Source organism: Lacibacter sp. MH-610, from assembly GCF_045780045.1.
GTDB lineage: Bacteria > Bacteroidota > Bacteroidia > Chitinophagales > Chitinophagaceae > Lacibacter.
Genome location: NZ_CP116002.1, coordinates 2,073,272 through 2,303,957 on the forward strand (window position 1 = coordinate 2,073,272; position 230,686 = coordinate 2,303,957).

Consider the following 230,686-nt stretch of genomic DNA (forward strand, 5'->3'; position numbering starts at 1 on the left):
CCAGGTGTGGATGGGTTGTTGAACAATGGTTCTTAAATCCGGTCTTGGTGCATTCTTCAACTCCAACTGTGCAAAGGCCCAACCTGTATTCACATGAATGCCCGGGTTTACGATTACAAATTGATAAGCACTTAAATCCAGATTAACGGGCTCCATTATCTCACCTCTACCGGTTGCATAAACAGGTTTATTGAGTATAAAGAACGGGCAATCACTGCCCAGCTGTAAGGCATAATTTATCAACTGTTGTGTTGATAATCCCAGTTGAAATTTTTCATTCAGCAATTTTAAAGTAAAAGCACCATCAGCACTGCCTCCGCCAAGCCCTGCACCCATGGGAATGGTTTTGTGCAAATGCATGTGTACGGGTGGGAGCGAAGGGAAATCTTTTTTTAGTAGCTGGTAAGCTTTTATGCAGAGATTGTTTTGAGGATCGCCTGCTACTTCTAATCCGGATGAAGAAAAATGAATGTTGTTATCATTACTTCCTTCAATCCTTCGACTCCGCTCGGGATGATCAGATCCTTCGACTTCGCTCAGGGTCTTGCTCTCGTCCGTAGTCTGTCGTCCGTCGTCTCTCCGCACCACTTCCACAATATCTTTCCAGCCGATGGGATAAAAAATGGTGGCAAGGTTATGGTAGCCGTCTTCCCGTTTGTTGAGAATCTGTAAGCCGAGGTTGATTTTACAGTTGGGAAAGACAATCATAAAAATTGATAATTGTATAATTGATAGCGGATAATTTTTTGGGAAAGTTACCTGAGTAAACGAATTATCAATTCTTCATTGACCAATTATCCATTACTTTTTCCGGTTGCTGATTTCATCACGGATGGCGATGGCACGGATATAATCTTCCTGCTCCAGTACTTCGTTGAGCAGGGTTTGCAATTCATCTAAGCTCATGCTTTTTAAATCGCCTTTTTCATCACTGCCGGCGGTAACAGGTACTTCTTCTTTTTTCTTCTCTTCATCTTCCATCATAATACCGGCACTTTCCAGGATGTGCTCATACGTATAAATGGGGCAACCGAAACGTACAGCAAGGGCCAGTGCATCGCTGGTGCGACTGTCAATTTCCACCGTATCATTATCTGTGGAGCAGAGCAGTTTGGAGTAGAAGATACCTTCCTGCAGATCGTTGATCACAATTTCATGCAACTCTACATTAAATGCCAGCATGAAATTCTTCATAAGGTCATGGGTAAGGGGGCGACTGGGTTGCATACGCTCTAAAGCCACAGCAATTGCCTGAGCTTCAAAACCACCGATCACAATGGGCAGACGGCGAAGGCCATTTACCTCGCCCAATACTACGGCATAACTGTGTGTTTGGGTGATGCTGTGAGAAAGTGCAATGATTTCCAATTCTATCTTTTTCATAACCTTCGGGCAAATTTAAGGGCTTTGGTTTGAATAAAAGAATGGAAGATGTTTTTAGCACCAGGGTGAAAAGGCACAAAGAATTTTATAGTTGAAGATGGTTCAATAGCCTGGCTGATGATAGTAGTAAAAATGATGAAGGGCAGCCGGATTGAAGCGGCACCGAAGCGAAGCGGAGGTATAGCAAAAAGCCGGAACACCTGTTGATGTTCCGGCTTTTGTTGACTGCCCCGGATTTTTATTCGTTATTTAGGCTCAAGCTACTCCCTTCAACTTCTTCACTTCCTGAATCATTTTAGGTACTACTTCAAATGCATCGCCTACGATACCGTAGTCAGCTGCTTTAAAGAAAGGAGCTTCGGGGTCTTTATTAATCACTACAATTACTTTACTTCTGTTCACGCCCGCCAGGTGCTGAATGGCACCACTGATGCCAATGGCAACATATAGATTAGGTGCAATAGCTCCACCGGTTTGTCCCACATGCTCATGATGCGGACGCCAGTGTGCATCGGCCACCGCACGGCTACAGGCTGTTGCTGCACCCAGCAATCCGGCCAGTTCTTCCACCATGCCCCAGTTTTCAGGTCCTTTTAAACCACGGCCGCCACTTACAACTAATTCTGCTTCGCTCAAAGGCACTTGTCCGGTTACTTTATTAGTAGCTGTTACTTTTACCTTGGGTGTATCCACTGTAGGGTTGAACGCAACTACTTCTGCTGTTCCTTCGCCGGCGATGGTTGAAAATGAATTAGGACTGATAGCAAGGATTTTTGTGGCCGTATTCACACTGATGTTGGCAAATGCTTTTCCGCTGAAAACACCTTTGCGAACAACAAAACCATTCGTTGTATCAGGTAATCCAACGGCGCCGCTTACCAAACCTGCTTTCATTCTTGCACTTAAGCGTGGAGCAACTGCTTTTCCTGTGAGATTGTTTGATATAACAATCACTGTTGCATTGGTTGCTGCAGCAGCTTCAGCAATAACTTTTGTATAAAGTTGTGCATCTACATGATTGAACGTGTCATTGGCAGCATGATGAATTTTGCTCACACCATATTTACCTAATGCAGCTATATCGTCACTTACATTCCCAAGCAATACGCCTTCTGCACTTGTGCCTAATTGTTTGGCTAACTGTGCACCATAGGTTAATGCTTCAAAAGAAGATTTTTTTACATGACCATCGGCAGAGTCTATGAAGATTAAAACGCTCATGGTAATTGATAATTTTTTAATTGATAGTTGATAAATATTTTATGCGGGACTTAGAAGTCTTTACACTGGCGGTAAGTAGTTTTAAAAGTTCTTCACAGTCTTTATTGATCGAGTCGTACATTCTTTTGGTAATGAATTCTGTTGCAACCAGTAAATCAAGCCAGTATTTTGATTCATTTGCTTCTTTTAAACCGATATTCAGTTTATGGATAAAATCTTTCATACTCTCACCATGCTCAGCCTCCCGTATTAAAGCTCCGATTGCCGTACCACTTCTTACGATTTGCTGTGAAAGAATAAACTCGTTGTGTTCTTTTTTAAGAAACTTGTAAAGTTTTACAATGCGAACTGCAAAATCAAAACTTTTAATTTTCAAGATGTTTTCTTTCATGATGTTTGATTTATGGTGAATTATGATTTATCCATTAACCAATTATCCATTACTAAAACACTTTGGCTTCTTCGTGCAGTAAACGTACCAGTTCGCCTACATTCTCTGCATCCACCAACTTTACGCCTGCTTTGGCAGGAGGTAATTCAAAAGACGCAACAGATGTTAAAGCATCAACAGCTGCGGGTTCCAGCACTTTCAAAGGCTTGGTACGTGCACCCATAATACCTTTCATGTTAGGAATGCGTTGCTCCGCCATTCCTTTTTGACAGCTCACTACTACCGGAAGATTTACTTCGCAGGTTTCTTCGCCACCTTCAATTTCACGGTTGATGGTTGCTGTTGTTCCGTTGAGATCAAATTTTGTAGCCAGTGATACATATGGCATATCCAGCAATTCTGCCACCATACCGCCGATGGATGACCCGTTGTAATCAATGGTTTCTTTACCGGTGAAGATCAAATCATAGCAGCCACTTTTGGCCACTTCAGCAATTTGTGAAGCAATGGTAAAACTGTCGCTGCTGTCAATATTCACACGAATGGCTTCATCACCACCCAACGCCAGTGCCTTACGGATGATGGGTTCTGTATCAGCACCACCTACCGTTACAAGGTGAATAACAGTGGAAGCATCTTTTTCTTTCAGTTCAATAGCACGCACAAGCGCATACCATTCATCGTACGGGTTGATAATCCATTGAACACCATCCTGTGCAAACTTTGTGTTGTTATCTGTGAAGGCTATTTTTGCCGTGGTGTCCGGCGTTTTACTGATACAAACAAGAATCTTCATGCAAGCGAAGTTTATAGATGTGATGAAATTAGTTGTTTATGCAACTATACAAAGATAGGGTGAGAGAATTAATAATTGATAATTAGTAATTAATAATTTTTAAAACTTGGAGCGAATTAACAAGATACAAGAGATGTTGAAGGCGAACCCGACAGACAGCTTCCTGAACCATGCACTTGCATTGGAATACATAAAGCTGGGTGACGATGCGGCAGCACAAAACCTCTTTGAGCAATTGCTGGAGCGGGAGCCGGGTTATGTGGGCAGTTATTATCATTTGGCCAAACTGCTGGAGCGGAACGGAAAGGAACAGGAAGCCATCGCCGTTTATGAAAAAGGAATGCACATGGCGAAAGAAAAAGGAGACCAGCATGCATTTGGAGAATTAAGAAGTGCCTGGGAAGAGTTGACGTTTTAAAAAGTTTGTAGTTTTTGGTTACGGGGTGGAGTGCTGCTATTGAGCTGTTGTTGCGTCGCACACTTCAGCTCTCTTAATTCTATTTTACAAACTACCGATCCGCTAAGAGTCTTTTTATATTTTCCCTCTATATACAATCGAATATGAATTGCTGTTTTCTAAAAATTACCTAAATTTGGGAATCTTATATTGAATGGAAGTTTATTTCAACAATTCAAATCTCGAAAAGTTATATGAAGGGCTTCCCGTAACAGGTAAACTTCGTTATAATAAAGAGGTTGTTGAAAAATTCAGAATTAAAGTTGACATTCTCAAAAACGCAGAGAACACAACAGAATTAAGAGCATTGCGTAGTTTAAATTTTGAAGCACTAAAAGGTGATAAAAAAGGATTGTATTCCATACGAGTGGATTTGAAATACAGGTTAGAATTCACTATTGAAAAGAATAAAATTCAACTTTCTGAGATCATTTTTATTGAAGACTTATCAAATCATTACAAATAATGGGAATCTATAAAGTTTTAAATAAATCAAGTAAAGAAATTGTTTCAGATGTTCTTTTTCATCCGGGTTTGGTATTGGGTGAAGAACTTGCAGCAAGAAATATTTCCCAAAAAGCATTTGCAGAAGCGGTACAGATGCGTCCCCCGCATTTAAACGAATTGATAAAGGGGAAACGTCATATTTCTGCTGTAATTGCTGTAAAGTTGGAGCAGCAATTGGGCATCAGTGCCGGTTTCTGGATGCGTCTGCAAATGGATTATGATTTAAAACTTGCCAAGAAGCAAATGAAAGTAGCATAATGAGCCTGCTTCAACAATTTGAACAATATATTTACCGTAATCATCTTTTTACAAATGATCAGCAACTTATTCTGGCAGTAAGCGGAGGTGTGGATAGTGTGGTGCTGGTGGATTTATGTGCGAAGTCAGGCTATTCATTTTCTATTGCACATTGCAACTTTCAATTACGTAAAGAAGAGAGTGATGCAGATGAGCTGTTTGTACAATCCCTCGGAAAAAAATACAATGTTACAGTTCATGTAAAGAAATTTGATACAGTTGCTTTTGCCTTTGATCAGAAGCTTTCCATCCAGGAAGCAGCAAGAGTGTTGCGGTATGAATGGTTTGAAGAATTAGTGAATAGTGAATTGTCAATTGTCAATAATCATTCCCGTCAGACGGGGGCGTCAGACGGAGGCGTACCCATTCACCTTCTTACCGCCCACCATGCCGATGACAATAACGAAACCCTGCTCATGAATTTTTTCCGTGGCACAGGTTTGCACGGGTTAACAGGAATTCCAATGAGCTATGGACACATTAAACGTCCGTTGCTGCAATTTACAAAAGAGGAGCTGATCGCTTATGCACAGGAAAACAACCTGCAGTGGCGGGAAGATGCTTCCAATCAATCATCCAAATACACCCGCAACTTTTTCAGAAATGAAATTCTTCCGCAGGTAGAAAAGGTGTATCCACAGGTAAAGGATAATCTGCAAGACAATATCAACCGCTTTAAAGAAATTGAGCAGTTGTATAAGATCTCCACACAACTCATCATCAAAAAGCTTTGCAGGCACAAGGGTGCAGAGGTTCATATTCCAATAAAGCAATTGCTGCAATACAATAACAGGGCCTTAATCTATGAGATCATCAAAGAATATGGTTTTGCAGAAAAGCAGATTGATGAAGTATTGAAACTTTGTAATGCTGAGTCAGGAAAATTCATCGACTCACCTGCTTTTTATTACCGCATCATCAAACACCGTCATTGGCTCCTAATTGCACCATCGGCTGACAGCAGTGCTCAGCATTTTGCAATTGAAGGAGTGGGTCATTGGGAGTTGGGAATTGGAAATATTCAGGTGAAGACATTAACCAATTCACAGGCATCCATTCCAAACGCTCCTAACATTGCTGTGCTGGACGCATCAAAGATTGAATTTCCATTACTGCTCCGCAGGTGGAAGCAGGGAGATTATTTTTATCCCTTGGGTATGAAAAAGAAAAAAAAGCTGGCCCGTTTTTTTATTGATCAGAAACTATCTAAAACGCAAAAGGAAAATGTGTGGGTGCTGGAAAGTAATAAAAAGATCATCTGGGTAGTGGGCATGCGTATTGATGAACGTTTTAAACTTTTGCCAGCTACTCAAACCATCTTACAAATTGAAACTGGGTTTGAGTAATTGTTCAATAAAATGCGGAATTACTCTCGGCTCCATGAGTGCTGTAAACGCAATGCCCCAGATGGCTCCCCACAAATGGGCACTGTGATTAATATAATCACCGCCACGTTTATTCATATACGCAGTGTATACGAGGTAAATCACTGCAAATACAATTGCAGGTAAGGGAAGAAAAAATACATACAAGGTGGACCATGGAGATAACAGTATAAACGAAAACAAAACGGCCGTTACGGCACCGCTGGCTCCAAGACTCCTGTAGTGATAAACATCTCTATGTTTAAAGTAAGAAGGTATTTCACTGATGATGATGCCGGCTATATAAAACAATACAAAACCAATTTTTCCGATTTTGGCAATGTAAAATGCTTCCATTACCCGGCCAAAGAAATAAAGTGTAATCATATTAAAGGCCAGGTGGCCGATATCTGCATGTATAAATCCTGAGGTAATAAACCTGTAATACTGGTTTTTGTTCTTCACCATGGGCGGCCAGAAGATCAGGTCATTGATCACTTTTTCGTTGTTAAATGCCGTGAACGAAATAATGCAGGTAATAATAATGATGGTAAGCGTAAGTGTAAACTCCATGTGATTGGTTTGTTCAAAGCTAATTACAAATGCTCAATACTCCGTATTTCAGTAATCTTTCCTGGTTTAACTGTGATGGTATTTTTCATTCCGTAAAATGGTACAGGCTCTGTACACCTGTTCGGCCAGTATCAGTCGTACCAGTTGGTGCGGAAAAACCAGTTGGGATAAACTCCATTTAAAATCGGCACGATTCAGTACGGCTTCATCAATACCATAGGCGCCGCCAATTAAAAACACGAGGTTCTTTCTGCTTTCATTGGTTCGTTTCATAATAAATTCAGCAAGCCCTTCACTATTCAATTGTTTACCTCTTTCATCCAACGCAATTAAATAATCATCTTTTTGCAGCCAGTTTAAAATCAATTCTCCCTCTTTCTTTTTTAAATCAGCTTCACTCAGCATGCCGCTGTTTTTAGGCAGGGGAATGATGGTCCACTCCACAGGAAAATAATTAGAGATGCGTTTCGTAAATTCTTCCACACCCGCTTTTACATAGGGCTCATGATTTTTACCAACACTCCAGAATTGAATTTTCATTTCAATATGTTAGGATAAGTTGTAAATTTCGGAACAACCAACTACACATGAGAAAAATTTATTTAGCAATTGTCTTGCTGTTGAATCTTAATGCATCTGCACAAGTTGCCAAGGCTCCGCTTAAAAAAGAAGGTGCAGGCCCTTACACACAACTGATTTTACGGGGAGTTACTATGATTAATGGTACGGGTGCACCGCCCACAGGTCCGATGGATATTGTGGTGGAAGGAAACCGCATTGTGCAAATTGCCGGTGTGGGCAGTGGTATGCCTATTAACGATTCAAGAAGACCTAAATTAAAAGAAGGCGGAAGAGAAATGGATCTTACCGGTCATTACATCATGCCCGGTTTTATTGATATGCACGGGCATATTGGTGGAACAGGACAGGGTGCTTATGCTGAATATGTTTTTAAATTATGGATGGCACATGGCATTACCACGGTTCGTGATCCATCCTGTGGTAACGGTTTGGATTGGGTGTTGGAAGAAAAACGGTTAAGTGCTGAAAATAAAATCACTGCTCCGAGATTGTTTGCTTATACGGCTTTCGGGCAGGGGAGCAAGCAACCGATTGCCACACCGGAACAGGCTGTTGAATGGGTTCGGCAAAATGCAAAGAACGGGGCTGATGGTATTAAGTTCTTTGGTGCCGCTCCTGAAATTATGGATGCCGCCCTGCGTGAAAATAAAAAGCTGGGCTTGCGGAGTGCCTGTCATCATGCACAAATGGATGTGGCCAGGTGGAATGTAGTGAACTCTGCCCGCAGCGGATTAACCAGTATGGAGCATTGGTATGGTTTGTCTGAGGCTTTGTTTACTGACAGAACCATTCAAAACTACCCGCTCACTTACAATTACAGTAACGAGCAGCATCGTTTTGAAGAGGCCGGCAAATTATGGAAACAGGCAGCAGCGCCTTACAGTGATCATTGGAATAAAGTAATGAACGAATTACTGGCACTTGATTTTACCATTGATCCTACGTTTAATATTTATGATGCCAACCGTGATTTGATGCGTGCCCGCCGGGCAGAGTGGCATGAAGATTATACCTTACCCAGCTTATGGAAATTTTATGAACCAAGTATGGTAAGTCATGGCAGCTACTGGCACAGTTGGGGTACAGAGCAGGAAGTGGCCTGGAAAGAAAACTATCGTTTATGGATGACGTTTGTAAACGAATATAAAAATCGTGGCGGTCGGGTAACGGCCGGTAGCGATAACGGATTTATTTACCAGCTTTATGGTTTTGGCTATATACGGGAACTGGAACTACTGAGAGAAGCAGGATTTCATCCGCTTGAAGTAATCCGTTCTGCCACCTTATACGCAGCACAGGCCTTGGGTGTTGAAAAAGACCTGGGCACCATTGAAGTAGGAAAGCTGGCTGATTTTGTGGTGATTGATGTAAATCCTTTGGAAAACCTCCAGTTGTTGTATGGTACGGGAGCTATCCGTCTGATGCCCGATGGAAAAATCATCAGGGCGGGAGGTGTGAAGTACACGATTAAAGACGGGATTATTTATGATTCAAAAAAATTACTGGCTGATGTAAAACGGATGGTAGATGAAGGAAAAAGCAAGACAGGTTGGAAATTAAAACAGCCGGGAATGGAATAAATTTCTGCAGAGTTTTGGGTGAAAAACCTCCAACCCTTATCTTTGCCGTCCCTTAAACGGGAATGGCTCCGTAGCTCAACTGAATAGAGCATCTGACTACGGATCAGAAGGTTTCAGGTTTGAATCCTGACGGAGTCACGAAGGCTGGTATTTTTACCGGCCTTTTTAATTTTATGTATACTGTTTACATACTTTATTCTGCAATACTCGGTCGATATTATGTAGGGTTTACTTCGCAATCAGTTCACGATCGTTTACAAAAGCATTTAGGTTCTCACAGTGGTTTTACATCTAAGGTTAAAGATTGGAAAATTGTTTTTTCAGAAAGTCATCAAACAAAGCAGGAAGCAACACAAAGAGAAAGAGAAATCAAAAGTTGGAAAAGCAGAAGGAAAATTGAAGAGCTTGTAAGCTCCACTGAATAGAGCACCCCGACATAGGGTCGGGGAGGTTTCAGGTTTGAATCCTGACGGAGTCACGAAAGGTCATCTTTCAAAAGATGGCCTTTTTTATTTTAGAATTCATTCAACTGATATTGAAAGAAGCTCAGGTTGATCAATGTCATTGTTTCCCTGTTTGAAGTTGGCATAATTTGCTTCCAAACGAAAGGATATGAAAAAGCTACTCATCATCCTTCTGGCCAGTGTACTCTTGGCCTCGGGCTGTATCTCTTCCGGAATCAGTTCTTTCTCCAACACGAAAGGCCAAGTGTCTTTTTTGTAGCGACAGTAAACAAATTGAACGGTTGGGTTAATAATGAATTGTGGTTCTTTAAATGCGGGTTTTAAACAAAAACTCCATCTCGAAAGATGGAGTTTTTTATAAAGAATTGTTCCATATTATTCAGATGACGGATTTAGCAGATGCTCTTCAATAATTTGTTTGAACACATGTTTAGGAAAAGCTCCCGGCTCCATAGAGGGTAAACCTTCCATAGGTATAAACAAAAACGAAGGAATACTTTGAATACCGAACACAGCCGATACTTCCATTTCTTTATCCGTATCTACTTTATAAATAGCAATCCTGCCTGCATATTCTTCTGATAATTGTTCTAACGCCGGTGCTACCATTTTACAGGGGCCACACCAGTCAGCATAAAAATCAATAATGGCAGGTTTGCTGCCTTTGTAATTCCATACTTTTTCGGTGCGGTAGTCAAATATTTTATCAATAAACTCTTCAGTAGTGAGTTTGATGGTGGCCATGATTTATTATTTTAGAAAGTAAAGTTAGGAGTAAAGCGGCAGGCGAAATGTGATGAAGGTTACATGAAACAGCAGTAATAAAAAAGTCAAACTGGTTGTTTTCAGTTTGACTTTTTTATAGGTATATCTTTTTTAATAATGCCAACGCACAAATGCTTCCATGGCAGCATACTGTGTTAAGCCCAGCTTACCATACAAATCAGCTGTTTCTGCATTGCGTTCTTCAGCACGCTGCCAGAACTCACGGCTGTCGCTTCCCTGGAAGGGCACCATATCTTTTTGCGATTGATGAATGAAAATACCAAAGCGTTTTTTCATCACCTGCTCCGGACTCATAGGAATGGCCATTTCAATTTCTTCCATTGCCCATTCCTGCCAGGCGCCTTTGTACAACCACAACCAGCAATCATTAATCCATGCATCACCTGCTGCTTTAATGCGTTTGAGTGATTCCAGCACCACGTTGAAACAAACGATATGTGTACCATGCGGATCAGCAAAATCACCGGCGCAATACACCTGTTGCGGTTGAATTTTACGCAGCAGCTCCATGGTGATTCTGATATCTTCTTCACCCATTGGTTTTTTCTCAATGGTTCCTGTTTCATAAAACGGAAGATTCTGGAAATGCCATTGTCCTTCTTTTAATCCTACATAACGGCAGGTGGCAGCCGCTTCGCAACGACGGATCAAACCTTTTACGGCACGTATTTCAGGGGTATCAACTTCATCTGCTTTTTTGTGCTGCAGGTAACCTCTTGCCTGTTGCAGAATTTCTTTTGACTTGGTGGCATCCATGCCAAACATATCTTCAAAGCCCACCGCAAAATCCATAAAGCGGGTTACAAACTCATCTGTTACCGCAATGTTACCGCTGGTTTGATACGCCACATGTACTTCATGTCCCTGGTCGTGCAAACGTTGAAAGGTGCCGCCCATGGAAATAATATCATCATCAGGATGTGGTGAAAAGAGAATCACTTTTTTGGGATAGGGGTTGCTGCGTTCCGGATGTGCGGGAATCACTGCATTGGGCTTACCACCGGGCCAGCCGGTGATGCTGTCACGCAGCATGTAGTACACCTGTAAATTAATTTCATAGGCATCACCTTTCTCTACCAGCAAATCACTCAGACCATATTCATTGTAATCATTGTTGGTTAAGCTCAACACCGGTTTGTTCAATTTCAACGCCATGCCCACCACCGCTTTTTTGATCATCTTGGGTGTCCACTCACACTCACCTGTAAGCCATGGACTTTTATAACGGGTAAGCTCAGCCGCTGCCATTTCATCCACCACAAAAGTTACATCATCATGATTCTGAAGTACAGAAGCGGGTACATGCTCTGTATCATCTCCTTCTACTGATTGCTGGATCACGGGAGCTTTGCTGGGGCCCCATGCCATGAGGATAATTCTCTTGGCTTTTAAAATGGTGCTGATGCCCATGGTTACCGCTAAACGGGGCACCTGGCTGATGTTGGCAAATTCATACGCATTAGCTAAGCGTGTTGTATTGGTAAGTGTTGTTAAACGTGTTTTGGTATAGATGCTGGAACCGGGTTCATTAAAACCAATATGGCCATTGATGCCTATGCCCAGTATTTGCAGATCAATACCGCCTTCTTCTTTAATGCGTTGTTCATACGCCGCACAATGTTCTTTCATGTGCTCTTTGGCAACGGTGCCATCCGGAATATGACAACGGGATTGATCAATATCCACATGATCAAACAGCTGAGTTCTCATGAAACGATGATAACTCTGGATTGCTTCTTTAGAAATAGGATAGTATTCATCCAGGTTAAAGGTGGTTACATTTTTAAAACTCAAACCTTCTTCTTTATGCAGCCGCACCAGTTCTGCATACAAACTTTTAGGGGTTGAACCGGTGGCCAGACCCAGCACACATTTTTCATTTGTAGCTTGTTTTTCACGAATGAGCTGTGCTATTTGCTGCGCCACATATTTTGAACCATCTTTTGCAGACGGATATATTTTGGTGGGAATCTTTTCAAACGAATCGAGCAAGTCGTGGGATTTGGTTAAAGGCATAATGTTGAAGTTGAGTGGCAAAGATAAACGTTGTGGGTTTTTAAAAAAATTAAGAAAGGGGACTAAGAGGTTAAAAGAGAAAAAGAGTAAAGGAGGAATACATTTATTGGAGTGGGCTGATGTGCAAGCGAGGGGTCGAATTTGCGAAGCACAGCCTGCACTGAACGAAGTGAATGTGTTCATCGTTCCGTTTTCCAATGATACCTCATCCTCCATATCCTTCTCCAAAGGCGAAGGAGCGGTACTGCATCACGCTTACAATCTTTTTGTTCTACAACTACTTGTTCCGATACTTCGGAATCTGCATTGAATCAATAATCAACACATATCAACCTGTTTAATATTAATCAAACACTCCGATAAGCGTAGGTTGTGCCTGGATTTTCCCTCTCCTTTGGAGAGGGATTAAGGGTGAGGTGAGTTCACCTGCACCTCACTCACAAACAACCACGCTTTATTACCCGCACCGGGATGACCTTCCGGTATAATGCCTTTGTTTTTGATGAACACTTTTACAAAGCGTGTTATTTGTACAGCAAAGTTGAGCTGCACTTTATTTTCATTCAGTACTGGTGGGCCCACATCTACAATGGCATTGAAGTTGATTCCATCCGCACTTGTTTGTACCGTAAAAGAAGAAGGAGGCCATATCCAGGAGCTGGGTTGTGAAAAGATATGAGCTGTTACATTGCTGATGGTATCTTCTTTGCCCAAATCGATCACTGCTTCACAATCGGTGCCGCTAAAACCAAGAATCTCATGCGCCCGTTCCCTGCCTTTTTCATTGATGATACCATTTACTAATGTAAACGCACCATCGCCGGGGTAGGAATTGGAAGGTGGATTAGTAAGGGTGATTTTTTGGCCGGTGGATTTGGAGAAGGTGAAAGTTTGAAAAATTGGTGTTCCAATAATTAATGATTTTTTTTGTGTAGGGTGAGATTTTGTAAGTAGTGCGACGTACTTTCCGCTTTGGGGAATTTCAAATGAATTAATAGTGCTAGTATAGTATGGTAAGTAACCCAATATGCTGTCTGATTCAGAGTTCATTTTCCTGACGATTACCTCAGTTCCCTGAACCTTACTTTTTATACTCCATATTATTTTTGATGATTCAGCTGAGACTTTCCCTTCTAAATCATAATACGCTTTACTATAATTCAATCCCATCATTTCATACTGCTTCATATGCACCGGTAATCGCTTTTCAAAATCTTCCCAGCTCTTGTTTTCTTTTGTACTCCACAACACTTCACTCAAGGCTGCCATGCGGGGAAAAATCATGTATTCAATCTTCTTCGTATTGTTCATGTATTCCGTCCACACATTGGCCTGTGCACCTAATACATACTTTCCTTCTTCTTCATTTAATTCTTTGGGCACAGGATCATACGCATACACGGCTTCAACAGGATTGTAACCACCAATAGTAACAGAATCTTCATTCTTGCTTTGTGTATGATCAAAATACACAGGTTTGCCCGGTGTCATGATCACCTGGTGCTTTTGTTTGGCTGCTTCAATACCGCCCGCCTCACCACGCCAACTCATTACAATTGCGTTGGGTGCCAAACCGCCTTCCAAAATTTCATCCCAGCCAATGAGTGTTTTGCCTTTACTGTTTAAATATTTTTCTATGCGTTGTACAAACCAGCTTTGTAGCTCATGCTCATCTTTCAACCCCAGATCTTTCATGCGTTGCTGACACCTTGGGCATTGCTTCCAATGTGTTTTAGGACATTCATCACCACCAATATGAAAGTATTTGGAGGGGAAGAGTGCTATTACTTCATCAATCACGTTTTGTAAAAACGCAAACACAGAGTCATTGCCTGCACAAAACACATCATCAAACACACCCCATGTTTCCTGCACTAATTTAATACGGCCGTTCTTTTGTTCTTCAATACTTTTTGCTGAAATCATGTTGGCAGGAATGGCCGTTGGTTTCTCCGGGAAACAACTGAGCCATGGATAAGCTGCAATTGCCGCACTGCTGTGACCCGGCATTTCAATTTCAGGGATCACTTCCACAAAACGTTCTTTGGCATACTGCACTACTTCTTTGATTTGCGCCTGTGTATAATAACCTTCATGCGGTTTGTTGTCATTTCCTTTGCCGGGATAACGACCGATGATGGTTCCGTTTCGTTTGCTGCCTACTGTAGTGAGTTCCGGATATTGTTTGATCTCAATCCGCCAGCCCTGGTCTTCTGTTAAATGCCAATGAAATTTGTTGAGTTTGTGATAGGCAAGGAAATCAATATACCGTTTAATAAAAGCAATGGGTTGATAATGACGTCCGATATCTAAGTGCATACCACGGTATTGGAAACGAGGTTCGTCTTGAATGGATAATTGAGGAATGGATAATTTATAAATTCTCAAAGAAGAATTAAAATTTGCTGTTGGCAATAATTGAAGCAACGTTTGCATTCCATTAAATGTTCCGCTGTACGTATCGCCTGAAATTTCAATGCTGCTGATGTTTACATTCAAATCATATTTCCCCTCTGTTCCCGGTTGAATAAATTTCTTAGTTGAAAAGCGAATGAAATTCTTTGTTGATGTTTTAACTATCTTAAGTTGAAACCCATAATAAGTTCTCAAATGTTGATTAAAAAATGATGCCGATTCTTTTTCACTACCATCACCCAATACAATCACAGTTGTTGGTGTGATTAAAAAATTTCCTTGCTTTATTTCTACGAGCCGGGGCTTTGGAATGATATTTATTTCCTGCGCATTTAGAAAAGCAAAACTCAATAAAGTAGTAAGCAATAAAAGCAATCTCATAACATTTTTTTTAGATGTCTAAATGTACAACCAGAATCTTTTCTAACCGCAGAGAAAAGAGAGCGCAAAGAAAAACGCAGAGGCTTTCCTCTGCGTTTTTCTCTTTTTCTCAATTCTCTGCGGTTGATGTCTTACTTCAACACCGGCAGTACAATATTCGATGCATTCTTCCCATCATGCCAAATCTGAATTTTGCTCTTGATATAATCCTTTGCATCCGCTTCATAAATATTGATGAACTGCTGTGGGTTTCTGTCAACTAATGGAAACCAGCTGCTCTGGATCTGGATCATGATACGGTGACCTTTTTTGAAGGTATGTGCCACATCCGGTAATTCAAACTTCACTCTTTCAACAGCATTGGGTTTAAACGCTGTCGGGTTTTCAAAACTGTTGCGGAAACGACCACGCATTACTTCGCCACGTACCAGCATTTGATAATCACCCATAGGATAGGAGCTTACACCCTGTCTGCCTTGCTGCATACTTTCACCGGGATAACGGAAATCACTCGGGAACACATCAATCACCTTCACCACAAAATCAGCATCAGTGGTTGAAATGCTGGTGAGCAAATCTGCAATCACTGTTCCTGCTAATGTTACATCTTCTGTTAATACATCAGTTTGAAAACTCAATACATCGGTTCTGCGGTTGGCAAAACGCTGATCATCGGTCATGTAAGCAATGGTGCGGTTAAAATGTACATCTTCCGTATATGGAACGGGTTTCATTGGATCGCTTACATATTCTGAGAAACTTTTTGCTTCTGCAGGTTTGCTCCAGCTGAGTTTGCCATTGTTCTGCAGGTACATGGGCGTCATTTGCACATTGGCAGCAGGCCATTGATTGAAATTGCGCCATTTGTTTTCACCGGTAAAGAAGATCGTTGCCTCTGCTAAATCATCAATATTGGCCTTGCCTTCCAGGTGATGCATGAAGAAAGGCATTTCAATTTCATTCTGATAATGTGCAGAAGTATTGCTGCCAAATTTCACATTGCCCAACTGGCTGCCATCACCACGGCTCCACTGACCATGATACCAGGGACCCATCACAATACGATTATTATTCTTCGCTTTCTTTTCTATCGCTTCATAAGTTCGCCATGCACCAAAACAATCTTCCGCATCAAACAATCCGCCCACCACTAACGTAGCTGTATGACTGGGGATGTTGTTTACAAAGTTGCGGATGTTACGGGCCTTCCACCAATCATCATAGTTGGGATGTTTGTACATTTCATGCCAGAACTTAATACTGTCGCCAATTAAACGTGCCAGTTCTTTGGTGCTTCCTGCTTCCAGGTAAAATTTATACGCATCTCTTGTTGGGAACTGAAAACCCGGCGAACCAACTGAAGTAGGCTTGGGTCTTGGTTTACCAAAGGATGAATAAAAACTGAAACCATCCATCTGGAAGAAAGCGCCATTGTGATGAAAATCATCACCCATGAACCAATCGGTAACCGGAGCCTGCGGACTAACGGCTACGAGTGACGGATGATTACTGCAGGCAGCAATGGTAGAATAAAAACCGGGATAGGATATACCGAAGATGCCTACTTTCTTATTGTTGCTTGGAAGATTCTTTACCAGCCAATCAATGGCATCGTAAGTATCACTGGCTTCATCAAATTCTTTGTCTTTTTTATTGGGGTTGAAAGGTCGTACATCTTCAAACTCACCTTCACTCATCCAGCGGCCACGTACATCCTGGATGACGATGATGTAATTGCGGCGCATGTAATAACGCCAATGACTGTCCCAGAAAGCACGGTAATTATTTTCACCATAAGGGGCACAACTGTAGGGTGTACGGTTCATCAAAATGGGATGTGCTTCGCTGTTATCTTTCGGCATATAAACAGAAGTAAACAGTTTAGTGCCATCTCGCATCGGCACCATGATTTCTTTCTTAATGTAGTTGTCCCTGATCCATGCCGAATCCAGCGGGTTGGCTGTTTGCGCATGCAGGGTTGGAATAAGGGAAAAGAGGAAAAAAATAAAGACAAGCTTTCTCATGACATATGGTTTAGAGTTGAAAGATATTGAAATCAAAAGAATGGCTCACGCCATTTATCAAATTTGTGTGTAACAGGGTGGAATGCTGCTATGAGTCTGCCGTTGCGTCGCACTCTTGTACTATCGATTCTTTACTGATCATTTTCAATTCAGTACTCCGCTAAAGGTGTCTGACATCTGCGATGTCCTGACACCGAGGCACTTTAAGTTTCGGAATCGGTGTCAGTACGCTGTAGGCGTCAGACACCTTTCAATGAAATTTTTAAAATTTTTTCTCCTCAATCACATGCCATTTGCCCTCCTGTAATTTCAGCAATGAAATTTGATCCGCTATAAACGATGCTGCATAATCTTCCTTAGAGAAATGTTCCCATGCTTTTAAAAAAGCCGATGGACTCATATCCCGGTTGGCAATGGTGACATGCGGGTGAAAAGGACGGTTGTCTGTTTTAACAGCGGCAGGAAATTGCTGTTGAAAATGTTCAGTTGTTTCAAACTGCAATCGGGCTAATGATTCATTGGCTTCTGTATGCACAAACAGGACTCTGTTGCTGAAATGATCAAAATTGTTCAGCCTTATTTCAAAGGGTAACAATTCTGTTTGAAACTGTTTTGTTGTTTCTTTTAAAGTCTGTTCCAGTTCTTCTTCCAGCCAGAAAGGAGCAATCAAGGTTAAATGAGCGGGTGATTTTAAAGCAGCTTTGCATCCAAACCTTTGCCGCATCCAATGTTTGTATTGCAATACTTTTTCATCAATTTCCGGTGGACAAACCACCGCCACATAATACATCCTGTGGATATTATTGAGTTCTTTTGTTTGCATGCTGCCAATGAAGTTACTACCTTATCTCATTCTTTCACCCAAAATCAATCAATATGACAGCCGCAAAAACCGTTTTGTATTTTGGATTTTATCTCTACCTCACAGGCATTACCTTGCTTGTTGTACCCAATTTTTTATTGTCTACTTTTCAAATGCCGGTAACGGAAGAGGTGTGGATTCGTGTAGTGGGAGTATTAGTGCTGGCCATTGGTTTTTATTACCACCAGGCTGGCAGTAAAAATATAACAGCGATGCTGCCTTTAACAGTAGTAGCCCGGATTTTTGTGTTTCTTTCGTTTGCAGTGTTTGTATTACTCCAATTTGTTTCACCAATGCTCCTTGTGTTTGGTGTTGTTGATTTGCTGGGTGCTGTGTGGACCTGGATGGCATTAAAGAAATAAGTGTCTGGCCACTATGAGTGGCCTGACACTTACAATAATTTCGGGATCTCTTTTACAAATGTAACAATGCTCATCCAGAGCATTATTGCCACAACCAACCATCCGCTCCATAACAGCCACTGCGGATGTTGATAGTGTGGTACTTTCTTTTTCATCATTACCCAAAGCATTAAGCCCAGTGAAAAAGGAAGAATAAATCCATTCAATGCACCAACTACCACGAGAATGAGTACCGGCTTTCCGATCCATACAAAAATCAATGTAGAGATAATGATAAATACAATCGTTGTTGTTCTTGTATTCTGATTAAAAACGGGATGCAATGTTTTCAAAAAACTGATGGAGGTGAATGCAGATCCAACAACAGATGTTATGGCAGCACTCCACAGCACCACACCAAATATTTTATAACCGGTGTTGCCTAGTGCTGATTGAAAAACGGATGCAGCAGGGTTGGATGCATCAAGAGTAGCGCCACTCATCAACACACCTAATACTGCTACAAATAATAAAACCCGCATGCAGGCTGTAATGATAATTCCGCTAACAGCACTTTGTTTTACTTCCTGCATTGTAAGTTGTTGTTTTGATTCCAGGAGCCTGTGTGCGCCGGCAAATGTGATGTATCCGCCTACGGTGCCACCTACCAATGTTACAATAGAAGTGAGATTGATAGTAGATGGAAGTATTGTTCGTTGTACTACTTCGCCGATGGGTGGCTGTGTGGTTAAGGCTACATACAACATCAAAACAAGCATTACAAGACCCAGGATTTTCACAAACCAATCCATGGCTTTGGCAGCATCATTCACAAGAAATAAAACAATAGCAATGACAGCACTGATAATGCTTCCTGTTTCCACACTTATAGGAAACAATATGTTCAAACCTAAGCCACAACCACTGATGTTACCAATGTTAAAGGCTAAACCACCCATACAAATTAAAACCGTGAGTACATGACCGCTGTAAGGCATAACCTGGTTGGCCAGTTCTGATGCTTTCTGGTTGTTAGCCGTAAGAATTTGCCAGATGTTCAACTGTGCAATGATATCAATTACAACAGAAACAAGAATCACAAAACCCATACTGGCCATGAGCTGTTGCGTAAACACTGTTGTTTGCGTAAGAAAGCCGGGCCCGATAGCAGATGTAGCCATGAGAAAAGCAGCACCAAGACCAATGCCACCTGTTGCTGAAGAAAAATATTTAAATGGCTTGAATGACAATGCCGTGATTTTTTAACTGTTCATGAATCTTTGTACAAAAGGCGAGTGCATGTTTTCCATCGCCGTGCAGACAAACCGTATCTGCTTTTAACGGAATTACTTTTCCGGAAATTGCAGTAAGAGTTCCCTGTTGTATCATTTGTAAGGCCTGTTGCACCGCTTTATCTTCATCCTCAATCAACGCATTGGGTTGGGAGCGTGGAGTGAGGCTTCCATCATTCCTATAAGTTCTGTCAGCAAATACTTCATGTGCTGTTTTTAATCCAAGCAGTTCTGCCTCTTTTAATGAAATGCTCCCGCTTAAACCAAATAAAATTAATGAGGAATCAAAATCTTTTACAGCTTTTGCAATGGCAGAAGCTATGATTTTATTTTTTGCAGATTGATTATACAAAGCCCCGTGTGGTTTTACATGATGCAGTTTTGTGTTGAATTTTGCAGCAATGGTTTGAAGTATTTGCAATTGATCAATAACACAATCATATAATTCCTGCTCAGATAAATTCATTTCCGTACGGCCAAAGTTTTCTCTGTCGGGCCATGAAGGATGAGCGCCAATAGCTACGCCATGCTGCAGACAAAGTTCAATGGTTCGTTTCATGGTACTTTCATCACCGGCATGAAACCCACAGGCAATATTGGCACTGCTGATGAGCGGAATAATCTGTTCATCAGTGTTCATGCCTTCACCTAAGTCGCAATTCAAATCAACCTGCATAGAACTGTTGCGTCGTTTTTTGTAAATCGTTGATGTACTTTGTTTGCTGTACGAGAAGTTCTTCCGCTTCTTTCAAGCTTACTTCTTCAAATGTAATGGTATCACCCGGTTTCTTTTGCGCCAATATCCTTAAGTCAGCGTTGATTACCTGCAACACCCGTGGATAGCCGCCCACGGTTTGTGCATCTGCCATTAGTACAATCAATTCACCTGATGATGTGAGTTGTACAGTTCCTGTGGTTACCGGTGAAGAAATAATATCGCAGGATTGACGGGCCCTAAGATCATCAGCTTTTAAACGATAACCCATCCTGCTGCTTTGCGGTGAAATGGTAAAGGGTTGCTCCCATATCATTTGTTGAGCTTCTTCTGTAAGGTAATGCCACTCAATACCTTTTACTACCCTGATCTTTATTGCTGTTACATAACCCGTATCAACGTTTAACTGTAAACGTACCCGGTTATTTAAAACAGTTTGTAAATGTATTTGGGCGGCGTTCAATGCGTGTTGTTGACAAAGTACATCTTCTTTTTTCAATACCCTTCCTTTAAAACCTCCTGCGCTGATGGTTAGGTCAGTTGAACAGCTACCAAGAAAATCTTCTGCTTCAAAGCCTCCGCCAACAGCCATGTACAGGCGAAAACCGGGTATTTGTTTTTTTAGTTCAATCGTAGTTCCTTCTTTAATCAACAGGCATTCAAACAAGGGTAATTCGTTTCCATCAGCTATTGGTTGTAATCCGCCTCCTGTAAATGCCACCAGACAATCTTTCATGATTCGAAACAGGTGCGGGGCTTGTGTTATTTCGAGTACCGGGGTAGTTGCTTCATTGCCAATAAGCAGGTTCGCTAATTTCATCGAATAGTCATCCATGACACCTGTTTGGGGAACACCATACTGCAGATGCCCTTGCCTTCCTGCATCTTGTATGGTAGTGAGGAAGCCACATTGCTCTATCCGAATGATTTGTTTTGCTGCTTCCGGCTTTTTTGTAGTAGTCGAATGGTAGTTGATGGTTACTTTTTTCTCACTTGTATTCGTATCAGAATATTGTTCAAATTCTTCTTTGGTAATAGGAATAAATTGTACCTGATCACCTGCTTTTAACAGGAATGGGTCAGGTTTGGTACGATCAAATAATGATAATGGTGTTCTGCCGATAATATTCCATCCTCCGGGAGTAGCAAATGGATAAATTCCTGTTTGCGATCCGGCAATAGCTACAGCGCCTGCTTCTACTTTTAATCTTGGTGATGATTTTCTTTTGGTTATCAAACGCTCATCTAAAGTACCCATGTAAGGAAAACCGGGCTTGAAGCCGGTCATAAACACCTGATAGATTTTATTGCTGTGCAGGTGAATGATTTCTTCGATGGATAGTTGCAGGGTTTCTGATAGATCATGCAGATCAATTCCTAATGATTTATCATAGCATACAGGAATTGTAAGAACTGTTGATTGCTTTTGTGAGGGAACAGGCGAAGCTGTTTTAAGTATAGTGTTAATGAACTGTTCAACCGTTTCAGCAATAGTGCCATTTTTCTTTTCAATCAGCAACGGGTTGTAATAAACAGCCAGGCAATTATACGCAGGTACCGTTTCTATGAGTCCATTAAAAGGATTGCTTTCGATTTTGTTTTTTGCCTGCATTACCTCCTCATGCAGTGGCAGACTGATTTCATGGCCTAAGGAAATCAGCAAAACTGTTTCAGAGAGATGGTGGCAAGTGTATAAATGCATGCGCTATGAAAATACAAAAGCTCTAACAAAAAAAGGCGTTTCATGCGAAACGCCTTTGTATTATTCAAAATTCAATCTTAATCTACTACTGATATTTTAATAAGGTTGGTAGGCAAGTGCATTTGTACAGGGGTGCTGCCAGTGTTCACTACGATGTCTCCTGATTCCACAAAACCTCTTTCCTTTAAAATATTGATCTGGTCAGCAATAATATCATCAACACTCACTTCTTCAGCATAATAAAACGCACGGGTACCCCAACTTAAGCTCAACTGGTTTACAAGACTTCTCTCTTTTGTAAAAATAAAGAGCGGTGCTTTCGGACGGAAGGAACTTAACATGAACCCTGTATAACCGCTTTGTGTCATACCAATCAATGCATGTGCATTTACATCTTTTGCAATTTCGCAGGCATTGTAACAAATAGCATCACTCAGGAAAGAAGGAGAGTGGGGCTGGGGTTTCAGATCTTCTTCACGATCATAGCGGTAATAGTTACTCTGTTCTACTTCTTCAATAATCTTGCACATGGTTTCTACAACCAATGAAGGGTGTTGACCCGTTGCTGTTTCACCACTCAGCATTACTGCATCAGCGCCTTCCAGTACCGCATTGGCAACGTCTGTAATTTCACTGCGGTTTGGTTTTACACGGTCAATCATGCTTTCCATCATCTGTGTAGCTACAATTACAGGCTTGGCACGATGGATACATTTTTTAATGATCTCTTTTTGAATCAATGGTACCTGCTCCACCGGCAGTTCCACACCCAGATCACCACGGGCAATCATAATGCCATCGCTTTCAAGAATAATATCACGAATATTATTGACTGCTTCCGGTTTTTCAATCTTGGCAATGATTTTTATTTTGCTTTTACGCTCATCAATTTTATTACGGAGGATAATGATGTCCTTTACATTACGAACAAATGAAAGCGCTACCCAATCCAGCTGCTGATCAATGATAAACTCCAGATCAGCCAGATCTTTTTCTGTTAAAGCCGGCAATGAAATTTTTGTATCCGGTAAGTTGATTCCTTTTTTGGATGAAAGTCTTCCTCCCAGTGTTACCTGTACCTGTACATCATTGGTTTTGGTAATTCCAACCACTTTTACTTCCAGTTTGCCATCATCAATTAAAATGATATTGCCGGGCTTTACGTCTTTATGCAGGTTAGGATAGGAAACGTAAATTTTTTCTTTTGTACCCACCAGTTTTTCATTGGTGAAAGTGAGGATGTCGCCTTCAGCTACGTCTATGCCGCCGCCTTCCATTTCACCTACACGTAGTTTCGGTCCCTGTAAATCACCAAGGATAGCAATATTATAAGGCTCAGTAGAATTGATTTTACGGATATGTTCAATAATCTTTGCCTTGTCTTCGTGTGAACCATGTGAGAAATTTAGGCGGAATACATTTACACCTGCTTTCACCAGTTCCAGGAGTTTTTCATACGTATCACACGCAGGTCCAACAGTGGCTACAATTTTAGTGCGATGATTCATGTGTTTAATGCCCGCTTCTTTATCCATATCTGTGTGCAGGTACTTGGCAACGTTCTTACTCATATTAAAAATTTGAAGATTTTGAATTTAAAAATTTGAAGATTACTTAGTTCTACCCTCAAATTTTTTCCCTCTGATTTCTGATTTGTTTAGGTAACTGATAAAATTTGCTATATGTGCTGCAAGGTTTTCATACGCTGCAATAAGCGGCTCAACGGTTTCCTTTTGTGCATACCTGTAATCAATAGATCGATACAATTGTGAACGTGTTTCACCTGTGGAGCCTTTGGCATAGGTAAGATGATTTACAAATTCAAATTGACTTCCTCTTTCAAATCCTTCCGCTATGTTATCCATTGCTGATCCTGCTGAATCATTGATTTGCGATACAAAACGATAGTCTTTTGAGAACAGTTCCGTTTCCGTCAGTCGTTTAATTTTCTCGGCAAGAACTCTGGCAGATTGCCATATCGGCAAATCTTCAAATCGTTTATATGTTGGCATAGAAGAATATTCAAATTTTCAAATGTCAAATTTTCAAATCTTCCTAATGTCAGCTTGCCAATATCTTCACCACCCTCATCCATTCATCACTGATCTTTTGTTTGGCTTTGATGGCTTTGTCTAATGGGGTCATATGAAGTTTGTTATTCACAACTCCAATCATATTGTTATGCTTTCCTTCTAACAGAGCTTCTACGGCTGCAAATCCCAAACGGCTTGCAATTAAGCGGTCTAAGCAGGTGGGTGAACCGCCACGTTGAATATGCCCGAGAATACAAACTCTTGTATCCATATGCGGCAGACGACGTTTGATAACAGCAGCTACTTCATTAGCGCCACCTGTTTCATCACCTTCAGCCACAACAATCATGTTCACTAATTTTTTACGGCGTTCCTTTTCTTCCAGAGAATCCACAACCGCCTCAATATCTGTTTTGGTTTCAGGAATTAAGATATGTTCAGCGCCGGTAGCAATACCACTGTGTAAGGCAATATAACCGGCGTCACGCCCCATCACTTCAATAATAAAAAGACGGTCATGGGCATCTGCTGTATCACGAATCTTATCTATGGCTTCAATGGCTGTATTCACAGCGGTGTCAAAACCAATGGTAAAATCGCTTCCGGCAATATCTTTATCAATGGTGCCCGGCAAACCGATGCAGGGAATATCAAACTCATTGGCAAACTTCTGTGCTCCACGAAAGCTGCCATCACCACCAATAATTACCAATCCGTCAATGCCATGTTTTTTGAGATTGTCGTATGCTTTTTTACGTCCTTCCGGTTCAAAAAATTCCTTACTGCGGGCTGTTTTCAGAATAGTACCGCCCCTCTGTATAATATTGGCAACACTGCGGCTGTGCATGGGAATGATATCATCTTCAATCATTCCCTGGTAACCACGCATTATGCCGAACACTTCTAAATTGTAATAAAGGCCTGTACGAACTACAGCCCTGATAGCGGCGTTCATACCCGGGGAATCACCACCACTGGTAAGTACGCCTATTTTCGTTACTGTCTTGCTCATTTGGTTTTTTGCTTAGTCAGTCCCGGTTTCCTGCAACAATTGTTTAAACAAAAGAAATTCAGGATTTTGAGACGGGCTCAAAAATACGGAATTGATTCTTAACAAGTGTTCGTGAACGAATCAAACGATTGCAGTATCTTAGGTTGCAAAAATTTCAAAAAATGAAACGACTGTATTTTGTACTGCTGGCTATCTGCCAGTTTGTAATTACAAACGCACAATTGAAATATCCCGTTACCCGAAAAGTGGATACGGTAACTAATTATTTCGGAACCATGGTTGCTGACCCCTACCGCTGGCTGGAGGATGATAATAGCGCTGAAACCAAAACATGGGTAGAAGCACAAAACAAAGTAACCTTTGAATACCTGAATAAAATTCCGTTTCGTGAAAAGGTAAAAGCAAGATTAAGTGAGATGTGGAATTACCCACGCATCAGTTCTCCTGACAAAGAAGGGGCGTATTATTTTTTCTTTAAGAATGATGGCTTGCAGAATCAAAGTATTATGTACCGGCAAAAAGGTCTGAATGGCGAAGCCGAAGTTTTTATGGATCCTAATAAACTTTCTGCTGACGGAACTGCTGCATTAGGCGGCACTTCTTTTTCAAAAAACAGTAAGTACATGGCTTATACCATTTCACAAAGCGGCAGCGACTGGCAGGAGATTTATGTAATGGATGTGGAAACAAAACAATTATTGACTGATAAAGTAAAGTTTGTAAAATTCAGCAGCCCCCGTTGGAAAGGTGATGAAGGATTTTATTACAGCAGGTATGCTGAGCCGGATGAAAAAAGCAAGTTGAGCAAACAGAATCAATTTCACCAGGTTTGGTATCATAAAGCAGGTACAGCACAAAGTGAAGATGTGTTGGTTTATAAAGATGATACACATCCATTCAGGATTATCAATGCCGGCTTAACTGAAGATGAACATTTTTTAATATTGAACAGCATAGAGGGCTCAAGTGGTAACGAGGTGCAGATTAAAGATCTCAAAAATGATAAGTCGGTTTTTAAAATGCTTATTCCCGGTTTTTCAACGGAGAATACTGTTATAGATAATTTGGGTAACAAATTATTAGTTCATACCAATGATGGAGCCGCTAATTATAAAGTTGTTTTGATTGATCCTGAAAACCCGGATCCGAAAAACTGGAAGTTGATGATTCCTGAACGAAAGGAAGTGCTGCAAACAGTAACTACAGGTGGAGGTTACTTGTTTTGTTTTTATTTAAAAGATGCAAATACTAAAGTGTATCAATATACTTACGATGGCAAATTGGTACGTGAAATACAATTACCCGGCATTGGCAGTGTAGGAGGATTTACAGGGAAGAAAGAAGACAAAGAGTTCTTTTATGTTTTTACTTCTTTTAATGCACCTCCTACCGTTTACCGTTACAATATTGCAACAGGAGTATCAACCTTGTTTACAAAAACGGAAACAAAATTTAAAAATGAAGATTATGAAACGAAGCAGGTATTCTTTACAAGCAAAGACGGTACTAAAGTGCCCATGTTTCTTACATACAAAAAAGGCATGAAGCTCAATGGTAATAATCCGGTGCTCCTATATGGATATGGAGGCTTTAATTTATCTGAAACGCCCCGTTTCAGCATCAGTAATGCATTCTGGATGGAACAGGGTGGAATCTATGTTGTAGTGAACCTGCGTGGCGGCAATGAGTATGGTGAAGCCTGGCATAAAGCTGGCATGCTGGCAAACAAGCAAAATGTGTTTGATGATTTTATCGGGGCAGCTGAATATTTAATTGCTAATAATTATACGAACAAAGGAAAGATTGCCATACGTGGCGGCAGCAATGGAGGTTTGCTTGTAGGTGCCTGTGTGACACAGCGTCCGGACTTGTTTAAAGTAGCCTTACCTGCTGTAGGTGTAATGGATATGCTCCGTTATCATTTGTTTACTGTGGGCTGGGCGTGGGCTGCAGAATACGGAAGAAGTGACAGCGCTGAACATTTTAAGTTTCTTATCAAATATTCTCCCTTGCATAACTTTAAAGATGGGACAGCTTATCCTGCTACTTTAGTCACTACTGCTGATCATGATGACCGTGTGGTGCCGGCTCATAGCTTTAAGTTTGCAGCACGTATGCAGGAAGCTCATCGTGGAGATAACCCGGTGCTGATCAGGATTGAAACAAAAGCAGGTCATGGTGCCGGCAAACCCACCAGCAAACAAATTGAAGAAGCTGTTGATATGTGGAGTTTCGTGATGTATAATATGGGAATGGAAATGAAATGATTCAAAAAGCCCTGCAACTTTGCAGGGCTTTTTGCTCGTGGATAGATTTTAGTTGTTGCTTTCGCATAAAGCTTTATTTTGTGTATATCAAGTATTCATAAAAAGGACTGTAGAAGTTGAAAATAAAATCCTTCTGCTTTTATGAATCTGAAATAGGGTTAAACAATAAAAAAGGAGAAATGAAAATTCTTGTTACCGGTGCCAATGGTTTATTAGGTCAGCACCTCATCCGCCAGTTGGTGGAGGAGGGCAAGTTTACCATTCATGCCACAGGTAAAGGAGCCAGCCGTTTGCCCTATGGTTCAGGGAACGGTGTTACCTATCATAATACAGATCTTACTGATTTCAAGAAAGCGCAGGCGCTGGTTGAAAAAATTTCGCCGCATATCATTATTCATGCAGCCGCACTTTCGCAGCCAAATGATTGTGCTGCTGATAAAACAGCTTGCTGGAAAACCAATGTGGGCGCTACAAGAGCTTTGGTGAAAGGTGCCCAGAAAACAAAAACGTATTTCATATATCTCAGTACCGATTTTGTTTTTGATGGAGAAGAAGGGCCTTATGATGAACACGCATCACCCAATCCCGTTAATGATTATGGTGAAAGTAAATTGCTGGGAGAAGAGATTGTGGAGATGAGTGGTCTGCATTGGGCCATTGTACGTACGGTTTTAGTATATGGCGAAAAAGTGCCCGGCGGCAGAGCTAATTTTGTACTGTGGGTAAAAGAAAAATTAGAAGCCGGTGAAGCAATTAAAGTGGTGAACGATCAGCAGCGTACACCAACCTATGTAGAGGATCTGGCAAAGGGAATTATCCTTGTACTCATGAAGCATGCTAAAGGAGTGTATCATATTTCCGGTAAAGAATTGTGTACTCCTTACCAGTTAGCATTGATGATAGCACAGCTGATGAATAAAGATGCTTCAATGATTCAACCGGTAACTGCGGAAACATTCCAGGAGCCTGCAAGGCGACCTTTAAAAACCGGCTTTATCATTACCAAAGCGGTAAAAGAGTTAGGATATGTTCCGGTAAAACTGGAAGAAGGTATCAGGCGGGTATTACATCTTTAATCAGATGCGTTTATAATTCCTGTATTCAAAAGGACGGATACCGGTTGTTTTTTCAACCGCATACAAGAGCCTGCTTTTAAAATCCCTGAATTGTTTTTTGTTTACGTCAAATTCAAAATCCCAGTCTGCCGCATCAATTCTTTTTTTCATTACCAGTGGGTGTTCTTCTTTAAAAAGTTGCAAACTATCTACTTCTTCCTTGTATAAAAAACCGTTCTTATGTGCCTGCAGGTAAGCCTGGTGTTTTTTAACTACTTCATCATCACTCATCCATAGTTTTCCAAAATCCATCTGCTTGGCTTTTTGAAGTTGGGGATTTTTTACCCAGCCATAATGATAAATATGTGCATCTACAGGTTTTACATGCAGCTTCTCTGCATTTTTTCTGAAGCCCTGTGCATCTTTCCAGCTATGAATATCTGGATGGTTTCTGATGACTCTTATTTCATAACTGTACCATCTGCGGCTGTCGCCGATATAATTGTAGCTGCCGTAAAAATGATGATAGGGAAATAATAATCCTTCTACCCCGGGATCATCTTTGTAACGCTGCATGGTTTTACGCAGCGTGTCATAATCTTTTTCATGAATGCATTCGTCGCCCTGCAGGTAAAACAACCAGTCACTGTCTTTTGCTGCTGCTGCTTTGGCTTTATCGGTTTCAACAGCTAATACTTTGCCACCTTCTCTCAGATTATCATCCCAAACAGAATGAATGATTTTGATTTTAGGAGAATTGATACTTTCTAATAAACGGAGTGTATCGTCTTCACTGTTGCCGGCACATACAATGTATTCATCCACCAACGGCAAGAGCGACCGGATGGATTCAACAATGGGATAATCGTATTTAACAGCATTTCTTACAAAGGTGAAGCCGCTTATCTTCATATTGCAAAAATAACAGAACCACACTATAACTTGCCTTTTAGTATTTCCGTTCATAGAAATGTTTTAACTTTTAGGAGTGAATACCCTGGTTCAATACCTGAAAAAGCAGCAACATCTTTCTGAGAAACAGATGCAACTGTTTGTGAGTGAGAATGATGCTGAAGCAGTTCACCAGTTGCGGGTGGCTTTGAAAAAAATCAGGGCCTGCTATCGTTATTTAAAAACAGCAAAACTTTCCCAAGCTGTAAGAAAAAAATATAAACATCAATTGCTTCCTTTTTTTGCAGAAGCTGGTGAACTGCGGCGGCTGCAACTGTACCGCCGGTTACTGCTAAAACACAAATGGCAGCAAATGATTTTGTTTTCTGAATCGTTAGGCAGCGAATCCGTAAGAACGTACTTGTTAAAGCAAAGCTTTGAAACCAATAGTAAAGCGATTCATCAACTTACTCATGCTTTAGAACAAAAAGCAAAATCTATAAAAGAAGAAACCGGTTTTCTTTACGCTGCGGAACTGCATCGTTCGGTTATTGCCGCCATTCATAAACAGAATGTTGATGAATGGCATGAGCTTCGCAAACAAATCAAACAGCTGCTGTACAGTTATCAATGGTTGTCATCCAACCTGCAGTTTCGCTTACTTACGGTTAATCAATACAAACAACTGGATGCATTGCAGGAAATCATCGGTCAGTGGCATGATCTGCAGGATTTCAAAGACTGGCTGGGAACCGAAGGGTTCTTTATGAGTACATCTCCTGCCGTTAAAAAAGAATTTGCTGTGGCGTGGAATTTTGCTAACAGTCAATTAAAAACAAGCGAAAAAAAGCTGCAGTTACTTTTGTTGCAGGTGAGCAAACAAAAAACTGCAGCTATTGAATAATGTTAATAATCAATTAACTACTTGGCGGGTAAAAATACTTCAGCCATCATGCAACGGGCACTGCCGCCGCCATTGGTTTCTATATTTGTAAGTTCAGCATGAAGGATGGGATTGTAACGTTCCAGTTGAGCTACCTGTTCTTTGTTTAAAGAACGGAATGCCTGCGAACTCATTACTAAAAACTGTTTCCCTTCTTTGTTTTCCACCTGCAGCATATTGCCTGCAAAATGATTCATCTGTTCATAACTGATTTCAATGATTTCTTTACCGCTTCCCGTTAATGTATCCAATACCTGTTTTCTTTCTCCGGCATCGGGAATGCTTTGCAAACAGATAACGGCATATTGTTCTGCCACGCACATCATTACATTGGTATGATAGATTTCTCCACCCTGTTCATCCACGCTGTAAAAACTGCAGGCTCTGTAACCCATCTGGTTGCACCAATCTTCAAAGAGCGGTTTACTGGTTCTTGGTGATATGCAGGCATAGGCTATTTTATGCTGTCTGTCCAGCACCATGCTGCCGGTACCTTCGAGGAAACGGTTGTTCATTTCCTCGTGGCTGAAATCAATACGATTACTGATTTCAAATTTTGAAGCAATAGTTGCAACTACATGTGCTTTACGTTCAGCACGGCGGTTGGCGGCGTACATCGGGTACAGAATAAGACTGCCGTCCCAGTGAAAACTGATCCAGTTATTGGGGAAAATGCTGTCAGGCGTATGCGGCACTGGAGTATCTTTTACTACTGTTACATCAATGCCTGCTTCTGTTAACTTCTGTACAAATTGATCAAACTCTGCTTCTGCTTTCTGCTGTGCCTGTTCATTGCTTCCCTGTTGCTGAAACGCATTGTTAACAGCAGTTTCAGCATTAAAGTCAAATGCAACGGGTTTAATCATTAAAATATGTGAAGTGGTTTGTTTCAACGAATTCATATTTGATTTGTATTGAAAATTAAGTTGGTTTTTAAAGTTTATCACGCAATAAAGGCATACTCATACAATGGCTGCCGCCTCTTGCTCTTGAAAGCTCGGCGCTGGGCAGCAGGATGAGTGTGTTTTCAATTTGCTCGGGATCAGTTCCGTTTTCAAACTGCTCAAACAGTTCTGAAGTGGTAACTACATTAAAACCGTTGGCTTTAAAAGCCGCAGCAGTTTTATCATTACGGTCATAACCAATTACAACACCTTCTTTTAAAGCAACTACATTACAACTGTCCGTCCATTGTTCCCGTTCATCATGCGGAAAAACATTGCCGCCACTATAAATTACTTTCACATCATCGGAATGTACTCCAAAGTCTTCCACGCTTATCTGGCGGAGCAATGATTCGATACCGGGTAATTTTTCTGCAACGGCATAATCTTTTGTTTTTACATACACTTCATCCGCCGGTTTGTAAAACTGCAGAATTTCCACCTGTTCCATTTCCAGTGGCCGGGGTGTATGTTCCAGTTTGTGAATATAGCTGGTACGACTGGTATGTTCTGCACGGAGAATACGTTCGCTGAAACGTCCGTACAATACCCATACATCCCTGCGCACCTGTGTAAAGATGGTGTCAATATGCATCTGGGCACGGTTCTTCGGAATTTTCACAACAGAAATTTTTTCAATACCCAACTCAGGTTTACTGAAGAGGGTATGTATAATTTCATTCACTGCACTGGATGAAGTACGGATGCTGCACCCGATTACAAAATGACGGGGATGAATCATCATTACATCACCACCTTCGATGGTAATGATGCGGTGCTTGCGTTCTTCTTCTTCATACAGAAAGAAATCGCTCTCTTCAATAATCTCCATTACTTTTTGCGGTTCATCCTTAAAGAAATAATAGAGCGATAAGAATTTGGTGAGCAACGATTCCCTGCGCCGGGCACCGGTAGCCATACGGCTCAGCAGGATATGGTCTTTTACCATAATGCCGATGTCACGGGTAAAAATAAAATTAGGCGTAGGAGGAAAGATGAACATATCCTCACTGGTACCGTTTTCATCTGCCGGCAAAATACCGGTGATGAGAACTTTGGCCAGTAAGGCAGCATCTGTAATATGCTCCAGTTTCTGCTGTATGGCAAAACTGCTTTCTTCATAGGAGCAGATAGCCGATATCAGACGGAGTTTTACTTTTTCATCTTTAATAATTTCTCCTATCAGCTGTTGTGTATCCAATACTTTCTCGCTGTTGAAATACTCTTTTTTGCCGGGAATAAAACACCATGCTTTTTTATCAGCTGTTGCTGAAGCCTGGTAGTTTTTGATATAATCAATCTTTTCACGGTCCAGGAAATACAGCAGGAGTTTTACATAGTGATTGTATTCTTTCTGCATGCTCTGCAGGTGTACAATATCATCATACAGGTTATCAGCAAAAGTGCCGGGTATAATTTTACCGATGCCGCCATCCGGGCTGTGAATAAGAAGTTTACATAAGCGGCCTAATTCATTTTCAACAAAATATTTTTCTGTGCTCATACAGTTCTTTTTAAAATTCGATTAAATAAGGATCAGAAACAGGAAACAGGTCTGTTCCATGTACATGGATGCGGAAATGGCTTTACCGGTACATTTCTTTGTTGAAAGTACAATCAGTAATCAGGCAAACTGCCTTCACCTGCTGCTATGAGATTGAGGAAATAAGGCAGCATCAGGTTAACAGAAATATGTTTTTGTGTAAACATGCTGCAAGTTAGTAAATTATGTATAAGACACAAGTCAAATACAGCCAAAAGGGAAAACGGGTTTCCCTACCTTAGCATTTCCTAAACGATTGCACATGTCAACTTTAACCCGTAAGTACGACCCCGTTCTTTATCAAACCCCTACAGGCCCGCAGCTTCATTGTAAAGGCTGGGTACAGGAGGCCGCCCTGCGTATGCTCCTTAATAATCTCAATCCGGAAGTGGCTGAACGGCCTGACGATTTAATTGTGTATGGAGGCCGAGGCAAAGCAGCCCGCAATTTTGAAGCATTAGACAATATTATTAAAGCATTAAAAGTGCTGGAGAATGATGAGTCTCTGTTGATTCAAAGCGGTAAACCGGTGGGTATTTTAAAAACACATAAAGATGCGCCGAGGGTACTCATCAGCAATTCACAACTGGTTCCCAACTGGGCTAACTGGAAGCATTTTGAAGAACTGGAACAGAAAGGTTTGATGATGTATGGTCAAATGACAGCAGGCAGCTGGATTTACATCGGGTCGCAAGGTATTGTGCAGGGAACGTATGAAACGTATGCCGCTGCTGCAGATAAACATTTTGGCGGCACTTTAAAAGGAACGTTGAATGTAACAGCCGGACTTGGTGGCATGGGAGGTGCTCAGCCTTTAGCTATTACCATGAATGAAGGCGTTGCATTGATTGCAGAAGTGGAAGAGTGGCGGATTGATAAACGTTTGGAAACAAAATACCTCGACGAAAAATTTGTGAACATCGATGAAGCAATTGATAAAGCGATGCAATATAAAAAGGAGGGTACTGCAAAAAGTATAGGTGTGTTGTGTAATGCTATTCATCTGTTGCAGCGGTTACTGGAAAGAAATATTATTCCTGATACGTTAACTGATCAAACCAGCGCTCATGATCCGTTGATTGGTTATGTACCCCATACACTTAACAATGAACAGGCAAATGTACTGCGGCAGGAAAACCCGGCTGAATATCTGAGCCGCAGTTATGAAAGCATGTATGAGCATGTGCAATTAATGTTGCAGTTGATGGATAAAGGCGCCATCACTTTTGATTACGGAAACAACATTCGTGCAAGAGCAAAAGAGTTTGAAGAAAAAGCCATGCAATCCGGTGCTGATCTCAAATCCATCCGGCATACAAAACATGATCCCTTTGCATTTCCCGGTTTTGTGCCGGCCTATATCCGTCCATTGTTTTGCGAAGGGAAAGGTCCTTTCAGATGGGCTGCATTAAGCGGCGACCCGGCGGATATAGCAGTTACAGATGAGTTGATCATGCATATGTTTCCCGATAACAAAGGCATGCTTCGCTGGATGAAGATGGCCAAAGAAAAAATTGCGTTCCAGGGATTGCCTGCAAGGATTTGCTGGTTAGGCCAGGGCGAACGTGAAAAAGCAGGGTTAGCATTTAATGAACTGGTGCGCACCGGAAAAGTAAAAGCGCCGATTGTTATTGGAAGAGATCATCTTGATACCGGAAGTGTGGCAAGTCCTAACAGGGAAACAGAATCCATGCTGGATGGCAGTGATGCAGTGGCAGATTGGCCGTTGCTGAATGCTTTAGTGAATACGGCCGGCGGTGCCAGTTGGGTTTCTTTACATCATGGCGGTGGGGTAGGTATGGGCTACAGTATTCATGCGGGAATGGTGATTGTAGCTGATGGTACGGATGATGCAGCAGCAAGACTCAGCCGTGTACTCAGGAATGATCCCGGTATGGGTGTGATCCGTCATGCTGATGCAGGTTATGAAACTGCTAAACAAACAGCAGCAGCGCATCATTTGGATTTAAAGGAACGGCTGGCTGAATAGACGAAGTTTTATTATTCTTTTACCACTGGCCCGCTGAAAACACAATTATTAAAAACAGCATTGCCTTTAATGGTGAGCGGATCTTTCAATCCGTAATAACGGAGTATGCAACTGTTGAATACAACCTGTGCACTGTTGCTGTAAAACAACAACTGTCGTCCCACTTTTGATGGATACATAAAATGAAAGGTGCAATTCTGGATTTGTAAGGGCACCTGTGTTGTAATAGTTCCGATGCTGCCCAGGCTTTCCGCAAACAGATTGCTGATGTTGGTACTGTACCAGCCTGCCTGTGCGATGTCAAATAAACGAATGCATCTTCCTGCAATATTGCCGCCATCAATAGTATAAGAACCTGCTTGGCCTTTTCCATACTTACCGCTTACGTACAATGTGTGGATGCTGCCCCAACTGTAAATGCCTCTTATGACGTTTCCTTTTTCCTGCGCTTGTCCGTTCACAAAGCCCACTTTGGCATCACCGCAACGGATATTTTCAAATAAAAGAATATCAGCGTTGAAGGTTTTTCCATTGGGGCTGATGAAATAGTTGATTGCAAAATTGCTCACTTGTAAATCATGAATTTTCAAACCGGTGGAACCACTGTAGCTTTTGGTGCCGTCAAAATCAATCACCAATCCTGCATAATAATCATTGCATTTGCCATTGGCATCAGTGTATTTATCAAAAGGGATATTGTAATAAACAGAGTCCGGTCCGCCAGGGGATTTAAATTGCCCTTTAAGTGTGAGATTATTTATTTCTGATCCTTTGTTCAGTTGCAGTACCATGCCATAACCTTGAGTGGAAGTGTATTGAAGTGTGGTACCGGTACCGGCGTCCCAAAAAGCAGATTCGCCATAAATATGAATGGTGCAGGCAGCATAATTTCCTTTATACATGGAAAATACCTGCAGCGTTTTACTGTAAGGATAATTACCTCTGGGAATAAAGAAGTTTCTTAACACCCCGGAATTGTTGATGACGGTGTTGATGCCTTTTTGAAGTGCATCTGCATTATCTGCTACATACCCTGCGCCAAACCAACGGGCGCTGAAGATATTTTGATAGGTTCCTTCCGGTTGCAGGGTAAGACTTGTATCAAAAATCCACTGGGTGAGTGCTGCGTCAATAATACCGCCTTTGATAGTTCCGTTACCACGAATGCGTCCCTTGCTACCAAACTTAAGAATCGCTCCTTTAGGCAACACCCAAGCGTTGTTTACTACAGTGTCTTTGTTAATGAATACATCCTGGGCAGTTACATTGATTGATGCAACAATTAGCAACAGTAATAAAAAAGAGCAGGTATAAAATTTCATGATAAACAAATTATTGTTGTTGAATGACGCATTCAGATTAAATCCGGTTGCAGTTGCAAAAACTGTTCCGGCTGCAATATGAAGATAGAGTATCGCTTGTTTTAATAGTTTGTAATTCTGTTTAAACTTTTTTGGCTTTTATGCATTATTATGACATGGTACAAATTTCTGCTGCTACATTCAAATCATGGGAGCGGTTTTACCGGGCTCATTTTCTAAACAGTTTATCCGGTATAAAACCGGTGAGTCTTATCGCAACAGTCAATGAAAACGGTCAGCCGAATCTTGCCGTCTTTTCCAATATCGTACACCTTGGCGCAGACCCGGCGCTGGTAGGTTTTATCAACCGGCCATTGGAAGCTGCGCCGCATACCATCGCTAACATCGAACGTACAGGTGTTTACACCATTAATCATATACATACGGAAATCATGCAGCAGGCACATCAAACCAGTGCCAAATATGATGCTTCTGTAAATGAATTTGATGCTGTTGGTTTAACTCCAGCATTTATGCCTGCCTGTAAAGCACCTTATGTACAGGAAAGCAAAATCAGGTATGCGTTACAGTTGCAGCAAATCATACCTATTGAAAGAAATGGAACTTTCCTTGTTATCGGAGAAGTAACAGACGTGATGCTGGATGAAAATTTAATAGAACCCGATGGGTTTATCAATCTCTCCAAGGCAGGCTCCATGGGCAGTATTGGCATTGATGGTTACAGTGTTTTTGAGGCGCCGGTTCGATTTCAATATGCCAAACCCGGTAAGCAGGCAGAACGTTTGTAACATACAGTGCCAAGCAGCAGTATAACTAACCGAAATCCGTTACATTCGTTTTCTAAACCTGCTGTATGCGTTTTATTATTGTATCAGGCACGGTGTTGCTCTTGCACCTGCTTTCTTCCTGTTCTGATCAGTCGAAAGAAATGGCAGATGCTTCGTTTGCTAATCTTATTCCCAAACCGGTAAAAGCTGAAAGAGGAAAAAGTTATTTCCGGGTTCCTGCTGATCTGAATATTTATGTTGCTGCTGCAGATACTTCTTTGTTACGGACGGCACAACAACTTGAGCAGTTGTTCAGCCCGGTTAGTAAAGCATCTATACAAACATCGGGCTTCAATCAACAATCAGCCGGTATTCATTTGCAATTGGTAAATGATTCTTCTTTCAGTGCTGAAGGTTATGAACTTGCAGTTTCAGATTCTTCGATTCATCTAACTGCTCATCAACCCGCCGGAATTTTTTATGGTCTCCAAACATTGCGTCAGTTATTACCACCTTCAGCTGAAATAAACACAACACAAAAAAATTGGATGATAGCAACGGGAGCCATCAAAGACCAACCTTTGTACAACATGCGTGGCGCCATGCTGGATGTGGCAAGACATTTCTTTGGCATAGATGATGTAAAACGTTATATCGATTTTCTGGCGGCTTATAAAATGAATGTACTGCACCTGCATTTAAGTGATGACCAGGGTTGGCGTATTGAAATCAAAAAATGGCCAAAGCTTACAGCAATTGGTGGCAGCACACAGGTGGGTGGTGGTCAAGGCGGCTTCTATACACAAGAGCAGTACCGTGAAATTGTACAATATGCAGCAGACCGGTTTATTACAGTGATTCCTGAAATTGATATGCCGGGTCATACCAATGCAGCATTGGCCTCTTACCCTGAGCTCAACTGTAATCCAAAAGATACTTTACCACGTTTGTACACAGGAACAGAAGTGGGCTTCAGTACGTTTTGTACTACTAATGAAGCAGTGTATGGTTTTGTTGATGATGTGCTGGGAGAACTTGCTGCTATTACACCGGGTCCTTACCTGCATGTTGGCGGTGATGAAAGTCTGGTAACACCGGAAAAAGAGTACATCACTTTCATGAACCGTGTACAAAGCATTGTAGCTAAACATGGTAAGAAAGTGATTGGCTGGGATGAAATAGCTAAAACAAGCTTACAGCCCGGTACTATTGCTCAGTACTGGAATGATTCTGCAAATGCAGTACATGCCGTGCAACAGGGTGCCCGTATTATGATGAGTCCGGCCAAACGGGTGTACATGGATATGCAGTATGATTCTACCACACGTCTCGGACTAAACTGGGCTGCATACATTGAAGTAGACCAGGCTTATAACTGGAACCCTGCCACATTGGTTCCCGGAATTTCAGAGCAGCAGATTGCCGGAATTATTGCACCGTTGTGGACAGAAACAATTCTCAACATAAAAGATATTGAATACATGGTCTTTCCAAGACTTCTGTGCTATGCTGAAATCGGTTGGTCGCCTGCTGATCACCGTAAGTGGGAAGAGTACCGGCAGCGTCTTGGCTATCATGGTTTATACCTGCAGGCAAAAAATATCAACTTCTATCAAAGCAAACTGGTGGATTGGAAGTTGAAATAAACAGATTGTAACAGATCCACTTTACATAGGCGGTTTTATCAATCATAACAATCATATTATATTTCCATTTTAAATTCCAACTATATGCGTTTACTCTTCCTGCTATTTAGTTTTTTAATTTATTCCTTCGCAAACAGCCAGGTTAAAACAGATACTGTAAAGCCTGATTATAATTCAGTTTTCAAATCAGTAAAATGGCGGAGCATTGGTCCTTTCCGTGGCGGACGTTCTGTTTGCGCCAGTGGCGTGCCCGGTGATATCAACACCTACTACATGGGTACAACCGGTGGCGGTTTATGGAAAACAGATGATCTTGGATTGAGCTGGAACAATATTTCAGATGGATATTTTAAAACAGGAAGTGTAGGTGCTGTTGCAGTAGCTGAAAGCGATGTGAATGTTGTGTATGTGGGTATGGGTGAGCACGCTGTGAGAGGTGTTATGACCCATCATGGTGATGGTGTTTATAAAAGTATTGATGCGGGCAAATCCTGGAAAAAAATGGGATTGGATGCTACCCAGCATATCAGCCGCATTGTGGTGAACCCGAAAGACCCTAACCACTTGCTGGTAGGAGCACAGGGCGCCTTGTACAGTAAGACTAAAGAACGTGGTATTTATAAAAGTACGGATGGAGGTGTTACGTGGAAAAATATATTGTACGTAAATGATCAAACAGGTTGTGTGGAATTAAGTATGGATATGAACAATCCACGCATTGTATATGCTGCTATGTGGGAACATGGTCGCAGACCCTGGCAGGTGATAAGTGGTGGCCCCGGCAGCGGTTTGTATAAAAGTACAGATGGTGGTGATACATGGGAGCGTTTAACCAATGGGTTGCCTAAGGAAATGGGAAAAATGAGTATTGCTGTTTGCCGCAGTAACAGTGATAAAGTATATGCTCTTATTGAAAGCGATAGTGAAAAAGAAGCCGGTGGTTTATTTGTAAGCAATAATGCAGGTGCCAGCTGGAGTCGTATTACGAACGATCACCGTTTGGTACAAAGAGCATGGTATTATATTGAACTGTTTACAGATCCGCTGAACGACCAGGTGATCTATGTGCTAAGCGCTCCTGCATTGCGTTCTATGGATGGCGGAAAAACCTGGGAAAACCTGGGCGGTACTCATGGTGATTTTCATGATCTATGGATCAACCCGAAAAATTCCAAAAACATGATCATTGCCAATGATGGCGGTGCATCCGTAACCGTAAACTTCGGCAAAACATGGAGTCTGCAGAACAATATGCCTACAGCACAGTTCTATCGAATTAATGTAGATAACCAGTTTCCATATCGTATTTATGCAGGTCAGCAGGATAATACTTCTGTTGCCATTGCCCACCGTGAACTGGGAGGCGGAACTATTTCCACTTCTTCCTGGACGGCGAGTGCCGGTGGCGAAAGTGCGTTCCTTGCCTTCAACCCTGATGATCCCCGTTATGTTATGGGCGGCAGCTACCAGGGAACCATTGAAGTGCTGGATACCAAGGCCAGTGCTTCTACTAACATCATGGCAGCTCCTATCCAGTATCTGGGCAGAGATGCAAAAGACATGAAATACCGTTATAACTGGAATGCGCCTATCATCTGGAGTAAACATGAACCCAATGCGTTCTATCACGGAGCACAGGTCTTACTTAAAACAACGGATATGGGTAAAACCTGGAAAGAAGTTTCGCCTGATCTTACCCGTAATGAAAAAGAAAAGCAGGGCAAGCCGGGGGTACCTTATACCAATGAAGCGGTGGGTGCAGAAAACTACGGAACCCTGGCTTATGTACTGGAATCACCCTATGAAAAAGGTGTAATCTGGACGGGCAGTGATGACGGGCTGGTGTACCTCACCCGGGATAATGGTGCCACCTGGACCAATGTAACACCGGCAGGTTTGCAGGAATGCCTCATCAATGCCATTGAAGTTTCGCCACATGATAAAGCAACGGCGTATATCGCTACTACCCGTTATAAATTCAACGATCATACTCCCGGACTTTTCAAAACCAACGACTACGGAAAAACATGGGTGAAAATTAACAACGGAATTCCGGCCAATGCGTTTACACGTGTTGTTCGGGAAGATGAAGTGCGTAAAGACCTTTTGTTTGCCGGTACTGAGTTGGGTTTATTTATATCATTTGACGGAGGTAAGGAGTGGAGCAGTTGCCAGCTCAATCTGCCTGTAACACCTATTACTGATTTAAGAGTTCATAAAGGCGATTTGATTGCAGCTACTTCCGGTCGCAGCTTCTGGATACTGGATGATCTGAATGTTTTAAGACAATATAAAAAAGACGCCGCTTCATTAGTATTGTATCAACCGGAAAATGCATTGCTCACTAACGGTTACAGTGCTATGAACAGCAGCAATCCTTCCGGAGTTAATAACAGGGCTGGAGTAAACCCGGCCAATGGTGTGGTGATTTATTACCAGTTACCTGATTTAAAAAATAATGAACAGGTAACGTTGCAAATAAAAGATGCAGCAGGAAAACTGATCCGGAGTTTCAGCTCAAAGCCGGATAGTACATACCGTTATTGGGATGGCGCACCACCTGCTGATCCTGTATTGGGCAAACAAAAAGGAATCAACCGTTTTGTGTGGGATATGCGTTATCCTACTGTGCCCGGTATTCCCAACACTTATATTGAAAGCAGTTATGCCGGACATAAAGTTATCCCGGGCACTTATACTTTGGTATTAAAAGCCGGAGATAAAGAAGTAAGTACATCTGCTGTAATTGTTCAGAATCCATTATACAATATTGATGCTGCAACCTACGCAGAATACGATCGTGTAATGCTGGCAATGGAAACAGAAGCCACAAAAATGCACAACCGTGTAAATAGTCTGTATGGTAAAAGATTGCAGTTGGAAGCTATTCTTCGTTATATGCCCGCAGAAGCTAAGTTTGATGCGGTTCGTAAGGAAGTAACAGCACTTGCAGAGCAAATGAAAACATGGGATGAGGATATGATACAGCGCAAATCAAAAGCTTATGATGATGTAGAAAATTTCCCGAACAAGTTCACAGCAAATTATCTCTTCCTGATGAACCAGACTGAAAGCGATATTCCCAAAGTAACACAGCCTTCCATTGAATTAATGAATGAATTAAATGCACAATGGCAGGTGTTACAGAAACGGGCAGACGAACTGGAGAGTAAATTAGCAGCGGTAAGTAAGATGTTGGTGGATGCAGGTATCGGTCCTGTTTGGGTTCGCTAAAAAGTCATTGATTTAAACCGGCCTCCTGCTTTATGGCAGGAGGCTTTTTTATTAAAACACGGTTCTTTCCCGTTCAGAAGGTTTGTTTTTATCGTCCGCATATTTTGGTTAAATTGAGGGTCAAACACTTAATAACGGATGGGTTTTGCTTTAACCACAAAACAAATTTGCTTACTGGCAGTAATGTTGTTTGTTGCAGGTAATTCTTTGCAGGCGCAACCCTGTCCGCCTAATATTGATTTTGAAAACGGAACCTTCTCTAACTGGAAAACCTATTCCGGCGGTGTAACCGGTGTTAATGGTGTAAACTCTATTTCTCTTTTTGAAACAAGCCCGGAAGCGGGGCGGCATGATCTTTTCTCAAGATCACAACACGCAGGTTTGTTAGATTATTTCGGCAACTTTCCGGTTGTTTGTCCCAATGGCAGCGGTTACTCAATTAAACTCGGAAATACTTCCGGTGGTGCACAGGCAGAAGGTGTTTCTTATGAGTTTACAATCCCGGCTGGGAGAAATGAATATTCCATCACCTATTACTATGCGGTGGTATTTGAAGGACCCAATCACCAGGATTTTCAGCAGCCACGTCTTGAAATAGAAGTATTGAATGCAACCGATAATCAGCGTATTGATTGTTCCTCTTTCACCTTTATCTCCTACGGCAGCGGCTTGCCCGGTTTTCAGATTTCACCTTTTCAAAACAGCAACTCCGCTATTGTACTTTATAAAGAATGGACGCCGGTAACCATTAACCTCAATGGAATGGCAGGAAAAACTATCATGCTTTATTTTAAAACAGCCGATTGCACATTTGTACGTCACTTCGGGTACGCCTACATTGATGTAAATACCGGTTGTAATGGCGAATTTCCCGGCGCTGCTTTTTGTCCGAATGATAACCTGGTGCAGTTAACAGCACCTTTTGGTTTTGAATCTTACAGATGGTTTACATCTGATTTTTCAAGGTTACTCGGTACCGGCAATGAATTAACATTGGCGCCTGCACCTTCCAGCGGAACCGTGCTGGCAGTGGAAGTAACGCCTTATGCCGGGTTTGGATGTAAGGATACTATTTATACCCGTTTGCTTGATACATTAACCGTAAAAGCCAATGCCGGTGCTGATGGTACTTACTGCGGTAAACTTCCGGTGATCATAGGCGAACCGCCACGAGCAGGTGTAAAATATTCCTGGGCTCCGACACAAGGTTTATCTGATCCCCTCAGTTCCAGTCCGCTGGCAACACCGGGGCAAACAACAACCTATGTACTAACGGCCACCAGTAACGGCGGTGGTTGTATGGATACAGATACGGTCGTCGTCTTTGCCCGCCTGCCGGATACTACGTTAAGCTATGCCGGCAAACTGGTCTATTGTTCTACATCAGCAGACAGTGCCGTACTGATTACTGCCAACGGCGTTATTACACAATGGTATCGAAACGGTGTAGCCTTACCCGGTGCTACAAGAAACAGGCTTAGAGTAACGGGTTCTGGATCCTATTATGCAGAAGTTAAGAATGAAGAAGGTTGTGTTTTAAATACACGCAGCATTGATGTAACGGTTGAAACGCCTGAAGCTTCCATACGGTACCCGGTGCGATTTACGTTTACTGACAGATCCATTCAACTTAAAGCAAGAGATATTGGTGTTACTGCTCTGTGGCAACCTCCACAAAATTTAAACAACCGTAACATTTTTACACCTGATTTTACAGCTTCCCGCACCGGAGATTTTCTATACACCGTCCGCATTGTTTCTGAAGGTGGTTGTGTGGCGGTAGATACCCAGTTAATAAAAGTAATTACCAGGGTGGAGGTGTTTGTGCCCAATGCCTTTACACCCAACAATGATGGACTTAATGATTTTCTCTTTCCTGCTACCATTGGTATAGAACAGATACAGTTCTTCAGTATTTATGACCGCTATGGCAAACAGGTATATAACTGGAGTAATGGAAAAAAAGGTTGGGATGGAACTTTTAAAAATTTACCACAGGAACCCGGCGTTTACACCTGGCACTTTGATGGAATAGGCATTGATGGGCTCCATTACTACCGCAAAGGAATTGTGGTGCTCATTCGCTAAACTCTATTACTTTACCGCTACACTGTTAATTTCAATCCAGTAGCCATCAGGGTCCTGGATGTAAATTTGTTTAATGCCATCGGCTCTTGTAGTAATGGTATTGAGTTTGCCCGGCCAATCGCTGTACACAATTTTATTTTTTTCAAGGTGCTGAATAAAAGCATCAAAGTTGGGAGATGTTATTGCTATGTGTACCGCCTTATTAATTTTTACTTCTTCTTTTATGGTAGATACCAAATGCAATTCTTTTCCTTCGCCTAATGAAAACCAGTTAATACCGGGATTTTGTGTGCGATTGGTAATTTGTTCCAATCCAAGTACTGATTTATAAAACTCAGCAGAACGGGTTAAATCCTTTACTGATAATGCCTGGTGGTTAAACGTAAAGCCAAACGGATTGTTCTGAGCTGTTGCAACTAATGTTGCTATCATCAAATAAATAAATATACCTGACCTTTTCATGGATTTAATTTTATGTAAGATAACACCTAAGCAGAAATGTGCAGCTTTTATTTTACAACAATATCACTTAACTTTTAAGCTCAAACGAACTCAATGTTACGAACCCTGCTAATTGCTTTGCTTTTTATTTGTTCATTGCAGATGGTTGCTCAAAACAGAAAGAGCAATACGTTTGCGATCGTAATAGGAGTTTCTCAATATGAAGATGCTTCTATACCTGCTTTGCAATATGCTGAACGGGATGCACAGGCATTTGCTGATTATTTACAGAGTAAGGCCGGTGGATTTGTTCCTGCTTCCAACATCAATTTGCTGATTGGAAAAAATGCAACCTTGGCCGCTGTAGATATGGCGATGAACCGAATTATGGAAATAGCTGAAACGGATGATGTAGTGTACTTTTATTTTGCCGGTCATGGTGATATTGAAAATACGAACATAGCAAAACTTGGTTATCTGCTTACTTATAATACACCGCCCAGCAATTACAGAAACAATGCTGTTCGGTTAGACGATCTCAACAATTTTGCCCATACACTTTCTGCAATTAAAAAAGCAAAAGTGGTTTTAATAACAGATGCCTGTCATTCAGGAAAATTAGCCGGCAAAAATATCCGGGGTAATTTTTTAGTGGGTAACCAGTTACGTACAAGTATAGCCAATGAAATAAGGATTACTTCCTGCGCTCCTGATCAACTGAGTAATGAGAGTGAAGCATGGGGTGGTGGACGAGGTGTGTTTTCTTATTATCTCGTTAATGGGTTAATTGGTTTTGCTGATAAAGAAAAAGACGGGTATGTGCGTCTTGGTGAAATAAAGCAATACGTAGATTCTTCGATATCCGCCGATCCTGTTTTGACAGCTAATAATAAAAAACAAACGCCGGTAATACCTGTCAATAATGAAACAACTAATTTCATATTGTCAGTGGCTGATGAATCGCAGATGAATACAGCGCCCACGGAGGGAAGAATATTGCCTGCTCCCGCTGCACTCATGCAGCAAAGCGATTTTATAAGCCCGGATGAACTGATTAACCGGTTCATTTCAAATTTGAATCAACAGGATATATCCAAAATAAATGGTTTGGAACGTTTGCTTTCTACGGGTGCTGATGAGTTGCCGGTTGCGTTCATCAGATTGTATAAAACAATTATTGAAGCCGATACCATCATGCAGTTTGGTGAACCAAAAGTTGCAGATTCGTTGGAATTATATTATTTAGACAGGACGATTGAAGCGCTTCTTTCCTCAAAGGATTATATGGAGTTGTTTAAAAAAGAATTGGTGCTGCTGCTGCATACACAAACCCAACAGGTGATTAATGATTATCTCAGTGGAAGTGAAGCAGAATTAGAGCGGAGAAGATATTACAATGCAGGCAGTAATGGTTATGATGCGTATCCGGTAATGCTGCAAATTGCCTTGAAGCTGGTAGATAAAGATGATTTTCTTTATCGTGCTATGGAAGTGAACCGTTATTATTTTGAAGGCGTTTCGCTTCTTTTGAAAATTCCATTAACACCCAATCCTGCTCCGCTCATTGAAAAAGCATTGCAATCAGAATTAAAGGCATTGCAATTGGAAAAAGAGGCAGCCTGCATCTACAACACGCTTGGTGTTATTTATTTTTATAAACGGGATTTTGTAAAGGCAGAACAGTATTATTTAAAGGCCACTACCCATTCGCCGCAGTGGGCAATACCTTTTTCAAATCTCATGGGTTTGTATATTGAACGGGAACAATATAACAAAGCAAAATTGATGTATGATACTGCTTTTCAACTTCAGCCATCATTACAAAGTTTGTATGCAAACCGTGGATTGCTTGCCGAACTTCAAGGAGATTTATTGTATGCTGAAGAATTGCAACAAAAAAGTATTGTACTCAACAGCAGGCATTATTATCCGTTTGAACGGCTGGGATATATTTATAACAAAACAACCAACTACGCCTTAGCCGATTCTTTTTTTTATGAGGCTGATGTACGTAAGCGTGGTTATCATCTCCTGCCTTTTACATATAAATATGCACTTCCTACATATCCGGCGGTGGATGCCATGCCTTCTATATGTCCTTTTGATGAATACCTGATTCGGCCGGATGATGTGCTGGGTCAATTTGCAGCAGGTATGAAATACTACATCCTGGAAAATTGGGCTAAAGCAGATTCCTTCTGGAGAAATGTGATTGCTTATGATGTTTATAATCCGTTAGTGTTTCATTGGCTGGGTAAAATGCAGTGGGAGCAAAAAGATATACGAACAGCAGAAGTGACGCTCAATTTTGCAACCGATTATTTCCTGAACGAAACAGAATTGAAGGCCTATGCTGATTCCCTCCGTCAATACAGCAATTATTCGCCTGATGCAGAATGCTATTACAGAACCTTTTTAGGTGCAAAGTATCATGCAAATGAAGATCATTATTTCCTCGCTGATATTTACGAGCGAAGAAATAATTATGAAGCCGCAGCAGCACATTACAGAACCTTGATAGCGATGGAACCCGGTTTTCTGGGCCCGTATAAAAAAATGATGCAGTTGTTTGAAAAAATCGGAAGATATACTGATGCAGAAAGCATCTTGATGGAATACAAAGTTCAAAATAAACAAGTAGCTGAAAAAGAATTACATGCTTTATATCAGCGTATTTTAAAAAAATTACCTGATGAAGGTTTGTGGTTTTTAAAAGCAGGTAATTTTTATTACAACCTCGTAAAAAACTCTGACCGTAATTTTAAGTTTGACCGGAAAAAAATCTTTCCGGATGGTACAGCTTCTGAAGAAGAACTTGATGAAAATATGACACCTCCACAGAACACTATACCCATTGAATTACCGGGTACAGGTGAAAGATTAGTTTTTGCGCCGGTAATTATAAAACCCATTACGGCCGGTATTGCTGCATTGTTAATGGCTGATTCATTATTAGGAACCAATTTTGATCTTTCTGCTGATATCAATGATAAAATAGGTGATATGTATATCTGGCAGGGCCTACCCACATTTGCTGCAGTACATTATCAAAAGTCAATTGAAATGCTGGATGTGAATACAAGTGTTCGTAATAAGCTGATTGATCTATGCAATCAACTTTACAGGTTTAATGACGCAGTCATTCACCTGGACACACTTGCTGCACGTAAAGAACTTACGTTTGAAAAATTGTTGTTGCAAACAAAGTATTTCATCCATGCAGGTAAGTTTAATAAGGCGCAGCTTAATCTCACCGAAGCGGGGGAACTTTACCCTTATCTTTCAGAAGTAGTGGTAGATTATACGGGCAGGATGCATTTGCTTTCACGCAACTATAAAGAGGCATTGGTATCTTACCGGGAATTATTGGATTTGAATCCGACGGATTCCTGTTCTATGTACAATATCAGCCGTGTGTATGCATTGCAAAAGAATAAATCCAAGGCTCTGCATTGGCTTAAAAAAGCTGCGGATGCCGGTTTCAATTACGGCTGGGTACTGCAATTTGACCCTGCTATTGAATCGTTAAGAAGCAGTACTGTTTATAAATCTATCATGAAAAAGAAAATGAAAGAATATCCTCCTCCCTCTAATGTTTACAATCGTAAGAGTCAATAAATGGATGTATAGTTGCTTTCCGTTACTTTCGCTCAATGTTTTTTTTGCAGGTTAAAGAGTTGTCAAAAAATAATGGTGAACGCAGAGCAGTTGATGCCATCAGCTTCAGCATGGAGGCGGGTCAAAAAATTGCCATCGCCGGTGAAACAGGCAGCGGTAAAACAACGTTGCTTAAAATGATCGGCGGTTTTATTCAACCTGATAGCGGCGTAGTATTATTTGAAGACAAAAAAGTTTCAGGTCCTTTAGAGCAACTGATTCCGGGTCACCCTTTCATTGCCTATTTAAGTCAGCACTTTGAATTACGTAATAATTATGCAGTGCATGAGCTATTGGAAATGGCGAGTAAGTTAGACGAAGCTGAAGCACAAAAGATTTTTTCGGTTTGCCAGGTAGAGCATTTACTCCTTCGCCGCACCAATGAACTATCCGGTGGCGAAAAGCAACGTATTGTGCTGGCCATGCAGCTCATCAAAAAACCCAAACTGCTTTTGCTGGATGAACCTTTTTCCAATCTTGATGCCATTCATGAACAAACCATCAAACAGGTAATTCATGATGTGTGTGAACAGTTTCGTACAAGTTGCATCATGGTGAGTCATGATGGTAAAGATGTACTCAGTTGGGCAGATACCATCCTGGTAATGAAAGAGGGACAATTGATACAAAAGGGAACTCCACAGGAAATCTATCATCAACCGGCCACACTTTACTGTGCCGGATTGTTCGGCAGTTATAATGTGTTAACACCTGCATTGCAGCAACAGTTTCACTTAACTGCATCTAACCAAACAGCCTGCATCCGACCGGAAAAAATAAAACGCACCGTTGACGGAATTGCTGCAACCGCTCAACAGGTTCGCTTTTACGGAATGTATGAGCAGGTGTTGCTATCTGTTAAAGGTGCCATGGTGGAACTGCTGCAGCCGGTACAACATACAAAACCCGGTGATGAATTTTTTATTTCCATTGCACAGGAAGATCTGTTCTATTGCTGAACTGATGAAAACGCCAAAAGCGTTCCTTTTGAGAACGCTTTGAAATATAAATAGAAGGTTATGCCGATTTTAAACCTGCTCAGATCACCAGCAAGCTGTTACTTCCGCCAAAAACATTCGCCTGCTCACCATCAGCTTCAGGCTCGTTTTGCCAGATGGCTTCGTTAATGCGGTATTTAAATTCGTGTTTGGTTTCTTTGGGGAGATTCACTTCAGCGGCAAAAGTTCCGTCTTTCTTTTTCTTCATAATGATTGAGTTTTCCCAGTCACTGTTCAATCCTAATATTTCTACAGTTTCTGCGTTTTCAGCTACAAAACTGAATTTTACTTTTACATAGTCTTTTGTTTTGAAATACGTCTTTTGTACCATACGATGTTGCTTTAATGAATGAAATAGTGTTCTTCGCTTTCAAACACATTTACATGCGTTAATACCTGCTGTGCCCGGAAAGTAACCCTTGCAGTTGTTCACACTAACGGCTGTTTTGTGGAAAACCCAGAATCATTTGAAGAATGCGGTCAATCTTTCTTTTGTGCCCTGATCATTTCTGCATAGCCCCATTTTTTTGCCAACGCATTTACGGCCAGGGCAATACGCTTGGCTCGGGTGGGTTCTGTTTTGGCGCTTTCAATCCATTTGCTGAAGTAGTTGCGATGGCCCTTGGGTAATGTTTCAAAGAAGCGGAGGGCCGCAGGTTCGTCTTCCAGGCAGGCCATAAAATCAGCATCAATCTCGTAAGCTTTTTGCTGCAATTCCAGTTCGGCCATGAGTGTTTCACCGGCACGCTTGCCTAATTTTTTTCTTATATCTGCTTTGAGCGGAATAATAAAATCACCTTCGCCCATGGGCAGCAGTGAGATGCCATCAAACACATACGCATCCAAACGGCCTTTTACCCGGTATGATTTTTTGACACCGGGATTTATTTGCTCAGCCACCTTTTGAGGAATGGAAATATAAGTCCATCCCGTTTTTTCACCCTGCTTCTGAAACTTTTGTATCGTTGCTTTAAAACGAACCATGCTGCAAACATAAATCCTCTATGGCTTCTTTGCAATGCGGATGAATTCATTTCTTAAAAACGATTACTTTTACCCGTGGCCTTACTCATACAAAATATACAACAGCTTGCCGGCATCCGTTATAAAAACAAACTGCTTCGTGGGGCAGAACTGGCACAGCTTTCAGTACTCGATAATGCTTACCTCGTGGTTGAAGAAGATACCATTCTTGATTTTGGTGTGATGGAAGAACTGAGTGGTGCAGAAGCTTATGAAGAAGTGATCAATGCCTCCGGTCAAACCATTTTACCTGCCTGGTGCGATAGTCATACACATCTTGTATTTGCGGCCAGTCGTGAAGAGGAGTTTGTAGCCAAACTGAAAGGCATGACTTATGCTGAAATTGCAGCACAGGGCGGCGGTATTCTCAACTCCGCTAAAAAACTCAATGCCATGCCGCAGGAACTGTTGTACGACCTGGCATCGGAACGGTTGTTGGAGCTCATGCAAAAGGGTACCGGCGCTATTGAAATAAAAAGCGGTTATGGTTTAACGGTGGAAGGTGAGTTAAAAATGCTGCGGGTGATCAAACAGTTGAAAGAACGGGCACCTATCCCCATCAGGGCTACTTTCCTTGGCGCCCATGCTTACCCGTTAGAATACAAAGAAAATCAGGATGGGTACATCAAACTGTTAATAAATGAACTGCTCCCGAATATTGCTTTGGAAAAACTGGCAGATTATGTAGATGTGTTTTGTGAAGAAGGTTTCTTTTCGGTAGCAGCAATGGACACTATCTGTAACGCTGCCGCTAAATACGGTTTGCAACCCAAGCTGCATGTAAATCAACTCAATTCTTTCGGCGCTTTGCAAAAAGCCATTGAGCTCAAGGCGGTTTCAGCGGATCACCTGGAAACCATGACTGAAAAAGATATTGCAGATTTAGCAGCTTCTTCCACCATCGGTACACTCTTGCCCACCGCTGCTTATTTTTTGCGCATGCCTTTTCAGCCTGCAAGAGCTCTTATTGATGCCGGCGCCGCCATTGCCCTCGCCAGTGATTTCAATCCCGGCTCATCACCCAGCGGCAATATGAATACAGTGGTGAGTATGAGTTGTATTCAAATGAAAATGCTGCCGGAGGAAGCCATTAATGCCGCTACCACTAACGGTGCATTTGCCATGGGGGTGCAGGAGCAAACAGGCAGTATTTCCATCGGTAAAAAAGCCAATCTCATTTTTACCAAACCTATTCCTTCCATAAATTATATTCCTTATGCGTTTGGATCTGATTTGATTGATAAAGTGATGCTGAACGGAGAGATCATCTGAGAAAGTGCAAAGTTAGAAGTGGAAAATGGAAAGTGTTAAGCATGAGGTAAGAGGTAAGAGGTAAGAAGTAGGAATTAAGAAGCCTGTTTTCTTTTTTAATAATCCTTATATTCGGTAATGCAACGATTCCGCTTTTATACCAAGGACGATATTCTTTCGCTCACCAAAATCAGGCGATTTGAAACCAAGCTGGGCGAACGTTTACAGGTACTGCCAAACAACCAGGAACCCGAAGCGGCACTGCTGGCTTCTGCTGCAAAATTTGTTCTCTTTGGTATTCCTGAAGATGTGGGTGTGAAAGCGAATTACGGAATCGGTGGTGCTGATACAGCCTGGTTCCCCTTTCTTAATTCTTTTCTCAACATTCAGAGCAATGATTTTCTTGGGGGAGAAGAAATACTCCTGCTGGGTCATTTTGATTTTGCCGATGTGGAATCATTGATTGAAAACAATGCTCACAGTTATGAAGAAAAAGTAGATGCTTACCGCCACGCTGTGAACAGGATTGATGAAGAAGTGGAAGCTTTAACCAAACTCATTACGGCTGCTCAGAAAATACCCATCGCCATCGGTGGCGGACATAACAATGCCTATCCGCTTATTAAAGGCGCTGCCAAAGGATGGCACAAGGCTGGTGTATTGCAGTTGGCACAGATCAATTGTATTAACCTCGATGCACATACTGATTACCGACCTATGGAAGGACGCCACAGCGGCAACGCCTTCCGTTATGCAGAAGAAGACGGCTACCTGCAGAAGTACTGTGTGATCGGCGTACATGAAAATTATATTCCGCAGAATGTGTGGCTGGATATTGCCAATAATCCCTTCTTTGATTTCATTACCTACGAAGATATTTTTCTCCACGAAAAACGAAACTTCATACAGGCTGTGGCCCATGCCACCGGTTTTACAGATGATTCTTATACCGGCATAGAGCTGGACCTGGACAGTATTGAACACACGCTCAGCAGTGCCGGCACACCGGTGGGTATTTCGCCTGTGCATGCCCGGCAGTACATCAATTTTGCAGCGGTAGATGCCAAAGCTGCTTACCTGCATATTTGCGAAGGCGCCAGCTTTTTAAGTGATGGCCGCAAAAGCGACTCGGTAGGTAAACTCATCAGTTACCTCGTAAGTGATTTTGTAAAAGCAAGACTGGGTTAAAAATGCTGCTCAGGCCCCGGCGCTGAAGCCGGTTGTTTCTTTAAGCGCTTCCATAACATTGTAAATGATGGGGCAGCGGTCGTAATGCATCATCACAGTAAAGAGACGTTTATTAAACTCCGGTAAATGAAGTGCCGGAAACTCACGGCAGCCTGCAAAACGATGCTCATAAATGGTACAGGCATTGTTGCTGAGAAAAGCACAGGGCATACGGTTCATGATCATGAGTTCATGACTGCCTTTTTCTACATAGGTTTCATCAAAAGAGGCACGGCTCATGTGCAGGTGGGCGGCGGCACGGTCAGCTTCTTCGTTGGTAATATTCACCATTAAACTTTTGCAGCAGTTGCCGCATTGGGTACAGTCAATCTGCGGTTCAATGGCCTTGTTTAATTGCTGCACGGCAGCATCCACTTCTTCGCTGTTGCGTTCTTTTAAAAATTCGGTAAAGGCAAGGTTCTCGGTTTCTTTTTCAAGAGCCGATTGATGAATAAAAGAGAGCGAAGTAGTAAGGGTCAACGTAAACTGATTTTGGTAAAGGTAGGGGAGATGGGGGGAGGGTGTGGGTTAAAATGGGGTTTTTGTTTGGTGCTTATACAAAGAATAACTGAAGCTGTTACAAACTACAGACAGCTCTCAACTTTTGTTTTTTACTCATCGTTTAATACAAGCAGCTTTATTTGTTGGTAACACTTAAAACATCTTTGTCGCTCCCTCTGCCGTAAAACTGCATGTTGCATGCAGTTTTACATTTTTAAAACTCTGTAAAAATGAATTAATAAAAATATTACATAGAAAAAACTAAAAAATATTATCATCTGATATTTCCGTTGTTTATCGTCTTTATTTAGGTCACTTAATTTGATGTAGGGTTTGTTTCCAATATTAAGTCCCAAAACATCAACATTAACATTATCATTTTTATTAAAGTAATTTTGAAAGCCTTGTTTGTCGGTGAAAATCGTTATAAGTAAATTGTTGTACTGCAGTGTGTCAAAAAGTTTTTTTGGTCTCTAAGTGTATTCCAAGCAGAACCTTTAATCCTAAATGTTTTATTCTTTGTATCCTTGAATTCAATTCCTGATGTGCTCATTTTTGCACTATTTATGTAAAATGCACGACTTAACATTTTAACTGTATCAATTTTATATAAGTCAGATTGATTTAAAAGATAGGATTTTGTAATTAATGGTACGGCCTGAAAAAGTATTACTATTACATACAAGCAAGTTGTACATATTACGATTATCAAGTTTTTTGTTGTCAATAACTTTCGATAGGAATTTGTCATTAAAATATTGCAAATCGGTTTGGTTGTTTCAATTTTAGAGCGTAATAAGTATTACATGCAATAGTTAAATATACAAAAGTTTCCAAGCTCTAAAGCCATCGCAACAACAACTGCCTTTAGTTTCTCAAATCCTTCAAATTGTTTTTCATAAACAAAAAGCACTGCCACCGGCAGTGCTTTTATACAGCATCAAACAAATGTTTTAATAACGCAGTTTCATTTCCACTCTACGGTTTTGGGCACGGCCTTTTTCAGTAGCATTATCAGCCACCGGTTGCGTAGCGCCATAACCACGGTAGCTGATGCGGCGGGCATCAATACCGCTGTTGATAAAGAACTGTGCTACCCGTTTGGCCCGGCGTTCGCTCAGCAGCTGGTTCCGTTCCGCAGTGCCGATACTGTCAGCATGTGCTTCAATCACCAGTTGCAGGGCCGGATCTTTTTTCAATAAGGTAACCACTTCTTTCAACGGTGGCAACGAACGGTTGAGCAATACATCACTTCCAAACCGGAAGAAAATATTTTTTGCGGCTACCTCTACTTTCTCTTTTACTTCCTGTTTTATTTCAGGGCATCCCTGGTCGGCGGTAGTGCCGGCAACGGTGGGGCATTTATCTTCTCCATCACCAATGCCATCGCCATCACTGTCAGGGCAACCTTTAAAACTACCTTTCATATCCGGGCACAGATCATCTTTATCGGCCACGCCATCACCGTCTGCATCAGGACATCCGTTAACACTGCCTTTCGCATCAGGGCAGGCATCATCCTTATCAGCTATGCCATCGCCATCCGTATCGGGGCAGCCATTGAGTGTTCCTTTTTCTGCAGGGCATGGATCATTTTTATCAGCCACACCATCACCGTCAGTGTCGGGGCAGCCCTTTACCTTGCCTGCCACATCCGGACATTCGTCAATATTGTCTTCAAACCAATCACCGTCTTTATCAGCAGGAACAGGACTTGTTTTTTCTTTCACCGTTTCGGGAGCTTTTTTGGGTTTGCCCAGTGTTTGTGCAAAAGCTACCGTGTATAAAAGATAATCATTGGTAATACCATCCGTCAAAGCTTTGCGGTATTGAATCTGGTTAATGAGATAAGCGCCTTCTTTAAAACGTAGTTTGAAACCAACACCAAGAGGAGCATAGGCCGCCGTATTGCCACCAAAAATACCGGCACCGGCTCCGGCAGATAAAAAGGGATTAAATGTTACACCTTGTTTAAAAGCAAACAAATGAACCATTGCATCAAGCTGCGGTGTAAAACCGGCCTGGCCAATACTGTCATCTTTTACAAACAGTTCCGGGAAATTGGAAAAGGTTCCGTTGAAGTTGGCACTGAAATCAATTTGCGGTGTTAACTGTTTCCACCAGCCCACACCAATGCCAAATGATTTTTTACCGGGGTTGAGCCAGTCAGTTCCTTTAAATGCTTTGCTAAAGGAGGAATCACGGATCAAGGCCGGTGTATTGTAATCAGAAAAGCTGAGCGTAAAAGAAAGTACCGCAGGTTTTTTAGTTTTGGGTTGCTGGGCGTTTACCTGTGCAAAGGAGAAAAGAAGCAGGCACAGGGCAGAAGCTAAATGTTTCATTTTGTTGCAATTAGTTTTTCAAATTAGGAACATAGATATTGGCCGCTGCTAAGATACAGTGCCCGGCCCGTATTTCCTACAATCAACATCAGCCGTTTAAAGGATTTTCATGTGTAAAAATCAAATAGGTATTTTGGAAAATTGTGCTTAGATTTAAGTAGTTCTTTGAGGTCAACCATATTTCATCATCTAAATTTTATTCCCATGGTTACTACAGACACAACACAGCTCAACAGGGAATGCAATTCCTGGAGGGAGAATTTGCGTTCCTATCGTAATGAACTGGGTCAGCTGAGGGATCAGCTTACTGAAATGGCCCGCAATCAAAGCGATAAAGAAGTGCTTACCGAAGTGGAACATTACCACAACCAGTTTTACATTCAGCAGATCAACATTCACGATCTCAAACAAGCGATTAAAACGCACGACCGTAAACTGCAATTAGAAGCAGGCCTGAGCGAGAACCACCTATCCAGCGAAATTTTTTCAGAACACGAACAATTGCACCAGCAGTACGCCGACCTCGAAAACACCATCAGTGAATTAAGACAGGATTTTTCACACTTCAGAGCCCGATCGTAACATCCCGCTTCTGCCTTACTAACTAACCCAACAAAGCCGTTCCCTCAAGAGTCATCAACAGAACCTTCCGCATGCCGGAACAGTTCTTCTATTCTCATACCTTAAAACTTTTGTTATGGCAGAGTTTGATACCTCACATGTAAAAAACATTGTCTTGCTGGGCCACGCCGGCTCCGGCAAGACATCCTTAGCGGAATGCATGCTCTTTGAAGCAGGCATCATTAACCGCAGAGGTTCCGTAAATGAAAAAAACACCGTTGCCGATTATCACGAACTGGAACAGGAACGTGGCAACTCTATCTTCTCCAAACTCCTTCACACCAAATGGAAGGGTTACAAAATCAACATCATTGATACACCCGGTTACGATGATTTTACCGGTGAAGTGATTTCTGCACTGCGTGTTGCAGATACCGGTGTAATGCTGCTGAGTGCCACTATGGGTGTGGAAGTGGGCACAGATATCATCTGGGAATACACAGAGCAGTTTAAAACACCCATGATTCTTGCCGTAAATAAACTGGACGATGAAAATGCTGATTTTGATAAAACTGTTGCAGAAGCCAAATCGCATTTCGGCAATAAAGTAACAGTGGTACAATACCCGTTAAATGCCGGTACAGGTTTCAACGCCATTGTTGATGTGTTGAAGATGACCATGTACCAGTTCCCTGCTTCTGGCGGAAAGCCGGAAAAATTACCCATTCCTGAAAGTGAAAAAGCAAGAGCGGAGGAACTCCATCGCATTCTCGTAGAAGCAGTAGCTGTGAATGATGAAACCTTAATGGAACATTATTTAGATAAAGGTGAGTTGGATGAAGATGAAATGCGGGAAGGGTTGAAGCAATCACTCATTCATCATGATATCTTCCCTGTGTTTTGCCTCAGTGCATTAAAAGATATGGGCAGCGGAAGATTGATGGGCTTTATTGATAACTGCTGCGCCAGTGCCAACGAAATGCCGCCGCAAAAAACAAAAGCAGGTGAAACGCTTACCTGCGATGCCAATGGCCCTGCCTGTATTTTTATTTACAAAACGGTGAGTGAACCGCATGTGGGTGAGCTTTCCTTTTTTAAGGTGTACAGTGGCACTATCAAGAGCGGTATGGAACTGGAGAATGAAAGCACAGGTGTATCAGAAAAAATCAATCAACTGTTCCTGGTAGAAGGTAATAAACGCACACCCGTGCAGGAACTGGTGGCGGGTGATATTGGCGCTACACTCAAATTAAAAAATACTCATACCAATAACACCCTGCACAGTAAAGGCAGGAATTATGAACTGGCTTCCATTCAGTATCCGCCACCCAATATGACGGTAGCAATTGAATCAGCAAAAAAGGGGGAAGAAGAAAAACTTTCCCATGCGCTGCATCAATTGGTGGAAGAAGATCCTACTTTAATTGTAGAAGTATCGCAGGAGCTCAAACAAACATTGATCCATTGCCAGGGTGATATGCACCTGGCGGTAGCTAAATGGAAGATTGAACACAATCACAAACTGGAAGTAAAATTCATTAAGCCCCGCATTCCTTACCGGGAAACCATCCGTAAAATGGCCGACGCCAATTACCGTCATAAAAAACAAAGTGGCGGCAGTGGACAGTTTGGTGAAGTATATATGCGTATAGAACCCTGGTATGACGGTATGCCGGAGCCTACGGATATTTCTGTGCGTGGCAGAGAAACGTATGAACTGGATTGGGGTGGTAAACTGGTATTTTACAACTGTATTGTTGGTGGTGCTATTGATGCCCGTTTTTTGCCCAGCATTTTAAAAGGTGTGATGGAAAAAATGCAGGTGGGTCCGCTCACAGGTTCTTATGTGCGTGATGTACGTGTATGTGTGTATGATGGAAAGATGCACCCCGTGGATAGCAATGATATCAGTTTTAAAATTGCCGGACTGCAGGCCTTCCGCCAGGCATTTCAGCAGGCTGATCCGCAGATACTGGAACCGATCTATCATGTGGAAGTGTTATGCCCTGATGATTTAACCGGTGCGGTGATGGGCGATTTACAAAGCCGCAGAGCCATTGTAGAAGGAATAGACAGCGAAGGCCATTTTCAGAAAGTGGTGAGCCGTGTACCATTAGCTGAGATGGATGGTTTTTCTTCTTCGCTGCGTTCATTAACACAGGGCCGGGCAAAGTTCAGAAGCTCATTCTTGGAATATGCGCCGATGCCGTTTGAATTGCAACGCAAACTCATTGATGAATATGCGAAACATGATAAAGAAGAATTAGTGGCGTAAGTATTGATAAAACAATAGCCGGAATTGAAAGCTTTGACAAAAATCATCAACGGGTTTCAATTCCGGCTTTTTCATGCACTAAGCTCAGATGTATTACCGGGGCTTTACTCAATACGGAACGAAATTTTACAAACACATCCAAAAGTGGTAATCTTTCCGTCTTTTACATGGGCTTTAATATCCTGTACATAAACCGAATCAATATTGCGTACAGTTTTGGATGCTTCGGCAACCGCAGTGCGGATGGCATCATCAATTCCTTTTTCTGAGGAAGCAATCACTTCAATTACTTTTACGATAGGCATAACTTTCAGTTTTATGGTTAAGAAATCATTTACTTGAAAGTTAGGCAAATAAATCCGTCAGGAAAAGATGATAATGAGCAGGAGGAGGATATAACAAATGATATTGAGAGTAGTAATAGGATCCTTTGCGGCAGTTTCTGAATTTTTCATGTTGACAGGTTAACAGTTATATGACCAGAAGAATTATCTTTCACCGTCAAAATTAATGCCATATGAAGTATGTTCTCACTTTTTTAGCCTGTTATCTTTTCATGAACACATCAGCTCAAACCAAAACAGCTGAAGTAAAAGAATACATTCCTGCCGGTGTGCAGGTAACAGTAAGTTCCGGCACCGTTCAATACGGAACTCAAAAACTGGAATACACGGCTCATACCGGTTATCTTGATTTGAAAAACGATACCGGAAAACTTATTGCCAAAGTATTCTTTACCTATTACAAAAAGAAAGGCGAAGCGGCTGCCAACCGTCCCATCACTTTTACATTCAACGGCGGGCCGGGTTCTTCTTCTGTGTGGCTGCATATGGGTGGACTTGGTCCTAAACGTGTATTGCTAAAAGATGATGGAACAGCTACAGCACCTCCTTATAAATACATCAACAACGAATACAGTTGGCTCGACAAAACAGACCTGGTATTTATTGATCCTGTATCCACCGGTTACAGTCGTGCAGCCAGCGGTGAAAATCCCAAACAGTTTCATGGATATGTGGAGGATATACAAAGCGTAGGTTCTTTTATCCGTTACTTTTTATCGAAGTATGAACGCTGGGGCTCGGCTAAATTTTTAGCAGGTGAGAGCTATGGTACTACAAGAGCTGCAGGGTTGAGTAAGTTTTTAACGGATAGCTACCGCATTTATATCAATGGAATCTTTTTGATTTCACCCGTATTAAATTTCGGTACCAATGATTACTACGTAGGCAATGATTTGCCAAGGGCATTATACATTCCTTCTTATACCGCTGCTGCATGGTATCATAAAAAATTAGCGCCGGAATTACAGAATGATTTTGCTAAGGCTATTAAAGAGAGTGAAGCTTTTGCTTTAGGTGAATATGCCACTGCTTTATTAAAAGGTGGCTGGCTCACTGCAGAAGAAACAGATCTTATCGCCACTAAAATGAGTTATTACACCGGTTTGAGTAAAGAATATTGTTTGAATGCCAACTTACGTGTGGAAGAAAATCGTTTTTATAAAGAGTTGCGCCGCAAAGATGGATTAAGTATCGGACGCCTTGATGCACGTTTTACGGGTACGGATTTAGACAATGCCGGTGAGTATGTGAGTTTTGATCCCAGCTTTACCAATATTGATGGTCCGTTTACCAGTGCGCTCAATGATTATTTCCAGAATGATCTGAATTTTAAAGAAGAGAAGCCATATAATATTTTCGGCCCTGTATCTCCCTGGAATTATAACAATGTGCAGAACCAGTTTTTAAATGTTGCAGAAAGCCTGCGTGATGCTATGGCTAAAAACCCAGCTTTAAAAGTATATGTGGGCAGTGGTTACTATGATTTTGCAACGCCTTATTTCACTGCTAAATATGATATTGAACACATGTTCCTCCGCCCGGAAGCGAGGAAAAATGTAAGGCACTATTTCTATAACAGCGGACACATGTACTACATCAACATGCCGGATATGATTCAGTTTAAAAAAGATGTGGATGCCTTTTTTGAATGGGCTTTAAAATAAATGATGAAATAAAAGAGTAAAGACATTTTACCACTTTTACATTTTACAAAAACCCGGTATTTATTACGGGGCGGCTTTGCCGCCCCGTATTTTTTGCACATTCCGGCCAAACACTTGCATTTGGCCGGCAAACTCTTTACATTGTTCCTGCCATTTATTTTTTAACCCAAAACCAACTATTATGAACACAGGTAAATTTGTTATTAGTGGTGTAATTGGTGGAGTTCTCTTTTTCCTCCTCGGATGGCTGATCTATGGAATGCTCCTGATGGATTTTATGACGCAACACATGTCTTCTGCCGCTGCATCTGTTATGCGCCCGGAAGCAGAATGGCCCTGGTGGGCAATGATTATCGGTAACATCGGACTTGGTTTTCTCTTGTCCTATGTAATCAGTAAATCAAATGCAGCCGGTGTAAGTGCGGGAGCCGTTACAGGAGCTGTTGTTATGTTCCTGGTATCTTTTTCTATTGATTTTATGATCTATGCCCAGATGAATCTTTCTGATTTAACCAGCGTGTTTGTTGATATCATAACATCAGCTGTTATCGGCGCCATTGTGGGTGCTGTTGTCGGTTGGTGGAACAGCCGTAAATGATGTTTGCTGTATGAATGCAGAGCGGGCTCATGAAGAGCCCGCTTTTTTATTTCGCTTCCAATACTTCCACTTCAAATACCAAAATGCTGTTGGGCGGAATTTTAGGGCTTCTTGTCCTGATGGAATAAGCAAGACCCGAAGGAATAACAATTTTAATTTTTCCACCCACATTCAGTAAAGGAACTACAATCTGCCATCCTTTTATTAAACGGTTGAGCGGAAAGGTGGCAGGCTTCTCTCTTGTTTGGTCAAACACCGTACCATCACTGAACAAATAACCTTTGTAATGAACCGTTACCGTATCTGTTACATTCACTTTTTTGCCGCTGCCCTGTGTGATGATTTTGTAATAAACATCTTCGTGTTTTTGCACGGCATCTGTTTTATTCTCTTTGATAAACTGTTGAATGATTTGTTCCTCAGTTGCTGCCTGTTGTGTACTGTCTATATTACTCATCGGTGCCAGTACAGGATTGGGCAGACTGTTGGTTAAAAGATTTTTCCAGCTTCCATTAGTACGTTGCATCCACGCTTGTGAACGTTGATAGCTGAAGGCAGCATTGCTTACTTCATATGCAGCTGCTGATTTAATGGTTCCCCATGTACCATTGACTTTAACAGTGCCGATGAGTTTCCATTTGTTCTCTTTTGTAAACCAAACATAAGCTGAGTAAAGTTTAAAGTTTCCTGCTGAGTCAGTTGCTGTTTGCAGCATCAGGCGGTAGTCCTGGTTCAGTTGCCAGTTGTAATGCCATTCCAGTTCATCTTTGCCTGTTTCCACATCAATGCCTGCTGCTAATACGGTAGCGGTTTCAGGAAATTCAAATCCTATTTCACGTTCTTTCTTATCTGCTTCAAGAAACAGTGTTACATCATCAACACGGATGCCTGCTTTGTTTTCTTTGCGGGGATGAATGGTTTGAATGTTGATTTCCGTAAGCAAACCAGTCACTTTCATAGAATCAGCAACAGGATATTCTGTTGACTTCTTTTGTGCATTACTGCCCAGGTTAAAATAAAGTACCGGTATTAAAAGAAGGAAGTATTTCATATCAAAAAATTAATGCTGAAAGATAAGAGAAATCCGCCGAGTGCCTGAAAGCCTTTATTTTGCAGGCATGACGGAAACATGGATTATGATTGCGGTTTGCGCCGGTGCTCTCTTTGCCGGTTTTATTGATGCTGTAGTAGGAGGTGGCGGCCTGGTACAGGTACCGTTGCTGTTGATATTATTTCCGCAGTATACGCATGTGCAGGTAATTGCCACGAACCGTTTTGCTTCATTAGCAGGTACCAGTGTGGCGGCTTTTCATTACATCAGGAGTGTGGGGGTGGATGCGGCGGTAGTAGTAACAGCCGGACTCACATCAGCTCTTACTGCCTTTGGCGGTACGTTTGTGATGAAGCTCATAGCTCCTGAAGTGTTCAAGCCTATTCTTCTTTTTGTGATTATACTGCTTGCTGTGTACACATTTATTAAAAAAGATTTTGGTATTGATCATGCACCCAAGTATGATGGTTCCAAACATTTGGTTGCCTGTGGATTGATTGGCGCAGCACTTGGTTTTTATAATGGTTTCATCGGCCCGGGAACCGGCAGCCTGTTGGTGTTCAGCCTGGTGAGTATTGCAGGTATGAGTTTTTTACATGCATCTTCTACTGCTAAAATTGTAAATGCTATTGCTGATGCAGCTTCGCTTATCGGTTTTTTGATGAGTAAAGCAGTAGTGTTTAAAATTGCTATTCCTATGATGGTTTGTAATATGCTGGGCGGTTATATCGGCAGTAAAGCAGCCATCCTAAAAGGAAATACATTCATCCGTTATATTTTCCTCCTGGTGATGCTGTTGTTAATTGTAAGATTGGGTTGGGATGTGTTGGGAAAGAAGTAAGAAGTAAGAGGTAAGAAGTAAGAGGTAAGAAGTAAGAGGTAGGAGAAATGAATCTTAGCGATTCATTTCTTTAGGATCTCTTCTGCTGCCGCTGTATAGCTCATATTCCAGTAAACGGCAGTCAATTGTACTGTTATAAAATTCAATTCTCCGGTTGGCTTTCAATCCAATCTTTTTTGCAAGTTCCATATTGCCGGTGAAGATGTAACCGAAATAACCGCCGCATTTTTGTTTCATAAAATCTCCGATTCTGCTGTAGGTTGCTTCCAGCTCCTTGATATCACCTAAACGTTCGCCATATTCCGGATTGATCATCATAATCCCATTTGCATTTACCGGAACATTTGTTTCAGCAAAATCACAAACGGCAAAATCAATCAGTTTACTCACGCCCGCTGCTACGGCATTTTTCTTTGCATTATCAATGGCTTTGTGATTATAATCTGTTGCCATTATTTTTAAATTGGGTACATCCATAATCTGTTCTTCCAGCAACGCATCTTCTTTTGCATATACCGTTTCATCATAACCCTGCACATGCATAAATGCATAATTGGTACGAAAGAGGCCGGGTCTTCTGTTCGTTGCAATCAATGCGGCTTCAATAGCCAAGGTACCTGAGCCGCACATAGGATTGATGAAGGGGGATTGTCTGTCCCACTTTGTGGCAAGGATGGTAGCAGCTGCTAAACCCTCCAGCATGGGAGCGAGACCGGGAATTTTTCTATAGCCATGACGTGCTAAAGAATCGCCACTTGTATCAATAAAAATTTCGGCATCTTCATTTTTCCAAAAGAGATGAATGACTGTTCCTGTAAGTTCAGCTCCGGTTGATGGACGGTTGCCTCTTTTGTCTCTCAAACGGTCGACAATAGCATCTTTCACCCGCAGGTTGGCAAACATGCTGTTGTTGATGGTGGGATTATTGACATTGCTTGTTACAGAAAAATAGCCGGGGTTTGGAAGAATGTTTTCCCATGCCATATGTTTGAGTTGATTGTAAATAGCATCAGGATTATTGGCGGTGAATTGTTGCAGACTGTACAATACCTGGCTGGCACACCGCAAGTTTAAATTGAGTTTGATGCAATCATTCATGGTGCCGGTAAGTTTTACACCCGTAATGAATGCTTCATCAATAGTGAATCCGAGTTCTTTTACTTCCTGTTCTAAATAAGGAGCAATGCGTTTGTGGCAGGTAATGATGATGGTGGAAGCTGTAGTAAATGGATTCATGAGAGATAAAGGTAATACAAGAACAGGCTGTAAAATAATTAAAACAGATTGTTTCCCACAAAGGCACGGGGAACACTGAAGACAAACTGTGCTCTTTGTGTCTTTGTGGGAACTTATTCTTCAAAATACAAATGATAATGTCTGCTGCAATTTGGGTTGAAGGCAGCTTTGCAAAAAGGACATTGATTATTTGCATCCATGTATTGCTGAATGGTTAATTCTTCTTTACAATGTCCACATAAAATAGCTTTGGTAGTCCATTCGTCTTTTGGCCAAACCTGTGCAGTATGTCCTGCTTCTTCTGTATGGCATTCATAGCAGGGATAATACACGTCACAGCATTTGAATTTGATAGCAATGATGTCTAATGAGGAATGATAATGAATGCATCGGGTTTCATTATCGGTTAGTTTCCCTTTTAAGTTATAGTATGTAGTGTGATCATTCATTTTGTAATCATTTCGCCACTGCAATCTTCACTTTTTTATTTTTAATTTTTGCATCTTTAATTAAATACAACGTATGACTCGCTTTGATTTTCTTGACTGCCACAAAGCTGAAAAAATCTTTTACCTCAATCAAACCAATATCTTCTTTCTTCAATTCGCCTTTTTGTGATAAGAAGCCTACAATATCAATTTTGTTCACCTTGTCTTTTTTACCTGCGGCAATAAACAACGTGCTCCACTTTGGCTTTTCGGGAATGACTATTGCAGTTGGTAATGTAATTTGTTCTGCACCTTCAGGAATATAGGAAGGTAATTTTTCATCTGGCCCTAACAGTACAATAGCTGTACCGCTTGCTTCCATACGGGCTGTACGGCCATTACGATGTGTAAAGCTGTCTTCCGTATGCGGCAGGTGATAATGAATAATGTAACGGATATTGGCAATATCCAAACCACGTGCGGCTAAATCAGTTGTGACCAGAACATTGGAAGTTCCGTTCCTGAATTTGCAAAGAGCGGCATCTCTGTCTCGTTGCTCCATAGCACCATGATAAAATACATTGACGATATCTTTTTCTTTTAAAAGATTGCTTGTTCGTTCTACCGCTTCTCTATGATTACAAAAGACGATGGTGGACCGATTGCCCAGCATGCAAATCAAACGGAACAAAGTTTCCAGTTTATCTTTCTCCGGACTTTGCAGCAGTTTTATCTCAAGCCCTGTGTCATTGTTTTCATTGCCGGTTAAAAAATCAAGAGTAACCGGTTTCGTTAATCTTACAAAAGCAGGGATGTCTTCCATTTTTGTGGCGGAAGTAAGAATGCGCTTATTGATGGCAGGCAATGAACCGATGATTAACGACATCTCTTCCTGGAAGCCGAGCTCTAATGATTTGTCAAATTCATCCAGTACGAGTGTTTTAATTGTTGAGGTGTTAATATTTTCTCTACGTATATGATCTGCAAGACGACCGGGTGTGCCTATGAGCAGGGCAGGAGCTTGTTTTAAATTGTTTTCTTCAATCTCCCTTTTATGACCGCCATAGCAACAGGTAACTTTTAAATTCAGTTGCATGCTTTTGAAAACAGTTTCAATCTGCATGGCAAGTTCACGGCTTGGAACAATGATGATAGCAGTTGTTTTGTCGCTGTTGTTTTTCAACTGCCCCACTAACGGCAATAAAAAGCCGAGTGTTTTACCTGAGCCTGTTGCTGAAAGCAAAATGATATCTTTATGCTCCTCCTGCGCTTTTAATGCAGCAAGCTGCATTTCATTGAGCGCTTTGATATTGAGGTTTTCAATAACATCCTTGATCCATTTCGGTTGTTGCATAGCAGCGAAGGTAAACAAGTTTCGCTTCAAGACTCATAAGAAATGAAGTTGTGTTTTATTGGAAAATGATTTTCAATACTTCTGTTGTTTTATTTTTTTCATCCGTCAGGTACAGGAAGTAAACACCCGGCTGCAATGAAGGCGGTCTTTGTAATTGCAGTTCACCGGCTGCTTCTTTCTTTATTTCTGATACCTGCTTTTGATGTACATCAAATAAGCGCAATCGGTAAGTAACCTGTTCCTGCGTTGGAACCTTAATGGTAATTTTTTCTTTTGCAGGATTAGGATATACAAAATAGGTTGAACCTGTTTCCTTGTAAGATACAGAACTCAGGTTACTGTAAACAACCTGTCCTGTTTCATAAGTGGCCTTAATACGATAGGTGTTGACTCCGTTTCGGGCATTCGCATCTTTCACAGTATAATATCCCTGTGGCTGCAGTATGTTTTTTGTATGAATGCTTTCAAACTGTAAAGCTCCGGATCGTTTTACTTCTATACTGTAATATTTAATTCCATCTTCATTTTTAATGGTCCAGTTTAATTCAACATGTTTGTCTTTTCTCACAGATGTGAGTTTAAACGGATTGTCAGGCAGTAATCCTCCGCATAAGCCATCAACATAATATTTGGCTATCCGTGTAATGCATCCGCTGTTTAAAACAACTTTGCAGAAATATAAACCCGTATCTGCCGGAGTAATAGTTGGTATATAAAAAGAAGGAGTGGTTCCTACAAGTATGCTATCACCCGGTGGTATTCTTTTATACCATTGATAACTGGCACCTGCAAGTGAATCAACTAAAAGAGTTACATCACTGTTGTAACATCCGCCAACAGAACTTACTACAAGATTCACTAATGGCACTGTACTGATATCGTTAATAGAAGCATTGCCGCAGGCATCCAGTACACGCAACCGCACCAATGAATAAGCCGTTCCATTGTTGATAGTAAAATTCGGACTTGATTGCGGTGTGCCTGAAACAATGGAAGGCGATGCAGGAATGCTTCCTGTAATTTCATAAGCAAAGGGACTGATGCCACCGTTAGTTACCGCTGCAATATTAAAACTGTTATCATCACAACGATAGAGTGATGAGTTTTGGAGCGTAGGATATAGATAAGGACTTACAGTAATGGTATCAAATACAGTAATGCTGCACGGACTGGTCATCCTGCTGCGTATGATATAGGTGCCCGGCTCCATATTCTTGAAGGTAAAGATGGTTTGTCCTGTGTTAGAGAATGTATAGTTGATGTTTAAACTCACCCCGTTTTTGCGGATGATTCTTGGTAGCAATCTTCCAAGATTGGATTGCACCGTTAATTCAATATCAGATGATCCGTTTGGATAAGTACCGCCTGGACAATTGGCAATAATTCTTCTGCTCTTGTTTAATTGAGACAGTACAGGTTCGGTTATCAGTTCAGCAATATTGCCGCAACTGTCAGTAATTACAATTCTGTAGGATTGTTGTAAAGGCAACTGTTGAAGGGTGTCAAAATTGATGTTACGGTTGTTAATGACTAATGTTGTTACAACTGTATTGGAGTCTTTAAAAAGTGTGACTGTATAAGGAGCAAGCCCCTGGTCAATGGTTACACGGATTGTAGTGCGGCCGATAGTACAGGACGGTACTGCTGATGCCCTCACCTGCAAAGTATCAGGTATCACATCAAAACAACGTTGCAATGTTGTATCAGAGCAACTGTCTTTTGCGGTTAAGCAATAAGCGCCATAAGGTAAATCAGTAAAGATGCCGGTGGTGTTGCAGTCTATCAGCTTACTGTCTTTATAGAGACAGAACTCCGGACTAAACAGGTTTTGATAAGAACTTAATTGTAAGGAAAAGGTTTTACAGTTTTTATTGATAGTAACAGTTCCTAATGAAGGAACAGGTTTGGTTACTGTAAAGCATCGGTTAAAGCTTGTGTCTGCACATCCTCCTGCTGCAGTTGAAACCTGAACATTTACACAATAGCTGCCGTAAGCTAAACTATCAAATACACCGGTTTGATTGCAACGGATTAATTGACCGCTGCTGTCATACAAACAATAAGTGGCATTACCTAACCCAACAGTGCCAGTGATGGTTCCGGTAAAAGTGGAACAACTGTAATTGGAAAATGTGGGTCCGGTTCCCGGTCCTACCGGTAAAGGCACTACTTCAAAACAACGGATGAGTGTGGTATCATTACAAATGGAACCTGTTATCCGCATACAATACCTGCCAACAGGTATGTTGCCGAAAACTCCTGTGTTATTACAGGTAATCAACACATCGCTGCTGTCATATAAACAGAAAACGGGATTGAATAAATTCGTTTGTCCGGAAACGGAAACAGTTACAATACGGCAATCATCACCATAAGAAACAGTAACATTGGCTGCAACAGAAGGCACAGGTTTTATTGCAGTAAAACAGCGGGTAATAACGGTGTCAAAACATACATCAGTAATTCTGATGCAATAGCTACCCCAGTTCAGGTTGGGGAAACTGCCTGTAGTGTTACATGCAAGCAGGTTATTCGTGCTATCGTACAAACAATATTCCGGGTTGGTTAAATTTTGCTGACCTGTGATCAAAGCTGAAAAATCAAAACAGGTGGGGTCAGTAATCGCTACTGCGGTGGCCACTCTCGGTATTCTGTTATCAGTCCAGGTAACACGTTTGGTATTGCCGCATCGGTCTGTAACAAAAATTCTTAAACTTCTAAAATCGCCTAACCGTATACGAAAGTTATAATCAGAAGAGAGAATGGTGTCTCCATCGGGTGTTACAATGCCATAGGTAAAACCATTAAAGACTGTATCCGTTGTATTGGTATTGCCGAATATATCTCTCAAGCCAATAAATACATCTGCACTGTCACAATTGGTACGTATAACAGAGTAAGGAGTGATGGACCAATCATAATTGAGAATGGTAATACTTCTTGTTTGAATACCGCCACAGGAATCTCTTTGCTGTATAAAATAATTGCCCGGTGCCAATCCTGTAAACTGTCCTGTTGTACTGGTGGTACCAATGGCAGCCGCAGAAGGTGCTACAATAGTGTACACAAAAGGTTCTCTTCCATAAAGAACATTTTCAACATTTATGCTTCCATCTGTACCATTAATACAGGTAACATTTGTTTTAACCAGGTCGAAACGGGGATCCCGGTAATCACCTTCTACAATTACCGGTTGCGGTAAGGTGTAAATACAATCATTGATTACATCTTTAACACTGATGGTGTAAGAACCTGCAGGAAGACCATTGATTTCGTTACTGGAAGTATAAGGTGTGGAAACAGGGCCTGTTACTGAATAGTTATAAGTACCGGAGCCATTGGAAACGGTAATGATAATTTTACCTGTAGAGGCACATCTTGATTCAAAACTTACCGCAGTTGCTGTAAGTGAAGCACAAGGCTGTGCAGTTACGGCCCCTGATAAATACAACAATAAAAAAAGAAGCGTGTAAAGTTTTAGTTTCATAAGCATCGGATTTGGTACGAACGGGTTACGCTTCCCGGACTTGGATTCTTTTGCAAGGTCCGACATTTCATTCAAAGCAAAAACAGTGGAACTACTTAGTCCTCTGAGGTTTTGTGCAATGACTATAAAGGTTTATGATGTCTTTTTTTACAGGGATAATCCGGTTTCTATCGTAATTTCTGAAAGATGAACTTTTGCAGCAGCATCAGGTAAAGCCGAGATGACTTACATTTGCCGAACGGCTGTTAGTGCCGTAATATTAAACGATTGAAATAATATGAAAGAAGTCTATGTAATCTCCGCTGTACGCACACCCATCGGTAGTTTCGGCGGAAGTTTAAAAAGTTTAAGTGCTACACAACTCGGGGCTATAGCTATTAAAGGTGCTTTGCAAAAAGCCGGTGTTCAACCCTCGCAGGTGAATGATGTATTGATGGGTTGTGTGATACAGGCGAACCTGGGCCAGGCACCTGCACGACAGGCAGCAAAATTTGCAGGCTTACCCAACGAAGTAAATTGTACTACCGTAAATAAAGTATGTGCCAGCGGCATGAAAGCCATTGCACAGGCGGCACAAAGTATTTTATTAGGTGATGCCGATATCGTTGTGGCAGGAGGTATGGAAAGTATGAGCAATGTGCCTTTTTATGTGGATAGCATGCGCTGGGGCAATAAGTACGGCAACAGCAATTTAATTGATGGTTTGGCTAAAGATGGTTTAACAGATGTATATGATGGAAAGGCCATGGGTAATGCGGCGGAACTGTGTGCTAAAGAATGTGGTGTGAGCAGGGAAGAACAGGATGCGTTTGCTATTGAAAGTTATAAACGTTCACAGGCTGCATGGGAGAGTGGTAAGTTTAATGAGGAAGTGATTCCTGTGGAAATACCTCAACGTAAAGGTGATCCTGTTGTGTTTGCCAAAGATGAAGAGCCCTACAATGTAAAGTTTGATAAGATTCCTTCACTCAGTCCTGCGTTTGTAAAAGAGGGTACAGTTACCGCAGCCAATGCCAGTAATATGAATGATGGAGCCGCTGCATTGGTTTTAATGAGTAAAGAAAAAGCAGATGCACTTGGATTAAAACCCATTGCCAAAATTTTATCTTATGCTGATGCGGAGCAGGCGCCTGAATGGTTTACAACTACTCCGTCTTTAGCTGTGCCTAAAGCTGTTGCCAAAGCCGGTTTAAAAATGGAAGATATTCACTATTGGGAATTGAATGAAGCCTTTAGTGTGGTGGGTATTGAAAATACAAGACGCATGAAACTGGATCCTGCAAAAGTGAATGCACATGGGGGAGCTGTATCATTAGGTCATCCTTTGGGTGCCAGTGGTGCAAGAATCATTGTTACACTTATTCATGTGTTAAAAGCAAACAATGCAAAGTATGGTGCAGCAGGCATTTGTAATGGTGGTGGAGGAGCAAGTGCGATGGTAATAGAAATTGCTTAAATAATAAAGTAAGAAGTTAAAAGTCAAAAGTAGAAGCAATTTTTACTTTTGACTTTTTTCTTTTCTTGCCACTACCATCCAATCCCATGGAAACGGTTCTGCCAGCCATTTAGGCGGATTGTTGAATTCTGTTTTCCAGTTGTAATTGATTTTTTCTATGCGTTCTACTTCAAAACCTTCCAGCGTAAGCAACAGTTGAAGTTCTTCTTCCAGGTAATGTTTGGTAGGAACATTATCAATATCCGTTACACCTTGCTTAATGTTTTTTGCCAACGCATAAGCTTTCTCCACGCTTTTAATTTTTTCTTTATGATCATCATCTACATTCCAGCGATGGGCAATGATATTAGTATAAAGTTTTGATTCCAGTGAAGGAACAACGAGGATCAAATAGCCTCCGTCATGTAAACAAATGTTGAGGGATTGAAAAAAGTTGATGCGTTTTTTCAGATTGTCTGTAAGAATAGCATTGATGCAAACGGCCACGTCGCAGGGAATAACAGTGAGGTTATCGGCACTCATATCCATCCGGTGATATTCCACATTGGTATAATTTTTACAACGCTCTGCTGCAATCTCTAAGTTTTTGGCAGAAATATCAGTGGCTACCACCTGTTTGAATGCGGTGGCCAGTAAAGGAATCCATTTGCCGATAGCGCAACCCAGGTCCGTTACTGTTTTTTCTTTTGAAGCTACCTGCTCAATAGCGGTGATAATTTTTCCGCTCTTATCATTTTGAAGTACATCAAAAATTTCTTCGTTGTAGCTTGGGGCAATACGTTCCCAGTAACTTCTTTCCATGGATGGTTGATTTGTAAAGTTGATACCCGGTAAAGATATTTTATTTTGCAACTGTTGTATATTTCAGTTATCAACACAAATATAAAATGCAGGTAAAAAGAATCTTGAACATACTCTTATTCTGTTGCTGCTTTTTTGCAAAGGGCCAGCAAAGAAATACGCCATGGAAGTGGAATGAGTTTGTTATTGGCGCAGATATGAGTTATGTAAATGAACTTGAAGATGCAGGTGGTGTTTATAAGATGAATGGACGGAAAGAAGATCCGTTTACAATTATAAAATCAATCGGGGTAAATACGGTAAGAGTTCGTTTGTGGCATACGCCGGCATGGAAGAAGCAGTTGAACAGTAACGGAAAAATGTACAGTGATTTGTTTGATGTAGAAAAAACAATCCGCCGTGCAAAACAGGCTGGCATGGCTGTGAATCTTGATTTGCATTACAGCGATACCTGGGCCGATCCGGCACATCAATCGACACCGGCTGCATGGGCCTCTCTTTCGTTTGAAGCGTTAAAAGATTCTGTTTATCAGTACACCTTCTCTGTTCTTGAATATTTTAAAGCCCGTAACCTGGTGCCCGAGATGATCCAGATCGGAAATGAAACCAACAGCGGCATGCTTTGGCCCATCGGAAAAACAGAGGATGCAGCAGGATGGCAACGGTATGCCGCACTTGTTAACAGTGGTATGAAAGCGGTGAAGGATTTTTCTGCAACCACAACCATAAAACCACAAATCATTTTGCATGTGGCACAATTGCAGCACGTGGATTTTTGGCTGGAGAATTTGATTAAAAACGGAGTTGTTGATTTTGATATAATCGGACTCTCGCACTATTATCCATGGAGCAATTATACAACCATGAAAAGTATTGGCAGTAAAATTGATTCACTTCAAACAGCCTATCATAAAAAAGTGATGATTATGGAAACGGCATTCCCTTTTACCAATGCAAATGCTGATACTCATACCAATATTTTAACACTGAATAATCAACTTGAAAACAGGTATGAAGCAACTGAAAATGGTCAGGCCGCATATATTGCCGATTTATTTAAAACTGTAAAGCAGAATAAAGGTAGCGGCGTCATGTATTGGGAGCCGGCATGGATCAGTTCACCTATGAAAGATTTGTGGGGCACCGGTTCTGCCTGGGAAAATGCAGCATGGTTTGATTTTAATGGCAACCTGTTGAAAGGAATCCGCTTTTTTAAAAAGTAAGTATGAGTGCAGTAAGAATACGAAAAGCTACGATAGCTGATGCCGGAATGATTGCTGATCTCAGCCGCAGTACGTTTTATGATGCTTTTGCCAAAGACAATACAAAGGAAAACATGGATCATTTCATGAACACTGTTTTCACCAAAGAGGCATTGATGCAGCAGGTGTTGAACAATGAGGGTATTTTTTTACTGGCATATGATGGTGATGATGTCGTAGGATATGTACGCATGCGTGAAGAAAATGAAGAACAGATTATAGTAGGTGCTGATGCTATTGAAATTGCCCGCATCTATTCGGTACAAAGCGCTTTAGGAAAAGGAGTAGGCCCGGCTCTCATGCAGGCTTGTATCGATATAGCAGTTGAACTGAAGAAATCAGTTATATGGTTGGGGGTTTGGGAAAAGAACCCGAGGGCCATTGCCTTTTATCAAAAGTGGGGTTTTGAAAAATTTGGCGAACATATATTCCCCATTGGTAACGATCCTCAAACGGATTGGCTCATGAAAAAAGCGCTGACATAGCCAGCGCTTTTTATAAAGATCATTCATGGGATTACTGAACCAGTGTAATGGTGCCGATATTGGTAACTACACCATTCGTAACGTTTACATTGGCGATTGTTGTGTCTTTGTAATTGTTTTTACCGTCAATGGCAATTTTGTAAGTACCTGCCTGCACACCTTTCATTAAAAACATACCTGTGGTTGTTTCAGGTTTGGCACTGGCAACTGTATCGTTGGTATTGCTGATGGCATAGGCCCATGCCTCAGCTGCCGCCGGTAAAACAATGCCTTTGATAGCGCCCCCGGTAGCTTCTGTAAAAGTTCTGATAACCGGTTTCAAAATATATTTACCACTGTTGCCTGCTTTTACCACAGAACGGCCGGCATCAAAATCAATCCAGAGTCTGTAAGTAATACCTTCCGTTAATTCAACATTTACGTTAAACTTCAAGCCTGATTGCTGGGCAGAAGGGGTTGTTAACGCATACACATTTGTTCCTTCTTTTACACTGTTATTGGCACCCAGTTCCATCCGTATTTGTGAAACTTTTCCCGCCGGTAATTCAATCGAACCCAGTAATACATCCAAACCATTTCTAAAGTCGAGCAGGTTATACACGCCGGGAGTAATCGGTAATTCTTTCCAGTTTTCTCCTCCGTTGCTTACATTGATTAAAACTTTTTGAATATCAATGTTTACTTCACTGTAATTGGCAGGATCATCCGTGAGGTAAACTTCCAGTTTAGCCTGTTTATTTTTGTTGCAGGCATTCATTCCAAAAAGCATCAGCATGGCAATAGCCGCAAAGAATATCTTTTTCATAACTCAATAAGTTTGATGATCTGTTTTCAAGAAACATGCCAAAGTTAACCATTCACATGGTCGTAAATGAGGTAAAACCGATGGTCTCATTCCTTTTTTAATACCAGTTTCTGGTTTTCATCTTTCCGGATAAGTTCAAACTCTTTTGCAGTGGAATTATAAAGAGCAGGAGGGATGATGTGTTTTGTTAAAACCAGTCGGGAAGATAAGGTTAAGGTCATCTCCGCTTCATTTATTTTGAGTTTACGTTCATAATCCACAAACTCTTTGCTGAAACGGGCATCTGCCGGCATTGATTCCGGTTTAAAATTCCCGGGAAGATAAAAAACAGTTGAATCCGTCTTGGTGTATGGAAAGTCAAAGAGATAATCAGTGGTGCGGGTTTCGGCGGGTTTGATTTCTTCATCATTCAGTTTATAAGGCCGTCCGGGTAAAAAGTATTTGCTTCCGGTTTTAAAATCATAGTACTGGGAATAAGCGAGGGACATTTCAATATTATGACCATCGGCTGAATCGTTCAGTATTTTTACTTCCAGGTCATCAGGTGTTTTAAACTGCAGCTGTTGCACAAGGAATTTTTTAATGTCATCCTTTGATTTGCCTGATACCAGGTAAAAGAAAGGTGTCCAGAACTCTCCGGATACGAAAATCCTGCTTCTGCTAACAGCACTTCCGTCTTCATAAAGTGTTATGGAAGTGTGGGATTTCCATTGATTATTTTCAGCCCTGCTTTTAGGAGTATTTACTAAGATACCGCCATTTTCGGTGATTAGTAATGCATTTCTGTTTTCTGTAAATGCGCCGAGTATTCCCGGTGCATTATCTTTTGAGGTACATTCCAGCCACATTGTATCTTTTGCCATGGGTACACAAACAATAATATGGTTGGAACGATTGGTAACAAATCCCGGGTCAAATGGAATATTATCCGGTCCGGCATAAATACTGGCAGTATACGCTTTTATACCTACTGCAAGTAACAGATGCTTCATGTAATTTGAAAGTGCTTTACAATCGCCGTATTTTTTTGTTTCAACAAACGATACAGGAAATGGTTTCAAGCCGCCAATACCGTACGCAATGTTTACATATCTTGTTTCATTCTGCAGGTATTTATAAAGAATACTGATTTTTTCACGTTCAGTTTTTGCATCTTTTACGAGCGTTTTAATAAAGTTTATCCTCTCCGGACTGAAAGGATTTGCATCAGTGTAAAAAGGGTAACGCCACATGCCGAATTCTTTCCAGCTTTTAGTTGTTCCCGGTTTGTCATCATAGCTGAATTGAAGGGGCGACAGGTCAATTCTTGGTAATAATCTGCTGCCATAAGAATTTTCTTCTGATTTTAAAACCGCCTGATTGTTAACTTCCCACATGTAAGTAATGCTTTCAGCTTCTTTAATTATGGATGGAGTTATTGCTATGTTGTAAGCTTTATAATTAATGGGGTTTTTTTCATTGGTTTTTACAACAAACCGGCTTTTTACAATTGATTCCTGGCTATTACCAAAATACCAACTGGGCAAACTGATATAACCACTAAGGTTGGTTGTATAATCGTATTCGATGGTAAATGGAAGTGGAGGAGTTGGTATTTCCAGAATGTAAACTTTGTCGTCTGAAGCAAGTGTCATATCACTGTAAATACCTTCCAGCTTAAAGTCCTTCTTTTTGTAACGTGCAATTTCAATTCCTTCGTCATTGTATACTTTTACACCAGCCTCATCTAATTTTTGAAATTTATTAACCCCCACCTGAATCACTGTGTGGCGTAAGCCTTTTTTTGTTAAGACTGTTACAATGGTATGCTCTCTAATACTAAGTTCAGAGGCAGAGCGTATATTAATGATCATCTCTTCCATCTGGTAAACTGCTGCTGCATCTTTTTTCAAGCTGTCCGGTAACAGTTTTGAAGAATAAACAGGCTGCTGCCCCTTGGCAAAAGCTGTGAGGAGTAATAAAAGGCCAAAGAAATGTTTCATCAGGGTCTTGCTTTTTTCTTAAATACAATCTGCTCATTTAATGTTTCCAGCAGGGCTGCATAAAATGCTTTAAAGTCAAGGTACTCATCAGCAAAATACATGGGCCTGTTTATCTGTAATACCACACGGAAAGAAATGGTGTTGCCGCTGAGTTGACAAAACCGTTGCAGGATAATACTGGAGTCAGGCATAATCATTTTAATATTCTTAGGGAGCTCTTCCGGTACTAATGATTCATGAAATGCGATGTTGCCGGTAAGTACTTTATATTGGTTGTAACCAAACTCAACCGTTGAAATACGTTCTTCAGAAAGAAAAGGGTTTTCGCTCAGTTCACTCAGGAAATTAAGATTGTACAGCATATACTCACCGCTCCTGGTTAACTCACCTTTGTAATTGGCAATACATTCCAGTCCTAAGGAATCGTGATCTTTATTCTTGATATCAACAGAGTCAAACGTAAAGTCTTTATGTAGCGAAGTGTAAAAACGATCTTTAAAAACATCCGTGCCTTTCTCCAGGTGTTTCAACCGCTCAATTTTTGCATATTCTGAGGCGTAGGTTTTTGCTACACCTGTAACATTACCATCGCCATTGATTTCGGTTTGTAATACTGTTGTGAGTTTATGTTTATTCGTAATATCACCTATACGGTAAATCTGCGGCAATCTTTTATCTACTACAAAACCGTTTGAAAACTGAACATCCCAGGGCGTTAAAAAGAATGGATTCTGTTTATTGGAAGCATCCATGATAAAGTTTCCCTTTTCCGTAGGAACATAGGCATACACATTATCAAACTGATCCCGGAAGGGAAAGGATACATTTATTTTTCCATGTGGTCTTGTACTTACAAGAATAGGATAAGCCTCAATACCGGCATCACGCAACAGGTTTACGAGCAGCAGGTTGATGTCTGCACTATTGCCTTCTTTTGACTCCAATGCCTGTTTAACTCCTTTTTTACACCAATAATTATTAGTGCCGCTCCATGCAACGGTACGTTGTACAAATTTGTAAATGTGATTGATTTTATCCAGCGGATTTGTAAGCGTTTTCAGTTCTGCTTCCAATGGAAGATTTTTCAAAACATTTTTCTTGAGTTGAAGTCCAAAGTCCTCATCATCCAGCAACATATCAGCAAATCCTTTCCAACTGGCACTGGGTAAGGGTTGTCCCGCATAACCGCTTAACTGAAACTCCACACGCTGATAATAATCGTTTACAGAACCCATGAATGGCTCTTTCTTCAACGATGGGATATTCCGCATTTCAAAAATTTTACGGCGCATACCACTGGTGCCTGACTCAGTGTTCTCTTCTACCTGCATGCGACGTATAAGTCGGTAATTAAAACCAAGCACAGTAGGTATGCCTGCATCATATTTACTGTAACGTACCGGTATGCTTTGTTGAAAGGTCCATCCGTCCAGTTCCAATATATCTTTTTTCACAACGGTATAACGGTATTCAAATACACAGCCGGGTTTTACCTGTGGCAATGTAAATACCAACTCATCAAAAGATTCATTGATTTTTTGACGGTAAATGGCATTTTTTTCCAATTCAAATTTTTCAACATTACCGGCAGCGTCCAGGTTGTAAGTATAGCCTGAAATTTTAATGATATTAATGTGGTTTCCTTTTGCATAAAAAGGAATTTTGATATTAGCCCGGTCCAGGCCTTTTTCATTATATACTTTAATGCGGTTCCATACCAGCCGTTCGTTGGTGAAGTTGTTCATGTTTACATAATAATTTACTTCACCGTAATCATACAGGCATTCAGCAGGTGCATCTTTTTCGTAAGGACATTCTTTGCTTTCCAGGTCAGCTTTATCAATTTTTCCGAAGACAGGGGCCTTTTGTGCAAAAGAAAAGATAGCTGTAAGCAGCAGGAGGGTGGTGATTAAGGGTTTCATGTGTAGTGTTTTACCGTCTCAAATTACCAATTGGCTGCAATTGAACAAATTTTTGTTTAATAAAAAATCCCCCGTTCTTAAGCGGAGGATTTTTTTATAGAAAACTGTTTTGGTTAAAACTGTTCCAATCCACTGAAAAAGAAGCTTCCTTCAATTTTAGCGTTCTCATCACTGTCACTTCCATGTACTGCGTTTTCACCAACAGAAGTAGCATATAATTTACGGATGGTTCCTTCGTCTGCTTTTGCAGGATCAGTTGCGCCGATTACTTTACGGAAATCAGCAACGGCATTATCTTTTTCAAGAATGGCCGCAATGATTACACCACTGCTCATAAATTCAACTAACTCCCCGTAGAAAGGACGTTCTTTATGCACTGCATAAAACTCACCGGCTTTTTCTTTGGTTAACAGTGTTTGTTTTAAAGCCACAACTCTGAAACCGGCTTTGATAATGTGGTCTAAAATAGCCCCTGCATGTCCATTCCTCATCGCATCGGGCTTAATCATGGTAAACGTACGATTGCTCATTGTTATAATTTTTTTGCGCCGCAAAGGTAAGGAGCTCAGGGCAGCTTTCCAGTTGTTCTGAAGGCAATTTGTGGAAGTAAGGAATAGCTGCAGCACATGCTATGTACAACAGCAATAGTATAACTGAAGTCCTGAAGCGTATTTCCCCTACATTTGCAACCGCTCATGCAATCTGTAGATCAATTATATCCATTACTTGATACACCCCGCAAAGTGGTGATTACCATGCATCAGAAACCTGACCCTGATGCCATGGGCTCTGCACTGGGTCTGTATCATTTTCTCACCCAGTTAGGACATGCCGTACAGGTAATTTCGCCTACCAACTGGGCTGCTTTTCTTGACTGGATGCCCGGCAGCCGCACCGTACTGGACTATGAAAAGTTTAAAGACAAAAGTGAAGAAAGCCTGCGGCAGGCAGAGTGGATTTTTTGTCTTGACTTTAATACGCTCAGCCGTACCAAACGGATGGCGCCATCGCTGCAGCAATCTACAGCCGTTAAAATTTTAATTGATCATCACCGGGAGCCGGAAGTAACTGCTTTTGCTTATGGTGTGAGCGATATTTCCAAAAGCTCTACCTGTGAAATGGTGTATGATTTTATAAAAGGCAGCGGCCGTATGGATCTGCTCAATCTTTCCATGATGCAATGTTTGTATGCAGGTGTTATGGGTGATACGGGTTCGTTCCGTTTTTCTTCAGCCAGTGCAACGGTACATGAAATGGTGGCTGAGTTTAAACACCGGGGTTTAGAGCACACTATTGTACATGAGCAGGTATATGATAATTTCCTGGAGAACCGTTTCCGCTTTATAGGGCATGTATTGTTACACCGCATGGAGATTAACTACGAGCTCAATACGGCACTCATCTGGGTAACGAAACAGGATTTGCTTAAATACGATATTAAAACAGGCGATACAGAAGGTCTTGTGAATTATCCGTTAGGCATTCAGGGTATAAAACTGGCCGCCTTGGTGATTGACCGGGATGAAAAAAGAAAATGGAGCTTCCGAAGTAAAGGTGGCTTTGATTGCAATACATTTGCCCGTCAGCATTTTAACGGTGGCGGACATTTTAATGCCGCCGGTGGTGAAAGTGATGACAGCCTGGATCAAAACCTGGAACAATTTAAAAGCATTATTAAAGAATATAAATCCGAACTGTCTTCCTATTAATTAACAGCCGGGTTCAATAACTAAACCAATTTTTAAATACAAAGAACAAATGAAACATTCAATTCAATCTTTTCTTTTTCTGTCTGTAGCAGTGTTGCTGGTATCCTGCAGCGGGGGCAGCTTTCAGAAAACCAAAAGCGGTCTCATGTACAAAATCATTGCCGATGGAAAAGGAGCTGCTTTAAAGCCCGGCAACTATGTAAAATTTCATGTTGTGGTTAAGCAGAAAGACTCTGTTACTTACAATTCATTCGGAAAAATCCCGGCCTTTACCATGGTTGACAGTGTAGGTCGTCCTTATGATATTTCTGAGATTCTGCCTAAGATGAAAGAAGGTGATAGTGCAGTGGTAATTCAATTGGCTGATAGTATTGCCAAGCAGCAAATGGGACAAATGCCTCCCGGTTTGAAGAAAGGTGATAAGATCACCATCTCTTTCCGTATCGTAAAAGTGATGACTGATTTAAGTGTTGCACAGGCAGATTTTCAAAAGGAAATGGATGATATGAAGGCCCGTGAAATCAAAGACCTCGAGTCTTACATCAAATCAAAAAACATCAATGCTATTAAAACAGATAAAGGTGTTTTTGTTGAAATCATCAATCCCGGTACAGGTGCCAAACCTGATAGCGGTAAGCAGGTTTCAGTAATGTATACCGGTACCAACCTGGAAGGAAAGAAATTTGATTCTAACGTAGATACAGCGTTCAAACATCCTGAACCATTGAAGTTTGTAATTGGCCAGATGGGGATGATTCCCGGTTTTGAAGAGGCAGTAAAGCAATTGTTGAAAGGCGGTAAAGCAAAAGCCTATATTCCATCAATGATGGGTTATGGTATGCAGGGTTCACCACCCATGATCAAACCTTATGAAACATTAGTGTTTGAAATGGAGCTGGTTGATGTTACAGATGCTCCCAAGCAAACAGCTCCTATACTTCCTCCTGCAACAGGCGGCGGACAAAATCAATAAGCATATTTGAAATTATAAATAAAAAGCGGTTCATAACGAACCGCTTTTTATTTTTTATACACTGCTGTTACTAATTGTATTGCTTCCATAGCTTCTTTTACATCATGTACTCTCAAAACCGAAGCGCCATTTTGCAGGGCGATGGTGTTTAATACAGTAGTTCCGTTTAAAGCATCATCGGCTGTTGTGCCCAGCGTTTTGTAAATGGTTGATTTGCGGCTGAGGCCTACTAATACAGCTTGTTTCAATATTTGAAATGCTTCCAACTCCCGCAATAATTGAAAATTGTGGGCAATGGTTTTACCAAAACCAAAGCCGGGGTCAATCAGTACATCGCTGAAACCTGCAGCCCGGCATTGTTCTGTTTTTTTGATGAAATAATCCAGTACTTCTCTTGTTACATTTTCATAAACCGGGTTTTGCTGCATCGTATCCGGTGTGCCCTGCATATGCATAGCAATATATGGCACTTGCAGCCGGGCTATGGTTGATAACATAGCTGCATCCATTTCACCGGCGCTGATATCATTCACCATGTCGGCACCTGCTTCTACAGCTTCACGGGCAACATCAGAATGGTACGTATCAACAGATACAAAACATTCAGGGAAATTTTTCTTAACGAGTTGAACGGCCGGCACCACACGCTCTGCTTCTTCTGCTACAGTTAACCTGGTGCTGCCGGGCCTGGTGCTTTGTCCGCCCATATCAAGAATGGTGGCGCCTTCCTGCAACATTTGTTCTGCTTTGGCAAGAATCGTATCGTTGGTTGATGTGCGGCTGCCACTATAAAACGAATCAGGCGTAATATTGAGGATACCCATAACAATGGGTTGTTCTATCACCAGTAAACGACCTTTACAATTGAGTGTGTACATTAACTGCTTTCTGTTATTTTTGGAGGCGCAACAAAGATAGAAGAACCATCCTGTTTAAACAGCAATATGAATACCAACGAGCAATACAAAGAAGTGATTGAAGCCTGTAAAAGTATTTTCTTAAGTAAGGCGGCAGACTACGGCACTTCGTGGAGGGTGTACAGAACCATTTCTGTAGTAGATCAGATTTACATCAAAGCCAAACGCATCCGTACCATCCAGGAAAAACAAGAGCAGAAGATAGGCGACAGTATTACTTCAGAATTCAAAGGTATTTTGAATTATGCAGTGATTGGTTTGATACAACTGGAACTGGGTGATGATGATGGTGAAGATGTGCCGGTGGATCAGTTACAGCAATTGTACAGTAAGCATATTGAAACTGCTTTTCACCTGATGCTGGATAAAAATCATGATTATGGTGAAGCCTGGCGGGAAATGCACCAGGAAACTTTTGCTGATATGATCCTGGCAAGACTGGCCCGCATTCGCCAGATCTTAAAGAACGATGGCAAAACCATTATGAGTGAAGGAATTGATGCCAACTTTTACGATATCATCAACTATAGCGTATTCGCTTTAATTCTTATTGGTGAAGGAATGCATGTGGGGTGAAGACAAATAGGAAGTAAGAAGTACGAGGTGCGAAGTAGGAAGTAGGAAGTAGGAAGTTTGAGGTTTGAGGTAAGAAGTATTTACTACTATCGCTCTGAACTGCTTAAAAGCCCGAAGGGCTTACAATTGAATAACTACACCACACAAGTAAACTACCAACTCTGAAAGGGTTGAAGATTGTTTCGGGTTAATAGTGGTGTTAAATCTTGTTATATGAAATCTTTACTCCTGATCACCCGCTGGATTGTTGGACTGCTGTTCATCTTCTCCGGATTGGTAAAAGCCAATGATCCTCTTGGATTGAGTTATAAAATGCAGGAGTTTTTTGAAGCCTGGGGCTGGATTGGCCTGCATGATTATACATTGGCGATGAGTGTACTCATGAACGCTTTTGAAATTGTTGCAGGTGTGGCAGTAATTGTTGGTTGGCGTATGAAGTTATTCAGCTGGTTGCTGTTGTCGCTTATTTTATTCTTCACCTTTTTAACGGGGTATGCGGCATTGGCTAAAAATGAAAACGGAGAATTGATTTTCCGTTCCTGTGGTTGCTTTGGAGATTGCATACCGCTGAGTCCTGATCAGTCTTTTCTTAAGGATATTATTTTGCTGGTGTTAATCCTGTTCATTTTCAGGAACAGGAATCAAATTCAACCCATGTTCAGCAGACCCATCATCAATGCAATTTTAGTATTTGATGCAGCAGTCGTTGCATTATTGCTGCAATGGTTTACGTTAAAGTATTTGCCGGTGGTTGATTGCCTGCCGTTCAAAAAAGGAAGTAACCTGATTATTCAACGGCAAATGCCGCCGGATGCTGTGCCGGATAAATTTGATTACAAATTTGTATATGAAAAGAATGGTGAAGCAAAGGAGTTTCCTTTAACTGCTTTGCCCGATAGTACCTGGACGTTTAAAGAACGCAAGCAGGTTTTGTTGGAGAAGGGGAAGAACAATGAACCGAAGATCAAAGACTTCAACCTTACAACGATTGAAGGTGCTGATATTACTGATTCTGTATTGAATCAAAAGGGTACTTATTATTTACTCATCATACGAACTCCGGATGGGTTAAGTCCAAAAGATGAATGGATGAAACAGGCGTCTGCATTAGCGGCTTCGCAAAAAGTATTCATCATTACATCTCAATACGAAGCAGTAATGGATTTATTAAAGGACGATCCAGTGCTGGGTAAAATTCCTGTTTTGGTTTGTGATGTGGTAGCGTTAAAAACCGCAGCACGTGCCGTTCCTACATTGTATAAAATGAATGGACCTTTTGTGGAAGGTAAATGGAGTGGTGCCGGTTTTGGACGTATTCAATAAATCAACATGATTAACTATCTCCTCCGCAAATTATTTTATGGGCTGCTGGTACTGGCGGGAGTAGTTACATTGGTATTCTGGATGTTCCAGGGGTTTGGAGATCCGGCACGCATGGTGATGGGGCAAACAGGCGACAGTGCCACCATTGCCAATATTAAAAAAGAATTATACCTCGATCAACCCAAGTTGAAACAGTTTGTATTGTATGTAAATGATGTATCGCCCATCGCCGTTCATAGCAAAGAAGAGATTGATAAAAAAGAATTGAATGGTTTGTTCATTGGTGGCGAAACCAATCTTGTATTTAAAGTTCCTTATCTCCGAAAAAGTTATCTCACCAAAAAAGAAGTATGGGATGTGTTGATGGAAGCATTACCCGGCACAATTATGCTGGCATTGGCAGCTATGTTTATTGCAACGGTGCTTGGAATTACATTAGGTGTGATTGCTGCCGTAAAAAAAGACAGTTGGTTAGATACTTCATCAGTCTTCACCAGTATTCTTGGTATTTCAGCGCCTTCTTTTTTTATGGGCATTTTAATTGCTTATCTGTTCGGTTTTGTGTTGAGTCATTATACAGGGCTGAACATGACCGGCAGTTGGTTTGATATTGATGTGCAAACCGGTGAAAAGAAATTAACGCTTCAAAATTTAATTCTTCCTGCCATAACATTGGGTATTCGTCCCTTAGCCATTATTACGCAGCTTACAAGGAGTGCCATGCTGGATGTACTTAACCAGGATTTTATACGCACTGCTTATGCAAAGGGCTTGAGCAAACGAACGGTGATCTGGAAGCATGCTTTGCGTAATGCACTCAACCCGGTGATTACTGCTGTTACAGGCTGGTTTGCAGAACTGTTGGCCGGAGCATTTTTTGTGGAATACATTTTCGGCTGGAGGGGTATTGGAAAAGTTACGGTAGATGCATTGGAAAAATTAGATTACCCCGTCGTGATGGGGAGTGTATTATTAAGTGCTTTCATTTTTGTATTGATTAATATTCTGGCTGATGTGCTCTATGGTGTCGTAGATCCGAGAGTGAGAGTGAAATAAAAGTACGAGGTATGAAGTAAGAAGTATGTCCCGTCTGACGCCCACGTCTGACGGATAAACAAAAAACTCAAATCCAACTATATGCGATTGCTTATTTTACTTTCCATCATTAGTGTTGCTGTTTCCTGCAAACAAAAAGCAACATCTCCTTCAGTTACTGATTATTTTAATTATGGTGATTCCGGTGTTCAATCAGCAGGTGTGCGGATGATTCCCATTAAAACACCGGTTGGTGAATTTAAAGTGTGGACCAAACGTTTTGGTTCCAATCCAAAGATCAAAGTATTGCTCCTGCATGGCGGCCCGGCTATGACACATGAGTACATGGAATGTTTTGAAACCTTTTTTCAGCGGGAAGGCTTTGAATTTTATGAATATGATCAGCTCGGTTCTTACTACAGTGATCAACCCAAAGACAGCAGCCTCTGGACCACCGAACGGTTTGTTGAAGAAGTAGAGCAGGTACGGCAGGCGATAGGTGCAGATAGTGCTAACTTTTTTATACTGGGTAATTCCTGGGGAGGCCTCCTGGCAATGGAGTATGCATTAAAGTATCAAAAGCATTTGAAAGGTTTGATTGTAGCAAATATGGTAGCAAGTGCTACGGAATATGGCAAGTATGCTGAAGAGGTATTGTCAAAACAAATGAAACCCGAAGTGCTTGCAGAAATAAGAGCCATTGAAGCAAAAAAGGATTTCAGCAATCCGAGATATATGGAATTGCTCCTTCCCAACTTTTACAAGGAACATTTATGCCGGCTGGAAGAATGGCCGGATGGTTTTAACAGAACTATGAAACATGTGAACAGTGAAATTTATGTGATGATGCAGGGGCCCAGTGAATTTGGAGTATCAGGAAGGCTTGCAAATTGGGATATTAAAAACCGTTTGAAAGAAATTGCGGTGCCTACACTTATGATCGGTGCTAAACATGATACCATGGACCCCAAAGCAATGGAAGAGCAAAGCAAACTGGTACAAAAGGGGCATTATCTCTATTGCCCCAACGGAAGTCACCTGGCAATGTGGGATGATCAGGAAGTGTTTATGAGCGGTGTGATAAAGTTTATAAAAGATGTGGATGCAGCTGCCTTCTGACAGAATGGATTAAAGCAAAAAAAGCGGTCTTACGGGGCCGCTTTTTTGTTACTAAAAAACACCAACAAAGGGAAAATTTTGGTTTTACATCCATTTACTCAGGTAGTCGTTAAACTCACTGCGTACTTCTTTAATTACTTTTTCAAAACTGTCGAAGTCTTCTTTTACTCCGGCATGTTCACTTACAAGTTCGCTATGTATGTGCCCGGCATGTGCCCAGGCATCTTCTGCCGTTTTGTGGTCGTGCTCCCGAATGCTGTGGCGTAATTCGTCAATGTTGTTTCGCTGTACGATGAACTGGTTCTGAAAATGCTCGGCTCCTGCCATGGCATCCATGCCTGTATTTTTACTGATTATTTCTGCAAGACGCTTTTCGAGGATGTCCAGTTCTTTGTCGTAAAAGTCAATGGCCTGCAACCATTCGTGATGCTCGGTTCCGCAGGTGGCAGCTGTTACAAAGCTCATGGGATTTATTGTTTAGGGTGTGATTGATTTTGATTACGTTTCAAAGTTGTTCAATCACCTCCACTTAAACGATGACGGTAATCAGAAAAAAAGATGAGAGAATTCAGTGATGAATTTGTAATTGCCCAAGGTGAAAGTTGTAGTTGCTGTTGGGAATTTGCAAAGCGTGGGACCACCGGGCTGCCGTTACTTAATAATGACTTCCTTAACCGCATGTTCATTGAATAATTCATTGATGCGGTTGCGTATTTTTTCACGTTGGTAAATGAGTTCCTGTTTGAGAGGTGCTACAGAAGTAGTGATGATGAGCTGTCCTTCTATCAACTTGATGTCATCCGTATAGTTGGCAATGGTTTTGCCCATCAGTTCAGCCCAAACATCTTTTATTTCCAGTGCACGAACCCTGTTCTTAAGTTTGCTTTTTTCCAGAAACTGCTGCATGGCTTCCTGTATGGAGTATTCGCTCATGAGGCAAAGATAGGAGGGAAGAGGGAAGAAGAAGTAGGAAGTAGGAGGTATGAAGTACCATGGTTTGAACTGCTATATAATTAAATAACCATGAACAATGAACTATGTACCCAAAAACACAAACTATAAACTGTAAACCTGCACTTCTCTTCCCAATTCTTCAAACACATTCCTCACCCGTTCTTCATTGGGGTCTGTAATAAACACCTGTGCCTTTCGGCTGCACACATAGTCCAGCAGATTGTGCATGCGTTGGGTATCTAATTTTTCAAAAACGTCATCGAGTAAGAGTAAAGGATAAAAACCTTTTTGTTCATTGATGGTTTCTGCCTCAGCTAGTTTTAAACTGAAGAGTAAGCTTTTACGCTGGCCTTGTGAAGCGGTTGATTTAAAAGGTTCTTCATATAATTTTAAAAGCAGGTCGTCTTTATGCACGCCGTAATTGGTTCGTTGCAGCAGATAATCCCTGTCGGTTGATTGCTTCAATAAAGCATGAAAGTGGGACTGGTGCAACTGGCTTTCATAACTGATGCCTACGGCTTCTTCCTTTCCGGCAATCTGCTTGTAAAATTCCAGTACTTTTTGCTGAAAGAGCGGTAGAAAGTTGTTGCGTGTTTGATAAATGTAATTTCCTGCCTGCACTAATTGCTCATCGAGTACTTCCAGCAAACTGTTGTTGCGTGTTTGAGTTTGTGCACACTGTTTGAGATACCCGTTCCGCTGCTGTAATACTTTGTTATATACAATCAGTTGCTGCAGGTAATCAGGATTGATTTGAGACAGCAGGGTGTCTAAAAATTTTCGGCGTCCTTCGCTGCCGGCGGTTATCAACCCGGCGTCATCCGGTGCAATCATCACACAGGGAAACAAACCGATATGCTGTGAGAATTTTTCATAAGGTATTTCATTGCAGGTAATTTCCTTTTTGCCATTCTCCCGAAGGATGATGCAGGTTTTAAACAGTTCCCCGTTTTTATCAAAGATACCTTCAATACGGAAGCCGGCACTGCCATGTTGTACATTATTACTGTCCACTCCCGTAAAATAACTTTTGGTAAAACAGAGATAATGAATGGCATCGAGCAGGTTGGTTTTGCCCACACCGTTAGCACCGGTAAAAGCAATGATGGGTTGTGTAAACCGCAACTGCTGATGGCTGTAGTTTTTGAATTGGGTGAGCGATATGTTTTGCAGTTGAAGCACAAGCCGCAAGATATAGAAGCCCCCTCAGTCCCCCAAAGGGGGAATTTTGCAGAGCACAGCCCTTGCTTGATTGAAAGGTTGATGAAAGCGAGCACTAATAAAATGTGTTGATAAAAGATTTATAGATGATGTGGTAGTTCAATTGTTTGGATGATAGATGAAGCACCGCCTCCTCTCCATTTGGAGAGGCCAGCCCGAAAGATTCATTCTGGCGGGGAGAGGGAATGTGAGGTGAATTGCTGCCATGAAAAACTGAACCCTGAAATGTGCGACGCAAGGGACGATGCCATCAGCATTCCAGCCCGTAACAAAACCCTGCCTTTCTTGCTCATTTTCATCAGAAAATGAGTGTTCTAACCCAAAATCAACAATCTGAAATCGCCAATTCAAAATTGCCTCTGCCCCCTTATCTTTGCCACTCCAAAAATGAAACTGAACGTGGCCACTAAATTCACAAAAGAAACTTACCTGTACTGGTACGAGCTCATGCTCTTACTGCGTCGTTTTGAAGAAAAAGCCGGTCAATTGTACGGCATGCAGAAAATCCGTGGTTTTTGTCATCTCTACATAGGCCAGGAAGCGATTGCTGCCGGCTGTATGACCGCTACCCGTGGCGAGGATAAATTTATTACAGCCTATCGCTGTCACGCTTTAGGTATTGCAAAAGGTATTACTCCCAAAGCAGCGATGGCTGAACTGTTTGGTAAGGCCACCGGTTGTGCCAAAGGAAAGGGTGGTAGTATGCACTTCTTTGGTGTGGATGTAGGATTTTTTGGTGGTCATGGTATTGTGGGTGCACAAATTGGTACAGGTGCAGGCCTGGCTTTTGCTGAAAAGTACAAGGGCACCGATAATGTTTGTTTAACCTTTTTTGGCGATGGTGCTGCCCGTCAGGGGATGCTGCACGAAACATTTAACCTGGCGATGCTGTGGAAGTTGCCGGTGATTTTTATTTGTGAGAACAACAACTATGCAATGGGTACATCCGTTGAGCGTACCAGCAACGTAGTTGATATTTATAAACTGGCGGATGCGTATGATATGCCGGCAGACAGTATTGACGGTATGGATCCTGAAGCGGTGCATGAAAGTGTGATTCGTGGTGTAAACCGTGCCCGCAAAGGAGAAGGACCTACGTTGATTGAAATCAAAACCTATCGTTACAAAGGACACTCTATGAGTGATCCGCAGAAATACCGCAGCAAGGAAGAAGTGGAAGAATACAAGCAGCGTGATCCCATTGAAACATCCAGAGAAAAGCTGTTGAATGTATTTGGTGTGAGCGAAACTGAAATTGAAGCCATCAATGAGCGTGTACGTGTGGAAGTGGAAGAATGTGTGAAGTTTGCTGAAGAAAGCCCATGGCCGGCTGATGATGAACTGCTCAAGGATGTGTATGTAGATCAGAACTATCCTTTTATTGTTGATTAATACAATTCCTACTTAAATTCTTATATCAATAACAATGTCTGAAACAAAGAAAACAACGGCGCAGGAATTAAATGAAGTGCAGGCCGTGAAACAAGCAAAAGATTTCTGGGGTAAATATTCTAAACCCGTAACCTATATCGGCGGATTGATTATCCTGGTGGCAGGTGGCTGGTTAGCTTATAAAAATTTTGTAGTAGCTCCCAAAGCCAAAAAGGCAAATGAAGCCATTAGCATGGCGCAACTTCATTTTGCAAAAGACTCATTGGACCTGGCGCTGAATGGTGATGCTGCTAATGCCGGTTTTTTGAAAGTGATTAAAAATTACAGCGGTACAGATGCCGCCAACCTGGCTCACTACTATGCCGGCGCCATCTACCTGCGTAAAGATGATTTTAAAAATGCCATCAAGTATTTGAAAGATTTTTCTACAGATGCTACACAGATTCAGAGTGCGGCCTGGCGTATGCTGGGTGATGCCCTGATGGGCGATGGTAAAAAAGAAGAAGCAGCTTCTTATTACGAAAAAGCAGGTAAGCTCAATGAAAAGGATGAAGTAAGTTCTTCAGAAAATCTTTTCCGTGCTGCCATGGCTTATGAAGTGCTGGGCAAAAACGAAAAGGCAGCAGATATGCTTAAAATTATTAAGGAAAAATATCCCCGTACTGAAAAAGGATTTGTTGTAGATCGCTACCTGGCACGCTTGGGGGTGATTACTAATGAATAATTCAACCTGTATTTAAATTTCAACCTTGTCATCAAAAATGAATAACTATATGAAACCTTTAGCACTCGCTTTCATCAGTATTTTTTTCTCGGTTGCCTGTCTGGCGCAGTTTGAATCTGCCAAGCAGGTGTTTGAATCACCCAAAATGAAAGAGGTGGTTGCAACACATAAGACCGTTGCAATTTTACCTTACAAGGCAACAATTTCTTACAAACGTTTGCCAAAGAATTTTGATGCGGAAGCAAACAAAAGAGAAGAACAGAATTTATCAACAGCAATGCAGTCGGGTATGTACACTTACCTGTTGCGCAAGTCAAAAGATTTTAGTGTAAGCTTCCAGGATGTTGACAGGACGAATGCGTTACTGAAGCAGAACGGTATTTATGATAACCTTGATGCGATTACGCAGGATTCCATTGCAAAAATTCTGGGTGTTGATGCCGTTATCAAGTGTACTTACAATTATGAAAAAACAGGAAGCGAGGGCGGTGCCATTGCCAAAACAATTTTGTTAGGAGCAGGTACCGGTAAAGTAGCATCCGGGCAATTAACCATGCAGATTTATAATGGTGGCGACGGCGAACTTTTATGGCGTTTTTACAAAGAAATGAATGAAGATGTTTTAAGTTCTGCTAACCAGGTGATGGAGCGGATGATGCGTAAAGTGGGCCGTAACTTCCCTTACGAAAAATAATATATGGCTACAACAGGTAACAGTAACTTATTAAGTTTTGATACAGGCACTCATGATTTTTCGGGTGCCTGTGTTGTTTTGGTGAAAACGGAATGGAATGCACGCATTATTGATGCGCTTGAAAAAGGTTGTGTGAAAGTGCTGGAGCAATATGGGGTGAAAAAAATTATTCCTGTAACAGTTCCCGGCGCAGTGGAAATTCCTTTTGCTGTGAAAGCCTACTATGAAGGTTCTCTGTTTAATCGTGCTGATGCATTTATTACACTTGGTTGTGTTATCCGTGGAGACACTCCTCATTTTGATTATGTGTGCCAGAGTGTAACACAGGGTGTAACGCAGCTTAACCTCAGTTTGCATGTGCCCGTAATATTTGGAGTACTTACGGTTGAAAATGAACAGCAGGCAAATGAACGCCTGGGCGGCAAACATGGTCACAAAGGCGAAGAAGCGGCACTTACTGCTTTAAAGATGATAGCCCTGAATAAAAAATTAAGGTAACTTGAGAATATACTGTTCATGAATGTACAATTGTTTATACCGTGTTTTGTGGATCAGTTGTATCCGCAAACAGCTTTCAATATGGTGAAAGTGCTGGAGAAGTTGGGCTGTACAGTGAACTATAATGCCAATCAAACCTGCTGCGGCCAACCGGCATTTAATGCAGGCTTTCAAAATGAGTGTAAAGATGTGGCATCAAAGTTTCTCAAAGATTTCAGCGGAACAGATTATGTGGTAGCACCCAGCGCCAGTTGTGCCGGCTTTGTAAGAAACTATTACGGGAAACTGTTTGACAACTCATCTGTTCATAATGATGTAAAAGATTTGCAGAAACGTTTGTTTGAATTCAGTGAGTTTGTAACAGAGGTGTTGCAGGTAGATGAAGTAAAAGGTGCATCCCTGCACGGGAAAGCTACTTATCATGATAGCTGTGCCGCTTTGCGGGAATGTAAAATCAAACAGGCGCCCAGAACTTTATTGGAACATGTTGAAGGATTGGAATTGGTAGAGATGAATGATGTGGAAACCTGTTGTGGTTTTGGTGGTACGTTTGCTGTAAAGTTTGAACCGATTTCCATTGCCATGGCTGATCAAAAAGTAAACAATGCTTTGGCTACCGGCGCACAGTATATTATTTCAACAGACTTGAGTTGCCTGATGCATTTGGAAGGATACATCAAACAAAAAGGTCACAACTTAAGAACCTTGCATATTGCTGATGTACTGGCGAATGGATGGTAGAAGAAATGGATAAATTCTTAATGGATAATTGATTATTTGCAGCACAACAATTATACATTTTCAATTTTACAATTATCAATTTATTATATGGCTCATTGGTTAATCAAATCCGAACCTTTTAAATACAGCTGGGATCAGTTTGTAAAGGATAAACAAACTTTTTGGGATGGCGTGCGCAACTATGCGGCCCGTAATAATCTCAAAGCAATGAAGAAAGGCGATGAATTGTTTTTCTATCACAGCAATGAAGGATTGGAAATTGTAGGCGTTTGCAAAGTGGTGAAGGAATGGTACCAGGATCCCACTACGGATGAAGATGCATGGGTGGTGGTAGATGTAAAACCGGTGCGTAAATTAAAAAAGCCTGTTACGCTGGCACAGATGAAAGCAGATAAACGGCTTGCCAATATGGATTTACTCCGCCTCGGCAGACTGAGTGTTGGTAAAATAACAGATGAAGAATGGAAGGTGGTGCTGGAATTGGCCGGTGAGTGCTGAGAGGCTGTTGAAAAACATAGGCTAAGAGGTAAAGGAGAAAAGGAGAGAAGGAGGTAATCTGTTTGACGCCCTTCTTGACCAGTAATATAAAGCTGTTTTGCATGAATAAGTTGTTTGTATTCTTAACTGTTCTTTTTTTATCTTCTTGTCATACAACGTCTGATACAATAACGGTTGCAGAAATAATTGAATTTGATAAAAAGTATGGAAGTAATTTGATTTTACTGTGTGATAGTGTTCAAGCTCATTTAAACTTAAAAACATCCTATCTCTTTGAGTTTAGACCTAAATCTCAAGATGTTTATTTTAGTAGAATTGATTCTTTGGGAAATGGGGGAGGATATTTTGAACCCGGTTTCCTGATAAATCAACATCATAGAAAGCTTTTGGATGAGACTATCATTCACCACATAGTTTTTAATCGAAAAAACAAATATGCTTTTATGAAAACATTTCTTCTAAAAACGGGGGACAAAGCTGTTTGTATTGAAGTCCTGCCATCAAATTCTATAAAGATGCCTTCAAATTCCACTTCAATTATTATTCAAAATGGAAGATGCATTTATGGAGTTTCTGACGCTTGGTAAAACGTCTGCTTTTCTCTTTTTCTCATTGGTCTCTTAGCCCATTTCTATCTCTTTAACATTTTCTTTCGGTTACCTTTTTATCACTCCGGGTATCAATTATCAAATCTTTTTACAAAGAGCTGCCGTATGAAACTGCTTCAGCAGTTGATCATTTGCACCATATAAAAAACTGCAAACAGGTTTCTGCTTCTGCATGTGGTCTTTTATTTGTTCATCTTAAACTTTTTAAACAATGAAAAAACTATTCATTGCTGCTGTATTGATAGCAGCACTTGGCGGAGCTTTGTATTATTTCTTTGTAATGAAAAAACCTGAAAAAACTGTACCCCCGTTTAAAGAAACGGTGATCGGTAGCTGGAAGATGGATTCCGTTGCCGTTAGCAAAAATGATTCCGGTAATGTACTGGGGCTGATGATCCTGGCTATTGACAGTAATTACCTCAACTACACCTATGATTTTGCGGCCGATGGTTCCGTCAATAAAAAGCTCGGCGACAGCCTGGTTGAAAAACTCAGCTATCAAATCAGCAACACTGCACAATTGACGTTTATCATTTCAGATTCAACAAAAGAAGAATTTAAAAATGAAGTTGTATCCTTTGATAAAGAAAAGTTTACACTTCGTGCATCAGATAGTTCCCTGCTGTTTTTTAAACGAAAGTAATCAACAAGGGAGGTAATGGATTTCATTGTCTCCCTTATGTATTTTATTCTTTTTTGCATCCTTTTTAAAATAATTTTTATGAACCGGATGTTATTCATTGCCTTTTCGGCAACAGTGCTTTTTATTGCCTGTAACCAGGATGGTAAAACAAAATCAGAAGATATAATGATGAAAGAACCGGGAGGTGCTGCCGTTGCTGTAGCAGATACTACTGCGGTTTCGTATGAAGTGAATGAACTGATGCTTGCAGCGCCACCGCCACCAAAAGACGCTCCGGGTGATCCTGAACAAGTTCGAGAAAAACAAAAACCTCCTCTATTAGTAAACAACAAGCCCGACTGGAATAAGAAAATCATCAAAACGGCTGATATCAACATTGAAACAAAGAAGTATGCTGACTTCAGTAAAAAGATCAGCGAAGCGGCCGGTCGTTTCGGCGGTTATATCGCTGATGAACAACAAACAGAAACAGCCTATAAAATTGAAAATGTGATTACACTCAAAGTACCTGTTGATCAGTTTCAGTCAGCCGTGGATTTTTTAACAACGGGCGGAGATAAAATCAATGAAAAGAAAATTACTTCTGAAGATGTTACATCGCAGTATGTTGACACAAAATCAAGGTTGGAGGCAAAACGGGTAGCAAGACTTCGTTACCTGGAACTGTTGAAACAATCCAAAAACATGGAAGAAATACTGCAGTTGCAAAATGAAATTGACGAAATTCAGGAAGAAATTGAAAGTGCAGCAGGCAGAATCAACTATCTCTCCAATGCTGCGGCTATGAGCACCATCCATCTTACTTATTATGAAGTGTTGAATGTTTCAGCAAAAGAAGAGGAAAATCCCGGGTTCTTCCGGCAAGTTGCATCCGCTTTTGAAACAGGATGGAAAGGAGTAGGGGATGTATTGGTAGGGTTGATTTACATCTGGCCTTTGTTATTACTTGTGACCGGTGTTGTTTGGTTTTTCCAAAGGCGCAGGTTGTCAAAAAAAGTAATGGTGGTGGCTGTTAAAGAATAATTTTTATTGCAGCAGGTGAAAATATTTTTAACCTGCTGCATTTTTTTACTCAACATTTTCTTTCACTATTGATAAAAACAAATCCCTGTCAATCATTCGGGCACCCATACTTACAAGATGTTCTGTGTACACCTGGCAGTCAATCAATACCACACCTTCTTTTTGCAGTTGTAGTACATAGCTGATGAAGGCATATTTGCTGGCATTGCTTTGCCGGCTGAACATACTTTCACCAAAAAACACTTTGCCCATCCGTATGCCATAGAAACCACCGGCTAATTCATTATTATTCCATGCTTCAATGCTAACGGCAAAACCCAGGCGGTGCAGTTGTATGTAGGCATCCATAATTTCATCCGTAATCCAGGTACCTTCCTGCTCTTTTCTTGTAGCGCCGCATTGATCAATCACTTCTTCAAAAGCCCGGTTCACCGTTACTGTAAATGCATTCCGCTTCAGTAATTGTTTCATGCTTTTGCTGATGTACAATTCTTCAGGAAATAAAACACATCTCGGATGGGGACACCACCATAAAGGCGGTTCATCCTCATTAAACCAGGGAAAAATTCCATTGCGGTAGGCAAGTAATAAACGTTCCGTACTCAGATCGCCTCCAATAGCCAATAAGCCATCCTCTGTAGCATCAGTAACCGGGGGAAACCAGAGTGATTCATCTAATAAAGTAAGCGGCATGATTGGAAAATCGGATGTTGGAAATGGGAAGTGAGAAATAAAAGTTTTAACTGTGGGTGAAACTGTAAACGGAGCTGTCAAGCCGTTACTTCCACCGTTGCACCAATACCCCTGTCGGTAATTTCATCGCACATGGGTTTTAGCTTATCATAGCTGCCGTTCTTTACTGCATATTTTCCTTTGTAGTGAATTAACCAGGCACACTGTTCTGCCTGCTCCTCTGTATGTTTACATACATCCATCAGTGTTTCAATCACCCACTCAAATGTATTAACCTCATCATTCCACACAACAAGACTACAGGGCTCCTCCGTGTCAGTAAGTACCTCCGTTTCTGTTAACTCCTTTGTTTTTGTAACGTTCAGCATGATAACACAAATTTAAAGAACAAATTTTAAGCTTTGCTGTTTCCTTTGCAGCAACAGGGGCATCATTTTTGTCTAACTCCTGATTACGATTCTCTTATAACTTTTTTCAATGAAATTCAGGTTCTTACCAAAAAAGAAGGTGCAGGATGCTGAACCCCACAAGGGTAAAGCTATTGTGCTTTCCATCAAGAGTTCCAATCGTGGTCTTGAATTCCTGGTAGAACTATTTCAGCAGATCCGCCCTTCTGATCCTGAAAAAACCGAAGAGGCCGAAACAAAGTTTAAAGCGTTTCTGTACCAGTTGCAAAACGACCGATCTCTTCTTTTTGCGTTACGCCGTTCTTTACTCAACCAGTTTCTTAACAGTGATATCACGCATGCACTTACTGAAAGCGGTTTGCTGAGTGCCCGTGGTTTTATACAGGAGTTAAGTTCAAAACTCAAACATAAAATCATACCGCCATTATTAAAGCCCAGTGATTTTCTGTATGTGATTGAACGTATTTTTTACAAGAAGAATGACTATGTGTGGATTGAAAAAATGGATGAGCAGTTATGGGTTCGGCTTTTTGAGCTCATTGGCATTGAAGTAAATCTGAGTGAACCGGCATTGCACAATCAATTGAATGATTCTTTGCAAATCCTTTCTTACCGTTTGAGTATGATGGGACTTGAAAATGAAGTAACCGGCCGTTATGATCAATGGAATGACGGGGCTTTCCCTTTTATTGAGCAGAACCGGCTCATTAATATGATGCTGGAGCGAAAGCAAACCAGTTTACAGGCGCACGAGCAAAAGCTCTTAATGGAGAATATTGCAGAAGCCCTGCATAACTGTCTGCAAAGTATCAAGTGGTTGAAAGATGACCGTAAAGAAAACGGAACCAGTCTTGCTGAAACATTTTTACTCACCCGTATGGAGCAGCACGTAGAACGTATGTTTATGCTGCTGGATGCTTTAGATGGTGATAATGTTTTCAATACCCAGCGCTTTGTACATTATTTCATCACCGTCATCCGCAACCAGAACCGAAAGAACAGTATTGGTGAATTTCTTTCACAGAACCTTGGCTTATTGGCTTACCAGATTGCGGAGCATGGTGGTAAACGTGGTGAGAATTTTATTGCTGTCAGCCGTAAAGATTTTTATAAACTATTCCGTAGTGCACTGGGTGGTGGCTTTATTGTTTCGTTTGTAGCTGTATTTAAAAACCTCCTGGGCAAGTTAGCACTTACTCCTTTCTGGCAGGGTATGCTGTACAGTACCAACTATTCAGCAGGATTTATTCTCATGCAGAGTACTGGTTCTACACTTGCTACCAAGCAGCCGGCATTTACAGCGTCGGCTATTGCTGCATCCTTAGATAGTACAAAATTTACCGGCCGCCCGGATTTATACAATCTTGCTCTGACCATTGCCCGTACCTGCCGCAGCCAGATTGCTTCTTTTACAGGAAACCTGTTGGTGGTATTTCCGCTTACCTATTTACTGGCCCGTTTGTTTGATGCTGCCACCGGGGTAAAAATTGCTACCGGTGCTGAAGCGGATGCATTGCTGCAGGCACAACATCCTTTTCAAAGTCTCGCTTTATTGTATGCCTGCTTTACCGGTTTCTTTCTTTTCCTCAGTGGTTTGATTGCAGGCTGGGTTGAAAATTATGTGGTGTATGCACAACTGCCAGACCGGTTACGGTTTCATCCCGTATTAACGCAAACATTAGGAAAGAAACAACTGCGTTACCTTGTAAACACGGTTCAAAATAATCTCGGTTCTCTTGCAGGCAGTATTTCACTCGGTTTTTTCCTGGGTATGGCCGGCGCTTTTGGCAAAATGCTCAGCCTGCCTTTTGATATTCGTCATATCACCATCTCTGCAGGTAATACGGCCATTGGCTTTTATGGATTAGATCACCAGGTGCCGTTGAAATATCTTTTCACCATTGTTGCCGGTGTATTGTTGATCGGCTTATTAAACTTCCTCGTAAGTTTTGGTCTTGCATTTTATGTAGCCGTAAAATCAAGAGGTATCCGTTTAAAAGATTATCCTGAATTCCTCGGAATCCTGCGCCGTTATTTCATGCGTTATCCGGCCGATTTTATCCGTCCACGTTCAGCAGTAATGACGGGGGATGAATTACAGGCAAAGCTGGTGCGGTAAGTATCATCATTCCTGTTTCTTATCAGAAATAATTACAAGAAAAATTTTGTAAAAAACTTTCAGCCCTTATCTTTGCACTCCCTTGAACGGGAGCTTAGCTCAGCTGGTTTAGAGCACCTGCCTTACAAGCAGGGGGTCACTGGTTCGATCCCAGTAGCTCCCACAGAACCTCCGGACTTCCGGAGGTTTTTTTATGCTTCTTATCAAGCTTTCAAGTTGATTGAAAACTTAAACTTTTTTATTTTCCGTTTATAACAAGTTCACCGGTTGTGATTGAAATTATTGGCTGTATGAGTTACATTTGATATCCATCGACGATCAGGAAGTATATGATGAAGATTTATTTGTTGCTTGTTTTAAGTTTTGTTTTTCATGTAACCTGTGAAGCTCAGCAATTCACTACACAGGGCAGTGCCGTTCAATCAGGTCCTTTTTCTTATACCATCACACCTGATGCATTATCACAGGCAGGCATCATCACCAATTATTACCCGGTGGATCTCACCAAGAACTTTACAATCAGGTTTCAGCTCAACTTTGGTTCAAAAGATGCTGCGGGTGCTGATGGTTTTGCTTTTATGTTGAACAATGCCTGTTTGCCACCATTAACAGTGGGCAGTGGTTTGGGTGTTTCTGGCATCAACAATTCTTTAGTGGTTGAATTTGATACCTGGGATAACGGTGCCGGCTGGAATGATATACCACAGGATCATACCGGCATCTATTCAAATGGTCAGCTCAATGCAAGCGGCAATATTACAGATGGTTTTACCACGCCTGTTTGTCTTACCGGTAATTGTAATAATGTGGAAGATGATCAATGGCATGATATCAGCATTGAATGGGAATACATTTCAGCAGCATCACAAAGGCTTACTGTTTTTTTTGATAATGAAAAACGGGCCACTTCCACCCGCAATCATTTGCTGGAGCGGTTTAATAATAATGCAATTGTGTTTTGGAGTGTAGCAGGTTCTACCGGTGGTAACTCTAACCTGCAGCAGTTACGTGTAACGCCTGACAATAATAACGTCATCAATGCCTGTATTGGTAAAACATTCACACTTACAGCACCAACGCCCGGTACCAACTATTCCTGGAGCCGTGGTACCAGTACAGCGAACCAGTCTACTTTTAATGTAATCGGCAATGAAACCATTACCTGCAGCTATACAGATTTTTGCGGTACACAACGTTCGGTTCGTTTTTCAGTGATTGCTAATGATAATCCAACGGTAAGCGTTAACAGCTTTACAACCTGCGAAGCGAATCCTTCAACGGTAGTTGCAACACCGGGCACTGCCGGTACTTATAATTATAACTGGACGGTTCCCGGTGGTGCTCCGGCCCCGGGTAATGCAGCTTCCTTTCAGCCGTCAACTGCCGGTGTGTATTCAGTTGTTATTACCAACACCGCAACAGGATGTTCCAGTACTGCAGCAACCGGTACTGTTGTGTTTACACCTGCTGCAAGACCTTTGTTCTTTCTGCCGGATACGATTTGTAAAGGAACAGTCATCAATCCTTTGCCCACTGTATCTGTAAATGGAATCAGCGGAACATGGTCGCCGGTAATCAACAACCAGGCAACTACTACTTATACTTTTACACCTGGTGCTTCCTTCTGTGCTTTTCCTGCATTGGCGGTAATTGCAGTGAATTCGCCACCGGTTTCTCTATCTGTTGTAAGTACTACTATTTGTGCAGGGGATGTAAAACTGCTGAACCCTGAAGCAAATGGTAATGGATTGGAGTTCCTCTGGCAGGATGGAAGTACTGATTCTGTTTTTCGTGCCACAAAGCCCGGTACTTATGATGTGCGTGTTACCAATAGTTGCGGTACAAGCAGCAGTACTTTTGTATTAACTGAAACCATCTGTAACATCTATATCCCTTCTGCTTTTACTCCCAACGGTGATGGCCTGAATGATCTCTTCCGCATCAGTGGTGCATTGTATGTAAAGGATTTCAGTATGCAGGTATATAACCGCTGGGGCCAGGTTGTATTTACAAGTACCAATGCATTTGAAGGTTGGAATGGTACACAGCAGGGGCTTGCACTTGATCCCGGCATTTATACCTACCGCATCCGTTTTACCAATATTCAGAATAATGAACAGCGTATTGTAAAGGGAACCGTTACCTTGTTACGTTAAGCAGCAAACCATATCTATATTGCTTCCTTTATATTCAAATACACCCAGTTGGGTGAACTGATGTTTTCCGTAAAAATTTATGGCCTGTACATTGGTTGCCTGTACGCCGCCCCAAAGAAAAATTCTCTGAATGCCAAACTTCAACAGTTGCTCTTTGATATGTTGCATCATAGCACTGCCGATGCCGCTTCCCTGCCAGGCATCTGCAACAGAAGGCGCCAAAACAGCATCGGTTAAGGGATGAGGTTGTAATCCATAAGCAGCTAAACGATCAACTTCATAAGACAGGTGTCCGATTTTTACAACCGCATAGGCAATAATGGTTTCATTGTTATCCAATGCAAGAAAGCCGATATAGGAAGATGGGTTTTGATACAGTTGCTCAATACTTTGTTCATCAAAATCATGGGGTGCAAAGCGCTGCTTTGTTGCGTCGCTCAGTTGATTAAGGTAACGGCTTAATGCTGTACAATCCTGTAATTGAAACGTACGAACTGTAATGATTTTGCCATTTGATAGCGCTGCCTGCATACAACAAATTACAGCATTCCGTTGATACAGCTTTTGCAAACAACGCAGTTTAGTTCCAGAGTGTACCGTCCAGGCCAACTACAATGCCCAGCCATAGTGAAATGAGAAAGCCGATCAAGCTCAAAACAATGGTAACCATTTTTAACCAGCCTGTTTTCGGCATTACCAGGTTAAACAGGTATACAGCAGCTGCTCCTGCGGCAGCAGCAAGCGGGGTAATGATCAACGGTCTTACTCTCCAGTAAGCCGGCCAGGCGGGATCAGGATGATCAACGGTAAAAACAAATAAGGTAATGATACCTAAACCAATAACAGCACCCGCCAGCATAAAGATGAAGAGCGTGAACCTGTTAACCGGCGGCATTGTAAAAGGATTTTTTGCAGTCATAGTTGAGTTTTTAAAAAGTGCTTTGAAATTCAAAGTTAATGGCATTTCTGATGCTATCCAACAGTGTGGTTTTGTTTTTTGAAATGAAGGGTTCAGTTATTTATAAAAGGCTATGGTAGGAGATGAGTGGCGGTGGGGGAGTAAGGGAACTCTGACGCAACGTCCTCGCCAAGCTTTATACATTTGCTCAACTGATTAATGTGGGAGACGTTGCTGGGAAGTAGGTGTATGTTTTACGGTAGAAATACTTCTTTTATATTTATAACAAGCCCTTCGCTGTTTATTGTCAATATGAATGGGCTGTCGGTATAGATTATTTTTAGACTTTTTAATGAGTTGTCCTTAATAGGATGTAGTCGGTCGGGGTTATGTAGTAGGTCAAATGTGCAATTCTTAGCAAGTGGAAGGTGTCGGATTTTCCTGCTTTCATTTACTATAAAGTAGTCATTGGGCACTGCAAAATCAAGTTTTCCCTCTGCTGTGATAAAGGTGTCTGCTTCGTTGGCTTTTTTTGCTGCTTCTATTGCGGCGTCACCAGTAAGAAACTGGATATAGTCAACGTCGATATAGACTGTGTCAAGCCGCTCATATACTCGTATGATATTAGCATATTGCTGTTTGCCAATTAAGGTAGTGTCGGTAGATAGTTTTGAGTCGCTGTCTGAGCCATTAAACGTAGTGTCTAAGTTATTTTGTTGTTTGTCTGTCGATGTATTTGAACTACATGAAAGAAGTATCAATATAAACAGAACATATAATAAATTGGATCGGGTCATTTTTTGAAAATTACACCTAACGTTGAAGCATTTGTGTTTGTGGCAGAATTTGAAATCCGTCAGCTTGGTACAAATGCTGATTAAAAATACTAATGTTTATTGTTAATTCTATTGTCCTTTCTCAGCAACGTCTCCCGGTTTAAATTGTTGAGTAAAAGTGCAAAGCTGGTGGGGACGTTGCGTTAAAAAAATCAATTTCCGTTTGTTAAATCAATATTCAATAATTCCTTGTACCCCGTTACAAGATAAATACCCTGTTCACCTGTTGCATAAAATTTTGCTGAACTGTGTACATAATCAATCGGATTTACACATAAGTTCCATTTGCCAGTACAAGGATTTGCATGAAAATAATCAAGTTTTTGAAGAATAAATGCTTCTGTTTCACAATGCTTGCACTTCGCCCCGCCATATTGCCAATGCACTGTTGGCTGTAGTCTTTACGTCTCCGGATACCACCAACCTACGTGTTTATGCTTGTATTCTTTTCCTCTATCGTCAACTATTGTCATTTCGCAAGTGAACGGGGTTTCAAAAATGTCTTTATGAATTGAATGTGGTCTGGTCTTTTCCAACTCAAACTCCACAGTCAAAATTGCAGAACTTATAAAATCCATAGTTGACCCGCTATTCTTTACCAATTCCGGAAACCACTTTATGTAGTGTTCAACTGATGTCAATACAGGCTTGGTCAATAATTCCGAAGGTTCAGCGGTCTTCCGTAGTATGTCAACAGTTAGCCTGCTAATTTTTGTCTGTCTTGATTGCTTTAATAAATGTCCAAGAAAGTAGTCATCATTTATGTAATTCATCAAACTGATAAACGAATGACTAAAATTGTGCGATATGCTCTTAAGTGGTTTGTGGCTTGTCATTAGAATACAATTGTCTCAATAGATTTTCCTTTCCTTTCTCAGCAACGTCTCCCGGTTTAAATTGTTGAGTAAAAGTGCAAAGCTGGTGGGGACGTTGCGTTAAAAAAATCAATTTCCGTTTGTTAAATCAATATTCAATAATTCCTTCTTTCTCAGCAACGTCTCCCGATTTAAATTGTTGAGTAAAAGTGCAAAGCTGGTGGGGACGTTGCGTTAAAATTACCAAATCAATTTCCTTTTGTTAAATCAATATTCAATAATTCCTTGTACCCCGTTACAAGATAAATACCCTGTTCACCTGTTGCATAAAATTTTACTGAACTGTGTACATAATCGATCGGATTTACACATAAGTTCCATTTGCCTGTACAAGGATTTGCATGAAAATAGTCAAGTTTTTGAAGAATAAATGCTTCTGTTTCACAATGCTTCCAGTCAAATGATAGCTCCCATACATTGTGTTGTTTCCGGTTCGCTTTTCGACTGGCTTCTATGTTACTCTTCATCTTTGCCAGTAAATCAATCTGTCCGTCTGCCTTTAACCGATCTGTAATTTCATAGGCCATGAATCTTTTGCCGTTACCGATCATTGTATTGATATCCTGGTTGGATGCGCTGAACCCAATCAAGGCATGTACGTGATTGGGCATAATTACATAGCCGCTGATAAAATGCCCTTTTGCTTTTAAATGATCAAACCACTTGTAAATTATATCGTAACCGTTTACTATTTTAATTAACGGCAACCAATCAGTACAAGTGAAAGTGATTGAAAAAATTCCTTCACGAAAGGGGATCGTGGTTTTTACGGGCATGTAATAAAGTTAATCATTGTGCAAATAGTGACGCAACGTCCCCATCAGGCTTTATACATATGGTCAACTGATTAATGTGGGAGACGTTGCTGGGAAGTAGGCTGTTGTTATTTATTGTCAACTAATATTAATGTGTCAATCTGATTATTTATGATGAAAATAGTTTCATTCTTTAGGTCTGTCAAAAAAAGTGTCTGGGATGAGGCACCAATGAATTTAAGAGTATCTGTCTTTGTTATCGTTGTTACGTTTGTAGAAATACTTTTGACGTATTTATATTTTAAGTTCTTATAAATAAGTTCGCTGTCGTGTTTGCCAGTTGCAAATGAAAATAGAGGGAGATAGATTAAACATTGAATTGTCAGCATCCTAATCTTGCTATCCGATATTTCGTTTATCAGAAATTGTCTGTTAAATAAAAATATCCAAAATGGGGCTGCCGTAATATATACCCAATGTGTCCATCTATAAGGGTTGCTGTTGTAGTAGAGTAGTATAACAACTGTCGCCCAAATAAGCAGTGAGATAAATATTCCGATGTCAGAATTTACTTTTTTGCCAAAGGAAGTTGATTTGCCTGCTCCCTGAGGAAATACAACGTCAATACGCAATATATAATGAGCAAATATTAATGTGACTATTGATGATAGAAAAACAATTATTACTGGTTGAGTTGCTGATTTTATTATGTCGGAAGCAGATATATAAAGCAGTCCATTTAGATTAAATGTGTCCCAATAGGCAACATGATAAAGTGTACCGCAAATAGTTAAATAGGGTATGAGTAAAAGTGTTATGTTTTTTGATTCCTTCAATGTTTACGGGATGTCGTTTAAAATAACAGCCAACTCATAAATATACGTACCTTCTTGGTAAAAATTAAACTGAAAATCAAATGAAAAACGACCAAACGATCAGGTTACAGTACTACCATCCCCATTTCAAAATTGCATTCAGTCATTGGCGGGAGTTATACCTGCTAAAAGAAGACAATCACTTTGAGCTGCTTGCAGTGGAGGTTTATCACGGGCAGTAAGTGTATCGTTTAAAAGGCTCCCATTATCGCATTACATGGAGACAAATAAAAAAAGGGCTTCTCCTTCAAGAAACCCTTTTACAATTGCCTTTTTAATTTCAGTTACTAGAAAACCCTGCTTCCTCTGCCACAGTTACATCACTGTAATCTTTCACTACATTGTACAAGGTATCTCTTTCAACGGGTTTGCGTTTTGCCTGTTTAATCAATGCCACTAACTGTTCTGTAGTCATGGTAGGCGTTTGTTCTTCACTGCCGGCCATGCTGTAAATTTTAGTGGTGTCATCAATGGTGCCGTCAATATCGTTTACACCAAAGCTAAGGGTCATTTGTGCGTTATGACGGCCAAGCATGGGCCAATAGGCTTTGAGGTGCGGAAAATTATCCATGAACAGGCGGGCAATGGCATACATACGCATGTCTTCCACCACGGTGCTTTCAGCAATATGGCTCATGTCATTATCCTGGTTGCGGAACTTGAGGGGAATAAAGGTTTGAAAACCTTTTGTTGCATCCTGCAGATTTCTTAAGCGGCTCATATGATCAATACGATGCCAGAACTTTTCAATATGTCCGTACAGCATGGTGGCATTGCTGTGCAATCCCAGTTGGTGTGCTGTTTCATGAATCTTCAGCCAGCCATCACCATCCACTTTATCGGCACAGATCTGCTCCCGTATTTCCGGGTGAAAAATTTCTGCACCACCGCCGGGTATAGAATTCAATCCTGCATCAATTAAAAATTTGAGCCCTTCTTCCACACTTACTTTTGCTTTACGGAACATATAATCATATTCCACAGCAGTAAAGGCTTTGATATGTAAATCAGGACGATGTTCTTTAATGGCCTTCAATAAATCTGCAAAGAATTTCAAATCCATTTTAGGATGTACACCACCTACAATATGTACTTCCGTTACCGGAACACCATCGTATTTTTTTACCATGTGCAGCATTTGCTCAATACTCAGTTCCCAGCCATCTTCCCGTTTGGCATACAGGCGGGAGTAAGAACAGAAATTGCAACTGAACACACATACATTGGTCGGTTCAATATGAAAGTTGCGGTTAAAGTAAGTAGTATCTCCGTGCAAACGCTCCCGCACATAATTAGCAAGGGCGCCCACAAAAGAAAGCTCTCCTTTTTCAAACAGGAGTATTCCTTCTTCTTCTGTAATGCGTTCGTTATTGTAAACTTTGTCAGCAATTCTTTTTAAGGAGCTGTCTGTTGCAGACGTGATGATGGATGAAATCATGATACGTAATTGTTAATGTTCAATCGGAGCTACAAAAAAGCGTAACTCTCTGCAAAGTTACGCTGATATGAGTAAGTGAAACGAATGATCTTAATGCAGTTTTACCACTTTAAGCGTTTGAGTGGGGGCCGCCCGGTATACTACCTGTAAAGTGTACACGCCGGAACTGAGATGGCTCAGATCCAGCAGCAGGTTATTAGGCCCCAAGGTATTACCGATGTTGCCCAGTGCAATTCTTTTCTGCCAAACCAAACGGCCCATATGGTCATAAACATTTACAAACTCCATGTTGATAGGTGTTGGGTATTGCTGTAAGAGCACTGTATTACGGAAGGGGTTCGGCGTAGCCATAATGCCTTTTCGCTTCAGGTTCGGATTCACTTCTTTTGTATAGATATTGATGTCGTCAATATAGATATTGTTTTCATAGTTGGTAGTGTTGCGAATCACCACCTGCGCAAAATCGGGCAGCAGGTTACTGAAATCTCCCAGGAATACAGAGTCTTTACGCCATTGCAGGGCCGATGGTACATAACCTGTATCCACCGCTACATTACCGGTTGTTACCAATTGCTGTCCCCATTTTTTATAAACAGATTGATAGGTAGCGCCACAGTCAGTTGTTACCAAAACCTCGAGTGTATCCACCGGGTTATTAGCCAGGTTCGGAACATTAAACGTAGCTGCTGCCACCTGGAAGGTGAGGAACGCAGAGTCTTTTCCTTTTACGGGCAACAGGGGAGAGTACATCCAGTCGCTATTGCCGTTACGGTCATAATCGTAATTGTTGATGAACATGGAAGCTGTTCCCGTTTTGGAAGCACGGGTGGTACGCTCCCAGGTAATAAATCCATCGGTATTGATTCTTTGCCATAAAACAGGAGGGAAGCTTGCATTTTCAAATCCTTCCGTGTAAGGAAGGTTCACAACGGGATAAACAACTCCTGCCAGTTTCCCGGTATCATTGGAAGGTTTCTGATCCGCACTTCCGTTAGGGTTGATGGTATAAACCGTGAGGTTAGCATTAACGCCCGTACTCAGGGTCATGGGGTTGAGCGTAATATTAGTGGTGCTTTGTGGCACAATGGTTCCTGTAAAATTAGTCGTTGTAATGGCTCCGTTACCAAAACGTGCAGCAACGGTAAGTGTACGAACTGTATCAGTACCGGTATTTCTAACGGTTATGAATGGGCGATACGTATTGTTACAGTTGTAGATGAAATTGCTGCTGCTGCCACAGAGATCGTAAAACAAATCACGGAAACGTTCAAAGCGGATGTCCCTGCTGTTAGATGGTACAGGGGTACAACCATTGGAGTTGATGAGCTGGGCCATCCAATTGATGCCGAGCAGATTCGTTTCCATAGTGGAATATTGCCCGGGGGTGTACATTACCATGGCACGGTCATCTACATAATCCATATAGTTCATCCACATGATGCCTGGTGCAGCAGCCTGGCATTGATCAGTAATTACAGAATCAGCACGTGGTGCTCCAAAGTTGCATTTGAATTGAACCGGTGTATCGTTCACTCCATCATCATCGGCACAGGATTGATTGTTGTCACAATTATTTGGACCCCAGATATGATTGAGTCCGAAGAAGTGACCGATCTCATGTGTCGCCGTTCTTCCTAAATTAAAGGGTGCAACAGCAGTACCGCCTTTACCAAAAGCACGGAAGCTGTTTACAAACCCACGCTCATTCAACGGATGATCACTTAAAGGATCAGTTGCAAAAAAAGAATAACCTAAAAAGCCCGTGGGCATCTGGCAAACCCAGATGTTGAGATACCGTTCAGGGTCCCATGCATCACTGCCGCCATTACAGGTAAACTTAACAGGATCACCATCGCCGGGAACAGATTGTACATTGGATGTTACTCTAACAATACCATTGGTGGCATCACCTGCCGGATCACGGCGGGCGAGGCAGAAACGGATATTGCCTTTGCCAAATCTTGATTTGAAAGCGGCCGGAATGCGGATGGAGTCGGCATTAAGACCGGCGTAATCTTCATTTAATACATCTATCTGTGATTGAATCTGTGCATCCGTAACAAGCGATGGTTGGGTGAGTACCACATGTACCACAACCGGGATTATATAAACAGCATCCGTACGAAGTGTTGGCCGGATGCGTTGGTACTGTTCTATTGCCTGCTGTTGGAGCGAATTACGTTGCTGTACCAATTGCGGGTTTCTTTGAACTGCTTTGTCCCAAACTGCCTGCGTGCCGCAACGGTGAAAATTACCGGCGTTTTCCTGTTGTGTTAACGGCTTTACTTTCTGTGATTGTACAGGTAAAACGGCAATGAGCGGTAAAGCAAACAATAAAATGTTCTTCAACATCTTCATAGAAATGGTTGTAGCTGTGAAAGTACTGATTTCAACACAAGAAACAGCATTCAAGGTTCTGATGACAAGGTACAGTTGAAATGATTTTGTGAAGCTGAATCTGTATTTGGATGGCGCTGTTTTTCAGGATAGACAGAAGGGTTTTGCCTGATGCTGCCTGTGTTGTAAAAACATTTATCTTTCGTTTTTAAAGGATACTACAAACTAAACCTTCTGTAATGAATTTAAAATTCCGCTTAACGATTCTCAGTTTTCTGCAGTTCTTTATCTGGGGTTCCTGGTTAATTACCATCGGTGCTTATTGGTTTCAGAATAAAGGATGGGGTGGCGCTGAGTTTGGAGCCATTTTTTCAACTATGGGCATTTCGGCCATTTTTACCCCAACCATTGCCGGTATTATTGCTGATAAATATATTAATGCCGAACGCCTGCTGGGTATTTGCCATATTATGGGTGCTGTGGTTTTGTTTTGCATTCCAATAGTAGAAAATCCCTTTTCCTTTTTCTGGGTCATGTTATTGAACATGGTTTTTTATATGCCTACCATTGCTTTGACCAATACTGTTTCCTACAATGCTTTAAAAACCGCCGATCGAAATGTGATCAAAGATTTTCCTCCGATCCGTGTTTGGGGTACCATCGGGTTTATTGTAGCCATGTGGATTGTGAGTTTGCTGCATATTGAAACTTCCTCGGCCCAGTTTTATGTGGCTGCTGCTGCATCATTGGGTTTGGGTATTTATGCATTTACATTACCGGCATGTCCGCCAAGAATGATTACTGAAAAAGCAGGTTCATTGGTAGAAGCGCTGGGTTTAAAAGCCTTTGCTCTTTTTAAAACATGGAAGATGGCGCTGTTCTTCATCTTTGCCATGTTGCTGGGAGCTGCTTTGCAATTAACCAATGCTTATGGAGATACATTCCTGCATGATTTTGATAAAGTAGATGCTTACAAGGACACAATCGCTGTAAAATACCCGGCGATCATTATGTCTATTTCCCAGATATCTGAAACGGTATTTATCCTGGCGATACCTTTTATGTTGCGTCGTTTTGGTATAAAAAATGTGATGCTGTTCAGTATGATTGCCTGGGTGCTCCGTTTCGGTTTGTTTGCCTATGGTAATCCGGCTGAAGGGTTGTGGATGATCATCCTTTCCTGTATTGTATATGGTCTTGCTTTTGATTTCTTTAATATCTCCGGTTCTTTATTTGTGGAAACACAAAGTTCTCCGCAGATACGTGCCAGTGCACAGGGATTGTTTATGATGATGACCAATGGCTTTGGTGCGTTCTTTGGCAGTGCTATAAGTGGTGTGGTGATTGACCGCTTTTATACAGATGGCAATGGTGCTAAAGACTGGTATGGCATCTGGATTGCTTTTGCGGCTTATGCGTTGGTGGTAGCTGTTTTATTTGCAGTACTGTTCCGTCATAAGCATAATCCTGCTGATGTAATGGAAGTGAAACATTAAGCTACTTCACTCAGCACCGGTTCAGGTTCAAATTCTTTTTCATCTGTATCGCCGCTTTCTTCTACCCGGTGAATGATGTCTTTCAACGAAGCAAGGCGTTGAATCATATAAGGTATGGTATCGAGTCCGCTTACAAATTTGAGGATGTAGGTGTAGATACCAATCAAATCACCTGCCTGCATGGTAGCACCATTGGCTTTAGAGGAAATGATGAGTGATACTGTTATGATCACCATTACCAGTAATTCCATCACCCCGAAATTCCACGCTTCCTGGTTGCTGATCTTGATTTGCCATTTACGCAGTTCATTGTAATGCTGGTGAATGCGGTGCGTATTTTTTGTGGCTAATACATTTACCTGCTGCTCCAGTTCATCATTCTTTTTTTTATTCAGCACTCGCATGCGTTTGCCATAAAAATAACTGGCAATGCTTACTGGAATCATCATGGTCATGCATAACAAAACCACCTGCGCATCATAAAAGCAGAGTAAGATTAATGAACCGATAATATTGTAAACGGCTTCAATTACATAGTTTAAATCAAACTCAAGGAAATCAATAAACTCTCTTGAAAGTGTGGAATGGGCGCTGAGTTTTGAAACATCTTTGTTGCGGTTACGGGTCATTAAACGGGTAACCAGTGAGGTATAAATTTCAGAGTAGGTTCTGGAATCGTAAAGGTGACGGATTGTGCCTGTTACCACCCACAACAAATGAGCTCCTGCCAGGAAGAACAATCCGTTGTATGAACCCTGAATCAATCCGTTTACGGCCTCGCCCAAAAAATAGGGACGCATTAAGAGCCCCAGCATTTCAATAGCAAACAGGCTGTAGGTAAGCAGCAACTGGTACTTGTGCTTTCGTAAAATCGTCTGTATAATCCATGTGCCGGGCATACGGGTGTCCTTTTCCTTTAAATCGTTCAACAATAGACTTTGCAGAATTGCCGGGGTTTAGTGCCAATCAAAATATAATCGGCGATGGGTTGTAGTGTAAGTTTGGAACCACCGGCTGGGTAGCAGAGTACGGTGCAAATTTAAGGAGAAGAAGGCGGGCCCGGCGGTTAAGCTTTCCTGAAATTTTGTTCCCTCGAGGTGACATTGTTTCCTTTGGGGCCTGCAATAATTTTTCGGCAATTAGCGGCACCGCATTGACATTCAAAGGTTTCGGCGCTGTCATTGAGAAGGTGGGCGTAGTCCATTGTGAGTTCTTCGCCCGGTAAAATGGGACGGATCGCTTCCAAATTAAGTCCGATATAAGCGGTATTGGGATCGCAGGAATGATTCTGGGGTGCCCATTCTGAAGGGTTATTATCCCACAAAACATACACTTCTTCGCTCAGGGGAACAGCATAATGTTTGAACAAGAGCTTTTCTTCCGGCAGCCAGTTTTGCTCTACAAAACGTTTGGTAACGATGCGTTGCGGACGTTCTTCTCCTTTAAAGATCACTTCACCTTTAGCAATAGATTGGGTTGCATAAATGCCGAAGCCTGCAATGCTGTTGCCCTTCATTTTATACTTCTTCTGCCGGCGCCGGTGGCGGGCAATACCTTCTTCCACGATATGTTTTAAAAAACCGGTTTGACCAATGCCGTCCAGTTTCAGAATATAATCAGCACTGCCTTCATAACCATCTTTGTAAAATACCGAACAGGTGAAATTGATTTCGAGGAAATAAATCTTGCCTACTTCATCCATGCGAAAATCCATGCGGGCATAACCAACACCACCAAAACTGCGGAAGATGCGTTGAGCGGCTTCCGTTAAATGTTGTTTAATGGAAGGGTCAGTAACTGCAATATTGCTTTCCGGATGCAGCTCAGATGTTTTGAGTGCATAGGTTTTATAGGTTCTCCCTTCCGGGAAAATATATTCAATGGGTTGAAATACCCGGCACTTCTTTTCATTATGCGCATCAGCTGCCACCAAAACGGTAAACTCTCTTCCTTTAATGTACTGCTCCACCAATAACTGCGGATATTCTTTGAGTAAGTGATTGCATTGATGCTGCAGTTCAATCAAACTGTTCACTTTACTCTTTTCATCAATACCTAAACTATCTCCTGCCTTTGCAGGTTTGATGAATAAGGGATAGGAGAGATGTTTGGTTTGTGCTTCTAAGTCATCTGTACTTTCAATCAATGCATATTCAGCCGTAGCTACACCTTCTGTATAGGCTACATACTTCATCAGTTCTTTGGGAGGATCGTACAATAATGTGTTGGGCCCTGTAAACGGAAGATTTAAAAGTTCCAATGTATAAATCACATCAATGGAAGGAACTTCCCATTCCAGGTAACCTTCACATAAATTCACAAAACAATCAAAGCCCTGTTTGCTTAATTCCAGAAGTTGTTTGTAGGTAGTGAGTTTGTTGAGAAACACATGATGAAACTCAGCTTCGGGCCATAAATGGCTGAGGTTTCTTGGCGGATCATAATACTGGTAATCAACAGCCGAAGTGGAATAATCAGGTTGCAGAACACAAATCTTCATAATTAAGCACGCTCCTGACGCACGGCAACAGTTTTTCTTTGTTTTACAGTATGCCGCTGCAAAGCATCCTGCAATATATGAAGAATGAGGTTGGCATATTTCTCATGACCCAAACGAACAATGGCGCCAATGGAAGTATAATTTTCGTCTTCACTTAAACCGCATTGAGCATTTACTTCCAGCACATAGAGTTTACCGGTTGCTTTATCCATACGTATGTCCACACGACCATAACCGGTACCACCTACCGCACAATAGGCTTTCCAACTGAGATCAGTTATCTTTTTGTGCAGAGATGCAGGAGGTAAGGCATATTGATAAAAATCTTCATCTTCCTGCTGGCCCAATGCTTTTTCAGCTTCATAGGTTTCCCAAAGCCGATCGAAGGATAAAAATTTTTCAGTATCCGGTAAGTCTTTATGAAAGATGCGTTCTACGGGAACATAAACACGTTTGCTGCGGGGGTGCATGTAAGATCCACTGATGAAGACGGTGTACTCCGGTCCGTTAATGAACTGTTCAGCTACCAATCCGCCAAAAGTAAAATCCCAGCCACGGTAACCGGTAAACAGTTCTTGTACCAATGCATGCAAGGCTTCATTGTTTTGCACTACATTCTTTACGCCCAGGCCCATACTGCCACCGCTTACGGCCGGTTTTACAATAAGCGGAGTGCCTATTGCTTCACAAATACCTTCCAGTTTTTGCTCACTGTGGTGAATAGGTGCCCATGCTGCATGACTGATGCCTGCTTTATCAAACAACTCTTTCATAATGATTTTAGAAGTTGTGTTGTCGTAAAACGCAGGTTCAGCACCGGTATAAATGAGTCCTTTTTCTTTTAAGTAGTGAATCACAGAAACTCCCGGCGTGCCGTTTACTTCATCGCCATCGCAGAGGTTTAAGACAATGGGAGTTTGAAAATTTTTGGTTACAGCAATTTCATCAATCACTGTTTTGTAATTATGAATGGTTACGGGCTGCCATTTCCATTGTAATTGCAAGGTTTCAAATACCCGTGTGTATTCTTCTATGCTTTGTGAGAAATCGTAATAATAATCAATGTTGGGATCGTTGGTGATCAGATGAGGAGCCAACACCCAAATAAAATATGGATGCTCCGTGGAGGGTAATGAATGCAATGGGTTAGAAAGCATACTCTAAGTTATAAATTAATCGTTGAGCTGTGCACGTTTTGATTGAATAAAATCTGTGAGCGAATAACGATTGAGAACGGCGGCATCAATACTACGTGCTCCTTTAATAACTCCAATGCATTGGGTAGTTCCGCACAAACATTGAAAGGGTTCTGCCATATCCCATTCGGTAGAGGGATAGAAAAAAGTAAACTCATCACCCGGAGCAATGGGTTGCAACGCCGTTAACTCCATGGTGGTAGTATTGAAAAATGCATTGGGGTGGCAACTGTGGTTGATGTATTGCAGAAACTCCGGTGCCAGGATGATGTGTTGGTCTTCGCCCACCTGTACGGTATAGCGGGACGGTTGGCGATGTGTTGCTGCAGCGCTGAAATTTGTAATAACATCACCCGGCTGAAACGCTTTGGTACTTATTAACAGGTGATGATTGGTTTCGGGCTGCAATAGCTTTTCGGCAAAACCATGATGGCTGAGGGAGATGGTTGTAAGAGTGGTAGCTTGCATGCAGTGGTATTGATTGTTTATTAATTATTATGAAATTAAATATAGATGGTTAATTATCATGAAGGTTTAACGGATTGTTGAATGAATGTGAATAAATCAGGATAAGTAATCAAATAACATAATGTTCTAAATTTAAGCGTAATAAATCGGTATGAAATCAAGGTTCAGGTTTTGGTCTTATTTGATGTTAGCATGCTTTTTGGCAATGACATATATTTTGCTGCTGTTGATCTATGTTGTGTTTTTCAAACAAGCAAATGAAAAAGATACCATTATAGTTGTGGTTATTTTCTTCTTTCTCTTTGTATGGCTATGGTTGTTTTTTGGGGAAATAAGAACAAAGACCATTTCTGCACATCTTAGCAATGAAGGGATCAGGTATAAAACCTACTTTGGGTTCAGTTTTTCACAAATATATAAGTGGAGCGATTTTGAGGGTTACAAAACCAGCCTTGTGCCCTCCAAAGGCAGAAGTTATGAGTATCTCTATCTGTTTATAAACGGTAAAAAGGTTATAAAGGTTTCAGAGTTTTATCATAGTAATTATTCTGAAATGAAAAAGTATGTCGCTGCAAGAGTAAGCTACTTGGGAAAGGAAGACTATCGCTATTTCAGAGATATAAAAGAAGTTTTTGAGTTTTGATGGGAACTGCAATTGCCCTGATGTGTGCGACGCAAGGGACGATGCCATTTGCACTTTTGCCGGTAACATCAATGTTTTTCATGTTTGGTCTGACCTGCGGTGCCGACCAAAAATGAAAAGCCCGTTTCATTTACTGAAACGGGCTTTTATTAAAATGTAAGCTTGTAATTACATATGTTGCTCAATCTTCTTAACGAAGTTGGCTTTGGGTTGAGCGCCTACCAGTTTATCCACTACCTGTCCGTTCTTTACAAACAGAATAGCAGGGATAGAAGTGATGCCATAGTTCATGCTCACCTGCGGGTTTTCATCTACATTGAGTTTACCCACTTTTACTTTACCATCATACTCTTTGCTGAGTTCATCAATAACGGGTCCGATAGCACGGCAGGGGCCACACCATTCTGCCCAAAAATCAATCACGCTTAATTGGTTGGAAGCAAGTACTTCAGTTTGGAAGTTTGCATCTGTTAATTGTAATGCCATATTATTTTCCTTTGTTTTTTATTTTTGAAAAGAAGGCAAATTTAAGCCCATTTACGGCAAACTGATGTTCTGTCATTATCCACACCTGTTTATAAGCATTGAAATGTAAGCCGGGCGACATGCTTGCCAATCAGGCAGCGGCAGTCTGCTGTTTCTTCAGCGGGAACCACCTGCCGAATGTGAGCGAACGCCAAAGCCACTCCACAGGTCCGTAGTTAAAATGCCGCAACCACCAGCGGCAGAATAACAACTGAATGGTAAAAACGGGGAATACCAGCAGGAAGTTGATACCCGGTGAAGTTTTTTCAAACCAGCCAAGGCCCACATGATAGAATAACAGCAATCCAAACAATGTTTGCGATAAGTACATGGTTAAGGCCATTTTGCCGATAGGTGCCATTGGGTAGAGAATCTTTTGCCACCGGGTCCTGTACATAAGCATGGTCACACCGCTCAGGTAAAACAGGGTCATGAGTGTATTGGCTGCATCTACCAGCAAGTTGAACACCATGGTCATAGCCCGGTTGTTTTCCCATCCGAGTTTCAACGCATTGTTGATGATGAACAATGCAATAGGAATAATAATTACAGCAAGGGCAGCAAAACCACTGGTTTTACAGATGCGTTTGATGATGGGTTTGGAATCTTCAATAGTTTCAAACCATTTCATACGGCCGGCATATGCACCCAGCATAAAGAAGCCGAGGGTGATATAAATACGTCCGCTGCTGAATTGAAAAGCAAATTTGGATACAAGTGCTTTCCAGTTATCTGCAATGAGCGCCGGGAATGTTCCGTTTTTAATTACCTCATAATAACGCTTTGCTTCTTCCATACCTTCTGGAGGTTCATTGAGATTTGCCGCAGGGGTAGCAGATGTAAAAAGTTGCATCAGTTCAATAATACGTGCCGGAAGGTTGAAGGATATTAACAAAGCAATGATGAGCAGCCATTTGTTGCTGAGGTTTCTTGCAAACAACAAAACAAAACCAAGTGGCACATAGATGGATAGAATATCGCCCCGCCACAATACATGGTGTATAAGACCAATGATACCAAGAATGAGCAGCCGCCATACATACCTCAGTACAAAGTTTTGTTCTTTGTGTTGCAGGCTTTGCATCTGCAGATAAAAACTCAGCCCGAATAAGAATGAAAAGAAGGTGAAGAATTTACCGAAGATGAATATGCCATTAAAAGCACCGGCTATCTGACTGCCGATGTCATTGAACTTTGAATAAGTATCCGGAGGAAGACCTGCCCCCGTATGCCAGAAAATAAAATGTGCGAAGAGAATGCCGAGGAGTGCAAACCCCCGAAGTGCATCAACCGTAATGATGCGGTTGGTAGATGGATAAGGTTTCATATCTTAAAGAAAAACAAATTCCGCCAATTTGTTTGTTGAAAGATTGACAAAAGGCAGAAAAGAGCTTTGAGGCTATGCTTTTTTCTTGCGAAGGAACTTAGAGCTGATGAAAAACAAAACAAACCCGCTGAGTACGGTTACCAGTCCGAAAATGGAGAAGATACGTAACAGCAAATTGCCAAAATTATCCCTGCCTTCATAGTCCATGGTATGCAGCATCCACAAAAAGTCAAAGATGCGCCAGGGTTTGTTTCTGAATTTCTGTACCGTGCCTAATTCACTGGCAACATAAACAGTAGTGTTATTGGGGTGTTTGAACGTGATAGCATAAGCCGGTAAGGGTTGTTCCCTGTACTCATGATGTTTGCCTGCTGTGGTTAGATGTTCAACGGCTAATACTTGAGGCGTTCCGTTGAAATGCTGTGCAGCAACGGCAACTGCTTCATCTTTGGTTAACGGTTCACGTAAGATGCCTGTAGTTGCATCTGCCAGGTGATTCATGGCATGTACCGCATCCTGTTCATGATTGGTATTGCCCGGTTGTTTTTTAAATGCGGTAACACAACGTACCTGGTAAAACGGTTTTCCAAGAATGTCAATTAATTGAATGGAAACAATAGAGTCAATCCGGTGAATAGCTTTGATGGAATCTAAAATGGCTGATGGTGATACCAACTGCACATTGGAAGAAAGCAGGGGCGGATGCTTTTTTTCAAAATCGCCATGTACTTCATCCATATTGCTCCAGCTGAAGTACAAACCACCAATGGTCCATAACAAAAACTGAATACCTAATAATACGCCAAGATAGCGGTGTGATTTACGGATGTAGTAATGGGGGCTTTTGGCCATGAACTGCATTTATGGGTTAAAGATAGATCGGCGTAAAAATATGATTTTTTACACACCCACTACATTCACATTCAATTCCGGTTTGTTGAGTAAAAACTCAGCCATATCATCATTCATTTCAAAACCTTTCTCTACCGTATTGATGCTGATCTTCCAGTTTTCTTTCGGTTCATAGAGATTGATCTTCAAACTGCTTTTGCCCGGATTTTTCTTGATGTTCTTTTCAAAAAAGTGCACCATCTCTTCTGACAGGAAACGTGGTTCTACATCAATTACCAATTGACGGGTCATGGTTCGCTTAACAGTTTCCAGTAATAACACAGAACTTATTTTAAATTCAAAGTCATCTGATTTGTTCCACCGTGTTTTAAACGTTCCGGTTACAAATACTACTGCTCCGGGAGTAAAATGATCTTTGAACTTTACAAAGTCTTCACCAAATAATGCAAACTCAGTATTGCCTGTGTAATCTTCAATGGTACAAATGCCAAACTGTTTGCCCGTTTTAGTCACCCGTTGGTTGTGTGTGGTTACCAAACCGGCCAGCCGAAACTGCTGAAACGGATTGGCATGAAGGGTAATGGCTTCTTTAAACTCATTAAAATCTGCAATGGGTGTGATTTTGTAATACGAGAGTTCAAAACGGAAATGATCCAGCGGATGACCGCTGATGAACATGCCCGTTACCTCTTTTTCAAAATCTAATTTTTGGGTTAAAGTCCATTCTTCACAATTGGCGATTTTAGGAGTAGGAATTTCCATCATCATACTTTCGCCAAACAAGGTGTTACTGTTGCTTTGAATATTATTCTGATATCGGTTGCCAAAGTTGATGATACGTTCTAATGTATTCACCGTATCACCCGGCATAACATGAAAATATTGTGCACGGTGATAAGCAGTGAAGCAATCGAAGGCACCACCATACACCAGGCTTTCCAATGATTTTTTATTTACAGTGCGTTGATTAATGCGTTTAATAAAATCAAACACATCTTTAAAATGCCCACGTTTGTTGCGTTCTTCAATAATACTTTCCAGCGCTGCTTCGCCCACACCTTTTAATCCTCCCAAACCAAAACGGATTTCACCTTTTTTGTTAGGAGCAAACCCAATCTGTGATTCATTAATATCAGGTCCTAGCACTTTAATGCCCATACGTTTGCACTCTTCCATAAAGAAGGTGATCTTTTCAATAGCGCCTGCGTTGTTTAACACAGCACTCATATATTCAGCAGGGTAGTGTGCTTTGAGATAAGCTGTTTGATACGCTACATACGCATAACAGGTAGAGTGTGATTTGTTGAAGGCATATTGTGCAAAGGCCTCCCAATCCGTCCAGATTTTTTCAAGCTTATCAGCAGGATGACCTTTAGCTGTTGCGCCATCTACAAACTGCTTCTTCATTTTATCCAGCACGGCTTTTTGCTTTTTACCCATGGCTTTACGTAATACATCCGCATCGCCTTTGCTGAAGCCTGCCAGTTTTTGCGCCAGCAACATTACCTGCTCCTGGTACACGGTAATACCATATGTTTCCTGCAGGTATTCTTCCATGTCGGGCAAGTCGTAACTGATGGCTTCTTTACCATGCTTCCGGTCAATAAAGTTGGGAATGTAGGCAATCGGTCCCGGACGGTACAGAGCGTTCATGGCAATCAAATCGCCAAACTGATCGGGCTTAAGTTCACGCAAATATTTTTGCATACCCACGCTTTCAAACTGGAACGTACCGATAGTAGCACCGTGTTGATAGAGTTCAAATGTTTTGGTATCATCCAATGGTATTGCGTCAATATCAATTTCTACATCATGATTTTGTTTGATGAGCACTAGTGCACTCTTAATGATGCTGAGGGTTTTCAAACCCAGGAAGTCCATTTTGATAACCCCGGCTTCTTCAATCACACTTCCTTCAATTTGTGTAAGCCACAAATCAGAATCTTTTGAAGTACATACCGGAATCAAATCTGTTAAATCTTTAGGTGCAATGATGATGCCTGCAGCGTGGATGCCTGTATTACGAACAGATCCTTCCAGGATTTCTGCTTCGTGTAAAATACGTGCCGGTAAATCATCGCCATTATAAACCTGGCGGATCTTTTTTACAGATTCGAGTTCATCAGGTCCTAAGGCTTCTTTTTCACTCAAACTTTTTTCACCTGTTAGAGGCGCATGTAAAACACGTTTCAATGAAACACCCGGACGCTCCGGAACCAGTTTTGATAAAGCACGGCTCTCCGGCAATGGTAAATCCATCACCCTTGCCACATCTGCAATACTACTCTTGGCAGCCATGGTACCATAAGTAATAATCTGTGCCACCTGTGCTTTGCCATATTTATCCACTACATAATCAATTACTTTCTGGCGACCATCATCGTCAAAGTCTGTATCAATATCAGGCATTGACTTACGATCCGGATTTAAGAAACGCTCAAACAGCAGGTTGTACTTAATGGGATCAATATTGGTGATACCGATGCAATAAGCCACCACACTTCCTGCAGCAGAGCCACGGCCCGGACCTACAAACACTCCCATTTCTCTCCCAGCTTTAATGAAATCACTTACAATGAGGAAGTAACCGGCAAAGCCCATTGTTTTTACAGTGAAGAGTTCAAAATCAATCCGCTCACGCACATGTTCCTCAATTTCATGATAGCGTTCTTTTGCTCCTTTGTAGGTAAGATGTTTAAGGTATTCCCATTGGTTGAGATTGGCATCTTCGTGTATCTGAAATTCTTTGGGAATGGGAAAGGCAGGAAGCAGAATATCTTTTTTTAAGTTGAGTACATCAACCTTGTCCACAATTTCATTCGTGTTATCGATGGCATCAGGGATGTCTTCAAACACTTTTTTCATTTCCGCAGTTGTTTTGAAATAGAACTGGTCGTTTGGAAATGCAAAGCGTTTGTTCTTTATACTTACGTCGTCATCGGTAAATTCACGAAGGGCAGGAGTTGATTGTTTTTCGCCTGTGTTGATGCAAAGTAAAATATCGTGGGCATTGAAATCTGTTTGATCCACGTAATGTGAATCATTAGATGCAATCACTTTTACATTATACTTTTTAGCAAACTTCAGCAGTATGGCATTCACTTTGTCCTGTTCTGCCATGCCATGCCTTTGAATTTCTACATAATAGTCTTTCTGAAAAATATTCAGCCACCATTTGAATTCATTTTCTGCTTCTTCTTCGCCCTTGGTTAAGATCATTTGCGGAACCATAGCCCCCAAACAGCAGGTAGTTGCAATCAAACCTTCGTGATATTTATGAATCAATTCTTTGTCAATACGTGGATACTTGCTGTACATACCTTCAATAAAACCAAGGGATGTAAGCTTTACTAAATTTTTATAACCAGTTTCGTTTTTTGCCAGCAATACCTGGTGAAAACGATTATCTCTTTGTTCTTTGCTGAAGGTTTTGATATGGCGGTTCTCTGTTAAATAAAATTCACAGCCCACAATGGGTTTTACTTTCAGGCTGCCATCTTCTTTTTTATGTTTGTAAGCTTCCGCAACAAATTGAAAAGCACCGAACATATTACCATGATCAGTAATTGCCAGGGCCGGCATATCATCTTTGATTGCTTTATCATATAAAGAACTGATGGAGGCAGCTCCATCCAGCAATGAATATTGTGTGTGAACGTGTAAATGAGAAAATTGGCACATGTAACCTGTAAGTCTTTAAGTGTGTTTGCGCAAATTTCGGGGAATGTGGGTCAATACAGAATATCATTTAATCCACAATATTGGCAGTTAAAACAGGCAATTATGTATTGAAGTTCAGCGTTTACAAAACTGTTACAGGCATCAATAAGGCTGATAGGCTGCAAATATGGCACTATCCTTGTCTCTTAGGGCCGTAACAATTACTTTTGCACATTCTTTACCAATGTTAAGAGGACTTACATATTTGTTGATTTTAGTGGTATTCTCCAGTTGTACCGGACTGAAGAATATGTTTCAGTCTGCACCTGTTAAGCAACCTGCTGCAAAAACAAATACCCCTTTTATTGAAGATATTGCCATACGACCTGATGGCGAGCCTGTGCCTACTAAAAACAATAAACAAGCGTCTCCAGATTTTATTACAAAACAGGTGGGTGGTTTTGGTGCACCGTTGGAAATGTTCAGCATCAACCAATTTAAATATGCCATTCAGTTGAATGTGCCTGTTGAAGCCATCTCCAATGTTTCACTTTATAACATGATTGATGAATGGTGGAATACGCCTTACCGTTTGGGAGGCACAACCAAGAAAGGAATTGATTGCAGCGCCTTTGTGCAAACATTAATGCTGGGTGTGTTTGCCGTGCAACTGCCAAGAACTGCAAGGGAGCAACGATCAGTAAGCACTTCCATAGAACCGCAGGAATTAAGAGAAGGCGATCTGGTGTTTTTTAATACAAGAGGTGGTGTATCACATGTGGGCGTTTATCTGCACAACAATAAATTTGTACATGCATCTACCAGTGGTGGTGTAATGATCAGCGATTTGAATGAAGAGTACTGGCGAAGAAAATTCCTGGGTGCGGGCAGGATTTTACAATCCATCTTACCAAGACCATAATCATTATCTTTGCTGAGGCTTTTGTACAAAAGCCTTTTTTATTTTATGTTGACAAAACGAATCATTCCCTGTCTGGATATCAAAGATGGCCGTACGGTGAAAGGAACCAACTTTGTTGATCTGCGTGATGCCGGCGATCCTGTAGAGTTAGGCGCCTTGTATGCACAACAGGGTGCTGATGAACTGGTGTTCCTGGATATTACAGCTACCGTTGAAAAAAGAAAAACCCTGAGTGAACTGGTTAAAAACATTGCCCGGCATGTGAATATTCCTTTTACAGTGGGCGGTGGTGTAAGGAGTGTGGAGGACCTGGATGTGTTGCTCAACAGTGGTGCTGATAAGGTGAGTGTGAATACAGCCGCTTTTCACAACCCTCAACTGATTAATGATATAGCCAAAGCAGCCGGCAGTCAATGTTGTGTTTTAGCAATTGATACCAAGAAAGAGGAAGATGGTGAATGGTATGTGTACCTGAATGGTGGCCGTACGAAAACGGACATAACCTGTTTTGACTGGGCAAAGCAAGGAGTTGATTTAGGTGCCGGTGAAATTTTATTAACCAGTATGAACAATGACGGTACCAAGCAGGGTTTTGCACTGGATATTACCAAACGTTTATCCATTTCCTTGCCCGTGCCGGTAATTGCCAGTGGTGGTGCCGGAACCATGGAGCATTTTGCGGATGTGTTTGAGCAGGCTTATGCAGATGCAGCATTGGCAGCAAGCATTTTTCATTTTAAGGAAATAGAAATAAGGGAATTGAAAAACTATTTATTGCAAAGACAAGTGGCTGTAAGAAATTAAATTTGTATTGGATAGAAACACAGATACAACAGATTTGAAAGATAGTAACAGAAAGATCAAATAATTAAAACATAGCATTGTTGAATGGTGATTAAAGAAAATCTGTGAATATCATTTTAATCAGCATCATCAGTGACTCAATCAAACATGAAACCGGATTATTCAAAATACCAGGATGGCCTCGTTCCTGCAATCATTCAGGATTTTAAGACCAACAAAGTGCTCATGATGGGTTTTATGAACGAAGCTGCATTAGCACAAACTGAAAGCAGCGGAAAAGTAACCTTCTACAGTCGAAGTAAACAACGTCTTTGGACCAAAGGCGAAGAAAGCGGGAATTTCTTATTGGTAAAACAGGTGTTGCTGGATTGTGACCATGATACATTGCTGATTAAAGCGGAACCGCAAGGACCCACTTGTCACACCGGTGCTGATACGTGCTGGAGTGAACGCAACCATACAGATGATTTTCTCTACTACCTGCAGGATATTATTGACCTGCGCCGGAAGAGTTCTGATGAAAAGTCGTATGTAAAACAATTATTCGGGAAAGGAATTAATAAAATTGCACAGAAAGTAGGCGAGGAGGCCACGGAAGTAATTATTGAAGCCAAAGACAATAACGAAGAATTGTTTTTAAATGAAGCCGCTGATCTGCTGTTTCACTTTATCGTTTTGTTAAGAGCCAAAGATGTTACTTTACAGGACGTAACCTACGTATTACAACAACGTCATTCCAAATAATATGAAAACGTTTATTGCTGCAATACTTCTGTTCTTATCTGCCGGTATCAAGGCCCAGCAGAATTTTACCATTAACGGTGTTATTAACGGTTTGCCTGATGCAACAGAAATAACGCTTCATTTTGACAATCCGCAAAACGATGCCATTGCAAAAGCTGTATCCAAAAACGGAAAGTTTGAATTGAAGGGAACAATAGCTGAACCTGCTTTGTATGTGCTTACCTATGCTGGCAGCAAACAAAACCTGGGCATTTTCCTGGAGCCGTTAACGGTAACGGTACAAGCGCAAAAGGATTCATTGGTGTATGGAGTAGTAAAAGGGTCGGCAGTACATGATGCTTTTACTCAATTCAGAAATGAGTTTGATCCTTATTTCTTTCGTTTGGATCAATTAGGCCGAATGATGAACGATCCCTCAATGGCTGCCAAACAGGATTCATTGTACAGGGTAGTAACAGATGTTGTAAATGAACTCAACATCAAGGCAGATGCTTATGTGCAGGCAAATAATAAATCAGCAGTAACACCTCTCTTACTTTATATACTTTATAGTTTTTTCCAGCAGCCTGAAGCTTTGTACACCCGTTTTGAATTGCTGGATGATGTTTCCAAGAAAAGTTATTATGGAAGAATGGTGGGTGATATTGTAAAAGAAACAAGAATTGGTGCTGTTGGCACAGATGCGGTAGATTTTAGCCAGGCAGATGTAAATGGCAATATGATTTCCCTTTCATCTTTTAAAGGCAAATATGTGCTGGTAGATTTCTGGGCCAGCTGGTGCGGCCCCTGTCGTGTTGAAAATCCGAATGTTGTTGCTGCCTATAATAAATACAAGAATAAAAATTTTACAGTATTTGGTGTATCCCTGGATCAGGACAAACAAAGATGGTTGCAGGCTATTTCTAAAGACAAATTAACCTGGACGCATGTAAGTGATTTAAAAGGCTGGGGTAATGAAGTGGCTCGTTTGTACCGTATCTCTGCTATTCCCCGGAATTTTCTGGTTGGCCCTGATGGAAAAATCATCGCCAAAGACTTACGTGGCGAAGAACTCAATGCCAAACTTGCTGAACTCATAAAATAAAAATCAAGATGAAATTTGTTGCTGTAATTCTATCGGTGCTGTTGTTACAATCAGTTACAGCACAGGAAAAGTCTTTTGTTGTTAACGGAACGATTCCAGTTACCACCAAAAAGTTTAAAGCCCTGTTGAGCTGGAACAATGGTGCCACTGCCGAAGAAGTAAACGTTGTGAATGGAAAATTCACAATTAAAGGAACCATTGATGAGCCCGTGGCTGCCACGCTCATGTTACAGGAAACAAATCCTCCTGCCAATAAAAAGTTTGATCGTATGGAGTACCTCCGCAACAATCTTTCTTTGTTTCTCGATGGCGGAACCATCACCATTGTCACAAAAACATTTTTAAGTGATGCAGAAGTAAAAGGTTCAACTGTTGTAAATGATTATTACAAATACACGCAACAGGTAAAAGATATTACAGCACTGGATAACCAGTTAGGTATGGTGTATTACAGTTACGCACAGGCTAAAAATGCAGCGGTTACTGATAAGCTGATGGAGATGTATAAAACACTCAGCTCCATTTACTATGATGCACAACTTGCTTTTGTAAAAAAGAATCCTGCTTCGCCTGTTTCCCTGTTTTTTGTAAAGCAGGTGCTTGGTATGGATATGGATGCAGCCAAAGCCGGGCCGATGTTTCAATTGCTTGCTGCCGAGTTGCAAAACAGTAATACCGGTAAAGAACTGGCCTCATTAATTGAAGTGGGTAAGAAGAGCATGGTTGGAGTGGCAGCTCCTGATTTTACACAGCCTTCACCGGAAGGAACCAATATTTCACTAGCTTCTTTTAAAGGCAAATATGTGCTGGTTGATTTCTGGGCTAGCTGGTGCGGTCCCTGCCGTGCAGAAAGTCCGAACCTGGTAAAAGCTTATGAGCAATACAAACCCAAAGGCTTTGAAATATTCAGTGTGAGCCTTGATGATAAAAAAGATAAATGGCTCAAAGCGGTGAAAGATGATGGTTATACCTGGCCCCAGGCAGGCGATTTAAAAGGCTGGGAAAATGCCGCCGCTTCTTTATTTGGCATTTCAGGAATACCTTTTAATTTTTTGGTTGATCCTAACGGAATCATTGTTGCAAGAAATTTAAGAGGTGAAGACCTGGAGAAAAAGCTGAGCGAGTTGTTTAAGTAATTACTTCAGCACTCCATATAAACTTCCACCTTTATCAAACAACCGGTCTATCTTCTTTTCTACTTCCGGGTCTTCCTCCACCGGTGGGGCATGATGTGGTTTTAATCGTGCATCAAACACAACAGGTCCGTGGCATCCCCAATGTTTATATTCTGTAAAGGAGTTAATGCCATACACGTCATGGCTTGGGTTAACTCTTGTGTAACTCACCCATAAATAATTGCGGAGATTAGCAGCAGTGAAAGATGCGTCATCACAAATGATGATTTGAGCAACAGAGTTTAATGGATCATTGTTACTTGATAATTGATGATTCAATTGCTCCATTTCAGTTGCTGCATCTTTATAGTTTGCAAACTTCTTGGTTTGTAAGGCAATTACACCCGGCATACATAACTGTTCATTTTCAAAACCGTTCAACTCTTTTAATGCCTGCGGTACTTCTCTGCACAATTCACGCCTTACTTCTCCATAAGCAGCTAAAACTAATTTACTGCCGCTGTTCAATCCTGTACCTGAATAGTCTAATGTGTCAATCGTAGTGTTTGTATGAAAATGTAAATCTCTGCTTAAATCAATTCGTTCAAATATGTATTCTAAAAACTCCTGTACATTATGTGTATGCAGTTGATTGGTATCATCAGCAGTAATGAATAAAAATTTTGCCAGACTCAATTGCCCTGTTCCCAACACATGATTAGCGATGGTTAATAATTCCGCAGGTTGTTTGGCAGGCATGAAAGGTGTATATCGTTCACTGCCGATTGCCAGGAGCAGTGGATGCACACCTGCTGCATCAACGGCATTTACTTCTTTTAAACCCGGTATTTCCTGTTGAATAGCTTTGCCGGTTAATTCATGAATCAATTCACCAAAACTTGTGTCTTCCTGTGGTGGGCGACCCACAACAGTAAACGGCCAGATGGCATTCTTCTTTGCATACACTTTGTTCACCTTCATTAAAGGAAAAGGATGTGTGAGGCTGTAATAGCCAAGATGATCGCCAAAAGGTCCTTCGGGTTTGTTTTGATGAGGATACACTTCGCCTGTAATTATAAAATCAGCATCATTGCTCAATGCATTACCTAAAGCATCATAACTGTACCGGAATCTTCTTCCTCCCAGTACACCTGCAAAAGTCATTTCACTGATCCCTTCCGGTAAAGGCATTACAGCGCTTAAGGTGTGTGAGGGTGGGCCACCTACAAAACAGCTTACTTTCAGCGGTTGACCTTTGGCGTTAGCTTTTGTTTGGTGTACACCAATACCCCGGTGTAATTGATAATGCAAACCGATTTCTTTATTCAGTTCATACTCATTACCGGTAAGCTGAATACGGTACATGCCAAGGTTTGATTTCATAATACCCGGTTTCTCCACATCCTCAGTATATACTTGGGGTAATGTTATAAATGCACCGCCATCCATCGGCCAGTGATGGATCAATGGTAAATCAGCAATCTTTATTTCTTCAAATGAATGTGATGAGCTTTTTTTAGGTAAGGCTTTTAATGCTGCTAATCCTGTATTCAAATTCTGAAACGGATGTTTAATGGCTTTGATGGGGTCTTCTTTCAGTTCAATCAGTTTCTGTACCAATGCAAACGTATCCCTGAACATCCATTTGCTTCGTTCCAATGTGCCGAAGATATTCGAAGCAGCACGGTAGTTGGTTCCTTTTACACGTTCAAATAACAAAGCCGGGCCTTTGGCTTCATATACACGCAAATGAATAGCTGCCATTTCCAGGTAAGGATCTACTTCTTCTTTAATACGAACAAGCTGCCCGTTCTTTTCTAAATCCAGTAAACATGCTTCTAAGGAACTGTATGCCATAATTTGTAAAGATGTTGCAAGGTACAAAACAATCAGCGCCTTTACATGTTGTATGATGCGTAAACCAGATAACTTCGCATATTCGTTCCAACAAAATGGTACAGGCATATAATTTTTTAGCAGCGTGGCAGTTGTTTCCTGAAAAATGCAGTTACGAACAAGGGCAAACACCCAAAAGCGGGAATTGTAAAATTGAATCGGTGAAAAGCGGAACCAAACTCAGCATGAGTGTGAATTGGGTAACCCATCTCAACGAAGCTTTTTATTCTTCTTATGAATTTGTACCCGATGGCGAACTGCATGAGTTTGAAAATAAAGAAGTGGCACACCAGCTACGTTGTGAAATTTCCAATTCATCAACCATGATGATTGAATTCCTTACGTATGGACAAACAAAACTGAAAGCTGTTCATGAAATAATGCCCAACGGCTATTTGAAAATTACACAGGAAGGTATTTCGCCGGAAGGCAAACGGTTCAGGAATATAGAAATTTATCACAAGCAAATGAGTGTATTGCCTTACGCATCCAGTATCGGAGGTGTGGTGATCAGGCCTACCAAAGAAGACGTTATCCGTCACCAGGCATTACAGGCTATGGAAGAACAAACCGATATGCAGCTTGATCAGATCAGAGAGCAGATTGAGTTGCTGGCACGCCAGGCACAGGAAATTGTAAAACGCAAGGAAATGTCCATGATGATCTATGATGCCAAACTCAACTTTCGACCCATCATCGGTCATGTATATCATTTGTACCAGAATAAGGATGACAGTTATATCTTATCCATGGTAAGCCCGAAAGAGTGGGGTGGAAACGGGCCCTTCAAACAATTTATTGCTTCCGCTAAATTACTGGCAGATCATACCTGGATGGAAGTATAAAACAGCGGTTCAGCTATTATAGGCCTGTAGTACTATATTGTGGTATTATAGTATCTTGGTACTATATTTTGCCATTATAGTATTTAAAGCCTATATTTGAATTATGAGCCCCTGCGTTGCTTCTTTAGATATTGTAAACTCTTCAAAGCTTACCGCTGCGAAGCGCAGAAAGCTGCTGGCTATTGTTGAAAAATGTATGCAGGTGCTGAAGCAGGAATCAAAAGACCTGGTGTATGAAATAAGCAGGGGCGACAGTATTCAACTGCTTTGGAAAAAAAATGCAAACGAAGCGCTGCGTCAATGTTTGTGGATGCACATGATGTTGCTGAAAGAAGGATTTGACATGCGTACCGGCTTTGGTGTGGGGTCGATTTCGCTGATAACGAAAACCCTGGCTACATCGGATGGAAAAGCATTTCAGCTTTCAGGTCGTTGTCTCGATGCCATTAAGAATACTGATAACCGTATAGCTGTTGCGTTTGAAACCGAAGCGCTCAATCATGAATGGACGGTACATAATATTGTGCTGAACTATGTGTTGCAACGTACCACAGCACCACAAGCCGTAGCCATGGCATTAATGTTGCAGAATAAAACACAACTGGAAGTAGCCAAAGCGCTTCGTATTAAACAGCCTTCTGTTCACCAGCGGCTAAAGGCAGGCGGTTGGGTAATCATTCAATCAGTGGTGAATCGTTTTCAACAAATTCAGCAATAACTTTTACATGGAACATCTTTTCCTGATACTGCAATGGATTACAGCACATTTTCTGCTGGATTTTCCGTTGCAGCCAAGAAAATGGATTGAACATAAAAAGGCAAAGGGTTTTGCCAGCGGATACCTGTACCTGCATGGATTGCTGCATGGCGCTGCTGTGTGGGCCTTTACCGGAAGTATGCAATGGTGGTGGTTATTGCCGGTTGTTGGTAGTACACATATTCTGATTGATGCATGGAAGGTAAAAAGACCGGACACGCTTGTTTATTTCCTGGTGGATCAAATTTTGCATTTACTGGTATTAGGTATCTGTTTCTTCAGCATGCAGCAGGAATGGACTGCGGTGTGGAATTTTACAAAAGGTTCATGGAGCAATTATCAAAACTGGTTAATTGCTGTCGTGGTGCTGTTCAATATTTTTCCTGCGGCCTTCTTAATACAACTCGCTACTCAAAACTGGCGCAGGCAGTTAATAGAAGTGAATGCTCCCATAATTACAGAAAGTTTAAAAGATGCAGGAAAGTGGATTGGTATGCTGGAACGTTGTATCATTCTTGCCTGTATTGCAACAGGTCGCTATGAAGGTGTAGGTATTCTTATTGCAGCAAAATCTATTTTAAGGTTTAATGATTTAAAAGGCGAACATTCGCAAAAGCAAACCGAGTATGTATTGATAGGGACATTGATGAGTTTTATAACCGGCATTTTATCCGGATTATTATTACGATTTATCTGAACAGGCGTATAGTACCCTGATACTATAATCCAGAAATATAGTACCGTGGTACTATAAATGAATTTAAATATGAATTATCTCATTGAAGTAAAAAAAAGCGGGATTGCCGGTAAAGGAGCTTTTGCCAAAGAGCGGATACCGGCACGGAAAAAACTGGGCAACATGTCAGGAGAAATCATCAGCTTCCGGGAGGCCCGGCGAAGAGTAAAACAACAACCCGGTGCTGCTTTGCTGATGGTGGAATTTGACCATGAACCCATTGCCCTTGATGCCAGTGTAAACCGTAATGAGCTTTCCTATATCAATCATTCCTGCGATGCCAATACTTACCTGCGAAGAGCTTATGGCAAAGTGGAATTTTACAGCAAGCGTGCCATTAAAAAAGGAGAGGAGTTAACAGCCGATTATGGTGAAACACATCATGACGGTAAGTTGCCCTGCAGGTGTGGTGCCAAGAATTGCAGAGGGTTTATTTAATTTCAACACTGAGGCAGGAGGTCAAGAGTTCATTGAGGAAATTTCTTTGTGTTACTTTGTGTCTCTTTGCTCCGTGTTGAAACTTCTTAACTTTGAACTATGACCAAGCTCTCCGTTAATATCAACAAATTTGCCACGCTGCGTAACAGCCGTGGGGGTAACCGGCCGGATGTGTTGCAAGCTGCTATTGATGCACAGCGTTTTGGTGCCGATGGTGTAACGGTTCATCCAAGACCGGATGAACGTCATATCCGTTATGAGGATGTGCGTCAGATCAAACAGATCATTACTACTGAATTTAATATAGAGGGTAATTGCCGGGAGCAATCATTTATTGACCTGGTGCTGGAAGTAAAACCACAGCAGGTAACCCTGGTGCCCGATACCACCGGACAACTCACCAGCGATCATGGATGGAATACTATTAAATACAAAAATTATCTTACTGAAATGATCGGCATGTTTAAAGCAGCCGGTATCCGTACCTCTATTTTTGTGGATCCGGAAATGCGGATGATTGAAGGTGCTGCTGAAGTAGGTACTGATCGTATTGAACTATACACAGAGCGATATGCGAAACAGTATTTAATTGACCCCAGAGAAGCTGTACAGTCTTACCTCGTAGCTGCCACCCGTGCCCGTTCGTTTGGTCTGGGTATCAATGCCGGGCATGACCTGGATCTGCAGAACCTAAACTATCTTATCAAAACCATTCCATGGATTGATGAAGTAAGCATTGGTCATGCATTGGTTTGCGATGCTTTGTACCTGGGATTTGAAAATGTGGTGCAGTTGTATAAGAGGGCGTTGGTGGTGTAATTGTTTTGAAGTTACCCGCCTGTTTCACCCGTCCTCACTTTTATCTTTTTCTTACTACTGTTCTTTTTTTCGTATTCAGCTACTTCTTTGGGTTTGGGTTTGTCTTTCTTCTCTTCTTTCTTTTCCACTACCGTAGTGCCATCAGCATCACCTTCTTTTTTAATTACACCATTAGCAGTGCCGGTGCCATCGTCCAGTTTTCCGAAAATGAAATTCTGTTTCTGTAATACTTTGCCGGAGCCGGGTTCAAATACTTTCCAGATGCCATGCGGTACCGTTGATGCTTCCAGTTTTACTTCCACCAAATATACTTTCTTGGGATCGTTGATGTCAAACACTTCCACTGTTTCCGTAGGTTTATCAGGATTCTGTGCCAGCCAGCTTTCTTCTTTCACCAAATCACCCATGGTACTAAAATATTGCTGCGGCCCATGCTTATGACCCCAACGGTAGTTTTCAATGCCAATCAGATCACCCTGTAAGGTAAACACACGCCAGGGGCCGATTTTCTTATCATCTTTATATTCACCTTCCTCTTCATATCCTGGTTCGCCCCGTATCTCTTCCACACGGATTACCCAGCGTCCCTGTTTCCATCCTTTCTGATCTTTGCAATTGAGTGTATCACCCTTCACCCCAATGATATATTCTTTACATTGTGCGGCGCCGTTCATCCAAAACAGGATAGCGGCAACAAGGCATATCAGCAGGATTCGTAAGTTTGAAATCATAACATGAGAAAATTTAAACCAAACCACATGCACACATTTACAACGACGGCGGGCATTAAAAATTGCCTCTTCAAAGTTACAGCCGTTTTATTTCTGAGTTTACAGATTACCGTTGCAACTGCACAAATCAAGCCAACAACGGCCGAAGAAAGAGCGAAAGGATTAACGATTCGCAAAGACCTTGAAAAAAAGTCACTTTTAAAGGATGTAAAGTTCCGCAATATTGGCCCCAGTATTATGAGCGGTCGTGTGGTGGATATTGAAGCCAACCCTGAAGATCCTACTGAATTTTATGTGGCCTATGCTACCGGCGGTTTATGGCACACCAAAAACAACGGGCAATCGTTCACACCCATTTTTGACAATGAAGATGTGATTACCATTGGTGATATTGCTGTAAAATGGTATGGCGCCAGAATAATCTGGGTAGGAACTGGTGAAGTAAACAGCAGCCGTTCTTCCTATGCCGGTAATGGTGTGTATAAGAGCAGCGACAATGGCAAAACATGGGAATATGTGGGCTTGCCTGAAAGTCATCATATCGGTAAAATACAATTGCACCTTACTGATCCTAACACCGCATGGGTGGCGGCATTGGGTCATTTATACAGTCCCAATAAAGAGCGTGGAGTGTTTAAAACAACCGATGGCGGTAAAACATGGAAGCAAACCTTGTTTGTGGATGAAAATACCGGTGCAGTTGAAATGGATATGAATCCTAACAACCCTATGGAATTGTATGCTGCTGTTTGGTATAAAACCCGCCGTGCCTGGAAGTTTGAAGAAAGCGGACCCACCACCGGTATTTATAAAAGTACAGATGGCGGTAACACCTGGAATTTAATAAGCGGCCAGGGCAGTGGATTTGCAGAAGGAAAGAAACTGGGCCGGATCGGTTTGTGTGTATTTCCGCAAAATCCAAATATTGTTTATGCTATCATCGACAACAATGAGCCAAGACCTGATACAGCACGTCGTGCACCGGTTGATACCACCATTCAACTGAAAAACTTTAAAACCATGAGTAAGGAAACCTTCCTTGCACTGGATGATAAAAAGCTGGATAGTTTTATGCGTCGTCAGCGTTTTCCTGCAAAGTACACAGCGGCTTCAGTAAAAGAAATGGTGAAGAATGATAAAATACAACCCGTGGCCTTATGGGATTATTTTGATGCCGGGGATGATGGTTTCAGTAACAGCGGCATCAAAGGTTGCGAAGTATACCGGAGTGATGATGCGGGAAAAACATGGAGAAAAACACATGAAAAATTTATTCCCACATTTAATACCTATGGATATTACTTCGCTAAGATTTATACATCGTACACCAATCCGGATAAAGTATTTATTCTCGGTTTTAATGCCATGTTGAGTACAGACGGCGGTAAGAATTTCAAAAATATTGATAAAGGAAATGTGCATGCAGATCATCATGCATTGTGGGTGAATCCTAAAAAAGACAGTCATATTATCAATGGTAATGATGGCGGTACTAATATTTCATATGATGATGGTGAGAACTGGTTTAAAGCAAATACACCGGCTGTGGGGCAGTATTATGCCATTACTGTTGATAATGCCAAGCCGTATAATGTGTACGGAGGTTTACAGGATAATGGAAGCTGGTGGGGACCATCCAATAACCGTGAAAGTATTGACTGGGTGGACAATGGTGAATACGGGTTCAAAGTAATGAATGGCGGTGATGGTATGCAGGCGCAGGTGGACACAAGAGACAATGCTACAGTTTATAGTGGCAGCCAGTTTGGTTTTTATCAACGTTTAGACAGAACAAAAGGACAAAACCAACAACGGGTTACGGTGCGTCCTGTACATGAATTAGGCGAAAAGCCTTTGCGTTTCAATTGGCAAACACCCATACTTCTCTCCAAACACAACCAGGATATTTTTTATTATGGCAGCAATCGTTTTGCCAGGAGTATGAACAAAGGTGAAGGCATGCAAAACCTCAGCACTGATTTAACAGGCGGACGAAAAGAAGGGAATGTGCCTTTTGGAACATTAACCACCATGAGTGAATCACCGCTGCGTTTTGGTTTGATTTATACCGGGAGTGATGATGGTTTTATAAATGTGAGCAAGGATGGCGGTTATAGCTGGACGGCTCTTCACCCGAAACTTCCTAAGCAACTGCAGGGTTTGTATGTGAGCAGGGTAGTGGCCTCCAAATACAAAGAAAGCAGAGTGTATGTAACATTGAACGGTTACCGTAATGATCATTTCAATGCTTATGTATTTGTTAGTGATGATTATGGTACAACATGGAAACAGATTTGTCTGGATTTACCGGCAGAACCGGTGAATGTGATTCGTGAAGATCCCAAAGCTGAAAATGTATTATACATCGGTACCGATAATGGTTTGTATGTTTCATTAGATGGTGGTGCAAGTTCCATGGCTTGGAATGCAGCGTTGCCCAGAGTTCCGATTCATGACATTGCCATCCAGGAGCGTGACAACGAAATTGTACTGGGAACGCATGGCAGAAGTATTTACATCGCTTCGTTGAATGAAGTACAAAAATTGGCGATGGATAAAACCTATCTTGAAAAGAAAAAAGGTGAGGTGAAGTAGGAGGTAAAAGAAGAGGTAAGAAGTAGGAAGTAAGAGATACCAAATAAGATTTCTTTTAATGGTTTGGAATAAAATCAAAAGCCGTCCTGCATTAGCGGGACGGCTTTTGTTATGAATAAGGTTTTGGTTATTTCATTCTTATTTCTTTAAAATGATTTTTACAACACCGTTTTTTCCTTTCTCGCCAAATTCAGCAGTTGCCTTATCCCCTTTTAAAATACTTACGCTTTCAAAGGTAGATGGGTCTATTTTGTTTATTTCTTCCTTTGAAAGAATTTTTCCATCTACCACATATAGCAGGTTTTCTTCGCCTGATGTGTTAATTTTTAAATTGCCTTTTCCGTTTGCAGTTGGTTGATCGTCCGTAATTGTAACTGCTACACCTGAAGTAGAGAGCGTATTTTTAGTGCCGCTTCCGGTTGCTGTAGTTACGGTTTTGTTTTTAGTTTTGATCATAACCACACCATCTTTTCCTTCATCCCCGTAAATGGCAGTTGCAGATTGGTTTTTAAGTATGTTAATTGACTCAATGGTATTCGGATCAATTGAATTGAGATTAAAAAATCCTTTCTTCTGCTTTACTCCATCAACAATAACAAGTGCATTTGTAAGTTGACCGGTATTTTTTTCCGATAAGGGTTGGCCTGTTGTTGATGGTTTATAAGTGATTGTACCTGTAGCATAGGTAACACCCTGGCCCTGACTTGTTGAAGCCGTTGCAGGACTTGTTGCAGTAACCTTAGAGTTTACCGGTGGAATGGCTCCATACTTTTTTTCATAAACAGATTTGGCGGCATCCCAGTCAGTAAGTTTTACTGCTTCAACAATCTTTTTCTTCTTGTCTTTTACAATTACAACACATTCACCATTATCATCTGCAATGCTCAGGTAATATCCTTTTGTATTAATCGGTACTTCCTGCCGGTCTTCAATGGCTATGGCTATTGGAGCAAATGACTTATCAGGTGTTGCTGGCGGATCAGGTGTTACAACTGCGGTTGGTGCGGTTGCTCCCTGAACAGTAGCAGGAGGTGCAGGAGGGTTAGGTAATGCCAAAGCTTCTTTTATTTTGCCGTACTTCTGTTCAAATCGTTTTACATCCTCTTCTTTGTTTAAATCAAAGGTTTCTTTTTGACCATTCTTAAGCGTAATCGTCACCGTTTTTGCGCCGCCTTTATTTGTTACATCCATTTGCTTGATGTTCACAACTTTCAGTTCATTCGTAGTTACAACGGCGGGTGGTGCAGGTGGTGGCGGCACCGTATCGTGCAGCACCACTTCGTTAAAACTTTGCAGTAACTGTTTCCGTTCTGTAAATGCCATCAGCAGCAGGGCTACTACCGGCACCAGTAACAGAAACTTTACAGCATGATAAGGATTTGTTTGTTTTTTGTTCATCATAATAATTCTGTTTTTCAGTTTTAAAAAATGAAAGTGATTCGCTGCAGCTATATTGTTTTGTAATCCGGATACTTTTAAAAGGTTGTACTGGTAATGTTTGGCATCAATACCCGTTTCCAGTACTAACTTATCGGTGAGGAATTCAAGGTTTTGCTTCAGTTCATTCTTCAGCAGCCAGGCAAAGGGATTGAACCAGAAAACAATCGTCAGTACTTCGCCCAGCAAAATATCAACGGTATGTTTTTGCTCTATATGAAACTGTTCATGACGGATGATCTCTTCCAGTTCAGCCTCGCTGTGCAACTGTGGGTTTACATAAATTTCATTGAAGAAAGAAAAAGGATTTACCTGTTCTTTCAGTTCCACAATTTTTACCGTGTTCAGGGTACTGATGCGTTTATTTTTCCTGAGTGCAATCAATGCTGCCATCTGCATAAGCAGACGAATGGTCATTACTGCAATGCCTGCATAGAGTAAACTGCTCAGGAATAATTCCCAGGCACCAGGAGCAGTTGTTACCGTTGTAAAGCTTAAATCAGGCAGGTATTCAATAACAGGAGGTGTTGCGGTGGTACCTGCAAACAATTTTGAAACATCTATCAACGGCAACAGGAAACTTGAGAGCACTGCCACAACAAAATACCATCTGCTCCACTTAAAAAAAGTGTCCCGTCTCAGGAGTAATTTGTAAAACAGCAGAAAAATAGCTGTAACCAGTGAGCCCTGTAAAAAGTAAGAGAAGAGGGGAGTCATAGCATCCAATTATTTTTTCTCAATAAGGTTGATGATTTCTTTCAGCTCGTCGGCTGTAATCTTTTTTTCTTTGGCAAAAAAAGTAACCAGCTCTTTGTACGAATTTTCAAAATAGTCTTTCACCACATAGTTCATAAACTTCTTTTTGTAATCAGCTTCCTTTACAAGCGGTTTATAAAAAAACATATTGCCTACCTGCCGGCTTTCCAGGAATCCTTTCTTCTCCAGGTTTTTAATGGTACTGGCCAGTGTGGTGTAGGGAGGTCTTGGCTCAGTCATATTCTCAAGAAAACTTTTTACATTGGCTTCGCCGGTTTTCCAAACGGCCAGCATGGCTTCTTCTTCCTGCTTGGTTAATTTTTCCATCTACGAAATTTTCGTAAAGCTACGATAGTTTCGTAATGTGCCAAATTTATTTTCAAAATAATTTGTTAACGCATTTTTTCAACCCACGCAACCGGCAGTTCATGGAATACTTCTACCTTTCATCTAAATCTCAATACAATCATCCTTTTCACCTGTTATTTCATTTACATTTATCAACTAAAAACTATGAATATGAAAAAGTTACTTGGATTAGTACCGTTGTTTATTGCTGTATTTACCATTTCAGCCTGTGCACAGGATAAGAGCAAACGTCCTTCACCGCCCATGAGCAGTGAGTTTAAAGTGGGATCTGCGAATGTAAAAATCAATTACGGCGCTCCTTCTGTAAAAGGCCGTGAAGTATGGGGCAAGCTGGTTCCTTATGGACAGGTATGGCGCACCGGTGCCAATGAAGCCACTACTTTTGAAACCGATGCAGATATTAAAGTGGAAGGACAAACATTACCAAAAGGAAAATATGGTTTGTTCACCATTCCCGGTGAGAGTGAGTGGGTGATAATTTTCAATAAAAAAGCAGAGCAGTGGGGTGCTTATGACTATAAAGAGGGAGATGATGTATTGCGTGTTAAAGTGAAGCCCGCTGCCGGTGATATGCAGGAACAATTAAAGATTGAAGGAGGCAGAAATGCTGTTTCCATTGCATGGGAAAAAGTAAAAGTGGCTTTTAAAGTAGCACAGTAACTTTAAACTTCTTCTTGAATTTACTGAACGTCCTGTCTTATGGCAGGACGTTTTCATTTCACAGTTTTTCCACAAATCATATTTATTCAAGTGTACAGTAGCGGAAATGGTTAGTTTCGTTTCAAATGAGGGATGCTCGTACCATATTGTTGTTGTTACTTTCGGTTTGTTTGATTGCTACCTGGGTTTATCACATTTACGATAAAAGTAAATATGCTACACCTGCAGGAACGGAGCGTGTAGCGGTGCCGGATGGAACAAAACAATTAAATGATTCTCTTACTACTTTGTACCGCTCTACCATTGCACAACTGGAAACCGTTATCGTTGGCAAAGATTCACTGAGTAGGGAATTGCAGCAAAAAGCCGGTGAAATTGATACGTTGAAAACAGAAATTGTAAACATGCTCAATGAGCAAACGGTGACGAAAGAAGACCTGCGCAAAGCTTTATTGAAAATCCAGGCATTACAGGTGAAGATTTACCAGTTTAACAATCAAAATGCCACCATCAAAAACAATATTGTTCCTGTAAATGCCCCCGCTAATCAACCAACAACCGGTACCGGTGCTATCAAAACCAGGGCAACTGAAGTAGCTGAAACCTCATTTTCGATACAGGATGTTATGGCGCAGGCTGTGGGTGGAAACAGCGGCAGTATTGTTTCTGTTTCTTTTTGGCTTAAATCAGCAGGAGATGGAAGCGGTACCGCATCTCTTTATATGATTTTAAAAGATCCGGCAGGCAATACAGTGCAGGACGATGAGTGGATTGCGGGTGTATTTTCAAGTAAAAGCGAAGGAATGTTACGTTATTCGAGAAAATTAAATTGGGATTTCAGCCGCAACGATAACCGTAAGTTTTCAACCTCTATACCCGTTACCAATTTTACAAAGGGTGTTTATCAACTGTTGATTTATTGTAATGGACAAAAGCTGGTAAAAAAAGATATTGTTGTAAACGAATAAGCTGTTCACATTTCTATATAAGTTTTTCACATTTTAAGTCTTTGCAGAAACTGATGCCATAAGCCTCCGGGTTCTTTTTACTTTTATCTTTAATAATAGAGTTGTTATGAGATTACTACATTTTTTCCGCCTGTTTCTGTCTGCTTTTCTTCTATTGATTGTATTTTGTGCGGATGCCCAAACAGCATTTAAAACCAAATTCACCAAGGGTAATGTATATGTAGGTATAGAAGTGGGGAGTAAAGGGGTGAAGATGAGTGTAGTTGAAATCAGCAAAACGGCTCAAACCACCGGCAACTTTAATATTTTAAAAGATTCAACGTTTAACACTGATTTTATTTCTTTCACCCAGGCTACATTTGATGCCACACTGGCCAGCCTAACTTCATTTTATAACCTTGCCAGTTCTGAATATAAAATACCAGTACGCCGCATTTTTACAGTTATCAGCAGCGGTGTTAAAATGCAGGCAGAGAAAGAAAATAAAGCAGAATGGATTGCTAATTTGATTACTGCATTCCAGAAAAACATCAATGATCCCGGAAGAAAAGTTGATGTGATTGATGTAATGACGGAGTCAAAACTCTCACACCTTGGTATTATTCCGAATGCACGTCGTTATAACTCTTTTCTGATCGATATCGGTAGCGGAAACACAAAAGGCGGTTATTTCCCTTTTGGTAATACCAATGAATTTAAAATGTTCCAGGTAAACTGGGGCACCAAGAGCACCACCAATGCAACAGATAAAACTTTAGGCGACGATGTATCACTGGCTAATTTTAAACGCCAGCTCAGCCGTGTGCTGGAAGGTGCTGAAAACAATGACATTATTTATGCTGTAAACGTAAGTGGTGCTTATGCCTTGAGTGATAATATTGTGTGCAGTGGCGGTATTGCCTGGAGCGTAGCCACACTTATTTACCCGGAACTGGTAAGCAATTCTGTAGTGCCGGTTACCTATGAGGAAGTAGCTAAGTTTCATGAGCAACTATATTCTAATTATAAATCATTATCACCGGAAGAACTTGTAAAGCGTATTAAAGATCCTGAAGTGGATAAAGAAGCTGTTTTAAAAGAAATCAAAAGAGTGCATGGTGTGTTTGATCAGAAATCATTGATTGCAGGTACGGGACTTTTATTGAAAATCATGCGGCAGTTCAAAAGTATTTATGAGACCAAGCAATTTTTTATGGTGAAGACCGGACAGGTAGGTTGGATAAGTGCCTATGTAGATGAAGCGGTTGAATAACGCATTGAATATGAAAGACCTGATGACAATGGGGAGCCCCGGCATTACTGCCGGGGTTTTTCTTTGCAGTTAAACTTCTATGTCATTTCATCGTCAAATGAAGCATGTCAAAATTTCTTTTGGCATATAATTTGAAAAATGCATTCCAAAAAATTAGAATTATGAAACAAAAGCTGACTTTATTTATCCTCCTGACAGGTTTTTTTGTTAACTCCTTTGCACAGCAATCATCTGTATTTATTAAAGGTGGTTTTAACCTTGCCAATGTATCTGTAAAAGATGATGGCTCTATTGATGAAGCAAAAGCATTACCTAGTTTTCATGTGGGTCTGCAGGGTGATGTTCCGGTAATTAAAAATTTATTATCAATTCAGCCGGGGTTATTTTTTACAGGAAAGGGTACGAAAGCACAATCCGGTAATACGAATGATGCCAATTATTACAAGGCAACTTCCAATCCTATTTACATTGAAGTGCCGGTGAATGTGGTAGCCAAACTTCCTTTGGGTGATAAAGATTCAAAATTTTTTGTTGGCGCCGGGCCTTATGTAGCTATGGGTATTGCAGGAAAGAATAAAGCAGAAGGTCGTTTCCTGGGAGTTGCATTCTCCAGCGAAAACAATATCAAATTCTCCAATGATAATCCTGCTACATCCGGAGAAGAAGGAGCAGGGTTCAATATCATGCGTCGTTTTGATTATGGTTTAAACGGTACCATTGGTTTTGAAGGCAAGGCCGCTTTATTTTCTGTGAACTATGGTTTAGGTTTAGCCAAACTTCAATCAGGAGCGGACAGTAATGCAGATAATAACAACAAACACCGAGTGCTGAGCTTTACAGTAGGTTTCAGATTATAAAATATGGTTGATGTCGAAAAAAAAGAGGCGCATCGTTACTGATGCGCCTTTCTTTTTTTACTTGCCAAACTTTTTCTTTAATGCTGCCAGTGCATCGTTCACACTCAGGTTGCTTAAATCTTCTTCCTTCTTTTTAAAAGAACCGGGTTTGTTGGTTCTGGTTCCTCTTGCCGGTGCTTCCATGGTTTGTTTGATGGAAAGTGCAATACGCTTGCGGGGCAGATCCACTTCCAATACTTTCACCTGCACTTTGTCATTCAACTTTAATTTTTCAGCAGGATCTGTAATGTACTCATGTGAAATTTCTGATACATGTACCAGTCCATCCTGTTTTACACCAATATCAACAAAAGCACCAAAGCGGGTGAGGTTGGTAACAATACCCGGCACCACCATACCCGGTGTTACTTCTTCAATACTGTAAATATTGGCATATTCGAATGTTTGAATTTCACTGCGGGGATCAAGACCAGGTTTAAGTAATTCTTTGAGGATATCATTAATAGTAAGTTCACCAAACTGCTCATTCACATAATTCTTTACATTCATTTGTTTGATGAGTGTTTCATTGCCAATGAGCTCTTCTACTTTCACCTTAAGATCAGAAGCCATTTGCTCAACTATAGTATAAGCTTCAGGATGTACGGCACTTTTGTCCAAGGCATTTTCTCCATCGTTAATGCGGAGAAAGCCTGCGCACTGTTCAAATGCTTTATCACCCAATCTTGCTACTTTCAATAATTGTTTGCGATTGCTGAAACGACCGATTTCATTTCTGTACTTTACAATATTTTCAGCAATGCCACTGTTGATACCACTTACATAGCTCAGCAAATGTTTGCTGGCTGTATTCAAATTAACACCCACCTGGTTCACACAACTCACCACCGTTTGATCCAATCGTTCTTTTAAGCGGATTTGATTTACATCATGCTGGTATTGGCCCACGCCAATGCTTTTGGGATCAATCTTCACCAGTTCGGCCAATGGATCCATCAATCTTCTGCCGATGCTTACAGCGCCACGCACTGTTACATCTTTATCAGGAAATTCTTCACGGGCAACTTCACTGGCGCTGTAAACTGATGCGCCGTCTTCATTCACGAGGAAGATGGGTAATCCAAGATTGAGTTTTTTAATAAACTGTTCTGTTTCTCTTCCGGCAGTACCATCGCCAATGGCAATCGTTTGTACCTGGAATGCAGCCACGAGATGACGGATGGTTTGCTCACTGCTGTATGCTTTGCCCGCCTCATGTATATAAATCAAATCGGTGGTTTGCAGTTCACCTTTTTCGTCTAAGCAAACAATTTTGCAGCCGGTACGGTAACCGGGATCAATGGCCAGGATTCGTTTGCCTCCCAACGGACTGCTTAACAAAAGCTGACGCAGATTTTCAGCAAACACGGTAATAGCTTCCTCATCTGCTTTTTGTTTCAGCTGAGAGCGGAACTCCGTTTCAAGGCTTGGCTGTAACAATCTCTTATACGCATCTTTCACAGCTTTCTTCACCTGTGCCGTAGCATCATTCATGCCTTTTACCAAATTTTCTTCAATCAGTTCAATCGCCAGTTCTTCTTCCGGCTCAATACTCATTTTTAAAATACCTTCTGTAAATCCACGTAGAATGGCAAGGATGCGATGCGATGGTATTTTATGAACAGGTTCACTGAAATCAAAATAGTCTTTGTACTTGGCACCTTCTGTTTCTTTATCTTTCATCACACTGCTCTTCACCAAGGCTCTGTCTTCAAAAAATTTACGCAAGCCGGCACGGATGTTTGCATCTTCATTCACCTGTTCGGCAATGATGTCTCGGGCGCCTTGTAAGGCTTCGTCAGCCGATTTTACTTTTTCATTGATGAACTTTTCAGCTTCTGCAAATACATCTGCATCTTTTTGTTCCAATAGAAACAAGGCCAATGGCTCTAATCCATTTTCTTTAGCTGTTTGTGCTTTGGTTTTGCGTTTGGGTTTGTAAGGCAGGTAAATATCTTCCAACTCGTTGAGCGTAGTGGCTGCATTTAATTTCTGTTGCAGCGCATCCGTCATCTTGCCTTGTTCGGTAATTGTTTTTTCAATAAATGTTTTCCGCTCCGTAAATTCTTTCAGAAATTTATCCTGATCCTGAATTTGCTGAATCTGTACCTCATCAAGATTACCTGTTTTGTCTTTACGGTAACGGGCAATAAAAGGAATAGTAGCTCCTTCATCCAATAAACTCAATACCGCTTCTACCTGTGCGGCACGCAGGCTGAGAGTGCCTGCAATCGTTGAAACAAATTCCATCATAGTTCTGTGCTTCTTTTTGTGGGCTGCGAATTTAGCCGTGAAGCCGAGAAGAAAAAAATTAGATGTTTTGAGTAAAACTATGTAAGAATCCTACACGGCAACAGCTTCCTGTTCCGGTATAACAGGTTTAAAGAAATCAGGGTCATAATTGTCCAGGGCCGATTCAATCAGTTCATGAAGTTTGTCGATGCTGGCAGTTACCCAGGACGGTAATGAAATTTCTGTTTCAGAAATATGCCAGTAGTCACCGTTCCGTTCCATCAGAAAAATGATGCGGTTGCCTTTTTCATCAGCCACATCAATACTGAAAAAACCATCCATGAGGCCACGGAGTTTGGTAAAGTTGAATTCTCTTAAACGATCGCCGGTTTTTACAAGACGGCTGAATTGAAGGTTCCTGATTACTTCCAGTTTCATATTGTCGAGGTTGGGCAATAGTTAAAACAAATGCCGTGCAAAACTCCATTTTTGTGGAAAACTTAAAGGATTGGAATCAGACTTTTTGAAAGCTGTAACAGCTTTGGGCGTTTACTTTATGATCCTGACTTCTTTGATCATGTCAAGCCCCGGAAATTTTTTCTGCATCCAGGTATTGCCTTTGAAATAAATAGTATCAGCACTTTTCATGGTATCATTGCCATAATTACTGAAAAAACTTTTGGCTACATCTAAACCGCTGATGATCCTGGCAAAAGGCACAAAGCCCTTTACACCGGCAATGGTGATGGTATCGTAAGTGGTATTATCTCTTAAATTGATAAACACAGATGTTTTGCGGGTGTTGGGATTTCCTCTTGAATAGCTCAAGGTACCTGCTGTATTACTACCCACCACAGGTTCATCTTTCAGATTTCTGCTTTGCCAGAAAATGTTTTTGGTTTTGTCTTCACTCACACCAAACTGAACGAGATAATCTTTCACCACTCGAAACAGGATTGTATTGTTGTAATAGCCACTTTTAATGAGTTGATAAAACCGGTCAGCGCCTAAAGGCGACCATTGACGGTAGATTTCAACGATGAAATTTCCCTTGGTCGTGATGAATTCAGCCTTTGCGGTATCAGGGCATTTCAGTTTTAAAAGATTGGCATCTGTTTTTACCAGCTGTGCCTGTGAACTATTTACTGTAATCATTAAAACTGCAAGCAGTACAATACTTCTTTTCATACACGTTTTATTTTACCTGCTCCTAAAAGCAATAACGCCACTACCAGGAAAGCAGCTGTTACAAAACCAGCATTGAGCAATGCTTTACTGTAACCCAGGTTATCTACATTAATAAAAAAGTAAGGATAAAAATGACTGAAAGAGCCTCTTATCAAGGCGTAGATCAAATATGCAAAAGGGTAAATGAGCCATGGAACGGTTTGAGCCCACTTGATATTTTTAGCACTTACATAGGTAAACCAATAGAACAATGTAAGTATGGGTGTAATGGTGTGCAGTCCGTTATCTGCAACCAGTTGCAATCCCTGCGGATTCCATTGGGAGCGAAGTACAAGATTATATACAAGACCAACAATGAGTATGTAAAGTGTTACGGCTGTTAATACTGTATACCTTGAAAAGAAGGAATGCCACCGGCTGCCGGGTAACAGTAATGATGTAAAGCTGATGGCTACCAGTAAATTGGTAAGTATGGTAAAGTAACTGAAATACCGGATAATAGCTTCTGTTATAGAAGTGGTGCGGTTTGCAATCTGAAGATAGAACTGAAGCAGCAGCATGAGCCAGGTGATGGTAGCGATGGTGATTTGAAAAAGCCGCTGATTGGATGTGGTGGTCATCGGTTTTTTTGATTAAAGATATTGGAATCTTCATTACAAAAAACCCCGACACTCAGGTCGGGGTTTTACAATTGTATCTAAGAAATTAATAACGATAATGCTCAGCTTTGAACGGTCCGTTCTGCGGAATACCGAGGTACTCACTTTGTGCAGAGGTTAATTCATCCAACTCAACACCAATCTTTGACAAGTGCAGACGTGCAACTTTCTCATCCAGGTGCTTGGGTAACACATACACATTGTTGTCGTAATTTTTGTGGTTCAGCCACAATTCAATCTGGGCCAATGTTTGGTTCGTGAATGAGTTACTCATTACAAAGGAGGGGTGACCGGTGGCACAACCAAGGTTCACCAGGCGGCCTTCAGCCAATAAGATGATGTCTTTTCCATCTACATTGTAAATATCTACTTGTGGTTTGATGGTGTCTTTGGTATGACCATAGTTGGTGTTCAACCATGCAACATCAATTTCAATATCAAAGTGTCCGATGTTACATACAATCACTTTATCTTTCATCAGTTTGAAATGCTCACCCGTAATCAAATCACGGCAACCGGAAGCAGTAACCACAATATCAGCTTCTTTCACGGCATCTTTCATCTTCTTCACTTCAAAACCATCCATTGCAGCTTGCAACGCACAGATGGGATCGATCTCTGTAACAATCACACGGCAACCGGCGCCTGCTAATGAAGCAGCTGAACCTTTACCCACATCACCATAACCACCAACCACTGCAATTTTACCTGCAAGCATTACATCGGTAGCACGACGGATTGAATCAACCAATGATTCTTTACAACCGTATTTATTATCAAACTTAGATTTAGTAACGCTGTCGTTTACATTGATCGCCGGCATCGGTAATGTGCCTTTTGCTACACGCTCATACAAACGGTGTACACCTGTTGTTGTTTCTTCGCTGATACCTTTGATGCCGCTGATGAGTTCCGTGTAATTATCCAGTACCATGTTAGTTAAATCGCCACCATCATCCAGGATCATATTCAACGGACGATCCGGTGAACCAAAGAACAAAGTTTGCTCAATGCACCAATCTGCTTCTTCCTGTGTTTGACCTTTCCATGCATACACACCAATACCTGCAGCGGCAATAGCAGCAGCAGCATGATCCTGTGTAGAGAAGATGTTACAAGAGCTCCATTTAACTTCAGCACCTAAAGCAACGAGTGTTTCAATCAACACAGCCGTTTGAATGGTCATGTGCAAACAGCCGGCAACACGTGCACCTTTCAAGGGTTGTTGTGCGCCATACTCAGCACGTAATGCCATGAGACCGGGCATTTCTGCTTCAGCCAAACGGATTTCTTTACGGCCCCATTCTGCGAGGCTGATATCTTTTACCTTGTACTTCAGATCGAAGTCAATTTTGTTTCTTGTAAGTGTAGACATGTTGTAATTTTTTGGAAAGTCAAAGGTAAACAGATTAGTAGAAAATAACGGTAATTTTAAAAGATTAAGAAGAATCGTCTGAAATGAAGTAGATTTATAGAAAAATATCCTTTACAGCTATGGCAAAAGCAGTACAAACAGAACAATCCACTAAGACAGAAGTTATGCTGGATAAAACCGATCTCTCCATTCTCCGCTTACTACAGCAAAACGCAAGAATGACGGTGAAGGAAATTGCTGAAAAAGTACACCTGAGCACCACACCTGTTCATGAACGGATCAAGTGGCTGGAGCAAAGCGGGGTGATAAAGCAATACACCGCTGTTGTAAACCATGCCAAGGTAAAAAAAGGATTGATGGTGATTGTGTATGTATCATTGAAAGCACACAGCAAAACAGCAGGGGCACGATTTATTAAACACATTCATGAACTGGATGAAGTAATTGAGTGCTACAATATTTCCGGTGAATTTGATTTTATGCTGAAAGTGGTGGCGGAGAATATGGATGATTATTATAACTTTCATGTAAATAAACTCAGCCAGAGCGAAAACATCGGTAATGTGCAAAGTGTGTTTGTGATGGGAGTGCTGAAAGAAACGCAGGTGAGAGTGTGAGGACAAGTACGAGGTAAGAAGTAAGAAGTAAGAAGTAAGAAGTAAGAGTCTTTATTATGAGCCATTTGCTATGAACCATGAACAATAAACAATAAACCAAAAACCTTTCCATGTACACATACGAAACAGTTAGCGAAGCCATCAATGGTTTAAAGCAAAGAGGTTATACCCTTGATTTTAACCTGGAAGAAAATGCATTGATCTGTCATGAACCTTCTTTGCGTTTGCACCCGGAGCAATTTCATATTCATGAAGTGCATCGTTTTGAAGATAATACTGATCCGGATGACCAGGCGATTCTATTTGCCATTGAAAGCACCGATGGACACAAAGGCGTTTTGTTAAATGCATACGGAGCAAAGAACGACAGCATAGCTGATGCGCTGGTACAAAAGCTGAAAATATTTTATGAACAGAAGAAGTGAGTCAGTCCATAGTCAACGGTCGACAGTCCACAGTAGAGCTTCATTGTGGGAGATGTGTTATTAAACTTTATTCAATTAACAACCATAAACTATAAATCTATTCCCATCACATAATCCTTCATGTAAAATCCATGGCCGATGTCAAAATCAGCTTCGTATTCTTTGATAAATCCCATACGGTTGTAGAAACCGATGGCATTTTCATTTTCACGGTTTACCTGTAAGATCAGATGTTTGCATCCCTGCTGTTGTACATCCTGCATTACAAATTGTAACAGCCCTTTACCTGCACCTGTTTTTTGAATGGTAGTGATTACGTACAGCTTATGCAATTTAAATTCATGTTCTTTTTCAGTGGGTCCATAGGATACAAAACCAACCGGTTGTTCGTTATAATACGCAATGATAAATTGGGCACCTTCGTTCATTTGTTCCTGCAAAGCTTCTGTGCTGTACATCATCTGCAGCATATAATCAATCTGCTCCTGCGAAATAGTGGCGCCATACGTTTGCGGCCACACCTGCATCGTTAGCTCCTGAATTAAAGGAATAGATGCAGCATTTACTTTATGAATCGAAAGATTGTCCATCAATATACATTTGTTTGGAAATGGCAATATGTTCCTGTATGGCTTTGCGGCTCAATCGTAATGCAACAATAAACGAAGCAACAGCACCTGCAAATAACAAACCATCACCCACGTATCGGTTTACGGTATCATTTCCCTGTAAAAACAAAAAGAAGTCATACGTGCCGTGAAAAAATACCGCCCAGAACACACCGAGAAATAAGTAATAAAATTTCTTTTCGGGTAGAAATTTTGCTTTGCCTGCAAAATAGCCCATGAGCACAGCAAAAGTTCCGTGTGCAGGCACGGCCAGAAACATACGCAGGATAGCTGTGCCCAGACCATGCTGGTACACATAGCCGATGTTTTCCACTGTGGCAAATCCCATGCCCACCATCACACTGTACACAATACCATCATAAGGTTCATCAAATGATTGTTTGGGAAACGCATAAAAACGAAGTGCCAGGAACTTACTCATCTCTTCACTCAAAGCAACAATGATGTACGAGAAAAATGCCGTGTACAATATTCCGTTTTCAAAGAAAATATCTGTGGGTTTGGTGGTAAGCACCTGGAAGAGGATAGCCGGCAACACACTCAAACAGCCCAGGAAAAAACATATAATGAGTTTGAGCTTCGGCTCACGGTTAAACTCATCTTTAAAAAAAATGTACAGACTGATGGCAATTCCCGGCGCTATGGACAATGCTAATAGGAGCATACTGGTTGAATGAGTTTACAAGATAATTGTTCAAGCTGATTTTTTTCACCAACTTCAATTAATTTTAGACCATGCGTAATTTGCTTCTTTTTATCACTCTATTGTTTGTGTCTGTTGCTGTAAAAGCGCAGGTATTTGGCGGGAATCCTCCTTCGTTAAAATTCTATCAACTCACCACTGATTCTGTACGGGTTATTTTTCCCAAAGCGTTGGAACAACAGGCAAGGGAAGTAGCATGGACGGTTCATCAGTTGTACAAAAACAACCCGGCGCCATTGGGTAATAAACTTCGTCGCTTTGATGTGGTGCTGCAAAATCAAACCGTGCAATCAAATGCCTATGTGGGCATTGCTCCTTACCGGAGTGAATATTTTATGATGCCGGCTTTAAATAATTTGTCTGACGGTTCCATTCCCTGGCATTTATCATTGGCGGTACATGAGCACCGGCATATGGAACAGTTTGCGAATTTCAATCGTACTGTTCCCAAACTGTTGAATGTTTTTTTAGGACAGGAAGGAACCGCACTTGGCTTTGGTGGCGCAGTGCCTGATTGGTTTTTTGAAGGAGATGCGGTATGGCAGGAAACCATGGTAACCCAGCAGGGCAGGGGACGATTGCCGAATTTCTTTAATGCGTATCGTTCCATCTGGCAAACGGATAAGCCATACAGTTATATGAAATTGCGGAATGGTTCGTTCCGTCAATTTATACCAAATCATTATGATCTTGGTTATTTATTGGTAGGTTATGGAAGAGAAAAGTACGGTAATGATTTCTGGAAAAAAGTAACAGAAGACGCTGTTGATTATAAAGGATTGTTTTACCCGTTTCAACATGCGGTAAAGAAACATTCAGGAGAAAAATTTAAAACCTTTGTAAACCATGCCTTTGATTTTTACAAAGAGCAGATGAAACCCGATGCCAAAAGTGTTACTGCCGGTTTTGAAGTGATTACACCTGCAGAAAAAAATAATGTAAGCAATTATCAATACCCGTTTGTTTTAGGCAATGGTAATACACTGGTGCTGAAATCATCCTACCGGCAAATTCCGGTATGGGTATCCATTGATGCAAAAGGCAATCAAACCAAACTTCGTGTAAAGGATATTGCTGATGACAGTTATTATTCGTTCCGGAATGATAAAGTGGTATACACGGCTTACGAACCACATGCCAGGTGGGGCTGGAAAGATTATTCCGTGGTCAAAGTGTGGGATGTGAACAGCAATGAAGTGATCAAAGTTAAAAGCCGTTCCCGTTTATTTCAGCCGGATTTGAACGGTGATGCCAGCAAGATCGTTGCCATGCAGTATGGAACGGATATGAAAAGTAGTCTGGTGTTGATGGATGTAGGAATGGATGCACAGCAATCAGTCTTGCCGAATCCCAATAACTATCTCTACACTTATCCTAGATTCACCAATGCGAATACGATCATTTCAGCAGTACGTAACCAAAATGGTGAAATGGCTTTACTGGAGACGGATGCTGTGACCAACACGGAGAAAATTATTTTGCCATTCAGGAATACCACCATTTCATATATACAGGTTCATGGCGATAGTGTTTTGTTTACTGCTTCACAAAAAGAAGGGGATGTATTGTATTTGCTCAAAAGAAGCAGTAATGAATTGTTTAAACTTTCCCAATTGCCCAATGGAAGTTACCAGGCATATTTTGATGGAACAAAGCAGCAAATCCTGTTAAATACGTTTACAGTTGATGGTAATCTGTTACTCAAAGCCCCGGTTCAGCAATTAAAAGTTGAGAAAATGAATCAGCCGGAAGAATTGCCACAACTCTACTTGTCGTCCAAAACATTTGCTGCTTCGCCTGACCTTGTGCGTAATGTGAAAGCGCTACCCGGAGAAATTACCAGGTACAGGAAAGGATTAAAACTTTTGAACATCCATAGCTGGCGACCAACTGTGTCTGACCCTGATTTCGGTTATACTTTTTACAGCGAAAACATTATGAATACCTTGGTAAGTGAGTACAGCTACACGTACAACAGGAATGAAGGTTATCATAAAGCAGCTGCATCCATGGTGTATGGAGCATGGTTTCCTTACCTCCGTGCAGGAGTAGAGCAAACATGGAACAGAACAACCGTTGATAATGCTAACCGAACCATTAACTTCAATGAATCAAATGTAAACCTTGGGTTGTCTGTGCCATTGAATCTTACTTCGGGCAGAACGTACAAATCCTTTCTTGCTTCATCTTCACTTAATTTTGAAAAACTTTCTTTTACGGGTATTGCTAAAAACCTGTACCGGGATTTTGATTTTAATTACATCACCAATGTGATCAGTTATACAAGTCAAAATCAAAAAGCTGTACAGCAGATTTTTCCGCAATGGGCTCAAACTATCCGACTGCAATACAGACGTACTATTAACGGTGATTTCGGTAACCAGTTTTTGGGCACAGCCGGATTGTATCTTCCCGGCTTAAGTAATAATCATAGTCTTGTTCTTTTCGGTTCTCTTTATGCAAGAGATACTATCTCCGGCCAGTTTTTCTCAGACAATTTTCCGTTTGCAAGAGGCTATAATGCTGTTAATTTTCCAAGAACGGTTCGTATAAGTGCCAACTATCATTTGCCGCTGTTTTATCCGGAGTTCGGCATTGGTAATATCATCTACTTCCTGCGCATCAGGGCCAATGCTTTCTATGATTATACAAGAGGAAGAAGTTTGAGAACGGGCAGAACCTTTCCTTTACGTTCAGCCGGTACAGAAGTTTTCTTTGATACCAAGGTATGGAACTTGTTTCCGTTCAGTTTCGGAATACGGTACAGCTGGTTGCTGGATAATGATTTGATTGACCCGAGACTCAATGCCAATCAATTTGAATTGGTATTGCCAATTAATTTATTCTGAAGTTAATTCACCACTACTTTTAAATCCGGCGCTTTAAAGAAGTTGCCCCGTTTATCTTTTACAATGATATCAGTAAACCAGATTTCATCACCTGCTTTCAGGTTTTCATAAAGCATCTTGCGCCATTTTTCTTCGGGTACTCCTGCGTTTTTTACATTCACAGAAGTGTTGTTGTACCTTGATTTTATTTCGCCGGTTTGTTCATCTTCAAAACGATCCCTGCTGCGGTACACTAACATGAATCTTGAAATAGAGAGTTTCATCTTACTGCCATCAATCACCCAGATAGTAGAGTCTATCATATTCAATACTAATTCCAGCGGTATGGTGCCGCCTTTTGAATTACTCCAGAAGGTTTGCAGTTCCGGCGGGGTTAGTGTTGGAGATTTCTGCTGTGCAGTTGCTCCAAAAGTTCCCGCTACGAGCACCATTAAAATAAATACAGACTTCCGCATAGGTTTTGTTTGTTATTATAACGCTGCTAAACTTTCTTCTATTGCTTTGATCTTGGCTTCTGCATCGGCTTTTTTCTTGCGCTCCAGTTCTACTACTTCAGGTTTGGCATTTTGAACAAAGCGTTCATTGCTCAATTTCTTTTCCACCGATTCCAGAAATCCTTTCTGGTATTCAAGATCTTTCTGCAACTGTTCTTTTTGTGCAGATGTATCAATGGCTGTTTCGGTTGCAATGTAGAGCCTGTCTTTTTGTACAACTGTTGAAAGTGTACCGGAACCGCCCACTCCAAAAACCATGGCTGATGCATTAGCTTGTTTTAATAAGATGCTTTCAAACTGTGAATACAATTCCTGGTGTGCTGTTTCTACAAACAGTTGAACTGTTTCTTTGGGCTTGATATTGTTCTTCACCCTTACATCACGCAAAGCGGTGATTACTTCTTTCAGCAATCCGGCTGCTTCAATGGTTTGTTTGTTAACCGCAGCAGCAGGAGTTAGTTGCCTGATGGTAAGATCATCGCCGGCAGTACGTTCTTTCAGCGAATGATAAATTTCTTCTGTAATAAACGGCATGTAAGGATGTAATAACTGCATCAGCTCTTCAAAGAACGAAACTGTTTTTTCATATACCGCTTGATCAATAGGTTGTTCAAAGCCGGGCTTTACCCACTCTAAATACCAACTGCAGAAATCATCCCAGATCAGTGAGTAAATGGTTTTCAACGCTTCGCTCAAGCGAAACTCTTTGAACATCGTGTCGAGTTCCAGTTTCGCTTCATTCAATCGGTTTTCAAACCAGCTTACCGCAAAGCTTGCAGCTTGTGGCTGAGAGCTTACAGCTTGTCTTCCTTCCCACATCTTCACCAGCTTCAATGCATTCCATATTTTGTTCGTAAAGTTGCGGCCCTGTTCATTGCTGCTTTCATCCCATAACAAGTCATTGCCGGCAGGAGAGGAAATCATAATTCCAAAACGACAGGCATCAGCACCATAACGATCGATGAGTTCCAGTAAGTCAGGTGAGTTGCCAAGACTCTTACTCATCTTTCTGCCCTGTTTGTCACGCACAATACCGGTGAAATAAACTTCTTTAAATGGAATTTGTTTTTGATACTCCATGCCCGCCATGATCATACGTGCCACCCAGAAGAAAATAATTTCAGGTGCTGTAACAAGCGTATTGGTGGGGTAGTAGTATTGAATATCTTTATTACCGGGATTGCTGTAACCATTGAACACTTCAAAAGGCCAGAGCCAGGAAGAGAACCAGGTGTCCAGACAATCTTCATCTTGAGAAAGCTTCAAGCTGTCAGCTTCAAGCTGCAAGTTTTGTTCAGTAATGTCTTTGCCTTTTGCTTGCAGCTTTTTGCTTGCAGCTTGCAGCTTTGCCTCTGCTTCCGTTGCCGCTACAAAAAAGTTTCCTTCTGCATCATACCACGCAGGTATCCGATGCCCCCACCATAACTGACGGCTGATGCACCAGTCTTTGATATTCTCCATCCAATGACGGTAGAGGTTTTTGAACTTGGCAGGATAGAATTTGATTTCATCGTTCATTACCACTTCCAATGCCGGACCGGATATTTTTTTCATATCCACCCACCATTGCAAACTCAAACGGGGTTCCACAACAACATCTGTACGTTCACTATAACCCACTTCGCTGGTATAATCTTCAATTTTTACGATGAATCCTTTTTCTTCCAGTTCTTTTACAATCTTTTTGCGTGCTTCAAACCGGTCGTCACCAATATAAATCTGTGCTGCTTCGCTTAATGTACCATCATCATTCAATACATCCACAACTTCTAAATTGTGTTTCTGTCCTAATTGATAATCGTTCATGTCATGGGCAGGCGTTACTTTCAAAGCACCTGTTCCAAACTCCATCGTTACATAGTCATCTGTAATAATCGGAATACGACGGTTGATCAAAGGAACGATGGCAAACTTGCCATGCAGATGTTTGTATCGTTCATCTTTTGGGTGCACACAAATGGCCGTATCACCCATGATGGTTTCAGGACGAACCGTGGCTATGGTAATATAGTCCACAGTTGACTGCCCACTGTCCACGGCATTACCGTCGTCTGTTGTCTGTGGACTGTCAACTATTTTATATTTCAAATGATACAACTTCTGCTGCGTTTCTTTCCGTATCACTTCTTCATCACTCAACGCTGTTTTGGCTTTTACATCCCAGTTGATCATTCGTTTGCCACGGTAGATATAACCTTTATTATAGAGATCAATAAAAACATTAATCACACTTTTGTAATAGTCCTCATCCATGGTAAAGTTCACACGGTCCCAATCAAGGCTGCAACCCATTTTCTTCAACTGCTGTAGAATGATGCCGCCATACTTTTCTTTCCATTCCCACGCATAACCTAAAAACTCATCCCGGCTGATGGATGCTTTTTGAATGCCTCTTTCACGGAGCATTTGCACCACTTTAGCTTCAGTGGCAATGGAAGCATGGTCTGTACCCGGTACCCAGCAGGCATTCTTTCCTTGCATACGGGCACGCCGCACCAGGATGTCCTGTATACTATTATTCAAACAATGACCCATGTGCAGTACACCGGTAACATTGGGAGGAGGTATGACTACGGTAAAAGGCTCCCGATCATCAGGGGTGCTGTTATAGTATTTCTGTTCGTTCCAGTAACGGTACCATTTCTCTTCTGCTGCACTGTGTTCAAAATTTTTTGTCAACTCCATAAAAATTAAGGTCTTCTTTCTTTTTTTATTGGCGGCAAAGGTAATGAAAGAGCACGGGGGGCAGAAATGAAAAAGTCCTGCAGATGCAGGACCTTTTCATTATTTGTTAACGTGATAAATGATTATCTCTCGTTTGATCCGTTTTCAGGAATGTTGAACATAGAACGTACTTGTTCATAGCTCATTGATTTAATCTGGTCAACAGTATAGCCTGCAGCAGGACCGCTGATAATACGTCCGCCGGCAGTACCACCTGGGATAATTACATAGCGGAACTGACCTGTTTCAAAACGACCGTTTTCAGATGCTGTCCAGGAACCTAATTCCAAACGTGAAGCAAAGTAAGTTACACGACCGGGATAAAGTGCCTGGTCTAATGTGATAGACCAGTAAACAGCAGTACCTGAAAGTACTGTTGGCAAACTGCTTGTTGCAGCTGTTGGGGTTTGTTTAAAGTAAGAAATTACGATACCCTGATCAACAATTGCCTGTGTAACAGAAGCAGTAGCTACAAAACCACGGCGTCCGGCGGCACCTGTTGCATTTACACCACCTCTGTATAAACCTGAAGTATCAGCCCAGTTGCTGATGGTTTGCCAGCTTGAATAAATTACATTGGTTAATGAACCCGCAGGACCTTGTGGACCTACAGGACCCTGAGGACCAGTAGCACCTGTAGCACCTACAGGACCGGAAGGGCCCATCGGGCCGGTAGCGCCGGTAGCACCTTGAGGACCTTGAGTACCTTGAGGGCCTTGCGGACCGGCATCGCCTTTACAGGAAACAAAAAGTACAGCGCCAATGATCAGGGAAGCAAATGCGAATGTCAATTTTCTCATAACATGTTTGTTTTAGTTGATAGTAAAAATCTGTATGATGTACAGTTTGGTTGCTAATAAAATTGTGAAATAGGTTAGTCAGGAAGGATGAGAGGAGTATAAGGCAATATAAAAACGATTTGGCAAAACAGCAAATATTCAGATGTTGATTTTTTTTGTGAGGAAAAAGCGGGGCACTAAAAAGAAGTTTGTTCCCGGGAGGCAAGTTGTTCAACTATTGCCTTTTTTCCATAATTTACCGGCTCATCTTCATATTCTATGCGTGTTTTACCTTTTTCAATTTCCCTGCTGCTTACTGTAGCCCTGGTATATGCTTTGAATAACCGTTTTGGTGCAGCCCCTGCATTTGGAACCTTTCTGAGCCCGCAACATGGCTTTTGGCAAAATGCAGAATCGTTTAATAAGAATTTCAATGAGTCTTTCACATTGCCGCAGCTTAAAAGTGGTGCTTCGGTTTATTTTGATGAGCGCCTGGTGCCGCATGTATATTCTGATGACCAGCTGGATGCGGTTTTTGTGCAGGGATTTCTGCATGCTAAATTCCGTTTATGGCAAATGGAATTTCAAACACATGCTGCTGCGGGCAGATTGAGTGAAATTTTTGGTGAACGGGCATTGAATTATGACCGGGAGCAGCGTCGACTGGGAATGGTGTATGCGGCAGAGAATATGCTGGAAGAAATGAATAAAGATGCGCTCACTAAAAATTTATGTGATGCTTATACCGCCGGTGTAAATGCTTACATCAGCAGTTTAAGTGAAAGTGAACTTCCGGTTGAATACAAGCTCCTTGGCTATGAACCTGAAAAATGGAACAACCTCAAGATTGCATTATTCATCAAAGCCATGAATAAAACACTGGCGGGTAATGTGGATGATTTAGAGTTTACTGCTGCCAAATCTTTTTTTACAGATGAGCAGATGAAAGTATTATTCCCTGCTGTGCCGGATTCTTTGCAGCCGATTATTCCCAAAGGAACTCTGTTTGAAACACCCGGCATAGTGCCCGTTAAACCTGCGGAAGCTGATTCATTATACCTCGGCAATAAAGAACCCATCAATCTTACGGAGACTGATAAACCCAATCCCAACAACGGAAGTAACAACTGGGTGGTAGCCGGTAAAAAAACAAAGAGCGGTGCTCCCATTCTTTGTAATGACCCGCACCTGGAATTAACGCTGCCTTCCATCTGGTACGAAATGCAAATGAGCGGACCGGATATTAATGTCTATGGTACAAGCTTTCCGGGCATCCCCGGCATCGTTATCGGTTTTAACGATAGTATTGCCTGGGGAGTTACCAATTCACAACGTGATGTGAGAGACTATTATGAAATCACATTAAAAGATGAAAGCAAAAAGCAATACTGGTTTAATAAGCAATGGACAGAGACCAAACTCAGAATTGAGGAAATAAGAGTGAAGGGTAAGCCGGTATTTTATGATACAGTTGCTTATACTGTCTTTGGCCCATTGATGTATGATGCATCTTTTAAAAACGAAAGCACCGGTGGCAGATCCATAGCTGTTCGCTGGAAAGCACATGATCCATCTAATGAGGCCAAGGCCTTCTGGTTACTCAATCACTCTAAGAATTACGAAGATTATGCTGCCGCTATCAAGTATTTTGAATGCCCTGCACAAAACTTTGTGTTTGCTTCCAAGGCGGGTGATATTGCCATCTGGCAGCAGGGAACATTTCCTGCACGTTGGGACCGGCAGGGTTTGTACATTATGCCAGGTACTGACAGTAGTTATATGTGGCAGGGATATATTCCGCAGGCAGAAAATCCGCACAGTCTCAACCCGGAGCAAGGCTTTTTGCAAAGTGCCAATCAACGGCCGGTTGATGCAACGTATCCTTATTTTATTCCCGGTGGTTATGATTTGTACAGAGGCATCACCATTCACAATAAACTCTCAGCTTTATCCGGTATTACGGTGAGTGATATGATGAACCTGCAGAATGAAAACTACAATTCATTTGCCGCAACGGTACGTCCCGTGTTTCTTAAATATATGAACGAAGCTTCTTTAAGCACATCTGAGAAAGAATACTTTGATCTCTTCCGTAATTGGAACCTGCAGAATGCTTACGATGAAAAAGGAGCTACAGTATTTAAACTCTGGTATGATACACTGGAGCATATGGTGTGGGATGATGACCTGGGTACTTTAAAAGAACTCGGTCTGTTTCCATCTGAACGTACATTGATTGAAGCGGTGCTCAGAGATTCTGCTTTTGCATATGTAGATAACAAGAACACATCGCAAAAAGAAACACTGGCTGATGTCATTAATCAATCTTTTAAAGCCATTGTGCCGCAGTTGCAAAAAATAAATGCTGAAAATAAATTAGCATGGGGTGAGCATAAGAATACTACGGTTTATCATCTCTTAAAAACAGCCTTATTACCATTTGCAAGAAAGCATTTGCCTATTGGTGGCGGACAGCATATTGTAAATGCAACACAGCACAGTCACGGACCCAGTTGGAAAATGGTGGTTCAACTTTCAGCAGAAACAGATGCTTATGTGGTATATCCCGGCGGACAAAGCGGAAACCCCGGCAGCCGTTACTATGATCAGTTTGTTGATACCTGGGCCAAAGGTGATTATTACCGTGCATGGGTCATGAAAAAAGGAGATACAGAAAATCCTAAAATCAGGTATGTGATGCAGTTTAAAAAAGCATAACTATTTATTTCATATTGTAAAAATCATTTGAATGCGATTCCTTTCAGCCTTTCTGCTTACCCTTCTCCTCAGTTATGTAGGAGGTTTGTACATGCCCTGGTGGATTATTGCACCTGCTGCATTCCTGGTAGCTGTTATTATACCACAAAAGCCATTAACTGCTTTTCTTGCCGGTTTCTTTTCCCTCTTTCTGTTATGGACATTGCTGGCATCTTATATTGATATCAAAAACAAACACCTGCTTTCAACCAAAATAGCTGAGTTGTTGTTTAAAACACCTTCACACTGGTTGATCATGATGGTAACAGGTTTAGTAGCTGCTCTCACAGCAGGCATGGCTGCCTTAACCGGTAGTTTCCTTCGTAAGAAACAGGATGCTTCATAATTTAAACTTTCGCTAACACACTATGCCATTACTTTCGTGGGCTATGAAACCACTGTTGTTTCTTTGCTTCAGCATTTGCATGCTCGTACAGGTGAATGCCGGTACGGTGTCAGGAACTGTAACTGCTGCTTCAGGTGAATTGCTTCCCTTTTCATCAGTAACCATTAAAGGAAAAAATATTCAAACCAATGCCAACAGCCAGGCTTATTATTTCCTTGAGCTTCCGGCCGGAACTTATACCATCATTTGCCGCCATGTAGGTTATGAACGGGTGGAACAAACGATTACCGTTACCGGTGCTGCACAAACCTTACATTTTGTTTTGCCACTGCAAAAAGTGAATTTGAAAGAAGTAGTGGTTAATTCCGGTGCCGAAGATCCGGCTTATGCGATCATAAGAAATGCCATTGCTAAACGAAAAGAACATTTGCAGGAAAATGATGTGTTTCAATGCGAAGTGTACAGCAAAGGAACCATGAGCCTGCGCAATTATCCTAAAAGATTTATGGGTGAAACGGTGGATTTTGAAGATGGTGATACGAGTAAAAAGAAAATGATCTATTTATCAGAAACTGTTTCCAAACTTTCTATCGATAAACCCAACAAAGTAAAGATTGATGTGCTAAGTACAAGAGTGAGCGGAAAAAGTGATGGCTATGGTTTTGCCGGCGCCCGCTTTTTCAGCTTCTATGAAAATAATGTACAGATCAGCAGTTCGCTCAATCCCCGTGGGTTTGTATCGCCCATTGCAGACAATGCCCTGAGTATGTACCGTTACAAATATGAAGGTGCTTTCAGCGAAGAAGGAAAACTCATCAATAAAATAAAGGTGATACCCAGGCGAAAACTTGAGCCCTGTTTCAGCGGTTATATCAATATTGTGGAAGATGAATGGCGCATTCACAGCCTGGAGTTGCAGTTAACCAAACAAAGCCAGATGGATTTTGCTGATACGCTTCGTATTGAACAATTATACCAGATGCTGGGCGTAAATGAATGGGTGGTGCAGAGCCAGGTGTTATATCCTTCCGTTAAAATTTTCGGGTTTGATGCGTATGGAACTTTTGCCAATGTGTACCGCAACTTTAATACACAGCCCGGCTTTGATAAAAAATATTTCAACAACACCGTGCTTAAGTATGAAAAGGGGAGTAATAAAAAACCGGTGTCGTACTGGGATAGTATCCGTCCGCTTAAGTTGAGTGATGCTGAAATGAAAGATTATGTGAAGAAGGATAGCCTGGAACAGTTGCGGAAAAATCCTGCTTACCTCGATTCATTAGACCGTATCAATAACAAACTCAAACCGATGAACCTGCTGGTAACAGGTAAAACTTTTAACCGGCAGAAACATAAAACATCTTTTTCCATTCCTTCCGTGCTTAACAGTATTCAGTTCAATTCAGTAGAAGGTTGGGTTGGTGATCTTGCTTTTACATTCAATAAGCAATACACTGACCGGAAAAATCTGAGTTTTACACCGCATGTTCGATATGGCTTCAGCAGCGAACAGTTTTATGGCTGGGGAACCTTGCGTTATAATTTCGGTGAAAAATATTTTTCCAATATAACGGTGAGCGGAGGTAAACGGATTTTTCAATTAAACAACGATAACCCCATTGAGCCATTTCAAAATACAGTTTCTTCACTGTTTTACAGAAATAACTTTATGAAGCTGTATGCAGCTGATTACTTCCGCATCAGCTTTACAAAAGGAGTGGGCAAGGGGTTAACAGTGTATGGTGGTTTTCAATTCCAGGATCGCAAACCATTGGAAAATACAACAGACTATGCATTCATCAGTAAAAACAAAGCGAGTTATAAACCCAATTACCCTGTAGAGTTATTGAATGGAAATTTTACAGCACACCAGGCGGCTGTTGTAAACATCGGTATTCAATTACAACCCGGTGCCCGCTATGTAGAGTTTCCTGACAGAACCATCAATATTGGTTCTAAGTGGCCGGTGTTTAACCTGCAGTATGTAAAAGGTGTGAATGGATTGCTGGGCAGTGATATTGACTTTGACCGTTGGCAGTTTTCTGTACGGGATAATCTCAATCTGAAATTATTGGGCCGCTTTAACTACCGTGTACAGTTAGGCGGGTTTACCAATACCAACAGGGTAGAAGTACAGGATCTCAAACATTTTCCGGGCAACCGTTTATTCCGGGCCGAAGATTATTTAACTGCTTTTCAACTGCCACAGTATTACCAATTCAGCAACAGCGCTCATTTTTATACCGCTGCATTTGCAGAGCATCATTTCAATGGTTTGCTCACGAATAAAATTCCTGTTATAAAGAAATTGAACTGGCACCTGGTAGGAGGTGTCGGATATTTACGTTTACCTCAAACAAATTATTTTGAATGGCATGTAGGTTTAGAAAATATCTTCCGCATTCTTCGTTTTGATGTTGTAAATGCCTATCAAACAGGAGCGCCTGCCCGTATTGATTTTCGCATCGGCAGTTCCATTTCTATCGGCGGGTCTAATGATTAATCGTTCTATTACAAAAATCAAAACATAATCAAGGTTTAGATCGGTTGCTTATCTTTGTGCCGCTTTAGAATTTTGTCCAACATGCAATTGGAGTTCCGTAAGCAAGAATTAAAATTCAAACACATGGCACAATTACACAACCGCATCTCCCGCAGGGAGTTGAAAGAACGCATTTTACAGGACACTACTCCCCGCACTACCATTTCTTTTTACTGTTATTTTAAAATTGAAGAGCCTGCTGCTTTCCGTAATCAGTTGTATATCGATCTCAAAGCTTTAGGTGTGCTCGGCCGCATTTACCTGGCGGAAGAAGGGATTAATGCACAGGTAAGTGTGCCCACTGAAAATTTTGAATCATTCAAAAGCTATTTATATACCATTGAGCCTTTAAATGGTCTGCGCTTGAATATTGCCGTGGATGATGATGGTAAAAGTTTTTATGTGCTGGATGTAAAAGTTCGTAAGAAAATTGTGGCCGATGGTATTGATGATCCTTCTTTTGACATGGCTAATAAGGGCAGGTATGTGAATGCAGAGCAGTTCAATCGTCTCACCAATGATCCTGACACCGTTGTAATTGACATGCGGAATCATTATGAATACGAAGTAGGCCATTTTGAAAACGCTATTGAAATACCCAGCGATACCTTCCGTGAGCAACTGCCCATGGCTGCAGCCATGATGGAAGCAGATAAAAACAAAAACATCATCATGTATTGCACCGGCGGCATCCGTTGCGAAAAAGCCAGTGCTTATATGCTGCACCGGGGATTTAAAAATGTATTTCACCTGGAAGGAGGTATTATCAACTATGTAAACCAGGTAAAACAAAACGGACTGGATAATAAATTTCACGGAAAGAATTTTGTGTTTGATCAGCGATTGGGAGAGCGTATTACAGAAGAGATTATTTCAAAATGTCATCAATGCGGCAAGCCGGCTGATACGCATGTGAATTGTGTAAACGATGCCTGTCATCTTTTGTTTATACAATGTGATAAATGCAAAGAGAAAATGGAAGGCACCTGCAGTAATGAATGCCTGGATTTTATTCATTTGCCTGAAGAAGAGCAGAAGAAATTAAGAAGCGGTATTGATAAAGGACGAAACGTGTTTAATAAAGCCAAGAGCAGGTTAGAAAAATTATCCGGCTCCTGAATAAAATAAGGTGGTTATTTACATTACTTGTCATTAATCCATTTCAAACAAACCGGTCTTGGTACTGATATGCGTTTTCCGGTATCAGTAAGCATGCCTGTTGAAGTGTTGATTTTAAAAATAACTACTTCATCACTATCCCGGTTAGCTACTAACAAAAAATTACCGGAAGGATCAATGGTGAAATTTCTTGGGTGAACTCCCAGCGTTGGTTGATAGCCCAAAGGAGTGAGTATGCCTGTTTCTTCGTTTACAGAAAAAATAGCAATGGAGTTGGCATCACCACGATTGCTGCAATACAAAAACTTTCCATCTTTACTCACATGGATATCAGCGCTTCCTTTGTTGCCTTTATAATCAAACGGATGAGCAGAAATGTTCTGCACCAGTTTTAATTTCCCATCTTCATATTTATACGAAGAAACGGCGCCGCTCAACTCTTCCATCAGGAATAATAATTTACCATTAGGGTGAAACTCAGCATGTCTTGGCCCGGCACCGGGGTTCACATCTTCAAAAGGAGTTTCTGCAGCAATTAAAGTCCCTTTTTTAGCATCAGCTTTATAAATCATCAGTTTATCCATCCCTAAATCAGGAACAAATAGCTGCTCATAATCCGGTGAAAAAACAGTGGCATGCACATGTGCCTTTTCCTGCCGCTGACGGTTAACACTGTTGCCGTTATGCTGTATGGTTTGTTTGGCTTCACTTAAACTTCCGTCTTCTTTTACATCAAATACTGAAAGATTGCCACCGCTGTAATTACCTACTATAATGTGCTTGGCTCTTTTATCTGTTGTTACATAACAGGGATGAGCTCCCTTTGTTTCAACAGAGTTGATGAACTTTAAAGTGCCTGAATCTTTATGGAATGCAAATGATGATACAGTGCCGGGGTTGTTTTCATTCACTGCAAAAACAGTTTTGCCATTGGGCGAAACGGCTATAAAAGAAGGGTTGGATGCAGGTGCTGTACTAACCAGGTTTGATGAAGCATCGTTTATCTGAAACTTATATACATAGATGCCTTTACTTGTAGTATTGGTATAGGTGCCAATGAGTAAATGAACTTCCTGCGAGGCAGCAATTAAAGGAAAGAGCATTATGCTTAGTAGTAATGATTTCATAAATTAAAGTTAGATGAATAAAAGCTAAGATGGTTGCAAAAAGAGGTATGTCTTTTTAGCCGCTTAAAGGAGAGGATAACCGGCTAATGCCTGCCAGTACAATAACATTACAAATACAAACCACACCAACGCAAGGGTAATAAGTTGACCTTTGCTTTTTGCAAAATAAAAACCGGCTATCGGAAGTACTTGCAGCGAATGCATTCCAAAAAAGTGAGTTACCCTTAAATCACCGTACTGCTTACTCCAGTTGAGCACAGGCAATCCTTCACTTCCGTCCGGCGCACCAATAGTGTGTGCCAGTTGTGCAGCCATATGACCGCCTTCAAATGCAAAAATCACAAACCAAATTATGCCCAGTCTTATTCCCCAGATATATCCTTGCGGTAACAGTGGTGGAAAATCTTTTTGTTTAAAAAAAAGAATTCCGATGTATAATGTCCATAAAGTGAAAACAGTTATGACAATGCCCATCAATTGAAAAAGAATTCCGTACAACTGTGTGCTGATGTTGAAGTGCGAAAGCCGTCCATTAGCCGCCTGCCAAATGATGATGCTCATTTCAATCAACATGGTAAGAATCATCACCCAACTGTAACGCTTCACCGCTTTACGGTTGTTGAGGTACACCATGTACCAGCTCATGGTGAATGCAAGAATACCGATGGAAAGAAAAAACTTCATCGGCTTGATCCAGGCATTGATGCCCAGTACTTCCGTTGTTGTGATTTGAATAAGCACTAAACAAATGATAGCGCCTGCAATATTGATCCATCCAAAAGTATAGAGCAGGGGATTACGAATGCGTAGCTGAATTAAAAAACCATTGATGGTGTTTGTATTCTCAGTTGTATGAATCGTTTTGCTCATAATTGATCAATAGTTAGAAGCAAAGTATTGTTTGGAACTGATGGTTCTGATGATGAGATACATCAACAACCCTACCGGCCCCAGCATAAATGTAAACAGCAAACAGGGTATGATGAGCCAATGACTGATGCCGTACTTCATTGAATTCTTTTTAATCCAGATGCCGGTCATTAAATCAAAGGCGAGGTAATGTACCCAGCCGGCTGTTACGGCCATTTTATTGGTAAACAAACTCATCACACCATCCAGTGTTGAAAATTTGTCAAAGTCGCCGGCGCTGAAACTCTGGCTGATGCACCACGCATAAATAATAGCAAATAAGGTGATGATAATTCCAATGAGCAGCTTATCTGTATCCACCCAAAAGGGAGAAAGAATCATTAACAATAACCAGCCCGCAAGAGCAATGGTATTACAGATGCTGAAGATAGAATCAGGAGTCATGATGATTGATTTGTTTAAAGGTAGTGTGTTGTGCTGTTAAAAGTTTAATTGGTTTTGTGAAAAAGCCTCGTAGAGGCGTAATGTCAGTAGAAAAAGCATAAAAGGAAACCAAGCCCCATCCGGGCGAAATGTATCGTTTGAAAAATGATAAAACATATCGCTCCTACGGAGCTCTGCTTCATATTATATATTGTTCTATTAATATTTCACCCCTATGGGGTTAAAACAAATATTTCAATAGAACAACATTTTTAAAAGTAATTTTCTATGAATAAACTAAAAAGCAGTTGTTCGCTGATGCCTTGTCATGCCGCCCATAATTTTTTGCATAATTCGAATTTTAAGAAAGCGGGGTAATGTATGTAAGGAACCAATGAGCAGTTTGGAAAGAAAGCCCGGCCATACGCTGCTTTTTTTGCCAAGCGCTTTTAATACAGGAACTGCAATAGTTTCCGGTAGCATCGCTCCGTTCATTTGCAAATTGGCTCTCTGTTCAAATCCTGTTTTTACAGGACCGGGTGCCGCTACCAGTACGTCTACATCATAGGGCTTGAGTTCTATGGCCAGCGCTTCTCCCAATGATTGTATATAAGCTTTGGTTGCCGCATAATGTGCTGCATGAGGAACACCCTGGTACGCAACAATAGAACTGAAAAAAATAATGCCCCCTTTTTTCCATGCACGAAACACTTTTGTAAAGTAATGGGATAGCTTCAACACTGCTTCACAATTCAGCCTTAGCATATTTACTTCTTCATCCAGTTTGCTTTGTATGAATAAACCGGAAGTGCCGTAGCCGGCACATAATACAGCCAGGCCTATGTGATACGCATGAATGGATTTTATAAACGCATCGGTACTTTGTTCATTACTCAAATCAGCAGTTAGTGCAATAACGGTGATGCCATGCGTGCTTTCAAGTTGATTTTTTAAACGTTCCAATGCTGAGGTGGTACGTGCTGTAATCACCAGGTCTAATCCGCATTGTGCCAGTTGTTGGGCAATTGCGAGGCCTATGCCCGAAGTGGCGCCGGTAACCAGCGCCATCGGACCATATTTCATCTTCAGATGTTCCTGTTCTTTCTTTGTAAGTGTTGCAGCCATTGTGTTTGCTTTGAAGGATTTAGAATTGAATTCGGTACAAAACATCAGGAAAGAAACCAATCTGGTTCACATTGCCTACTGTTCCCCGTTGTGGGTTATAGCGACGCAGGAATATGTTTTCCCTGTTGCTTACATTTTGTAAATCGAGGTAAAAGGTTTGACTGATTTTTCTTTTTTTACTGTTGATGCGGTAACCAAATTTGGTGTCAATCCGCAGGTAACTGTTTAACTGTTCGCTGTTATACCTGCTTTCATCCAGCACTTCCCGTTTTTCAAGTTGAGAACGTGTTACATCAACAGGAGTCACATAACGTCCGCCGATAGTCGATAATCGTACATCAACAGTAAAAGCATTGCGTTTGTCTTTTCCTGTTTTCCACTCACGGCCGGTTAATACATTCGCTGCATAGCCGTAGTTAAAGGAACTGTTGCGTTCAATACCATCACTTCCTTTGTATTTACTGTCAAATAAAGAACCGGTAGCCATCAGGTAAAAACCATTGGTAAGAAATTTTTCTACAGTCAATTCCACGCCTGTATTGCTGCCGGTGCCTTCGTTGATTAATCCTGCTTTTTCAGGAAAGGTGAAATCGCTTCCTGCATTGAGCATGCTGAAACCTGTGCTTCCTGCTTCCACCGGAATGTCATATAAAGATTGGTAATACAGTTCTGCTTTTACCCGCCAGTTGGCAGCAAACCGGTTTTCATAACCCAGAACAAAATGATGTGCTTTGCTGAAATCAAGATTACGGTTATTAAGCAGCAGGCCATTCACCTGCTTTTGGTACAGGTACACAGGTAATGCCTGCATCTGGCCATGCAAACCATAACTAAAGGTGATTGTGTTTTTTACATTGGGTTGATAGCTGATAGCGGCTCTTGGTTCCAGGATATTGCTTTTGTTGAACGTAAGGTTCATGCCATGCACACCCGCCGTAATGGTGATTTTATTAATGGGTTTGTAACGTGCCTGTGCAAAATACTGCCATAATAAAAATTGGTCATTGTAATTGCGGATAACATCAAATGCATCACTGGCGGTTTTGCCTTCACGGTCGCTGGCAAGTGAATTGATTTGAAAACGTTCACCGGTAATACCTGCTCTCCAGGAAAATTTTGCAGATGTTTTGGAATTGATGATGCTGTTGAAACGGATGGTTTCCTGTTCATCGTTTACATCGGTAATTAACCAGCGGTTGGTATACGGAGGAACGGGGAGTTCATATTGATAATTATTGAAATCTGTTTTTGTACGGCTGTATGATACAACGGTACGGATGAAAGTTTGTTTCCCGATATCAAGCGTGTGTTTCGCACCAAAGAGTGAAAAATTACTTTTTACATAGGTATCCTGGTCACTGCGGCTGTAAAAATCAGTACTGTCAATATCTTTTCCGATAAAATCAATATTGCTGATGCCACCCATGCCGAACAATGAAAGTCTGCCGGCTTTTGTTTTCGCAAACTGAATATTGTACACCCAATCCTGGTACCTTGGCACAGCAGCAGTACCTACGTTTAATCCTAAAGATTGACCAATCTGCACAAAGGAATAACGGTAACCCACCAGGTAAGAAGCTCCGTTTTTCTTTTTACTCAATGGCCCTTCCAGCATTGCTTCCAAACCGCTGAAGAGGTTTAATTGCAAGGTGCGTTCATGCTTTGTTGTATTACCGGTTCTGAAATTGATATCAAAAACCGCAGCAGTGGCATTGCCATACTCAGCAGGAAAAGCGCCGGTATAAAAATCAGAATTTTTTAAAGCATTGGTGTTGAGTGCTGATATAGGACCACCTGTAGTGCCCAATGTTGAAAAGTGGTTAGGGCTAGGAGCGGGCAATCCTTCAATGCGCCATAAAACACCCGCCGGTGAATTACCACGAACCACAATATCGTTACGGGAATCATTGTTGGAAATAACACCGGCAAAATTGCTCACTAATTTACTGGGGTCGTTACGGCCACCTGCATAACGGGTAACTTCTTCAATACTGAAACTGCGGGCACTGCTGCCGGCAAATTCATTGTTCACATTTCCTTTTTTGATTTTACTTCCTTTAATTACCACTTCGTTAAGTGATGTGATGTTTTGTTCGAGGCTTACATCCACAATCACTTCTTTGCCTGTAGTTACTAATATTTCAGGGATAGTAGCTGTCTGGTAACCGCTGAAAGTGATACTGATGCTGATGCGGCCTGAAGGAACATTTTTTAATTGGAAATTTCCATTGGCATCTGTTACAGAAGAAATGTTGAGTGCTTCAATGGTAACGGTGGCTCCGGCCAGTGGCTTTTCGCTTATTTTATCCAGTACCGTTCCTTTAACTGTTTGAAAATTGTTTTGTGCTGATGTAATAAAAGAGGACAGCAGCATGGTAATGATGAAAAGTATTTGCTTCATGGTGAATGATTTTGTGAGCACAAAATTTCAATTCACCGGTTGCAAATCGGTTGACATTTATCAAGATGAAATGAAAGAGAACATTTATTGATATTTATCAATCAGGCTGTAGAGGAGGAACTCATCTTTTTACGGATACGGCTCAGGTGTTCAGGTGTAATACCGATAAATGATGCAATCATATACTGCGGTACCCGTTGAATAATGAATGGTTGGTTTTGAATGATGGATTGATAACGTTCTTCCGGAGTAAGAGTCAATAAACGGGTTGTTTGTGAGGATACCATGATGAAGAGCATTTCTGCAATTCTTCTTCCGAATATTTCAAATACGGGATGCGATCGATAGAGTTGCTGCATATCCTCGTAAGAAAGATTTACCAGTTCACAGGGTTCCAGTGCATCAATGTTTTCAGCAGAAGGTGTTTGTGTCAGGAAACTGGCATAGGAGCTGATGTATTCATTTTCACTTACAAAACCGGTACAGATTTCTTTCCCATCAATGAGATAGCACATCCGCAGCAATCCTTTGTTAATAAAACTTACGGTGCGGCTTGTTTCTCCCTGCCGTGTTAAGAATTCACCTTTTTTCAGGTATTGCACTTCCAGTTTTGATTGCAGCGCCTGCCAGTCTTCATCCTGCAGGTGCGGAATCAGTTTCTTGTAGTATGCCTTTATCTGTTCAAACATCAACTTAATTTTTGCAGTGCAGCACTGATTCTTTTCATGGTTTCATCATCGCTCAACTCCTGCGGAACAAACGGTTCACCGATTACTTTTTCATATAACTCAATATAACGTTGTGAAATGGTGTTTACCCATTCATCATTCATTTCAGGAACGGTTTGTCCTTCCTTGCCCATAAAATTGTTGGCAATGAGCCATTCTCTAACAAACTCTTTACTTAATTGTTTTTGACGTTCGCCGGTTTGCTGGCGTTCTTCAAAACCATCCGCATAAAAATACCGGCTGGAGTCAGGCGTATGTACTTCATCCATCAACACAATTTCACCATTCAGTTTCCCGAATTCATACTTGGTATCTGCTAATATCAAACCTTGTTTGGCTGCAATTTCTTTACCACGTGCAAATAATTGTAATGCGTAATTGCTCAGTTGTTCCCACTCAGCAGCAGTACACAAACCTTTTTCAATAATTTCTTTGGGACTAATGTCTTCATCATGTCCTGCATCGGCCTTGGTAGAAGGGGTGATGATGGGAGTGGGGAAGAAGTCGTTTTCTTTCAATCCGTCGGGCATTGTTGCTCCGCACAAGTCTCTTTTACCGCTTGCATAAGTTCTCCAGGCATGACCTACGAGATTGCCCCGCACCACCATTTCAATTTTAAAAGGCTCACATTTTTTACCGATGCTCACATTGGGCGCCGGCACTTGCAGCAACCAGTTGGGGCAGATGTCTTTGGTGGCATGCAGCATGTATGCAGCAATCTGGTTCAATACTTGTCCTTTATAGGGAATAGGGCGGGGAAGAATCACATCAAAAGCACTGATGCGGTTGCTGGCCACCATCACTAACAGATCATTGCCAATGGTATAAACATCTCTTACTTTGCCCTTATAAAAAGCAGTTTGTTGCGGAAAGGAAAACTGGTTCATGCGGCGAATATAAAGAGATGCGGTTGAAGGAGCCACTATAGCCTTTTACTTAGCTGCTTTTGTGGATATCCGGAGTGAAAAGAAATATTTAATAATTTGGGACGAACCCCTATTTTTGTCGCTACAGTAAATTCTGCTATATGAGAAAATTCTCCACATTTTCAATACTGGTGCTTTGCGCATCAGTTTTTCTGATTGCTTGTAATAAAGCCGATGATTTCTCTACTCAACAAGCCCGGATATTGGTGGCCAATGCAACACTTACGGCTCCTTTGGTGCCATCTGCTGCAAATCCAACCCCCAGTCCGCTGCCCACAGCAGGTCCTGCTTTTGATGTGAGATGGGATGGTCAGTTTATTATTCCAAACATTATTTATGGTGCGGCCAGTATCACAACGGGTTCCTCCCTTACTTCCGTTTCATCAGCACAGTTTGTAACCGCTAACTATGCACAGGTTAAAAACGGAACATTCGGGTTGAACTTTTCTGCTGCCGGGCAAGGTGGCGGCGGTGGTGTAACCATTTACGATCGCCCTGTTACGTTAGCTCCTGCACGCAGCTATACAGCCGTAGCTTTTGACTTTTCTCTTCTGTTCCGCACATTGCTGATGGAAGATGATTTGAGTGCTCCTGCTGCCGGCAAGGTAAAGGTTCGTTTTATTCACGCTATTCCACAAACTATTCTCAATTCTGTTCCCCGTAAGGATACAATTGACATTACTGCAACCGGTGGTACTACTGCAGCCCCTTTAAATAATGTAGCAGTTTTCCCTTTAAGAAATTTTGCTGATGCTGCTACTAATACACGGTTCCATCAATTTGCAGTTTTGGATAGTGGCCGATATAACATTGGTGTAAGAGTTGCCGGAACTCCGGGTACCGCACCTGCAACAGGCTTGCTTGGTTTATTTCCTAACCTGAGATTGGTTGAAGGTAAAATTTACACAATCATTGCCCGTGTTAATGTACCGGGCTTGGCTACCAACCCTCCGTCACCTGCTGCAATAACAATTGTTACTCATAACTAATCCATCCTCAAATTATAAAGTATGAAAAAGCAAATTCAAATAGTATTTCTGTTCCTCGCAGCGGTATGCTTTAGCATGGCAGCGCAGGCACAGACCATTGTTTCAGGAACGGTAAAGTCCAAAGCCTCCGGTGAAACGCTTTCTGCTGTTTCTGTAAGCATCAAAGGAACTACAAAGGGTACTTTTACAGATGATAAAGGAAACTTTAAAATCTCAGTTGATAAATTCCCTGTAGTGCTGGTGGTTTCCTCAGTGGGTTTTGAAGATTATGAAATCTCCGTGCCTTCTGCCGGTTATATTGAAGTAAGTTTAAATACCAAGGCAGCTTTTGGCCAGGAAGTGGTGGTTTCTGCTACCCGTGTGGCTACGAGAATTCTGGAATCTCCGGTTTCTATCGAACGCATCGGTGCTACACAACTTCGTGAAACACCTCAGGCTTCTTTTTATGATGCTGTTCAAAACCTGAAAGGTGTTGACTTTGTACGTTCCGGTTTAATTTTCGGTACGGTGGGTACACGTGGTTTTAATGGTAGTGGTAACGTTCGTTTCAACCAGTTTACGGATGGAATGGACAACCAGGCTCCCGGTTTGAACTTCTCCGTAGGTAACATTGTTGGTTTAACAGAACTGGATGTAGATAATGTGGAATTACTGCCCGGCGCTTCTTCTGCTCTTTACGGAAGTGGCGGTATGAACGGTACCTTACTTATCAACTCAAAAAATCCGTTTAAGCACCAGGGCTTAAGTTTCCAGGTAAAGCAAGGTTTGATGCATGCCGATGGCAGACAAAGACCGGCTGCTCCTTATTATGACTGGAACTTCCGTTGGGGTAAAAAGCTTTCTGAAAAGTTTGCATTCAAAATAGCCGGTCAGTACCTGCAGGCGCAGGATTGGCAGGCCAATGATTTACGTAACTATGATGTAGTAAACGGTACCACCGTTTTAGGCGACCGTAATAAACCCAGCTATAATGGTGTAAACGTTTATGGTGACCAGATCGGTTCTACACCTCCTATTGTAAACATTGCTCCTCTTGCCAGGGGTGGTGCTTTCCAGGCAGTGTATGCACAGGCATACCAGGCTGCTATCAGCCAGGGTGCTCCACCTGCTGTGGCTGATCAAATTGCCCGCCAGCGTGCAACTGATGCTGCTAATTTTCTTTTTGCAACCCGCAGCGATAGTATCGTAAGCCGCACCGGTTATGCCGAAAGAGATGTGGTTGATTACAATACTTACAATATTAAGTTCAATGGTGGTTTGTATTACAAAATCAAACCTAACCTTGAGTTATCATTTGTAGGTTATTGGGGTGCTGCTACCACCGTTTATACAGGTGCTGACCGTTATTCATTAAAAGATGCGCAGATCGGGCAGTATAAATTAGAACTCAAAGGCGATAACTTCTTTGTAAAAGCATATACTACCCAGGAAAATGCGGGTGATTCTTATGCAGCTACCATTCTTTCATCTCAAATGTTACAACGTACTTCTGAGAGTCAAACACAATGGTTCCCAACTTATATTCAAACATTTGTTGGTGCACGTCTTGGTGCTATTCCAACCTTCCCAGGTGTACAATTTTCGGAAGACCAGGCGCATTTCTTTGCCCGTCAGGCTGCAGATGCAAACCGCTTGGTTCCCGGCACTCCTGCATTCAAAGCATTGTACGACCAGGTGCGTCAGATCCCCATTTCACAAGGTGGCGCCCTGTTCCTTGACAAGACAGATATGTATGTTGTAGATGGTATGTACAACTTTAAAAAGATTACATGGGCTGAAGTACAGGTAGGTGGTTTGTTCCGTCGTTTCTCTCTGAACTCAGAAGGAACTTTGTTTACTGATACTTTAGGTAAGCGTATCGGCATTAATGAACTGGGTGGTTATATCCAGGTTCAAAAACAAGTGAACGATTGGTTGAAGATTACCGTAGCAGGACGTTATGATAAGAATACCAACTTTAAAGGTCGCTTTACTCCAAGAGCTACAGCAACTATTAAAGCTGCGAAAGACAATTTCTTCCGTCTTTCTTACCAGCAGGCTTATCGTTTCCCCACTACACAGAACCAATACATCAACCTGCCGCTTGGTACACGCAGCAATATGCTCATCGGTGGTTTGAGGGACCTGTGGAATTTCTACAACTTTGATAACAACAGAGTGTGGGATAGTGCAACAGTTGGAAGAGCAGCCCGTGGGCAAGGACCAGCTTTATCTGCCTCCAATGCTTTCAATTACAAAGAGTTTAAAGCAGAGTATGTAAACTCATTCGAAATTGGGTACCGTGGTGTTATTGCTAAAAAAGTATTGGTTGATGCTTATGCATTCTACGCTATCTACTCTGACTTTATTTCTACTGCCATCCTCGTACAAAATCCCGGCACTGCTAACCAGCGTACTTTTGGTATGCCGGTAAATGCTGAGGGTACTGTAAAAACTTTTGGATGGGGTGCCAGTATTGATTGGAAAGTGTACAAGAACTTTGCCTTCAACGGTAACGTTTCTTACAACGAACTGCAGGATGCTCCTGCCGGTCAGTTAGCCTTCTTCAATACTTCACCCTGGCGTTATAACATAACACTTGCTAATAATAAGTTAAGCAAGAACATTGGTTTCTCTGCTACTTACAGATGGCAATCTGCCATTGAGCGTTGGGAGTCAACCTTCCTGCAAGGACCCGTTGATGCCTTTGGTGTACTGGATGCACAGGTTACCTTCAGAATACCCAATACAAAAAATGCATTCAAAATCGGTGCTAATAACCTCCTCAACAAATATTACAGAACAGCTTATGCTAACCCCGATATCGGAGGTCTGTACTATGTGAGCTTTGGTTACAATATTTTCTAATCAAATCTTTCCCGATATAAAATCCCTCCGCCTCAAGTGGGGGGATTTTTTTTGAAATTAAATAACGGGTGTTTGATTGAATTGAAAGATATTTGAACTGCATGCGATTCATCCTCTTTGATACAGCAACCGCCAGGAAGGGTTTATTTCCTTTTTCATTGATCCGCCCGTTGGCAGATATCCGTTGTGGTATGCTCACAGCATGGGAGCGCTGGCAACGCTTGCTGCAAATGCCGGCTGAAGTATTAACTGAAAACTATCTGCAGCATTCGCTTTCAGAAAGAATTGATACGTTTCTTTATGTAGATGCCACGCTTATACCGGATGAAACACTGGTGCATGCCATCCGTTCACTTAAGTTGAATGAAGGTTTAATGGAAGGGCACCGCATACTGGCATTTACTTCATCAGTTGAATTGTCTTACGGATTTACAGCGGCCGATTGTACAGAAGTCAACTTTAAACCTCATATTGCACCGGTTCAGTTTCTGGACTATGCACATCAACTTCCTTTTTTATCTGCCCAACTTTTGCCGTTTGATTTTCAATTGGTAACGGCCGGAAGATCATCGCAACCCATATCACCCACCAATCAGGTACTTCACCCTGAACGTGTGTTTGTGGAAGAAGGTGCTGTTATGGAGTATTGTACCATTAATGCAAGTGATGCTTATGTGTACATCGGAAAGAATGCGCTCGTAATGGAAGGAGCCCTGCTTCGTGGTTCTGTGGTAATAGGAGAGCGCTCTGTTGTAAAAATGGGTGCTAAAATTTACGGTACCACAGTTGCCGGTCGTAATTGTGTATTGGGAGGAGAGATAAAGAATACTGTATTTTTTGATTATTCAAACAAAGCACATGATGGTTATCTGGGTGATGCGGTTATAGGCAGTTGGTGTAATTTAGGAGCCGGTACCAGTGCATCCAATGTAAAAAATACTGCCGGTGAAATCAAGCTATGGAATCCGTTGCTGCATCAATGGATTCATGCCGGTACCAAATGCGGTGTAATGATGGGTGATTATTCCAGAACCTCTATTAATACCATCCTCAACACCGGTACGGTTACAGGCATCAGTTGCAATATTGTAAGCAATGGATTTCCTCCAAAGTACATTGCTTCCTTTACCTGGAACACTGAAACCAAAGAACATTATGTGCTTGACAAAGCATACAATGATATCCGTAACTGGATGCAGATGAAACAACAGTTCATGACAGAACAGGAACAATCGATTCTTCAATATATTTACAACCACTTAAAATTTTAATGAAGCTTATGCGCAAACAAATTGCAGCCGCCAACTGGAAAATGAATCTTACTTATGCACAGGGAGAACAACTGGTAAATGATTTGCTCAGTCAATCATCAGTGCCGGAGTCCAACCGGGAAGTAGTTTTGGGAGTTCCTTTTCCCTATCTCTCCATGGTGGCTCAGAAAATAAAAGGACATCATGGTTACAGTGTAGCCGCTCAAAACTGTTCACAACACAAAGCAGGCGCCTATACAGGCGAAACATCGGCTGAAATGCTTACTTCCATTGGTGTACAATATGTAATTCTTGGTCACAGTGAGCGAAGAGAATATTTTTCTGAAAGCAATCAATTGCTGGCTGATAAACTCAACATTGCTTTAAGCTATGGTTTAACACCCATCTTTTGTTGTGGTGAGCCATTGAGCATTCGTGAAGCAGAAACGCAAAACAGTTTTGTAGAAACACAGTTGCGTGAAAGTCTGTTTCATTTAAGTGCAGAAGAATTACAGAAGCTTGTCATTGCTTATGAACCCATCTGGGCCATTGGTACGGGTAAAACAGCAACTGCTGATCAGGCACAGGATATGCATGCACATTTACGTAGTGTACTGGCTGCACAATACGGAGCAGAAGTTGCCAATCGTATTTCCATCCTGTATGGTGGTAGTGTAAAAGGAAGTAATGCGGCTGAAATTTTTAGTAAGCCGGATGTGGATGGCGGTTTGGTAGGTGGTGCTTCTTTAAAAGCGGATGAATTTATACAGGTGATCAATGGATTGAAATAAATGAAACGTGATACAAATCTGCAACCGCTGTCAAGGCAACATCACAATGCCCTGATGGCGGTTTTGCTTTTGAAGAAAGGTGTACAGAAGAAAGCAGAAGTACAGGTGATGCAGGATTTTATTCTTACTGTATGGAAAGATGAGCTGCAAACTCATTTTGAAGCAGAAGAAAAATGGCTGCCTGCTGCAACCGATGAACCTGTATTAAAATCCATACATGAACGTATGTTGCAGGAGCATGAAGTGATACGAAATTATATTTATCAGTTCTACACCACACTTACATCCCATCAAACGATACAAACGTTTTATGAGTTATTGGAACAACATGTGCGGTTTGAGGAGAGAGAATATTTTCCTGCACTGGAACAATCTTTAACAAGTGACGCATTAGCATCAATCGGGCAACACCTAATTGAATCTGATGCAAAGAGTTGTGCTGATTTTCCTGTGAATTTCTGGGAATGATTTTATTTCATGATAAACTGTGCACGCTCCAGCCGGTCGTTGATGGCGGCACCTAATCCTTCACCAGGCAAACGTTCTGCTATTAACACATCTGCCTGCATTGCATCTGCAGCACGAAGCGTTTTGAATAAATGTTTGGCTGCTTCTTCCAAACTTCCATTTTCTGAAAGAATCAATTGTTGTTCCTTTGGCAACGAAGGATGATAGTTTTTGAAATTAATACGTATTACTTTTTTATTGCTGAAAGCTACCGGTAAATCATCTGCTGCATGCAGGTGGAGTGGAGTAGTGGTTGCATAATGACTTTTCAACTGTCCGGGTGCATCCGGGTTTTCAGTGATGGATTTTTTAATCCTTAGTTTTTGCTGTAACACTTCTTCAATGGCTTCAACAGGAATACCACCAAGCCTGTACACTTCGGGTTGCTGTTGTTTATTCCAGCCAAGGATGGTTGATTCTACACCTACACCACATTCGCCACCATCGAGTATGTATGGAATTTTTCCATGCAGGTTATCATACACATGTTGAGCACTGGTAGGACTCACATAACCTGATGGATTGGCGCTGGGTGCCGCCAGGGGAAACGATAACTGCTGCAACAGTTGCAGGGTAAGGGGATGATTAGGAACACGAAGTGCCACACGGTTACTGCCTGCGGTTACTAAATCAGGAACGGTTTCTTTTTTATCCAGCAACAGGGTTAAAGAGCCGGGCCAGAAAGCGGTAGTTAATTGTTGGGCTTCAACCGGTAAATTGTTTACGTATTCACGTGCATGTTCTAAAGAAGCAACGTGGAGGATTAAGGGATTGAAACGGGGTCTTTGCTTCACCTCATAAATCCTGAGTACCGCATCTTCACTCAAAGCATTAGCGGCCAAACCATAAACCGTTTCTGTAGGGATGGCCACTACTTCGCCCTTGTTAAGCAGTTCAACAGCTTTTTTGATATCCGTTCCGATAACCGTGTTCATGGCTGCAAATCTACAGGAAGCTTTTCAGGATGATAACTGTTGATCTTGTTTAAGTGCAGGAGTGTGGAGCTTTTATCTTGACTGGGCTCATACATCATGTCAAATTTTGCTCCGTATATGAATTCATTATAGGTATATGAACTGCGGCTTACCACATTGTTTGCATATTCCTCATCATACCCCGTTACAAAAACAAGCAGCTCCGTTTCTGTTTCTTCAAAATCTTTTTGCGTAAACTGGTAATAAGGACTTTTTTCGTTGATGGGGTGCACAATCGTCCAGTTGGAAGTAAGTGTATTGGCTTTTGATAATTCCAGTTCAAGACTGTAAAAATTGTTACGTCTGTTTCCATTTTCATCTGATAGTTTGACAACCGCTGTTACTTTTACTTCAACATTGGTTAGAAAATGATTTTTATAAGGAGCAAAACGGAACATCAACGCATAACCATCCCTGAACGGGCTGAAGAGTGCATACTCGCTGAAGAGGATATACGGTTTGGGTTGCGAAAATCTTCCATATAATAAACCGGTAGCTAAAGCAAACATCATAAGACCGGTTAAAGCTTCAAAAGATGCAACCGCATTAGCCGTAAGTGAAGAAGGATATAAATGACCGTAGCCGACTGTAGTTAGAGTTTGAGCACTGAAAAAAAATGCTTCCCAAAACTTACCCGTATAAGACTGTTGCTCCATTCCTCCTAATTGTTCTACCCCTATCCAAAAGAAGATAGTAGCAAAAACAAGATTTACAATGAGGTAAGTAAGTCCTACGATCAATAAAAATTTCCAGCCGGGTATCTTCAACATAAATTGATAAACGCTGAAGCTTTTATAAAAAGCGATTCCCCTGAATTTGACATTGGGCTTGCCGTCTTTTGCAAAAAAGCGTCCGCCGCCCTGGCGGCTGTCAACATTTAAACCGGTTTCTTTATTTTCCTGGGCGTTTCTGCTGATGCGGAAGGATCTGGCCATAGAGTGATTTGCCTGTAAATCTAACAAAATAAGTATTGCAGAAGGCTTTTTAAAATGGGGTGATAACGATTAGTTACTACATTTATCCCGTAATCAAAACCTCTGCATGAACCTCAGCCGACTGTTTGCATCAAATTTATTATGGAGAGGTACGTACCTGTTTACTTCGCTGCTGGTTACCATTTTTCTTTCCAGGTATTTGCAGGCCTATGCCATGGGCTGGTTGTTTTATTTCATCAGCATTCTTACATTTTTGTTTATGGCCTTGTCGTTTGGAATTGATTCGGCCATTACCTACCTCGTATCAAAAGGTGCAATAGATACAGGACGGATGCAGGTGTTCATCTGGTGCTGGGTGATCTTTATAACCATTGTAACCGCTGCGGGTGCCGTCATTTATTTTCAGAAGGGGAACGAATGGGCATCGGCTACACAACTTGCCGGCATGACCGTTTTGTTTGTAAGCGGCAATCTCATTATTACATTCTATAATGCACTTTTTTATTCAAAACATGAGTATAAACTACCCAACGTTGTATTCATTGTTGTAAATATTTTTTTGCTTTTATTATTACTCAAGCCTCAATGGTTTCAATTAAGCGCTTCCCGTTTTATCTTTCTATATTTCTGTTTGTACCTGTTACAGGGTTTGATGGTGGTTTTATTGTTTAACCTCAAGTTCAGTCATCGTTACCTGTTACAGTTCCCTGCAAAAGATCAAAGACAACAATTATTCCGCTATTCACACCTGGCTTTTTTTGCAGGCTTGTTGTTTTACCTGGTAACACGTGTTGACTACTGGTTGATTGATTATTTCATTGCTGATAAAAATGCATTGGGTAATTACATACAGGCATCAAGGCTGGTGCAATTGTTTCAACTGTTGCCCGCCATACTGGCTGCCGGTATTTTTCCTATTGCAGCATCCGGCTATACGGTTCAAATGCGGGAAGGAATTTTAACTCTGTCAAGAATAATTATCTTACTCTATATTCTGTTGTTGGTGATCATTGTTGTCGCCGGCAGGTGGTTGTTTCCCTTTTTATTCGGCAGCAGTTTTAATACCATGTATGGTGTGTTTTTATTACTCATACCCGGTTTGCTGGCACTGTCGCTTCTGGCATTGATGGCAGCTTATTTTGCAGCTATCAATCAAATCAAAAGAAATATACAGATTTCCATTGCAGGATTACTTGTTATCATCGTTACCAATCTTTTTTTAATTCCTTCAGCAGGTATTTATGGTGCGGCTATTGCCAGCAGTGCAGGTTATCTTGTTTGTTTTGTGATGGCGTATCATTATTTTGCAAAAGAAGGAGCCATCCGTTTTACGGATCTGTTGTTCTTCCGGAAAAAGGATCTTCAATTCATAATGGATTTATCGGGCAGGATTCAATAATCCTCATCAACACATGAAGAAGCTTAAATGGATATTTATATGGAGCGGATTGCAACTACTGAAACGGGGAATGCATTACCGCATCAGTGGCGATCAGGAACGCTGGTTAAAGCCCTTCCCATCAGCCGGGTTGGTAAACCGTAAACAGTTTATAACGGATTACTGCCGTAATAAGTCAGTACTGCATATTGGTTTTGCTGATGCGCCTTTTACAACCGAAAGGATTCACCAGCAAGCATTGTTACATTCACAACTGAAAGAAATTGCCTCGTCTTTGTACGGGTTAGATACCAATGAAGAAGCTGTAAACCAATACCGGGCATTAACCGGTGATGAAAACGTAAGCATTGTTCCTCTCAGGGAATGGAAGCAGGAACAAACCTCGTTGTATGCATTAGTTCTGGTTGGGGAAGTGCTGGAACATATTGCATCACCATCTGAATTTATAACTGAATGTGCCGCAGTTCTGAAACCGGGGCAGGAGTTATTGATTACGGTTCCTAACTATACATCATTGGATAGTATGGCTGCATCTCTGCATGCTACAGAATCAATACATGAAGATCATCACTGGTATTTTTCACCCTATACCTTACTCCGTAAATTTGAACAATCAGCATGGCAACTGAAGCAGTTTGCTTTTGGTGTTTACGGAAATAAGCAGCCTAATTTTATACAGCGGCAATTTCCTGCAACCGGCGATTGTATCATTGCTGTTTTTAAACGAAAATAAATGAACGTACTCCATATTGCCAGTTGGTATCCTCACTCAAAAGATCCCTTTGATGGCGATTTTATTGAACGTCATTTAAAAGCTTTGTCCCTGCACATGCCTGTGCATGTAATACATGTAGTGCAGAAGTTTCACTTGTTGGAAAATGAAACAACAAGAACAGAAAACAAAACTGATGGAAGGCTTACAGCTGAAATCCATTTTGTGCCTTTGCCCGGAATCAAAAACAGGTTACTGCAAAAATTACTTTTTACCCGTAATTATAATAATACACTTAAGAAAGCAATTAAAGCTTATATATTCAAAAACGGCAAACCGGATCTTGTGCATGTGCATGTGCCTGTAAAAGCAGGTTATGGTGCTTTATGGATGAAGCGGAAATGGGGTGTACCTTTTGTAGTTACGGAACATAGTTCAGCTTACTATGATCATATTGAAGACAGTTACTTTGGAAACAGCAGTTATTTTAAACAGATAACCAGGCTAAGTTTTCAAAAGGCTGCAGCCGTAAGCTCTGTTTCTGAATGGTTGTTAAAGCGGTTGCAGGAGTTGTTTAACATCAGCCGCACAAAACTTATCCGTAATGTGGTTGATACCAAACTGTTTTATCCGCAGACAGCAGATCGGCAACAAAAACGTTTTATTCATGTATCAATGATGATGCCTTTAAAAAATACTGAAGGCATTGTAAATGCATTGCACATATTGTTGCAAAAGAACAGTGATTGGGATTTTGTTTTTGTGGGACCTGCACCTGATACTTTAAAACAGAAGGCGGCGTCCTTATCAACCCGTGTTCGTTTTACCGGCGCTTTAGCATATGAGCAGGTAGCTGCAGAAATGCGGCAGGCAGATGCGTTGGTGCATTTCAGCCGTTATGAAAACCTGCCTTGTGTGGTAAATGAAGCTTTGTGCTGTGGTTTAGCTGTTATAGCTTCTGATGTGGGCGGTATCAGCGAACTGGTACATGCCGGTAACGGATTACTGGTGCCCGATAATAATATCCAGGCACTGGCAGATGCGATGCTTTACTATCTGCAACATACCCATCAATACAACCGGACAGCCATCAGCAATGAAGCATCGGTTTTCAACTACAATACTGTAGGGTTACAACTGAAAGAAATGTACGGGCAACTGCTCCGTAAATAATTATCCCCTGAGTTTATTAATCAGATCAATATAATCCTGCATGGCTTTTTCTTTTGGTGTGCCTTTTAAAGCTTCCCATGCTTCATATTTGGCTTTTGCTACAAAGTCAAAAGGGTTAGAAGGGGGCTCAGCATTTACATCGCCTTCGCTGGCCTGTTTGTAAAGAGAGTAGAGTTGAAGCAACGTATCGTTGCTGGGTCTTTCGCTCAGCGATTTGCTGGAGGCTACGGCGTCTTCAAATTGTTGCACCAATTCCATAATCAGTAAGTTTTGGCGAAAATAAGGTAAAGATTTTAAACTGCTTTTTCAAGAACGGCAAATTCCAAAGGCTGCAAATGTTTGCCGGTAAGACCATCTTCCGCAAAAGGTTTTCGCTCTCCTGTATCCCGGTAGCCATACCTGCAGTACCAGTCAATCAACTCTTTACGTACTGAGATGACATGCATATAAATAGTAATACAACCGCTGTTACGGGCATGAATTTCAGCAGCTTCGAGCATTTGTTTGCCGATGCCCTTGCCTTGCAAATGAGGCGCTACGGCAAACATTCCAAGGTAAATGCAGGAGCCCTGCTGCTGCAGGTTTACGGTGCCGATAATGGTTTCGTTTTCATCACAGCATTTTAAAATAACACTGCCCGGTTGCTCCATTACTTTTATCACAGACGCCTCATCTGTACGCACATCACCGGCTATTAAATCCGCTTCGGTTGTCCAGCCCTGCCGTGAGGTTTCGCCCCGGTAAGCAAGGTTGAGTAGGTGAACGATGTAGGGTACATCTTTTTTTACAGCTATACGTATGGTCATCTTACTTCTTTAATCTCTGTAATTCAACGCCGGTTTGCGATCACCCAATAATGGTTTGTACTGATAACTACCTTTTGCTTTTTCAAATTCTTCTTTTGCTTTTGTGATCAGTTCAGGATAAAGAAATAAATCAATTGCAGTCATAGCCATTGTTTTGGCAGCTACTATCATTCCTTTAGTTCCGATTTCAGTACCGCCACAAGCTACCGCCTGCCAACTGTGAGCGGGTGTGCCGGGCACCCAGGTAGCTGTACGTAAACCTACAGTAGGTACCGCATAACTTACGTCGCCTACATCGGTACTGCCACCACCACCTTCTCTTTCTGATTTTAATGGTTTGATGATACCGGCATTTGAAACGGGTGGGGGAGTAATATCAAATGTTGCTTGTATTTTTTTGGCGAACTCCATTTCTTCCGGTGTGTACTGTACACCTCCTGTCATTTCTAAGTTTTTATACATCACTTCTGCTAATGAATGGTTGATGAGTAACTCATGCACACCTCCTATAATTTCATATTCCATTCTGGTTTCTGTACCCATGGCGGCTCCCTTGCCTGCATTAACTATGCGGTCAAAAATACTTTGAAGAACTTCTTTCCTGGGATGGCGTACAGTGTAATATACTTCTGCAAAATCAGGAACAACATTGGGGGCAAGGCCTCCCTTGGTAATAACATAGTGAATACGTGTTTCCTGCGGTACATGTTCACGCATCAAATTAATCATATTGTTCATAGCTTCTACAGCATCAAGGGATGAACGGCCACGGTCAGGCGCACCACTTGCATGGGCCGATATTCCGTAAAAACGGAACTTGGCAGAAATATTTGCCAGTGAGCTGGTGGTGGATATTAAATTTTCACTACCCGGATGCCAATGAATAGCCACATCTACTGATTTAAAAAATCCTTCTCTTACGAGATAAATTTTACCCCCGCCGCCTTCTTCTGCCGGGCAGCCGAATACTTTTATTGTTCCTGTAAGTTTTTTTTGTTCTATTAGTTGTTTAATAGCAATACCACTTGCTGCAGATGCTACGCCAAACAAATGATGCCCGCATGCATGACCCGCATTTTTGTTTCCACTGGTTTTTACAGGAGCTATCGTTTGTGATAAGCCCGGCAATGCATCAAACTCCGCTAATATTCCAATAACCGGTGAGCCGCTGCCATAAGTGGCAACAAATGCGGTAGGCATACCTGCTACGCCGCTTTCAATAGTAAAGCCATTATCTTTTAAAGTTTGCTGCAGCAGTGCACTGCTTTTTACTTCTTTATAACCCACTTCAGCATAATCCCAAATCTGTAAGGCTGCTGTTTTGTATTGATCGTAATTATTTTGAATTTGAAGTGCTGCTTCTTTTTTTAACTGGTCTGCCTTTGAAACGGCTTGCTTTTTTTGTGCAGTTGCAATAAGTGTAATGCCCATCAGGCAAAGAAGAAGGGTTATTATTCTCATGTTGATTGGTTTGAAGACATGGAAAGTTAAGAAGTAATTTCTTCGCAGCAAGGATGAAACGAATAAAGAATTACTGTCTGCCGCCCAAGAAGTAAAAAGATTAGTGCATCATTTACCAACCCAAAATATCCACAAGACCTTTAAACACCATGGCAATGCCAACAATGGTGAGAGAGTATAATACCATCATAAAGCCCTGTCCTTCGTTATAAAGCATCAGCGATATTAAAAAGCTGATGAGCATAATACCTCCACCAAGGGCACCCCAGATAAAACCGGCATCTCTTTTTTGTGCAATGGTGATACGCTTCCATTCAGAAAGAATATGGTTTACCTGTTCATCAGGCAACTGTTGTTCTTTTAAACGGGTTTCCATTTGCGAAGGCTTAATGCCCTCAGCTTTCCATTGTTTTAATTGTTGAATAAAGGGTTGTAGATGAATGGCATCCATGCAGCAGGCTTTTGGGAAAGATAAATATTTTTTGAATGATTTTTTACTTCAAGTAGCAAGAACAATTTTGACCTCAGTTTTGAAATTGTTAGATGCTCTTATTCAGATAAAAGGAAACCTAAGCAATCTTTTTTCCGGTTTTTAACTGGCGCAGGTCTCCCGACCTGTGCCTCAAGGTCACTTTTCCTAGTGTATTTAAATGTTTGTTTTTTATTATGAGCTTTCAATAAAATTCAATTTTCTAACATAATATGAAGGGTTAAGGTAGCATTCGTTATTGAGTATTGGTAATAATCAGATTGCTTGATCTTGTAAAGCCTGCTTAAAAATTTTTGGGAAGAAGTAACGGATGGCATCAGGTCGGGAGACCTGCGCCAGAGTGACATAACGCCAAGCCGCATGTTGTAAGCAGCCTTTACTCTGTCAACTAAGCAAAGTTGCAATTGTTGAAGCAAGTTTACTCTTATTGTTGATGTTACTATAAGTTCTTTTGTAGCCTATGATGTTTGCTTCAATTTCTTCCACATAAACATACTCTACATCTTCCTTCATTTTAATCCCTTCTTGGAAAAGGTCAGTCACGTTTGCATAAGCTTCTACACCTTCACATATAATCAGTTCTGGTTCCATTGTTTCAATTAGCCTCTTCGTCCATTTTCGTGCATTCACTATAAGTTGTTCCCCTAAGTCATCTTTGGATTGTCTCCCTAAAAAATCAGTTATCTTAAAAATGTCCTTTCCACTTGTTGTCGCTAAATAATAGTAGTTTGTTTTAACCGAATTATAAAGCGCTTCCGATTTGCAAGCCATTTCGAAGACTTTTTTCGTTTCGTCAGCAAGAGTGTAGTTATAATGCAAATATTCCAATTCACCCTTGTCACAATGCTCGCAATCATATACTCCTTCCTCTCCGTTACCAGGATTAATACCTATAAATAGAACTTTAGGTTTATAAAGTAACGGGCTATAGAAAACTTTGTAACCTTTCAAAAGATTGGAAAGAATAGGATTTTCTTTTACTGCTGTGACTGCTGTCAAATGTAAATTTTCAATTTCAGACTTTAATTCTTCATAAGCGGTTTCGCAGTTCTCTTGCATAGTTTGAGGTTTAAGAAGGTTGCTTACGACACGTGTATTTATGTTATTACACGCAGCACTAATTTAAAAAACGTTTTTGAAAATCAATCTGTTAATGTTCAACATTATGTACTTGCCTGCCGGCAAAGACAGGTTGTTGTTAGTACAATACGTTTCACATAATTCCATAACCTTCATTTTTAAATTTAATTGACTGTTGTTTGAGCTAATTAATTTTTAAGTGAGCTAAACTTCCCGGCAAGTAGAGCTTTGCCCAATAGAATTACCAAACGTAGAAGTGTGCGACGCAACAGGTGATGCCCATAGCTGCAACAGCCCGGTTCAACAAACCCGCCTTTTAAAAAAAAGAACATAATTTTTCTTTGTTAACACCCGCCAACAGGGTTGGAAACCGCTGTCGGGGGCTGCCCCTTTTCCACTATCTTTGCCGCCTCAAAAACTGAGGAACAGTTCAATGAAGAATATCAGGAATTTTTGCATTATCGCCCATATTGACCACGGAAAAAGTACCCTGGCCGACCGTTTGTTACAAACCACCAATACCATCAGTGACCGTGATATGATGGACCAGGTGCTGGATGATATGGACCTGGAACGGGAAAAAGGCATTACCATTAAAAGTCATGCCATCCAGATCAACTATAAAGCCAAAGACGGACAGGAATATGTACTCAACCTCATTGATACACCCGGTCATGTGGATTTCAGCTATGAAGTGAGCCGTGCACTGGCTGCCTGTGAAGGGGCTTTGCTGCTGGTTGATGCGGCGCAGGGCATACAGGCACAAACCATCAGCAATCTGTATTTAGCCATTGATAACGATCTGGAGATCATCCCCGTTATCAACAAGATTGATATGGATGGGGCCATGATTGAAGAGGTGAAAGACCAGATTGTGGACTTGATCGGCTGTAAGCCGGAAGAGATTTTGCTGGCCAGCGGACGTGCCGGTATTGGTATTGAAGAAATTCTGGAAGCGATTGTGGCACGCATTCCGGCACCGAAAGGTTTGCCAGATGCGCCACTACAGGCGTTGATCTTTGACAGTGTGTTCAATAGTTTTCGTGGGGTGATTGTGTACTTCCGGATTTTAAACGGAAAGATTAAAAAAGGAGAGAAGATCAAATTTGTAAGTACCGGTGAGGAATATGATGCCACGGAGATCGGTATTTTAAAACTGAAGATGACGGAAAAGAATGAAGTGAGTTGCGGTGATGTGGGTTATCTTATTACCGGCATCAAAAATGCCAAGGAAGTAAAAGTGGGTGATACCATTACGAATGCATTAGTACCCACAACAGAACCCATCCGTGGTTTCCAGGAAGTAAAGCCGATGGTGTTTGCCGGCATCTTCCCGGTGGTGACAGAAGATTTTGAAGAGCTCCGTGATTGTATGGATAAACTGCAGCTCAATGATGCATCGCTCACTTTTGAGCTGGAAACATCACAGGCGCTGGGCTTTGGTTTCCGTTGCGGCTTTTTAGGATTGCTGCACATGGAAATTATACAGGAACGTTTGGAACGGGAGTACAATCAAACGGTGATTACTACCGTACCCAACGTAAGTTTTATTGCTTATAGCACCCGTGGCGAAAAGATTATAGTAAATAATCCGGCCGAAATGCCGGAACCAACGGCCATGGATCGTATTGAAGAACCGTTTATTAAAGCACAGATCATTACCAAGCCGGATTATATCGGTAACATCATGACTTTGTGTTTGGGCAAACGGGGTATTCTAATCAACCAGAGTTATCTCACACAAACACGAGTGGAACTGATTTTTGAAATGCCGTTAACGGAGATTGTATTTGATTTTTACGATAAACTGAAATCACAAACCCGTGGCTATGCATCGTTTGATTATCATCCCATCGGTTACCGTGAAGCAGATATTGTGAAGATGGATATTTTATTGAACAGTGAAAAAGTGGATGCATTGAGTGCATTGATCCACCGCAGCCGTGCACATGATTTCGGTAGAAAGCTTTGTGAAAAACTGAAAGAGTTACTGCCCCGTCAGCAGTTCCAGATTGCTATACAGGCAGCCATAGGCGCCAAGATTGTTGCGAGGGAGAACATCAGTGCCATGCGTAAAGATGTAACCGCCAAGTGTTATGGTGGTGACATCAGCCGTAAACGTAAACTTCTCGAAAAACAGAAAGAAGGTAAGAAGCGGATGCGCCAGATTGGTAGTGTAGAAGTACCGCAGGAAGCTTTTTTAGCAGTTTTGAAGTTGGATGATTAGTAGCTAAGAGGTGAAGGAGAAAAAGAGGGAAGGAGAAAATACATATTGGTCGGTACGGCCCTTAGGCCGTCAGACCTTGATAGATAAAAGCATTGAGTGCAAGCTTGATGCTTTTTTGTTTTATAAATATTGCTTCACAATGGCAGGTGGTAAGTTTTTTTGTCATTATAAATTCAGTTAACTTCCATCAAAGAATTTTTTATGACTGACTTTATGCTCAACAAAGAACCTGACCTGGTGATTACCGCCCGTTTTATTGAAAAAGGTGAAGACAAGCCATTAAGCGGTGATGAATTCACTGTTCGGCTGTACGACCGTGATATTGCGGATGATGATTTTTTAGGTGAAAGCAGGCTGGATGCAGGGGGGCATATACGAATAGCCTTTGCACATGACTCCTTTGTAAATGATGATGCGTTCAGAGAAACAAGACCTGACTTTTATTTTATCATACTTAAAAACGGAACGCCTGTTTATACCACTAAAGTTTTAGAAGAATTGAGCCTGGAAGATATTCAACAGTTCAGGATGGGAGAGGGTGAAGTGGTGGATTTAGGAAGTTTTTTGGTGGATGTGAGGGGTTAGGAGTAGCTAAGAGATTGAAAGAGAAAAGGAAAGAAGCCGTCTGGCGCCCTCGTCTGACGGCGTTTCATTAATTTAATTATGAAGTATAAGCTTACACCACTTAATCTTTTTTGTTGTCTTCTGCTTGGTGTTGAATTATTATTCTTTTTATTTCCTGAAATATTAGCAGATGAGACTTATGGCTATCAGCATGTATACCTTATCCCTGTAATATTGATTGGCTTTGTCATTGATTATTTTTTTCAAAGATTAATAAAAAGGTATCTATGGATATTTTTAGCAGAGATTCTATTAATCATCATTCTTATTTGGGGCAATAAGGCATAACAAAAATTCATTGGAATCCCGTCAGACGAGGGCGTCAGACGGGGCGTGCTACTTCTCCCACTAAAAACACACTGCCGCAAACTAATATCAAATCATCAGCCGATGCACATTGTTTAGCTTTAGCCAATGCATCATTTACATTCAAATATGTTTCGCCTTTGAGATTAAATGCATTTGCTTTCTCCTGAAGTATTACGTCATCCAATGCTCTCGATATCTGTGCTTTGGTAAAATAATACACCGCATCTTTTGGTAATAGTGCTAACACTTTCTCAATCTCTTTATCTTTTACCATGCCGATGACGATGTGCAACTGTTGAAAGCTGCATAACTGCAGTTGTTTTACAATCTGTTTGATGCCATCTTCATTATGGCCCACATCCAGTACAACGGTTGGATGTTGTTGGAGCACTTCCCAGCGGCCATGCAAACCGTTGATGCGTTTTGTTTGAAGTAAAGCAGTTGAAATATCTTCATTGCGAATCTTCCATCCGCTTTTCTGCAACTGCTCCACAGCAGTAAGAACAGTGCAGAGATTTTTAGTTTGGTACAAGCCCGCTAAATCCAGTTCATAACTCAGCGGCTTGCCTGTTGTGTTATTTTTTACAATCACCTGCAGTTGGTTGTTCACCATCAACACTTCTTCCGTTGTAAAATGATCGTTGGCGAATAAGAGAGTTGCCTCTTGCTCTTTTGCTTTCTGCAGAAATACATTTTCTGTCTCAGGTATGGTTTCGCCAATCACTGCCGGAATCTGTTGTTTAATAATGCCTGCTTTTTCAAAAGCAATTTTATCCAAACTATCGCCCAGTAAATTCATATGATCCCAGCCGATGTTGGTGATGATGCTCAACTCCGGTGTAATGATATTGGTACTGTCTAACCGTCCGCCCAGCCCGGTTTCAATCACAGCAACATCAACCTGCAGCTCTGCAAAGTATTCAAAGGCCATGGCAACGGTGATTTCAAAAAACGAAGGTTCCAGTTGTTCTATGTGCGGCTGAATGCGTTGGGTGAAGTCAATTACAAACGCTTCACTCACCATTTCACCATTTACTTTTATCCGTTCCCTGAAATCGTGCAGGTGCGGTGAAGTGTATAAACCTGTTTTATAACCGGCGGTTTGTAAAACAGCAGCCAGCATGTGGCTCACACTTCCTTTACCGTTGGTACCAGCAATATGAATGCTTTTGAATTTTGTGTGCGGATTGCCCAATGCTTCACATAAAGCAATGGTATTGTGCAGATCTTTCTTAATAGCTGCTGCACCAATGCGGCTGAACATGGGCAACCGGGTAAAGAGATAGTCAATCGTTTGTTGATAGGTCATCCTTGCGCAAAGATAGGAGGGGAATCAGCGCTTTCCTTTCACCAATAAATAAATAGCAGCTACAACACCAACACCTTTCACCAGCATGCCGGCAGTCAATAAACCATCAGCATAAGCCATATGCATGATCTTCATCCATGCACCAAAAATGGATACAAGAATACCAACTAAAAATAAAAGAATCGGAAGCTTAAACTGTTTGATGATTTCCATGAATCGATTAGTTGGTTACATTAAATACAAACTGAACGGTAACGGTTGATTCATGATCAGCTTTATTAAACTGCATGCTTTTTAAATAATTAGAAATTGCATTAGCATAATCTCTGCCCTGTGTAGTAGAACCCGGACCAAAACCCACAAAGGAACCTTTACCTTCAGGCGTAACTTTTACAATGGCGTTGATAGTAGCACGGTCCAGTTCACCGGAGAAAAAATAATAATTATTTGTAATTCGTCTGTCGCCTCTTGTTACTCTGGGACCGCTCTTGCCGCCACCACCGTTTCCGTTGTAATTATCACTGGTGGCACTGCCATTAGGTTTGCCCTGGTCACCTTTGCCGCCTGCAATCCCTTGGTTTTTGCTGTCGTTATAGGTATCACTGTTATTGCCGCCGGTACCTGTGCCGCCACCATATACTGCTTTTGGTTTAGGAGGTGCAGGAGTTGGATTAATAACGGTTGTATTACTTGGCTTCTTCGTTGTTACTGGTGGGTTGGTAGTGGCAACCTTTGCCGGTGTAGTTGGCTTTTTTTCCGGCTTGTTAATTTCCGGTGCATCCGCTTCTTCACGAGTGCTGGTTTCTTTTTCAGGTTCGTCCACTGCCTGGGCAATTTGTTGTTGAGGTGGTGCTGTTTGTTCTTCTACAGCGGGAGCCGGTTCATCAGGTACCAAAGGTTGTACATCACCAAAACCAATATCGCTGTTGCCTAAGTTTACTTCAATACCTTCTTCATCCACAATGGAGTCGTTTTTAATGGTGGCCGCCATGGGAATTACAAATAAGATGAGCAAAATCAATCCATGTACAACCGTTGTAATCACTGCTGCTTTTGGATTATTGCTCCTGTCTTCCTGTGCGTATTGTTGCATGCTGTAAACTTGGTTCATCGAAATTAACTCTTTTACCAATAACGATGTAAAATCGTGCCCCATTGCACAACGCATACCCTGTTTTAAGAAGTTCTTAAGATTTTTTTACACGCCGTAGCTGTAACGAAAATATGTTGGGGACGATCTGTGTGCCAACGAGGGGTCCCTATTGCGGCGCTCCATTCAAAGTCCCGTTTTCATGGCATCATTTTCAACAGTACTGCTTACCCCATCTTTTTATAAAAGGTATACGGCATTTGTTTCATCATCCAGGCTACCAATGCCCAACGTTTGGTAACATATACTTTCCGTTTTCTTTTTTCCAATGCGTGGAAGATTTGATCTACTGCTTTGTCTAACTCGGCTACCCAAAACAATCCTTCACCCTTGGCCATTTTTGTTTTTACAAAACCGGGTTGAATATCTGTTACTGCAATTGTCAACTTCATCCGTTCTGCTTTCATGGCTAATCCTTCCATATACGTGCTCATGTACGCTTTACTGGCGCTGTAAGATGGTGCCCAACTGTTACCTCTTGTGGAAGCTACTGAGGAAGTGGCGGCAATATGCCCATGTCCCTGTGTTACAAAATAGTTGAATGCATGAACAGTCAGTTCAACAAAACCATTCACATTGGTTTGCGTAGTGGAGATTTCCAAACCGGCGTTGAGTTCTTTACTGATGTCGCCCATGCCGCTGTTGTACACAAAAACATCCATACCACCCATCTGTTGTATCAAAGCATTTAAATGGGTTGTGTTGTTCGTTCCTGTTACATCAAAACATTCAATGAACACCTGTTGGGGATATTGCTGCTGCAGTTCTTGCAGTAATTCTTTTCTGCGGCCGGTAATACCTACTGTATGTCCTGCTTTGAGATAACGTAAGGCCAGTTCTTTTCCTATGCCGGAAGTAGCGCCAATGATGATAACTTTTTTCATTCGATTAATTTGAACAACATGTGTTGCTCTTTCTTCGTAAAAGTTACACGGTTTTTGCGGTTGCTTTGTTAAAAAGCAATTGAAGATTATCAACAGTTAAACCGGCAACAATTAAAACAAAGCTGATGATGTGGAGATACGTAATTTGTTCACTCAATAAGATCACTGCTTCAATACTGCTGAAGATGGGAATTAAATTTCCAAACAAGGCTGTGCGGCCGGCACCTAATTCTTTAATGCTTCTGTTCCAGAACAGGAATGAAATAACAGAAGTACCCAGGCCCAAATACAAAACAGAACCTGCAATTTTCCAGCTCCATTGAACAGGGGTTACAAAAAAAGATTCAATGATATAGGCCGGAAGCAGCAGGGCAGTTCCTATGGCAAAAACAAAAAACAAAAAACCGGTGGCAGAAATGGTAGAAGGTCGTTTGCGTGCAAAAATATTATAACAGGCAAAGCTGAATGCTGCCAGCAAAATCCAGACATCACCTTTGGTGAATTGCAGATGCAGCAGGTTGTTAAAACTTCCTTTGCTCAGCAAAAACAAAATACCGGCAATGCATAACAACATTCCAATGATGCGGCGCAGGTTGATGTGTTCTTTTAAAAAGTAATGCGCCAGCAGTATGGACATGATGGGTGAAGAGGTGGTACCGATCAATGCCATGTTGATAGCGGTTGAACTATGCCCGGCTACATACACAAACGTGTTAAACAGACTGATGCCGGTTAAGGAAGTCCAGAAAAAATAGGCTTTATGTTCTTTTACCACCTGCCAGGCAGGTTGAATATGTTGCCATGCAAAAGGTAATAAGAGAACCACCGCTGTTGCCCACCGGTAAAATGAAAGCGCTACCGGTGCAATTTCTGTATTCACTGCTCTTGAAATAATAAAATTACCGCTCCAGATGATGGTGGCTGCTACTGCCAGTAAAATACCAAGCGTAACGTTTGGATGGCCGGTTGGTTTCATGCGTCAAATATAGATTCTATTCCCTTGCCACTTGCTATGGCATTAAGCGAATGCTTTTTCACGGAGCAATGGTTTTAATTTCCATAAACCGATCAATGGGCCGGGTGCAAGGAATAAAAACACCCAGGGCGCATGATGGGTTTGTTCATACAGAAACGTAATGGTATAAATAGCTGCAACCGTGATGGAAAAGCCAATGCAGGTAACAATGGTGAGTGCTGCTCCCTTGTTTTCAGCAACCGCTGTTTGTGCCACTATGGAAGAAAACTGTGGCGAATCGGCCACTACGGTGAAGCCCCATACAAAAAGAAATATCAAAAACAAAGCTGTGTTCCATTCAAAACTGAATACAGAAAGCAGGCAACAGCACAACGAGCAACACATAGCAACAAAAGCCACTTTCGCACTGCCGAAATATTTGGTTAAGTAACCACCGGCAATACATCCTGCCATGCCTGTTGCAATAATGAGAAATGACCATAATGGAATGTTTAAAACAAAAGCGTGTTTCTGTACATAATAGGTAAGGAGCAAAGGCACAAATGCCCAGAACGCATACAATTCCCACATATGACCAAAATAACCAAAAGAGGCAGCCCTGAAGCCGGCACGCTGAAAACTTTCTTTGAATGCTTTAACTGAATAATGTACACCTGTTTTTGAAAACGGACCTCGTGGTACAAAGAACAACATCAAAGCACCACCAAGACTTGCAAAACAGGAAGTGAAAATCAATACTGTTTTCCAATTGTATTCCCAGCCGGATTGTTTGAGTAAATGTGGAAAGGCAGTGCCCAGCACCAATGCCCCAACTAAATAGCCCAATGCTTTTCCCAATCCTTTTTCATACCATTCAGCGGCAATCTTCATTCCTACCGGGTAAATGCCTGCTAAAAAGAAACCTACTGCAAACCTTGATGCAATCAGCAAAAAGTAATGCTGTTGCGGCAATAAGATGAGCAGGTTAGCTGCTGCTGCTATTAATGATGAAAAAAAGAAAACCTTTGAAGGTGGAAAGCGATCAGCAATGGCACAAACAGCATACAAAAACGTACCGCTAATAAAACCTATCAATACTGAAGATGTAACGGTAGCTAATGCGGCTTTGTCAAGAAGAAAAACTTTTGAGAGTTCCGGCAGGATAGCATTGCCGCTGAACCATAATGAAGTTCCTGCAAACTGCGACAGTACAATCAACGGTAATATGTAAAACGGTCTTTGCATCAATAAAAAAGCAACTTACAAATTGCAGGTTGCTTTATAGGAAATTATTTGATATTGGTCTGACGGCCCTGGGCCGTGCCGACCAGGGTTAATGTGCAAAATCCACCTCATAGTTTCCTTTGATCCGTTCAATAGGCGGATTGAAATAGCCAAACTTCAAATCAGGAAATTCTTCTCTTATTAAATCCATCACTTGTTGAATACCCAGCAGTTCACCTGTTTCAGTAATGCCCAGTTTGCCCAGGTACCAATCAGGATCAATATTGAAATTGCGCCATTGAATCATTTTTAATCCGGTGTCTTTAATCATCTGCCGCAGCGCTTCGTATTCTTCAACGGTATCCGTTACACCCGGAAATACAAAATAGTTGATGCTCGTCCAGCCGTCATAACTGTTCACCACTTTCAAGCTTTCAATAATATCTTCAAATTGGTAGTTGTTGGGCCGGTAATAAGGTTCATAAATCTGCTTTCGCACACTGTTGGTGCTGACACGAATAGAATTCAATCCCACTTCACACAAGGCTTTTACCGCTTTGGGCATGGAGCCATTGGTGTTAATGTTGATGCTTCCTTTGGTTGTATGCTTCCTGATTTCGATGATGGCTTCACGAATGGTTTCCCACATCAACAATGGTTCACCCTCACAACCTTGGCCGAAAGATATAATAGGATAGGGCGCTGTTTCTAAATGCGGAACGGTGAACTCAACAATTTCTTCAGCAGTGGGTTTAAAGGTTAACCTGTCCTGCGGACTTACTATGCTTTCTTCCGGAGGTTGAAAGGATATACATCCCAGGCAATTGGCATTGCAGGCAGGTGACACAGGTACCGGGCATTCCCAACGGCTCATGGCGAAATTCCTGGCAGCCGGACAATTATAAGTTTGGCAGCAATTCTCCATCAAGTGTCTCACCAAACGATTGTCAGGATAAGCTTTCATTAATCGTTCGGCTCCGCTTTCAATTACTTCTTCATCATAACCGGCACATTCCTGGCGGATGTCAGCCTCTACCCGTACGGCAGTTACATAGAATTGATCATTGTACCATCCCGCAGCAGTGTAACAGAATAATGGCAATGTTTCAGCATCGGGCTCGCTTTCAAAAGCAGCTACATACAAACAGGTATGTGCAGGCGGAACAAACGCAGCCACAGCCCAGCCTTTTTCACACAAGCGCATTTCACCGGTTTTTACATCAATGCCAATGGCTTTGCGTTGGGGAAGTTCATACAGGTTGCCACCATCCGGCAATTCAATCCAATCATTTAGATCCACAGGCATGGCATCCCATCCCGCACGACCGATGGCGTATAAAGAAGTGTCTTCAAAAATATTTCCGTTTCCGTCGGAGTAGAGTAAGTAAGGAGATTGTGAAATCATTCGCTTCAAGCTTTTGGCTACTGGCTGCACGCAAAAGCATTCAATTTGAAGCTAATGGCTTGCAACTAAGAGCCTGTATTCAAATAATAGCTGCAAAAATCGTGAATTTGTTCCAGTTCGCTCAAAGCAATTCCTTTTTCAAACTCAAAATGATAAGTTTTCTTTTTGAATGTGGTAATAGTAATGGAATGCGGCAAGGCTTTTATGGAAACAATATCCACCCAATCAATGTATTTATCATTTGGAAACGATGAGATGGTTACACCTAAATGATGTACATCCACCCGTTCCCGGCTGATGAGTTTGTTTTCACAATGAAATACATAAGCGTACAAACCGGCTGCCACTATTGAAAAACCGCTGATGAGATAATCATGGTTTAACAGGGTAAGAATGGCAATGCCTGAAAAAACAACCGCTTCAATAAGCCGGAACCAGGCATTGATGCGTGTACTTTCTTCAGCAAACCGTTTCATAAAGGCAATGGCCAGTACATCCGCTGCTATTACTGCTTCGCAAAAGGCAGTAATGCGGTTGTCAGCTATAAATTCATAATAAGCAGCGGTTAAGAACAACAAGCCGGCAATAAAGTGCAAAAGCGGACTGATTTTCTTGAGATGAACAGCTTGCGGATGAACGATAGAAACTGAAAGAGGAGCAGCCATAGCAGTTGATTTCCTGCTTAGATGCTGCTCCTCAAAAATTCCATACGGAACTCAAAAATTTATGGCCTGCATTTGCTGATCAGGGAAGTAAATGCCAGGGTGAGGTTTTCAATCAAATCCCCATAGTCAGCTTCCCGTTTGTCTTTCCGTTTAAAAAAAGCTACATCAAGACCTGCGTTTTTATTATTCTTCTCCTTGATAGTGATGTCTTTACGGAAGGAAAGAAAAAAGTTTTCTTTACCGGTAGCTACAATAGATACAGAAGTGCCAAAGCTGGCTTTTGATAAATCAATTTTATACCATTTAATATCTGCGTCTGCTTTTTCCCCGATGCGTAACTGGTTAGGTTCTGCGGCATCATAAGAAACACGGTAATCAATACCCATAAAGTTTCCGTAGGTTTCAATGCTTTCTTTGATGTAATCAATGAGTTCTTCCTTGGATTTGCTTTGAATGTTTGATTGGGCAAAAGTTGTTACTGCACTCAGCAGGAGCATCGTAACAGAAAGTAAGATGTGTTGCATGTTTTGAAAAAGAATGTTGTTCGCATGTTAAACAACAGCTTGCTCATAAGGTTCGCCTGTTCAAAAATATAGCTGCACTGTTTACGATTGTGTAAAGTGTTGTCTGCAAAAGGCATTCATTTCATCCATTTCCAGTTCACTCAGTATGATATTGGTTTCATATTGAATGAATTGGTTCTTTAAAGTGTTGATGGAGATATAATCGTTTTTGATGAGCATATTGTCAATATCACTCCAGGCAATAAAACGATCATTGGGAGTATTGGGGGTGTAAATGCCTTTCTCGTCCAGCTTAACGGCAGGGCTTGAAAAAATTTTCCGTTCTGTAATAAGCAATAAGAAAAGACCGGCTGCTGCTAACAACTGCATAAAGCTCATCATCGTTAAATTCATCACACTGAAAAAATACCAGGCGGCATACAAAAAGGCAAAGGCCTGAATAACCCGTAAAATGCTGTTAACCCTGCTGTGATCTTTTGTAATCCTGCTTCCGAAAAATGCAAACAGTACAGAAAGTAAAGCAACAGCTATCTGAATTACTACAAATAAAAGATCGGGATTGGGCTGGTTAAAATTGCCCCAGGCATTGGCAATCATTAAAAAACCTGCCAGGAAATGAATTAAACGGGCTGCTTTTTTCTGGCGGAGAAAGGGTTCAAAGTAAACAGGTATGCTGTAAGTTGTCATCCGGGCAAAGGTACTACATGGGATTATCAGCCAGTAATAAATTGCTGAGCTTGTACAGAACCCTGGCGCCTACATTTTCATCCCATTCATTAGTGCTGATGCCTACTTCATTCAGATCAAAACCAATAAACTTTCGGCCGCTCTTAATCAGAGCACGGAAAAGGTAAAACGCCTGCTCACTTTCCAAACCGCCCATAACAGGTGTACCGGTATTAGGACAAAGCTTGGGATCAAGTCCGTCAATATCAAAACTGATAAACACTTTTTCAGGAAGATGTGCAATGATTTCATCGGCAATCTGTTTCCAGCTTTGCCCTTCGTACTGGCGTTCTTTTAAATTACGGTCAAAATAAGAGATAACACGGCCCTTGCTTTCGCTCATATACCTGAACTCGTTTTCACCATAATCCCTGATGCCCACCTGTACCAGCTTATGTACCTGCGGTACTTCATTTAAGGTGTTATACATAATGGATGCATGGGAATATTTAAACCCTTCATAAGCCTGGCGAAGATCAAAATGGGCATCAATCTGCAGAATCCCGAAATCGCCGTGTTTTTCTGCAATGGCTTTATAATAGCCAAGCGGTGTACTGTGGTCTCCGCCAATTAATCCAACCAGTTTATTCTGATTCAGCAGGTCTCTTGTTTGCTCATATACCCAATTATTCAAAAACTCACTTCCCTGGTTTACTTCCTTGAGTGCTTTGCACATGAACTTGTTGTCTTCTACATTCTCTCCCTGAGCGATGTAATTAATGTAGAGTTCCGCTTCTTTGCGCAGGTAATCACTTTTCAAAAGGATTTTCTTATCCACTTCCCGCATATAAATACCTTGTTTCCACACATGATCTGTATCATTATCAAAAAGCTCCACCTGTAAACTGGCTCTCATCATATGCTCGGGTGCACGGGCTGTTCCTGCTTTATAACTAACTGTAACTTCCCATGGTACGGGGAGGAGAACAAGGCGGGCTTCTTCTTCTTCAAAAGGCAGACCGAAGATGTTGTTATTAGGGTTACCGGCGCCATCCTGGTCAAAAAGGGATAAGTCTGTCATATCAAGTGCTTTTTTCAAAAGCGGGGCAAAGTTAGGGTGGAACTGAGCACTTATGCAAAAATGTTACGGAAGTTTTGCACAAAGCCTCACCCGGTTCTCAATTGATGAAATTATAAAACATTACAGCACAGCTAAAACAGAATAAAGCGTTAAAAGCCGGTTCCCGTACATGTATTTAAACCCCAATAAAAAATATTGCGGTTTGTTTTTAAATTACCTTTGCGGCCTGAAATATTCTTATTCATGAAGATTACTCATATCATCCTTCTCATTGTCATTGCTGCGGGTATTGCCATTCTGGCCACTTCCATCACCGATGCTTCTACTTATGACAGTATTGCTTCGGCTAAAGCAAAACCCGGCAAGTATGTACACCTGATTGGTAAGTTAGATACTGCTAATGGTCAAAAAATTGTGTACGATGCGTTAACGAATCCGAACTACCTGAGTTTTCATCTTGTAGATTCGCTGGGCGGCAGCACCAAAGTGGTGTACATGAAAGGCAAACCACCAACTGATATGGAGCGCAGCGAACGTATGGTGCTGAAAGGTAAAATGACCGACAGCGCTTTTGTTTGCGATGATATCTTAATCAAATGCCCCAGCAAATACACTGAAGAAAAAGCACAGATCAGCAGTAAATAAAATTCTACGAACACATGCCGAGTTATACAGGTGAGCAATTGTTGCCCGGACAAGCGGGTCATTTTTTAGCCGTTCTTTCGTTGGTTGCATCTTTACTGGCAACCCTTTCTTTTTATAAAGCCACTGTTGCCAAAGATGCCCTGCAGCAACAAAGCTGGAAACTGATTGCACGCATTTCGTTTCTTACAGAAATCATTTCTGTCGTTGGCATTTTTGTTTGTCTCTACTATCTTATTTCCAACCATCGTTTTGAATATGCTTATAGCTGGAAGCACAGCAATCTTGCCCTGCCCATGCAATATATTTTAAGTTGTTTCTGGGAAGGACAGGAAGGAAGTTTCCTGTTATGGAGTTTCTGGCATTGTGTTTTAGGTGGTATTATCATGTGGAGAGAGAAGGAGTGGGAGGCACCGGTTATGACCACCATCAGCTTTATGCAGTTTGCATTAGCCACAATGGTGATTGGTATTTACTTCTTTGATTTGAAAGTGGGCAGCAGTCCGTTTGTATTGATGCGGAATGAGGATATGCTGAGTGCAGCACAGTTCCCTATCGGATTTAATCCTAATGGAACATTGAAAGAAGATTACTTAAGTTTCATTCGTGATGGTAAAGGTTTGAATCCTTTGCTGCAGAACTACTGGATGGTGATTCATCCTCCCGTTTTGTTTTTAGGTTTTGCAAGCACCATTGTTCCCTTTGCTTTTGTGATTGCAGCGTTGTGGAAACGGGATTATAAGAACTGGTTGGCACCTGCAAGGCCATGGGCTTTGTTCGCTGCCGGCATTTTAGGATTAGGTATTATGATGGGCGCTGCCTGGGCTTACGAAAGTTTAACCTTTGGCGGTTACTGGGCATGGGATCCTGTAGAGAATGCATCGTTGGTTCCCTGGTTGGTATTAATCTGCGCCATCCATACCATGATTGCGTATAAACACACCGGACATTCATTAAGAGCAACCTTCTTATTTTATATCCTTCAGTTTTTGTTGATCATCTATTCAACCTTTTTAACCCGCAGCGGTATTTTGGGTGATACGAGTGTGCATGCGTTTACTGATCTTGGAATGAATGCACAGTTGTTAACGTTCCTGTTGATCTTTGTAATTCCTTCACTCGGTTTATTTTTATGGCGTTATAAAGAGCTGCCTACCGTACAAAAAGAAGAACACATCAGCAGCCGTGAGTTTTGGTTGTTTGTTGGTTCGTTGCTGTTCTTTATTTCAGCGTTGTACATTATTGGTAAAACATCGCTGCCTGTTATCAATAAAATTTTCGGAACCAAATATGCACCTGCGGCTGATATTGAATATTCCTATAACAAAGTATTGATCCTTTTCACCTTTGTTATTGCGATATTAACAGCGATCACTCAATATTTAAAATACAAACAAACACCCGGCAGCAGTTTTTGGAAAAGTATTTTGTGGGCCACAATTCTTTCACTGGCAGTGTCACTCGCTATCAGCATTTTTGGAGAGATCAATTATAACAAATACGGTATCGGCTTTTTAGGCGCTATTCATGCTACCATTTTTGCTGCAGTATACGCAGCCGTGGCTAATTTCATGTACATCTTTACCGGTATTAAAGGCAAGTTCATCAAAGCCGGCGCTTCTTTATCGCATTTTGGTTTTGGTTTGGTATTGCTGGGTATACTGATCTCATCTTCCAAAAAAGAAATCATCAGCTGGAACCGCAGCGGCATCATGGTAAACTTTGGTGAAGAAAGCAAAGAAAATCCTGCTGAGAACTTAACGCTGGTGAAAGGGGTGGCTACTGACATGGGCAAGTATATGGTAACTTATCTCGGAGATAGCACAGCGCCATTGGATCCCAAACAATATTTCAAAGTTCGTTTTGAGTACAAGGATAAAAAAGACGGGTTCACCTTATATCCTGATGCGTTTGTGAATTACCAGGGCAATGGTCAGCTCATGGCCAATCCTGACAGTAAGCATTATCTGCACAAAGATGTATTTACGTACATCACTTCCATGCCCGATCCTGAAAAGAATAAAGACACAGCCCAGTTCAAAGAGAAAAAAGTAAAACCCGGCGATACCATCTGGTACAGCAAAGGCTTTATGATTTTAGATGGAGTGAACAGGGAACGGACACGTACCAATATTGCAACCGAACCCGGTGATTCAGTATTTACGGCCAACCTGAGTGTGTATGCGCTTGACAGCAGTAGATACAAAGCAGAGCCTGTGCTCATTATCCGTAACAACAATCTGATTCCTGTAACAGACACTGTGATTTCTCAAAGCCTGGAAATGGGTTTTGTAGGAGCTGATGCAGATGGTGTAAAACTGGCGGTGAAAGAAAGCAATGCCATTCTTCAGTACATTACATTGAAGGCCTATCAATTCCCCGCCATTAATGTGTTGTGGCTGGGTATTCTTATTACGGTGTTTGGATTTATGCTAGCGATGGTGAATCATATACAGAAGAACAGGAAGGCGGCGAAAGCAGGTTTGTAGTTGATGGTTTGTTGTTGCATGGGCTGATGTATTACATGGCAACGGTTTTGCGTCACATGGTACATGACGTCTTTAGCGTGACACTTGTACACCAGTTTTTTATGGCAGCTGATTTTTAAATCTCCTTCACAGGTGTCTGACGTTTGCAACGTCCTGACACCGAAGCCATCCTTCTTTTAGCAAATCCTTCACAAGCAGCCTTGGTTACCTTCTGTTTGTCTATTGTATCAATCAGCAAGTTTCAGTACTTTAGTAGCAGATGCGTACCAAAAGCTTCACATATCCTTTTCTCACCTTCAGCCTTTTATTGATTGGTATAACTGCATCGGCACAGGAATCCCTGCCCGATAAAGAAAAGCAAGCCATTATTTACCCGGAGTATGGTAAGAATGATACGGTCTTTGTAAAAGCATTGGTGGTAGGTGGTGAATTGTTGGGCGGTAAAGATTTACAGGAGTTGTTTGTGTGGGGCGGCAATCCAAAAGATGCGGCTAAATACTGGGCGGAGTGGACAAGATTGCGTAACGCCGTGTACGTAACTTATCCCTATGCAAGGCAGGCGGGGGTAGTGATGGCTGATGTACAGCAGCACCTCAAATCCATTAAAGGCAAAAGTGAACGCAAGAAATACATCAAGAGTCGTGAAAAAGAACTGAGGGCTGCCTTTGGTGATAAGATCATGGATCTGAGTGTGTACCAGGGTAAAGTACTCATGAAACTCATCAACCGCCAAACCGGTGAAGATTGCTATGAAATCATCAAAGAAATGAAAGGCGGTTTTACAGCCCGTTTTTATCAAACATTGATGTTCTTTGTGGGCAGTGATTTAAAACAGGAATGGAATCCTTCTGAAAACAAAATTGATAAACAGATTGATGGTATTGTTCAGGAGTTGGACAGGATGTATGGGTATACACCTGTTGCGGGAGTGAAATAATATTTGTATGCGTACCGCTATCTTTATATTCATTATCTGTCTATTTCTATCTTCCTGTAAAGATTATTACAATAATAATATTGATTGGATGACTAGTATTAAGCCAGGTTCTTCATTAGATTCAGTCAAGAAATCACAACCTTTTTTTGTAGAAGTTGATTGGAATAATCCTTACATAAATGATGATAGTAGCAAGAGCTACTACATAACTAAAATAAAAGGTAGCTATGATATTTTAAAAATGTCACATAGTTTAGTTTTTAAAGATGATAAGTTTCAATACAGTAGTTTAAGGAAGTAAATTATTTTCTTCCGTGTTCTTCTTCCCTCCGTGGCAACAAAAAACTTATTTTCGCCCTAAATCTTCTTTCATGAAATTAGATATACTTGCTTTTGGTGTTCATCCGGATGATGTGGAGTTGAGCTGTGCCGGTACCTTGATGATGGAAATGAACCATGGAAAAAAAGCAGGCATCATTGATCTTACACGTGGTGAGTTGGGTACAAGAGGCACTGCTGAAACCCGGAAAGTAGAAGCAGACGCCGCAGCAAAAATCATCGGTATTCATGTGCGTGAAAATCTGGGTATGCGGGATGGATTCTTTAAAAATGATGAAGAACACCAGTTGATGGTGATTCAAAAAATAAGACAATACCAACCGGAGATTGTATTATGCAATGCTTTGAGCGACCGGCATCCTGATCATGGGCGCTCTGCCAGATTAGTAAGCGACAGTTGCTTTCTTTCCGGCTTGCGTAAAATTGAAACACATTTAAACGGAACACTACAGCAAGCATGGAAACCCAAATACGTTTTTCATTTTATACAGGACCGCTATGCAGAGCCTGATTTCATTTATGACATTACACCTGTATTTGAACGTAAGATGGAAAGTGTAAAAGCATACGGTACACAGTTTAATGCCACAAACGACGAAGAACCGCAAACTTATATTTCAACTCCTGCTTATTTTGATACTATCATCTCCCGCCATAAAATGTTTGGCAAACGCATTGGTGTAGAGTATGGTGAAGGTTTCATCAGTGAAAAGCGTATCGGTATTAACAACTTTGATGCACTGATCCAGTTAGTAACCTGATGTATTTGTGCAAGATATGTCCATAATTAACAACTGTCCTTCAACATTCTGCATTACATTTGCGGCGTCTTACTAATATTGATACATGAGTACTCCCAAGTTTACAGTTAAAGCACAATCCTTTCATGCAGAGTTAAAAAGAAGGGTAAACGCTTATTTTGAAGAAACGGGCAAAACGCCCACCGGTAATTTCAAGTTGTATGCAAAAGCCATTCTGCTGGCAATAGCGATCGTTGGTTTGTATACGCATCTTGTTTTTTTTACTCCCGGAATTATTTTGGGAATTTTTGAAAGCATCCTGTTAGGCGGCGTGGTAGCAGCCATCGGGTTTAATATCATGCATGATGGCGCTCATGGCAGCTTCAGCAAATACAAACCTGTAAACATAATGGCTGCATTCTCATTGAACATTCTCGGCGGCAGCAGTTTTATGTGGAATGTAAAACACAACATTATTCATCATGCTTATACTAATGTTGATGGTGTAGATGATGATATTGACATTCAACCCTGGATGCGCATGAGCAGCACCCAAAAGAAATACAAACTGCATAAATACCAGCACCGTTATTTCTGGTTTTTATATGCCATGCTGTATATCTTCTGGATTTTTGTACTGGATTATCAAAAGTATTTCAAGCAAAAAATCGGTACCATGCCGTTGAAAAAAATGAGCGTGAGTGATCATATTTTGTTCTGGTCATTTAAAGCCATACACCTGGTAGTGTTCATGGTATTGCCGATTGCGTTTGCCGGTTTCTGGGCCTGGTTTGTTGGCTTTTTGGTAATGGCATTGTTTGCCGGTTTTGTACTGAGCATTGTCTTCCAGTTGGCACATACAGTAGAGCACACACAATTCCCAATGCCTTCAGAAGAAGACAACCGTTTGCAGGATGAGTGGGCTATTCACCAGCTGAAAACCACAGCCAATTTTGCAACAAGAAATAAACTTATTTCCGCACTGGTAGGCGGATTGAATTTCCAGGTAGAGCATCATCTGTTTCCAAAGATTTCACATGTGCACTATCCCGCTATCAGCCTCATCATCAAACAAACCTGTGCTGAATTCAATATTCCTTATATTGAATATCCACGCATGCGTATGGCGGTTGCATCGCATGTAGCTTACCTGCGTGAAATGGGAAGAAAATAAACGACTGATTTATAAAATTGAAAAAGCACTCTCAGGAGTGCTTTTTAGTTGCAATGAAAAATAACTCTGTTCCTGCCCTTGGTGGAATGGAATTGTAGCACTCTTCCATCTTTATGATTTTCAGTTCTCTTGCAAACAATTCTTCATATTCTTTTTTGCTTCCGCCAAACGGTGGATTGGTTTCAAATTGCCGGTTAAAGAGTACGCCGGCGAGTTTACCTTGTTCAGCCAGCAACTTCTTCATTTTTATTACATAGGCCGGTCGTAATGAAGGATCTAATGCGCAAAAGAAAGTTTGCTCCAGGATGTAATCATACTGACCCTTATGCTCAAAAAAATCCTGCAGCAGCACTTTTGCTTTGTCGCCGATTTTTTGCTGTAAGCGCTCCACAGGAGAAGGGGCAATATCTATGACCGTTACATGAGTAAATCCTTGTTCAACCAGGTATTCAGCTTCGTACGAATTGCCGCAGCCGGGAATGAGAATTGAAGCATTCTTGTTGGGAATACGATCAATAAAATCAGCGAGGGGAGTAGAGGGCTTGCCAATATCCCAACCGGTTTGCTGTTCCTTGTAACGACTCTCCCAATATTCAGGTGACAAAAAGTCCATATATTAAAGTTACAGCAAATGAAAAAGGCACGAATTGTTTTCTTCGTGCCTTACTTTTTTAATGCAGTCATTATTGCTGCTTGAAATAAAAGATGTCGTAGAAGTTAGAATTGAGCCATGGCTTTTGTTTACCGCCCGATTTTTCTTTTACTTCTTTGCCCGTTAACTTAAATACATTTTCAATTTGTGTATTGGGTGCTGAAATATATTTCACCAAAGAGCCGGTGTACAAACCATTGGTGCCGGCAATACCATCACTGGCAACTGAACCGGGATCGGTTGCAAAAGAAATCAAGGTATTGTCGGGTGGTGAAATTGGAGCCAGGCCGCCTTCATCTGCATCATCACCAAAACTTCCCCGGCTGAAAGGATTGTTACGGCAGGCATCCAGAATTACAATATTAAGTTTGGTGTTTGCATCTTCCATACGCTTTAAGGCCCATGAAACAGAAGGACAATCATCAATGACGTCCTGTTTGCTTCGAAGATTAGCATCAACAGGAATTAAATAATTCTGATCATTGATTTGTATACCATGACCGGAATAATAGAATAAACCCACCTGGTAGGTTTGCAGTTTGTACCCGAATTCTTTGATGGCATTCTTCACCTGAAGTTGGTTACCATCAATAATTTCAATCACTTCAAATCCGCATTGCCGTAATACATTGGCCATACTCCTGGCATCGTTCTTTGGATTGCGCAGCGGTGTAGTGTACTGGTATTTTTCATTGCCAATGATGAGCGCCAGTTTCTTTTTGTAATTGGTTGTATTAAGTCCGGATGTATTATTGGTAACAATTGTATTATTCTGCTGGGTGTTGTTAGACGGATTTGTATTGGAGCCCTGTGGTTTGGAATTGTTCGTTGGCGGTTTGTTGTTAACAGCCGTTGAATTGTTGTTATTGTTTTGTGTGGGTTTGTTATTGTTGGTAACAGGATTGTTGTTTGTATTGCCGCTGGGTTTGTTGTTGTTGACATTGTTATTGTTCGCCACCATACTATTAGAGGTAGCATTGTCATAATTGTTTTTCACCCATGCATCATAACCGGTGGGACGAACCTCTTTCTGGAACTTGCCCATATCCCAAAAACCAATGTCCACCATGCCATCTATATGAAACAACTCGCCTCTGCCGTGGTAGCGTTGGTTGTTCCATTCGCCTTCGTAACGTTCGCCATTGGTATAGTAATAAGTGCCCTTGCCATTAAACTTGTTATCAGAAAAGTTACCTACATAATAATCGCCAATGTCAAAGTAATACTGACCATAGCCATTACGATAACCATTCTTAAAGTTTCCTTCATAATAGCCATTGTTATAAACATAGGTACCATAACCATTTTTACAATCGCCGCTGATGCAGCCGGTACCTAAATCTTTTTTCGGTTTGGTGAGATTGTTGTTTTCCCAGAAACCGATTTTCTTAACACCTGTGTAGGGGTCGTAGTTAATGCCCCATCCATTGCGTTTACTGTCAACGAAGTTGCCTACATATTTTTCACCTGTAATAAAAAAGTAAGTACCATAGCCCGTTAATAAACCATCTTTGAACTGGCCTACCCAGCGGGTGCCATCTTCCCAGTAGTAGGCGCCAAACTTATCACGCTTACTGTTTTTAAAGAAACCAAAGAAGCGGTTATTGGCTTGCGAGTAGTGCATGCCATAACCATTATCACAATCACCGTTTAAACAACCGGTGGTACCAATGGGCTTGCCATAGTATGAAATTTTGCCGAGGTATTTGCCTTTGCCAAACAAACCTTTCTGCACCGTACCATTGGAAAAAGTTTTTTCACCTTCACCTTCAAATTCACCATCTTTAAAATCACCTACATACTTGGTGCCGTCAGCAAACGTCATCACACCAAAACCCTGAAAGGTATTGGCAAAACTTTCACCTATAAACTTGCCACCGGCTTTCCAGGTATAAATACCGAATCCTTCCCGCTTATCATCATAAAATTCACCTTCATAGGTGTCGCCATTGGGGTATTGTATTTTACCGTAACCGTTACTGCAGTTACCGGAAATACAGGTTTGGCCAAATGATACGGATGTAGCAAACAGCAGAAACAAAAGAAGCGTTGCAAAACGTTTCATACGAAGGATGTTTTGGGTTTGAAGTTAAAGTTACTGTGCTTTTCTGAAAATACCTTGTATTGGGTATTCCAGAACCGGGTCTGTTACAGAAACCTGTTAAAGAGTGATGAACGGGCCGTTGATTGAGCAGAATAGCTTTTTCTTTGAGAACCTTAAACAATAAATGCATGAACCGTTTGTTATTGCTCCCATTCGTTTTTCTTACAACAATTGCTGCAGCCCAGCAAAAAATAGATTTTGAAACCTACAATCCATCTTCTACACTGGTAGTGCCCCAACATCCCATTACCAGGGCAAAGTTTCCGTTTATTGATGTGCATAATCACCAGTTTCAAATGGGCAGTATGGATTTGAATACACTTACCGTTGAAATGGATAAACTCAATATGAAAGTGATGGTGAACCTGAGTGGCGGCAGCGGTGCACAATTGCAAAAGATGATTGAGAATGCCAGAACCAATAAACCCGGACGTTTTATTGTGTTTGCCAATATTGATTTTAAAGGAGTGGGAGAACCCGGATGGGGCGAACGTGCTGCCAAACAATTAGATGACGATGTAAAGAACGGTGCCAATGGATTAAAGATTTATAAAAGCCTTGGGTTTTCTGTGAAAGATATAAATGGTAACAGGGTAACGGTAGATGATGAGCGATTGGATCCGATCTGGAAAAAAGCAGGGGAGTTAAAAATTCCCGTGCTGATTCATACGGCTGACCCCAAATCATTCTGGGATCCTTTGGATAATACCAATGAGCGATGGCTGGAACTGATCATCAATCCCAACCGCAAACGGGGAGCAGATAATCCTGTACCATGGCAAACATTGATTGATGAACAACATCGTTTATTCCGTAAGCATAAGAATACAACTTTCATAGCTGCCCATTTCGGATGGTATCCCAATGATTTGCAAAAGCTCAGCACTTTGCTGGATGAATTGCCCAATGTAGTAGTAGAGTTTGGAGCGGTGATTGCAGAACTCGGCCGTCAACCCAAAATGGCGAAAGCATTTTTTACGAAATACCAGGACAGGATTTTGTTTGGAAAAGATAGCTGGGTGCCATCAGAGTACGCTACGTATTTCCGTGTGCTGGAAACAGAAGATGAGTATTTTCCTTACCACAAGAAGTACCATGCCTTCTGGGCGATGTACGGAATGGGATTGCCGGATGCTATATTAAAGAAAGTGTATTACAAAAATGCACTCCGCATTATTCCGAATATTGATAGGACGGGTTTCCCGGAATAAATATGATTATTTTTTCCGTAAGAGTCTGATAGCAGCAATATGAGATACGGCCACCAAGGGAACCACCAATGATGGCAATAGCACAAAGGGAAAGTAGGCGATTCCTGTATTTGGTTGTTCAAATGCCAATTGCTGAAAGGGTGTTTTGGCTGAGAGAATTGAAAGCGTAACGATAGTAGCGAGTAGGGCCAGGCAAAACCAATTCCATCCAATTAAAAATTGTTTACTCAAAACGGGTTTTACAAATGCAAAATAATATACAAACGGAGCTGTCATGCCCGAAATAATATCAAAGTTCCATCCTTCATAGGTCATTAGCTGCGGAATGAGGTGAGCCATAAACAATACATGTAAACAGATTTCTACAGGTACACGTACGGTATGTAACAGTGTTATTTGCTTTATGTCCAATCCATTGGCAATTTGCTTGCCTGCTTTGGTAAAAAAAAGAAAGAGTACCAACAGTAGTGAAGGCAGGATCATAAAAAGAAAACGTGGAGGCAGGGCATCAAATTGCTGATAAAAATCTTTCCATGCAAGGATGGACTGAAGTACAACAATGAAGAGTATTGCCAAAAGAACAAAGCGGTTGTAACGTGCCGCTTTTATAAAAAGAAAAGCACATGTAATAGTGGTTGCCAGGAAAAGCAGTTGGATAAATGGTGAAACCTGTTCCATGATTTTTAATTTGCTGCAAACCTACCGGCACACGCCCGCAAGTACAAGAAGTGTTGCTACGAACTGGCAGAACCGTTTCATGAATTGAACTTTATAAAGTTGTTATTGCGGCAACGGAATATTATGCAGTTTGTAAAAGCTAAGTTTATCCCAATAGCCTCTTTGGGTTTGAATCAGATTGTTTTTGATTTCAAAGAAACCACAACCGCCAAAGCCTTTGGGGTCCCGCCATTCCAGTACAGCCCAGTTGCCCTGTTCAATAATCTGCACCGGTATGCAATGCATTTCTGATGCCATGGCAAACTCGTTGCGGAACATCTGACCGATGGCTTCTTTACCATGTACAGCATGATTCGGCATTTGATGATTAACAGCATCCGTTGCATACATGGCTTCCAAAGCGCCAGCATCTGCGTTGTTAAAGGCGTCCACCCATTGTTGTACAAGTTGTGCAGGCGTCATACAGTAAATTTAAAATGATTTGTTTTGATCAGTTTAGGTTGTGGTTGAAGCGGCTGCTGCTTTTCGTTCCAGTATTACCAATAAGCACAGTATAATTATCTCGCCAACAAAGTACAGGAATCCCAATACCGTGAGTTGATGTGCATACAAAAACAACAGTACAGCCGTTGTACAGGCGTACAGAAGATTAGCAGCAGCAACAATACGCATCCATAAAGTCCATTGCCTTGGTTTTATTAAAAAGCAACTCATAGAACAAATCACCAGCAAGCAGGCAATGATGCCCAATACAACAACAATTGTTGATGGCATTCCGAAATAAGTTTCCAGTGGTGCTACTACCAGTAATAATAACGTTGCTGAAAGTATTGCACCGAGCCCATCCACTAAGAACAGTTGATAAGGATTGTGTAGCAGTTTGCTGATGATTCTTTGCATGAAATGTATTTACAGTCGTTTCATAAAATAAAAGAACATAGGCCGGCTTACTTTAAAGCCCAAACGTTCATACACTGCAATAGCACGGTCATTATCAGCACGTACATGCAGAAAAGGTATTTCTCCACTGTTTAAAATAATCTGTATCTGGTGTTGCAGCAAAGCGGTGGCATAACCTTTACCCAAATGATCAGGATGGGTACAAACAGCACTGATCTCTGTGTAGTTGTTGATGTGCAAACGCTGGCCTGTCATAGCTGCCAGTTTTCCGTTTTCAAAAATACCGTGGTACTGACCAAATTCAATGGTTCGTTTGTCAAACGGACCCGGTTTGGTGAGTCGGGTGAGTGCAATCATTTCTTCTACATGTGTTTCATTCAATGGAACAATTTTGGTAAAGGAACCGTTGATTATGCCTCCTTCATATACAAACTGCCTTCCTTCAATTTCATGCTGTACTTCCCAGCCGTTTGGCGCTGCAATGGGAGAGGGGATGGCATAAAGAATTTTGCGACCCTGAGGAAGCAGATCATGGAGTTGTTCAAATCCGTTTTTGTTTTCTTCATCAAACCCCGCAAAGGGAGATACTTCCGGGTGAAAGAATTTTACATCATCATTGCCGATGTTAAAGGATGCGTCGGTTGTGCTGAGTGCATGATAAACAGGATTGTTGAGATAAGGGTTCATGCTGTAAAAGTAAGAAGAATGGAGTGTTAGGACATGACAAAGAAGGAAGAACTGCTATACTTGATTAAATGTATCAAGTGGTTCGTAAAATCTTTTCCATCTTCTTACCCTTGGCCAGTTCATCCACCAGTTTGTCTAAATAGCGAACCTTTTGGGTTAACGGATTTTCAATCTCTTCTACACGGTAACCACAGATGAGCCCTGTAATGAGATGTGCGTTGGGATTGAGCTTCGCCTGTTTGAAAAATTCTTCAAAGGTTACTTTTGTTTGAATGAATTCCTGCAGTTTCGCTTCATCAAAACCGGTGAGCCATTTAATAACGTCGTGTAATTCCTGTTTGGTTCTGCCTTTTTTCTCCACTTTCGTAACATAATGCGGATATACAGAAGCAAAGCTCATGGCTGCAATACGCTGGTGTTGTGCATCGGAATTATTCATGACAACTATTTTATTTGCTTGTATTATGATTGCCTGGTTCGGGTCTTATCCCGAAAATAAGCAGGTAGCCAATCATCCATAACTCACCAGCAGTGGCAGGCAGCACCAGGTAATTTATAAACGAGCTTTGAACACTGGCAGCCTGAAAAAAAGTTTGCAAGAGATAGCCCACACCGCCTGCAAGCAGGGTGCACCCCAGCCAGAAAGGCATTCGTTTAGAACTGATGATGATATATCCCATCGGAAGCAGCCAAAGCCCGAAGAACAAACCGCCAATAGACCAACTGTTGGCTATGAGATGACTTATGAGATGTATTAAAACTGTTTTTTCCTGAACAGTTTGGGAAGATGCTGCAATATCAATAGCTGTATTCATTGCAATGGCACTAACCATAATTACTACTGAATTAACAATACCCCAAATGCAAAGTACTGTGGCTGCCCATTTATTAACTTCTTTGAAAAGTTTGTAAAACCACACTGCTGCCAATGCCTGCGATACAATAATTACCAATTCCAATAAAAGTCTGATTCGTGAACCGGCAGCTTTGTTGATTAAATTGCTGAGCGTCTTTTCAGCGTCGTTGGTAATATATACCTGGGGATGAAATACCATAAACCCGAGAATTCCTGAAACGGCTAAGAGCAAATACCAGGTGCCTGTAAGCCTTGCGGTTGTCATTAATTGTTTTTGTTCCATAGCTGTTGTGAATGTACAGGTTTTTACTAAAATCATATTGTGCAGGTATGTTATTTGCATTTTGAGTTTGTTATGGTTTGATTTTTTTGTGAGAAAAGTAACGGACCGGTAAAGGTTTGAAAAACCGCACCTGTAGAAATAAGGAATTAATTACCAGTTAAGATGAGAAAATAAAAAATGCCTCAGGTGCAGTAACATATATTAATGCTCTTTTAATCTCAGTTTTACAGGGCTTTAATTTTCCTCAATCATTTTTGTTTTGTAAATAAAATGCAAAAGGGCTGTCAATAATATCATTGTAGCTACAATTAAAAATCGGTAAAAAATAAAATATGGATCAGCAAAGGAATATTGGATTCATTATCGTGTTCTTGTTGTTTATTTCCTGTACAGCAAATACCAGGTTCCCGGTTTCTGCTACAGTACCGGCTGCTGAAATTACAGCGGTCAGGAAAAAAGATAAGAATCAGAATTATGTGGTGGAGATTAAGGCAAAATACCTGGCAGAAGCAAGTCGGTTACAACCACCCAAAAATAATTATTGTGTCTGGATCGTAACAACAGATGGCATTACAAAAAACATTGGTCAGTTATCAGTAAGCAATATTAAAAAGACCGAATTAAAAGCCGTAACTCCTTTTGAGTTTAATGAAGTTTTCATTACCGCAGAGGATAGAGGCGATGTAACTTACCCGTCCGGTGTTGAAATTTCCAGAACCAGGTTCAAAAAATAGAATGATTTCTGCAGATTGAAAGCTGCTTGTATTTGCTTGCTCTGGTCTCCTGACCTGTGCATTTATGTTACTTATGGTTGAGGCAGTTTGATTTTTTGAGAATAGTGATAGGTTGGCAAGGGTCGGGGAAACCAGCGACATTGTGGGTTTCTTTGAGGACATGCCAACTGACAGCTTAAAGTAGCTTTAAGGTGTTTTACTGCCAATATTCAGTTCTATAAATTGATGAATGCTGTTAAATTCTGAAGATAAATCAATACTCAGTAAATCATGTGTTACACGGGGAAGTAATCGTAACTCTGCGGGTATTTTATATTCCTGCAATCTTGTATGAACTTTCACCGACTGTTGGTGTGGAATGATCTCATCTTCTTTTCCATGGATTAAATAAGTAGGAACAGATTCTTTTGAAATCTGGAACAGTGGACTTGCATTTTTCCATCTGGAAAGATTATTGGTGATAGTATCGCCCATATACCAGGTGGTCATGGTGCCGCCATTGATGTTACCCAGATCTGCATTCAGCATTTTTTCGTCAGTAAGGTCAGAAATGCCACATAAGGAAACTGCCAGTTTTACTTTTTTATCTGTGTTGTATCGGTATGCATAAAGTAATGCAAGATGTGCGCCGGCACTGGCGCCCATTATTATCAGCCGGTCTTTATTAAACGACCATTCGGTTGATTTAGCAGAAATAAAATGGAGGGCACTGTCAATATCCTGCATCTGGGCGGGGTGGGTAAAGTTTTCGTCGGTATGCGTAAGCCGGTAATTCATACAAATAAAAGTATAGCCCGCTTTTTGAAAGTAGTTAGCCCAATGTACAGCTTCTGTTTTATCACCCGCATACCAGGCGCCACCATGAACATACAGGATGATCATTTTATTATTAGCGGAACTGTCGGGCAAATACACATCCAGTTTCTGACTGTTATGTACTCCGTAGGAAAGATCTTCAAGTTGTGGTTTTTGAATGCTATCCGGATGCATGTTTAATTGGATGGCAACATCAGCAGCTTTATCAGAGGGTGAGGAACAGCTTAAAAGGGCAATGAAGCAACTGATATAAACTGAAAATAGTAATCGTTTGGTTAGAAACATTCTGCTTCTAATTTATAAATAAATTAAATGTAATGAAACTTCTATCTCATTGCGTTTACTCTTTCGGCAACGAATACGGTTTGTTGTTTAAAATAGCAATGATGCCGTTGCTTATGTCGAACAACGGAGCGCCGCCGGTATTGTTGATGAGCACGATCAAACTGTTACTCGATGGCAACCGCATGAACAAAGAAGTAAAGCCGTTGATATCACCACTATGAAAAATTACCGGTATGCTGTCATTTGTATGGCCAATAGGTTGCTTACCGGTAAGCCATCCGTATCCGTAATGAAAATGTGCAAAGGATGGAATGTGTTTTTCAAATACCTGTTCCATCGTTTCTTTTTTGAGCAGGCGGTTGGTACGCAAGGCCTGTTCCCATAAAAACAAATCTTCTACAGTAGAATACATGGCACCTGCTGCATAAGGTATGTTTATGTTTAGATAAGGTGCATGCATGTACTCCTTCTCTTTTTTTTCATAGCCGGCAGCACGGTTGTGTAAGATGGTTTCAGGCTCATCATAACCGGTATTGATCATGTTCAATGGTGACAGGATTTTTTCCTGTAATAACTGTTGATACGTTTTGCCGGTAATATTTTCAAGAATCATTCCCAGTAAAAAATAATTGGAATTGCTGTAGGAGAATCGTTCACCGGGCTGAAACTCCAGTGATGAATCTGCAAAAATCTTCACGAAATCATTTTTGCTGAAAGCATCACGGCAGAAATTTTCATAGGTAGAAAAGTTTGCATAATCCGGGATGCCGGAACTGTGGGTGAGTAAATGATGAATGGTAATACGTTCACCGTTCTTTGATGGATACTGGGGCAGGTAAGAGACGAAGGGAGCGTTCAACTGAATAGCTCCCTTTTCCACCAGTTGCATTACCAGCAGGGCAGTAAAAGGTTTGGTCACAGAGCCGATCCTGAACCTTGTGCCTGGTGTATTGGGTATCTTCCATTCCATATTGGCAAGGCCCCAGCCTTTCTTATAGATTACAGCTCCCTTTTCTGCCACCAGTACGGCACCGTTGAACTGATGCTGATTGAAGAAGGTCTGCATCAATGTGTCCAGTTGCCGGGCTTTGAATTGACTAAAGCCTTTGTTCACTGAAATCATCAGCAGTAAAAAGAAAATATATGTTCGGGTCATGATGAATGAGGTTGTGATTGTTGCCAATACATCAAAAATACCGAACCTGTTTGGTTGCTACTGCTGCTTTTTTAAGAAAGGCAGCAGAAGGTATTTTCTTGCGCAGGTCTCCCGACCTGTGCATCGGTGTCACTTGTGCTTTTAGTTTGAGGCAGTTTGATTTTTTCAAGAGAAGTAACGGGAAGGCACAGGTCGGGAGACCTGCGCCAGTTAGTGTTAGTTTTATAGATACGAGCTTCGTATCCCTGAAATTCCCGTTGGTGAAAACACACAACGGGGGCGATGTGCTTTTATTTAACTTTTGTTCATTATTCGGCTGTGAGGGAACACCAACAAGGGCGAAAAAACAACCAACCGAAAAAAAATGTAGAATAGAATTAGGAAAGTACAAGAGTGCGACGCAACAGCAGCCTTATAGTAGCACCAACCTCTGTTACATAAAAATGTATTTCTTTTTTCTGCATTTCCCGGCAGCCCCTTCGTGCCTCAGGGTGACAAAAACCAATACTACCGCCCGTTCGTTAAATCCTTTCAACCCTTATCTTTGCGGCAAATTTTAACGATATGCAGTTTACACTCACAGAGGAGCAGTTGATGATTCAGAAAGCGGCCCGTGATTTTGCCCAAACAGAATGTTTACCCGGCGTTATTGAACGGGATGAGCATCAGAAATTTCCCAAGGAACAGATTTCCAAACTGGCCGACCTCGGCTTTATGGGGATGATGGTAAAACCTGAATACGGCGGCGCCGGTATGGATACGGTGAGCTATGTGCTGGCCATGGAAGAGATCAGCAAGATTGACGCCAGTGTGAGTGTGTGCATGAGTGTGAACAACAGTCTTGTGTGCTACGGTCTGCAGGAGTTTGGCAGTGAAGAACAAAAACAAAAGTATTTAACACCGCTGGCGCAGGGTAAGAAAGATGGTGAATTGTACATCGGTGCCTTTTTATTGAGTGAACCTGAGGCGGGCAGTGATGCCACCAGTCAGCGTACCACGGCTGAAGATAAGGGTGATCATTATATTCTCAACGGTACCAAGAACTGGATTACCAATGGTTCCAGTGCTTCTGTGTATTTAGTAATGGCGCAGACAGATGCGGCGAAAGGAAGCAAGGGCATCAACACCTTTATTGTAGAAAAGAACTGGCCCGGTGTAAGTGTGGGTGCCAAAGAAAACAAACTCGGCATTCGTGGCAGTGATACACACAGCATCTCCTTCCAGGATGTAAAAGTTCCGAAAGAGAACAGGATTGGTGCTGATGGTTTCGGTTTTACTTTTGCCATGAAAACATTGGCCGGCGGACGAATTGGTATTGCGGCGCAGGCATTGGGTATTGCCAGTGGTGCTTATGAACTGGCGCTCAAATATTCCAAAGAGCGGAAAGCGTTTGGAAAAGAAATTATGCATCACCAGGCCATTCAGTTTAAGCTGGCTGATATGGCAACGAAAATTGAAGCAGCCCGTTTACTTTGTTTAAAGGCAGCCTGGGAAAAAGACAATCATATTGATTATACCTTGAGTTCTTCTATGGCGAAAGTATTTGCGAGTGAAACTGCGATGTGGACGGCTACAGAAGCAGTACAGGTGCATGGTGGTTATGGTTATGTAAAAGAATTTCATGTGGAGCGTTTGATGCGTGATGCCAAGATTACACAGATTTATGAAGGTACGAGTGAGGTGCAGAGGATTGTGATTGGTCGTTCCATTTTAAAGTAATGTGCAGATGTACAGATTTGCGAATGTGCTGATTGGAAAACGGTCAGCACATTTTTATTGCGTGAATTTTGTTTCTTCTTTGTGTTCTTAGTGGTTAAGGTTTTTTTACCACAAAGGGCACGGAGGGTTTTCACAGAGGTCACAAAGAGAAGAAGTTTATAATATTTTTGAACCATGGCAGTAAACAAAGAAGCATACATACAAATTAAGAAAGAGCTGGAAGCAAAGAACGTAACATTGGTAGCGGTAAGTAAAACCAAACCTGCAAGTGATATACTGGAATTATACGAATTAGGTCAGCGTGACTTTGGTGAGAACTATGTGCAGGAGCTGATGGAGAAAGCAGAACAATTGCCGAATGATATCCGCTGGCATTTTATCGGTCACCTGCAAAGCAATAAGGTGAAATACATTGCACCGTTTGTGCATTTGATCCATGGTGTTGACAGTGAAAAGCTGCTGAAAGAAATCAATAAGCAGGCGGCTAAACTCAACCAGACGATTGATGTGCTCTTGCAGATTCATATTGCCAAAGAAGAAACCAAGTTTGGGTTGGATGAGGAAGAATTGAATATACTTATCAACACGAATGGAAGCGGATTACACGAATTGAAAAATGTAAAAATCTGCGGGTTGATGGGCATGGCAAGTTTTAGTGAAGACCTGGATTTGGTAAGAAGAGAGTTTGAGTTCTTAAAGAATCTGTTTGATAAGTACGCCAATCTTCAAATTTCAAATTTGAAATTTCAAATCCTTTCTATGGGCATGAGCAGTGATTATCAAATAGCGATTGAAGAGGGTAGTACAATGGTAAGGATTGGCAGTTTGTTGTTTGGAGCGAGAAATTATGTGAAATGAGAAAGCAAACAAACCATACAGGTGCTTTCAGACAAATATTGATATTATTTGTCATTATTTCATGGGGTCGCATTTCTTTATTTTATAATTACAGGTACATCAGGAAGATTCTTTCAGGTAAATACGTATGGCATGGCTAGCACAGGTATTGTAAATTCATTTACAACGTTCATTGCAGCAATATTCTTTTCAATCATTCTTCTTTTGGATTTTATTTATTCCAGGAAGAAGTAATTGATTCTTTTTAAGTGTACTTCACCGGTTTCTTCCTGAATAAAAAATATAAGAATACCAGAATGCCGCTGATGATGAGCAGCGGTATGAGGTACACTTCAAAAGCATGATCTTTGACGATCTGTTTTCGCTCGGCAGCTGAAATTTTATTCACCCTTACTTCATTTTTGGAATTATACTCCAGTACATAAAAATCGCCCTTGGGTGTTATCAGGCCTCCGCTTGGTTTCCAGTCACCGGTGGATTTATAGATGATGTTGGTTAATTTCTTTTTGGTTATCTGCACAATCACATTACCGGTTGCTGCATACACATTGTCTTTATTATCACTCCAGATACTCATGATGTAATGAGTGCCATTGCCCGGCAGATCAGTCATTACTTGTTCACTTATGGACTTTACAAACAGTTGCAGTGTATCACCGGAGGGTATGCAATACAAATCATCTTTATTGCTGAAGTACAAACTTCCTTTAGGTGAAATATGCAAACGGCCGATACTGCTGAGAGATGCCTGCCCGAGAAGAATCTTCTTTCCACTGATTTCCAGCATCCAGAATTTAGAGGGAATATCTTTTTCCACCCAATATTTGTTACCAACTATATCTCTCACAAAGCTTTCCTCCGCAAAACCGGCGGTGCTGTCTTTGATTTTGATAACAGACCCGTCAGGATTTCGTTTCCATAAATAGTGCCCCCATGTATTCAACTGCTCCCCATTGTACCAAAGATGTTCGCCAAACAATTCATCGTTGGGGCTCATGTACAGTTCATGTGTATGCACATTGGGTACAGCGATGGTTTTAATGCCATCAGGTTTGAGTAGCCACACATTGACTAAGTCTGTATAAAAAACATTGCCTTTGCTGTCTGTTACAATCCCAACACCGGGATCAGCTTTGGCTGCTGTTAGTACAAAAAGAAAACAAAGCGCCGGTATGATTGATTTCATTATTAATGATTTGATGCAGTTGCAGGTTGTAAACTTAAAAGAATTTTTGCAACGGAAGAATGGCTGTAAGGAAGATTCACCCACTTGTTCACTACTTTCCTTCGTTGATAAGTCATAACAGTATTCGTTACAGCCGGATTGATGTGATACAGCTCACAGTTTTCATCCACCGGTGAACTTACCCATAGCATGGCAACATTTTTTAAATTTTGTTCTTCGCACCAGCGCATGATTTTCTTTCTTAATACTTCCTGGCTTTTAGCATCATTCTCTTTATAAGCCGGATTCATGTACACAAGAAATGCCCGGAAATTTTTGGGGCCTCTTTGCTGCATTTCTTTTTCAAGTAATAGTGCAAATGTTTTCAACGTGTCCAGGCTGGTGTGATTGAACCACACCATCACACCTTGACCATAACCGTATTTGCACATGGGGCAGGCATCACGGCCTTTATCAGCACCGCTTAAATGAATGGGATCAAAAGCCGGGCAGTTATCATCCCGCTCCAGTCCGCTTTGCAATCCGGTTTTGGTTTGCGGATAACCGGGAATATTTCTGCCGAGATAAATATTTCTCGTAGCATGGTGCATTCCGTTTTTAAATTCTGTTACCAATACACCGTTACCACCACGGAGTTCCATCCGTTTACGCAGTTCGCCGTTTAAGAATTTATCGTTATCAAACGTATAGTCATCAATATAATATTCTGTAAAACCTTCTTCCTTAATGGTGGGGTGAATATGTTTTTCAATAGTGCTGTTAGGATAGGATGCCGGTATGAGCGTATAAAATTTATATTCACCTTTGGCATTGGTACGTACCCATCCACGGATATAGCCATGCCTTTTACCCCAACCTTTATCGCCTTTTGAGTATAAACCTTTCTGATCTGTATGATACACATATAACACTACATTGGGAGCAGGAGTTAAACCATCTGCTTTGTACACAACACCACTCACCACCAGTTTGGGACCCGGCTCTTGAAAATCTGGTAAGGTATCAATGTGATTGAGTTTTGAAAATGGAACCGGACATTCATAAATCGCTTCACAGCCTTCGCAACCGCCACCTACAGGTTTGTCTTTGGGATTGGGTTTGTTAGATTGTGTACAGGCAACAAACGGCATCAGCCCGCAAAACACAGCAATGAAGATGATGGATTTCATATTTCTATTATTTTATTCCAAAATTGACAACCATTCATCGTTGCTGCAAATTCATTACACCAGTTGCAGGCATTTTTTGATGAACAGCAGGGGTGCCATTCGTCAGCATAAAGCAGCAGAAGGTGTAATGCTTTTTATGTGCTGATTGTTGTACATTTATTTTGAGCCATGCATAACGCTTCCTTCTTCATACGTTACAAGCTGCATCACCTGCTGATCTGGTTGCTCATTTTCGGCACCTGGTTCTTTTTGCGTTATGAAGATTTTTCTTTGCCTGCCACTGCGTTTAAAATTACATTGGTGAAAGTGGTGGACCTGGCATTGATGGTGTACCTCACCAATTACTTGTTGATTCCGAAACTATTGTACAAAAAGAAATACATCCTGTTTGCGCTTGCGTTTATTGTATTGATTACTACCAGCAGCCTGGTGAAGATGAATGTGCTGGGCCGTATCATGAACAACCCCAACCTGTTGAGTTTTAGTGGTAACTGGAAAGCACGTATATACGATAATGTGATTCCGCATTTCTTTCTCGTATTAGCGGGTGTTGCATTTAAATTGATGTTTGACTTTATTGAAATGCAGAAGAAGATGGCGGAGATGGCCAAAGAAAAAGCGGAGGCGGAATTGAGTTTTTTAAAATCACAGATCAATCCGCATTTTCTGTTCAACTCGCTCAATGCCGTTTATTTTTTGATTGACAAAGAAAACAAAGAGGCAAGAGAAGCCTTACATCGTTTTTCTGAAATGTTACGTTATCAATTGTACGAAGCAGGCGGTAACAAAATACCGATTGAAAAAGAAATAGATTTTCTGAAGGATTATGTACATCTGCAAAAGCTGCGTAAGGATGAAAACTATAAAGTGGAGTTCAATACTTCGGCTGAAGTAAAAGGTTTCAGCATTGAACCGTTACTCCTTCTTTCATTTGTGGAGAATGCCTTCAAACATATTTCTCACAAACAGGATGCAGAAAACTTTGTAAACATTCACCTGCACCGCAGCAACGGACAAATGCTTTTTGATGTGACCAATTCAAAAGAGGAACAGCTTAATGCAGAAATGCCGGGCGGAATCGGTTTAAAAAATGTGCAGCGGCGTTTGGAATTGTTATATCCCGGTAAGTATGAATTGCAGATTGAAAATAAGCCGGAAATTTTCAAAGTTCATTTAAAACTGAAACTCTGATGAAGTTGCAAACAATCATCATTGATGATGAACCGCTGGCCCGCAAAGGGTTGAAAGAATATATTGCTGATGTTGACTTTCTGCAATTAGCCGGCGAGTTTGACAGTCCGCTCAAAGCAATGGATGTACTTAGCAGGGGAGAAGTGCAACTTTTATTACTGGATATACAAATGCCAAAAATAACCGGGCTTGATTTTATGAAATCATTTCAACAGACGTTACCGGTTATTTTTACAACAGCCTATCCCCAATATGCACTGGAGGGTTTTGAGCTGAATGCACTGGACTACCTGGTGAAACCCATTTCCTTTGACCGGTTTTTAAAAGCAGCACTCAAAGCCAAAGAGTATTATGAGTTGCGGCAGCAAAACAAACAAATGCAAACAGGAGTTGATGTGCAAAAAGATTTTTTTATCAAAGCGGATAATCAACTGGTGCGGATCGCTTTTGATGAGTTATTGTTTGTAGAAGCGTTGCAGAACTATGTGTGTATTCATACGGCTGCGAAGAAATACATCAGCTATTTAACCATGCGTTCTGTGGAAGAATATCTGCCTGCATCTCAGTTCATCAAAACCCATAAATCCTTTATTGTAAATGCGGCAAAAATTGAATCCATTGAAGGGAATGAAATACGTATAGGAGCCCATCGCATCCCCATCAGCCGTAGTGAAAAAGAAGAAGTGATGGAACAATTGCTGAAGAATAAGTTTTTAAAACGGTATTGAAAAAACCTCACAGTTTTTTTGCCTGTGAGGTTTTGTTATCATTTGGTCTGACGGCCTAAGGGCCGTACCGACCAATGCTTACTTCTTCACCTTTGCATAATCAAACACAATATTGCAGAAAGCTTTCACGCCTACATCCAACTGGCTGTCGTCAATATAAAAATCAGGTGTGTGATGATTGGTTGCCGGACCGCCTTTCTTCATGCCACCTACATTAAAAAAGAAAGCAGGAGCTTTTTCGCCAAAGAACGAAAAGTCTTCAGCGCCTGTTGTCCATACACCTTCAAATACGTTTCCTTTTCCGGCTGCATTTTCAAGTGAAGGCAACATCATTTTCACCAATTCGGGTGTATTGTAAGTAACCAATGTTTTGTTTATGATCTCCACTTCGGCAGTAGCGCCATTAGCTTCAGCAATTTTTGTTGCTGTTGTTTTGATTCTTTCCCATACTTCTTTTTGCATCTTACTATCCAATGTACGGATGGTTCCGCTAAAATTTACTTCTTCAGGAATTACATTTTCACGCACGCCACCCTGGAACTTTCCAACAGTGATCACCACCGGTGCTTTGGTTAAATCAGCATTACGGCTCACAATGGTCTGCAACCCGTTAATGATTTGTGCCGAAATCATAATAGGATCAATACCCGACCAAGGTGCAGAACCATGGGCACCTTTACCTTTTACTTTTACAGTAAACCAATCACTGCTGGCCATAAAAGCACCGTTCTTGTATTGAATTTTTCCAACTTCAACATCTGCATCAATATGAATACCAAAGATGGCATCCACTTTTGGATTCTCCATCACGCCTTCTTTTACCATCAAAGGAGCACCACCTTCTTCATTACCGGGCGGACCTTCTTCTGCCGGCTGAAAAATAAATTTTACGGTGCCCGGTACATCTTTCTTCATGCCGGCCAATATTTCTGCAGTACCCATCAGCATCGCTACATGACTATCGTGTCCGCAAGCATGCATCACGGGAACCTGGTTGCCTAAGTAATCTGCCATTACATTTGATTTAAAAGGAATGTCCACTCTTTCTTTAATCGGTAATGCATCAATATCGGCACGCAGGGCTACTACAGGACCGGGTTTACCACCTTTTAAAATAGCAACAACCCCTGTTTTGGCTACACCAGTTGTAACTTCTAATCCCAAACTTTTTAAATGGGCAGCGATATATTCCATCGTTTTAAATTCACGGTTGCCCAGTTCAGGATTTTGATGAATATGCCTGCGCCATTCAATTACTTTGGGAAGAATGGCTTTTGCTTTGGCTTCAATCAGTTGTTGTGTGGTTTGTGCAGATGTTACGATACCTGCCAGAACAGGAATGAGAAGTAGACCAATTCGTTTCATTTCAATGTTGATTTGCGGAAAGATAATTAAAAAATAAAAGCAGGCATGGCCCGCTTCCTATTGCTTTCAATGAAATGCTTTAACGCTCCCAAAGTAATTTCTTTCCAAACACAAGCGTGTTATCAGTAAACTTGATATGCTCCAGTTCAATCATCCAGATATCGCCCCTGAAAATGCCGGCAACAGGATATTTTTTCAGGTAAGCTTCTTTTGCTTTTTTACCTGTTTCACCTTCAGCTTTCATAAAAGTGCCGGTAAACTGAATGCCTTGTGGTTTTGCTTTTACAATCTTATCAGGCAAAATAGTACCTGCTATTTTGTTGTTTTGCAGCGCCTCTTCAATATGGCGGGTGTCGCTGTCACTTTTAAAAGCAATAAAGGCTTCACCTTCTACATACGCATAATAACAACTGGCGCTGTAAGGTTGATTGCCTACAGAAGTAGCTATGGAAACTACAGAGTTTGACAGCAAAAAGGCAATGATTTTCTCATCGGGCTGTATGGTGGGTGCAGTATGTGCCATATAAATTGTTTATGTAAAACTATAAAACGGTTTCTTCCTTTCTTTGATTTCTATCAGAACTTATCCTGATTGTGATGTTTATTTATACTCTCCGAAGATACTTCGCAGTTCATCCGCTATCTCACCCAGTGTACATTTATTTTCCACAGCTTCAATAACGGCGGGCATCAGGTTGGTGCCGTTCACAGCACAGTCATTGATCTGCTGCAAACATTGATCTACTTTGGCAGCATCCCTGTTGCTGCGTAATTGTTTTAATTTTTCTGTTTGCAATTGACGGATACTGTCATCAATTTTCAAAAGCGGTGTATTGTTCTGTTCTTCTACCTGGAATTTATTGACACCCACAATAATCTTATTTCCATTTTCAATTTCCCGCTGGTATTCATAAGCACTTCTTGCAATTTCATCCTGTATAAAACCCTGTTCAATAGCGCTTACGCTGCCACCCATGGCATCAATTTTTGCAATCAGCTCCCATGCTTTGGTTTCTACTTCGTTTGTAAGTGCTTCAACAAAATAACTTCCTGCCAATGGATCAACCGTATCAGGAGCACCGCTTTCAAAACCAACTATCTGCTGTGTACGTAATGCAATACGGGCTGCTTCTTCTGTAGGCAGACTTAATGCTTCATCATAACCATTGGTATGTAATGATTGTGTGCCGCCTAATACCGCAGCTAATGTTTGCACCGTTACCCTTGCTATGTTATTCAAAGGTTGTTGTGCAGTTAAAGTACTGCCGCCTGTTTGCGTATGAAAACGAAGCATCATGGCTTTAGGATCAGTAGCACCAAGTTCTTTCATCATCTTCGCCCACATTCTGCGTGCTGCTCTGAACTTAGCTACTTCTTCAAACAAATTATTATGTGCATTAAAAAAGAAGGAGAGACGCTTGCCGAATACATTAATATCAAGTCCTTTTTCCAACGCAGCTTTTACATAGGCCTTACCATTTGAAAGTGTAAATGCTACTTCCTGCACAGCAGTGCTTCCTGCTTCACGGATATGATAGCCGCTGATGGAAATTGTATTCCACTTAGGCAATTCTTTACTGCACCATTCAAAAATATCTGTGATGATGCGCATGCTGGGTTTGGGAGGATAGATGTAAGTGCCTCTTGCAGCATATTCTTTTAAAATATCATTCTGAATGGTACCTGCAATCTTTTTTAAATCAGCGCCCTGTTGTTTGGCCAATGCTACGTAAAAAGCCAGCAGAATAAAACCCGTTGCATTAATGGTCATACTGGTAGAAACATCTTCCAGTTTAATTCCTTTAAAAAGGGTTTGCATATCCTCGATGCTGTCAATGGCCACGCCTACTTTTCCTACTTCACCTTCACTTAATGCATGATCACTGTCGTAACCGATCTGTGTAGGTAAATCAAATGCCACACTCAAACCCATTACACCCTGGCTCAACAAATAATGATAACGTTTATTACTTTCTTCGGCTGTTGAAAAACCGGCGTATTGCCGCATTGTCCATAATTTTCCACGGTACATATCCGGCTGCACACCACGGGTAAAAGGAAATTGTCCCGGTTGTTCGGGAACAGTTGCGGAAGCATCAGCGGATGTATAAAGCGTTTTTATTTCAATGCCTGAATCAGTATAAATCTTTTTTTCATCTGCCATAAAGAAATATTAAACCGTGTAAAGTTAAACGCTGCTGAAAATTTAAAGTGATGGTTTCATCAACTGAATAACTGATATTCATTAGCCCTGTATGAGTTCCTTTGCTTCTTTACGCAGCAGGGCAGAAACTACCGGTTGCAGGGAAGCATTTTCATCGGCCGCCAGTAATTCAGCTACTTTTTTACCCAGCTCAAGCGCAGGTGCATCAGGAGAAATCATGGCAGAGAGTTGATTGATGATAAAAATGTTCTGCTCTTTTAAATTACTCACTGCATCCCAAGCTTTGGCAGAAACATAAAGCTGCTGACTCACATTGTACTCAAACTCGCTGCGGATGGTTTGTATTAACTGCTGCTGCATTTGTGCAGCATTGGTATTGTTTACATCAAAACGGCTCAACAGGTTTTGTAAGCCCATACGTTCGGTTAAAATAATCAGTCGTTCATAAGCCTGCAATTGCAACCGTAACATTTCAGGATTGGCAGATGGTTTACGAACCGTGTTTTGAACGGCAGGGTTGCTTTGCATTTGCCGGGCTTCCAGCTCCGCCTGTTGCTGTAACTCCTTACGGCCTTTTACCCGCAGGTACCAACCTAAACCAATAAAGAGTACTGCCGTAGCGCCAAAAAGATAATAATAGATAGCATCCATAGTACGCAAATGTAAGTGCTGTAAACCATTCGCCCAATCAGTTGTTATTTCATAAATTTGCAGCATTATGGTACAAACATCACTTACAGCACCGGTTTCCTTTACAAAATCTGCCATTGAAGAATTGAAAAGAGTGGTTGCTGCTGACAGCAGCGGTAAATACCTGCGTGTAGGTGCCAAAGGCGGCGGCTGCTCCGGACTGAGCTATGTGCTGGAGATGGATGACCGCACGGAAAACGATGAGATGTATGAAGTGGAAGGCGTTCCCTTTATCATGGATAAAAATCACGGGCTTTACCTCTACGGTATGGAAATTAACTGGGATAATGGTTTAAACAACCGTGGCTTTACCTTCACCAATCCCAATGCCAGCAAAACCTGTGGTTGCGGCAGCAGCTTTGCAGTGTAATTACCGGAACCGTTTTTCTCTGATTTTTACTTTATCCTTTTAAAAGAAGAAACTGATTCTTGCCTTTGCAAAGAAAGGAACGCCCGGGGTAAAATGAAGTTCTGTTACAGGTGCCGCTTCATTTTTTAAACGACTGGTTGTTTCAAACTGTGCTTCATTCCATTTTGCATTCAGCAGGTTTTCTACAATCAAACCAAATTCAAATTTCTTCGTAGTGTAATTGACAGCAAAATCTGTTACAAAATATCCATCCGCTATAACAGAGTTGTCATTATTGGCCGGACGGTCTTTCATATAACGGTAACGGAGACTGCTGTTCCATCCTTTTTTACTCATGTAACTGATGCCGCCAATACTTGTAACAGATGGAGCAAGCGGAATATAATTTTCGCCTTTTGCACTTTCAATATCTCTTGCTTTTGCAAGGTTGAGGTTGGCATCAATCATCCAGTGACTGTTGAACTGGTATCTTGCTGATACATCCAGGCCAAGTCTTCTTGTGCGCCCCCCGGCTTCTACAACCGCTTCATCGCCCACATAAATAAATTCCTGTTGGAGAAAGAGATACCAGGCAGCAGCTGTAAGCACCAGGTTTTGAACAGGTTTCATAGTAGCGCCAAAGTCAGCACCATAAGCGGCAGGTAAAATTTGCCGGCTGTTGTTTTGCAATAGCACTCTTGTATCATTACTATGAAAGCCTCTGCCTGTTTTTAAAAACAATTGCAGGTTTTTGTGATGATTGTAGTAGAAATTAAGTTTTGGGCTGATGATACTTTTTTGTACACTGCCGGTACTTTGTGTAAGCGCATCTTCATAGTTAAAGAAAAAAAGATCAGTTCGTAACCCGGGGTTGATGATGAATTTTCCGGTTTCAATCATTTGATTGAAATACACAAAAGCATTTGTTTCATGAATATTACCAAGGGCTTTGGATTCCAGCAATATTGTTTTGCTCAGCGTGCGGGATAATTCTGAATTGTTTGTAAGATCTGATCTTAAACCCCATCCAAGTGTTGATTGTACGGGAACAGCTCCTTTGCTTTTATTGAACTGAATCGAAGCATTGTAACCAAAGAGTTGTCGTGCTTCTTTCTGGCGGATCTGATCTCCATTAACAGAATCAACAAGGAAAAAAGTAAAGTTGGAAAACAGATCAAACCGGTAATGGGAGTAATAGAGCTGATTACTCAAAGTGCTGTTCCAGAATTTTGTTTTTAAACGAAGACTCAGATTTGTTCTTCCGGTAGAGCCGCCTTCTGTATCATCAATAGCACCAAAACGGTTAATGAGTCCGGTTTCAACAGCACGTAAAGGAATTTGTCCACTGGCATTCCATTTGCTGTTGAAATTTGAAGCAATGATCTGCAGTTGATTATTCGTATTGAGCTGCTGGTTGTATTTAGCAAAAAAGTTGAAGCGGTTAAACTGTTGCGGACTTTGAAACGGGCCGTTACTGAACAGGTACTCTGAAGCAAAGTAGGCACTTTTGTTTTCTTTGTTCAATAGCTGAATAAAAGCTGCCGTACGCAGTGTTTGAAACTGACCGGCCTCTGCTACTATTGAATTCTTTTCAAGTTTATTGACGGTTTCAAAAGAAACATAACCTGCCGTACTGAAGTTTCCCTGTTGTGCTTCGTAAGGGCCCGTTCCGTATTGCAGTTGTTTAACAGTTTCAGGTATGAGAAAATGTAAATCAGCATAGCCTTGGCCATGTGCATGGCTCACCATGTTCACCGGTAATCCATCTACTGAAATGGCCACATCTGTTCCGTGATCAATATCAAATCCTCTTAAGAAAATCTGTTCAGCCTTGCCGCCACCCTGGTGCTGGGCAATAAACAATCCCGGTACGTAGCGAAGCAACTCCTGTGCAGATTTTGCAGGTCTTAGTTTAAGATCAATCTTACTTACTGTATTCATTGCAGGATGAATAGTACCGGGCGCCGCAATAATAATTTCTTGAAGGTTTACACCTGCTGCCTGAAGTTTAATATCTGTAACACGGTTGTTTTGCAGCACTGCTTCCGTAGCTTCATAACCGATACCAGTAATGTAAACAAGGGCTTCGTTTTCTGTTGTAGTAATGTAGATCATCCCTTCTTTATCAGAAAGTGCATATTTAGAACCTTCGTATCGTGCAACAGCAGCTTCTACCGGCTCACCGGTATTTTTATCAAGAATGCGTGCACTGATATTGTTCTGGGCATGAACGAACCGTACAGAACTGAACAGGATCAACAGCAGTATGCAAATCTTTTTCATGTGGCGGTTCTAACTGTTTTGTAATTCTTTTTCAAACAAAGGGCCGAGTTCAAAAATTGCTGTGCTCACTTCTTTCATCAATTCATTGTACTTATCGGTTTGATTGTTGGCTTTATAAATCAGAGCCAGATGATACAGCACATCCGGTTCAAAGCACCTGTTTTCAACATTGGCTTTTGCAATGGCCAAAGCTTCTTTGAAATTGCCTTGACGGTAGTGTACCCAGCTCAGCATATCAAAGGAGGCTGGTACGGGACGGTTTTTTATTTCTTCTTGTGCAATAGTGAGGGCTTTTGCATAATCTTTGGTTTCATCTGCGTACAGCGCAAAAAGATATTTGTTGTACATAGCACCGTAAATTTTACCTGTTGTTGTTTGTTCAAAAGCAGCGAGGTGATTCTTTTGAGCTGTTTCATCTTTTTCGAACGCTGCTATTTCTGCCAGCATCCAGTCATAATCCGGAACGGGATGTTGTTCTTTTAAGAACATAAGAATTTCTTTTGCGGCGGCTGTATTTCTGTCTTTTGAAAAAGCCAGCCATGCAATGCCTTTTAAGCAATGATAGTTTTGTGGTTCTTCTTTTAAAACGGCGAGGTAAGCATTATACGCATCAGTAAAACGATTGGCATGTGAATAATAATCTCCAAGATTACTTTTTGCCCATGACCATTCATGCGGGTTATTAGTTAATGTAATTTTTGCAAGAGCTTGTTCCAGCAATTCAATTGCTTTGTCAAGATTTCCGTTGTGATCACTCAGCTTTGCTTTACGGATCAATACTTCAAAAGATTGCTGTTGCGGATAACGGTTTAATATTTTTTCTGCAGCAGCGGCATTGCCCAGTTCCAGTTCGGCATCAAACTGCTGTAATAAGGTATAGGCAAGATTATCACCAAGCCGGTAAGCACTGTCCAGGTAAAATTTTGCCTGCCAGAAACGATGTTGGGTTATAGATAGCGTAGCGAGTTGACGATAAGTTGAAGCCGTAAATAATTTTTGAAGCCTGTTAGCTTGTTCATAATAGCCGGTTGCTGTAAATAATTCGTTGATATTACCGGAAAAATGGAATCTTCTGTTATACAATCCTGCAAGTTTTGATTGGGCGCCTGTATGCGATGAATCCTCTTTAAGTTTATTGGACCAGAAAGCAATATCCCTGTCAATTTTATCCAGTTCAGCAGTGGAAGCTTGTAAGAACTGCATGTAATCTTTGCGGTTGGTAATTGAACGCTGTTGATTGGTGCAACTGCTGATGATGAGAATAATCATGCTGAGCAATCCAACAAGTTGCAGGAAGCGCCATTTCCGTTGGTGTAACATAAAAAGAATTTTATTGAAGAGTGAAAGGAATAGTTGAATTGTAAACAGGAGCGGAACAATTCATAGTTCCGCTCCTGTTAAGTATTAATGAGGCGTTGCCAGGTAAGGAAAAGAAGTTAAAAAGGCTTTGTCATTAGCGTTTACATGATCGCTGGTTAATGCAGGATTTGAAGTACCGGCAGGGCCACCAAATATGAGCAGTAACTCTGTATCAATCACATCATCGGCTAAAGCACGACCGGTTAATACGTTGGTACCATCAAAGAAAGTAGTAACACCTGTTTTGGATACCGTTAATACATCAGTCACCAGTGCGCCTGAAAAAACATCTGCGTTCATACCCAGTGCATTGGTTGTATAACCGGGGTTCAGGGCCAGTAATCTTGCTTTGAATTTTGCACCGAATTTTGCCGCCATTTCAGAAGGAATGGTAGTATTAAACATGTCCTTTTCAGTAGTGCTTACAAAAACAGTATTGATAGCAGGGCGGGCCATTTGATCAGCCAGTTCATAAACATCAGCAGGAGGTGGTACTACGGGATCTTTTTTACAGGCAGCAAATGAAACGGTAAGACCGAACAGGAGTGCAATTGTTTTGATAGAAAAATGAATTGTATGTTTCATGATTGAAAATTTAAAAATTGGTAAAATGGTTTAGATTTTCTTTTTTGTTTCGAGCCAGATATTGAGACTGTTACCGCTGCCGAGTAATGATTTGGGAACTTCTACAATCACACTCATTACGTTGGTTCCTTTGAAGAAATCAGTGCCGGGGTTGTTGAAACCGCTTGCTTCACCTGCAAGAATTTTACGGAACTGTACAAGGTCAAAGAAGAAAGGATCATCACGTGGACCAGCAAAGGCGGTAATACCTTTACCTGTTTTGCTGATGGCTGCACTGCCGTATGGAGTTACATCCACTTCCACGCTCAGTTCATTTACTGCAATCTGGCTTTTACTGCCGGTCATGGTAGGTGTGTAAGGACCGTAGATGCGCATTTTTTTGTTTTTAGGAATGGCCTGAATTACGAGGTCTTCCACAGCATCACCATTGGTGTCAATGTTGAATTCAATCAAGGTGTTTTCATCAAATTGAGCGGCT

The 230,686-nt window shown here is 41.3% G+C and carries 211 protein-coding genes and 2 tRNA genes (2 of these 213 cut by a window edge); 96 read left to right on the forward strand and 117 right to left on the reverse strand.

Going from position 1 to position 230,686, the window contains the following annotated elements:
• The 5 genes from ispE to PDL71_RS09545 form a co-directional block, all read right to left on the reverse strand.
• Positions 1 to 708: the 5' portion of a 4-(cytidine 5'-diphospho)-2-C-methyl-D-erythritol kinase gene (gene ispE, locus PDL71_RS09525; protein ID WP_407520327.1), read on the reverse strand. It extends 201 nt beyond the left edge of the window; the window shows 708 of its 909 coding nt (coding positions 1–708); the start codon lies at positions 706 to 708; its stop codon lies beyond the left edge, outside the window.
• A gap of 93 nt (positions 709 to 801) precedes the next feature.
• Entirely contained in the window at positions 802 to 1,383 is a 582-nt protein-coding gene (locus PDL71_RS09530) for a bifunctional nuclease family protein (RefSeq protein ID WP_407520329.1), read from the reverse strand.
• Between the two features lie 255 nt (positions 1,384 to 1,638).
• Entirely contained in the window at positions 1,639 to 2,604 is a 966-nt protein-coding gene (locus PDL71_RS09535) for an electron transfer flavoprotein subunit alpha/FixB family protein (protein ID WP_407520331.1), read from the reverse strand.
• A gap of 16 nt (positions 2,605 to 2,620) precedes the next feature.
• Positions 2,621 to 2,995, reverse strand: a complete 375-nt coding sequence (locus PDL71_RS09540; RefSeq protein WP_407520333.1) for a four helix bundle protein — start codon at positions 2,993 to 2,995, stop codon at positions 2,621 to 2,623.
• Positions 2,996 to 3,047: 52 nt separating this feature from the next.
• On the reverse strand, positions 3,048 to 3,791 hold the full coding sequence (locus PDL71_RS09545; protein ID WP_407520335.1) for an electron transfer flavoprotein subunit beta/FixA family protein: 744 nt from the start codon (positions 3,789 to 3,791) through the stop codon (positions 3,048 to 3,050).
• 133 nt (positions 3,792 to 3,924) lie between these two features.
• On the opposite strand from PDL71_RS09545, the gene PDL71_RS09550 reads away from it, so the two are divergent.
• From PDL71_RS09550 to tilS, 4 genes are all read left to right on the forward strand, one after another.
• A complete protein-coding gene (locus PDL71_RS09550) occupies positions 3,925 to 4,209 on the forward strand; it encodes a tetratricopeptide repeat protein (RefSeq protein ID WP_407520337.1) in 285 nt (94 codons plus the stop codon).
• A 193-nt stretch (positions 4,210 to 4,402) separates the two neighbouring features.
• Positions 4,403 to 4,714 carry a type II toxin-antitoxin system RelE/ParE family toxin gene (locus PDL71_RS09555; protein ID WP_407520339.1) on the forward strand — a complete coding sequence of 104 codons (312 nt, stop codon included), beginning with the start codon at positions 4,403 to 4,405 and terminating at the stop codon, positions 4,712 to 4,714.
• Positions 4,714 to 5,013 carry a HigA family addiction module antitoxin gene (locus tag PDL71_RS09560; RefSeq protein ID WP_407520341.1) on the forward strand — a complete coding sequence of 100 codons (300 nt, stop codon included), beginning with the start codon at positions 4,714 to 4,716 and terminating at the stop codon, positions 5,011 to 5,013. The genes PDL71_RS09555 and PDL71_RS09560 overlap by 1 nt, the downstream gene beginning before the upstream one ends.
• Positions 5,013 to 6,398 carry a tRNA lysidine(34) synthetase TilS gene (gene tilS / locus PDL71_RS09565; RefSeq protein WP_407520343.1) on the forward strand — a complete coding sequence of 462 codons (1,386 nt, stop codon included), beginning with the start codon at positions 5,013 to 5,015 and terminating at the stop codon, positions 6,396 to 6,398. Before PDL71_RS09560 ends, tilS begins: the two co-directional genes overlap by 1 nt.
• Here tilS and PDL71_RS09570 read toward each other — a convergent pair.
• Together PDL71_RS09570 and PDL71_RS09575 are read right to left on the reverse strand one after the other, a co-directional pair.
• The gene (locus PDL71_RS09570) at positions 6,372 to 6,989 is read right to left on the reverse strand and encodes a rhomboid family intramembrane serine protease (RefSeq protein ID WP_407520345.1); all 618 of its coding nucleotides are present in this window, start codon (positions 6,987 to 6,989) and stop codon (positions 6,372 to 6,374) included. The genes tilS and PDL71_RS09570 overlap by 27 nt on opposite strands.
• A 66-nt stretch (positions 6,990 to 7,055) precedes the next feature.
• Positions 7,056 to 7,529, reverse strand: a complete 474-nt coding sequence (locus PDL71_RS09575; protein ID WP_407520347.1) for a 23S rRNA (pseudouridine(1915)-N(3))-methyltransferase RlmH — start codon at positions 7,527 to 7,529, stop codon at positions 7,056 to 7,058.
• 47 nt (positions 7,530 to 7,576) lie between these two features.
• Between PDL71_RS09575 and PDL71_RS09580 the strand changes: the two genes are divergently transcribed.
• The 3 genes from PDL71_RS09580 to PDL71_RS09590 all read left to right on the forward strand — a co-directional run bounded on the left by PDL71_RS09580 (position 7,577) and on the right by PDL71_RS09590 (position 9,576).
• Positions 7,577 to 9,151 (forward strand): amidohydrolase family protein, encoded by a 1,575-nt coding sequence (locus PDL71_RS09580; RefSeq protein WP_407520349.1) that lies wholly within the window; start codon positions 7,577 to 7,579, stop codon positions 9,149 to 9,151.
• A gap of 64 nt (positions 9,152 to 9,215) precedes the next feature.
• Positions 9,216 to 9,289, forward strand: a tRNA-Arg gene (locus tag PDL71_RS09585).
• Positions 9,271 to 9,576: a GIY-YIG nuclease family protein gene (locus PDL71_RS09590; RefSeq protein ID WP_407520351.1), complete on the forward strand. Its 306-nt coding sequence runs from the start codon at positions 9,271 to 9,273 to the stop codon at positions 9,574 to 9,576. The genes PDL71_RS09585 and PDL71_RS09590 overlap by 19 nt, the downstream gene beginning before the upstream one ends.
• Before the next feature lie 414 nt (positions 9,577 to 9,990).
• Here the strand turns inward: PDL71_RS09590 and PDL71_RS09595 are convergent, their stop codons facing one another.
• The 5 genes from PDL71_RS09595 to PDL71_RS09615 form a co-directional block, all read right to left on the reverse strand.
• Positions 9,991 to 10,359, reverse strand: a complete 369-nt coding sequence (locus PDL71_RS09595; RefSeq protein ID WP_407520354.1) for a thioredoxin family protein — start codon at positions 10,357 to 10,359, stop codon at positions 9,991 to 9,993.
• Positions 10,360 to 10,491: 132 nt separating this feature from the next.
• Positions 10,492 to 12,417 carry a glucosamine-6-phosphate deaminase gene (gene nagB / locus PDL71_RS09600; protein WP_407520356.1) on the reverse strand — a complete coding sequence of 642 codons (1,926 nt, stop codon included), beginning with the start codon at positions 12,415 to 12,417 and terminating at the stop codon, positions 10,492 to 10,494.
• Between the two features lie 405 nt (positions 12,418 to 12,822).
• Complete coding sequence (locus PDL71_RS09605; protein ID WP_407520358.1) at positions 12,823 to 15,213, reverse strand: beta-N-acetylhexosaminidase; 2,391 nt, start codon at positions 15,211 to 15,213, stop codon at positions 12,823 to 12,825.
• Positions 15,214 to 15,344: 131 nt separating this feature from the next.
• Positions 15,345 to 17,237, reverse strand: a complete 1,893-nt coding sequence (locus PDL71_RS09610; protein ID WP_407520360.1) for a CocE/NonD family hydrolase — start codon at positions 17,235 to 17,237, stop codon at positions 15,345 to 15,347.
• A 262-nt stretch (positions 17,238 to 17,499) separates the two neighbouring features.
• Entirely contained in the window at positions 17,500 to 18,060 is a 561-nt protein-coding gene (locus PDL71_RS09615) for a 2'-5' RNA ligase family protein (RefSeq protein ID WP_407520362.1), read from the reverse strand.
• A 53-nt stretch (positions 18,061 to 18,113) separates the two neighbouring features.
• Here PDL71_RS09615 and PDL71_RS09620 point away from each other — a divergent pair, with 53 nt between their 5' ends.
• Positions 18,114 to 18,461 carry a hypothetical protein gene (locus PDL71_RS09620; protein ID WP_407520364.1) on the forward strand — a complete coding sequence of 116 codons (348 nt, stop codon included), beginning with the start codon at positions 18,114 to 18,116 and terminating at the stop codon, positions 18,459 to 18,461.
• A 29-nt stretch (positions 18,462 to 18,490) separates the two neighbouring features.
• Here PDL71_RS09620 and PDL71_RS09625 read toward each other — a convergent pair whose 3' ends face one another.
• The 6 genes from PDL71_RS09625 to pfkA form a co-directional block, all read right to left on the reverse strand.
• Positions 18,491 to 19,690 (reverse strand): NRAMP family divalent metal transporter, encoded by a 1,200-nt coding sequence (locus tag PDL71_RS09625; protein WP_407520366.1) that lies wholly within the window; start codon positions 19,688 to 19,690, stop codon positions 18,491 to 18,493.
• Positions 19,671 to 20,408 carry a 5-oxoprolinase subunit PxpA gene (gene pxpA, locus PDL71_RS09630; protein WP_407520368.1) on the reverse strand — a complete coding sequence of 246 codons (738 nt, stop codon included), beginning with the start codon at positions 20,406 to 20,408 and terminating at the stop codon, positions 19,671 to 19,673. The genes PDL71_RS09625 and pxpA overlap by 20 nt, the downstream gene beginning before the upstream one ends.
• Positions 20,398 to 22,149, reverse strand: a complete 1,752-nt coding sequence (pxpB, locus tag PDL71_RS09635; protein WP_407520370.1) for a 5-oxoprolinase subunit PxpB — start codon at positions 22,147 to 22,149, stop codon at positions 20,398 to 20,400. The genes pxpA and pxpB overlap by 11 nt, the downstream gene beginning before the upstream one ends.
• Positions 22,150 to 22,226: 77 nt before the next feature.
• Entirely contained in the window at positions 22,227 to 23,720 is a 1,494-nt protein-coding gene (pyk, locus tag PDL71_RS09640; protein ID WP_407520373.1) for a pyruvate kinase, read from the reverse strand.
• A gap of 39 nt (positions 23,721 to 23,759) precedes the next feature.
• Complete coding sequence (locus tag PDL71_RS09645) at positions 23,760 to 24,161, reverse strand: four helix bundle protein (protein WP_407520375.1); 402 nt, start codon at positions 24,159 to 24,161, stop codon at positions 23,760 to 23,762.
• 49 nt (positions 24,162 to 24,210) lie between these two features.
• Positions 24,211 to 25,194, reverse strand: a complete 984-nt coding sequence (pfkA, locus tag PDL71_RS09650) for a 6-phosphofructokinase (protein ID WP_407520378.1) — start codon at positions 25,192 to 25,194, stop codon at positions 24,211 to 24,213.
• A 161-nt stretch (positions 25,195 to 25,355) separates the two neighbouring features.
• Between pfkA and PDL71_RS09655 the strand changes: the two genes are divergently transcribed.
• Entirely contained in the window at positions 25,356 to 27,461 is a 2,106-nt protein-coding gene (locus tag PDL71_RS09655) for a prolyl oligopeptidase family serine peptidase (protein WP_407520380.1), read from the forward strand.
• Positions 27,462 to 27,640: 179 nt separating this feature from the next.
• Positions 27,641 to 28,537, forward strand: a complete 897-nt coding sequence (locus PDL71_RS09660) for an SDR family oxidoreductase (protein ID WP_407520382.1) — start codon at positions 27,641 to 27,643, stop codon at positions 28,535 to 28,537.
• Here the strand turns inward: PDL71_RS09660 and PDL71_RS09665 are convergent, their stop codons facing one another.
• Positions 28,538 to 29,428: a glycosyltransferase family 2 protein gene (locus PDL71_RS09665; RefSeq protein ID WP_407520385.1), complete on the reverse strand. Its 891-nt coding sequence runs from the start codon at positions 29,426 to 29,428 to the stop codon at positions 28,538 to 28,540.
• Between the two features lie 76 nt (positions 29,429 to 29,504).
• Between PDL71_RS09665 and PDL71_RS09670 the strand changes: the two genes are divergently transcribed.
• Positions 29,505 to 30,311 (forward strand): CHAD domain-containing protein, encoded by an 807-nt coding sequence (locus PDL71_RS09670; RefSeq protein WP_407520388.1) that lies wholly within the window; start codon positions 29,505 to 29,507, stop codon positions 30,309 to 30,311.
• A 17-nt stretch (positions 30,312 to 30,328) separates the two neighbouring features.
• Here the strand turns inward: PDL71_RS09670 and ctlX are convergent, their stop codons facing one another.
• Positions 30,329 to 31,252 (reverse strand): citrulline utilization hydrolase CtlX, encoded by a 924-nt coding sequence (ctlX, locus tag PDL71_RS09675; protein ID WP_407520390.1) that lies wholly within the window; start codon positions 31,250 to 31,252, stop codon positions 30,329 to 30,331.
• A gap of 31 nt (positions 31,253 to 31,283) precedes the next feature.
• Positions 31,284 to 32,798, reverse strand: coding sequence for an arginine deiminase family protein (locus PDL71_RS09680; protein WP_407520393.1), 1,515 nt, complete (start codon positions 32,796 to 32,798; stop codon positions 31,284 to 31,286).
• A gap of 301 nt (positions 32,799 to 33,099) precedes the next feature.
• Here PDL71_RS09680 and hutU point away from each other — a divergent pair, with 301 nt between their 5' ends.
• Complete coding sequence (gene hutU / locus PDL71_RS09685; RefSeq protein WP_407520396.1) at positions 33,100 to 34,827, forward strand: urocanate hydratase; 1,728 nt, start codon at positions 33,100 to 33,102, stop codon at positions 34,825 to 34,827.
• A gap of 11 nt (positions 34,828 to 34,838) precedes the next feature.
• Here hutU and PDL71_RS09690 read toward each other — a convergent pair whose 3' ends face one another.
• A complete protein-coding gene (locus PDL71_RS09690) occupies positions 34,839 to 36,149 on the reverse strand; it encodes a hypothetical protein (RefSeq protein WP_407520399.1) in 1,311 nt (436 codons plus the stop codon).
• Positions 36,150 to 36,304: 155 nt separating this feature from the next.
• Here PDL71_RS09690 and PDL71_RS09695 point away from each other — a divergent pair, with 155 nt between their 5' ends.
• From PDL71_RS09695 to PDL71_RS09710, 4 genes are all read left to right on the forward strand, one after another.
• Positions 36,305 to 36,937 carry a flavin reductase family protein gene (locus PDL71_RS09695; RefSeq protein ID WP_407520401.1) on the forward strand — a complete coding sequence of 211 codons (633 nt, stop codon included), beginning with the start codon at positions 36,305 to 36,307 and terminating at the stop codon, positions 36,935 to 36,937.
• Positions 36,938 to 37,002: 65 nt separating this feature from the next.
• Positions 37,003 to 38,562 carry a family 20 glycosylhydrolase gene (locus tag PDL71_RS09700; RefSeq protein ID WP_407520404.1) on the forward strand — a complete coding sequence of 520 codons (1,560 nt, stop codon included), beginning with the start codon at positions 37,003 to 37,005 and terminating at the stop codon, positions 38,560 to 38,562.
• Between the two features lie 84 nt (positions 38,563 to 38,646).
• A complete protein-coding gene (locus PDL71_RS09705) occupies positions 38,647 to 41,796 on the forward strand; it encodes a WD40/YVTN/BNR-like repeat-containing protein (RefSeq protein WP_407520407.1) in 3,150 nt (1,049 codons plus the stop codon).
• Positions 41,797 to 41,934: 138 nt separating this feature from the next.
• Complete coding sequence (locus PDL71_RS09710; RefSeq protein ID WP_407520410.1) at positions 41,935 to 43,884, forward strand: T9SS type B sorting domain-containing protein; 1,950 nt, start codon at positions 41,935 to 41,937, stop codon at positions 43,882 to 43,884.
• Positions 43,885 to 43,890: 6 nt separating this feature from the next.
• Here the strand turns inward: PDL71_RS09710 and PDL71_RS09715 are convergent, their stop codons facing one another.
• Complete coding sequence (locus tag PDL71_RS09715) at positions 43,891 to 44,346, reverse strand: VOC family protein (RefSeq protein ID WP_407520413.1); 456 nt, start codon at positions 44,344 to 44,346, stop codon at positions 43,891 to 43,893.
• 93 nt (positions 44,347 to 44,439) lie between these two features.
• Here PDL71_RS09715 and PDL71_RS09720 point away from each other — a divergent pair, with 93 nt between their 5' ends.
• Both PDL71_RS09720 and PDL71_RS09725 read left to right on the forward strand, forming a co-directional pair.
• Positions 44,440 to 47,943 carry a caspase family protein gene (locus tag PDL71_RS09720; protein WP_407520416.1) on the forward strand — a complete coding sequence of 1,168 codons (3,504 nt, stop codon included), beginning with the start codon at positions 44,440 to 44,442 and terminating at the stop codon, positions 47,941 to 47,943.
• A 35-nt stretch (positions 47,944 to 47,978) separates the two neighbouring features.
• Positions 47,979 to 48,941, forward strand: a complete 963-nt coding sequence (locus PDL71_RS09725; protein ID WP_407520418.1) for an ABC transporter ATP-binding protein — start codon at positions 47,979 to 47,981, stop codon at positions 48,939 to 48,941.
• Between the two features lie 79 nt (positions 48,942 to 49,020).
• Here the strand turns inward: PDL71_RS09725 and PDL71_RS09730 are convergent, their stop codons facing one another.
• Together PDL71_RS09730 and PDL71_RS09735 are read right to left on the reverse strand one after the other, a co-directional pair.
• Entirely contained in the window at positions 49,021 to 49,311 is a 291-nt protein-coding gene (locus PDL71_RS09730; RefSeq protein WP_407520421.1) for an isoamylase early set domain-containing protein, read from the reverse strand.
• Positions 49,312 to 49,460: 149 nt separating this feature from the next.
• Positions 49,461 to 49,964: a YdeI/OmpD-associated family protein gene (locus tag PDL71_RS09735; RefSeq protein WP_407520424.1), complete on the reverse strand. Its 504-nt coding sequence runs from the start codon at positions 49,962 to 49,964 to the stop codon at positions 49,461 to 49,463.
• A 75-nt stretch (positions 49,965 to 50,039) separates the two neighbouring features.
• Here PDL71_RS09735 and hutI point away from each other — a divergent pair, with 75 nt between their 5' ends.
• Positions 50,040 to 51,275, forward strand: a complete 1,236-nt coding sequence (hutI, locus tag PDL71_RS09740; protein WP_407520426.1) for an imidazolonepropionase — start codon at positions 50,040 to 50,042, stop codon at positions 51,273 to 51,275.
• A 117-nt stretch (positions 51,276 to 51,392) separates the two neighbouring features.
• Positions 51,393 to 52,442, forward strand: a complete 1,050-nt coding sequence (locus tag PDL71_RS09745) for a formimidoylglutamase (RefSeq protein ID WP_407520428.1) — start codon at positions 51,393 to 51,395, stop codon at positions 52,440 to 52,442.
• A gap of 9 nt (positions 52,443 to 52,451) precedes the next feature.
• On the opposite strand, the gene PDL71_RS09750 is transcribed toward PDL71_RS09745, so the two are convergent.
• Complete coding sequence (locus PDL71_RS09750; protein ID WP_407520430.1) at positions 52,452 to 52,961, reverse strand: YkgJ family cysteine cluster protein; 510 nt, start codon at positions 52,959 to 52,961, stop codon at positions 52,452 to 52,454.
• A gap of 974 nt (positions 52,962 to 53,935) precedes the next feature.
• Positions 53,936 to 55,324, reverse strand: a complete 1,389-nt coding sequence (locus PDL71_RS09755; RefSeq protein WP_407520432.1) for an OmpA family protein — start codon at positions 55,322 to 55,324, stop codon at positions 53,936 to 53,938.
• 204 nt (positions 55,325 to 55,528) lie between these two features.
• Here PDL71_RS09755 and PDL71_RS09760 point away from each other — a divergent pair, with 204 nt between their 5' ends.
• Both PDL71_RS09760 and PDL71_RS09765 read left to right on the forward strand, forming a co-directional pair.
• Positions 55,529 to 55,906, forward strand: a complete 378-nt coding sequence (locus PDL71_RS09760) for a hypothetical protein (protein WP_407520434.1) — start codon at positions 55,529 to 55,531, stop codon at positions 55,904 to 55,906.
• Positions 55,907 to 56,021: 115 nt separating this feature from the next.
• Complete coding sequence (locus PDL71_RS09765) at positions 56,022 to 58,160, forward strand: elongation factor G (RefSeq protein ID WP_407520436.1); 2,139 nt, start codon at positions 56,022 to 56,024, stop codon at positions 58,158 to 58,160.
• A gap of 104 nt (positions 58,161 to 58,264) precedes the next feature.
• On the opposite strand, the gene PDL71_RS09770 is transcribed toward PDL71_RS09765, so the two are convergent.
• A complete protein-coding gene (locus PDL71_RS09770) occupies positions 58,265 to 58,465 on the reverse strand; it encodes a dodecin family protein (RefSeq protein WP_407520438.1) in 201 nt (66 codons plus the stop codon).
• Between the two features lie 212 nt (positions 58,466 to 58,677).
• On the opposite strand from PDL71_RS09770, the gene PDL71_RS09775 reads away from it, so the two are divergent.
• Both PDL71_RS09775 and PDL71_RS09780 read left to right on the forward strand, forming a co-directional pair.
• Positions 58,678 to 60,168, forward strand: coding sequence for a S10 family peptidase (locus PDL71_RS09775; RefSeq protein WP_407520440.1), 1,491 nt, complete (start codon positions 58,678 to 58,680; stop codon positions 60,166 to 60,168).
• A gap of 181 nt (positions 60,169 to 60,349) precedes the next feature.
• Entirely contained in the window at positions 60,350 to 60,766 is a 417-nt protein-coding gene (locus PDL71_RS09780; protein WP_407520442.1) for a hypothetical protein, read from the forward strand.
• A gap of 46 nt (positions 60,767 to 60,812) precedes the next feature.
• Here the strand turns inward: PDL71_RS09780 and PDL71_RS09785 are convergent, their stop codons facing one another.
• Positions 60,813 to 61,817 carry an FKBP-type peptidyl-prolyl cis-trans isomerase gene (locus tag PDL71_RS09785; protein WP_407520444.1) on the reverse strand — a complete coding sequence of 335 codons (1,005 nt, stop codon included), beginning with the start codon at positions 61,815 to 61,817 and terminating at the stop codon, positions 60,813 to 60,815.
• A gap of 40 nt (positions 61,818 to 61,857) precedes the next feature.
• On the opposite strand from PDL71_RS09785, the gene PDL71_RS09790 reads away from it, so the two are divergent.
• Positions 61,858 to 62,658, forward strand: a complete 801-nt coding sequence (locus PDL71_RS09790) for a sulfite exporter TauE/SafE family protein (RefSeq protein WP_407520446.1) — start codon at positions 61,858 to 61,860, stop codon at positions 62,656 to 62,658.
• Positions 62,659 to 62,712: 54 nt separating this feature from the next.
• Here PDL71_RS09790 and PDL71_RS09795 read toward each other — a convergent pair whose 3' ends face one another.
• From PDL71_RS09795 to PDL71_RS09810, 4 genes are all read right to left on the reverse strand, one after another.
• On the reverse strand, positions 62,713 to 63,894 hold the full coding sequence (locus PDL71_RS09795) for a class I SAM-dependent RNA methyltransferase (protein WP_407520448.1): 1,182 nt from the start codon (positions 63,892 to 63,894) through the stop codon (positions 62,713 to 62,715).
• Between the two features lie 113 nt (positions 63,895 to 64,007).
• Positions 64,008 to 64,343 carry a CHY zinc finger protein gene (locus PDL71_RS09800; RefSeq protein WP_407520450.1) on the reverse strand — a complete coding sequence of 112 codons (336 nt, stop codon included), beginning with the start codon at positions 64,341 to 64,343 and terminating at the stop codon, positions 64,008 to 64,010.
• A gap of 7 nt (positions 64,344 to 64,350) precedes the next feature.
• Positions 64,351 to 65,676, reverse strand: a complete 1,326-nt coding sequence (locus tag PDL71_RS09805; protein ID WP_407520452.1) for a DEAD/DEAH box helicase — start codon at positions 65,674 to 65,676, stop codon at positions 64,351 to 64,353.
• 55 nt (positions 65,677 to 65,731) lie between these two features.
• Positions 65,732 to 69,163, reverse strand: coding sequence for a T9SS type A sorting domain-containing protein (locus PDL71_RS09810; protein WP_407520454.1), 3,432 nt, complete (start codon positions 69,161 to 69,163; stop codon positions 65,732 to 65,734).
• Between the two features lie 277 nt (positions 69,164 to 69,440).
• Here PDL71_RS09810 and PDL71_RS09815 point away from each other — a divergent pair, with 277 nt between their 5' ends.
• The gene (locus PDL71_RS09815) at positions 69,441 to 70,619 is read left to right on the forward strand and encodes an acetyl-CoA C-acyltransferase (RefSeq protein WP_407520456.1); all 1,179 of its coding nucleotides are present in this window, start codon (positions 69,441 to 69,443) and stop codon (positions 70,617 to 70,619) included.
• Between the two features lie 42 nt (positions 70,620 to 70,661).
• On the opposite strand, the gene PDL71_RS09820 is transcribed toward PDL71_RS09815, so the two are convergent.
• On the reverse strand, positions 70,662 to 71,420 hold the full coding sequence (locus PDL71_RS09820) for a class I SAM-dependent DNA methyltransferase (protein WP_407520458.1): 759 nt from the start codon (positions 71,418 to 71,420) through the stop codon (positions 70,662 to 70,664).
• A gap of 104 nt (positions 71,421 to 71,524) precedes the next feature.
• Between PDL71_RS09820 and PDL71_RS09825 the strand changes: the two genes are divergently transcribed.
• Positions 71,525 to 72,643, forward strand: a complete 1,119-nt coding sequence (locus PDL71_RS09825) for an arabinogalactan endo-beta-1,4-galactanase (protein ID WP_407520460.1) — start codon at positions 71,525 to 71,527, stop codon at positions 72,641 to 72,643.
• 2 nt (positions 72,644 to 72,645) lie between these two features.
• Complete coding sequence (locus tag PDL71_RS09830; RefSeq protein WP_407520462.1) at positions 72,646 to 73,167, forward strand: GNAT family N-acetyltransferase; 522 nt, start codon at positions 72,646 to 72,648, stop codon at positions 73,165 to 73,167.
• 31 nt (positions 73,168 to 73,198) lie between these two features.
• Here the strand turns inward: PDL71_RS09830 and PDL71_RS09835 are convergent, their stop codons facing one another.
• From PDL71_RS09835 to PDL71_RS09850, 4 genes are all read right to left on the reverse strand, one after another.
• Positions 73,199 to 73,972, reverse strand: coding sequence for a DUF4382 domain-containing protein (locus PDL71_RS09835; RefSeq protein ID WP_407520464.1), 774 nt, complete (start codon positions 73,970 to 73,972; stop codon positions 73,199 to 73,201).
• A gap of 86 nt (positions 73,973 to 74,058) precedes the next feature.
• The gene (locus tag PDL71_RS09840; protein ID WP_407520466.1) at positions 74,059 to 75,954 is read right to left on the reverse strand and encodes a DUF3857 domain-containing protein; all 1,896 of its coding nucleotides are present in this window, start codon (positions 75,952 to 75,954) and stop codon (positions 74,059 to 74,061) included.
• Positions 75,954 to 77,876, reverse strand: coding sequence for a DUF3857 domain-containing protein (locus PDL71_RS09845; protein WP_407520468.1), 1,923 nt, complete (start codon positions 77,874 to 77,876; stop codon positions 75,954 to 75,956). Before PDL71_RS09845 ends, PDL71_RS09840 begins: the two co-directional genes overlap by 1 nt.
• A gap of 113 nt (positions 77,877 to 77,989) precedes the next feature.
• Positions 77,990 to 78,406 carry a nucleoside-diphosphate kinase gene (locus PDL71_RS09850; RefSeq protein WP_407520470.1) on the reverse strand — a complete coding sequence of 139 codons (417 nt, stop codon included), beginning with the start codon at positions 78,404 to 78,406 and terminating at the stop codon, positions 77,990 to 77,992.
• A gap of 165 nt (positions 78,407 to 78,571) precedes the next feature.
• Between PDL71_RS09850 and PDL71_RS09855 the strand changes: the two genes are divergently transcribed.
• Together PDL71_RS09855 and PDL71_RS09860 are read left to right on the forward strand one after the other, a co-directional pair.
• Complete coding sequence (locus PDL71_RS09855) at positions 78,572 to 79,585, forward strand: DHH family phosphoesterase (protein WP_407520472.1); 1,014 nt, start codon at positions 78,572 to 78,574, stop codon at positions 79,583 to 79,585.
• Positions 79,586 to 79,634: 49 nt separating this feature from the next.
• Positions 79,635 to 80,558 (forward strand): FKBP-type peptidyl-prolyl cis-trans isomerase, encoded by a 924-nt coding sequence (locus PDL71_RS09860; RefSeq protein ID WP_407520474.1) that lies wholly within the window; start codon positions 79,635 to 79,637, stop codon positions 80,556 to 80,558.
• Positions 80,559 to 80,605: 47 nt separating this feature from the next.
• Here the strand turns inward: PDL71_RS09860 and folP are convergent, their stop codons facing one another.
• A complete protein-coding gene (folP, locus tag PDL71_RS09865) occupies positions 80,606 to 81,436 on the reverse strand; it encodes a dihydropteroate synthase (protein ID WP_407520476.1) in 831 nt (276 codons plus the stop codon).
• A gap of 66 nt (positions 81,437 to 81,502) precedes the next feature.
• Between folP and PDL71_RS09870 the strand changes: the two genes are divergently transcribed.
• The 4 genes from PDL71_RS09870 to PDL71_RS09885 all read left to right on the forward strand — a co-directional run bounded on the left by PDL71_RS09870 (position 81,503) and on the right by PDL71_RS09885 (position 85,528).
• Positions 81,503 to 82,051 carry a DUF1599 domain-containing protein gene (locus PDL71_RS09870; RefSeq protein WP_407520478.1) on the forward strand — a complete coding sequence of 183 codons (549 nt, stop codon included), beginning with the start codon at positions 81,503 to 81,505 and terminating at the stop codon, positions 82,049 to 82,051.
• Between the two features lie 213 nt (positions 82,052 to 82,264).
• The gene (locus tag PDL71_RS09875; protein WP_407520480.1) at positions 82,265 to 83,374 is read left to right on the forward strand and encodes a BT_3928 family protein; all 1,110 of its coding nucleotides are present in this window, start codon (positions 82,265 to 82,267) and stop codon (positions 83,372 to 83,374) included.
• Between the two features lie 6 nt (positions 83,375 to 83,380).
• On the forward strand, positions 83,381 to 84,430 hold the full coding sequence (locus PDL71_RS09880) for an ABC transporter permease (RefSeq protein WP_407520482.1): 1,050 nt from the start codon (positions 83,381 to 83,383) through the stop codon (positions 84,428 to 84,430).
• An 81-nt stretch (positions 84,431 to 84,511) separates the two neighbouring features.
• Positions 84,512 to 85,528 (forward strand): proline-specific peptidase family protein, encoded by a 1,017-nt coding sequence (locus tag PDL71_RS09885; protein WP_407520484.1) that lies wholly within the window; start codon positions 84,512 to 84,514, stop codon positions 85,526 to 85,528.
• 84 nt (positions 85,529 to 85,612) lie between these two features.
• On the opposite strand, the gene PDL71_RS09890 is transcribed toward PDL71_RS09885, so the two are convergent.
• From PDL71_RS09890 to recF, 3 genes are all read right to left on the reverse strand, one after another.
• On the reverse strand, positions 85,613 to 85,993 hold the full coding sequence (locus tag PDL71_RS09890; RefSeq protein ID WP_407520486.1) for a hypothetical protein: 381 nt from the start codon (positions 85,991 to 85,993) through the stop codon (positions 85,613 to 85,615).
• A 186-nt stretch (positions 85,994 to 86,179) separates the two neighbouring features.
• Positions 86,180 to 86,461: a DUF721 domain-containing protein gene (locus PDL71_RS09895; RefSeq protein ID WP_407520488.1), complete on the reverse strand. Its 282-nt coding sequence runs from the start codon at positions 86,459 to 86,461 to the stop codon at positions 86,180 to 86,182.
• 123 nt (positions 86,462 to 86,584) lie between these two features.
• Positions 86,585 to 87,664 (reverse strand): DNA replication/repair protein RecF, encoded by a 1,080-nt coding sequence (gene recF / locus PDL71_RS09900; protein WP_407520490.1) that lies wholly within the window; start codon positions 87,662 to 87,664, stop codon positions 86,585 to 86,587.
• Positions 87,665 to 88,102: 438 nt separating this feature from the next.
• Here recF and pdhA point away from each other — a divergent pair, with 438 nt between their 5' ends.
• The 9 genes from pdhA (at position 88,103) to PDL71_RS09945 (ending at position 94,524) form a co-directional block, all read left to right on the forward strand.
• Entirely contained in the window at positions 88,103 to 89,095 is a 993-nt protein-coding gene (gene pdhA / locus PDL71_RS09905) for a pyruvate dehydrogenase (acetyl-transferring) E1 component subunit alpha (protein ID WP_407520492.1), read from the forward strand.
• A gap of 34 nt (positions 89,096 to 89,129) precedes the next feature.
• A complete protein-coding gene (locus PDL71_RS09910) occupies positions 89,130 to 89,819 on the forward strand; it encodes a tetratricopeptide repeat protein (RefSeq protein WP_407520494.1) in 690 nt (229 codons plus the stop codon).
• Between the two features lie 49 nt (positions 89,820 to 89,868).
• The gene (locus PDL71_RS09915; protein ID WP_407520496.1) at positions 89,869 to 90,513 is read left to right on the forward strand and encodes a hypothetical protein; all 645 of its coding nucleotides are present in this window, start codon (positions 89,869 to 89,871) and stop codon (positions 90,511 to 90,513) included.
• A 3-nt stretch (positions 90,514 to 90,516) separates the two neighbouring features.
• Positions 90,517 to 91,011 (forward strand): 6,7-dimethyl-8-ribityllumazine synthase, encoded by a 495-nt coding sequence (gene ribH / locus PDL71_RS09920; RefSeq protein ID WP_407520498.1) that lies wholly within the window; start codon positions 90,517 to 90,519, stop codon positions 91,009 to 91,011.
• 18 nt (positions 91,012 to 91,029) lie between these two features.
• Positions 91,030 to 91,752, forward strand: coding sequence for a (Fe-S)-binding protein (locus PDL71_RS09925; RefSeq protein WP_407520500.1), 723 nt, complete (start codon positions 91,030 to 91,032; stop codon positions 91,750 to 91,752).
• Positions 91,753 to 91,839: 87 nt separating this feature from the next.
• Positions 91,840 to 92,250: an EVE domain-containing protein gene (locus PDL71_RS09930; protein ID WP_407520502.1), complete on the forward strand. Its 411-nt coding sequence runs from the start codon at positions 91,840 to 91,842 to the stop codon at positions 92,248 to 92,250.
• A 101-nt stretch (positions 92,251 to 92,351) separates the two neighbouring features.
• Complete coding sequence (locus tag PDL71_RS09935; RefSeq protein WP_407520504.1) at positions 92,352 to 92,837, forward strand: hypothetical protein; 486 nt, start codon at positions 92,352 to 92,354, stop codon at positions 92,835 to 92,837.
• Positions 92,838 to 93,069: 232 nt separating this feature from the next.
• The gene (locus tag PDL71_RS09940; RefSeq protein ID WP_407520506.1) at positions 93,070 to 93,501 is read left to right on the forward strand and encodes a hypothetical protein; all 432 of its coding nucleotides are present in this window, start codon (positions 93,070 to 93,072) and stop codon (positions 93,499 to 93,501) included.
• A 78-nt stretch (positions 93,502 to 93,579) separates the two neighbouring features.
• Positions 93,580 to 94,524, forward strand: coding sequence for a DUF4349 domain-containing protein (locus PDL71_RS09945; RefSeq protein ID WP_407520508.1), 945 nt, complete (start codon positions 93,580 to 93,582; stop codon positions 94,522 to 94,524).
• A gap of 45 nt (positions 94,525 to 94,569) precedes the next feature.
• Here PDL71_RS09945 and aat read toward each other — a convergent pair whose 3' ends face one another.
• Complete coding sequence (aat, locus tag PDL71_RS09950; RefSeq protein ID WP_407520510.1) at positions 94,570 to 95,217, reverse strand: leucyl/phenylalanyl-tRNA--protein transferase; 648 nt, start codon at positions 95,215 to 95,217, stop codon at positions 94,570 to 94,572.
• A gap of 77 nt (positions 95,218 to 95,294) precedes the next feature.
• Positions 95,295 to 95,585, reverse strand: coding sequence for an ATP-dependent Clp protease adaptor ClpS (locus PDL71_RS09955; RefSeq protein WP_407520512.1), 291 nt, complete (start codon positions 95,583 to 95,585; stop codon positions 95,295 to 95,297).
• Between the two features lie 109 nt (positions 95,586 to 95,694).
• Here PDL71_RS09955 and PDL71_RS09960 point away from each other — a divergent pair, with 109 nt between their 5' ends.
• The 3 genes from PDL71_RS09960 to PDL71_RS09970 all read left to right on the forward strand — a co-directional run bounded on the left by PDL71_RS09960 (position 95,695) and on the right by PDL71_RS09970 (position 99,899).
• On the forward strand, positions 95,695 to 97,743 hold the full coding sequence (locus PDL71_RS09960) for a site-specific recombinase (RefSeq protein ID WP_407520514.1): 2,049 nt from the start codon (positions 95,695 to 95,697) through the stop codon (positions 97,741 to 97,743).
• 88 nt (positions 97,744 to 97,831) lie between these two features.
• A tRNA-Val gene (locus PDL71_RS09965) sits at positions 97,832 to 97,906 on the forward strand.
• A 166-nt stretch (positions 97,907 to 98,072) separates the two neighbouring features.
• The gene (locus PDL71_RS09970) at positions 98,073 to 99,899 is read left to right on the forward strand and encodes a lectin-like domain-containing protein (RefSeq protein ID WP_407520516.1); all 1,827 of its coding nucleotides are present in this window, start codon (positions 98,073 to 98,075) and stop codon (positions 99,897 to 99,899) included.
• On the opposite strand, the gene PDL71_RS09975 is transcribed toward PDL71_RS09970, so the two are convergent.
• The 6 genes from PDL71_RS09975 to PDL71_RS10000 form a co-directional block, all read right to left on the reverse strand.
• Positions 99,891 to 100,430, reverse strand: coding sequence for a GNAT family N-acetyltransferase (locus PDL71_RS09975; protein ID WP_407520518.1), 540 nt, complete (start codon positions 100,428 to 100,430; stop codon positions 99,891 to 99,893). The genes PDL71_RS09970 and PDL71_RS09975 overlap by 9 nt on opposite strands.
• Positions 100,431 to 100,479: 49 nt before the next feature.
• Positions 100,480 to 100,818, reverse strand: a complete 339-nt coding sequence (locus PDL71_RS09980; RefSeq protein WP_407520520.1) for a hypothetical protein — start codon at positions 100,816 to 100,818, stop codon at positions 100,480 to 100,482.
• Between the two features lie 233 nt (positions 100,819 to 101,051).
• Positions 101,052 to 101,594, reverse strand: a complete 543-nt coding sequence (locus tag PDL71_RS09985; RefSeq protein WP_407520522.1) for a hypothetical protein — start codon at positions 101,592 to 101,594, stop codon at positions 101,052 to 101,054.
• A 1,102-nt stretch (positions 101,595 to 102,696) separates the two neighbouring features.
• Positions 102,697 to 103,284, reverse strand: a complete 588-nt coding sequence (locus PDL71_RS09990) for a hypothetical protein (protein WP_407520524.1) — start codon at positions 103,282 to 103,284, stop codon at positions 102,697 to 102,699.
• A gap of 1,134 nt (positions 103,285 to 104,418) precedes the next feature.
• Complete coding sequence (gene mqnE / locus PDL71_RS09995; protein WP_407520526.1) at positions 104,419 to 105,576, reverse strand: aminofutalosine synthase MqnE; 1,158 nt, start codon at positions 105,574 to 105,576, stop codon at positions 104,419 to 104,421.
• A gap of 90 nt (positions 105,577 to 105,666) precedes the next feature.
• The gene (locus tag PDL71_RS10000; RefSeq protein WP_407520528.1) at positions 105,667 to 107,928 is read right to left on the reverse strand and encodes a M43 family zinc metalloprotease; all 2,262 of its coding nucleotides are present in this window, start codon (positions 107,926 to 107,928) and stop codon (positions 105,667 to 105,669) included.
• Between the two features lie 224 nt (positions 107,929 to 108,152).
• Between PDL71_RS10000 and PDL71_RS10005 the strand changes: the two genes are divergently transcribed.
• Positions 108,153 to 109,409 (forward strand): nucleoside permease, encoded by a 1,257-nt coding sequence (locus PDL71_RS10005; RefSeq protein ID WP_407520530.1) that lies wholly within the window; start codon positions 108,153 to 108,155, stop codon positions 109,407 to 109,409.
• Here the strand turns inward: PDL71_RS10005 and PDL71_RS10010 are convergent.
• The 4 genes from PDL71_RS10010 to PDL71_RS10025 form a co-directional block, all read right to left on the reverse strand.
• Positions 109,406 to 110,338: an ABC transporter six-transmembrane domain-containing protein gene (locus tag PDL71_RS10010; protein WP_407520532.1), complete on the reverse strand. Its 933-nt coding sequence runs from the start codon at positions 110,336 to 110,338 to the stop codon at positions 109,406 to 109,408. The genes PDL71_RS10005 and PDL71_RS10010 overlap by 4 nt on opposite strands.
• A 137-nt stretch (positions 110,339 to 110,475) precedes the next feature.
• Entirely contained in the window at positions 110,476 to 111,909 is a 1,434-nt protein-coding gene (locus PDL71_RS10015; RefSeq protein WP_407520534.1) for an SET domain-containing protein-lysine N-methyltransferase, read from the reverse strand.
• A 2-nt stretch (positions 111,910 to 111,911) separates the two neighbouring features.
• On the reverse strand, positions 111,912 to 113,066 hold the full coding sequence (locus PDL71_RS10020; RefSeq protein WP_407520536.1) for a hypothetical protein: 1,155 nt from the start codon (positions 113,064 to 113,066) through the stop codon (positions 111,912 to 111,914).
• 15 nt (positions 113,067 to 113,081) lie between these two features.
• Complete coding sequence (locus PDL71_RS10025) at positions 113,082 to 113,573, reverse strand: SET domain-containing protein-lysine N-methyltransferase (RefSeq protein ID WP_407520538.1); 492 nt, start codon at positions 113,571 to 113,573, stop codon at positions 113,082 to 113,084.
• A gap of 151 nt (positions 113,574 to 113,724) precedes the next feature.
• Between PDL71_RS10025 and PDL71_RS10030 the strand changes: the two genes are divergently transcribed.
• Positions 113,725 to 114,216: a hypothetical protein gene (locus PDL71_RS10030; protein ID WP_407520540.1), complete on the forward strand. Its 492-nt coding sequence runs from the start codon at positions 113,725 to 113,727 to the stop codon at positions 114,214 to 114,216.
• Between the two features lie 168 nt (positions 114,217 to 114,384).
• Here the strand turns inward: PDL71_RS10030 and trxA are convergent, their stop codons facing one another.
• The 4 genes from trxA to dnaE all read right to left on the reverse strand — a co-directional run bounded on the left by trxA (position 114,385) and on the right by dnaE (position 120,601).
• Positions 114,385 to 114,702 carry a thioredoxin gene (gene trxA, locus PDL71_RS10035; RefSeq protein ID WP_407520542.1) on the reverse strand — a complete coding sequence of 106 codons (318 nt, stop codon included), beginning with the start codon at positions 114,700 to 114,702 and terminating at the stop codon, positions 114,385 to 114,387.
• A 130-nt stretch (positions 114,703 to 114,832) separates the two neighbouring features.
• A complete protein-coding gene (locus PDL71_RS10040) occupies positions 114,833 to 116,068 on the reverse strand; it encodes a DUF418 domain-containing protein (RefSeq protein WP_407520544.1) in 1,236 nt (411 codons plus the stop codon).
• A 72-nt stretch (positions 116,069 to 116,140) separates the two neighbouring features.
• Positions 116,141 to 116,920 carry a hypothetical protein gene (locus PDL71_RS10045; protein WP_407520546.1) on the reverse strand — a complete coding sequence of 260 codons (780 nt, stop codon included), beginning with the start codon at positions 116,918 to 116,920 and terminating at the stop codon, positions 116,141 to 116,143.
• Between the two features lie 48 nt (positions 116,921 to 116,968).
• Positions 116,969 to 120,601 (reverse strand): DNA polymerase III subunit alpha, encoded by a 3,633-nt coding sequence (dnaE, locus tag PDL71_RS10050; protein ID WP_407520548.1) that lies wholly within the window; start codon positions 120,599 to 120,601, stop codon positions 116,969 to 116,971.
• Positions 120,602 to 120,824: 223 nt separating this feature from the next.
• Here dnaE and PDL71_RS10055 point away from each other — a divergent pair, with 223 nt between their 5' ends.
• The 5 genes from PDL71_RS10055 (at position 120,825) to PDL71_RS10075 (ending at position 125,270) form a co-directional block, all read left to right on the forward strand.
• On the forward strand, positions 120,825 to 121,502 hold the full coding sequence (locus tag PDL71_RS10055) for a C40 family peptidase (protein ID WP_407520550.1): 678 nt from the start codon (positions 120,825 to 120,827) through the stop codon (positions 121,500 to 121,502).
• A gap of 45 nt (positions 121,503 to 121,547) precedes the next feature.
• Complete coding sequence (hisF, locus tag PDL71_RS10060) at positions 121,548 to 122,306, forward strand: imidazole glycerol phosphate synthase subunit HisF (protein WP_407520553.1); 759 nt, start codon at positions 121,548 to 121,550, stop codon at positions 122,304 to 122,306.
• Between the two features lie 147 nt (positions 122,307 to 122,453).
• Positions 122,454 to 123,050 (forward strand): bifunctional phosphoribosyl-AMP cyclohydrolase/phosphoribosyl-ATP diphosphatase HisIE, encoded by a 597-nt coding sequence (gene hisIE / locus PDL71_RS10065; protein WP_407520555.1) that lies wholly within the window; start codon positions 122,454 to 122,456, stop codon positions 123,048 to 123,050.
• A gap of 1 nt (position 123,051) precedes the next feature.
• Positions 123,052 to 124,134: a redoxin domain-containing protein gene (locus PDL71_RS10070; protein WP_407520557.1), complete on the forward strand. Its 1,083-nt coding sequence runs from the start codon at positions 123,052 to 123,054 to the stop codon at positions 124,132 to 124,134.
• 8 nt (positions 124,135 to 124,142) lie between these two features.
• Positions 124,143 to 125,270, forward strand: a complete 1,128-nt coding sequence (locus tag PDL71_RS10075) for a redoxin domain-containing protein (protein ID WP_407520559.1) — start codon at positions 124,143 to 124,145, stop codon at positions 125,268 to 125,270.
• On the opposite strand, the gene PDL71_RS10080 is transcribed toward PDL71_RS10075, so the two are convergent.
• Positions 125,271 to 127,106 (reverse strand): UbiD family decarboxylase, encoded by a 1,836-nt coding sequence (locus tag PDL71_RS10080; RefSeq protein WP_407520561.1) that lies wholly within the window; start codon positions 127,104 to 127,106, stop codon positions 125,271 to 125,273.
• A gap of 200 nt (positions 127,107 to 127,306) precedes the next feature.
• Between PDL71_RS10080 and PDL71_RS10085 the strand changes: the two genes are divergently transcribed.
• The 5 genes from PDL71_RS10085 (at position 127,307) to PDL71_RS10105 (ending at position 130,740) form a co-directional block, all read left to right on the forward strand.
• Complete coding sequence (locus PDL71_RS10085; RefSeq protein ID WP_407520563.1) at positions 127,307 to 127,990, forward strand: DUF2452 domain-containing protein; 684 nt, start codon at positions 127,307 to 127,309, stop codon at positions 127,988 to 127,990.
• A 103-nt stretch (positions 127,991 to 128,093) separates the two neighbouring features.
• Positions 128,094 to 128,708, forward strand: a complete 615-nt coding sequence (locus PDL71_RS10090) for a hypothetical protein (RefSeq protein ID WP_407520565.1) — start codon at positions 128,094 to 128,096, stop codon at positions 128,706 to 128,708.
• Between the two features lie 7 nt (positions 128,709 to 128,715).
• Complete coding sequence (locus PDL71_RS10095; protein ID WP_407520567.1) at positions 128,716 to 129,444, forward strand: DUF3307 domain-containing protein; 729 nt, start codon at positions 128,716 to 128,718, stop codon at positions 129,442 to 129,444.
• Between the two features lie 69 nt (positions 129,445 to 129,513).
• The gene (locus PDL71_RS10100) at positions 129,514 to 129,921 is read left to right on the forward strand and encodes an SET domain-containing protein (RefSeq protein WP_407520569.1); all 408 of its coding nucleotides are present in this window, start codon (positions 129,514 to 129,516) and stop codon (positions 129,919 to 129,921) included.
• 99 nt (positions 129,922 to 130,020) lie between these two features.
• Positions 130,021 to 130,740, forward strand: a complete 720-nt coding sequence (locus PDL71_RS10105; RefSeq protein ID WP_407520571.1) for a pyridoxine 5'-phosphate synthase — start codon at positions 130,021 to 130,023, stop codon at positions 130,738 to 130,740.
• 11 nt (positions 130,741 to 130,751) lie between these two features.
• On the opposite strand, the gene PDL71_RS10110 is transcribed toward PDL71_RS10105, so the two are convergent.
• On the reverse strand, positions 130,752 to 131,471 hold the full coding sequence (locus PDL71_RS10110) for a hypothetical protein (RefSeq protein ID WP_407520573.1): 720 nt from the start codon (positions 131,469 to 131,471) through the stop codon (positions 130,752 to 130,754).
• A 27-nt stretch (positions 131,472 to 131,498) separates the two neighbouring features.
• Between PDL71_RS10110 and PDL71_RS10115 the strand changes: the two genes are divergently transcribed.
• Positions 131,499 to 134,066, forward strand: a complete 2,568-nt coding sequence (locus PDL71_RS10115) for a WD40/YVTN/BNR-like repeat-containing protein (protein ID WP_407520575.1) — start codon at positions 131,499 to 131,501, stop codon at positions 134,064 to 134,066.
• 138 nt (positions 134,067 to 134,204) lie between these two features.
• Here the strand turns inward: PDL71_RS10115 and PDL71_RS10120 are convergent, their stop codons facing one another.
• Positions 134,205 to 136,220, reverse strand: a complete 2,016-nt coding sequence (locus PDL71_RS10120) for a TonB-dependent receptor plug domain-containing protein (protein WP_407520577.1) — start codon at positions 136,218 to 136,220, stop codon at positions 134,205 to 134,207.
• A 9-nt stretch (positions 136,221 to 136,229) separates the two neighbouring features.
• Positions 136,230 to 136,586, reverse strand: coding sequence for a BlaI/MecI/CopY family transcriptional regulator (locus PDL71_RS10125; RefSeq protein ID WP_407520579.1), 357 nt, complete (start codon positions 136,584 to 136,586; stop codon positions 136,230 to 136,232).
• Between the two features lie 192 nt (positions 136,587 to 136,778).
• On the opposite strand from PDL71_RS10125, the gene PDL71_RS10130 reads away from it, so the two are divergent.
• From PDL71_RS10130 to PDL71_RS10145, 4 genes are all read left to right on the forward strand, one after another.
• On the forward strand, positions 136,779 to 137,288 hold the full coding sequence (locus PDL71_RS10130) for a DUF2911 domain-containing protein (protein WP_407520581.1): 510 nt from the start codon (positions 136,779 to 136,781) through the stop codon (positions 137,286 to 137,288).
• A 125-nt stretch (positions 137,289 to 137,413) separates the two neighbouring features.
• Positions 137,414 to 138,256 (forward strand): hypothetical protein, encoded by an 843-nt coding sequence (locus tag PDL71_RS10135; protein ID WP_407520583.1) that lies wholly within the window; start codon positions 137,414 to 137,416, stop codon positions 138,254 to 138,256.
• 106 nt (positions 138,257 to 138,362) lie between these two features.
• Positions 138,363 to 139,508 (forward strand): hypothetical protein, encoded by a 1,146-nt coding sequence (locus PDL71_RS10140; protein WP_407520585.1) that lies wholly within the window; start codon positions 138,363 to 138,365, stop codon positions 139,506 to 139,508.
• Between the two features lie 161 nt (positions 139,509 to 139,669).
• On the forward strand, positions 139,670 to 140,365 hold the full coding sequence (locus tag PDL71_RS10145) for an outer membrane beta-barrel protein (RefSeq protein WP_407520587.1): 696 nt from the start codon (positions 139,670 to 139,672) through the stop codon (positions 140,363 to 140,365).
• A gap of 57 nt (positions 140,366 to 140,422) precedes the next feature.
• Here PDL71_RS10145 and PDL71_RS10150 read toward each other — a convergent pair whose 3' ends face one another.
• The 5 genes from PDL71_RS10150 to ahcY form a co-directional block, all read right to left on the reverse strand.
• Positions 140,423 to 142,657, reverse strand: a complete 2,235-nt coding sequence (locus tag PDL71_RS10150) for a Tex family protein (RefSeq protein ID WP_407520589.1) — start codon at positions 142,655 to 142,657, stop codon at positions 140,423 to 140,425.
• A 90-nt stretch (positions 142,658 to 142,747) separates the two neighbouring features.
• Positions 142,748 to 143,074 carry a hypothetical protein gene (locus PDL71_RS10155; RefSeq protein ID WP_407520591.1) on the reverse strand — a complete coding sequence of 109 codons (327 nt, stop codon included), beginning with the start codon at positions 143,072 to 143,074 and terminating at the stop codon, positions 142,748 to 142,750.
• A gap of 111 nt (positions 143,075 to 143,185) precedes the next feature.
• The gene (locus tag PDL71_RS10160) at positions 143,186 to 143,824 is read right to left on the reverse strand and encodes a peptidylprolyl isomerase (RefSeq protein ID WP_407520593.1); all 639 of its coding nucleotides are present in this window, start codon (positions 143,822 to 143,824) and stop codon (positions 143,186 to 143,188) included.
• Positions 143,821 to 144,444 (reverse strand): Pr6Pr family membrane protein, encoded by a 624-nt coding sequence (locus tag PDL71_RS10165; protein ID WP_407520595.1) that lies wholly within the window; start codon positions 144,442 to 144,444, stop codon positions 143,821 to 143,823. The genes PDL71_RS10160 and PDL71_RS10165 overlap by 4 nt, the downstream gene beginning before the upstream one ends.
• Positions 144,445 to 144,529: 85 nt before the next feature.
• Positions 144,530 to 145,858 (reverse strand): adenosylhomocysteinase, encoded by a 1,329-nt coding sequence (ahcY, locus tag PDL71_RS10170; protein ID WP_407520597.1) that lies wholly within the window; start codon positions 145,856 to 145,858, stop codon positions 144,530 to 144,532.
• A gap of 119 nt (positions 145,859 to 145,977) precedes the next feature.
• Between ahcY and PDL71_RS10175 the strand changes: the two genes are divergently transcribed.
• Both PDL71_RS10175 and PDL71_RS10180 read left to right on the forward strand, forming a co-directional pair.
• Positions 145,978 to 146,475 (forward strand): Lrp/AsnC family transcriptional regulator, encoded by a 498-nt coding sequence (locus PDL71_RS10175; protein WP_407520599.1) that lies wholly within the window; start codon positions 145,978 to 145,980, stop codon positions 146,473 to 146,475.
• A 110-nt stretch (positions 146,476 to 146,585) separates the two neighbouring features.
• Entirely contained in the window at positions 146,586 to 146,900 is a 315-nt protein-coding gene (locus tag PDL71_RS10180; protein WP_407520601.1) for a phosphoribosylpyrophosphate synthetase, read from the forward strand.
• An 89-nt stretch (positions 146,901 to 146,989) separates the two neighbouring features.
• On the opposite strand, the gene PDL71_RS10185 is transcribed toward PDL71_RS10180, so the two are convergent.
• On the reverse strand, positions 146,990 to 147,490 hold the full coding sequence (locus PDL71_RS10185) for a GNAT family N-acetyltransferase (protein WP_407520603.1): 501 nt from the start codon (positions 147,488 to 147,490) through the stop codon (positions 146,990 to 146,992).
• Positions 147,468 to 148,193 carry a PrsW family intramembrane metalloprotease gene (locus tag PDL71_RS10190; protein ID WP_407520604.1) on the reverse strand — a complete coding sequence of 242 codons (726 nt, stop codon included), beginning with the start codon at positions 148,191 to 148,193 and terminating at the stop codon, positions 147,468 to 147,470. Before PDL71_RS10190 ends, PDL71_RS10185 begins: the two co-directional genes overlap by 23 nt.
• A gap of 71 nt (positions 148,194 to 148,264) precedes the next feature.
• On the opposite strand from PDL71_RS10190, the gene PDL71_RS10195 reads away from it, so the two are divergent.
• A complete protein-coding gene (locus tag PDL71_RS10195) occupies positions 148,265 to 151,081 on the forward strand; it encodes a hypothetical protein (RefSeq protein WP_407520606.1) in 2,817 nt (938 codons plus the stop codon).
• Between the two features lie 2 nt (positions 151,082 to 151,083).
• On the opposite strand, the gene PDL71_RS10200 is transcribed toward PDL71_RS10195, so the two are convergent.
• From PDL71_RS10200 to PDL71_RS10210, 3 genes are all read right to left on the reverse strand, one after another.
• Positions 151,084 to 151,536: a hypothetical protein gene (locus PDL71_RS10200; RefSeq protein ID WP_407520608.1), complete on the reverse strand. Its 453-nt coding sequence runs from the start codon at positions 151,534 to 151,536 to the stop codon at positions 151,084 to 151,086.
• A gap of 15 nt (positions 151,537 to 151,551) precedes the next feature.
• On the reverse strand, positions 151,552 to 154,260 hold the full coding sequence (locus PDL71_RS10205) for a valine--tRNA ligase (RefSeq protein ID WP_407520610.1): 2,709 nt from the start codon (positions 154,258 to 154,260) through the stop codon (positions 151,552 to 151,554).
• Between the two features lie 122 nt (positions 154,261 to 154,382).
• Complete coding sequence (locus PDL71_RS10210) at positions 154,383 to 155,099, reverse strand: hypothetical protein (protein WP_407520612.1); 717 nt, start codon at positions 155,097 to 155,099, stop codon at positions 154,383 to 154,385.
• Positions 155,100 to 155,357: 258 nt separating this feature from the next.
• Between PDL71_RS10210 and PDL71_RS10215 the strand changes: the two genes are divergently transcribed.
• From PDL71_RS10215 to PDL71_RS10230, 4 genes are all read left to right on the forward strand, one after another.
• Positions 155,358 to 157,796: a penicillin acylase family protein gene (locus PDL71_RS10215; RefSeq protein ID WP_407520614.1), complete on the forward strand. Its 2,439-nt coding sequence runs from the start codon at positions 155,358 to 155,360 to the stop codon at positions 157,794 to 157,796.
• 31 nt (positions 157,797 to 157,827) lie between these two features.
• Positions 157,828 to 158,181 (forward strand): hypothetical protein, encoded by a 354-nt coding sequence (locus PDL71_RS10220; RefSeq protein WP_407520616.1) that lies wholly within the window; start codon positions 157,828 to 157,830, stop codon positions 158,179 to 158,181.
• A 22-nt stretch (positions 158,182 to 158,203) separates the two neighbouring features.
• A complete protein-coding gene (locus tag PDL71_RS10225) occupies positions 158,204 to 160,684 on the forward strand; it encodes a DUF5686 and carboxypeptidase regulatory-like domain-containing protein (RefSeq protein WP_407520618.1) in 2,481 nt (826 codons plus the stop codon).
• Between the two features lie 123 nt (positions 160,685 to 160,807).
• On the forward strand, positions 160,808 to 161,842 hold the full coding sequence (locus PDL71_RS10230; RefSeq protein ID WP_407520620.1) for a rhodanese-related sulfurtransferase: 1,035 nt from the start codon (positions 160,808 to 160,810) through the stop codon (positions 161,840 to 161,842).
• A 23-nt stretch (positions 161,843 to 161,865) separates the two neighbouring features.
• On the opposite strand, the gene PDL71_RS10235 is transcribed toward PDL71_RS10230, so the two are convergent.
• The 7 genes from PDL71_RS10235 to PDL71_RS10265 all read right to left on the reverse strand — a co-directional run bounded on the left by PDL71_RS10235 (position 161,866) and on the right by PDL71_RS10265 (position 169,403).
• Positions 161,866 to 162,969: a lactonase family protein gene (locus PDL71_RS10235; RefSeq protein WP_407520622.1), complete on the reverse strand. Its 1,104-nt coding sequence runs from the start codon at positions 162,967 to 162,969 to the stop codon at positions 161,866 to 161,868.
• Between the two features lie 63 nt (positions 162,970 to 163,032).
• Entirely contained in the window at positions 163,033 to 163,839 is an 807-nt protein-coding gene (locus tag PDL71_RS10240) for a hypothetical protein (RefSeq protein WP_407520623.1), read from the reverse strand.
• 6 nt (positions 163,840 to 163,845) lie between these two features.
• Positions 163,846 to 164,283 carry an ABA4-like family protein gene (locus PDL71_RS10245; RefSeq protein WP_407520625.1) on the reverse strand — a complete coding sequence of 146 codons (438 nt, stop codon included), beginning with the start codon at positions 164,281 to 164,283 and terminating at the stop codon, positions 163,846 to 163,848.
• Between the two features lie 276 nt (positions 164,284 to 164,559).
• On the reverse strand, positions 164,560 to 165,387 hold the full coding sequence (locus PDL71_RS10250; protein ID WP_407520627.1) for an SDR family NAD(P)-dependent oxidoreductase: 828 nt from the start codon (positions 165,385 to 165,387) through the stop codon (positions 164,560 to 164,562).
• 19 nt (positions 165,388 to 165,406) lie between these two features.
• Positions 165,407 to 167,788 (reverse strand): TonB-dependent receptor, encoded by a 2,382-nt coding sequence (locus tag PDL71_RS10255; RefSeq protein ID WP_407520629.1) that lies wholly within the window; start codon positions 167,786 to 167,788, stop codon positions 165,407 to 165,409.
• 101 nt (positions 167,789 to 167,889) lie between these two features.
• On the reverse strand, positions 167,890 to 168,477 hold the full coding sequence (locus PDL71_RS10260) for a Crp/Fnr family transcriptional regulator (RefSeq protein ID WP_407520631.1): 588 nt from the start codon (positions 168,475 to 168,477) through the stop codon (positions 167,890 to 167,892).
• Entirely contained in the window at positions 168,477 to 169,403 is a 927-nt protein-coding gene (locus tag PDL71_RS10265) for a phosphoribosylaminoimidazolesuccinocarboxamide synthase (protein WP_407520633.1), read from the reverse strand. The genes PDL71_RS10260 and PDL71_RS10265 overlap by 1 nt, the downstream gene beginning before the upstream one ends.
• Before the next feature lie 140 nt (positions 169,404 to 169,543).
• On the opposite strand from PDL71_RS10265, the gene PDL71_RS10270 reads away from it, so the two are divergent.
• The 5 genes from PDL71_RS10270 to PDL71_RS10290 all read left to right on the forward strand — a co-directional run bounded on the left by PDL71_RS10270 (position 169,544) and on the right by PDL71_RS10290 (position 175,787).
• Positions 169,544 to 170,431 carry a DUF4397 domain-containing protein gene (locus tag PDL71_RS10270; protein WP_407520635.1) on the forward strand — a complete coding sequence of 296 codons (888 nt, stop codon included), beginning with the start codon at positions 169,544 to 169,546 and terminating at the stop codon, positions 170,429 to 170,431.
• A 21-nt stretch (positions 170,432 to 170,452) separates the two neighbouring features.
• Positions 170,453 to 173,278 (forward strand): TonB-dependent receptor domain-containing protein, encoded by a 2,826-nt coding sequence (locus PDL71_RS10275; protein WP_407520637.1) that lies wholly within the window; start codon positions 170,453 to 170,455, stop codon positions 173,276 to 173,278.
• 101 nt (positions 173,279 to 173,379) lie between these two features.
• Positions 173,380 to 174,549 (forward strand): putative sugar nucleotidyl transferase, encoded by a 1,170-nt coding sequence (locus PDL71_RS10280; RefSeq protein ID WP_407520639.1) that lies wholly within the window; start codon positions 173,380 to 173,382, stop codon positions 174,547 to 174,549.
• An 8-nt stretch (positions 174,550 to 174,557) separates the two neighbouring features.
• The gene (gene tpiA / locus PDL71_RS10285) at positions 174,558 to 175,319 is read left to right on the forward strand and encodes a triose-phosphate isomerase (RefSeq protein ID WP_407520641.1); all 762 of its coding nucleotides are present in this window, start codon (positions 174,558 to 174,560) and stop codon (positions 175,317 to 175,319) included.
• Complete coding sequence (locus PDL71_RS10290; protein WP_407520643.1) at positions 175,320 to 175,787, forward strand: hemerythrin domain-containing protein; 468 nt, start codon at positions 175,320 to 175,322, stop codon at positions 175,785 to 175,787. It abuts the gene before it with no gap.
• 2 nt (positions 175,788 to 175,789) lie between these two features.
• Here the strand turns inward: PDL71_RS10290 and PDL71_RS10295 are convergent, their stop codons facing one another.
• The gene (locus PDL71_RS10295; protein ID WP_407520645.1) at positions 175,790 to 176,761 is read right to left on the reverse strand and encodes an L-threonylcarbamoyladenylate synthase; all 972 of its coding nucleotides are present in this window, start codon (positions 176,759 to 176,761) and stop codon (positions 175,790 to 175,792) included.
• Positions 176,758 to 177,735 (reverse strand): ion channel, encoded by a 978-nt coding sequence (locus tag PDL71_RS10300; protein WP_407520647.1) that lies wholly within the window; start codon positions 177,733 to 177,735, stop codon positions 176,758 to 176,760. The genes PDL71_RS10295 and PDL71_RS10300 overlap by 4 nt, the downstream gene beginning before the upstream one ends.
• A gap of 106 nt (positions 177,736 to 177,841) precedes the next feature.
• Here PDL71_RS10300 and PDL71_RS10305 point away from each other — a divergent pair, with 106 nt between their 5' ends.
• Genes PDL71_RS10305 through PDL71_RS10315 form a run of 3 tightly spaced genes read left to right on the forward strand, consistent with a single transcriptional unit; the run spans position 177,842 to position 181,019 of the window.
• Complete coding sequence (locus PDL71_RS10305) at positions 177,842 to 179,134, forward strand: polysaccharide biosynthesis C-terminal domain-containing protein (protein WP_407520649.1); 1,293 nt, start codon at positions 177,842 to 177,844, stop codon at positions 179,132 to 179,134.
• Positions 179,135 to 179,147: 13 nt separating this feature from the next.
• A complete protein-coding gene (locus PDL71_RS10310; protein WP_407520651.1) occupies positions 179,148 to 179,867 on the forward strand; it encodes a class I SAM-dependent methyltransferase in 720 nt (239 codons plus the stop codon).
• Complete coding sequence (locus PDL71_RS10315; protein ID WP_407520653.1) at positions 179,868 to 181,019, forward strand: glycosyltransferase; 1,152 nt, start codon at positions 179,868 to 179,870, stop codon at positions 181,017 to 181,019.
• On the opposite strand, the gene PDL71_RS10320 is transcribed toward PDL71_RS10315, so the two are convergent.
• The 5 genes from PDL71_RS10320 to PDL71_RS10340 form a co-directional block, all read right to left on the reverse strand.
• Positions 181,020 to 181,277 carry an acyl-CoA-binding protein gene (locus tag PDL71_RS10320; RefSeq protein ID WP_407520655.1) on the reverse strand — a complete coding sequence of 86 codons (258 nt, stop codon included), beginning with the start codon at positions 181,275 to 181,277 and terminating at the stop codon, positions 181,020 to 181,022.
• A 35-nt stretch (positions 181,278 to 181,312) separates the two neighbouring features.
• Positions 181,313 to 181,825 (reverse strand): GNAT family N-acetyltransferase, encoded by a 513-nt coding sequence (locus PDL71_RS10325; protein WP_407520657.1) that lies wholly within the window; start codon positions 181,823 to 181,825, stop codon positions 181,313 to 181,315.
• A 9-nt stretch (positions 181,826 to 181,834) separates the two neighbouring features.
• Positions 181,835 to 183,286 (reverse strand): amidohydrolase, encoded by a 1,452-nt coding sequence (locus PDL71_RS10330; RefSeq protein WP_407520659.1) that lies wholly within the window; start codon positions 183,284 to 183,286, stop codon positions 181,835 to 181,837.
• Between the two features lie 112 nt (positions 183,287 to 183,398).
• Complete coding sequence (locus PDL71_RS10335; RefSeq protein WP_407520661.1) at positions 183,399 to 183,737, reverse strand: hypothetical protein; 339 nt, start codon at positions 183,735 to 183,737, stop codon at positions 183,399 to 183,401.
• Between the two features lie 423 nt (positions 183,738 to 184,160).
• A complete protein-coding gene (locus PDL71_RS10340; protein ID WP_407520663.1) occupies positions 184,161 to 184,835 on the reverse strand; it encodes a hypothetical protein in 675 nt (224 codons plus the stop codon).
• A 454-nt stretch (positions 184,836 to 185,289) separates the two neighbouring features.
• Here PDL71_RS10340 and lepA point away from each other — a divergent pair, with 454 nt between their 5' ends.
• The 3 genes from lepA to PDL71_RS10355 all read left to right on the forward strand — a co-directional run bounded on the left by lepA (position 185,290) and on the right by PDL71_RS10355 (position 187,995).
• Complete coding sequence (lepA, locus tag PDL71_RS10345) at positions 185,290 to 187,083, forward strand: translation elongation factor 4 (protein ID WP_407520665.1); 1,794 nt, start codon at positions 185,290 to 185,292, stop codon at positions 187,081 to 187,083.
• 201 nt (positions 187,084 to 187,284) lie between these two features.
• Complete coding sequence (locus PDL71_RS10350; protein WP_407520667.1) at positions 187,285 to 187,668, forward strand: hypothetical protein; 384 nt, start codon at positions 187,285 to 187,287, stop codon at positions 187,666 to 187,668.
• A 78-nt stretch (positions 187,669 to 187,746) separates the two neighbouring features.
• Positions 187,747 to 187,995 carry a hypothetical protein gene (locus PDL71_RS10355; RefSeq protein ID WP_407520669.1) on the forward strand — a complete coding sequence of 83 codons (249 nt, stop codon included), beginning with the start codon at positions 187,747 to 187,749 and terminating at the stop codon, positions 187,993 to 187,995.
• 34 nt (positions 187,996 to 188,029) lie between these two features.
• On the opposite strand, the gene PDL71_RS10360 is transcribed toward PDL71_RS10355, so the two are convergent.
• From PDL71_RS10360 to PDL71_RS10410, 11 genes are all read right to left on the reverse strand, one after another.
• The gene (locus tag PDL71_RS10360) at positions 188,030 to 189,325 is read right to left on the reverse strand and encodes a bifunctional folylpolyglutamate synthase/dihydrofolate synthase (RefSeq protein WP_407520671.1); all 1,296 of its coding nucleotides are present in this window, start codon (positions 189,323 to 189,325) and stop codon (positions 188,030 to 188,032) included.
• Positions 189,326 to 189,349: 24 nt separating this feature from the next.
• Positions 189,350 to 189,538: a GldL-related protein gene (locus PDL71_RS10365; protein ID WP_407520673.1), complete on the reverse strand. Its 189-nt coding sequence runs from the start codon at positions 189,536 to 189,538 to the stop codon at positions 189,350 to 189,352.
• 7 nt (positions 189,539 to 189,545) lie between these two features.
• A complete protein-coding gene (locus PDL71_RS10370) occupies positions 189,546 to 190,418 on the reverse strand; it encodes a hypothetical protein (RefSeq protein ID WP_407520675.1) in 873 nt (290 codons plus the stop codon).
• Between the two features lie 224 nt (positions 190,419 to 190,642).
• Entirely contained in the window at positions 190,643 to 191,359 is a 717-nt protein-coding gene (locus tag PDL71_RS10375) for an SDR family NAD(P)-dependent oxidoreductase (protein ID WP_407520677.1), read from the reverse strand.
• Between the two features lie 43 nt (positions 191,360 to 191,402).
• Positions 191,403 to 192,335: a DMT family transporter gene (locus PDL71_RS10380; protein ID WP_407520679.1), complete on the reverse strand. Its 933-nt coding sequence runs from the start codon at positions 192,333 to 192,335 to the stop codon at positions 191,403 to 191,405.
• A 42-nt stretch (positions 192,336 to 192,377) separates the two neighbouring features.
• Positions 192,378 to 193,559, reverse strand: coding sequence for a nitrate/nitrite transporter (locus tag PDL71_RS10385; protein WP_407520681.1), 1,182 nt, complete (start codon positions 193,557 to 193,559; stop codon positions 192,378 to 192,380).
• Between the two features lie 88 nt (positions 193,560 to 193,647).
• Entirely contained in the window at positions 193,648 to 194,943 is a 1,296-nt protein-coding gene (locus tag PDL71_RS10390; protein ID WP_407520683.1) for a radical SAM protein, read from the reverse strand.
• 65 nt (positions 194,944 to 195,008) lie between these two features.
• Positions 195,009 to 195,608 carry a hypothetical protein gene (locus tag PDL71_RS10395; RefSeq protein WP_407520685.1) on the reverse strand — a complete coding sequence of 200 codons (600 nt, stop codon included), beginning with the start codon at positions 195,606 to 195,608 and terminating at the stop codon, positions 195,009 to 195,011.
• A gap of 59 nt (positions 195,609 to 195,667) precedes the next feature.
• On the reverse strand, positions 195,668 to 196,132 hold the full coding sequence (locus PDL71_RS10400) for a hypothetical protein (protein WP_407520687.1): 465 nt from the start codon (positions 196,130 to 196,132) through the stop codon (positions 195,668 to 195,670).
• An 81-nt stretch (positions 196,133 to 196,213) separates the two neighbouring features.
• Positions 196,214 to 196,819, reverse strand: a complete 606-nt coding sequence (locus tag PDL71_RS10405; RefSeq protein WP_407520689.1) for a hypothetical protein — start codon at positions 196,817 to 196,819, stop codon at positions 196,214 to 196,216.
• A gap of 13 nt (positions 196,820 to 196,832) precedes the next feature.
• Positions 196,833 to 197,879, reverse strand: a complete 1,047-nt coding sequence (locus tag PDL71_RS10410; protein WP_407520691.1) for an agmatinase family protein — start codon at positions 197,877 to 197,879, stop codon at positions 196,833 to 196,835.
• Between the two features lie 243 nt (positions 197,880 to 198,122).
• On the opposite strand from PDL71_RS10410, the gene PDL71_RS10415 reads away from it, so the two are divergent.
• The 6 genes from PDL71_RS10415 to PDL71_RS10440 all read left to right on the forward strand — a co-directional run bounded on the left by PDL71_RS10415 (position 198,123) and on the right by PDL71_RS10440 (position 204,200).
• Positions 198,123 to 198,524, forward strand: a complete 402-nt coding sequence (locus tag PDL71_RS10415) for a cytochrome c maturation protein CcmE (RefSeq protein WP_407520693.1) — start codon at positions 198,123 to 198,125, stop codon at positions 198,522 to 198,524.
• 14 nt (positions 198,525 to 198,538) lie between these two features.
• Positions 198,539 to 201,010, forward strand: a complete 2,472-nt coding sequence (gene ccsA, locus PDL71_RS10420; RefSeq protein WP_407520695.1) for a cytochrome c biogenesis protein CcsA — start codon at positions 198,539 to 198,541, stop codon at positions 201,008 to 201,010.
• Positions 201,011 to 201,269: 259 nt separating this feature from the next.
• Positions 201,270 to 201,947: a DUF4294 domain-containing protein gene (locus PDL71_RS10425; protein WP_407520697.1), complete on the forward strand. Its 678-nt coding sequence runs from the start codon at positions 201,270 to 201,272 to the stop codon at positions 201,945 to 201,947.
• Positions 201,948 to 201,954: 7 nt separating this feature from the next.
• On the forward strand, positions 201,955 to 202,248 hold the full coding sequence (locus PDL71_RS10430) for a hypothetical protein (RefSeq protein ID WP_407520699.1): 294 nt from the start codon (positions 201,955 to 201,957) through the stop codon (positions 202,246 to 202,248).
• A gap of 70 nt (positions 202,249 to 202,318) precedes the next feature.
• Entirely contained in the window at positions 202,319 to 203,047 is a 729-nt protein-coding gene (gene bshB1, locus PDL71_RS10435; RefSeq protein WP_407520701.1) for a bacillithiol biosynthesis deacetylase BshB1, read from the forward strand.
• 85 nt (positions 203,048 to 203,132) lie between these two features.
• The gene (locus tag PDL71_RS10440) at positions 203,133 to 204,200 is read left to right on the forward strand and encodes a fatty acid desaturase family protein (RefSeq protein ID WP_407520703.1); all 1,068 of its coding nucleotides are present in this window, start codon (positions 203,133 to 203,135) and stop codon (positions 204,198 to 204,200) included.
• A gap of 31 nt (positions 204,201 to 204,231) precedes the next feature.
• Here the strand turns inward: PDL71_RS10440 and PDL71_RS10445 are convergent, their stop codons facing one another.
• Positions 204,232 to 204,813: a methyltransferase domain-containing protein gene (locus tag PDL71_RS10445; RefSeq protein ID WP_407520705.1), complete on the reverse strand. Its 582-nt coding sequence runs from the start codon at positions 204,811 to 204,813 to the stop codon at positions 204,232 to 204,234.
• A 70-nt stretch (positions 204,814 to 204,883) separates the two neighbouring features.
• The gene (locus PDL71_RS10450; RefSeq protein WP_407520707.1) at positions 204,884 to 206,917 is read right to left on the reverse strand and encodes a caspase family protein; all 2,034 of its coding nucleotides are present in this window, start codon (positions 206,915 to 206,917) and stop codon (positions 204,884 to 204,886) included.
• 167 nt (positions 206,918 to 207,084) lie between these two features.
• On the opposite strand from PDL71_RS10450, the gene PDL71_RS10455 reads away from it, so the two are divergent.
• Positions 207,085 to 208,167 carry an amidohydrolase family protein gene (locus PDL71_RS10455; protein ID WP_407520709.1) on the forward strand — a complete coding sequence of 361 codons (1,083 nt, stop codon included), beginning with the start codon at positions 207,085 to 207,087 and terminating at the stop codon, positions 208,165 to 208,167.
• 6 nt (positions 208,168 to 208,173) lie between these two features.
• Here the strand turns inward: PDL71_RS10455 and PDL71_RS10460 are convergent, their stop codons facing one another.
• The 6 genes from PDL71_RS10460 to PDL71_RS10485 form a co-directional block, all read right to left on the reverse strand.
• Positions 208,174 to 208,845 (reverse strand): hypothetical protein, encoded by a 672-nt coding sequence (locus PDL71_RS10460; protein ID WP_407520711.1) that lies wholly within the window; start codon positions 208,843 to 208,845, stop codon positions 208,174 to 208,176.
• Positions 208,846 to 208,947: 102 nt separating this feature from the next.
• Positions 208,948 to 209,307: a nuclear transport factor 2 family protein gene (locus tag PDL71_RS10465; RefSeq protein ID WP_407520713.1), complete on the reverse strand. Its 360-nt coding sequence runs from the start codon at positions 209,305 to 209,307 to the stop codon at positions 208,948 to 208,950.
• Positions 209,308 to 209,340: 33 nt separating this feature from the next.
• Positions 209,341 to 209,745, reverse strand: coding sequence for a hypothetical protein (locus PDL71_RS10470; protein ID WP_407520715.1), 405 nt, complete (start codon positions 209,743 to 209,745; stop codon positions 209,341 to 209,343).
• A gap of 9 nt (positions 209,746 to 209,754) precedes the next feature.
• Positions 209,755 to 210,432 (reverse strand): GNAT family N-acetyltransferase, encoded by a 678-nt coding sequence (locus PDL71_RS10475; RefSeq protein ID WP_407520717.1) that lies wholly within the window; start codon positions 210,430 to 210,432, stop codon positions 209,755 to 209,757.
• A gap of 73 nt (positions 210,433 to 210,505) precedes the next feature.
• Complete coding sequence (locus tag PDL71_RS10480; protein ID WP_407520719.1) at positions 210,506 to 210,871, reverse strand: DUF2200 domain-containing protein; 366 nt, start codon at positions 210,869 to 210,871, stop codon at positions 210,506 to 210,508.
• A 10-nt stretch (positions 210,872 to 210,881) separates the two neighbouring features.
• Positions 210,882 to 211,607 (reverse strand): DUF4386 domain-containing protein, encoded by a 726-nt coding sequence (locus PDL71_RS10485; RefSeq protein ID WP_407520721.1) that lies wholly within the window; start codon positions 211,605 to 211,607, stop codon positions 210,882 to 210,884.
• A gap of 296 nt (positions 211,608 to 211,903) precedes the next feature.
• On the opposite strand from PDL71_RS10485, the gene PDL71_RS10490 reads away from it, so the two are divergent.
• A complete protein-coding gene (locus PDL71_RS10490; protein WP_407520723.1) occupies positions 211,904 to 212,305 on the forward strand; it encodes a hypothetical protein in 402 nt (133 codons plus the stop codon).
• A gap of 186 nt (positions 212,306 to 212,491) precedes the next feature.
• Here PDL71_RS10490 and PDL71_RS10495 read toward each other — a convergent pair whose 3' ends face one another.
• On the reverse strand, positions 212,492 to 213,406 hold the full coding sequence (locus tag PDL71_RS10495) for an alpha/beta hydrolase fold domain-containing protein (protein WP_407520725.1): 915 nt from the start codon (positions 213,404 to 213,406) through the stop codon (positions 212,492 to 212,494).
• 55 nt (positions 213,407 to 213,461) lie between these two features.
• A complete protein-coding gene (locus tag PDL71_RS10500; RefSeq protein ID WP_407520727.1) occupies positions 213,462 to 214,562 on the reverse strand; it encodes a serine hydrolase domain-containing protein in 1,101 nt (366 codons plus the stop codon).
• A 50-nt stretch (positions 214,563 to 214,612) separates the two neighbouring features.
• On the opposite strand from PDL71_RS10500, the gene PDL71_RS10505 reads away from it, so the two are divergent.
• The 4 genes from PDL71_RS10505 to PDL71_RS10520 all read left to right on the forward strand — a co-directional run bounded on the left by PDL71_RS10505 (position 214,613) and on the right by PDL71_RS10520 (position 217,279).
• Positions 214,613 to 215,122 (forward strand): hypothetical protein, encoded by a 510-nt coding sequence (locus tag PDL71_RS10505; protein WP_407520729.1) that lies wholly within the window; start codon positions 214,613 to 214,615, stop codon positions 215,120 to 215,122.
• A gap of 4 nt (positions 215,123 to 215,126) precedes the next feature.
• Positions 215,127 to 216,281 (forward strand): acyl-CoA dehydrogenase, encoded by a 1,155-nt coding sequence (locus PDL71_RS10510; protein WP_407520731.1) that lies wholly within the window; start codon positions 215,127 to 215,129, stop codon positions 216,279 to 216,281.
• Between the two features lie 174 nt (positions 216,282 to 216,455).
• Positions 216,456 to 217,139, forward strand: a complete 684-nt coding sequence (locus PDL71_RS10515; protein ID WP_407520733.1) for a YggS family pyridoxal phosphate-dependent enzyme — start codon at positions 216,456 to 216,458, stop codon at positions 217,137 to 217,139.
• Entirely contained in the window at positions 217,136 to 217,279 is a 144-nt protein-coding gene (locus PDL71_RS10520) for a hypothetical protein (RefSeq protein ID WP_407520735.1), read from the forward strand. The genes PDL71_RS10515 and PDL71_RS10520 overlap by 4 nt, the downstream gene beginning before the upstream one ends.
• A gap of 104 nt (positions 217,280 to 217,383) precedes the next feature.
• Here the strand turns inward: PDL71_RS10520 and PDL71_RS10525 are convergent, their stop codons facing one another.
• Both PDL71_RS10525 and PDL71_RS10530 read right to left on the reverse strand, forming a co-directional pair.
• Positions 217,384 to 218,325 carry a hypothetical protein gene (locus tag PDL71_RS10525; protein WP_407520737.1) on the reverse strand — a complete coding sequence of 314 codons (942 nt, stop codon included), beginning with the start codon at positions 218,323 to 218,325 and terminating at the stop codon, positions 217,384 to 217,386.
• A gap of 2 nt (positions 218,326 to 218,327) precedes the next feature.
• On the reverse strand, positions 218,328 to 219,494 hold the full coding sequence (locus PDL71_RS10530) for a hypothetical protein (protein ID WP_407520739.1): 1,167 nt from the start codon (positions 219,492 to 219,494) through the stop codon (positions 218,328 to 218,330).
• 168 nt (positions 219,495 to 219,662) lie between these two features.
• Here PDL71_RS10530 and PDL71_RS10535 point away from each other — a divergent pair, with 168 nt between their 5' ends.
• Together PDL71_RS10535 and PDL71_RS10540 are read left to right on the forward strand one after the other, a co-directional pair.
• Complete coding sequence (locus PDL71_RS10535) at positions 219,663 to 220,685, forward strand: sensor histidine kinase (protein ID WP_407520741.1); 1,023 nt, start codon at positions 219,663 to 219,665, stop codon at positions 220,683 to 220,685.
• Positions 220,685 to 221,413: a LytR/AlgR family response regulator transcription factor gene (locus PDL71_RS10540; protein ID WP_407520743.1), complete on the forward strand. Its 729-nt coding sequence runs from the start codon at positions 220,685 to 220,687 to the stop codon at positions 221,411 to 221,413. Before PDL71_RS10535 ends, PDL71_RS10540 begins: the two co-directional genes overlap by 1 nt.
• Before the next feature lie 78 nt (positions 221,414 to 221,491).
• Here PDL71_RS10540 and PDL71_RS10545 read toward each other — a convergent pair whose 3' ends face one another.
• The 4 genes from PDL71_RS10545 to PDL71_RS10560 form a co-directional block, all read right to left on the reverse strand.
• Positions 221,492 to 222,778: an amidohydrolase gene (locus tag PDL71_RS10545; protein WP_407520745.1), complete on the reverse strand. Its 1,287-nt coding sequence runs from the start codon at positions 222,776 to 222,778 to the stop codon at positions 221,492 to 221,494.
• Between the two features lie 79 nt (positions 222,779 to 222,857).
• Positions 222,858 to 223,301 carry a pyridoxamine 5'-phosphate oxidase family protein gene (locus PDL71_RS10550; RefSeq protein ID WP_407520747.1) on the reverse strand — a complete coding sequence of 148 codons (444 nt, stop codon included), beginning with the start codon at positions 223,299 to 223,301 and terminating at the stop codon, positions 222,858 to 222,860.
• Positions 223,302 to 223,379: 78 nt separating this feature from the next.
• Positions 223,380 to 224,942, reverse strand: a complete 1,563-nt coding sequence (locus PDL71_RS10555) for a methylmalonyl-CoA mutase (protein ID WP_407520749.1) — start codon at positions 224,940 to 224,942, stop codon at positions 223,380 to 223,382.
• Between the two features lie 81 nt (positions 224,943 to 225,023).
• Positions 225,024 to 225,659: a hypothetical protein gene (locus PDL71_RS10560; RefSeq protein WP_407520751.1), complete on the reverse strand. Its 636-nt coding sequence runs from the start codon at positions 225,657 to 225,659 to the stop codon at positions 225,024 to 225,026.
• 1 nt (position 225,660) lies between these two features.
• Here PDL71_RS10560 and PDL71_RS10565 point away from each other — a divergent pair, with 1 nt between their 5' ends.
• Positions 225,661 to 226,002, forward strand: a complete 342-nt coding sequence (locus PDL71_RS10565; protein WP_407520753.1) for a HesB/IscA family protein — start codon at positions 225,661 to 225,663, stop codon at positions 226,000 to 226,002.
• 39 nt (positions 226,003 to 226,041) lie between these two features.
• Here the strand turns inward: PDL71_RS10565 and PDL71_RS10570 are convergent, their stop codons facing one another.
• The 4 genes from PDL71_RS10570 to PDL71_RS10585 all read right to left on the reverse strand — a co-directional run.
• Complete coding sequence (locus tag PDL71_RS10570) at positions 226,042 to 228,264, reverse strand: TonB-dependent receptor (RefSeq protein ID WP_407520755.1); 2,223 nt, start codon at positions 228,262 to 228,264, stop codon at positions 226,042 to 226,044.
• Between the two features lie 9 nt (positions 228,265 to 228,273).
• Complete coding sequence (locus PDL71_RS10575; protein ID WP_407520757.1) at positions 228,274 to 229,584, reverse strand: tetratricopeptide repeat protein; 1,311 nt, start codon at positions 229,582 to 229,584, stop codon at positions 228,274 to 228,276.
• Between the two features lie 84 nt (positions 229,585 to 229,668).
• Positions 229,669 to 230,208 (reverse strand): DUF4331 family protein, encoded by a 540-nt coding sequence (locus PDL71_RS10580; RefSeq protein ID WP_407520759.1) that lies wholly within the window; start codon positions 230,206 to 230,208, stop codon positions 229,669 to 229,671.
• Between the two features lie 30 nt (positions 230,209 to 230,238).
• Positions 230,239 to 230,686, reverse strand: partial view of a DUF4331 family protein gene (locus PDL71_RS10585; protein ID WP_407520761.1) — the 3' portion only. It continues 209 nt past the right edge of the window; only the last 448 of its 657 coding nucleotides appear in the window; its start codon lies beyond the right edge, outside the window; it ends in the stop codon at positions 230,239 to 230,241.

Bases quoted from the DNA above. Each gene is read 5' to 3' on its own strand.
- PDL71_RS09530 (WP_407520329.1), bottom strand. From the start codon at position 1,383: ATGAAAAAGATAGAATTGGAAATCATTGCACTTTCTCACAGCATCACC.
- PDL71_RS09535 (WP_407520331.1), bottom strand. From the start codon at position 2,604: ATGAGCGTTTTAATCTTCATAGACTCTGCCGATGGTCATGTAAAAAAA.
- PDL71_RS09540 (WP_407520333.1), bottom strand. From the start codon at position 2,995: ATGAAAGAAAACATCTTGAAAATTAAAAGTTTTGATTTTGCAGTTCGC.
- PDL71_RS09545 (WP_407520335.1), bottom strand. From the start codon at position 3,791: ATGAAGATTCTTGTTTGTATCAGTAAAACGCCGGACACCACGGCAAAA.
- PDL71_RS09550 (WP_407520337.1), top strand. From the start codon at position 3,925: ATGTTGAAGGCGAACCCGACAGACAGCTTCCTGAACCATGCACTTGCA.
- PDL71_RS09555 (WP_407520339.1), top strand. From the start codon at position 4,403: ATGGAAGTTTATTTCAACAATTCAAATCTCGAAAAGTTATATGAAGGG.
- PDL71_RS09560 (WP_407520341.1), top strand. From the start codon at position 4,714: ATGGGAATCTATAAAGTTTTAAATAAATCAAGTAAAGAAATTGTTTCA.
- tilS (WP_407520343.1), top strand. From the start codon at position 5,013: ATGAGCCTGCTTCAACAATTTGAACAATATATTTACCGTAATCATCTT.
- PDL71_RS09570 (WP_407520345.1), bottom strand. From the start codon at position 6,989: ATGGAGTTTACACTTACGCTTACCATCATTATTATTACCTGCATTATT.
- PDL71_RS09575 (WP_407520347.1), bottom strand. From the start codon at position 7,529: ATGAAAATTCAATTCTGGAGTGTTGGTAAAAATCATGAGCCCTATGTA.
- PDL71_RS09580 (WP_407520349.1), top strand. From the start codon at position 7,577: ATGAGAAAAATTTATTTAGCAATTGTCTTGCTGTTGAATCTTAATGCA.
- PDL71_RS09595 (WP_407520354.1), bottom strand. From the start codon at position 10,359: ATGGCCACCATCAAACTCACTACTGAAGAGTTTATTGATAAAATATTT.
- nagB (WP_407520356.1), bottom strand. From the start codon at position 12,417: ATGCCTTTAACCAAATCCCACGACTTGCTCGATTCGTTTGAAAAGATT.
- PDL71_RS09605 (WP_407520358.1), bottom strand. From the start codon at position 15,213: ATGAGATTGCTTTTATTGCTTACTACTTTATTGAGTTTTGCTTTTCTA.
- PDL71_RS09610 (WP_407520360.1), bottom strand. From the start codon at position 17,237: ATGAGAAAGCTTGTCTTTATTTTTTTCCTCTTTTCCCTTATTCCAACC.
- PDL71_RS09615 (WP_407520362.1), bottom strand. From the start codon at position 18,060: ATGCAAACAAAAGAACTCAATAATATCCACAGGATGTATTATGTGGCG.
- PDL71_RS09620 (WP_407520364.1), top strand. From the start codon at position 18,114: ATGACAGCCGCAAAAACCGTTTTGTATTTTGGATTTTATCTCTACCTC.
- pxpA (WP_407520368.1), bottom strand. From the start codon at position 20,408: ATGCAGGTTGATTTGAATTGCGACTTAGGTGAAGGCATGAACACTGAT.
- pxpB (WP_407520370.1), bottom strand. From the start codon at position 22,149: ATGCATTTATACACTTGCCACCATCTCTCTGAAACAGTTTTGCTGATT.
- pyk (WP_407520373.1), bottom strand. From the start codon at position 23,720: ATGAGTAAGAACGTTGCCAAGTACCTGCACACAGATATGGATAAAGAA.
- PDL71_RS09645 (WP_407520375.1), bottom strand. From the start codon at position 24,161: ATGCCAACATATAAACGATTTGAAGATTTGCCGATATGGCAATCTGCC.
- pfkA (WP_407520378.1), bottom strand. From the start codon at position 25,194: ATGAGCAAGACAGTAACGAAAATAGGCGTACTTACCAGTGGTGGTGAT.
- PDL71_RS09655 (WP_407520380.1), top strand. From the start codon at position 25,356: ATGAAACGACTGTATTTTGTACTGCTGGCTATCTGCCAGTTTGTAATT.
- PDL71_RS09660 (WP_407520382.1), top strand. From the start codon at position 27,641: ATGAAAATTCTTGTTACCGGTGCCAATGGTTTATTAGGTCAGCACCTC.
- PDL71_RS09665 (WP_407520385.1), bottom strand. From the start codon at position 29,428: ATGAAGATAAGCGGCTTCACCTTTGTAAGAAATGCTGTTAAATACGAT.
- ctlX (WP_407520390.1), bottom strand. From the start codon at position 31,252: ATGAATTCGTTGAAACAAACCACTTCACATATTTTAATGATTAAACCC.
- PDL71_RS09680 (WP_407520393.1), bottom strand. From the start codon at position 32,798: ATGAGCACAGAAAAATATTTTGTTGAAAATGAATTAGGCCGCTTATGT.
- hutU (WP_407520396.1), top strand. From the start codon at position 33,100: ATGTCAACTTTAACCCGTAAGTACGACCCCGTTCTTTATCAAACCCCT.
- PDL71_RS09690 (WP_407520399.1), bottom strand. From the start codon at position 36,149: ATGAAATTTTATACCTGCTCTTTTTTATTACTGTTGCTAATTGTTGCA.
- PDL71_RS09695 (WP_407520401.1), top strand. From the start codon at position 36,305: ATGGTACAAATTTCTGCTGCTACATTCAAATCATGGGAGCGGTTTTAC.
- PDL71_RS09700 (WP_407520404.1), top strand. From the start codon at position 37,003: ATGCGTTTTATTATTGTATCAGGCACGGTGTTGCTCTTGCACCTGCTT.
- PDL71_RS09705 (WP_407520407.1), top strand. From the start codon at position 38,647: ATGCGTTTACTCTTCCTGCTATTTAGTTTTTTAATTTATTCCTTCGCA.
- PDL71_RS09710 (WP_407520410.1), top strand. From the start codon at position 41,935: ATGGGTTTTGCTTTAACCACAAAACAAATTTGCTTACTGGCAGTAATG.
- PDL71_RS09715 (WP_407520413.1), bottom strand. From the start codon at position 44,346: ATGAAAAGGTCAGGTATATTTATTTATTTGATGATAGCAACATTAGTT.
- PDL71_RS09720 (WP_407520416.1), top strand. From the start codon at position 44,440: ATGTTACGAACCCTGCTAATTGCTTTGCTTTTTATTTGTTCATTGCAG.
- PDL71_RS09725 (WP_407520418.1), top strand. From the start codon at position 47,979: ATGTTTTTTTTGCAGGTTAAAGAGTTGTCAAAAAATAATGGTGAACGC.
- PDL71_RS09730 (WP_407520421.1), bottom strand. From the start codon at position 49,311: ATGGTACAAAAGACGTATTTCAAAACAAAAGACTATGTAAAAGTAAAA.
- PDL71_RS09735 (WP_407520424.1), bottom strand. From the start codon at position 49,964: ATGGTTCGTTTTAAAGCAACGATACAAAAGTTTCAGAAGCAGGGTGAA.
- PDL71_RS09745 (WP_407520428.1), top strand. From the start codon at position 51,393: ATGCAACGATTCCGCTTTTATACCAAGGACGATATTCTTTCGCTCACC.
- PDL71_RS09755 (WP_407520432.1), bottom strand. From the start codon at position 55,324: ATGAAACATTTAGCTTCTGCCCTGTGCCTGCTTCTTTTCTCCTTTGCA.
- PDL71_RS09760 (WP_407520434.1), top strand. From the start codon at position 55,529: ATGGTTACTACAGACACAACACAGCTCAACAGGGAATGCAATTCCTGG.
- PDL71_RS09765 (WP_407520436.1), top strand. From the start codon at position 56,022: ATGGCAGAGTTTGATACCTCACATGTAAAAAACATTGTCTTGCTGGGC.
- PDL71_RS09770 (WP_407520438.1), bottom strand. From the start codon at position 58,465: ATGCCTATCGTAAAAGTAATTGAAGTGATTGCTTCCTCAGAAAAAGGA.
- PDL71_RS09775 (WP_407520440.1), top strand. From the start codon at position 58,678: ATGAAGTATGTTCTCACTTTTTTAGCCTGTTATCTTTTCATGAACACA.
- PDL71_RS09780 (WP_407520442.1), top strand. From the start codon at position 60,350: ATGAACACAGGTAAATTTGTTATTAGTGGTGTAATTGGTGGAGTTCTC.
- PDL71_RS09785 (WP_407520444.1), bottom strand. From the start codon at position 61,817: ATGAAATACTTCCTTCTTTTAATACCGGTACTTTATTTTAACCTGGGC.
- PDL71_RS09795 (WP_407520448.1), bottom strand. From the start codon at position 63,894: ATGAATCCATTTACTACAGCTTCCACCATCATCATTACCTGCCACAAA.
- PDL71_RS09800 (WP_407520450.1), bottom strand. From the start codon at position 64,343: ATGAATGATCACACTACATACTATAACTTAAAAGGGAAACTAACCGAT.
- PDL71_RS09805 (WP_407520452.1), bottom strand. From the start codon at position 65,676: ATGCAACAACCGAAATGGATCAAGGATGTTATTGAAAACCTCAATATC.
- PDL71_RS09810 (WP_407520454.1), bottom strand. From the start codon at position 69,163: ATGAAACTAAAACTTTACACGCTTCTTTTTTTATTGTTGTATTTATCA.
- PDL71_RS09815 (WP_407520456.1), top strand. From the start codon at position 69,441: ATGAAAGAAGTCTATGTAATCTCCGCTGTACGCACACCCATCGGTAGT.
- PDL71_RS09820 (WP_407520458.1), bottom strand. From the start codon at position 71,420: ATGGAAAGAAGTTACTGGGAACGTATTGCCCCAAGCTACAACGAAGAA.
- PDL71_RS09830 (WP_407520462.1), top strand. From the start codon at position 72,646: ATGAGTGCAGTAAGAATACGAAAAGCTACGATAGCTGATGCCGGAATG.
- PDL71_RS09835 (WP_407520464.1), bottom strand. From the start codon at position 73,972: ATGAAAAAGATATTCTTTGCGGCTATTGCCATGCTGATGCTTTTTGGA.
- PDL71_RS09840 (WP_407520466.1), bottom strand. From the start codon at position 75,954: ATGAAACATTTCTTTGGCCTTTTATTACTCCTCACAGCTTTTGCCAAG.
- PDL71_RS09845 (WP_407520468.1), bottom strand. From the start codon at position 77,876: ATGAAACCCTTAATCACCACCCTCCTGCTGCTTACAGCTATCTTTTCT.
- PDL71_RS09850 (WP_407520470.1), bottom strand. From the start codon at position 78,406: ATGAGCAATCGTACGTTTACCATGATTAAGCCCGATGCGATGAGGAAT.
- PDL71_RS09855 (WP_407520472.1), top strand. From the start codon at position 78,572: ATGCAATCTGTAGATCAATTATATCCATTACTTGATACACCCCGCAAA.
- PDL71_RS09860 (WP_407520474.1), top strand. From the start codon at position 79,635: ATGAAACATTCAATTCAATCTTTTCTTTTTCTGTCTGTAGCAGTGTTG.
- folP (WP_407520476.1), bottom strand. From the start codon at position 81,436: ATGTACACACTCAATTGTAAAGGTCGTTTACTGGTGATAGAACAACCC.
- PDL71_RS09870 (WP_407520478.1), top strand. From the start codon at position 81,503: ATGAATACCAACGAGCAATACAAAGAAGTGATTGAAGCCTGTAAAAGT.
- PDL71_RS09875 (WP_407520480.1), top strand. From the start codon at position 82,265: ATGAAATCTTTACTCCTGATCACCCGCTGGATTGTTGGACTGCTGTTC.
- PDL71_RS09880 (WP_407520482.1), top strand. From the start codon at position 83,381: ATGATTAACTATCTCCTCCGCAAATTATTTTATGGGCTGCTGGTACTG.
- PDL71_RS09885 (WP_407520484.1), top strand. From the start codon at position 84,512: ATGCGATTGCTTATTTTACTTTCCATCATTAGTGTTGCTGTTTCCTGC.
- PDL71_RS09890 (WP_407520486.1), bottom strand. From the start codon at position 85,993: ATGAGCTTTGTAACAGCTGCCACCTGCGGAACCGAGCATCACGAATGG.
- PDL71_RS09895 (WP_407520488.1), bottom strand. From the start codon at position 86,461: ATGAGCGAATACTCCATACAGGAAGCCATGCAGCAGTTTCTGGAAAAA.
- PDL71_RS09910 (WP_407520494.1), top strand. From the start codon at position 89,130: ATGTCTGAAACAAAGAAAACAACGGCGCAGGAATTAAATGAAGTGCAG.
- PDL71_RS09915 (WP_407520496.1), top strand. From the start codon at position 89,869: ATGAAACCTTTAGCACTCGCTTTCATCAGTATTTTTTTCTCGGTTGCC.
- ribH (WP_407520498.1), top strand. From the start codon at position 90,517: ATGGCTACAACAGGTAACAGTAACTTATTAAGTTTTGATACAGGCACT.
- PDL71_RS09925 (WP_407520500.1), top strand. From the start codon at position 91,030: ATGAATGTACAATTGTTTATACCGTGTTTTGTGGATCAGTTGTATCCG.
- PDL71_RS09930 (WP_407520502.1), top strand. From the start codon at position 91,840: ATGGCTCATTGGTTAATCAAATCCGAACCTTTTAAATACAGCTGGGAT.
- PDL71_RS09935 (WP_407520504.1), top strand. From the start codon at position 92,352: ATGAATAAGTTGTTTGTATTCTTAACTGTTCTTTTTTTATCTTCTTGT.
- PDL71_RS09940 (WP_407520506.1), top strand. From the start codon at position 93,070: ATGAAAAAACTATTCATTGCTGCTGTATTGATAGCAGCACTTGGCGGA.
- PDL71_RS09945 (WP_407520508.1), top strand. From the start codon at position 93,580: ATGAACCGGATGTTATTCATTGCCTTTTCGGCAACAGTGCTTTTTATT.
- aat (WP_407520510.1), bottom strand. From the start codon at position 95,217: ATGCCGCTTACTTTATTAGATGAATCACTCTGGTTTCCCCCGGTTACT.
- PDL71_RS09955 (WP_407520512.1), bottom strand. From the start codon at position 95,585: ATGCTGAACGTTACAAAAACAAAGGAGTTAACAGAAACGGAGGTACTT.
- PDL71_RS09960 (WP_407520514.1), top strand. From the start codon at position 95,695: ATGAAATTCAGGTTCTTACCAAAAAAGAAGGTGCAGGATGCTGAACCC.
- PDL71_RS09970 (WP_407520516.1), top strand. From the start codon at position 98,073: ATGATGAAGATTTATTTGTTGCTTGTTTTAAGTTTTGTTTTTCATGTA.
- PDL71_RS09975 (WP_407520518.1), bottom strand. From the start codon at position 100,430: ATGCAGGCAGCGCTATCAAATGGCAAAATCATTACAGTTCGTACGTTT.
- PDL71_RS09980 (WP_407520520.1), bottom strand. From the start codon at position 100,818: ATGACTGCAAAAAATCCTTTTACAATGCCGCCGGTTAACAGGTTCACG.
- PDL71_RS09985 (WP_407520522.1), bottom strand. From the start codon at position 101,594: ATGACCCGATCCAATTTATTATATGTTCTGTTTATATTGATACTTCTT.
- PDL71_RS09990 (WP_407520524.1), bottom strand. From the start codon at position 103,284: ATGCCCGTAAAAACCACGATCCCCTTTCGTGAAGGAATTTTTTCAATC.
- mqnE (WP_407520526.1), bottom strand. From the start codon at position 105,576: ATGATTTCATCCATCATCACGTCTGCAACAGACAGCTCCTTAAAAAGA.
- PDL71_RS10000 (WP_407520528.1), bottom strand. From the start codon at position 107,928: ATGTTGAAGAACATTTTATTGTTTGCTTTACCGCTCATTGCCGTTTTA.
- PDL71_RS10005 (WP_407520530.1), top strand. From the start codon at position 108,153: ATGAATTTAAAATTCCGCTTAACGATTCTCAGTTTTCTGCAGTTCTTT.
- PDL71_RS10015 (WP_407520534.1), bottom strand. From the start codon at position 111,909: ATGAAGATTTGTGTTCTGCAACCTGATTATTCCACTTCGGCTGTTGAT.
- PDL71_RS10020 (WP_407520536.1), bottom strand. From the start codon at position 113,066: ATGCTTTCTAACCCATTGCATTCATTACCCTCCACGGAGCATCCATAT.
- PDL71_RS10025 (WP_407520538.1), bottom strand. From the start codon at position 113,573: ATGCAAGCTACCACTCTTACAACCATCTCCCTCAGCCATCATGGTTTT.
- PDL71_RS10030 (WP_407520540.1), top strand. From the start codon at position 113,725: ATGAAATCAAGGTTCAGGTTTTGGTCTTATTTGATGTTAGCATGCTTT.
- trxA (WP_407520542.1), bottom strand. From the start codon at position 114,702: ATGGCATTACAATTAACAGATGCAAACTTCCAAACTGAAGTACTTGCT.
- PDL71_RS10040 (WP_407520544.1), bottom strand. From the start codon at position 116,068: ATGAAACCTTATCCATCTACCAACCGCATCATTACGGTTGATGCACTT.
- PDL71_RS10045 (WP_407520546.1), bottom strand. From the start codon at position 116,920: ATGGCCAAAAGCCCCCATTACTACATCCGTAAATCACACCGCTATCTT.
- dnaE (WP_407520548.1), bottom strand. From the start codon at position 120,601: ATGTGCCAATTTTCTCATTTACACGTTCACACACAATATTCATTGCTG.
- PDL71_RS10055 (WP_407520550.1), top strand. From the start codon at position 120,825: ATGTTAAGAGGACTTACATATTTGTTGATTTTAGTGGTATTCTCCAGT.
- hisF (WP_407520553.1), top strand. From the start codon at position 121,548: ATGTTGACAAAACGAATCATTCCCTGTCTGGATATCAAAGATGGCCGT.
- hisIE (WP_407520555.1), top strand. From the start codon at position 122,454: ATGAAACCGGATTATTCAAAATACCAGGATGGCCTCGTTCCTGCAATC.
- PDL71_RS10070 (WP_407520557.1), top strand. From the start codon at position 123,052: ATGAAAACGTTTATTGCTGCAATACTTCTGTTCTTATCTGCCGGTATC.
- PDL71_RS10075 (WP_407520559.1), top strand. From the start codon at position 124,143: ATGAAATTTGTTGCTGTAATTCTATCGGTGCTGTTGTTACAATCAGTT.
- PDL71_RS10080 (WP_407520561.1), bottom strand. From the start codon at position 127,106: ATGGCATACAGTTCCTTAGAAGCATGTTTACTGGATTTAGAAAAGAAC.
- PDL71_RS10090 (WP_407520565.1), top strand. From the start codon at position 128,094: ATGAGCCCCTGCGTTGCTTCTTTAGATATTGTAAACTCTTCAAAGCTT.
- PDL71_RS10095 (WP_407520567.1), top strand. From the start codon at position 128,716: ATGGAACATCTTTTCCTGATACTGCAATGGATTACAGCACATTTTCTG.
- PDL71_RS10100 (WP_407520569.1), top strand. From the start codon at position 129,514: ATGAATTATCTCATTGAAGTAAAAAAAAGCGGGATTGCCGGTAAAGGA.
- PDL71_RS10105 (WP_407520571.1), top strand. From the start codon at position 130,021: ATGACCAAGCTCTCCGTTAATATCAACAAATTTGCCACGCTGCGTAAC.
- PDL71_RS10110 (WP_407520573.1), bottom strand. From the start codon at position 131,471: ATGATTTCAAACTTACGAATCCTGCTGATATGCCTTGTTGCCGCTATC.
- PDL71_RS10115 (WP_407520575.1), top strand. From the start codon at position 131,499: ATGCACACATTTACAACGACGGCGGGCATTAAAAATTGCCTCTTCAAA.
- PDL71_RS10120 (WP_407520577.1), bottom strand. From the start codon at position 136,220: ATGACTCCCCTCTTCTCTTACTTTTTACAGGGCTCACTGGTTACAGCT.
- PDL71_RS10125 (WP_407520579.1), bottom strand. From the start codon at position 136,586: ATGGAAAAATTAACCAAGCAGGAAGAAGAAGCCATGCTGGCCGTTTGG.
- PDL71_RS10130 (WP_407520581.1), top strand. From the start codon at position 136,779: ATGAAAAAGTTACTTGGATTAGTACCGTTGTTTATTGCTGTATTTACC.
- PDL71_RS10135 (WP_407520583.1), top strand. From the start codon at position 137,414: ATGAGGGATGCTCGTACCATATTGTTGTTGTTACTTTCGGTTTGTTTG.
- PDL71_RS10140 (WP_407520585.1), top strand. From the start codon at position 138,363: ATGAGATTACTACATTTTTTCCGCCTGTTTCTGTCTGCTTTTCTTCTA.
- PDL71_RS10145 (WP_407520587.1), top strand. From the start codon at position 139,670: ATGAAACAAAAGCTGACTTTATTTATCCTCCTGACAGGTTTTTTTGTT.
- PDL71_RS10150 (WP_407520589.1), bottom strand. From the start codon at position 142,657: ATGATGGAATTTGTTTCAACGATTGCAGGCACTCTCAGCCTGCGTGCC.
- PDL71_RS10155 (WP_407520591.1), bottom strand. From the start codon at position 143,074: ATGAAACTGGAAGTAATCAGGAACCTTCAATTCAGCCGTCTTGTAAAA.
- PDL71_RS10160 (WP_407520593.1), bottom strand. From the start codon at position 143,824: ATGAAAAGAAGTATTGTACTGCTTGCAGTTTTAATGATTACAGTAAAT.
- PDL71_RS10165 (WP_407520595.1), bottom strand. From the start codon at position 144,444: ATGACCACCACATCCAATCAGCGGCTTTTTCAAATCACCATCGCTACC.
- ahcY (WP_407520597.1), bottom strand. From the start codon at position 145,858: ATGTCTACACTTACAAGAAACAAAATTGACTTCGATCTGAAGTACAAG.
- PDL71_RS10175 (WP_407520599.1), top strand. From the start codon at position 145,978: ATGGCAAAAGCAGTACAAACAGAACAATCCACTAAGACAGAAGTTATG.
- PDL71_RS10180 (WP_407520601.1), top strand. From the start codon at position 146,586: ATGTACACATACGAAACAGTTAGCGAAGCCATCAATGGTTTAAAGCAA.
- PDL71_RS10185 (WP_407520603.1), bottom strand. From the start codon at position 147,490: ATGGACAATCTTTCGATTCATAAAGTAAATGCTGCATCTATTCCTTTA.
- PDL71_RS10190 (WP_407520604.1), bottom strand. From the start codon at position 148,193: ATGCTCCTATTAGCATTGTCCATAGCGCCGGGAATTGCCATCAGTCTG.
- PDL71_RS10195 (WP_407520606.1), top strand. From the start codon at position 148,265: ATGCGTAATTTGCTTCTTTTTATCACTCTATTGTTTGTGTCTGTTGCT.
- PDL71_RS10200 (WP_407520608.1), bottom strand. From the start codon at position 151,536: ATGCGGAAGTCTGTATTTATTTTAATGGTGCTCGTAGCGGGAACTTTT.
- PDL71_RS10205 (WP_407520610.1), bottom strand. From the start codon at position 154,260: ATGGAGTTGACAAAAAATTTTGAACACAGTGCAGCAGAAGAGAAATGG.
- PDL71_RS10210 (WP_407520612.1), bottom strand. From the start codon at position 155,099: ATGAGAAAATTGACATTCGCATTTGCTTCCCTGATCATTGGCGCTGTA.
- PDL71_RS10215 (WP_407520614.1), top strand. From the start codon at position 155,358: ATGCGTGTTTTACCTTTTTCAATTTCCCTGCTGCTTACTGTAGCCCTG.
- PDL71_RS10220 (WP_407520616.1), top strand. From the start codon at position 157,828: ATGCGATTCCTTTCAGCCTTTCTGCTTACCCTTCTCCTCAGTTATGTA.
- PDL71_RS10225 (WP_407520618.1), top strand. From the start codon at position 158,204: ATGCCATTACTTTCGTGGGCTATGAAACCACTGTTGTTTCTTTGCTTC.
- PDL71_RS10230 (WP_407520620.1), top strand. From the start codon at position 160,808: ATGGCACAATTACACAACCGCATCTCCCGCAGGGAGTTGAAAGAACGC.
- PDL71_RS10235 (WP_407520622.1), bottom strand. From the start codon at position 162,969: ATGAAATCATTACTACTAAGCATAATGCTCTTTCCTTTAATTGCTGCC.
- PDL71_RS10240 (WP_407520623.1), bottom strand. From the start codon at position 163,839: ATGAGCAAAACGATTCATACAACTGAGAATACAAACACCATCAATGGT.
- PDL71_RS10245 (WP_407520625.1), bottom strand. From the start codon at position 164,283: ATGACTCCTGATTCTATCTTCAGCATCTGTAATACCATTGCTCTTGCG.
- PDL71_RS10250 (WP_407520627.1), bottom strand. From the start codon at position 165,387: ATGGCTGCAACACTTACAAAGAAAGAACAGGAACATCTGAAGATGAAA.
- PDL71_RS10255 (WP_407520629.1), bottom strand. From the start codon at position 167,788: ATGAAGCAAATACTTTTCATCATTACCATGCTGCTGTCCTCTTTTATT.
- PDL71_RS10260 (WP_407520631.1), bottom strand. From the start codon at position 168,477: ATGTTTGAACAGATAAAGGCATACTACAAGAAACTGATTCCGCACCTG.
- PDL71_RS10265 (WP_407520633.1), bottom strand. From the start codon at position 169,403: ATGAACCAGTTTTCCTTTCCGCAACAAACTGCTTTTTATAAGGGCAAA.
- PDL71_RS10270 (WP_407520635.1), top strand. From the start codon at position 169,544: ATGAGAAAATTCTCCACATTTTCAATACTGGTGCTTTGCGCATCAGTT.
- PDL71_RS10275 (WP_407520637.1), top strand. From the start codon at position 170,453: ATGAAAAAGCAAATTCAAATAGTATTTCTGTTCCTCGCAGCGGTATGC.
- PDL71_RS10280 (WP_407520639.1), top strand. From the start codon at position 173,380: ATGCGATTCATCCTCTTTGATACAGCAACCGCCAGGAAGGGTTTATTT.
- tpiA (WP_407520641.1), top strand. From the start codon at position 174,558: ATGCGCAAACAAATTGCAGCCGCCAACTGGAAAATGAATCTTACTTAT.
- PDL71_RS10290 (WP_407520643.1), top strand. From the start codon at position 175,320: ATGAAACGTGATACAAATCTGCAACCGCTGTCAAGGCAACATCACAAT.
- PDL71_RS10295 (WP_407520645.1), bottom strand. From the start codon at position 176,761: ATGAACACGGTTATCGGAACGGATATCAAAAAAGCTGTTGAACTGCTT.
- PDL71_RS10300 (WP_407520647.1), bottom strand. From the start codon at position 177,735: ATGGCCAGATCCTTCCGCATCAGCAGAAACGCCCAGGAAAATAAAGAA.
- PDL71_RS10305 (WP_407520649.1), top strand. From the start codon at position 177,842: ATGAACCTCAGCCGACTGTTTGCATCAAATTTATTATGGAGAGGTACG.
- PDL71_RS10310 (WP_407520651.1), top strand. From the start codon at position 179,148: ATGAAGAAGCTTAAATGGATATTTATATGGAGCGGATTGCAACTACTG.
- PDL71_RS10315 (WP_407520653.1), top strand. From the start codon at position 179,868: ATGAACGTACTCCATATTGCCAGTTGGTATCCTCACTCAAAAGATCCC.
- PDL71_RS10320 (WP_407520655.1), bottom strand. From the start codon at position 181,277: ATGGAATTGGTGCAACAATTTGAAGACGCCGTAGCCTCCAGCAAATCG.
- PDL71_RS10325 (WP_407520657.1), bottom strand. From the start codon at position 181,825: ATGACCATACGTATAGCTGTAAAAAAAGATGTACCCTACATCGTTCAC.
- PDL71_RS10330 (WP_407520659.1), bottom strand. From the start codon at position 183,286: ATGAGAATAATAACCCTTCTTCTTTGCCTGATGGGCATTACACTTATT.
- PDL71_RS10335 (WP_407520661.1), bottom strand. From the start codon at position 183,737: ATGGATGCCATTCATCTACAACCCTTTATTCAACAATTAAAACAATGG.
- PDL71_RS10340 (WP_407520663.1), bottom strand. From the start codon at position 184,835: ATGCAAGAGAACTGCGAAACCGCTTATGAAGAATTAAAGTCTGAAATT.
- lepA (WP_407520665.1), top strand. From the start codon at position 185,290: ATGAAGAATATCAGGAATTTTTGCATTATCGCCCATATTGACCACGGA.
- PDL71_RS10350 (WP_407520667.1), top strand. From the start codon at position 187,285: ATGACTGACTTTATGCTCAACAAAGAACCTGACCTGGTGATTACCGCC.
- PDL71_RS10355 (WP_407520669.1), top strand. From the start codon at position 187,747: ATGAAGTATAAGCTTACACCACTTAATCTTTTTTGTTGTCTTCTGCTT.
- PDL71_RS10360 (WP_407520671.1), bottom strand. From the start codon at position 189,325: ATGACCTATCAACAAACGATTGACTATCTCTTTACCCGGTTGCCCATG.
- PDL71_RS10365 (WP_407520673.1), bottom strand. From the start codon at position 189,538: ATGGAAATCATCAAACAGTTTAAGCTTCCGATTCTTTTATTTTTAGTT.
- PDL71_RS10370 (WP_407520675.1), bottom strand. From the start codon at position 190,418: ATGCAACAATACGCACAGGAAGACAGGAGCAATAATCCAAAAGCAGCA.
- PDL71_RS10375 (WP_407520677.1), bottom strand. From the start codon at position 191,359: ATGAAAAAAGTTATCATCATTGGCGCTACTTCCGGCATAGGAAAAGAA.
- PDL71_RS10380 (WP_407520679.1), bottom strand. From the start codon at position 192,335: ATGAAACCAACCGGCCATCCAAACGTTACGCTTGGTATTTTACTGGCA.
- PDL71_RS10385 (WP_407520681.1), bottom strand. From the start codon at position 193,559: ATGCAAAGACCGTTTTACATATTACCGTTGATTGTACTGTCGCAGTTT.
- PDL71_RS10390 (WP_407520683.1), bottom strand. From the start codon at position 194,943: ATGATTTCACAATCTCCTTACTTACTCTACTCCGACGGAAACGGAAAT.
- PDL71_RS10395 (WP_407520685.1), bottom strand. From the start codon at position 195,608: ATGGCTGCTCCTCTTTCAGTTTCTATCGTTCATCCGCAAGCTGTTCAT.
- PDL71_RS10400 (WP_407520687.1), bottom strand. From the start codon at position 196,132: ATGCAACACATCTTACTTTCTGTTACGATGCTCCTGCTGAGTGCAGTA.
- PDL71_RS10405 (WP_407520689.1), bottom strand. From the start codon at position 196,819: ATGACAACTTACAGCATACCTGTTTACTTTGAACCCTTTCTCCGCCAG.
- PDL71_RS10410 (WP_407520691.1), bottom strand. From the start codon at position 197,879: ATGACAGACTTATCCCTTTTTGACCAGGATGGCGCCGGTAACCCTAAT.
- PDL71_RS10415 (WP_407520693.1), top strand. From the start codon at position 198,123: ATGAAGATTACTCATATCATCCTTCTCATTGTCATTGCTGCGGGTATT.
- ccsA (WP_407520695.1), top strand. From the start codon at position 198,539: ATGCCGAGTTATACAGGTGAGCAATTGTTGCCCGGACAAGCGGGTCAT.
- PDL71_RS10425 (WP_407520697.1), top strand. From the start codon at position 201,270: ATGCGTACCAAAAGCTTCACATATCCTTTTCTCACCTTCAGCCTTTTA.
- PDL71_RS10430 (WP_407520699.1), top strand. From the start codon at position 201,955: ATGCGTACCGCTATCTTTATATTCATTATCTGTCTATTTCTATCTTCC.
- bshB1 (WP_407520701.1), top strand. From the start codon at position 202,319: ATGAAATTAGATATACTTGCTTTTGGTGTTCATCCGGATGATGTGGAG.
- PDL71_RS10440 (WP_407520703.1), top strand. From the start codon at position 203,133: ATGAGTACTCCCAAGTTTACAGTTAAAGCACAATCCTTTCATGCAGAG.
- PDL71_RS10445 (WP_407520705.1), bottom strand. From the start codon at position 204,813: ATGGACTTTTTGTCACCTGAATATTGGGAGAGTCGTTACAAGGAACAG.
- PDL71_RS10450 (WP_407520707.1), bottom strand. From the start codon at position 206,917: ATGAAACGTTTTGCAACGCTTCTTTTGTTTCTGCTGTTTGCTACATCC.
- PDL71_RS10455 (WP_407520709.1), top strand. From the start codon at position 207,085: ATGAACCGTTTGTTATTGCTCCCATTCGTTTTTCTTACAACAATTGCT.
- PDL71_RS10460 (WP_407520711.1), bottom strand. From the start codon at position 208,845: ATGGAACAGGTTTCACCATTTATCCAACTGCTTTTCCTGGCAACCACT.
- PDL71_RS10465 (WP_407520713.1), bottom strand. From the start codon at position 209,307: ATGACGCCTGCACAACTTGTACAACAATGGGTGGACGCCTTTAACAAC.
- PDL71_RS10470 (WP_407520715.1), bottom strand. From the start codon at position 209,745: ATGCAAAGAATCATCAGCAAACTGCTACACAATCCTTATCAACTGTTC.
- PDL71_RS10475 (WP_407520717.1), bottom strand. From the start codon at position 210,432: ATGAACCCTTATCTCAACAATCCTGTTTATCATGCACTCAGCACAACC.
- PDL71_RS10480 (WP_407520719.1), bottom strand. From the start codon at position 210,871: ATGAATAATTCCGATGCACAACACCAGCGTATTGCAGCCATGAGCTTT.
- PDL71_RS10485 (WP_407520721.1), bottom strand. From the start codon at position 211,607: ATGATTTTAGTAAAAACCTGTACATTCACAACAGCTATGGAACAAAAA.
- PDL71_RS10490 (WP_407520723.1), top strand. From the start codon at position 211,904: ATGGATCAGCAAAGGAATATTGGATTCATTATCGTGTTCTTGTTGTTT.
- PDL71_RS10495 (WP_407520725.1), bottom strand. From the start codon at position 213,406: ATGTTTCTAACCAAACGATTACTATTTTCAGTTTATATCAGTTGCTTC.
- PDL71_RS10500 (WP_407520727.1), bottom strand. From the start codon at position 214,562: ATGACCCGAACATATATTTTCTTTTTACTGCTGATGATTTCAGTGAAC.
- PDL71_RS10510 (WP_407520731.1), top strand. From the start codon at position 215,127: ATGCAGTTTACACTCACAGAGGAGCAGTTGATGATTCAGAAAGCGGCC.
- PDL71_RS10515 (WP_407520733.1), top strand. From the start codon at position 216,456: ATGGCAGTAAACAAAGAAGCATACATACAAATTAAGAAAGAGCTGGAA.
- PDL71_RS10520 (WP_407520735.1), top strand. From the start codon at position 217,136: ATGAGAAAGCAAACAAACCATACAGGTGCTTTCAGACAAATATTGATA.
- PDL71_RS10525 (WP_407520737.1), bottom strand. From the start codon at position 218,325: ATGAAATCAATCATACCGGCGCTTTGTTTTCTTTTTGTACTAACAGCA.
- PDL71_RS10530 (WP_407520739.1), bottom strand. From the start codon at position 219,494: ATGAAATCCATCATCTTCATTGCTGTGTTTTGCGGGCTGATGCCGTTT.
- PDL71_RS10535 (WP_407520741.1), top strand. From the start codon at position 219,663: ATGCATAACGCTTCCTTCTTCATACGTTACAAGCTGCATCACCTGCTG.
- PDL71_RS10540 (WP_407520743.1), top strand. From the start codon at position 220,685: ATGAAGTTGCAAACAATCATCATTGATGATGAACCGCTGGCCCGCAAA.
- PDL71_RS10545 (WP_407520745.1), bottom strand. From the start codon at position 222,778: ATGAAACGAATTGGTCTACTTCTCATTCCTGTTCTGGCAGGTATCGTA.
- PDL71_RS10550 (WP_407520747.1), bottom strand. From the start codon at position 223,301: ATGGCACATACTGCACCCACCATACAGCCCGATGAGAAAATCATTGCC.
- PDL71_RS10555 (WP_407520749.1), bottom strand. From the start codon at position 224,942: ATGGCAGATGAAAAAAAGATTTATACTGATTCAGGCATTGAAATAAAA.
- PDL71_RS10560 (WP_407520751.1), bottom strand. From the start codon at position 225,659: ATGCTGCAAATTTATGAAATAACAACTGATTGGGCGAATGGTTTACAG.
- PDL71_RS10565 (WP_407520753.1), top strand. From the start codon at position 225,661: ATGGTACAAACATCACTTACAGCACCGGTTTCCTTTACAAAATCTGCC.
- PDL71_RS10570 (WP_407520755.1), bottom strand. From the start codon at position 228,264: ATGAAAAAGATTTGCATACTGCTGTTGATCCTGTTCAGTTCTGTACGG.
- PDL71_RS10575 (WP_407520757.1), bottom strand. From the start codon at position 229,584: ATGTTACACCAACGGAAATGGCGCTTCCTGCAACTTGTTGGATTGCTC.
- PDL71_RS10580 (WP_407520759.1), bottom strand. From the start codon at position 230,208: ATGAAACATACAATTCATTTTTCTATCAAAACAATTGCACTCCTGTTC.